Origin of the sequence: Arthrobacter sp. zg-Y895 (assembly GCF_020731025.1) — a bacterium.
Taxonomy (GTDB): Bacteria; Actinomycetota; Actinomycetes; order Actinomycetales; family Micrococcaceae; genus Arthrobacter_B.
In genome coordinates this window covers 456,107-679,346 of sequence record NZ_JAJFZY010000004.1, presented here as the reverse complement: position 1 = coordinate 679,346, position 223,240 = coordinate 456,107, and the positions used below count along the sequence as shown (strand labels likewise).

At 66.2% G+C, this 223,240-nt stretch carries 227 protein-coding genes, 8 tRNA genes, 1 pseudogene and 2 riboswitches (2 of these 238 cut by a window edge); of the genes and pseudogenes, 142 read left to right on the top strand and 94 right to left on the bottom strand.

Annotated features, from left to right (window positions below):
* The 3 genes from LJ760_RS09985 to LJ760_RS09975 all read right to left on the bottom strand — a co-directional run.
* Positions 1-1,315 carry the 5' portion of a peptide chain release factor 3 gene (locus LJ760_RS09985; RefSeq protein WP_227922323.1) on the bottom strand. Its footprint begins 317 nt before the window's first position, so the window shows 1,315 of its 1,632 coding nt (coding positions 1-1,315); its start codon is at positions 1,313-1,315; its stop codon lies off the left edge, out of view.
* 87 nt (positions 1,316-1,402) lie between these two features.
* On the bottom strand, positions 1,403-2,686 hold the full coding sequence (locus LJ760_RS09980) for an MFS transporter (protein WP_227922320.1): 1,284 nt from the start codon (positions 2,684-2,686) through the stop codon (positions 1,403-1,405).
* Positions 2,683-3,309 (bottom strand): winged helix-turn-helix domain-containing protein, encoded by a 627-nt coding sequence (locus LJ760_RS09975; protein ID WP_227922317.1) that lies wholly within the window; start codon positions 3,307-3,309, stop codon positions 2,683-2,685. Before LJ760_RS09975 ends, LJ760_RS09980 begins: the two co-directional genes overlap by 4 nt.
* Positions 3,310-4,020: 711 nt before the next feature.
* Between LJ760_RS09975 and LJ760_RS09970 the strand changes: the two genes are divergently transcribed.
* From LJ760_RS09970 to LJ760_RS09955, 4 genes are all read left to right on the top strand, one after another.
* Positions 4,021-5,187, top strand: a complete 1,167-nt coding sequence (locus LJ760_RS09970) for an acetyl-CoA C-acetyltransferase (protein WP_227922315.1) — start codon at positions 4,021-4,023, stop codon at positions 5,185-5,187.
* Between the two features lie 189 nt (positions 5,188-5,376).
* Positions 5,377-5,868: a YybH family protein gene (locus LJ760_RS09965; protein WP_227922313.1), complete on the top strand. Its 492-nt coding sequence runs from the start codon at positions 5,377-5,379 to the stop codon at positions 5,866-5,868.
* A gap of 11 nt (positions 5,869-5,879) precedes the next feature.
* Positions 5,880-7,289, top strand: a complete 1,410-nt coding sequence (locus tag LJ760_RS09960; RefSeq protein WP_227922310.1) for a purine-cytosine permease family protein — start codon at positions 5,880-5,882, stop codon at positions 7,287-7,289.
* Between the two features lie 3 nt (positions 7,290-7,292).
* Entirely contained in the window at positions 7,293-7,961 is a 669-nt protein-coding gene (locus LJ760_RS09955) for a cyclase family protein (RefSeq protein WP_227922307.1), read from the top strand.
* Here LJ760_RS09955 and LJ760_RS09950 read toward each other — a convergent pair.
* Positions 7,951-8,295, bottom strand: coding sequence for a ribosomal maturation YjgA family protein (locus LJ760_RS09950; protein WP_227922306.1), 345 nt, complete (start codon positions 8,293-8,295; stop codon positions 7,951-7,953). The two genes, LJ760_RS09955 and LJ760_RS09950, sit on opposite strands and share 11 nt — an antisense overlap.
* 126 nt (positions 8,296-8,421) lie before the next feature.
* Positions 8,422-9,075: a GntR family transcriptional regulator gene (locus LJ760_RS09945; RefSeq protein WP_227922304.1), complete on the bottom strand. Its 654-nt coding sequence runs from the start codon at positions 9,073-9,075 to the stop codon at positions 8,422-8,424.
* Positions 9,076-9,214: 139 nt separating this feature from the next.
* Between LJ760_RS09945 and LJ760_RS09940 the strand changes: the two genes are divergently transcribed.
* The 5 genes from LJ760_RS09940 (at position 9,215) to LJ760_RS09920 (ending at position 15,330) form a co-directional block, all read left to right on the top strand.
* Positions 9,215-10,006, top strand: coding sequence for an NAD(P)-dependent oxidoreductase (locus LJ760_RS09940; RefSeq protein ID WP_227922300.1), 792 nt, complete (start codon positions 9,215-9,217; stop codon positions 10,004-10,006).
* A 43-nt stretch (positions 10,007-10,049) separates the two neighbouring features.
* Positions 10,050-11,135 (top strand): ABC transporter ATP-binding protein, encoded by a 1,086-nt coding sequence (locus tag LJ760_RS09935; protein ID WP_227922297.1) that lies wholly within the window; start codon positions 10,050-10,052, stop codon positions 11,133-11,135.
* The gene (locus tag LJ760_RS09930; protein ID WP_227922295.1) at positions 11,132-12,904 is read left to right on the top strand and encodes an ABC transporter permease; all 1,773 of its coding nucleotides are present in this window, start codon (positions 11,132-11,134) and stop codon (positions 12,902-12,904) included. Before LJ760_RS09935 ends, LJ760_RS09930 begins: the two co-directional genes overlap by 4 nt.
* A 145-nt stretch (positions 12,905-13,049) precedes the next feature.
* A complete protein-coding gene (locus LJ760_RS09925) occupies positions 13,050-14,027 on the top strand; it encodes an ABC transporter substrate-binding protein (protein WP_227922293.1) in 978 nt (325 codons plus the stop codon).
* Between the two features lie 130 nt (positions 14,028-14,157).
* Positions 14,158-15,330 (top strand): MFS transporter, encoded by a 1,173-nt coding sequence (locus LJ760_RS09920; RefSeq protein WP_227922291.1) that lies wholly within the window; start codon positions 14,158-14,160, stop codon positions 15,328-15,330.
* Between the two features lie 15 nt (positions 15,331-15,345).
* Here the strand turns inward: LJ760_RS09920 and LJ760_RS09915 are convergent, their stop codons facing one another.
* The 13 genes from LJ760_RS09915 to LJ760_RS09855 form a co-directional block, all read right to left on the bottom strand.
* Positions 15,346-15,945, bottom strand: a complete 600-nt coding sequence (locus LJ760_RS09915) for a V-type ATP synthase subunit D (protein ID WP_227922288.1) — start codon at positions 15,943-15,945, stop codon at positions 15,346-15,348.
* Positions 15,946-15,958: 13 nt separating this feature from the next.
* A complete protein-coding gene (locus LJ760_RS09910; protein WP_227922283.1) occupies positions 15,959-17,362 on the bottom strand; it encodes a V-type ATP synthase subunit B in 1,404 nt (467 codons plus the stop codon).
* Positions 17,355-19,151, bottom strand: a complete 1,797-nt coding sequence (locus tag LJ760_RS09905; RefSeq protein WP_227922281.1) for a V-type ATP synthase subunit A — start codon at positions 19,149-19,151, stop codon at positions 17,355-17,357. The genes LJ760_RS09910 and LJ760_RS09905 overlap by 8 nt, the downstream gene beginning before the upstream one ends.
* Positions 19,136-19,663, bottom strand: a complete 528-nt coding sequence (locus tag LJ760_RS09900) for a hypothetical protein (RefSeq protein WP_227922279.1) — start codon at positions 19,661-19,663, stop codon at positions 19,136-19,138. Before LJ760_RS09900 ends, LJ760_RS09905 begins: the two co-directional genes overlap by 16 nt.
* Positions 19,660-19,863: a hypothetical protein gene (locus LJ760_RS09895; protein ID WP_227922278.1), complete on the bottom strand. Its 204-nt coding sequence runs from the start codon at positions 19,861-19,863 to the stop codon at positions 19,660-19,662. The genes LJ760_RS09900 and LJ760_RS09895 overlap by 4 nt, the downstream gene beginning before the upstream one ends.
* A 26-nt stretch (positions 19,864-19,889) precedes the next feature.
* On the bottom strand, positions 19,890-20,345 hold the full coding sequence (locus LJ760_RS09890; protein ID WP_227922277.1) for an ATP synthase subunit C: 456 nt from the start codon (positions 20,343-20,345) through the stop codon (positions 19,890-19,892).
* Positions 20,342-21,643 (bottom strand): V-type ATPase 116kDa subunit family protein, encoded by a 1,302-nt coding sequence (locus LJ760_RS09885; RefSeq protein WP_227922276.1) that lies wholly within the window; start codon positions 21,641-21,643, stop codon positions 20,342-20,344. The genes LJ760_RS09890 and LJ760_RS09885 overlap by 4 nt, the downstream gene beginning before the upstream one ends.
* Positions 21,630-22,583 carry a hypothetical protein gene (locus LJ760_RS09880; protein WP_227922275.1) on the bottom strand — a complete coding sequence of 318 codons (954 nt, stop codon included), beginning with the start codon at positions 22,581-22,583 and terminating at the stop codon, positions 21,630-21,632. Before LJ760_RS09880 ends, LJ760_RS09885 begins: the two co-directional genes overlap by 14 nt.
* A complete protein-coding gene (locus tag LJ760_RS09875) occupies positions 22,583-23,026 on the bottom strand; it encodes a hypothetical protein (protein WP_227922273.1) in 444 nt (147 codons plus the stop codon). The genes LJ760_RS09880 and LJ760_RS09875 overlap by 1 nt, the downstream gene beginning before the upstream one ends.
* 44 nt (positions 23,027-23,070) lie before the next feature.
* Positions 23,071-23,391: a ferritin family protein gene (locus LJ760_RS09870; RefSeq protein WP_227922271.1), complete on the bottom strand. Its 321-nt coding sequence runs from the start codon at positions 23,389-23,391 to the stop codon at positions 23,071-23,073.
* Positions 23,392-23,531: 140 nt separating this feature from the next.
* Positions 23,532-24,080, bottom strand: coding sequence for a flavin reductase family protein (locus LJ760_RS09865; RefSeq protein WP_227922268.1), 549 nt, complete (start codon positions 24,078-24,080; stop codon positions 23,532-23,534).
* A 6-nt stretch (positions 24,081-24,086) separates the two neighbouring features.
* Positions 24,087-24,524: a peptide-methionine (R)-S-oxide reductase MsrB gene (gene msrB, locus LJ760_RS09860; protein ID WP_227922266.1), complete on the bottom strand. Its 438-nt coding sequence runs from the start codon at positions 24,522-24,524 to the stop codon at positions 24,087-24,089.
* Positions 24,525-24,538: 14 nt separating this feature from the next.
* Complete coding sequence (locus LJ760_RS09855; protein ID WP_227922264.1) at positions 24,539-25,030, bottom strand: hypothetical protein; 492 nt, start codon at positions 25,028-25,030, stop codon at positions 24,539-24,541.
* A gap of 95 nt (positions 25,031-25,125) precedes the next feature.
* Between LJ760_RS09855 and LJ760_RS09850 the strand changes: the two genes are divergently transcribed.
* Both LJ760_RS09850 and LJ760_RS09845 read left to right on the top strand, forming a co-directional pair.
* Positions 25,126-26,388, top strand: coding sequence for an alpha/beta hydrolase (locus LJ760_RS09850; RefSeq protein WP_227922262.1), 1,263 nt, complete (start codon positions 25,126-25,128; stop codon positions 26,386-26,388).
* A gap of 257 nt (positions 26,389-26,645) precedes the next feature.
* Complete coding sequence (locus LJ760_RS09845; RefSeq protein WP_227922259.1) at positions 26,646-27,389, top strand: class I SAM-dependent methyltransferase; 744 nt, start codon at positions 26,646-26,648, stop codon at positions 27,387-27,389.
* Here the strand turns inward: LJ760_RS09845 and ybaK are convergent.
* From ybaK to LJ760_RS09830, 3 genes are read right to left on the bottom strand one after another with little or no spacing between them, the layout of a single operon-like run.
* Positions 27,386-27,895 (bottom strand): Cys-tRNA(Pro) deacylase, encoded by a 510-nt coding sequence (gene ybaK, locus LJ760_RS09840; protein WP_227922256.1) that lies wholly within the window; start codon positions 27,893-27,895, stop codon positions 27,386-27,388. The genes LJ760_RS09845 and ybaK overlap by 4 nt on opposite strands.
* 51 nt (positions 27,896-27,946) lie before the next feature.
* A complete protein-coding gene (locus LJ760_RS09835) occupies positions 27,947-28,417 on the bottom strand; it encodes a SufE family protein (RefSeq protein WP_227922254.1) in 471 nt (156 codons plus the stop codon).
* 25 nt (positions 28,418-28,442) lie between these two features.
* Positions 28,443-29,342 carry a sulfurtransferase gene (locus LJ760_RS09830; protein ID WP_227922252.1) on the bottom strand — a complete coding sequence of 300 codons (900 nt, stop codon included), beginning with the start codon at positions 29,340-29,342 and terminating at the stop codon, positions 28,443-28,445.
* 679 nt (positions 29,343-30,021) lie between these two features.
* Between LJ760_RS09830 and LJ760_RS09825 the strand changes: the two genes are divergently transcribed.
* Entirely contained in the window at positions 30,022-31,863 is a 1,842-nt protein-coding gene (locus LJ760_RS09825) for an HNH endonuclease signature motif containing protein (RefSeq protein WP_227922250.1), read from the top strand.
* A 10-nt stretch (positions 31,864-31,873) separates the two neighbouring features.
* Here the strand turns inward: LJ760_RS09825 and LJ760_RS09820 are convergent, their stop codons facing one another.
* Entirely contained in the window at positions 31,874-32,320 is a 447-nt protein-coding gene (locus tag LJ760_RS09820; RefSeq protein WP_227922248.1) for a hypothetical protein, read from the bottom strand.
* Between the two features lie 154 nt (positions 32,321-32,474).
* On the opposite strand from LJ760_RS09820, the gene zapE reads away from it, so the two are divergent.
* On the top strand, positions 32,475-33,512 hold the full coding sequence (gene zapE, locus LJ760_RS09815; RefSeq protein ID WP_227922246.1) for a cell division protein ZapE: 1,038 nt from the start codon (positions 32,475-32,477) through the stop codon (positions 33,510-33,512).
* A 78-nt stretch (positions 33,513-33,590) separates the two neighbouring features.
* Here zapE and LJ760_RS09810 read toward each other — a convergent pair whose 3' ends face one another.
* Complete coding sequence (locus LJ760_RS09810) at positions 33,591-33,845, bottom strand: antitoxin (protein ID WP_227922244.1); 255 nt, start codon at positions 33,843-33,845, stop codon at positions 33,591-33,593.
* 106 nt (positions 33,846-33,951) lie between these two features.
* A complete protein-coding gene (locus LJ760_RS09805; RefSeq protein ID WP_227922242.1) occupies positions 33,952-35,220 on the bottom strand; it encodes a ScyD/ScyE family protein in 1,269 nt (422 codons plus the stop codon).
* A 358-nt stretch (positions 35,221-35,578) separates the two neighbouring features.
* Between LJ760_RS09805 and LJ760_RS09800 the strand changes: the two genes are divergently transcribed.
* The gene (locus LJ760_RS09800; protein WP_227922240.1) at positions 35,579-36,547 is read left to right on the top strand and encodes a CPBP family intramembrane metalloprotease; all 969 of its coding nucleotides are present in this window, start codon (positions 35,579-35,581) and stop codon (positions 36,545-36,547) included.
* On the opposite strand, the gene LJ760_RS09795 is transcribed toward LJ760_RS09800, so the two are convergent.
* Both LJ760_RS09795 and LJ760_RS09790 read right to left on the bottom strand, forming a co-directional pair.
* Complete coding sequence (locus tag LJ760_RS09795) at positions 36,544-37,110, bottom strand: TetR/AcrR family transcriptional regulator (RefSeq protein ID WP_227922237.1); 567 nt, start codon at positions 37,108-37,110, stop codon at positions 36,544-36,546. The two genes, LJ760_RS09800 and LJ760_RS09795, sit on opposite strands and share 4 nt — an antisense overlap.
* Complete coding sequence (locus LJ760_RS09790) at positions 37,097-38,638, bottom strand: MFS transporter (RefSeq protein WP_227922235.1); 1,542 nt, start codon at positions 38,636-38,638, stop codon at positions 37,097-37,099. The genes LJ760_RS09795 and LJ760_RS09790 overlap by 14 nt, the downstream gene beginning before the upstream one ends.
* Positions 38,639-38,735: 97 nt before the next feature.
* Here LJ760_RS09790 and LJ760_RS09785 point away from each other — a divergent pair, with 97 nt between their 5' ends.
* Positions 38,736-39,620, top strand: coding sequence for a DUF2268 domain-containing protein (locus LJ760_RS09785; RefSeq protein WP_227922234.1), 885 nt, complete (start codon positions 38,736-38,738; stop codon positions 39,618-39,620).
* A 27-nt stretch (positions 39,621-39,647) separates the two neighbouring features.
* Here LJ760_RS09785 and LJ760_RS09780 read toward each other — a convergent pair whose 3' ends face one another.
* Positions 39,648-40,505, bottom strand: coding sequence for an SDR family oxidoreductase (locus LJ760_RS09780; protein ID WP_227922233.1), 858 nt, complete (start codon positions 40,503-40,505; stop codon positions 39,648-39,650).
* Positions 40,506-40,682: 177 nt separating this feature from the next.
* On the opposite strand from LJ760_RS09780, the gene LJ760_RS09775 reads away from it, so the two are divergent.
* The 3 genes from LJ760_RS09775 to LJ760_RS09765 all read left to right on the top strand — a co-directional run bounded on the left by LJ760_RS09775 (position 40,683) and on the right by LJ760_RS09765 (position 42,369).
* Positions 40,683-41,267: a hypothetical protein gene (locus tag LJ760_RS09775; protein WP_227922231.1), complete on the top strand. Its 585-nt coding sequence runs from the start codon at positions 40,683-40,685 to the stop codon at positions 41,265-41,267.
* A gap of 118 nt (positions 41,268-41,385) precedes the next feature.
* Positions 41,386-41,832, top strand: a complete 447-nt coding sequence (locus LJ760_RS09770) for a hypothetical protein (protein ID WP_227922230.1) — start codon at positions 41,386-41,388, stop codon at positions 41,830-41,832.
* A gap of 39 nt (positions 41,833-41,871) precedes the next feature.
* The gene (locus LJ760_RS09765; RefSeq protein ID WP_227922229.1) at positions 41,872-42,369 is read left to right on the top strand and encodes an SRPBCC domain-containing protein; all 498 of its coding nucleotides are present in this window, start codon (positions 41,872-41,874) and stop codon (positions 42,367-42,369) included.
* Here LJ760_RS09765 and LJ760_RS09760 read toward each other — a convergent pair.
* The 8 genes from LJ760_RS09760 to LJ760_RS09725 all read right to left on the bottom strand — a co-directional run bounded on the left by LJ760_RS09760 (position 42,359) and on the right by LJ760_RS09725 (position 44,650).
* On the bottom strand, positions 42,359-43,336 hold the full coding sequence (locus tag LJ760_RS09760; RefSeq protein ID WP_227922228.1) for a GNAT family N-acetyltransferase: 978 nt from the start codon (positions 43,334-43,336) through the stop codon (positions 42,359-42,361). The genes LJ760_RS09765 and LJ760_RS09760 overlap by 11 nt on opposite strands.
* A gap of 150 nt (positions 43,337-43,486) precedes the next feature.
* Positions 43,487-43,771, bottom strand: coding sequence for a hypothetical protein (locus LJ760_RS09755; RefSeq protein ID WP_227922227.1), 285 nt, complete (start codon positions 43,769-43,771; stop codon positions 43,487-43,489).
* A 232-nt stretch (positions 43,772-44,003) separates the two neighbouring features.
* Positions 44,004-44,077, bottom strand: a tRNA-Gly gene (locus LJ760_RS09750).
* Between the two features lie 25 nt (positions 44,078-44,102).
* Positions 44,103-44,174, bottom strand: a tRNA-Val gene (locus LJ760_RS09745).
* A gap of 56 nt (positions 44,175-44,230) precedes the next feature.
* Positions 44,231-44,304: transfer RNA gene (locus LJ760_RS09740), tRNA-Gly, on the bottom strand.
* Positions 44,305-44,332: 28 nt separating this feature from the next.
* Positions 44,333-44,404 (bottom strand) — tRNA-Val (locus LJ760_RS09735).
* A gap of 28 nt (positions 44,405-44,432) precedes the next feature.
* Positions 44,433-44,506: transfer RNA gene (locus tag LJ760_RS09730), tRNA-Cys, on the bottom strand.
* A gap of 70 nt (positions 44,507-44,576) precedes the next feature.
* Positions 44,577-44,650: transfer RNA gene (locus LJ760_RS09725), tRNA-Gly, on the bottom strand.
* Positions 44,651-44,862: 212 nt separating this feature from the next.
* Here LJ760_RS09725 and LJ760_RS09720 point away from each other — a divergent pair.
* The 14 genes from LJ760_RS09720 (at position 44,863) to LJ760_RS09655 (ending at position 55,877) form a co-directional block, all read left to right on the top strand.
* Positions 44,863-44,934 (top strand) — tRNA-Val (locus LJ760_RS09720).
* Between the two features lie 106 nt (positions 44,935-45,040).
* A complete protein-coding gene (locus tag LJ760_RS09715; protein WP_227922225.1) occupies positions 45,041-45,922 on the top strand; it encodes a PD-(D/E)XK nuclease family protein in 882 nt (293 codons plus the stop codon).
* A 131-nt stretch (positions 45,923-46,053) separates the two neighbouring features.
* Positions 46,054-46,650 (top strand): peptide deformylase, encoded by a 597-nt coding sequence (gene def, locus LJ760_RS09710; RefSeq protein ID WP_227922223.1) that lies wholly within the window; start codon positions 46,054-46,056, stop codon positions 46,648-46,650.
* The gene (fmt, locus tag LJ760_RS09705; RefSeq protein ID WP_227922220.1) at positions 46,651-47,592 is read left to right on the top strand and encodes a methionyl-tRNA formyltransferase; all 942 of its coding nucleotides are present in this window, start codon (positions 46,651-46,653) and stop codon (positions 47,590-47,592) included.
* Positions 47,589-49,082 carry an RsmB/NOP family class I SAM-dependent RNA methyltransferase gene (locus LJ760_RS09700; protein WP_227922219.1) on the top strand — a complete coding sequence of 498 codons (1,494 nt, stop codon included), beginning with the start codon at positions 47,589-47,591 and terminating at the stop codon, positions 49,080-49,082. The genes fmt and LJ760_RS09700 overlap by 4 nt, the downstream gene beginning before the upstream one ends.
* Before the next feature lie 10 nt (positions 49,083-49,092).
* Complete coding sequence (gene rpe, locus LJ760_RS09695) at positions 49,093-49,761, top strand: ribulose-phosphate 3-epimerase (RefSeq protein ID WP_227922218.1); 669 nt, start codon at positions 49,093-49,095, stop codon at positions 49,759-49,761.
* Between the two features lie 9 nt (positions 49,762-49,770).
* A riboswitch (FMN riboswitch) is annotated at positions 49,771-49,915 on the top strand.
* Positions 49,916-50,048: 133 nt separating this feature from the next.
* Positions 50,049-50,732, top strand: a complete 684-nt coding sequence (pnuC, locus tag LJ760_RS09690; RefSeq protein ID WP_227922216.1) for a nicotinamide riboside transporter PnuC — start codon at positions 50,049-50,051, stop codon at positions 50,730-50,732.
* Positions 50,732-51,829, top strand: coding sequence for a bifunctional diaminohydroxyphosphoribosylaminopyrimidine deaminase/5-amino-6-(5-phosphoribosylamino)uracil reductase RibD (gene ribD, locus LJ760_RS09685; protein WP_227922209.1), 1,098 nt, complete (start codon positions 50,732-50,734; stop codon positions 51,827-51,829). The genes pnuC and ribD overlap by 1 nt, the downstream gene beginning before the upstream one ends.
* Positions 51,807-52,430, top strand: coding sequence for a riboflavin synthase (locus tag LJ760_RS09680; RefSeq protein WP_227922207.1), 624 nt, complete (start codon positions 51,807-51,809; stop codon positions 52,428-52,430). Before ribD ends, LJ760_RS09680 begins: the two co-directional genes overlap by 23 nt.
* The gene (gene ribB / locus LJ760_RS09675; RefSeq protein ID WP_227922204.1) at positions 52,427-53,065 is read left to right on the top strand and encodes a 3,4-dihydroxy-2-butanone-4-phosphate synthase; all 639 of its coding nucleotides are present in this window, start codon (positions 52,427-52,429) and stop codon (positions 53,063-53,065) included. The genes LJ760_RS09680 and ribB overlap by 4 nt, the downstream gene beginning before the upstream one ends.
* Positions 53,062-53,721: a GTP cyclohydrolase II gene (ribA, locus tag LJ760_RS09670; protein WP_227922202.1), complete on the top strand. Its 660-nt coding sequence runs from the start codon at positions 53,062-53,064 to the stop codon at positions 53,719-53,721. The genes ribB and ribA overlap by 4 nt, the downstream gene beginning before the upstream one ends.
* Before the next feature lie 27 nt (positions 53,722-53,748).
* Positions 53,749-54,231, top strand: a complete 483-nt coding sequence (gene ribH, locus LJ760_RS09665; RefSeq protein WP_227922199.1) for a 6,7-dimethyl-8-ribityllumazine synthase — start codon at positions 53,749-53,751, stop codon at positions 54,229-54,231.
* Positions 54,232-54,258: 27 nt separating this feature from the next.
* Complete coding sequence (locus LJ760_RS09660) at positions 54,259-54,672, top strand: DUF1801 domain-containing protein (RefSeq protein ID WP_227922197.1); 414 nt, start codon at positions 54,259-54,261, stop codon at positions 54,670-54,672.
* Between the two features lie 119 nt (positions 54,673-54,791).
* Complete coding sequence (locus LJ760_RS09655; protein ID WP_227922195.1) at positions 54,792-55,877, top strand: DNA alkylation repair protein; 1,086 nt, start codon at positions 54,792-54,794, stop codon at positions 55,875-55,877.
* Here the strand turns inward: LJ760_RS09655 and LJ760_RS09650 are convergent.
* Positions 55,874-56,248, bottom strand: coding sequence for a PadR family transcriptional regulator (locus LJ760_RS09650; RefSeq protein WP_227922193.1), 375 nt, complete (start codon positions 56,246-56,248; stop codon positions 55,874-55,876). The genes LJ760_RS09655 and LJ760_RS09650 overlap by 4 nt on opposite strands.
* Before the next feature lies 1 nt (position 56,249).
* Positions 56,250-56,690: a hypothetical protein gene (locus tag LJ760_RS09645; protein WP_227922190.1), complete on the bottom strand. Its 441-nt coding sequence runs from the start codon at positions 56,688-56,690 to the stop codon at positions 56,250-56,252.
* Between the two features lie 100 nt (positions 56,691-56,790).
* Here LJ760_RS09645 and LJ760_RS09640 point away from each other — a divergent pair, with 100 nt between their 5' ends.
* On the top strand, positions 56,791-58,044 hold the full coding sequence (locus LJ760_RS09640; protein WP_227922182.1) for an MFS transporter: 1,254 nt from the start codon (positions 56,791-56,793) through the stop codon (positions 58,042-58,044).
* A 64-nt stretch (positions 58,045-58,108) separates the two neighbouring features.
* Here the strand turns inward: LJ760_RS09640 and LJ760_RS09635 are convergent, their stop codons facing one another.
* Both LJ760_RS09635 and LJ760_RS09630 read right to left on the bottom strand, forming a co-directional pair.
* Entirely contained in the window at positions 58,109-58,651 is a 543-nt protein-coding gene (locus tag LJ760_RS09635; protein WP_227922180.1) for a GNAT family N-acetyltransferase, read from the bottom strand.
* Positions 58,648-58,998: an ArsR/SmtB family transcription factor gene (locus LJ760_RS09630; RefSeq protein ID WP_227922176.1), complete on the bottom strand. Its 351-nt coding sequence runs from the start codon at positions 58,996-58,998 to the stop codon at positions 58,648-58,650. Before LJ760_RS09630 ends, LJ760_RS09635 begins: the two co-directional genes overlap by 4 nt.
* A 93-nt stretch (positions 58,999-59,091) precedes the next feature.
* Here LJ760_RS09630 and arsB point away from each other — a divergent pair, with 93 nt between their 5' ends.
* From arsB to LJ760_RS09605, 5 genes are read left to right on the top strand one after another with little or no spacing between them, the layout of a single operon-like run.
* Positions 59,092-60,249, top strand: coding sequence for an ACR3 family arsenite efflux transporter (gene arsB, locus LJ760_RS09625; RefSeq protein ID WP_269436541.1), 1,158 nt, complete (start codon positions 59,092-59,094; stop codon positions 60,247-60,249).
* Positions 60,246-60,662, top strand: a complete 417-nt coding sequence (locus LJ760_RS09620; protein ID WP_227922172.1) for an arsenate reductase ArsC — start codon at positions 60,246-60,248, stop codon at positions 60,660-60,662. Before arsB ends, LJ760_RS09620 begins: the two co-directional genes overlap by 4 nt.
* A 33-nt stretch (positions 60,663-60,695) precedes the next feature.
* Positions 60,696-62,201: an NAD(P)-binding domain-containing protein gene (locus LJ760_RS09615; protein WP_227922170.1), complete on the top strand. Its 1,506-nt coding sequence runs from the start codon at positions 60,696-60,698 to the stop codon at positions 62,199-62,201.
* 56 nt (positions 62,202-62,257) lie between these two features.
* Positions 62,258-62,614: a DMT family transporter gene (locus LJ760_RS09610; RefSeq protein WP_227922168.1), complete on the top strand. Its 357-nt coding sequence runs from the start codon at positions 62,258-62,260 to the stop codon at positions 62,612-62,614.
* Positions 62,614-62,937 carry a DMT family transporter gene (locus tag LJ760_RS09605; protein ID WP_227922166.1) on the top strand — a complete coding sequence of 108 codons (324 nt, stop codon included), beginning with the start codon at positions 62,614-62,616 and terminating at the stop codon, positions 62,935-62,937. The genes LJ760_RS09610 and LJ760_RS09605 overlap by 1 nt, the downstream gene beginning before the upstream one ends.
* On the opposite strand, the gene LJ760_RS09600 is transcribed toward LJ760_RS09605, so the two are convergent.
* Both LJ760_RS09600 and LJ760_RS09595 read right to left on the bottom strand, forming a co-directional pair.
* Positions 62,906-63,562, bottom strand: coding sequence for an SGNH/GDSL hydrolase family protein (locus tag LJ760_RS09600; protein ID WP_227922164.1), 657 nt, complete (start codon positions 63,560-63,562; stop codon positions 62,906-62,908). The genes LJ760_RS09605 and LJ760_RS09600 overlap by 32 nt on opposite strands.
* 72 nt (positions 63,563-63,634) lie before the next feature.
* Positions 63,635-64,195, bottom strand: coding sequence for a TetR family transcriptional regulator (locus LJ760_RS09595; protein ID WP_227922161.1), 561 nt, complete (start codon positions 64,193-64,195; stop codon positions 63,635-63,637).
* An 84-nt stretch (positions 64,196-64,279) separates the two neighbouring features.
* Between LJ760_RS09595 and LJ760_RS09590 the strand changes: the two genes are divergently transcribed.
* Both LJ760_RS09590 and LJ760_RS09585 read left to right on the top strand, forming a co-directional pair.
* A complete protein-coding gene (locus LJ760_RS09590) occupies positions 64,280-65,026 on the top strand; it encodes an SDR family NAD(P)-dependent oxidoreductase (RefSeq protein WP_227922160.1) in 747 nt (248 codons plus the stop codon).
* Between the two features lie 213 nt (positions 65,027-65,239).
* Positions 65,240-66,214 (top strand): alpha/beta fold hydrolase, encoded by a 975-nt coding sequence (locus LJ760_RS09585; protein WP_227922159.1) that lies wholly within the window; start codon positions 65,240-65,242, stop codon positions 66,212-66,214.
* A 38-nt stretch (positions 66,215-66,252) separates the two neighbouring features.
* On the opposite strand, the gene LJ760_RS09580 is transcribed toward LJ760_RS09585, so the two are convergent.
* Complete coding sequence (locus LJ760_RS09580; RefSeq protein ID WP_227922158.1) at positions 66,253-66,453, bottom strand: helix-turn-helix transcriptional regulator; 201 nt, start codon at positions 66,451-66,453, stop codon at positions 66,253-66,255.
* Position 66,454: 1 nt separating this feature from the next.
* Positions 66,455-66,808, bottom strand: a complete 354-nt coding sequence (locus LJ760_RS09575) for a hypothetical protein (RefSeq protein WP_227922156.1) — start codon at positions 66,806-66,808, stop codon at positions 66,455-66,457.
* A 294-nt stretch (positions 66,809-67,102) separates the two neighbouring features.
* Here LJ760_RS09575 and LJ760_RS09570 point away from each other — a divergent pair, with 294 nt between their 5' ends.
* Positions 67,103-67,684 (top strand): DUF1349 domain-containing protein, encoded by a 582-nt coding sequence (locus LJ760_RS09570; RefSeq protein ID WP_227922154.1) that lies wholly within the window; start codon positions 67,103-67,105, stop codon positions 67,682-67,684.
* Here LJ760_RS09570 and LJ760_RS09565 read toward each other — a convergent pair.
* From LJ760_RS09565 to LJ760_RS09555, 3 genes are all read right to left on the bottom strand, one after another.
* Positions 67,668-68,195 (bottom strand): GNAT family N-acetyltransferase, encoded by a 528-nt coding sequence (locus tag LJ760_RS09565; protein ID WP_227922152.1) that lies wholly within the window; start codon positions 68,193-68,195, stop codon positions 67,668-67,670. The two genes, LJ760_RS09570 and LJ760_RS09565, sit on opposite strands and share 17 nt — an antisense overlap.
* 76 nt (positions 68,196-68,271) lie before the next feature.
* A complete protein-coding gene (locus LJ760_RS09560; RefSeq protein WP_227922150.1) occupies positions 68,272-68,946 on the bottom strand; it encodes a hypothetical protein in 675 nt (224 codons plus the stop codon).
* A gap of 3 nt (positions 68,947-68,949) precedes the next feature.
* Positions 68,950-69,528 (bottom strand): CGNR zinc finger domain-containing protein, encoded by a 579-nt coding sequence (locus LJ760_RS09555; RefSeq protein ID WP_227922148.1) that lies wholly within the window; start codon positions 69,526-69,528, stop codon positions 68,950-68,952.
* A gap of 111 nt (positions 69,529-69,639) precedes the next feature.
* On the opposite strand from LJ760_RS09555, the gene LJ760_RS09550 reads away from it, so the two are divergent.
* Positions 69,640-70,500, top strand: coding sequence for an alpha/beta fold hydrolase (locus LJ760_RS09550; RefSeq protein WP_227922145.1), 861 nt, complete (start codon positions 69,640-69,642; stop codon positions 70,498-70,500).
* Positions 70,501-70,646: 146 nt separating this feature from the next.
* Here LJ760_RS09550 and LJ760_RS09545 read toward each other — a convergent pair whose 3' ends face one another.
* Positions 70,647-71,186, bottom strand: coding sequence for a cupin domain-containing protein (locus tag LJ760_RS09545; protein ID WP_227922143.1), 540 nt, complete (start codon positions 71,184-71,186; stop codon positions 70,647-70,649).
* A gap of 504 nt (positions 71,187-71,690) precedes the next feature.
* Here LJ760_RS09545 and LJ760_RS09540 point away from each other — a divergent pair.
* Positions 71,691-72,536 (top strand): class II glutamine amidotransferase, encoded by an 846-nt coding sequence (locus LJ760_RS09540; protein WP_227922140.1) that lies wholly within the window; start codon positions 71,691-71,693, stop codon positions 72,534-72,536.
* A gap of 76 nt (positions 72,537-72,612) precedes the next feature.
* Here the strand turns inward: LJ760_RS09540 and LJ760_RS09535 are convergent, their stop codons facing one another.
* Positions 72,613-73,380, bottom strand: coding sequence for an SDR family NAD(P)-dependent oxidoreductase (locus tag LJ760_RS09535; RefSeq protein WP_227922138.1), 768 nt, complete (start codon positions 73,378-73,380; stop codon positions 72,613-72,615).
* A gap of 288 nt (positions 73,381-73,668) precedes the next feature.
* Between LJ760_RS09535 and LJ760_RS09530 the strand changes: the two genes are divergently transcribed.
* A complete protein-coding gene (locus LJ760_RS09530) occupies positions 73,669-74,580 on the top strand; it encodes an ABC transporter ATP-binding protein (RefSeq protein ID WP_227922136.1) in 912 nt (303 codons plus the stop codon).
* Positions 74,577-76,166 (top strand): ABC transporter permease, encoded by a 1,590-nt coding sequence (locus LJ760_RS09525; RefSeq protein WP_227922134.1) that lies wholly within the window; start codon positions 74,577-74,579, stop codon positions 76,164-76,166. Before LJ760_RS09530 ends, LJ760_RS09525 begins: the two co-directional genes overlap by 4 nt.
* Positions 76,167-76,245: 79 nt before the next feature.
* Here the strand turns inward: LJ760_RS09525 and LJ760_RS09520 are convergent, their stop codons facing one another.
* A complete protein-coding gene (locus tag LJ760_RS09520; protein WP_227922133.1) occupies positions 76,246-77,628 on the bottom strand; it encodes an MFS transporter in 1,383 nt (460 codons plus the stop codon).
* Between the two features lie 70 nt (positions 77,629-77,698).
* A complete protein-coding gene (locus LJ760_RS09515) occupies positions 77,699-78,271 on the bottom strand; it encodes a TetR/AcrR family transcriptional regulator (RefSeq protein WP_227922132.1) in 573 nt (190 codons plus the stop codon).
* Positions 78,272-78,414: 143 nt separating this feature from the next.
* Between LJ760_RS09515 and LJ760_RS09510 the strand changes: the two genes are divergently transcribed.
* The 6 genes from LJ760_RS09510 (at position 78,415) to LJ760_RS09485 (ending at position 82,967) form a co-directional block, all read left to right on the top strand.
* Positions 78,415-79,185 (top strand): alpha/beta fold hydrolase, encoded by a 771-nt coding sequence (locus LJ760_RS09510; RefSeq protein ID WP_227922131.1) that lies wholly within the window; start codon positions 78,415-78,417, stop codon positions 79,183-79,185.
* 56 nt (positions 79,186-79,241) lie between these two features.
* Entirely contained in the window at positions 79,242-79,805 is a 564-nt protein-coding gene (locus LJ760_RS09505) for a hypothetical protein (protein ID WP_227922130.1), read from the top strand.
* The gene (locus LJ760_RS09500; protein WP_227922128.1) at positions 79,802-81,241 is read left to right on the top strand and encodes a dihydrolipoyl dehydrogenase family protein; all 1,440 of its coding nucleotides are present in this window, start codon (positions 79,802-79,804) and stop codon (positions 81,239-81,241) included. The genes LJ760_RS09505 and LJ760_RS09500 overlap by 4 nt, the downstream gene beginning before the upstream one ends.
* A 61-nt stretch (positions 81,242-81,302) precedes the next feature.
* On the top strand, positions 81,303-81,608 hold the full coding sequence (locus LJ760_RS09495) for an EthD family reductase (RefSeq protein WP_227922127.1): 306 nt from the start codon (positions 81,303-81,305) through the stop codon (positions 81,606-81,608).
* A 145-nt stretch (positions 81,609-81,753) separates the two neighbouring features.
* Entirely contained in the window at positions 81,754-82,224 is a 471-nt protein-coding gene (locus LJ760_RS09490) for a hypothetical protein (RefSeq protein ID WP_227922126.1), read from the top strand.
* 236 nt (positions 82,225-82,460) lie between these two features.
* On the top strand, positions 82,461-82,967 hold the full coding sequence (locus tag LJ760_RS09485) for a LapA family protein (RefSeq protein WP_227922125.1): 507 nt from the start codon (positions 82,461-82,463) through the stop codon (positions 82,965-82,967).
* Between the two features lie 6 nt (positions 82,968-82,973).
* On the opposite strand, the gene LJ760_RS09480 is transcribed toward LJ760_RS09485, so the two are convergent.
* A complete protein-coding gene (locus LJ760_RS09480) occupies positions 82,974-83,279 on the bottom strand; it encodes a hypothetical protein (protein WP_227922124.1) in 306 nt (101 codons plus the stop codon).
* A 283-nt stretch (positions 83,280-83,562) separates the two neighbouring features.
* On the opposite strand from LJ760_RS09480, the gene LJ760_RS09475 reads away from it, so the two are divergent.
* The 3 genes from LJ760_RS09475 to LJ760_RS09465 all read left to right on the top strand — a co-directional run bounded on the left by LJ760_RS09475 (position 83,563) and on the right by LJ760_RS09465 (position 84,931).
* Positions 83,563-84,096: a hypothetical protein gene (locus LJ760_RS09475; protein ID WP_227922123.1), complete on the top strand. Its 534-nt coding sequence runs from the start codon at positions 83,563-83,565 to the stop codon at positions 84,094-84,096.
* Positions 84,096-84,323 carry a helix-turn-helix domain-containing protein gene (locus LJ760_RS09470; protein WP_227922121.1) on the top strand — a complete coding sequence of 76 codons (228 nt, stop codon included), beginning with the start codon at positions 84,096-84,098 and terminating at the stop codon, positions 84,321-84,323. The genes LJ760_RS09475 and LJ760_RS09470 overlap by 1 nt, the downstream gene beginning before the upstream one ends.
* A 101-nt stretch (positions 84,324-84,424) precedes the next feature.
* Positions 84,425-84,931, top strand: a complete 507-nt coding sequence (locus LJ760_RS09465) for a hypothetical protein (protein WP_227922120.1) — start codon at positions 84,425-84,427, stop codon at positions 84,929-84,931.
* A 1-nt stretch (position 84,932) separates the two neighbouring features.
* Here the strand turns inward: LJ760_RS09465 and LJ760_RS09460 are convergent, their stop codons facing one another.
* A complete protein-coding gene (locus LJ760_RS09460) occupies positions 84,933-86,120 on the bottom strand; it encodes an amidohydrolase (protein WP_227922119.1) in 1,188 nt (395 codons plus the stop codon).
* Positions 86,117-87,598: an MFS transporter gene (locus LJ760_RS09455; RefSeq protein WP_227922118.1), complete on the bottom strand. Its 1,482-nt coding sequence runs from the start codon at positions 87,596-87,598 to the stop codon at positions 86,117-86,119. The genes LJ760_RS09460 and LJ760_RS09455 overlap by 4 nt, the downstream gene beginning before the upstream one ends.
* Before the next feature lie 111 nt (positions 87,599-87,709).
* On the opposite strand from LJ760_RS09455, the gene LJ760_RS09450 reads away from it, so the two are divergent.
* Complete coding sequence (locus LJ760_RS09450; protein WP_227922117.1) at positions 87,710-88,711, top strand: Lrp/AsnC family transcriptional regulator; 1,002 nt, start codon at positions 87,710-87,712, stop codon at positions 88,709-88,711.
* Between the two features lie 4 nt (positions 88,712-88,715).
* On the opposite strand, the gene LJ760_RS09445 is transcribed toward LJ760_RS09450, so the two are convergent.
* From LJ760_RS09445 to LJ760_RS09435, 3 genes are all read right to left on the bottom strand, one after another.
* A complete protein-coding gene (locus tag LJ760_RS09445) occupies positions 88,716-89,288 on the bottom strand; it encodes a hypothetical protein (RefSeq protein ID WP_227922114.1) in 573 nt (190 codons plus the stop codon).
* A gap of 111 nt (positions 89,289-89,399) precedes the next feature.
* A complete protein-coding gene (locus LJ760_RS09440; protein WP_227922112.1) occupies positions 89,400-90,554 on the bottom strand; it encodes an RNA polymerase sigma factor in 1,155 nt (384 codons plus the stop codon).
* 6 nt (positions 90,555-90,560) lie between these two features.
* Entirely contained in the window at positions 90,561-90,968 is a 408-nt protein-coding gene (locus LJ760_RS09435) for a YciI family protein (RefSeq protein WP_227922109.1), read from the bottom strand.
* 184 nt (positions 90,969-91,152) lie between these two features.
* Here LJ760_RS09435 and LJ760_RS09430 point away from each other — a divergent pair, with 184 nt between their 5' ends.
* The gene (locus LJ760_RS09430; RefSeq protein ID WP_227922107.1) at positions 91,153-91,695 is read left to right on the top strand and encodes a DUF2231 domain-containing protein; all 543 of its coding nucleotides are present in this window, start codon (positions 91,153-91,155) and stop codon (positions 91,693-91,695) included.
* Here LJ760_RS09430 and LJ760_RS09425 read toward each other — a convergent pair.
* Positions 91,655-92,512: an alpha/beta fold hydrolase gene (locus LJ760_RS09425; RefSeq protein ID WP_227922097.1), complete on the bottom strand. Its 858-nt coding sequence runs from the start codon at positions 92,510-92,512 to the stop codon at positions 91,655-91,657. The two genes, LJ760_RS09430 and LJ760_RS09425, sit on opposite strands and share 41 nt — an antisense overlap.
* Positions 92,513-92,712: 200 nt before the next feature.
* On the opposite strand from LJ760_RS09425, the gene LJ760_RS09420 reads away from it, so the two are divergent.
* From LJ760_RS09420 to LJ760_RS09380, 9 genes are all read left to right on the top strand, one after another.
* Entirely contained in the window at positions 92,713-94,080 is a 1,368-nt protein-coding gene (locus tag LJ760_RS09420) for an extracellular solute-binding protein (protein WP_227922092.1), read from the top strand.
* Entirely contained in the window at positions 94,077-95,033 is a 957-nt protein-coding gene (locus tag LJ760_RS09415) for a carbohydrate ABC transporter permease (RefSeq protein WP_227922090.1), read from the top strand. The genes LJ760_RS09420 and LJ760_RS09415 overlap by 4 nt, the downstream gene beginning before the upstream one ends.
* Positions 95,030-95,872, top strand: coding sequence for a carbohydrate ABC transporter permease (locus LJ760_RS09410; protein ID WP_227922089.1), 843 nt, complete (start codon positions 95,030-95,032; stop codon positions 95,870-95,872). Before LJ760_RS09415 ends, LJ760_RS09410 begins: the two co-directional genes overlap by 4 nt.
* A 49-nt stretch (positions 95,873-95,921) precedes the next feature.
* Positions 95,922-98,954: an alpha-mannosidase gene (locus LJ760_RS09405; protein ID WP_227922086.1), complete on the top strand. Its 3,033-nt coding sequence runs from the start codon at positions 95,922-95,924 to the stop codon at positions 98,952-98,954.
* Positions 98,955-99,033: 79 nt separating this feature from the next.
* On the top strand, positions 99,034-100,236 hold the full coding sequence (locus LJ760_RS09400; RefSeq protein ID WP_227922085.1) for an ROK family transcriptional regulator: 1,203 nt from the start codon (positions 99,034-99,036) through the stop codon (positions 100,234-100,236).
* An 82-nt stretch (positions 100,237-100,318) separates the two neighbouring features.
* The gene (locus LJ760_RS09395; protein ID WP_152218540.1) at positions 100,319-100,582 is read left to right on the top strand and encodes a phosphoribosyl-ATP diphosphatase; all 264 of its coding nucleotides are present in this window, start codon (positions 100,319-100,321) and stop codon (positions 100,580-100,582) included.
* Between the two features lie 84 nt (positions 100,583-100,666).
* The gene (gene hisG / locus LJ760_RS09390) at positions 100,667-101,509 is read left to right on the top strand and encodes an ATP phosphoribosyltransferase (protein ID WP_227922084.1); all 843 of its coding nucleotides are present in this window, start codon (positions 100,667-100,669) and stop codon (positions 101,507-101,509) included.
* A gap of 15 nt (positions 101,510-101,524) precedes the next feature.
* Positions 101,525-102,295 (top strand): imidazole glycerol phosphate synthase subunit HisF, encoded by a 771-nt coding sequence (gene hisF / locus LJ760_RS09385; RefSeq protein WP_227922083.1) that lies wholly within the window; start codon positions 101,525-101,527, stop codon positions 102,293-102,295.
* Between the two features lie 100 nt (positions 102,296-102,395).
* The gene (locus LJ760_RS09380) at positions 102,396-102,881 is read left to right on the top strand and encodes a GNAT family N-acetyltransferase (protein WP_227922081.1); all 486 of its coding nucleotides are present in this window, start codon (positions 102,396-102,398) and stop codon (positions 102,879-102,881) included.
* Between the two features lie 33 nt (positions 102,882-102,914).
* On the opposite strand, the gene LJ760_RS09375 is transcribed toward LJ760_RS09380, so the two are convergent.
* Positions 102,915-103,409, bottom strand: a complete 495-nt coding sequence (locus LJ760_RS09375) for a hypothetical protein (protein ID WP_227922079.1) — start codon at positions 103,407-103,409, stop codon at positions 102,915-102,917.
* 132 nt (positions 103,410-103,541) lie between these two features.
* On the opposite strand from LJ760_RS09375, the gene LJ760_RS09370 reads away from it, so the two are divergent.
* From LJ760_RS09370 to LJ760_RS09360, 3 genes are all read left to right on the top strand, one after another.
* Entirely contained in the window at positions 103,542-104,753 is a 1,212-nt protein-coding gene (locus tag LJ760_RS09370) for an MFS transporter (protein ID WP_227922077.1), read from the top strand.
* A 66-nt stretch (positions 104,754-104,819) separates the two neighbouring features.
* Positions 104,820-105,860 carry an NAD(P)-dependent alcohol dehydrogenase gene (locus LJ760_RS09365; RefSeq protein ID WP_227922075.1) on the top strand — a complete coding sequence of 347 codons (1,041 nt, stop codon included), beginning with the start codon at positions 104,820-104,822 and terminating at the stop codon, positions 105,858-105,860.
* Positions 105,861-106,104: 244 nt separating this feature from the next.
* Complete coding sequence (locus LJ760_RS09360) at positions 106,105-107,124, top strand: DUF808 domain-containing protein (protein ID WP_227922073.1); 1,020 nt, start codon at positions 106,105-106,107, stop codon at positions 107,122-107,124.
* 100 nt (positions 107,125-107,224) lie between these two features.
* On the opposite strand, the gene LJ760_RS09355 is transcribed toward LJ760_RS09360, so the two are convergent.
* Both LJ760_RS09355 and LJ760_RS09350 read right to left on the bottom strand, forming a co-directional pair.
* A complete protein-coding gene (locus LJ760_RS09355) occupies positions 107,225-107,881 on the bottom strand; it encodes a dihydrofolate reductase family protein (protein WP_227922071.1) in 657 nt (218 codons plus the stop codon).
* Between the two features lie 336 nt (positions 107,882-108,217).
* Positions 108,218-108,862 carry a TIGR03085 family metal-binding protein gene (locus tag LJ760_RS09350; protein WP_227922799.1) on the bottom strand — a complete coding sequence of 215 codons (645 nt, stop codon included), beginning with the start codon at positions 108,860-108,862 and terminating at the stop codon, positions 108,218-108,220.
* A gap of 101 nt (positions 108,863-108,963) precedes the next feature.
* Between LJ760_RS09350 and hisI the strand changes: the two genes are divergently transcribed.
* The 16 genes from hisI (at position 108,964) to pyk (ending at position 127,257) form a co-directional block, all read left to right on the top strand.
* Positions 108,964-109,350 (top strand): phosphoribosyl-AMP cyclohydrolase, encoded by a 387-nt coding sequence (hisI, locus tag LJ760_RS09345; RefSeq protein WP_227922069.1) that lies wholly within the window; start codon positions 108,964-108,966, stop codon positions 109,348-109,350.
* A 43-nt stretch (positions 109,351-109,393) separates the two neighbouring features.
* Positions 109,394-110,980: an anthranilate synthase component I gene (locus LJ760_RS09340; RefSeq protein ID WP_227922067.1), complete on the top strand. Its 1,587-nt coding sequence runs from the start codon at positions 109,394-109,396 to the stop codon at positions 110,978-110,980.
* The gene (locus LJ760_RS09335) at positions 110,977-111,636 is read left to right on the top strand and encodes a Trp biosynthesis-associated membrane protein (protein WP_227922065.1); all 660 of its coding nucleotides are present in this window, start codon (positions 110,977-110,979) and stop codon (positions 111,634-111,636) included. The genes LJ760_RS09340 and LJ760_RS09335 overlap by 4 nt, the downstream gene beginning before the upstream one ends.
* A 109-nt stretch (positions 111,637-111,745) precedes the next feature.
* The gene (locus tag LJ760_RS09330; protein ID WP_227922063.1) at positions 111,746-112,039 is read left to right on the top strand and encodes an HGxxPAAW family protein; all 294 of its coding nucleotides are present in this window, start codon (positions 111,746-111,748) and stop codon (positions 112,037-112,039) included.
* On the top strand, positions 112,040-112,876 hold the full coding sequence (gene trpC, locus LJ760_RS09325) for an indole-3-glycerol phosphate synthase TrpC (RefSeq protein WP_227922061.1): 837 nt from the start codon (positions 112,040-112,042) through the stop codon (positions 112,874-112,876).
* 67 nt (positions 112,877-112,943) lie between these two features.
* Positions 112,944-114,302 carry a tryptophan synthase subunit beta gene (trpB, locus tag LJ760_RS09320; protein ID WP_227922059.1) on the top strand — a complete coding sequence of 453 codons (1,359 nt, stop codon included), beginning with the start codon at positions 112,944-112,946 and terminating at the stop codon, positions 114,300-114,302.
* 11 nt (positions 114,303-114,313) lie between these two features.
* The gene (gene trpA / locus LJ760_RS09315; RefSeq protein WP_227922798.1) at positions 114,314-115,108 is read left to right on the top strand and encodes a tryptophan synthase subunit alpha; all 795 of its coding nucleotides are present in this window, start codon (positions 114,314-114,316) and stop codon (positions 115,106-115,108) included.
* The gene (lgt, locus tag LJ760_RS09310; RefSeq protein ID WP_227922057.1) at positions 115,105-116,139 is read left to right on the top strand and encodes a prolipoprotein diacylglyceryl transferase; all 1,035 of its coding nucleotides are present in this window, start codon (positions 115,105-115,107) and stop codon (positions 116,137-116,139) included. Before trpA ends, lgt begins: the two co-directional genes overlap by 4 nt.
* Before the next feature lie 261 nt (positions 116,140-116,400).
* Positions 116,401-120,990, top strand: coding sequence for a glutamate synthase large subunit (gene gltB, locus LJ760_RS09305; protein WP_227922056.1), 4,590 nt, complete (start codon positions 116,401-116,403; stop codon positions 120,988-120,990).
* Positions 120,983-122,440, top strand: coding sequence for a glutamate synthase subunit beta (locus LJ760_RS09300; RefSeq protein ID WP_227922055.1), 1,458 nt, complete (start codon positions 120,983-120,985; stop codon positions 122,438-122,440). The genes gltB and LJ760_RS09300 overlap by 8 nt, the downstream gene beginning before the upstream one ends.
* A gap of 129 nt (positions 122,441-122,569) precedes the next feature.
* Positions 122,570-123,058, top strand: coding sequence for a hypothetical protein (locus LJ760_RS09295; RefSeq protein ID WP_227922053.1), 489 nt, complete (start codon positions 122,570-122,572; stop codon positions 123,056-123,058).
* Between the two features lie 141 nt (positions 123,059-123,199).
* Positions 123,200-123,553: a PadR family transcriptional regulator gene (locus LJ760_RS09290; RefSeq protein ID WP_227922051.1), complete on the top strand. Its 354-nt coding sequence runs from the start codon at positions 123,200-123,202 to the stop codon at positions 123,551-123,553.
* The gene (locus tag LJ760_RS09285) at positions 123,550-123,912 is read left to right on the top strand and encodes a DUF1048 domain-containing protein (RefSeq protein ID WP_227922048.1); all 363 of its coding nucleotides are present in this window, start codon (positions 123,550-123,552) and stop codon (positions 123,910-123,912) included. The genes LJ760_RS09290 and LJ760_RS09285 overlap by 4 nt, the downstream gene beginning before the upstream one ends.
* A 23-nt stretch (positions 123,913-123,935) precedes the next feature.
* Positions 123,936-124,763: an ABC transporter ATP-binding protein gene (locus LJ760_RS09280; protein WP_227922047.1), complete on the top strand. Its 828-nt coding sequence runs from the start codon at positions 123,936-123,938 to the stop codon at positions 124,761-124,763.
* A complete protein-coding gene (locus LJ760_RS09275; protein WP_227922046.1) occupies positions 124,760-125,524 on the top strand; it encodes an ABC transporter permease in 765 nt (254 codons plus the stop codon). The genes LJ760_RS09280 and LJ760_RS09275 overlap by 4 nt, the downstream gene beginning before the upstream one ends.
* A 221-nt stretch (positions 125,525-125,745) precedes the next feature.
* Positions 125,746-127,257 (top strand): pyruvate kinase, encoded by a 1,512-nt coding sequence (gene pyk, locus LJ760_RS09270; RefSeq protein ID WP_227922045.1) that lies wholly within the window; start codon positions 125,746-125,748, stop codon positions 127,255-127,257.
* A gap of 90 nt (positions 127,258-127,347) precedes the next feature.
* Here pyk and LJ760_RS09265 read toward each other — a convergent pair whose 3' ends face one another.
* The gene (locus tag LJ760_RS09265; protein WP_227922044.1) at positions 127,348-127,989 is read right to left on the bottom strand and encodes an ANTAR domain-containing response regulator; all 642 of its coding nucleotides are present in this window, start codon (positions 127,987-127,989) and stop codon (positions 127,348-127,350) included.
* A gap of 124 nt (positions 127,990-128,113) precedes the next feature.
* On the opposite strand from LJ760_RS09265, the gene LJ760_RS09260 reads away from it, so the two are divergent.
* A tRNA-Leu gene (locus LJ760_RS09260) sits at positions 128,114-128,198 on the top strand.
* Between the two features lie 63 nt (positions 128,199-128,261).
* On the opposite strand, the pseudogene LJ760_RS09255 reads toward LJ760_RS09260, so the two are convergent.
* From LJ760_RS09255 to LJ760_RS09240, 4 genes and pseudogenes are all read right to left on the bottom strand, one after another.
* Positions 128,262-128,393 (bottom strand): annotated as a pseudogene (locus LJ760_RS09255) (flap endonuclease); the annotation flags it as partial.
* A 500-nt stretch (positions 128,394-128,893) separates the two neighbouring features.
* Positions 128,894-129,415 carry a hypothetical protein gene (locus LJ760_RS09250; RefSeq protein WP_227922042.1) on the bottom strand — a complete coding sequence of 174 codons (522 nt, stop codon included), beginning with the start codon at positions 129,413-129,415 and terminating at the stop codon, positions 128,894-128,896.
* A gap of 434 nt (positions 129,416-129,849) precedes the next feature.
* Positions 129,850-130,929, bottom strand: coding sequence for a DUF262 domain-containing protein (locus LJ760_RS09245; protein ID WP_227922038.1), 1,080 nt, complete (start codon positions 130,927-130,929; stop codon positions 129,850-129,852).
* 112 nt (positions 130,930-131,041) lie between these two features.
* Positions 131,042-131,980: a 5'-3' exonuclease gene (locus tag LJ760_RS09240; protein ID WP_227922037.1), complete on the bottom strand. Its 939-nt coding sequence runs from the start codon at positions 131,978-131,980 to the stop codon at positions 131,042-131,044.
* A 301-nt stretch (positions 131,981-132,281) separates the two neighbouring features.
* Between LJ760_RS09240 and iolC the strand changes: the two genes are divergently transcribed.
* The 8 genes from iolC to LJ760_RS09200 are packed head-to-tail and all read left to right on the top strand — an operon-like array spanning position 132,282 to position 142,054.
* Entirely contained in the window at positions 132,282-133,289 is a 1,008-nt protein-coding gene (gene iolC, locus LJ760_RS09235) for a 5-dehydro-2-deoxygluconokinase (protein ID WP_227922036.1), read from the top strand.
* Positions 133,286-134,203, top strand: coding sequence for a Cgl0159 family (beta/alpha)8-fold protein (locus tag LJ760_RS09230; protein ID WP_227922034.1), 918 nt, complete (start codon positions 133,286-133,288; stop codon positions 134,201-134,203). The genes iolC and LJ760_RS09230 overlap by 4 nt, the downstream gene beginning before the upstream one ends.
* 14 nt (positions 134,204-134,217) lie before the next feature.
* The gene (gene iolD / locus LJ760_RS09225; RefSeq protein ID WP_442860658.1) at positions 134,218-136,164 is read left to right on the top strand and encodes a 3D-(3,5/4)-trihydroxycyclohexane-1,2-dione acylhydrolase (decyclizing); all 1,947 of its coding nucleotides are present in this window, start codon (positions 134,218-134,220) and stop codon (positions 136,162-136,164) included.
* Positions 136,165-136,205: 41 nt separating this feature from the next.
* Positions 136,206-137,702 (top strand): CoA-acylating methylmalonate-semialdehyde dehydrogenase, encoded by a 1,497-nt coding sequence (locus LJ760_RS09220; RefSeq protein ID WP_227922031.1) that lies wholly within the window; start codon positions 136,206-136,208, stop codon positions 137,700-137,702.
* 28 nt (positions 137,703-137,730) lie between these two features.
* On the top strand, positions 137,731-138,645 hold the full coding sequence (locus LJ760_RS09215; protein WP_227922030.1) for a sugar phosphate isomerase/epimerase family protein: 915 nt from the start codon (positions 137,731-137,733) through the stop codon (positions 138,643-138,645).
* A 9-nt stretch (positions 138,646-138,654) separates the two neighbouring features.
* Positions 138,655-139,671 carry a Gfo/Idh/MocA family protein gene (locus LJ760_RS09210; RefSeq protein WP_227922029.1) on the top strand — a complete coding sequence of 339 codons (1,017 nt, stop codon included), beginning with the start codon at positions 138,655-138,657 and terminating at the stop codon, positions 139,669-139,671.
* A gap of 45 nt (positions 139,672-139,716) precedes the next feature.
* Positions 139,717-140,589, top strand: a complete 873-nt coding sequence (locus LJ760_RS09205) for a sugar phosphate isomerase/epimerase family protein (RefSeq protein ID WP_227922027.1) — start codon at positions 139,717-139,719, stop codon at positions 140,587-140,589.
* A gap of 25 nt (positions 140,590-140,614) precedes the next feature.
* Entirely contained in the window at positions 140,615-142,054 is a 1,440-nt protein-coding gene (locus tag LJ760_RS09200) for a sugar porter family MFS transporter (protein ID WP_227922024.1), read from the top strand.
* Positions 142,055-142,093: 39 nt separating this feature from the next.
* Here the strand turns inward: LJ760_RS09200 and iolB are convergent, their stop codons facing one another.
* Together iolB and LJ760_RS09190 are read right to left on the bottom strand one after the other, a co-directional pair.
* Positions 142,094-142,993: a 5-deoxy-glucuronate isomerase gene (gene iolB, locus LJ760_RS09195; RefSeq protein WP_227922022.1), complete on the bottom strand. Its 900-nt coding sequence runs from the start codon at positions 142,991-142,993 to the stop codon at positions 142,094-142,096.
* 48 nt (positions 142,994-143,041) lie between these two features.
* Positions 143,042-143,782, bottom strand: a complete 741-nt coding sequence (locus LJ760_RS09190; RefSeq protein WP_227922019.1) for a GntR family transcriptional regulator — start codon at positions 143,780-143,782, stop codon at positions 143,042-143,044.
* A 298-nt stretch (positions 143,783-144,080) separates the two neighbouring features.
* Here LJ760_RS09190 and LJ760_RS09185 point away from each other — a divergent pair, with 298 nt between their 5' ends.
* The 6 genes from LJ760_RS09185 to LJ760_RS09160 are packed head-to-tail and all read left to right on the top strand — an operon-like array spanning position 144,081 to position 149,099.
* On the top strand, positions 144,081-145,076 hold the full coding sequence (locus LJ760_RS09185; RefSeq protein WP_227922017.1) for a substrate-binding domain-containing protein: 996 nt from the start codon (positions 144,081-144,083) through the stop codon (positions 145,074-145,076).
* A 32-nt stretch (positions 145,077-145,108) separates the two neighbouring features.
* Complete coding sequence (locus LJ760_RS09180) at positions 145,109-146,155, top strand: ABC transporter permease (protein WP_227922015.1); 1,047 nt, start codon at positions 145,109-145,111, stop codon at positions 146,153-146,155.
* Positions 146,156-146,174: 19 nt separating this feature from the next.
* Complete coding sequence (locus LJ760_RS09175; RefSeq protein ID WP_227922014.1) at positions 146,175-147,071, top strand: ATP-binding cassette domain-containing protein; 897 nt, start codon at positions 146,175-146,177, stop codon at positions 147,069-147,071.
* Positions 147,072-147,081: 10 nt separating this feature from the next.
* Positions 147,082-148,116, top strand: a complete 1,035-nt coding sequence (locus LJ760_RS09170; RefSeq protein WP_227922013.1) for a Gfo/Idh/MocA family protein — start codon at positions 147,082-147,084, stop codon at positions 148,114-148,116.
* A 40-nt stretch (positions 148,117-148,156) separates the two neighbouring features.
* Positions 148,157-148,681 (top strand): NUDIX hydrolase, encoded by a 525-nt coding sequence (locus tag LJ760_RS09165; RefSeq protein ID WP_227922010.1) that lies wholly within the window; start codon positions 148,157-148,159, stop codon positions 148,679-148,681.
* Complete coding sequence (locus LJ760_RS09160; RefSeq protein WP_227922008.1) at positions 148,638-149,099, top strand: NUDIX domain-containing protein; 462 nt, start codon at positions 148,638-148,640, stop codon at positions 149,097-149,099. The genes LJ760_RS09165 and LJ760_RS09160 overlap by 44 nt, the downstream gene beginning before the upstream one ends.
* A gap of 130 nt (positions 149,100-149,229) precedes the next feature.
* On the opposite strand, the gene LJ760_RS09155 is transcribed toward LJ760_RS09160, so the two are convergent.
* Together LJ760_RS09155 and LJ760_RS09150 are read right to left on the bottom strand one after the other, a co-directional pair.
* Positions 149,230-149,979 carry a MerR family transcriptional regulator gene (locus LJ760_RS09155; RefSeq protein WP_227922007.1) on the bottom strand — a complete coding sequence of 250 codons (750 nt, stop codon included), beginning with the start codon at positions 149,977-149,979 and terminating at the stop codon, positions 149,230-149,232.
* 66 nt (positions 149,980-150,045) lie between these two features.
* Positions 150,046-150,621, bottom strand: a complete 576-nt coding sequence (locus tag LJ760_RS09150) for a helix-turn-helix domain-containing protein (RefSeq protein ID WP_227922006.1) — start codon at positions 150,619-150,621, stop codon at positions 150,046-150,048.
* Between the two features lie 160 nt (positions 150,622-150,781).
* Here LJ760_RS09150 and LJ760_RS09145 point away from each other — a divergent pair, with 160 nt between their 5' ends.
* The 3 genes from LJ760_RS09145 to LJ760_RS09135 all read left to right on the top strand — a co-directional run bounded on the left by LJ760_RS09145 (position 150,782) and on the right by LJ760_RS09135 (position 154,260).
* Positions 150,782-151,753: an NAD(P)/FAD-dependent oxidoreductase gene (locus tag LJ760_RS09145; RefSeq protein WP_227922004.1), complete on the top strand. Its 972-nt coding sequence runs from the start codon at positions 150,782-150,784 to the stop codon at positions 151,751-151,753.
* Positions 151,754-151,854: 101 nt separating this feature from the next.
* Positions 151,855-153,261 carry a YhgE/Pip domain-containing protein gene (locus LJ760_RS09140; RefSeq protein ID WP_227922001.1) on the top strand — a complete coding sequence of 469 codons (1,407 nt, stop codon included), beginning with the start codon at positions 151,855-151,857 and terminating at the stop codon, positions 153,259-153,261.
* A gap of 24 nt (positions 153,262-153,285) precedes the next feature.
* Complete coding sequence (locus tag LJ760_RS09135; RefSeq protein WP_227921999.1) at positions 153,286-154,260, top strand: NAD(P)/FAD-dependent oxidoreductase; 975 nt, start codon at positions 153,286-153,288, stop codon at positions 154,258-154,260.
* Positions 154,261-154,277: 17 nt separating this feature from the next.
* On the opposite strand, the gene LJ760_RS09130 is transcribed toward LJ760_RS09135, so the two are convergent.
* A complete protein-coding gene (locus LJ760_RS09130; protein WP_227921996.1) occupies positions 154,278-154,940 on the bottom strand; it encodes a TetR/AcrR family transcriptional regulator in 663 nt (220 codons plus the stop codon).
* Positions 154,941-155,095: 155 nt separating this feature from the next.
* Between LJ760_RS09130 and LJ760_RS09125 the strand changes: the two genes are divergently transcribed.
* Positions 155,096-157,249 (top strand): ABC transporter permease, encoded by a 2,154-nt coding sequence (locus LJ760_RS09125; protein ID WP_227921994.1) that lies wholly within the window; start codon positions 155,096-155,098, stop codon positions 157,247-157,249.
* A 63-nt stretch (positions 157,250-157,312) separates the two neighbouring features.
* Here the strand turns inward: LJ760_RS09125 and LJ760_RS09120 are convergent, their stop codons facing one another.
* Positions 157,313-158,548 (bottom strand): MFS transporter, encoded by a 1,236-nt coding sequence (locus LJ760_RS09120; RefSeq protein ID WP_227921992.1) that lies wholly within the window; start codon positions 158,546-158,548, stop codon positions 157,313-157,315.
* 229 nt (positions 158,549-158,777) lie between these two features.
* Between LJ760_RS09120 and LJ760_RS09115 the strand changes: the two genes are divergently transcribed.
* The 5 genes from LJ760_RS09115 (at position 158,778) to sigJ (ending at position 162,480) form a co-directional block, all read left to right on the top strand.
* The gene (locus LJ760_RS09115; protein ID WP_227921990.1) at positions 158,778-159,512 is read left to right on the top strand and encodes a M15 family metallopeptidase; all 735 of its coding nucleotides are present in this window, start codon (positions 158,778-158,780) and stop codon (positions 159,510-159,512) included.
* Between the two features lie 50 nt (positions 159,513-159,562).
* Positions 159,563-160,033 carry a hypothetical protein gene (locus LJ760_RS09110; RefSeq protein ID WP_227921988.1) on the top strand — a complete coding sequence of 157 codons (471 nt, stop codon included), beginning with the start codon at positions 159,563-159,565 and terminating at the stop codon, positions 160,031-160,033.
* The gene (locus tag LJ760_RS09105) at positions 160,026-160,343 is read left to right on the top strand and encodes a transcriptional regulator (RefSeq protein WP_227921987.1); all 318 of its coding nucleotides are present in this window, start codon (positions 160,026-160,028) and stop codon (positions 160,341-160,343) included. The genes LJ760_RS09110 and LJ760_RS09105 overlap by 8 nt, the downstream gene beginning before the upstream one ends.
* Before the next feature lie 98 nt (positions 160,344-160,441).
* Entirely contained in the window at positions 160,442-161,599 is a 1,158-nt protein-coding gene (locus LJ760_RS09100; protein WP_227921986.1) for an NAD(P)/FAD-dependent oxidoreductase, read from the top strand.
* Positions 161,536-162,480 (top strand): RNA polymerase sigma factor SigJ, encoded by a 945-nt coding sequence (sigJ, locus tag LJ760_RS09095; protein ID WP_227921985.1) that lies wholly within the window; start codon positions 161,536-161,538, stop codon positions 162,478-162,480. The genes LJ760_RS09100 and sigJ overlap by 64 nt, the downstream gene beginning before the upstream one ends.
* A gap of 21 nt (positions 162,481-162,501) precedes the next feature.
* Here the strand turns inward: sigJ and LJ760_RS09090 are convergent, their stop codons facing one another.
* Entirely contained in the window at positions 162,502-163,164 is a 663-nt protein-coding gene (locus LJ760_RS09090) for a response regulator transcription factor (RefSeq protein ID WP_227921983.1), read from the bottom strand.
* Entirely contained in the window at positions 163,161-164,339 is a 1,179-nt protein-coding gene (locus LJ760_RS09085) for a sensor histidine kinase (RefSeq protein ID WP_227921981.1), read from the bottom strand. The genes LJ760_RS09090 and LJ760_RS09085 overlap by 4 nt, the downstream gene beginning before the upstream one ends.
* A gap of 152 nt (positions 164,340-164,491) precedes the next feature.
* Between LJ760_RS09085 and LJ760_RS09080 the strand changes: the two genes are divergently transcribed.
* From LJ760_RS09080 to LJ760_RS09065, 4 genes are all read left to right on the top strand, one after another.
* Positions 164,492-164,764, top strand: a complete 273-nt coding sequence (locus LJ760_RS09080; RefSeq protein WP_227921980.1) for a hypothetical protein — start codon at positions 164,492-164,494, stop codon at positions 164,762-164,764.
* 39 nt (positions 164,765-164,803) lie between these two features.
* On the top strand, positions 164,804-165,349 hold the full coding sequence (locus tag LJ760_RS09075; protein ID WP_227921979.1) for a hypothetical protein: 546 nt from the start codon (positions 164,804-164,806) through the stop codon (positions 165,347-165,349).
* Positions 165,350-165,458: 109 nt separating this feature from the next.
* Positions 165,459-166,286, top strand: coding sequence for an SDR family NAD(P)-dependent oxidoreductase (locus LJ760_RS09070; RefSeq protein WP_227921978.1), 828 nt, complete (start codon positions 165,459-165,461; stop codon positions 166,284-166,286).
* Between the two features lie 358 nt (positions 166,287-166,644).
* The gene (locus tag LJ760_RS09065; RefSeq protein WP_227921977.1) at positions 166,645-167,034 is read left to right on the top strand and encodes a hypothetical protein; all 390 of its coding nucleotides are present in this window, start codon (positions 166,645-166,647) and stop codon (positions 167,032-167,034) included.
* Between the two features lie 124 nt (positions 167,035-167,158).
* Here LJ760_RS09065 and LJ760_RS09060 read toward each other — a convergent pair whose 3' ends face one another.
* Complete coding sequence (locus tag LJ760_RS09060) at positions 167,159-167,701, bottom strand: DUF4334 domain-containing protein (protein ID WP_227921976.1); 543 nt, start codon at positions 167,699-167,701, stop codon at positions 167,159-167,161.
* A gap of 49 nt (positions 167,702-167,750) precedes the next feature.
* Entirely contained in the window at positions 167,751-168,659 is a 909-nt protein-coding gene (locus tag LJ760_RS09055; RefSeq protein ID WP_227922797.1) for a sugar-binding transcriptional regulator, read from the bottom strand.
* A 215-nt stretch (positions 168,660-168,874) separates the two neighbouring features.
* Between LJ760_RS09055 and LJ760_RS09050 the strand changes: the two genes are divergently transcribed.
* Positions 168,875-170,650, top strand: a complete 1,776-nt coding sequence (locus tag LJ760_RS09050) for a glycerol-3-phosphate dehydrogenase/oxidase (protein WP_442860657.1) — start codon at positions 168,875-168,877, stop codon at positions 170,648-170,650.
* A 143-nt stretch (positions 170,651-170,793) separates the two neighbouring features.
* Positions 170,794-171,105: a hypothetical protein gene (locus tag LJ760_RS09045; protein WP_227921971.1), complete on the top strand. Its 312-nt coding sequence runs from the start codon at positions 170,794-170,796 to the stop codon at positions 171,103-171,105.
* On the opposite strand, the gene LJ760_RS09040 is transcribed toward LJ760_RS09045, so the two are convergent.
* Positions 171,102-171,593, bottom strand: coding sequence for a CarD family transcriptional regulator (locus tag LJ760_RS09040; RefSeq protein WP_227921970.1), 492 nt, complete (start codon positions 171,591-171,593; stop codon positions 171,102-171,104). The two genes, LJ760_RS09045 and LJ760_RS09040, sit on opposite strands and share 4 nt — an antisense overlap.
* An 87-nt stretch (positions 171,594-171,680) precedes the next feature.
* Here LJ760_RS09040 and hrpB point away from each other — a divergent pair, with 87 nt between their 5' ends.
* Complete coding sequence (gene hrpB / locus LJ760_RS09035; RefSeq protein WP_227921968.1) at positions 171,681-174,314, top strand: ATP-dependent helicase HrpB; 2,634 nt, start codon at positions 171,681-171,683, stop codon at positions 174,312-174,314.
* A 114-nt stretch (positions 174,315-174,428) separates the two neighbouring features.
* On the top strand, positions 174,429-175,451 hold the full coding sequence (locus tag LJ760_RS17405; protein WP_227921966.1) for an FUSC family protein: 1,023 nt from the start codon (positions 174,429-174,431) through the stop codon (positions 175,449-175,451).
* Here the strand turns inward: LJ760_RS17405 and LJ760_RS09025 are convergent.
* Positions 175,432-176,604, bottom strand: coding sequence for a type I phosphomannose isomerase catalytic subunit (locus tag LJ760_RS09025; protein WP_227921964.1), 1,173 nt, complete (start codon positions 176,602-176,604; stop codon positions 175,432-175,434). The genes LJ760_RS17405 and LJ760_RS09025 overlap by 20 nt on opposite strands.
* A gap of 375 nt (positions 176,605-176,979) precedes the next feature.
* Here LJ760_RS09025 and LJ760_RS09020 point away from each other — a divergent pair, with 375 nt between their 5' ends.
* The 5 genes from LJ760_RS09020 (at position 176,980) to LJ760_RS09000 (ending at position 183,267) form a co-directional block, all read left to right on the top strand.
* Positions 176,980-178,560 (top strand): Na+/H+ antiporter, encoded by a 1,581-nt coding sequence (locus LJ760_RS09020; protein ID WP_227921961.1) that lies wholly within the window; start codon positions 176,980-176,982, stop codon positions 178,558-178,560.
* Between the two features lie 11 nt (positions 178,561-178,571).
* A complete protein-coding gene (locus LJ760_RS09015) occupies positions 178,572-178,898 on the top strand; it encodes a hypothetical protein (RefSeq protein ID WP_227921958.1) in 327 nt (108 codons plus the stop codon).
* A gap of 203 nt (positions 178,899-179,101) precedes the next feature.
* On the top strand, positions 179,102-180,604 hold the full coding sequence (locus tag LJ760_RS09010; RefSeq protein ID WP_442860650.1) for an MDR family MFS transporter: 1,503 nt from the start codon (positions 179,102-179,104) through the stop codon (positions 180,602-180,604).
* 97 nt (positions 180,605-180,701) lie between these two features.
* Positions 180,702-181,973: an ion channel protein gene (locus LJ760_RS09005; RefSeq protein ID WP_227921949.1), complete on the top strand. Its 1,272-nt coding sequence runs from the start codon at positions 180,702-180,704 to the stop codon at positions 181,971-181,973.
* A gap of 64 nt (positions 181,974-182,037) precedes the next feature.
* Positions 182,038-183,267, top strand: coding sequence for an acyl-CoA dehydrogenase family protein (locus tag LJ760_RS09000; protein ID WP_227921947.1), 1,230 nt, complete (start codon positions 182,038-182,040; stop codon positions 183,265-183,267).
* Positions 183,268-183,285: 18 nt separating this feature from the next.
* Here the strand turns inward: LJ760_RS09000 and LJ760_RS08995 are convergent, their stop codons facing one another.
* The 4 genes from LJ760_RS08995 to LJ760_RS08980 all read right to left on the bottom strand — a co-directional run bounded on the left by LJ760_RS08995 (position 183,286) and on the right by LJ760_RS08980 (position 185,944).
* Entirely contained in the window at positions 183,286-184,107 is an 822-nt protein-coding gene (locus LJ760_RS08995) for an SMP-30/gluconolactonase/LRE family protein (protein WP_227921943.1), read from the bottom strand.
* 65 nt (positions 184,108-184,172) lie between these two features.
* On the bottom strand, positions 184,173-184,763 hold the full coding sequence (locus tag LJ760_RS08990) for a TetR/AcrR family transcriptional regulator (protein WP_227921941.1): 591 nt from the start codon (positions 184,761-184,763) through the stop codon (positions 184,173-184,175).
* 66 nt (positions 184,764-184,829) lie between these two features.
* Positions 184,830-185,294, bottom strand: coding sequence for a GatB/YqeY domain-containing protein (locus tag LJ760_RS08985; RefSeq protein WP_227921938.1), 465 nt, complete (start codon positions 185,292-185,294; stop codon positions 184,830-184,832).
* Positions 185,295-185,341: 47 nt separating this feature from the next.
* Positions 185,342-185,944, bottom strand: coding sequence for a maleylpyruvate isomerase family mycothiol-dependent enzyme (locus LJ760_RS08980; protein ID WP_227921935.1), 603 nt, complete (start codon positions 185,942-185,944; stop codon positions 185,342-185,344).
* Between the two features lie 160 nt (positions 185,945-186,104).
* Between LJ760_RS08980 and LJ760_RS08975 the strand changes: the two genes are divergently transcribed.
* From LJ760_RS08975 to LJ760_RS08955, 5 genes are all read left to right on the top strand, one after another.
* The gene (locus LJ760_RS08975) at positions 186,105-186,557 is read left to right on the top strand and encodes a Fur family transcriptional regulator (RefSeq protein WP_227921933.1); all 453 of its coding nucleotides are present in this window, start codon (positions 186,105-186,107) and stop codon (positions 186,555-186,557) included.
* Positions 186,558-186,681: 124 nt separating this feature from the next.
* Positions 186,682-186,984 (top strand): hypothetical protein, encoded by a 303-nt coding sequence (locus LJ760_RS08970; protein ID WP_227921931.1) that lies wholly within the window; start codon positions 186,682-186,684, stop codon positions 186,982-186,984.
* A gap of 86 nt (positions 186,985-187,070) precedes the next feature.
* Positions 187,071-188,660: an ABC-F family ATP-binding cassette domain-containing protein gene (locus LJ760_RS08965; protein WP_227921929.1), complete on the top strand. Its 1,590-nt coding sequence runs from the start codon at positions 187,071-187,073 to the stop codon at positions 188,658-188,660.
* A gap of 63 nt (positions 188,661-188,723) precedes the next feature.
* A complete protein-coding gene (locus LJ760_RS08960) occupies positions 188,724-190,028 on the top strand; it encodes a cation:proton antiporter (RefSeq protein ID WP_227921920.1) in 1,305 nt (434 codons plus the stop codon).
* Between the two features lie 51 nt (positions 190,029-190,079).
* On the top strand, positions 190,080-190,814 hold the full coding sequence (locus LJ760_RS08955) for a YqjF family protein (protein ID WP_227921918.1): 735 nt from the start codon (positions 190,080-190,082) through the stop codon (positions 190,812-190,814).
* Here LJ760_RS08955 and LJ760_RS08950 read toward each other — a convergent pair.
* The 5 genes from LJ760_RS08950 to LJ760_RS08930 form a co-directional block, all read right to left on the bottom strand.
* On the bottom strand, positions 190,767-191,324 hold the full coding sequence (locus LJ760_RS08950) for a hypothetical protein (protein ID WP_227921915.1): 558 nt from the start codon (positions 191,322-191,324) through the stop codon (positions 190,767-190,769). The two genes, LJ760_RS08955 and LJ760_RS08950, sit on opposite strands and share 48 nt — an antisense overlap.
* Before the next feature lie 152 nt (positions 191,325-191,476).
* A complete protein-coding gene (locus LJ760_RS08945) occupies positions 191,477-193,789 on the bottom strand; it encodes an alkaline phosphatase (protein WP_227921913.1) in 2,313 nt (770 codons plus the stop codon).
* 112 nt (positions 193,790-193,901) lie between these two features.
* Positions 193,902-194,522, bottom strand: coding sequence for an L-threonylcarbamoyladenylate synthase (locus tag LJ760_RS08940; RefSeq protein ID WP_227921911.1), 621 nt, complete (start codon positions 194,520-194,522; stop codon positions 193,902-193,904).
* A gap of 102 nt (positions 194,523-194,624) precedes the next feature.
* Entirely contained in the window at positions 194,625-196,199 is a 1,575-nt protein-coding gene (locus LJ760_RS08935) for an HNH endonuclease (RefSeq protein ID WP_227921909.1), read from the bottom strand.
* Positions 196,200-196,468: 269 nt separating this feature from the next.
* Complete coding sequence (locus tag LJ760_RS08930) at positions 196,469-196,753, bottom strand: hypothetical protein (RefSeq protein ID WP_227921907.1); 285 nt, start codon at positions 196,751-196,753, stop codon at positions 196,469-196,471.
* Between the two features lie 76 nt (positions 196,754-196,829).
* Between LJ760_RS08930 and LJ760_RS08925 the strand changes: the two genes are divergently transcribed.
* The 4 genes from LJ760_RS08925 to LJ760_RS08910 all read left to right on the top strand — a co-directional run bounded on the left by LJ760_RS08925 (position 196,830) and on the right by LJ760_RS08910 (position 202,840).
* Positions 196,830-197,063, top strand: coding sequence for a zinc-ribbon domain-containing protein (locus LJ760_RS08925; protein ID WP_227921905.1), 234 nt, complete (start codon positions 196,830-196,832; stop codon positions 197,061-197,063).
* A 277-nt stretch (positions 197,064-197,340) separates the two neighbouring features.
* Positions 197,341-198,978: a ribonuclease J gene (locus LJ760_RS08920; protein WP_227922794.1), complete on the top strand. Its 1,638-nt coding sequence runs from the start codon at positions 197,341-197,343 to the stop codon at positions 198,976-198,978.
* A 350-nt stretch (positions 198,979-199,328) separates the two neighbouring features.
* Positions 199,329-201,380, top strand: a complete 2,052-nt coding sequence (locus LJ760_RS08915; RefSeq protein WP_227921903.1) for a transglycosylase domain-containing protein — start codon at positions 199,329-199,331, stop codon at positions 201,378-201,380.
* Between the two features lie 113 nt (positions 201,381-201,493).
* Positions 201,494-202,840: an alpha-amylase family glycosyl hydrolase gene (locus LJ760_RS08910; protein ID WP_227921901.1), complete on the top strand. Its 1,347-nt coding sequence runs from the start codon at positions 201,494-201,496 to the stop codon at positions 202,838-202,840.
* Here LJ760_RS08910 and LJ760_RS08905 read toward each other — a convergent pair.
* Together LJ760_RS08905 and LJ760_RS08900 are read right to left on the bottom strand one after the other, a co-directional pair.
* Positions 202,837-203,586 carry an SDR family NAD(P)-dependent oxidoreductase gene (locus LJ760_RS08905; protein WP_227921897.1) on the bottom strand — a complete coding sequence of 250 codons (750 nt, stop codon included), beginning with the start codon at positions 203,584-203,586 and terminating at the stop codon, positions 202,837-202,839. The two genes, LJ760_RS08910 and LJ760_RS08905, sit on opposite strands and share 4 nt — an antisense overlap.
* Positions 203,570-204,283, bottom strand: coding sequence for a TetR/AcrR family transcriptional regulator (locus LJ760_RS08900; RefSeq protein ID WP_227921895.1), 714 nt, complete (start codon positions 204,281-204,283; stop codon positions 203,570-203,572). Before LJ760_RS08900 ends, LJ760_RS08905 begins: the two co-directional genes overlap by 17 nt.
* Before the next feature lie 194 nt (positions 204,284-204,477).
* Between LJ760_RS08900 and LJ760_RS17400 the strand changes: the two genes are divergently transcribed.
* From LJ760_RS17400 to LJ760_RS08870, 7 genes are read left to right on the top strand one after another with little or no spacing between them, the layout of a single operon-like run.
* The gene (locus LJ760_RS17400) at positions 204,478-204,612 is read left to right on the top strand and encodes a hypothetical protein (RefSeq protein WP_257793655.1); all 135 of its coding nucleotides are present in this window, start codon (positions 204,478-204,480) and stop codon (positions 204,610-204,612) included.
* Positions 204,609-204,698: a potassium-transporting ATPase subunit F gene (locus LJ760_RS08895; protein ID WP_227921892.1), complete on the top strand. Its 90-nt coding sequence runs from the start codon at positions 204,609-204,611 to the stop codon at positions 204,696-204,698. Before LJ760_RS17400 ends, LJ760_RS08895 begins: the two co-directional genes overlap by 4 nt.
* The gene (kdpA, locus tag LJ760_RS08890; protein WP_227921889.1) at positions 204,698-206,359 is read left to right on the top strand and encodes a potassium-transporting ATPase subunit KdpA; all 1,662 of its coding nucleotides are present in this window, start codon (positions 204,698-204,700) and stop codon (positions 206,357-206,359) included. Before LJ760_RS08895 ends, kdpA begins: the two co-directional genes overlap by 1 nt.
* Positions 206,360-206,361: 2 nt before the next feature.
* A complete protein-coding gene (gene kdpB, locus LJ760_RS08885) occupies positions 206,362-208,512 on the top strand; it encodes a potassium-transporting ATPase subunit KdpB (protein WP_227921887.1) in 2,151 nt (716 codons plus the stop codon).
* A gap of 54 nt (positions 208,513-208,566) precedes the next feature.
* Complete coding sequence (gene kdpC, locus LJ760_RS08880) at positions 208,567-209,175, top strand: potassium-transporting ATPase subunit KdpC (RefSeq protein WP_227921885.1); 609 nt, start codon at positions 208,567-208,569, stop codon at positions 209,173-209,175.
* 3 nt (positions 209,176-209,178) lie between these two features.
* The gene (locus LJ760_RS08875; RefSeq protein WP_227921881.1) at positions 209,179-211,713 is read left to right on the top strand and encodes an ATP-binding protein; all 2,535 of its coding nucleotides are present in this window, start codon (positions 209,179-209,181) and stop codon (positions 211,711-211,713) included.
* A complete protein-coding gene (locus LJ760_RS08870) occupies positions 211,710-212,384 on the top strand; it encodes a response regulator (RefSeq protein WP_227921879.1) in 675 nt (224 codons plus the stop codon). The genes LJ760_RS08875 and LJ760_RS08870 overlap by 4 nt, the downstream gene beginning before the upstream one ends.
* A gap of 92 nt (positions 212,385-212,476) precedes the next feature.
* On the opposite strand, the gene LJ760_RS08865 is transcribed toward LJ760_RS08870, so the two are convergent.
* Positions 212,477-213,346, bottom strand: coding sequence for a LysM peptidoglycan-binding domain-containing protein (locus tag LJ760_RS08865; protein ID WP_227921876.1), 870 nt, complete (start codon positions 213,344-213,346; stop codon positions 212,477-212,479).
* A gap of 3 nt (positions 213,347-213,349) precedes the next feature.
* A riboswitch (cyclic di-AMP (ydaO/yuaA leader) is annotated at positions 213,350-213,496 on the bottom strand.
* Positions 213,497-214,008: 512 nt separating this feature from the next.
* Between LJ760_RS08865 and LJ760_RS08860 the strand changes: the two genes are divergently transcribed.
* Both LJ760_RS08860 and ligD read left to right on the top strand, forming a co-directional pair.
* A complete protein-coding gene (locus LJ760_RS08860; protein WP_227921874.1) occupies positions 214,009-215,229 on the top strand; it encodes an MFS transporter in 1,221 nt (406 codons plus the stop codon).
* Positions 215,230-215,275: 46 nt separating this feature from the next.
* A complete protein-coding gene (gene ligD / locus LJ760_RS08855; RefSeq protein WP_227921868.1) occupies positions 215,276-216,298 on the top strand; it encodes a non-homologous end-joining DNA ligase in 1,023 nt (340 codons plus the stop codon).
* On the opposite strand, the gene LJ760_RS08850 is transcribed toward ligD, so the two are convergent.
* Together LJ760_RS08850 and LJ760_RS08845 are read right to left on the bottom strand one after the other, a co-directional pair.
* Positions 216,295-217,035, bottom strand: a complete 741-nt coding sequence (locus LJ760_RS08850) for an ABC transporter ATP-binding protein (RefSeq protein ID WP_227921866.1) — start codon at positions 217,033-217,035, stop codon at positions 216,295-216,297. The genes ligD and LJ760_RS08850 overlap by 4 nt on opposite strands.
* A gap of 40 nt (positions 217,036-217,075) precedes the next feature.
* Positions 217,076-218,158: an ABC transporter permease gene (locus LJ760_RS08845; protein WP_227921863.1), complete on the bottom strand. Its 1,083-nt coding sequence runs from the start codon at positions 218,156-218,158 to the stop codon at positions 217,076-217,078.
* A 176-nt stretch (positions 218,159-218,334) separates the two neighbouring features.
* Between LJ760_RS08845 and LJ760_RS08840 the strand changes: the two genes are divergently transcribed.
* Together LJ760_RS08840 and LJ760_RS08835 are read left to right on the top strand one after the other, a co-directional pair.
* Positions 218,335-219,678 carry a sensor histidine kinase gene (locus LJ760_RS08840; protein WP_227921861.1) on the top strand — a complete coding sequence of 448 codons (1,344 nt, stop codon included), beginning with the start codon at positions 218,335-218,337 and terminating at the stop codon, positions 219,676-219,678.
* Positions 219,675-220,316, top strand: a complete 642-nt coding sequence (locus LJ760_RS08835) for a response regulator transcription factor (protein ID WP_231709327.1) — start codon at positions 219,675-219,677, stop codon at positions 220,314-220,316. The genes LJ760_RS08840 and LJ760_RS08835 overlap by 4 nt, the downstream gene beginning before the upstream one ends.
* 51 nt (positions 220,317-220,367) lie before the next feature.
* Here the strand turns inward: LJ760_RS08835 and LJ760_RS08830 are convergent, their stop codons facing one another.
* On the bottom strand, positions 220,368-220,595 hold the full coding sequence (locus tag LJ760_RS08830) for a sulfurtransferase TusA family protein (protein ID WP_227921859.1): 228 nt from the start codon (positions 220,593-220,595) through the stop codon (positions 220,368-220,370).
* A gap of 33 nt (positions 220,596-220,628) precedes the next feature.
* Complete coding sequence (locus LJ760_RS08825) at positions 220,629-221,681, bottom strand: YeeE/YedE family protein (protein ID WP_227921858.1); 1,053 nt, start codon at positions 221,679-221,681, stop codon at positions 220,629-220,631.
* A 230-nt stretch (positions 221,682-221,911) separates the two neighbouring features.
* Here LJ760_RS08825 and LJ760_RS08820 point away from each other — a divergent pair, with 230 nt between their 5' ends.
* Positions 221,912-222,676, top strand: a complete 765-nt coding sequence (locus LJ760_RS08820) for a glycosyltransferase family 2 protein (protein ID WP_227921857.1) — start codon at positions 221,912-221,914, stop codon at positions 222,674-222,676.
* Here the strand turns inward: LJ760_RS08820 and LJ760_RS08815 are convergent.
* Positions 222,636-223,240, bottom strand: partial view of an alpha/beta fold hydrolase gene (locus tag LJ760_RS08815; RefSeq protein ID WP_227921855.1) — the 3' portion only. It continues 340 nt past the right edge of the window; 605 of the gene's 945 nt are visible here — the last part of the coding sequence; its start codon lies off the right edge, out of view; its stop codon occupies positions 222,636-222,638. The two genes, LJ760_RS08820 and LJ760_RS08815, sit on opposite strands and share 41 nt — an antisense overlap.

Genomic DNA, 223,240 nt, shown 5'->3' with positions numbered 1-223,240 from the left:
GGTCCGAGCGCAGCACCTGGATGATGCCCTCGTGCTCGAGCTGGTCGATGCCGCGCCGGAACTGCTTGTACCGGCTGGGGTCCTGGGACCGGGCCACACGGAAGTGTTCGGGGGAGAAGAACGGAATGGGCGGGTATTCCACCGGTTCCTCGACGTAGAGGCTGTCGCCCACCCGCAGGGCGGAAGCGTTGACCAGCCCGACGACGTCGCCCGGGTAGGCCTGGTCAATCACTTCGCGTTCGCGGCCGAACAGGTGCTGGGCGTACTTGGTGGCGAAGGTCTTGCCGGTGTTGGAGTGCGTGACCACCATGCCGCGTTCGAAGATGCCGGAGCAGACACGGATGAACGCCACGTGGTCGCGGTGGGCCTTGTTCATGCCGGCCTGCACCTTGAACACGAAGCCGGAGAACGGCGCCTCGACGGGGCGGAGCCCGCCGTCCTTGTCCTCGCGGGCGGAGGCCGACGGCGCCAGGTCCACCAGGGCGTCCAGGATCTGCTTGACGCCGAAGTTCAGGGCTGCCGAGGAGAAGAGGATGGGGGTGGCCTTGGCGTCCAGGAACTTGTTGCGGTCGAACTCGCGGCCGTCGATGACCAGCTCGGCTTCGTCCAGCGAATCGGTCCAGGCGTCGCCTTCGCGGGCCAGGGCGTCTTCGGGGCTGAAGTGTTCTTCCTTCGCCAGCGAGGCGCCGGAGTTCTGCCGTTCGAAGTGGACGTATTCGTCCTTCTGCAGGTCCCAGACGCCGCGGAAATCGCCGGCGATGCCCACGGCCCAGGTCAGCGGCATCGGCTCGAGGCCGGTGCGTTCGGTGATCTCGTCCATCAGGGCCAGCGGATCCAGGCCGGGCCGGTCCCACTTGTTGATCACGGTGATGATGGGCAGGTTCCGGGCGCGGCAGACCTCGAAGAGCTTCATGGTCTGGGTTTCCAGGCCCTTGGCGGCGTCGACCAGCATCACGGCGCAGTCCACCGCGGCGAGGACGCGGTAGGTGTCCTCGGAGAAGTCGGCGTGGCCGGGCGTGTCCAGCAGGTTGATCACGGTGTCGCGGTAGGCGAACTGCAGGGCCGTGGAGCTGATGGAGATGCCGCGGTCCTTTTCCATCTGCATCCAGTCGGAGACCGTTTCGCGGCGGTTTTCCTTGCCGTTGGTGGCACCGGCCGTGCCGATCACCCGGGCGTGCAGGGCCAGCGCTTCGGTAAGCGTGGACTTACCGGCGTCGGGGTGCGAGATCACGGCAAAGGTACGCCGGCGGGCGGACTCCCGAACGATCTCTTTGGTGGCGGTGGCGCTGACGGGGGTGGAAACCTGTTGGGACACTCCGCTGCTTTCAGACTCTGGTGGGTGGGACTGCCGGCGGGGGAACTGCTTGCTGCCGGGCAGTCGGCTGCTCAGAACACAGCTTTTTCATTCTACCCGCCCTGTGTCGGGCACCCGGACGGGTGTGTCGGTGCCGCCGTCGTCGCCGTCACCCGCGTTGCCGGCCGGGTGTGCGTGCCGGGAGAGCAGGGGCACTGCCGCAAGCAGGCACACGGCGGCCATGGCCGTCACCAGCACCTGGTAGGGCAGGATCCCGATGAGTACCGCCGCAAGCATCGAGGCCCCCACCTGGGGAAAGTTGGTCATTACCTGCGTTACGGCCGCGGTCCGGCCCTGCATGCCCGGCGGTGTTTCTTCCTGCCGCAGCGTGACAAAGGCGATGATCATCCAGGAAGCGCCCGTGCCCACCGCCGCGGCGCCGGCCATCACCAGGGGTAGGAAGGCAAGCGCGGTGGTCAGTACGCCGCCGGCAAGCAGGGCGACGCCGAAGACCATGCAGCGACGGATCCCGAAACGCCGGATCACCAGGCTTGCCGTGAGCCCGCCCAGAACCGCCATGACTCCCTGCGCGCCCAGCAGCACGCTGAGGAACTCCGGCGGCTTCCCCAGGCCCTGCTCCACCGTCGCGAAGACCGTCACGTTGAGGATTCCGGTGGCTCCCATGGCGATACCCAGGGTCAGCAGGGCGCGGCCGAGCAGGCGGTGCCGTGCCATGAAACGGACCCCCGCCGTCGTGCTCTGCCAGAACGTCTCACCGGCATCCCGGACGGTGACCGTTTCGGCCAGTTTCAAGGTGGCCAGGATCAGCGCGGCCGCAAGGAAGCAGGCGCTGGCGAGCAGTACAACGGTGTGCATTCCCCAGAGGGCGAGCATTCCGGCGCCTGCCAGCGGCGAGACGATGCGCAGGCCCTGGTCGATGCTGCTCAGGATGCCGTTTGCCGGGGCGAGGAGGCGGGTGTCCAGCAGGTCGCGGAGCAGTCCGGATTGGGCGGCTGCAGTGATGTAGGAGGAAATGGCGTAAACGAAGATGACGGCATAGACCAGCCACACGGTGTCGACGCCGCGGACAGCCAGGAGGGCCAGGACGACGACGCCGGCGCCCAGGTTGTTGATGATGAGCAGCGGTCGACGCCGGTAGCGGTCTGCCAGTCGGCCGGTGAAGGGTGCCAGCAGGGCCGGGAGGCCGAGGGCCGCGAAGACGAGGCCTGCGGCGGCGTCGCTGCCGGTGAGCTGCTTCACCCAGATGGCGGCGGTCAGGAACAGCACCGAGTCGCCGAAGTTGGAGAACACCCAGGCGAACGCCAGTCTTCGGAAGCCGGGAACGCGCAGGACCTCACGGTTGGTTCCCACTGCCGGCGGCGTCGTTGTCATTCCGGCCCCGGATCAACATTGAGGACGGAGAACAGGCGGACCGGGACCGCTCCTTCGGGGCGTTGGTCCGGGTTCTCCCAGCGGCCTTCGAAGCGTCGGGCCAGCTGCCACAGGTCTTCGCGCAGCTGCAGGATTTCTTCGTGGGTGGCGTAGGTGCGGGCCTCGTGCACCGTGGACACCTCGAGGTCCTCCGGGGGAAGTGCGGGGGAGCGGCGGAGCCAGGACTGGATGCGTGCCAGCTGGCGGTCCACCTCTATGGCTGCCACGGCGGAAACCGCGTGCACGGAGCCGGGCGCCTCCGGATCGATGACGTGCGAGCGGTGGAGTGCAACCGTCTTCCACGGCTTTTCCCGCCCTGCCTGCTGGACCTGTTCGATGAAGCCGTGCCTGGCCAGGATGCGCAGGTGGTAGGAGCAGCTGGCTACGGATTCGCCGATGGCTGCGGCGCACTGAGTTGCCGTGGCCGTCCCGGCGTCGTCCAAGTGGCCGAGCAGTTCCAGTCGGACCGGATGCGCCAGCGCCCGGATCTGCACCGGATCGGCGAACACTTGCTCGCCGGGCGCTCCCGGGGTTGCCGCATGCTGTCGAGGGCCGGGTTCGGCGGGGTCCGGGGTCTGGGTCATGGGTTGAGGCTAGGTGCTAAAGGAGTCTTTAGCAAGGGTTCTTTAGGTTTGGGTTTGGGGTTGAGGAACTGGAGCATGTGCTCGGGGTGCGGGGATGGCGTGGACCGGTGCTGGGTGCGGGGGTCGGGGTCGCGGGGCCGGGGTGGGTGCTGGTGCTGGTGTGCGGGGATGGCGTGGATGGTGCGGGGCCGGTGCTGAATCCCTGCGTTATGTCGCAATCCCTGCGGTTTGTCGCGATCCCTACGCCGCGCGGCGCAGGGATTGTCACAAAGTGAAGGGATCTGGACAAAGCGCAGGGATTCGGAGTGGGGGACGTGGACAAACCGAAGGGATCCGGACAAAGCCAGGGATTCGGAGTGGGGGACGTGGACTAACCGAAGGGATCCGGACAAAGCCAGGGATTCGGAGTGGGGGACGTGGACTAACCGAAGGAATCCGGACAAACCGAAGGGATCTGGACAAAGCCAGGGATTCGGAGTGGGGGGCGTGGACAAGCCGAAGGAATCCGGACAAACCGCAGGGTTCCGGAGGGCGGAGCGACGCGCACGGACCGGCACGACGGCACGGCCGGACACATACCGCCGGTCTGGTTACCGGCGCGCCGGAATCGCTTATTGTGGTGCACGGCACATGCCTTGCGCATCGCGTGCCGCCCCGGGTCCCGAAGACTTGGCGACCAACCTGCCTTACAACGACGAAAGGCCCTCGACCATGGCTGAAGCGTTCATTATTGACGCCGTCCGCACTCCCGTCGGCAAGCGCAACGGGGGGTTGAGTAAAATCCACCCTGCCGACCTCGCCGCGCACGTGATTGCCGAAACGGTTCGGCGCACGGGGATCGACTCCGAAGAGTATGACGAGGTCATCCTCGGCGCCATCGACCAGGTGGGACCGCAGGCCATGGATATTGCCCGCACCTCCTGGCTCGCGGCGGGCCTGTCCGAACGTGTCCCCGGCACCACCGTGGAGCGCCAGTGCGGCTCAGGCCAGCAGGCCGTGTCCTATGCGGCGCAGGCCGTCATGAGCGGCACCAGCGATCTGGTGATCGCCGGCGGCGTGCAGAGCATGTCCTCCGTCCCGTTGTCCTTCGCCAACTCAGCGGCCAAGGAGCTGGGCTTCCCGAATCCGTTCGCCGGTTCCGTGGGATGGGAAAAGCGCTACGGGAACCAGCAGATCTCACAGTTCATCGGTGCGGAAATGATGGTGAAGCAGTGGGGGCTGAGCCGTGAGGAGATGGAGGACTTCGCCGTCGAATCCCACATCCGCGCCATCGCCGCGCAGGCCGAGGGACGCTTTGACCGGGAAATCCTCGCCATGAACGGGGTCACCGCAGACGAGGGTCCCCGCGATCCCGACCGCGCGAAGATCGCCACCCTGGCTCCGCTGGCCGAGGGCGGGCACCTCACTGCAGCCACCTCATCGCAGATTTCCGACGCCGCCGCCGTCCTGCTGCTTGCCTCCGAGGATGCCGTGCGCCGTTACGGCCTGAAGCCGCGGGCCCGCATCCACTCCATCTCCGCCCGCGGGGATGACCCGGTCATGATGCTCAGCGCCCCCATCGAAGCAACCCGCCATGCATTGAAGCGCACGGGGATGAGCATCGAGGACATGGACCTGCTGGAAATCAACGAGGCCTTCGCCTCCGTGGTGCTGGCCTGGCAGCGTGAGCTCGGCGTGGATATGAACAAGGTCAACGTCAACGGCGGCGGCATCGCCCTGGGCCACCCGATCGGCGCCACCGGTGCGCGGATCATGACCACCCTGCTGCATGAACTCGAACGCACGGGCGGCCGCTACGGACTGCAGACCATGTGCGAGGGCGGCGGCCAGGCGAACGTCACCATCATCGAGCGGCTGGACGAGGGCTTCCGGCTGTAGGCGGTACGGGACGGGCCGGCGCTCGCGGCGCCGGCCCCCACCGGGCCGCCCCGCTCCGTTTGACACGTGACAGCGCTCACATCAGACTGGAGCAGGTTTTCTAATACGCACCAGTTGTTTCCTCAGAGTGCGTTTCAGAAACGCCCCATCCGCTTACGCTGCCTGCAGCCCGTTCCGAAAGGCTGGCCCATGGATACCCCCGCTCCGGCCCGGTCCCTGTCCGAAAACGACGTCCTCGACGCGGCGGCCCGCCTGGTCGCCGCGTTCTCCCGTACCGACACGGAGGCGTACTTCGCGGCGTTCGCTCCGGACGCAACCTTCGTCTTCCATACAGAGCCGGCCAGGCTTGAAAGCCGTGCCGAATACGAGGCGCTCTGGGCATTCTGGCTAGCTGACGGCTGGTCGGTCACTGCGTGTGAGAGCTCCGAGGCGCATGTGCAGGTGTACGGCACCAGCGCGGTGTTCAGCCATACGGTGCTGACCACGGCCGGCACGCCCGGCGCCGCGGCGACCACCAGGGAACGGGAAACGATCGTCTTCACCCGGTCCGGTGACCGGATCCTGGCAGTCCACGAGCATCTGTCCCCGGTGCCGGACCCCGGCTTCAGTCTCGAGCCGGCCGATGCGGGTGCCGCAGAAGGTGCCGACGCCGGCGCCACGCCCGTCGTCGTCGTCGCCTAAGGGGAATCCAAATGTCCGCAACCGCGCAGCCGTCCGCCTGGACCCGTCTGTCCCGCCGCCTCGACAAGGACGCCGAGGGTTACGGCCCGCTCCGCGGTACCCTCGGCGTCGGGCGCATCGGCATGATCTGGCTGGCCGCCAACCTCGTGGTCACCACCCTGCTCACCGGAACCCTCTTCGTTCCCGGCGTCAGCTGGCCCATGGCCCTGGGCATGATTGTTCTGGGCACCCTGATCGGGGGAGCAGTGCTGGTGCTGGTGGGCAACATGGGCACCCGCACCGGGCTGCCCACCATGTCCCTGACCAAGGGGTCATTCGGACTGCGTGGCTCGTTCCTGCCCGTGGCCGCAAACGTGGTCATCCTGATGGGCTGGAGCTGGGTCCAGGCCATGCTTGCCGGAGTCACGGTGAACTTCCTGGTGGAACGTGCCACCGGTTTCTCCAGTCCCGTCCTCTTCTCCGTGCTCTGCCAGCTGCTGGTGGTGGCCCTGGCCATCTTCGGCCATAAGGGCATCGCCCGGGTGGAGCCGTGGCTGGCCCTGGTGATCCTGGCCATCATGGCCTACGTCTTCGCCGTCGCGTTCCGGGAATTCCCGGTGGCCGACTTCGCTGCCATTCCCCGGGACGCCGACGCCGGGATGTCGGCGATCTCCGTGCTCGACGTCGTCATTGCCACAGCCATCTCCTGGACTGTACTTTCCGCCGAGTTCAACCGGCTGGCGAAGTCCCAGACCGCCGGTGTGGCCGGCTCCGCCGTCGGTTACGTGGTCTCGACAGTTCTGGCCATGGCGCTGGGCGCCACCGCGATTGGCTACGTTGTGCTCGACGGCGGCGAGGCGGTGGGGTTTGATCCGGCCCTGATCGTGGCGATCTTCGGCGCGCCGCTGGCCGTGGTGATTTTCCTGTCCGTGATGGCTACGAACACCATGGTGGTGTACGGCATGGTCTCCTCCGTGGTGAACATGGTGCCGTCCCGGCGGATCCGCTTCCTTCCCACGGCCGTGGTGCTGGGTGCCGTGTCCGTCCTCGGTTCCACCTGGCTGGGCCTGCTGGACAGCTTCACGTCCTTCCTGACCGTCATCGGCGCCCTGTTCATTCCGGTGTTCGCGGTGATGATCGCGGACTATTACGTAGTGCAGAAACGTTCGTACAGCGCGGACATCCTGCTTGGCGACGGCGGGCGCTACTGGTTCCGGCGCGGCATCAACGCCGCGGCACTGGTGGCCTGGCTGGTGGGCGCGGGTGCCTCCGTGCTCCTGACCTATGTGCTGCCCAGTCCGCTCGGGGCCACCATTCCCACCTTTGCGCTCACCTTTGTCCTCTACCTCGGCTGGTGCGCGGTGACCGGCCGAGTGGTTGCAGGCCGGCCGCAGTCCCTCCACCTGAGCGAGTCCGCCGCGGTTGCGGACGGAACGGTGTAGCCGATGCAGGTTGTCGACCTCAGCCATCCGGTCCGCACCGGAATGCAGGTTTTCCCCGGCGACCCGTCCGTGGAGCTAAACAGTGCGGCCACAGTGGCTGCGGACGGCTTCGCCGTGGCGCAGCTGCACTTGGGCAGCCACACCGGAACGCATCTGGACGCGCCGCTGCATACGGTGCAGGACGGTACTCCCGTGGACGCGATGCCGTTGGAGGCCCTCATGGGTCCCGCACGGATAGTCTCCCTGCCCGAGCCCGCCGCCAACACCGTCCTCCGATGGAAGGACGTGAGCGGGCAACTGGCGGGCCTGCTGCCCGGAACGGTTGTGCTGTTCTGCACTGGCTGGTCCCGGCACTTCAACACCCGCACCTACCTGCAGCACCCGACCTTCGACGCCGAAATCGCCGAACGTCTTGTGGAGGCCGGGGTGCGGCTGGTCGGCGTCGACACCCTCAACCCGGATCCAACGCCGGGGCCGGCGGAACCCGGACATGCCGAGGGTGGAACGTTCCTGCCGTTCCACGATGTGTTCCTGGGCGCAGGAGGCGGGATTGTCGAGAACCTGACGAACCTGGACACGGTGCCGTGGCCGGAACCGTGGTTCTCGGCGCTGCCCCTGCGGCTGGAGGGACTGGACGGTTCGCCCGTGCGCGCCGTGGCGTTTAAGCCCTGACCCGATCCCGGTTCCGGCGGTCCTGCATGCGGCCGAGCAGCCGGTCACCCAGACAGGCTCCCGCGGCACCCATCAGATACGCGGGAAGGTCCCAGGAGTTGAAGGTAGTGCCGAACACCAGCCGCAGCGGCGGCCACGTGGTTCCCCACGTCGTCGGATAGCCGGTGAGCTGGAACAGCTCGACCAGGACGCAGAACACGACGGCGGCACCTGCTACCCGCCACAGCCGTGCCCCCGGGAGAACGAAGGCCAGCAGCAGATACAGAAGCGCGGCATACAGGATCCCGCCGGACGCGTCGCCCAGTATCCCCGGCAGCCCGGTGCGGGCGACCAAGCCCAGCACCAGGACCGCGACGGCGGCGCAGGCAAGGGCAGTGCGGCGGCGCAGGCGTGAAGTTTCGATGCCGCCACTGTATGCGATCGACCGGTCGGTCCGGTTGAAAGAGGGGTCGGAGGATGGCTATCGGCCGGTATTGCTGATGGCCAGGGCGATGCTGTCCATATGGGTTTCCATCAGCCTCACTGCCTTTTCCGGATTCCGTGCCGCAATTGCTTCAATGATTTCCAGGTGCTCAGGAAGGGAGACGGCGGCTCGGCCAGGTTGCATAGCGAGACGGAACTGGTGTCGAACGCTCTGTGCTCTCAGCCGCTCGATGGTCGCTGAGGCGGTCAGCTGCCCGCTGATCTCGACTATGCGTCGGTGAAGGCGTTTATTCAGCGATGAATAGTGTTCGAGCTCACCGGTAGCTACAGCGTCTTGCATTTTCTGCCCCGTTTCCCGCAACTCCAGAACCTGCGCATCGGTGACGCATTCCGCGGCCTTTTTTGCACACAAAGCCTCGACAGCGCTTCGCACCTCGATAATTTCCACGGCTTCCTCAATGGACACAGAGCGCACGCGGGCGCCGCGGTTCTGTACACGTTGGACAAGGCCTTCGACTGCCAGTTCGGACAAAGCATCGCGCACAGCGCTGCGACTTACTCGGTATTGGGCGGTGAGATCACTCTCGATGAGCCGCTGGTTCGGTACGAAGTCTCCCCTGATGATTCCCTCGCGTAGTGCATCGGTTAGGGAAAGGGGGCGCGGGGCCGCGCGGGCGGGGTCTGGGGTCATCGGAACTCCTCTGAGCGCCGTCCTGTTGGCGCAAGTGGTAACGGTTGGGTAACGAAGCGCTATGTGAGGTGGACCACATCACATTTTGTTGACAATACTGTAAATCATTCTGTCAACAACGTCGTTTCGGAGAAATCGCATGAGTGTCATTGCTGTGTTGGGTCTAGGCGAGGCAGGGCAGCTTTATGCGAAAGGGCTCGCCCAAGCTGGCGCAACCGTTCGCGGGTACGATCCGTTCGTTGATGCGGAAGGCATTAACCAGGTCGACAGTCTGCGGTCGGTGGTAGACGCGGCTGACGTTGTTATCAGTCTTGTCGGCGCCGGCGTCTGCCTGCAGGTCGCCGAGGACGTTATTCCGCTCCTGCCGCGGGCCGCGGTTTATGCGGATTTCAACACTGCAGGTCCTTGGGTGAAAGCCCAGCTGGCAGCCGTGGCATCGGAACACGGCGTGGGCATGGCGGACGTCGCAGTGATGGCTCCCGTGCCGCGGGCAGGCAGCAAAACACCCTTGCTGGCCAGCGGTGAAGGCGCCGAAGACTTCGCGCGGGTCTTTCGCGCCTTGGAGTCGCCGGTTGAAATCGTGGCCGGGCCGGTTGGCGCCGCAGCCGGCAGGAAACTGCTCCGCAGCGTGTTCATGAAAGGGCTGGCGGGGCTGGTTCTCGAGTGTGAAGCAGCGGGTGAAGCTGCTGACTGCTCCGATTGGCTTCTGGCCGAGATTGCGACGGAGCTTGGTCCCCAGGGCGGGGAATTTGTGGACCGGCTCCTTGTCGGATCGCGCCAGCATGCTCAGCGCCGGCGGCATGAAGTCGAGGATGCGCTGAAATTCCTCCGGGACCTGGGCACCGAATCGTGGATGACTCAAGGCACCTTGAAATGGATTTCCTCCCTGGCTCCCAGCGGGAACGCTGAACTGACTCGTCCTGTGCCGTAATCCCAGTGCTAACCAGCTACCTCTCAACTACCGGAGACCCGACATGAACATCGAAGTTGAAAACCTAGTGCTCAAGTACGGCGACAGCACCGCCATCGACAACTTGAACCTGACCGTTGAAGACGGCGAAGCTGTCGTGCTCCTTGGGCAATCAGGATGTGGGAAAACAAGCACCATGCGATGTATTGCCGGGCTCGAGGAGCCGGCGTCGGGAAGTGTCCGCATTGCCGGAGACTATGTTTTCGATAGCGCGAAAGGGATAGATAAGCCGCCGCATCAGCGAAACATTGGCATGGTCTTCCAGTCCTACGCCATATGGCCGCACCTCACTGTGTTTGAAAATGTGGCCTTCCCTCTCACGATGAAACGGACGCCCAAATCCGAAATGCGGCAGCGGGTCACTGAGACCCTGAAGCTGGTGGGGCTGGACCATCTCGCCGAGCGCGGAGCCAGCATGCTCTCCGGAGGACAGATGCAGAGGGTTGCCCTGGCCCGGAGTCTCGTTATGCAGCCGTCGGTGCTACTCCTGGATGAGCCCTTGTCCAACCTTGATGCCCGACTCCGCGACCGGCTGCGCATCGAGCTGAGGGAACTCCAACTGGAGTTGGGTTTGACGTCCATCTATGTCACCCACGACCAGGACGAAGCGCTGGCACTTGCTGACCGGATTGCGCTGATGCAGCACGGGCGCATTGTCCAAATCGGCACACCCACCGATATCTATGGAAGCCCGCTGAGCGCTTCCATCGCCGACTTCCTCGGCGTATCCAACATCATTCCGGTGACGGAAGTCGATAGTTCGACCATCAAGCTGTCCGGCTCCGATATCGCCTTGAAAGTCGGGCCGTACAGCACTTCCGGGTCCGACCTGAAGGCCTGTATCCGAGGCGAGGATCTGGAGTTGGCGGCTCCCGAGGCGGCAGGGATGAACTCCGTGCCCGGGATCATCACGGTTCAGAGTTTCCAGGGACCAACAGTCCAGTTCCATGTAAAGACCAATGAGGGATTGACCTTCAACGTTCTTGCTCCGAAAGCCGCGGCGATGCAGTTCAAGCTCCATGACGAGGTGACCGTCCGCATTCCATCCGCCGGCGTGCAGGTACTCCCCACCGAGGTGGCAGCGGCATGAGTACGTCGGTGGGCAACCCTCCGAACGTTGCGGAAAACAGCACTACACGCCCGGCCGGGCGATCGGCCCAGGGTCATGCCCGCCGCGGACTGCGGCGGTTCCCTGTTCCGATCCTATTGCTCGTCCTGCTTGTCATCCTTGTCATCCTTCCGATGGCACTGGTGGTCTTGTCCTCCTTCACCTCCGAAACTCCGCGGCCCGGCAACATCTCGCTGCGGGGGTTGACGATGGGGAATTACGTCAGCCTCTTTACCGCCGGAGTGGGACAAGCCACCATCAACTCCCTGCTTGTAGGGCTGGGATCTTCCCTGATAGCGCTCGTAACCGGGGCCTTCCTCGCGTTTATAACTGCCCGGTCCGATGTGCGGGCCCGAAGGTTCCTATATTTCGTAGGTTTCCTGCCCATGCTCCTGCCTTCGTACGTGGGGGCGCTAGCTTGGGGAATTCTGGGTGCACCAAATGCCGGTCTTCTGAACACGCTGGCCCGGGACCTGGGCTTCGGCAATGTCGTGAATATCTACGGCTTGGGTGGATTGATCTTTGTCCTCGGCCTTTACTACGCGCCCTACGCCTTCCTGCTGATTCATAGTTCGTTCAGTCTGATGAATCCGGACTTGGAAGAAGCCGCATCCGTACATGGTGCTCCGTTGTCCCAAGTCATGAGGAGAATCACCTTCCCACTAGCGACTCCAGCCATCCTAGGCTCACTGATCCTGGTCTTCACATTGACGGTGGAGAACTTCCCGGTCTCGCAAATCATCGGAGGAGCAGGAGGCGTTGATACGCTGCCCACCTACATTTACCGGTTGATGAACAGCGCGCCTTCACGGGGCAATGAAGCGGCGGCAGTTGCTGTTTGCCTGGTCCTGGTGGTCCTGGCTGTCACGATGCTGCAGCGGAGAATGCTCGCCAAACGCAATTTCACGACGGTCTCGGGTAAGGGCATCAAACCGCGCAAGGTCAGTCTTGGGAAATTCCGAACCCCGGCCCTGTTGCTCGGAATCGTCTACTTTGTCCTTTCGGCAGTGCTGCCCCTCTTGGCGCTGTTGACGGTCGCACTTCACGATTCTCCGTACATCTCGACGCTCACCAAGATGTTTGAGCCGGGGGTTTTGACGCTTTCCACCTTTGTCGATGCATTCACCTCCGATATTGTGCTGAAGGCGACCGCCAATTCAATTATTGTCGGTATCTGCGCGGCCATCATTGGCACGGCGCTCTGTTTCATTCTCGCGTACGTCGTCAACCGGACGAAGCTGCCAGGCCGGCAGCTTCTTGAGTACATTGCCATGCTGCCGCTTGCGGTTCCGTCGATTGTTCTCGGACTGGGGTTGCTCTGGACTTGGCTCATTATGCCCATTCCGATCTACGGCACCTTGGCACTCATGGTCATCGCCTTCACCGCAGCACAGTTGCCGCAGGGCTTCCGCGGGATAGCCGGATCGATTCTCCAAATCGATCGGGACCTCGAAGACAGCGCAGTCATGCACGGCGCAAACAGGGTGCGTGCGGTGTCAAAAGTTACCCTGCCGTTGATGCGGGTGGGACTTACATCGACTTTCCTGCTGCTCCTGATGCTCTCTATGCGTGAACTTACCGTCCCGCTCTTTTTGTTCACTACCGATACGCGACTCCTTTCGATCGTCATCTTTGATGATTTTGACAATGGAGTCCTGCAACGTTCTGCCGCAATAAGCATTCTCTATTCGCTGGTCCTGCTCGTGATTTCACTTCTTGCCCGCCGATTCGGCGCAAAGCAAGAAGCCTAAATTTTCCTAGAGAGGAAACACCTTGAAGAAATCGACGCAATACAGACTATTCGCCGGATTCATGGCGGCATCGTTCCTGCTTACCGGGTGCGGAGGCGGGTCCGATCCGGGAAGTGATGCTGAGGTCGAAACAAGCGACGGCTTGGTGGTAGAAGGAGAAACCCTGGTGGATGCCGAGCTATTCGAAGCGGCTAAGGACGAGGGCTCGGTTATCTTCTACACCGGTGGAAGCGAACAATCGGAAGCCCAGGTAACGGAAGCGTTCACTGCTGATACCGGTATCAGCGTCGAAACCATCCGCCTAGCCCCGAACCGGCTGAGTGAAAGGATCCTTAGCGAGCAGGGTGCGGGGAAGCTCGGTGCCGACGTCATCCGTATTTCGGGGGAGGACCTGACCCTGGCTGTTGCGGAATCAGGCGCTTTTTCACCCTTCGAAGTGCCGTCCGAGTACCAACTAACAGACGACGCCACCTATGAAGACGGCCTTTACTACCGGTCATTCGACCGGGTGTACAGCTTCGCGTACAACAACCAACTTGTTTCCCCCGAGGATGCGCCGGAGAACTGGTCTGATCTGCTGGATCCGAAATGGAAGGGGAAACTGGGCATTGTGCAGGTTGGTGCGGGAGGAAGTACCTCGGCGCTGACCCGGTTCCAGCTCGACACCCTGGGCGAGGAGTACCTCGAAGGCTACGCCGCCCAGGAACCCCGCATCTTCGACTCCGTCGCCGCGCAGACCGATGCACTGGCACGAGGCGAAATCAGTATCGCCACAGTACCCATCGCTACCGGGTACAGCTCCCAGGAAGCGGGGGCGCCGATCACCCTCGCCACGCCGGAGGAAGGCATGGCCGGCTACGCCTTCTACGTCGGCAGGACAACAAGTGCGCCCCACCCGGCTGCTGCCGAGGTGTTCGCCAAGTGGCTCCTCTCGAAGCGCGCACTGGCAGTTTCCGCAGCCCAGGGCGACTATCCGGCGAGGACCGATCTCGAAAGTCCAACCGCTGGGGATCTTGAGTTGCCGGAAGCGGATGCCATCTACCGCTCCACGATGGAGGAGTCCATTGAGAACCTCGAACCGGATGCCGAAATCTGGAAGACCGTGTTCGGCTACACGGGTTAGCAGGCGCTTGTATTAGCCCGCTGGTCAGCGGCAGGCCCACCGCAGCTGTGGTGGGCCTGCCATTCCCATGAGCAACGTCGGAAGCGGTGCAAGCAGTGAGACATGACGCGTCTAACCGCAGGACGCCTGTATGAAGCAGTGGCCGTGGTCCTTGCTGATCCACGCGTTTTTTCTTCAACTCACCATTTACATCGTCCGGCCCACAACCGCATACCGGGCACTTGAAATAGGTGTCGAACCGGCCCTCCTGGGACTCGTTTCCACGAGTTTCGCCGTACTGCCACTCTTTGCGGCGGTACTCCTCGGCCGTGCATCGGACCGGGGGCATGACGGGAAAATGCTGATCTGCGGAGCCGGACTGATGCTTCTGGCAGGAATGGGATTCCTGTTGTGGACGCCGTCCCTGTTCCTCCTGATCGTCTGGAATATCACGCTGGGCCTCGGGCACGTTCTGTGCGTAGTTGCCGAACAGGGCCGTGTAGCCAGGGGGGAACGTGCCAAGCTCGACTCCGCGTTCGGTGTCTATACGTTCGCCGGGTCGGCCGGGCAAGCACTCGGTCCTGCGCTCATTGCGGTGGCGGGCGGATCCGCCACTATTCCCGACACTGATTTCCTCTTCACTGCTTATCTTGTCGGAACCGTTTGTCTGGCCGTCGCAACGGTCTTTATGCTCCGGTCACCCCGCGCAGTTGCAGTCGTTCCCCGCCGGGCGGGATCACTGCGGCAAGCGCTCAGGACTCCCCGCTCCACCAGGTATTCGATCCTGGCAGCCATGGGAGTCAGCATGATGGTTCTGAGCGCCATTGACCTGCTCACCGTTTACCTGCCCGCACTGGCCGTGGAACGAGAGATACCGGCGTCTACCGTCGGATTGCTGCTGAGCCTGAGAGCCGTGACGACCATGGCGTCCCGTACAGTGATCGGCCCGCTGGTCCGGCGATTCGGCCGCAATCCGCTAATCATCGGTTCCACAGCTGCCTCTGCGCTGCTGATCGGAGCATTGGTGCCGCCGTGGGATACCTGGGTCCTTGCGGTCGTCATCGCCCTGGTCGGCGTAACCCTGGGCATTGGACAGCCGCTAACCATGACCACTATTACGCTCGCTGCAAGCCCGGGTACCAGCAGCACATGGTTGGGGCTGCGCCTCAGCGCGAACAGACTGGGCCAGTCCACTATCCCCGCTGCCGTCGGGTTGTTGGCTGCGACTAGCGGGGCTGCCGGTGTTTTCGCCCTGACTGCTGCCGCAATGGCCGCGGTATCCGTGGTCTCCATGCGGACTCAACGCTATGGCCCGCACGAATGAAGCAGCTTCCCGCCCTCACATCAGCCCGGCGGCCCAGCGTAGGCGCAGGCTCTCCTCCAGCTCCTGCTCGGCGATCCGGCGTTCGATAGCTGTCAACTGTTCCTCCAGCCGGGGGATCCACCGATTCTCTACAGCCCGCTGCCGCGTTCGGGTGGCCGCGAGTTCCTCCGACACCAGCAGCAACGCCCGTTGCCCGGCCGCCGCGGCCACGGCCGCTTCCAAGGCTGCCCGGTGCGCCGACGCCGCAAACGCCAGGGCGGAGCTGCCGCCGGCCGGCGGAGACGTCGGCACCGTGCAGGATGCGGATTCGGGATACGAGATGCCCATCGCCCCGCCCCACTGCACCACGGCGACCGCCGGGTCCGGTGGGGCCGCCTCCAGCAGCCGGTCCGCACCGTCCAGCCCGGTACTGCGCTGCAGCCACACCGCAGCCGTCCGGGCGCTGGTTTCCCAGGCACGGATACCCGCATCAGCGCGTTCCTGCAGCCCGTCGATGGCTGCCTGCAGGATGCGCTGCTTCCGGTCCAGCAGCTCGGCCCCGCGCCGGGCCGTGGCGAGCCGCCGCTGCACCTCGGACCGCTCGGCGCGGCTGCCGCCGGACCGGAACCCGCTCACAGCTGGACTCCGCTCATGGCACCGTCGCGCCCGTTCCGGGCAGGTACCGGTCCAGGAATTCGGCGGACAGCATGGTCAGTTCCCGCCGCGGCAGCAGCGACAGTGCCTGCCAGGCAAGGTCCAGCGTCTGCTCCAGGGTGCGCAGCTCGTCCCGGCCCTGGTTGAGCAGTTCCTTCTCCACTACGGTGCGGAACTCGATGTAGGCCTTGTCGGTCTCGCTCAGCGCGGCGGCTCCCACCAGTTCGGCCAGTTCCGCTGCGGACCGGGCGCGGGCCATGGCGGACAGGATCTGCGCGGCGACGTCGAGGTGGTCCTCCCGGGTGCGTCCCCGCCCGGCGCCGCTGCGCATCAGCCGTGACAGGGAGGACAGCACATCCACCGGCGGATAGATGCCGCGCGCGTCGATGTCGCCGTCGAGCACCACCTGCCCCTCGGTAATGTAGCCGGTCAGGTCCGGCACCGGGTGGGTGATGTCCCCGGCGGGCATGGTCAGCACCGGCACAATGGTCACCGATCCCTCCCGGCCCCGGACGCGTCCGCAGCGTTCGTACAGGGTTGCCAGGTCGCTGTAGAGATAGCCCGGGTAGCCGCGCCGGGCCGGGATTTCCCGGCGCGCAGCGGACACTTCGCGCACCGCCTCGGCGTAGCTGGTCATATCCGACATCACCACCAGCACGTCGGAACCGTCGTCATAGGCCAGGGACTCCGCGATGGTCAGGGCGATGCGCGGGGTCAGGATCCGTTCAATTACCGGATCGTCCGCGGCGTTCAGCAGCAGCACCAGCTCACCGGCGGCAGAGCGTTCCTCCAGCCGGTCGCGGATATAGGCGATATCGGCATGCGTCATGCCCATGGCCGCGAACACCACCCGGAAGGCCCGCCCGGAGGATGCGGTCGCCTGGGCGGCGATCTGCGTGGCCAGGGTGAGGTGCGGCAGCCCGGGGATGGAGAAGATCGGCAGCTTTTGGCCGCGGACCAGGGTGGTGAGGGCATCCACCACGGAGATGCCGGTGATTACCGGGTCCTGCGGCGGTTCCCGGAAGACGGGGTTCAGCGGCCAGCCGCCCACCGGGGAAGTGTGCTCCGCGGTGACCGGCGGGCCGCCGTCGAGCGGCTCCCCCCGCCCGTTGCATACCCGGCCGAGCCAGCCGGTGCCCACCGGGACCGCCAGCGGCCGGCCCTGGAACCGGACCTCCACTCCGCCCAGTGCCATGCCCTCGGTGCCTTCGAGGACCTGCAGGGTGGTCTCGTCACCGTCAATCTCCAGCACCAGCCCGTGTCGCTGGGGACCGCCGTCGACGTCGACGGTAGCGAACTCGTCCCAGCCCACGCCCTCCGTGTCGCCAAGAACCAGCAGGGGTCCGCGCAGTTCACGCACATCGCTGTGGCCCACCCGTGCCCGGTTGCCGCTAGCCATGGGCATCTCCCGTCGATGGCTGATCCAGTGTTTCGGTAAGCTGCCGAACGAAGGCCCGGCCGCGCTCCTGCACGCCGGCGGCATCCGTGGGCCCGGTGTCCTCGCGCAGGCGCAGGATGGGGGAGAAGTCATAGCGGTCGACGTCGGCCGGCGGCACCCCGCGGGCCACCAGGGTCTGGCAGGTCTCCACCACGTCCAGCACCGCCTGCAGCAGGGCGGCGCCCTTTTCCTCGGAGCTGTAACCGTCATTGGGGCTGAGCGCGTTCTGCAGCAGCACCCCGTCACGGATCAGCCGCCCGCCCAGGAGGACCATCTGTTCATGTCCGGGGAGGGAGGAGGCACCGATGATTTCCGCCAGGGCGGTCAGCCGGTCAGCTTCCGAGAGGAGCAGGGAGGCCTGCGCACGGCGCTGCGTCCACTGCGGATCCCCGTGGGCGGAGTACCAGCGGCCCAGCGACTCAGCATCCCGGGAGAAGGAACCGCGCCAGCTGACGGCTGGGTAGTGCCGGGAGTAGGCGAGGTCCCGGTCCAGCAGCCACAGCGTGCGGACAAAGCGCTGGGTGCCGGTGGTCACCGGTTCGCTCATGTCCCCGCCCGGAGGGGAGACCGCTCCGATCACGGTGACCGACGCCGTCGCCCCGCCCAACGTGCGTACCCGGGCGGCACGCTCGTAGAACGCCGCGAGTTCGCTGGCCAGGGAAGCCGGATACCCTTCCTCGGCGGGGAGGTCGCCGTTGCGGTTGGCGAACTCGCGCAGCGCCTCGGCCCAGCGGGAGGTGGAGTCGGCAATCACGACGGCGTCGTAACCCATGTCCCGGAAGAACTCGGCCACGGTGACACCGGTGGCGATGGACGCTTCCCGGGCCATCATGGGCATGTTGGAGGTATTGGCGATGATGACGGTCCGGTCAATCAGCTTCCCGCCGGTACGGGGATCGTCCAGCCCGGAGAGCCCTTCCAGGACGTCGGCCATCTCGTTGCCGCGCTCGCCGCAGCCCACATAGACAATCACATCCGCATCGGACCACTTGGCGATCTGCTGCAGGGTGAGGGTCTTCCCGGTGCCGAAGCCGCCGGGTACTGCGGCTGCCGCGCCGCGGGGAACCGGGAAGAGCAGGTCCAGCACCCGCTGCCCGGTCTGCAGCGGAACCACATCAGCGATGCGCTCGCCGAAAGGCCGGGGGCTGTGTACCGGCCAGCGCTGCGCCAGCGGCACCTCCACGCCGCCGATCCTGGCCACGGGATCCAACGGCCGGACCTTGCCCTCGGCCAGCCAGGTCAGTTCCCCGGAGACCGACGGCGGTGCCAGCACGCGGAATTCGATCGTTCCCACGCCGGGCACGGTGCCGAGGACCTGGCCGGCCCGCACCATGTCGCCGACGGCTACCGACGGCGCGAACTCCCACCGGGTTTCCAGCACTGCCGGGTCTTCGGCCGAGCTCTGCCGCTCCTGCGTGAGCCACAGCGGAGCCGAGGACAGGGGGCGCAGCAGCCCGTCGAAGACCGTGCCCAGCAGTCCCGGCCCCAGCAGCCCGGCCAGCTGATGGCCGGTCCGCTCGGCACGGTCGCCGGCCTTCAACCCGCCGGTGTATTCATACGCCTGAAGGGTGGCTTCGTCGCCGTTGATGGCGATCGCCTGCGCGGCAATGCCGTCCGGACCGATGTTGACCACCTCAAGCATGGACAACCCCGGCAGTCCGCTGACTTCCACGAGCGGTCCGCTCACCCGGGTGATCCGGCCGTCGCCTGCTGATTCAGCCGGGTCCGGAGTCCTCACGCGTCGTCCCATAACCGCCGCACCTCCCCGGCGTGGTCCTCCAGTGCCTGGTCTGCCAGGGTGGGCAGCGACAGGTCCAGCCGCCGCGAGCCGGCTGTTCCGATGACGCCGCCCTTGTAGCTTTCGGTCACGGATGCCATGGGGCCGAGGACGCGGTCCGCCTGCGCGGTCAGCCGCCGCAGGATCTGCGGGTAGCGCGGGTCCCTACGGACTTCATGCACCTGTTCCTGCACCTGCTCGGCCAGCAGCGACCGCAGGCGTTCCTGTTCGGCCAGCACCGTCCGGCGTGCCTGCCGGCGGGCGCGGGCGGAGGACGCAGCGGCGTCGGCCCTGGCCGCCTCGGCCCCCTCGCGCTGCGCGGTTCGGCGGATGGCGTCCGCCTCCGCCTGCGCCCGGCCGAGCAGATCCGCCGCCTGCTGCCTGGCCTCGGAATCCAGCCGGGCGGCTTCCGTCCCGGCGTTTCGGCGCAGTGCCTGGCGCACCGGGTCCAGGGCTGTCTCGGCGCCCTGCGGCAGCCGGGTCATGAAGGCAGCACCGCAGTGAGGGGCGACGCCGGATCCGCCAGTTCGATGCCCAGCTCCGCGGCGGCGTCGGGCGTGAGCAGGACAACGCACACCGAGTGGGGCAGGCTGGCCCAGACCGCCCGGACGTCCGCTGCTCCCGCGGCCGGGTAGAGCACCGCTCCTGCCAGCCGGTACCCCTCCAGCAGGGCAGGGTTGCCCACCGCGGCCACACTTCCTTCCCGGCGGGTCATGCCTGGCCAATGAGGATGATGGAAATGATCAGCCCGTAAATCGCGATGCCTTCTGCCAGTCCAACCACCACCATGGCGCGTCCAAAGATTTCCGGCCGCTCACTCATTGCCGCCAGGGCTGCCGAGCCGGTGTAGGCCACGGCGATGGCCGCGCCGATGGAGGACCCGGCGACGGCGATCGCGGCGCCGATCAGGGCCGCACCGCTGCTGTCGCTGCCGTCGGTCGCCGCAGCGACAGCGGTGGCGGCAGCTCCGCCGTCGCCCGCCGTGGCCGGGGCCGCGTTCAGGGCGGAGACCAGCAGGGCCAGTGCTCCGGCCATCAGGACGCCGTTCAACCCGAGCAGCGCGCGGACCCCCGCCCGGCGGCGGCGGCGCATCAGGGCCAGGGCAACTCCGGCCAGCAGGACGGTAAGGAACAGGGCCAGTGGAAGGACGGCAAACCAGGGATTCACGGCAGATGCCTTTCAGCAGGGGCGGGGGCAGAGGCGGGGCCAAGATCGGGGGTCCAGGGGCGGAACGGACGTCCCTCCTCGGTGAAGACGCGGGAGAAGAGCTCGTAGTACTCCAGCCGCAGGGCCTGGATTCCGGCAACGAGGCCTTCCAGTGCGAAGGTGAGCACATTGCCCAGCACGAACATCAGGATGGCGGGAATGATCCGCCAGCCCGGTTCCCAGATGGCCGTGGTTGCCTGCCAGACCACCATCATCAGGGCGGCGTGGGTAAGGCCGAACGCGGCCAGCCGGGTAAAGGACACCAGATTGGAGGCGAGCTGCACCACGGTGTCCACCAGCTCCACGGTGGCCTGCAGCCCGCCGGTGGGCCCGCCGCCGGATTCCACGAACAGGCCGATGAAGATGAACACCAATGCGATCAGTGCCGCGGTTCCGGCAGCCACCAGGATCACCGCGCTGCCGGCCAGCAGACCCCAGGCCACCAGCCCGATCGCGGCGAACAGCAACGCGCCGGCCAGCCCCGAGCGGGCGTAGAGGGCGTACGCCCAGCCGCCTTCGCGGACCCGGTTGATGGTCCCCAGCGCGTAGGACCCGGCCAGCAGGACGGCGCCCAGCACCAGGGCGGCGACGATCAGCGGGATGGGTTCTTCGAGCGGTTCCAGCCACAGCACCGGCAGCACATGGGTGGGACCGAAGAACTCCCCGTACAGGAACCCGAAAAACACTGCAGCGGCACCCGCGCCGGTAATGAACAGCCATGTCCGGCGGTAGCGGTCCAGCCACGGCACGCGAAGGAACCGGACCAGCAGCCCGGCAATCACCAGCAACGCCCCCTGCCCGGCGTCGCCGAACATCATCCCGAACATCACCACGTACGCCACGGCGGCTATCCGCGCAGGGTCCAGGTCCGCGTAGGGGACCGTGGTGTAGGTGTCCACCAGCAGCCGGGACAGCCGCGGCCGGCGTCGTTCCTCGCCGGTGAGCTGGGTGGGTGGCTGCACGCCGTGCGGCCGGCGCAGGGGAACCGCCGAGGCGCCGTGCGGTTCCAGGGCCTTCCGGAGTTCCGGCAGCTGCCGGGTGGGGGACCAGCCAACCAGCGCGGCCACGGGACCGTGCACGACGGCGGCATCCGCGGCACGGTCCAGCTCGTCGGGTCCGTCACCGGGGTCGTAGGGAAGATCCAGTTCGACGGCGGCGCTGCCCGCCACCTCGGTCAGCACGGGACGGCCGGCGTCCACGGGCCAGACCAGGGCAATGCGTTCCATCCGCACCGGACTGAGGGTTTCACGCCACGGCATCGAGCACCTCGCTTCTCCCGGTGCCGGTCGCTGCGGCGGCCAGGGCGGCCCGGACCCGCCAGGCATCCGCGGCCAGGACCGCCATGGCCCCGACAATGACGTCCGGGCCGGGCAGGCCGGCCCGCAGCAGGCCGAAACCGTCCGTTTCCACCTGCGCGGCGAGACGGGCCTCCGCCCGCCACAGCTCCTGCGGTTCCTGCACCTCGGCCAGGACCTGTCCGGCCGCCGGGCTCAGTGCCGCGGTCAGCTCCGGCAGCGACGCAGCTTCGGTCCATCGGGTGCCGATCAGCGGACGGAGCAGGGATACCAGCCGGTCCGTGGTGCCGGTTCCGGTCACCAGCAGCAGGCGGGCGGCCAGCAGCACGGCACCGGCAACAGCCCACGGGCGTGTTGCAGGGGCGGCCGAGGCCAGCCGGCGCAGCCAGACGGCCGTGAGCATATCCGGCAGGGACACGGCGGGGCCGGGGTCACCCCAGGGCGACGCGGCCAGCATCGCCTGCAGCGTCTCGGGGGAATCGGCGGTCTGCAGCCGAGGCCAGGCCGTGGCCAGCCCGCCCAGGTCGAACACTGGGGCCGAATCGGCGCCCGGCTCCAACCCGGCCCCGGTGCCGGTGTTCCGCCGCAGTGCGGCGGCCAGGGCAACGATGTTGTCCGCCTCGTACCGTGCGGCGGCAGCCCGGACCAGCTGTGTGTCCTGGCCGGCCGGCAGCCAGCCCGCCAGGACACGCAGCTGCCAGAGCACGGTACGCCGGGTGGCCTGCTGCGCAGCTCCAAGTGTTCGGGTGCCGGCCAACTGATCGGCGTACACCGATCCTTCCAAGGCCTCTACGGCGGCCGGCAGGTCCGGCAGCGCGGAGAGTTCCCGGCAGGTGCCGGCGCCTGCCCTCCGCTGCGCCATGGACCGTGCCCTCACGGTGGCCGCCACCCAGTCTGCTCTCATCAGCCGGTGTCCGTTCCGCGGCCCAGCAGGTCCTGTACCAGGTCCGCCACAATGGCGGAAGCGAGTTCCGGCACCCGTGATTCGCCGTGGCTGCGGAGTCTCTGTGCCTCTTCCCGGGCTTCGCTAAGCAGGTGTTCATTTTCGCTTGCGGCTTCGGCGGAAACCCGCGCTGCGGCTTCGGCACGCACGGCACCACTGTTCATCCGGGCCTGTTCCACCAGGGCAGCGGCCTGGCGACGGGCAGCGGCGACGGTCTGCTGTGCCTGGGCTCCGGCGGTTCGGGTCTGTTCGCTGCCCTCGGCGATCGTTGGTTCAAGTGCTTCGAAGACGGGGATGAGCTCCGCGGCTGTGCCTTCGTCGTCAGTAGCCGGGACGCCGGCAGGACCGGCCGGTCCTGGCGCGCCGACGGGTCGGAAACGGTCCAGCAGGCTGTTGCGTGCCATGCGGCACCTCCCTGAGCGGAGGGATAGTTGCGGGTTGCTGCAAGCTAGTCTCCGGTGGCTTCGGCCTCCGAAGCCTCGCCGTGCCGGACTATGTCGCCCTCTGTGAAGAGGATGCCGTGGGCGATTTCCCGCCAGAGGGGAGTCCGGCGAAGCAGGAATTCAAGCTCCATGCTGAAGTGCTTGAACTCCTCACCGAGCGAATCAAGCATGATGGCCCGCGACTCGGCGTCAGGCTCCACGGCCATCCGCTGGACATACCAGCCGATGGCTTCGGCTTCCTCCGCCAGGCTGGCGCACATGCGCGCAAAGGTCCGCGTCTCGGCGGGAAGTTCGGAAGGCGGCTCATGGTACTGGTCTGTGCCCATTTGTCTCTCCTGAGGACCGGTGGCTCCGCAGCGTCCAGCCGGCTGCGAAACGTTCCCCCGTTGATCGACGTTACGGGGGGCACGGTGGGGAAACAATGGTTTAGGCCGGGTCAGGCGGCCGCGCCGGACGGATCAAAAGCTCAGCGGGCCAGCCGGGCGTAGGCGGAGGCGAAGTGCAGCAGCGGGTCGGCCTCGTCGTCGGCCCCGGCTCGGCGGCCCATGGACACCACCTCGCCCACGATCAGCTGGTGGGTGGCCGCCGTCGTCACCTGCGTGGTGCGGACCTCGAACCAGGCGATGGAATCCTCGATGACGGCGGCACCGGTTTCCGGCGCCCGGCCGTAGTTAACCTGGTTCAGCAGGCCTTCCAGGGGCGAACCGGGACTGGCCAGCCAGTTGGCAGTGCCCCGCAGCCGCGCCGGCAGCAGGCTCAGGGCCCAGCTGCCGGCGTCGATCACTGCCTCGGCAATGCGTGCCTCGGCGTACAGGCTCACCAGGAGGGTGGGTGGATCGTAGGAGACGGAGAGGAACCCGCTGACGGTCGCCGCGTAATCGCGCCCGCGAAGGCGGGTGGACACCACGCCGACGCCGGACGCGATGTCCGCGCTCAGCTCCCGGTACCGGTCGATCACCTCGTCCGGGAGGTCGGGCCCGGCAACCGGCTCCCCGGGAAAGACTCCGTGCTCCATGACTCCCTATTCCGCGGTATCGGCGGCGGGAACCAGCTTCACGGAGATGGAGTTGATGCAGAACCGCTGGTCGGTGGGCGTGTCGAAACCTTCGCCTTCGAACAGGTGTCCCATGTGCGAATCGCAGTTGGCGCAGCGGACTTCAATCCGGTCCATGCCCATGCTGCGGTCATGCAGGTAACGGACCTTGCCCTCGGCCAGCGGGGCGAAGAAGGACGGCCAGCCGCAGTGCGAATCGAACTTCTCGCTGCTGGTGAACAGATCGCTGCCGCAGGCACGGCACTGGTAAACGCCGGCGGTCTTGGTGTCCCAGTACTCGCCGGTGTACGGCCGTTCGGTGCCGGCCTTGCGCAGCACGGCGTACTCCTGCTCAGTGAGTTCCTCGCGCCACTGCTGGTCGGTTTTCTGGACCGGGACGGTTCCGGTGTTCTCTTCGGTAGTCATGTCAGCGTCAACGCTTAAGAGTCGCCAATAAATCCCGAGCCGCTGTACAGATGCAGCACGGGAACGCCGAGCCGGTCCTGCGCCTCATTGGCCCAGTCCGTACGGAAGGTGTCTTCGACGGCGTGCGGCGTGGTGACCACTACAACCTGGTCCGCGTGCGTGCGCTTGGCGGTTTCGACGACGGCGGCAACCGGGTCTTCGCCGGTGACCGTGCCGGTGGCCTCGAGGCCGGCTGCCTGCAGCTGTTCCAGGGAGTCGGCGAGCGAGGTGACCGCTTCTTTCACCTCGTCGGCCTTGGACGGCCGGCCGCCGGTCAGGTTCCGGAAGGCTTCTGCAAAATCCAGCAGGCTGAGGTTGTCCAGCACGTCCACCAGCAGGTTCCGGCCCGGATCAGCGGGCACCAGAACCTCAAAGCGGACGGGGTTCTCTCCTGCAACGGCACGCAGGTTCTCTATGTCGCGGCTACCCAGCGATTCTTCCGTCAGCACCACAATTGTCGAAGTCATGCGCACCAGCCTAGTACGCCTGTCCCGGCAGGCCGCCCAAGGCCGCACCGGCCTGCCGTTACACGGACCCGGCACCCATCCGGTAAAAATGTTCTATGGCTATCTCCGTTCCTTCCGATGCATCCTCCGGCACCACCCCGGTTCTCTCGGTTCCGTGGGTCCGTTGGACGGCGTTCGGCGCCGGCGTCGGTGCTGCGGCTTCCACCGCCGTCGTAGCCGCCGCCTCCGGACTCGGCATCTACTTCGCGCGCCAGGTGGTCACCCCGGCCCGCACGCGGGACGCGAACCTGGAGATCCTGGCCGTCATGGACAGCGAGCACGGCCGGCAGGTCATCCTGCCGGCAAACCTGGACACCACGGTCGAAGGCACGTACAGCCTGTACTTCGACAACGGCAACGGGCATGCCCGGATCGGAGCCATCCGTTCCTATGTGCCCCGTGAGGGCACGGTGCAGCGGGATGTGGAAGAGGTGTACAGCGGCGACCTGAGCAAGGCGCGCCGCGGCTGGTGGAGCGGTTCCATCTATCCCTCGCCGGCCGCCGTCGGGCTTCCCGAGGAGGAAGTCGACATCCCGGTCGAAAACGGAACGGCACCGGCGTGGCTGGTGCGTACTCCCGGTGCCGACACGTGGGCGATCATGGTCCACGGCCGAGGCGCCCGGCGGACCGAATGCCTGCGGGCGCTGCGTACCGCCCGCGAAGCCGGGCTCACCAGCCTGGTGATTTCCTACCGGAACGACGGCGAGGCCCCCTACGCCTCCGACGGCCGGTACGGGCTGGGCCTGACCGAGTGGCAGGACGTGGAGGCGGCCATCCGCTACGCACTGGACCACGGCGCCCAGGATGTGGTCCTGTTCGGCTGGTCCATGGGCGGGGCGATCAGCCTGCAGGCTGCGGACCGCTCGCCGCTGCGCCGGTACATCCGTGCCATGGTGCTGGACGGGCCGGTGATCAACTGGGTGGACGTGCTGGCCCACCATGCCCGGGTGAACCGGATTCCGGCGCAGGCCGGCAGGCTGGGACAGTGGCTGATTTCCAACGCCGCCGGACGGGCACTGACCGGGCTGGCTGCTCCGCTGGACCTCAAGAGCATGGACTGGGTGACCCGTGCGGAGGAAATCCGGATCCCCACCCTCATCCTGCACAGCAAGGACGACGATTTTGTGCCGTACGGGCCATCTGCGGAACTGGCGGAGAAGAACCCGGAGGTCATCACGTTCGAGGCGTTCACCAGGGCACGGCATACCAAGGAATACAACGTGGATCCCGAGCGGTGGGAGCGTGTGGTCCTGGGCTGGCTCAATGACGCCCTTGGCCGCACCCGGCATCCCTCGGAGCACCGTCTCGACGCTGAGTAGCGGGTTACTTCAGCGGTGCGGATTACGGCCGCGCCGAGTGCTCTCCTGCCATGTACTACCGGTAGTTTTCCTGCGCTTTGGGGAAAACCCTCCGGTTTGTGACGATCCCTGCGCGGCGCGGCTCAGGAAAATGCACAAACCGCAGGATAATGCCCAAACCGCAGGGAAATGCACGCCGGGCGTCGGACCGGACCCGGGACAGTGTCAGCGCACAGAGTAGGTTAAAGGCGCACTGACACATTGACGGGGGACCAATAATGCACGACCAACAGGGGACCGCTCCACTGGACGACTTTTTCCCGGCCTGGAACCAGGGTGCACATCCCGATCTGTATGAGCTGGAGAACCGGGCCTTTGACCGCGAAGGGGCGGTCTGGGACGCACTTGCGGGCCTGGCGCCCTGGGCCGGGAAGACTCTCCTCGATCTCGGCTGCGGCACCGGTTTCTGGCTGCCGCGTTATGCCGGACTCGCAAAGTCCGTCATCGGCGTCGAACCCGATCCGCGCCTCCTGACGGCCGCCCGGTCCAGGCCGGGTGGAGCAGAGGTCCTGCACGGCTCGGCCGAACACATCCCGCTCCCGGATGCCTCGGTGGATGTTGTCCATGCCCGGTTCGCCTATTTCTTTCCCTCGCCCCAGAACGACTGCTCCGCGGGGCTGGCGGAAGTCCTGCGGGTCCTGCGTCCGGGTGGATCGCTGGTCGTCATCGACAACGACCAGCACGACGGCGAGTTTGCCGCCCTGCTTGAGGCGGCCAACGCATCGGCGCATCAGGGCGGGGGCAAGTACATCAAAGACTGGTGGGCGCAGCAGGGTGCCTCCACGTCCCTGGTCATGAGCAGCTGGACCTTTGACAATCCTCAGGACCTGGTTGACGTGATCAGCATGGAATTCCCCAACGGGACGGCCGATGAATGGCTAGCCCAGGATCCGCAGCGGGTCCGGCTCAGTTACGGGTACGCCCTGCACCACCTCTGCAAAGGAGAGCGGAACCGCCGCTAGGCAGGCGCGGCGGCGATGGGGGCCGTGACGGCGTGCGTGAGGCGGAGCAGGTCAAAGGGCGAGAGCCCGATCTGCAGCCCCCGCCGGCCTCCGGAGACATACACGGTGTCCAGCAGTTCCACCCGGGATTCGATTCCGGCAGGGGAGGAGTGTTTCTGCCCCAGCGGTGAAATGCCGCCCACCACGTAGCCGGTGCGCCGCTCCGCGTCCCGTCGGTCAGCCATCACTGCCTTGCGCGCACCCATCAGGGAAGCGAACTTCTTCAGGTCCAGGTTCAGGGCCACCGGAACCATGGCCACGGCCAAATGCCCGCCCAGATCCACCATCAGCGTCTTGTAGACGGCGTCCGGCGGCAACCCGAGCTTTTCGGCGGCTTCCAGCCCGTACGACGGCGCGCCGGCGTCGTGCTCGTAGTGGTGCACTGTGTACTTGACCCCGGCGTCGTCCAGTACCTTGGTGGCCGGCGTCGCGCCCTTACCCGGATGCTTGTCGCGGTTTCCTGCCATGGCTGCGCCTCCTGTGCTCCTGCGGCCGCCGCACACCCGGCCGGTTACGGGCTACGCCGGCTGCTGTGCCAGTTTTTCGTGCTGGGCGAGCCGACGCTTGATGCGTCCCAGCATGGCGGACATTCCCCGCATGCGCAGCGGGGTGATGGCCCGGGTGAGGCCCAGACGGTCAGGAACATCGGCCGGAACCGCCAGGATGGCGGCGGCCGGAAGCCCGTTTAGGCCTTCGTAAAGCACGCTGGCGAACCCTCGGGTGGTGGGAGCCTCCGGCGGTGCCTTGAAGAACAGCGACACCAGATGCTCGGGGGAGTCGTCCACGTCCAGGCTGAGGAACACCGGCGACTGGCATTCCACCACCTGTTCGAGGAGCTCGGGCCGGTCGGCGATTTCAGCCGGCAGGTCGGGCAGGCTGCGGGAGAATTCCAGCAGCAGTTCCAGGCGGTCGGATTCCTCCATGGCCTGGAAGTCGTCGATGATCTCGGCCAGGGAATCCGGGACAGCGTTTTCGGGTGTGGCAGTCATGGGTAAATCTCTCTTACTTGGTGCTTCAGCTGGGGGCGTTGCCGGGTTCTTCACCGCGGGCAATCGGGACGCGTACGGCGTTGCCCCATTCGGTCCAGGATCCGTCATAGTTGCGTACGGACTCGAAGCCGAGCAGGTGCTTGAGCACAAACCAGGTATGGCTGGAACGTTCGCCGATGCGGCAGTAGGCCACGACGTCGTCGCCTTCCTTCAGCCCGGCGTCGTCCTTGTAGAGCGCTTCGAGTTCCTCGCGTGTGCGGAAGGTTCCGTCTTCGGCGGCGGCCTTGCTCCACGGGACGGACTTCGCGGTGGGGATGTGCCCGCCCTTCATGGCGCCCTCGTCCATGTAGTCGGGCATGTGGGTGCGTTCGCCCGTGTATTCGGCGGGGGAGCGGACATCGATCAGCGGTCCCTTGCCCAGGTGTCCGACGACGTCGGGCAGGAACGCGCGGATCTTCTCGTCGTCACGCTCCACCACGGGGTATTCGGCGGGTTCCACGGAGACCTTGTCCGTGGTGACCGGACGGCCTTCGGCAATCCACTTGTCGCGGCCGCCGTCCAGCAGCCGGACATCCTCGTGGCCGAAGAGGGTGAAGACCCACAGGGCGTAGGCGGCCCACCAGTTGCTCTTGTCGCCGTAGATCACCACGGTGGAGTCCCGGGTGATGCCCTTGCGGGCCATCAACTGGGCGAAGGCCTTACCGTCTACGAAGTCCCGCGTATCGGCATCGTTGAGGTCGGTGTGCCAGTCGATCTTCCGGGCACCGGGGATGTGTCCCGTTTCGTACAGCAGGATGTCCTCGTTGGATTCAAGGACCACCAGGTTCTCAGCGTCCAGGTTGTCCGCCAGCCACTGTGTGGAGACCAGGCGTTCCGGATGGGCATAGGCGGAGAACTTGGGGCTGCTGTCAGCTGCGATCGACATACGCGGAACTTCTTTCCTCGGCAATTGGGCTTCTTCCTAGCCTAACGATGACGGGGGTCGAAAACTTCCATGCGCCGAACCTTGGCGGGATTCCTGGTCGGCACGCTGTCCCACGGTTTGGGGTTGCTGGTGTCTGTTGAGGTCCCACTGGCACCAGGAGCACCACCCGGTGGGATGCTGTGCTGGCCTGGGTGAACCCATCCGGCACGCTGTCCCACGGTTTGGGGTCGCTGGTGTCTGTTGAGGTCCCACTGGCACCAGGAGCACCACCCAGTGGGATGCTGTGCTGCCAGCCTTGGGCGGGCGCCAAAGGCTCTCGGTAGGCCAGCTTCCCGGCCGCACCGGAGACCCGAGGCGGAAGGCCTGAGGTCCTATTCGGTTGGGGCCGGTGTGGGCACGCTGTCAGGTCAAAATGCCCGGTTTTCGCAGCACGTAGCCGTCTCAAAAAGACGCGTATTTTAGGTTTCCGTAAGGGCTCGTTTGGGCCTGTTTTCAGCCTGGAAATGTCAGTGCCGGGTGAAATCCTAAAGGCATGGATAAGCTCGGGAACACCGAATGGACAACCGAAGAACCAGGCAGTGAAGACCCCCAGCGGGAAGGCAATGTTGGGAAAGCGGATGCGCCCCGCACAAGTTGCACTCTGTCGGTTTACCGGGCGGAACTAGAAGCCGAGCCTTCCGTGGCCGCTGAAGCCGTCCCCGGCACCGAGCCAGCTGACCATCCCGCCCCTGCCGAAGGTCCCGGCCCTGCCGAGCACGCCAAGGCCGACCATCCCGGAGCTCCTGCCGCCGCCCCCGATTCTGACGCCGGCCCCGCCGATCCCGAAGCTTCCGCCGCCTCCGATTCTGACGCCGGTCCTGCCGATCCCCAAGCTTCCGCCGCCCCCGATTCGGGAGCCGGTCCTGCCGACAGTTCCGGAGCCGATAGTTCTGCCTCCGATTTCCCGGACGGTTTCACCGGAACGCTGGCCCTGAAGAACGTTGAAGCCTTTGATGCGCAGACGGTCGCCGAGGTCCTGTACCGGATGGCGCATTTGATGTCCTGGATGCAGGCGCAGGAAGCCCGCCTGGTCAACCGGATGGGGGAGCTCTTCCGCGACGAAATGTATGCCGCTTCCAAATGGATCGACCCGGGGCTGGCCTTCAGCCTCGCAGCTTCCGAATGTGCGACCATCCTGAATGTCCCGCAGGTCACCGGACAGCGCCTCCTCAGCGAAGCGATAAGCCTCTGCACTTCCCATACGGCAACCCTGACCGGGTTGGAAGAGGGACGCCTTTCCTACCAGCACGCCCAAGTGGTGCTGGACCAGTGCCAGAACGTTCCTGCGGAGAAACTCCCCGGGTTCGAAGCGGACCTGTTGGCGGCCGCGGAGGGCCAGACCCGGTCCCAGTTCTCCGCCAAGGCCCGCCGGCTGCGGGAGAAATGCTATCCGGAGACCGTCAGCACACGGCACCTGACCGCGTTCGAGCAGCGCAAGGTCACCCTGGACCGGGAGGAGGACGGCATGTCCTGCCTGTCGGCCTATTTGCGTGCAGCGGAAGCGCAGCAGATCTATACGGCGCTAAGCGCTGCGGCGCGGGGTGAGCAGGCGGGAGGGGATTCCCGGACCAGGGATCAGCTGCGTGCGGATATTCTGGCGCAGCTGCTCATGGGCGGCAGCCGGAGACTTTTCGCGACGCCCGGAACCCCGGACGAGGCCGGAACCGACGGCAGGACCGGAACCGGACGTGGGAGCGGCGATCCCGGTGAAACTGGCGGGTCCGGGCATCCTGGCGGGTCCACCGGCGGGTCCCGAGACTACCGCGGTTCCGGGCGCACCGGCGACGACACTGGCGCAGCCAGCCAGGGCGAGGAAAACACCGGTTTCGGCGGCGGCTCAGAAAGAGCCTCCGATAGCCAACCCGGACCGGACGAAGGGATTGTCCCTCGGGCGGAGATCATGGTCCTGATCAACGCAGAGACCCTCTTCGGAGCTGACGACCAGCCGGCTGAACTGCACGGTTACGGTCCGATCAGTGCCGAAGCGGCACGCAGGCTCGCCCGCAACGCCGCCGGCTGGACCGGACTGGCCCAGGACCCAAAGACAGGAGAGATCCTGGGCGTGGGACGGCGGCGGAAAGTACCTGCCGGGCTGAAACGTTGGCTCCGCGCCCGCGACGGGACGTGTAGGTTCCCCGGATGCAGGGTCAGCACCGCAAACTCGGACATTGACCACACCATCGATTGGGCCCGAGGCGGACCCACCGACCATGGAAACCTGGAGCACCTTTGCCGACGCCACCACCGGTACAAGACCCTGGGGTTCTGGAAAGCATCCCAACCCACCCCCGGAGTGATCGAGTGGACTTCGCCTACCGGCCGGATCTATCGGACCGAACCGTTCCTGGAACTGGATCCATCGCAGGCCCCGGCACCGGGGCGGAGCCCGGATTCAAAGCGGGAGGATCCGAGACAGGCAGAATCAGCGCCGAATGATCCAGCGCGGAATTATCCAGTGCTGGAAGAAGTGCCGCCGTTCTGACCAGTTCGCGTCAGGGTTGGGTGCGCATGCAGGGCACACCCTCCCGGGGCAGGCGCAGCGCCAGCACGACGACGGCGGCACCGATTCCCACGAACACCGCTTCCAGCGGCTGGAACTCAACGAACGCTATTTCCCAAGCCTCCAAACCGATGAGGGCGAGCCCGGCGGCGACGGAAAGCGGCCGTGCAGCCCGGTGGCGCCGAAGGTGCAGCATGCCGGCGGTGAGGTATCCGCCGCCGCAACCCACGGCAAGGAGGAGGCCCGGAAGCCGCCAGTTTCGAAACGGGGTCCGTCGCAGCACGGACGGATCAGCGTGCAGGAAGGCGCCGTCAGGCCGCAGGGCCAGGAGGATGCCGCCGCCGAGCGCTGCTCCAGCTGTGCCGAACTCCAGTCCCATCAGGGTCCGCTCTTCGCGGGAATACCTTGGAGCGCCCACCGCGTCCTGATGCCGCATCATGCTCCGACTATGGACTGCAGACACAGTCGCGGTCCACCGGCCGCAGTTCCAAATTCCCGAACGCGTTGGCGTATCGTAGCGAGGGCGGCAGAACGCCGCAGAACCGGCACGTTTCGTGCCGGAAGCAGGCATCAAACGGACGGAAAAGCGCGCAGTGGCACAACTCGAGCACCTGACAGAACGGACTCCCCAGGTATCGGTGGATGAACTGCTGCAGGGATTCTTCCCATCGCCCCGGTTCGGCAGCGTGTCCTTTGATTCCTACCGTCCCGATCCGGAACAGCCCTCGCAGGCCAAAGCCGTGGGCGCGATGCGTTCCTTCGCGGCCGACGTCGACACCCCCGAGCCAAGCGGCCTGCGGAAGTTCTTCGGCGGCAAGAAACCCGAGAGCAAAGCCGGGTTCTACCTGGACGGCGGATTCGGCGTCGGCAAGACCCACCTGCTGGCCTCGCTCTGGCATGCCGTGGAAGGGCCCAAGGCCTTCGGCACGTTCGTGGAGTACACCAACCTCGTGGGTGCGCTCACCTTCCGCAAGACCGTGGAGGCGCTGAGCGCCTACAAGCTGGTCTGCATTGACGAATTCGAACTCGACGATCCGGGCGACACGGTGCTGATGTCCCGCCTGATGCGTGAACTGGCCGACGCCGGCGTGAAGCTTGCGGCTACGTCCAACACCCTGCCGGGTTCCTTGGGTGAGGGCCGTTTTGCCGCCGTCGACTTCCAGCGCGAGATCCAGGTCCTGGCGGACCAGTTCGACGTCGTCCGCATTGACGGTGAGGACTACCGCCACCGCGGTCTGCCTGAGTCGCCTCAGCCGCTGCAGGACGGGGAGCTGGAAGCGCGGATGGAAACCGAATTCTCCGGCCGGACCGTCGCTGTTGATGACTTCTCCGAACTCATCAACCACCTTTCCCAGGTCCACCCGAGCCGGTACCGGCAGCTGCTCGACGGGGTGGAAGCTGTTGCCTGGCACAACGTCCAGACCATCACCGAGCAGTCCGTGGCGCTGCGCTTTGTGGTCCTTGCCGACCGGCTGTACGACAAGGACGTGCCGATCCTGGCCAGCGGGGTGCCGTTTGATCAGCTGTTCACCAAGGAAATGATGGCCGGCGGGTACATGAAGAAGTACTTCCGCGCCGTCTCGCGCCTGACCGCACTGGCCCGCGAGGGCCAGACGGGCGAAGCGTCGTAGCAGGACCCGCTTAAACGGCGGAAGCGCCGGTGCCGCCTCTCGGCGGGACCGGCGCTTCTTTGTCGTGCTCTCGGGTTGTTAGGCCGGAGGCGTCTGCCCGGGACCGTTGCCGGTTCCCGGCTCGCGGTTGCGGTTGGTCTTATCAACTGCTTCCGAGGCCTTGTTCTGGAAACCATCGATCTTGCTGGAGTACTTGCCGCCGGTCTTCTGGTCGACGAAGTTCCCTGCCTGATCGATGCCGCCCTTGATCTTGTCGGCATTCTGTCCGACATATCCGGTGGCCTTTTCCTTCAGCTCACCGGCCCTGCCTTTGAGCTCGTCAAATACAGACACGGATCACCTCCTTTCACAGGGGAAACCCGCTCGTTTCCCGTTCGCCTCCATGTTAGGTCCCGCAGGGGTTGGAGGAAAGGACTTTCCTCTGCGGGCATATCCTTCGCTATTCCCCGGACCCGTCCTCCCGGACGCCGTCACCCGAATGCCGATCCGAACCGCCATGGTGGTGATGGTAGCCGCGGCAGTTGTCGTCGAGTTCGATCCGGATGATGCTGGCGGACGTCGGAGCCGGTTCTGCCGGAGGCTCCGCAACCGGCGGGGCCTCCGGGCCTGGTCCGGCCGGGAATCCGGCGAGAGCATCCACTGACGCGTACAGGGCATCCCCCCGCAGTTCCAGGGCGGCCGGTTGATTGGCCTCCAGAAACAGCTCGGGGGTCCCTGATCCGGCCGGCACTACCGAAATCCGGTTGCCGAACAGTTCCGCCACGAAGATGTCCCCATTGTCGTTGACGGCCAGTCCGGTCGCTCCGGCAAAGCCCGTGGCGACGAGTTCCGTAGCACCGGTGGATCCTTCTACCCGGAACACGGATCCCGGAGATCCTCCCTCCGGCCCGCCCGGCAGCGAGGTCACATACAGGGCGCCGTCGGGTCCGCGTTCGACGTCGGTCGGCACCGGTTCCAGGTTGTAGTTGAGTCCCACCGTGCAGGCCGGCAGCCCGAACCCTGCGGCCGTTTCGGCGGTAATCGTGAATGGCACAGGAGGCAGCACCGCGATCGTCACGATTTCGCCGTCGTCGCCTACCTGGATGAGGGCGTTCATTCCCGCGTCGGCCACGATGGTTCCGCCGTACCGGCCGGGAAGGGAGGCTACCGGGTTGGAGTCCGGCAGGCCGGTGTAGGGAGCAGGGGCAACACCGGGCGGCAGTTGTGCCGCGCATTCGGCGGGAAGCGCCTCCTCGAAGCCGTAAGTGTTGATGCTGTCCGGATTCTCGGCGAATTCGTAGGCGGAAATGTCCGCGACGGTCTCGATGTTGCCGTCCCGGTCAATGGACTGCAGCAAGGTGACGTTGGCTACCGGGTCGTTGCTTCCGGCGCCGGTAGCAACCGTGTAATAGGTAGCTCCGCGGTCGCGGGAAACGGAACCGGGGGAATAACCGTCGGGTGCCGTTGCCAGGACTTCGGGTTCTCCGCCGTCAGTGATGCGGGTCAGGAGCGTAGTGAATGATTGGGCTACGTCGAGGGTGCCGCCACGGCCGACGGCGAAACTCAAGGGACCGAGCAGCCCCTCGGCAACGGTGGTCACCTCCCCGGCAACAGGTACGGGTGATGGTGATGGTGGGTGGTGCCGTCCGCCGGCGGCCGCAGGTGAGGCTGCCAGCCCCAGAGCTGCGGTTGCGGCAAGGACAGCGAGGGTAGGTGATGATTTCTTCACGGTGATCTCCTCAGCATTGGTGCGGTGCAATGCGAGACTCGCCTCTTGGCCTCCCGTGGTTCCCGGCCACGCCCCCGGCCAAGGCATTCAAAGCCTAGGGGCGGCCGACTATGCCGAACACGTAGTTTTGGCACATGCGACGCCGAGGCGGTCAGAAAAACCAAGTAGTCGACGGGGTGCCTATGCGAGTAATTTTTAGGGTCCCGCCCCACCGTCACTGAACTGATTCGAACTGCCACCGTTGCGGTCGCCGCGGCAATCACCCCAGCGGGCGTGGCTGCGTAGACTGCCCGGGTCTTCGTGGTGGACTGGCGTTGATCCTGCACTACCGCCCCGACGCGATAAATGAGGACCCTCGATGCCTGCACGCATGCTGCCATCCGCGACGCCGTCTCCGCTTTCGGAACAGGCACGCCAGCCGATCGAGCGGGGACGCGCACTTCGGGCTACGCTCCTTGGATGGGTGTTCCTCGGCGTCGCCCTTGGAGCCGCCATAGGGATTGCCGAAGCCCTGGGCCTGGCTTTTGGCTGGGGACGGCTGGCTGTAGTCCTGTTGCAGGCGGTCCTGATGTCCGCCGTCGTGGTGCCGGGTATCGTGCTGCTGCGTCGCCGGCTGGACCACCGCCGCTTGGAAGGGCTCGGTCTCAGCCGCTCAGTCGCCCGGCCGCTGGCCATCGGCGTGGCCGTCGGCGCACTCACCGGCCTCATCGTCTGGCTACCCGCCGGCCTGGTCGGATGGATACGGGTGGAAGAGCTGAACGTGGCCGCCTTCCTGGGCTTCCTGCTCCTGAACGGCGTGGTGCTGGCCCTCTATGAGGCGCTTCCGGAGGAACTTGCCTTGCGCGGGTACGTCTGGACGAACCTGCGGGACGGCTGGGGCCTGGCTGTTGCGACGCTGGTGACGACGGCACTGTTCCCGTTCATTGGACTGCTGGTCGGGCCGGTGCGGTGGGCTATCACCACGGTGCTTGGCGGCGACGGAGGGGGAATCGAAGTGTTTCCCGCAGGCAATGACCCCATCATCTACATCGTGCAGCTGGTTCTGTTCGGGCTGGCGCTCGTGGCGGCCCGGCGTATCCCGGTGCCCGGGGCGTTGCTGGTGGCGGTCGCCTTCCACTGGACGCAACTGACCGTCACCCGCACGATGCTCGGCGGAACGGGATGGCTTGACTCGGGATGGACCATCACCTGGGTGGAGCCGGATGCGATTGCCCTGGTCTTGGTGCATATCGTTCTTGCCGGCGTGGTCTTCATAGCCGTACGCCGGCGGCTGCAGCGCCGGACCGGCGGAGCCAGCGCTGCAGGCGAGGGAGCCGGTCCCCGTTAGGCGGGTTCCGCCATCGCGAGGAGGCGCGTTCGGGCTGACCTGAGTTCAGCCGGAGTGAGATATGGGGTTCCGATGGAGGCCGCAAGCCCTTCGGCAGCGTAGCGGATGGTCAGCGACAGCGCAGGATCGATACCGTCGTCGTCGAAAGCCTTCCGCCATTTCTCAGCGTCGGCTTTAAGCGCCTCCTGCCCGGGTTGGTCACTCCCGATAATGAGCAGAAGCGAACCGGGGGAGACAACATCCCGTACGGCGGCGGCGTCGTCGTCGGTTAGTGCACAGATGTAGGCGCGGAGCAGTTTCCCCGGCCGGTCTTCCGAGAAATCCAGGCGCTCGTGCACCGCGTCCCATAAACGCTGCGACACGTCCACCAGGATTGCTTCCTCGAGGGCGCTCCTGCTGGTGAAATGGTGGGTCAGCGCTCCCTTGGATACCCCGGCGGCTGAAGCGATGTCAGCGAGGCTGACGCTTGCGCCGTGGGAATAAATCATCTGGGATGCGGCATCGATGATCGCCCGCCGGGTCCGTTCCTTGTCGCGCGTTGCCGTCGATTCAGTGGGTTTCACGCGGTTCTCCAGTGCGCTTGTCCAGAGGGGTAGTCGACGGGATGAGGCGCCAGGCGATGACCGCTGCCACCACCAGCAGTGCGGCAGCAATAAACGACGTCACCTGCATGCCATGCGTGAACGCCTGCTGCGCCACGGCCAGCAAAGCATCATCGGTTTTGCCCAGCTCACCGGCTGCACTGGCCAGGGAATCCTGCAGGGCTGCCGCCGCTTCAGGCGAGGTGCCCGAGGGGATCTCCAGCTGTGCTCGGTAGAGGGCGGTTTGGACCGATCCGAGGACACCGATGCCCAGCGCGACGCCCAGCTCGTAAGCCGTTTCCGCGATGGACGACGCTGCACCCGCCCGTGCCGGCGGGGCCGCAGCCACAACGGCATCTGTGGAAAGCGTCATGGCCAGGCCCGTTCCCAAGCCGATTACCGCCAGGGCAATGCCGATGCCCGCGTAACTGGGCAGTCCTTCCGTAAGGCCAAGCAGTGCCAGCCCCAGGGCGCCGATGAGCAGGCCGGCTGCAATGGCACGGCCCAAGCCCAGCTTGGACAAAGCGAAACCGACCACTCCTACTACGGCCAGGGAAGCGACGGTTGCGGGCATTTCCGCCATTCCCGCCCAGAAGGGAGAGTAACCGCGGACCAGTTGCAGGTACTGGGAGAAGAAGAACAGCAGCCCGAAGAAGGCGAAGATGGACAGGGCGTTGGCCGCCACTGCTCCGCCGAAGGCAGGGATGCGGAACAAGCTAATGTCCACGAGGGGCGTTTCCAGTTTTTGCTGCCGCCGGACGAACAGCCATCCTGCGCCCAGGCCCAGGAGAAGGGTGGGAAGGACGGACCAATCCAGTCCGTGGCCCACCACCTGCTTAACGGCGTACACCACCGGCACAATGGCCAGTACGGAGAGCACTGCGGAAACGAGGTCGATTCTTCCGGCATTGGGGTTCTTGGACTCGGGCAGCAGCCAGATGCCGAGCACCACGATGAGGACGATCACCGGAACGTTGATCAGGAAGACCGAACCCCACCAGAAGAATTCCAGCAGGGCACCGCCGACCAACGGTCCGACGGCGCCGCCCGCCATCGCTCCCGCAGACCAGATGGCAATGGCGCGTGTCCGCTGGACCGGGTCGTGGAACAGGTTGCGGATGATCGACAGGGTGGAGGGCATGATGGTCGCGCCGGCGATGCCCAGCAGGGCGCGTGCCGCAATCAGCACCTCTGCGGACGGCGCGAAGGCAGCCAGCAGCGAAGCGACGCCGAAGGCGATGCTGCCGATCATTAGAAGACGTTTACGTCCGATGCGGTCCGCCAGGTTCCCCATCGTCACGAGGAGGCCGGCCAGGACGAACGAGTAGATATCGCCGATCCAGAGAATCTGTGTGGCTGACGGCGACAGGTCCGCTGTTAGGGCAGGGACTGCCATATAAAGGACGGTGCCGTCGATGGCGAGCAGGGTTACGGCGAGGATGAGGACGACGAGAGCGAGCCATTCCTTGCGCCCCGCCATGGTGGGAGAGATGGAGGGAATTGCGCTCATGCCCCAAGACTAACAAACCATTTGGTTCGTTAGTGTTCCGCTATGACGGAGGCGCCCTGGGCCGGCAGGTAAACACGCGAGGCGCTAGGGTGCCGGTATGACAATCAACGTGCTGGACACTGCCGCGGGAATGGAAGCGGTGCTGCAGGCCGCCGAGGGGGAGCGCAGCGGGTTGCTGCGCTCGATGCTTGTTCCGATGGAAGGCATGTACCGGTACTTTCCGGGGCAGGTGGACCTGGCGGCAATGCACGGTCTGAGTTTTGGTTTTCCCTTGGACCGCGACAGTGAAAGCTGCCGTGAGGGGCTCGCCCGGTTGACGACGGCGGACGCCTGGGGGCGGATCGAGAACGCGCTGGCGAACGCAGTTGAGGTGCAGGTTCAGGCTGTTCCTGAAGTTATGGTGCCGGACATTACCGTCCTGCTGGTGCTTGGCGACCCGGCGGACGAGTACTTCATGGGTCCGGCAAGGGGGCTCAGCGGAAACGGCAGTGCCACAGGTTTTATCTCGCTGACCCTGTGGCCCAACGACGAGAACCTGGACCGCCTCGAGGCTGCCGCCGTGCACGAGTTGAACCACAACCTGCGCTATGCGCCGGGCGGAGTGGTTTGGGACCCGGCAGTAGTCACGGTGGGGGAGCAGGTAGTTTCCGAGGGGCTGGCGGATGCCTTTGCCCGCCAGCTCTACGGGGATCAAATGGGTTACACGCCTATGGGCGTACCCCACCTCCACGATGACGCGGTTTTCGAGAAGGTGCTGTCCGGGCTGGATATCGGCGGGATGCAGAACTTCACCGCCTGGGTGCACGGCGATGAAGCGGCCGACCGGTTCGGGGCTGAGCCGGTAGGCCTTCCGGCGGGGGCAGGCTACGCCGCAGGGAACCGCCTTGTGGACCGCTTCCTGGCGGCCACCGGGCTCAGTGCGGCGGAAGCCCTGCATCAATCCAGCCGGCACATTATCGAGACGGCTTTGACCCATTCCTGACGCCGCAGGTTGATGCCGGAGCGAGTATCAGCGGACCCAGGCCCGCATAGTTTCGATCAGCGGCTCGGTAGGCCGCCCGATGAGTTTGGCCAGCTCGCCGGGCGCCGGAGCCAACGCGCCGTCGCGCATATTGGCATTGAGCGTACCCAGGAAGCCTGCGGTCGCCTCATCAATTCCGAGGCCGATCAACTGTTTCTGTTCCTCCTCCGGAGCCAGGACCTCGTAGCGCACGGGGGTTCCAAGCACCTCCTGCGCGGCCGCCGCGAATTCCGTGTAGGTCCAGGCCGTATCGCCGGACAGTTCATAGGCCTTGCCATCGTGGCCTGGCGTGCTGAGCACCACTGCGGCCGCTTCGGCATATTCCCGTCGCGGAGCGCTGGCAATGCGCCCTGAACCCACACTGTTGGCGACGACGCCGGTTTGCCGCGCGGCGTCGAACTCCTGCCGATGGTTTTCCGTGTACCAGCCGTGGCGCAGGAAGGTCGATGGAATGCCGGATGCGGTGATGAGTTCCTCGGTTGCACGATGCTCCGGAGCGAGGGCGAGAATCGTCGTCGACGCCTCAAGAACCGAGGTGTAAACCAGCTGGCGGACGCCGGCGTTCCGTGCTGCCTCGACTGCGTTCGCATGCTGCGCAACGCGGCGTCCCGGTTCGCTCATGGATATGAGCAGGACCTTTTCGACGCCGTCCAGCACCCCGGGTGTCGTGGCGGCGTCGTTGAGGTCAACCCGTGCGGTGCGCAGGCCGCGGGCCGTAAGCTCAGCCAGGCGGTCCTGGTTCCGGCCCAGGGCAAGGAGATCGCCCGGCGCGACGCCGCGTGCGATCAGGGAGTCGATGGTGCGGCCGCCGAGCTGCCCGGTGGCACCGAAGATGGCAATGGTCATGAAGGTTCCTTTCAGGTGGGCCCGCGGGAGTGGTGAAAGACTATGCCCGGACCGGCTGGGTCACCAGCGAGACAGCTGCGGTGGAGGGTCGACGCCGATGTGCGCAGCCGTCAACAGGAGCCCGGAAGGACCACTGCCCCCTGTTAGCGAACTGCAAGGCGGTGCCAGAATGAAGGCATGCCTCCGCAAGTCATTCCGATGCTGCCGTGCGCGGACATTGACGAGATAGCTGCCTTCTTCTCCGTGCTGGGGTTTGGGATCGCGTACCGGCAGACTAAGCCGAACCCCTACCTGGCCCTGGAAGGATACGGTTTTCCGTTGCACTACTACGTGCTGGACGGGCACCGCGCCGAAGACTCACACAGCACCTGCGGGATCCTTGTGCCAGACACGGGAACGCTCTTTGACTCGTTCGCAGCAGGTCTGCAGGCCGCCTACGGCAAGCTGCCGATTTCGGGCTATCCCCGCATCACCCGCCCGCGCCGGCGAACGAATGCCGACGGGAGGACCGGATTCAGCCTGATCGATCCGGCAGGAAACTGGATCCGAATCATGAACGAAGGCCCGGTTCCGCAGGCTGAGGCAGAGCCCTCACCACTTGGCCGAAGTCTGGACAACGCCGTAGTCCTCGCTGACAGCAAGGGCGATACGGCCCAGGCCGCCAAGATCCTCGCAGGTGCCATCCGTCGTGCCGATGCCGCGGACCCCGGCATGCCCGCTGCGCGCGAGTTCCTGGCCGAGCTGGAAGAACGGATGCGGTAGGCGGCTGCACCTCGGCGCGGCAGGTAAATGGGGTAGCGTTCCCTAATCAGGACCGCCCGCGCAAACGATGAGGGGGAAGGCCATGGCGCCGCAGGCACCGGCAAGCAGTGTCAGGTTCGTGGAACGTTCGCCCGGTTGGCTTAGGTGGGGAGGCGGCGCGTTGCTGGCGGCAGTGGGTTCCGCGCTGGCCGTTGGGGCAGCCGCCGAGTCGGTCTGGCCGCTGTATTTAGCTGCCGCGGCGCTCCTGCTCGCTGCCGGCTGGTGGTGTTTCCTTGCGCGGGTTACGGTCGCAGTGGACCAGCAGTACGTCACCCTAAGGGGACCGCTGTGGAAGCGCTCCATTGAGCGCCGAAACGTCCAGGACATCACGGTGGCCAAAGACAACGGGCTGAACTCCGGGCTCGTGAACTGGCCGGTGACGCGGCACGCACGCGGCTCCCTGACAAGACTGAACATGGGCGGCACCGGTGCCGTCACGTTCTCCGACGCCGCCGGCCACCGCTACCAGGTGGTGCTGGCTGATCTCCCGTCCGCCGAACAGATGGCACTGGCCATCGGAAACTGATCGGTGCTGCGAACACGCCGGTGTGCCACAATCGTGGCCATGCCGCTCACTTCTGTTTCGACCGCCGACGGTACCCTTCGGATTTCCTGGACGTTTCCCGCCCCCGCGCAGGCCGTCTGGGCGGGGTTCACTGACGCCGCCCTTTTGTCCCAGTGGCTGGGCCTTCCTGTGGAATGCGACGTTCGAACGGGCGGAACAATCGTCGTCGACCATAGCGGAGGCTACCTGTCCCGTAGCGTCATTACTGACGTGGACGAGCCGCGCCGCTTGGCGATGAGCTGGGAGTTTCCCGAGGAACCCGAATCGCGGATCCAGATCCGGCTGCGTGACGCGGAGGAGGGGACCGGACTGGACTTCAGGCACCATGATCTGGGGGCCCTCGTCGATTCCTACGGGCCCGGCTGGATTACCCACTTGACATACCTGGAGGGCGCCGTCGCCGGCGCTGCAATTCCTGCCGGACAGTTCTGGCCGTTGCATGCCACTTTCGAGACGTTGTATGGCGCACGCGTGGAAGCGGACGCGATCAAGGGCTGACGGTTTCCTTCTGCAGGATGATCTCGGTCTCCACGGGCGTGAACCCGAGGCGGGTGTTGATGGAACGCATCCATATATTCCGGTCATCGCTGCTGGTCCTGACTTTGCGGACGTTTCCCAGTTCGACGGCGCGGTGCAGGGAAGCCAGCTTCACGGCCGCTCCGAGGCCGTGGCCGCGGTGGCCGGAGACCACGAGGGTCCCTTCGATGTGCGCCGGCCGTTCGGTATCGGCATCAGCGACCAGGCAGGTCCAGGCGGCAACGTTTCCGGCTGCGTCCACGGCAATCGATTCGAATACCGTGGACCCTTGGGCGACCCAGAGGTCCATCTCGGCGGCATACTCATCGGGGGATACGGGTGTCTCGCCCCAGGCGAGCTCGCCGTTGGGCGCCTCGGCATCCACGAGGCCCTTGATCTGCCCTACCTGTTCCCGGAACCGCTCAGGGACGCCGTTGACGTGCGTTGAGATTTCGTAGCCGGGCGCCGTCGTCGGACCGGCAAGCTGTGTGTCACGGAGATCCAGTTCGACGACGGTTTCGGTGGTTGCCGGGGAATAGCCCAGAGGGGAGGCAAAATTCTGCATAAGAGCGCCCATTTCGGCCGAGGTCGCCCGGATGGCGCTTGCCACGAACCTGACCGTGGACGCAGGACTGGCGTCTTCCGCGGCACGTGCCAATGCAGAACCAACTCCTGCGTTTTGGTAAACGGGGTCGACCCAAACGAATATCCATGTGGTGTCCGGAGTGTCGGGTGAATGCATGCCGGCCGCGAAACCAATCAATGTGGTGCCGTTCCATGCACCAAGCAAATGGTGCTGCCATCCGTTAGGTGTGCGCCAGCCAAGAATCCGGGCTTCCTTGCTGGGGGAAATCCAACCGGGCCTTACGCTTTGGTTTGCCGCGCATTCAATGCGGTAGGCCTCGGCCATGGCGCTGTCATTATCGAGGTCCAGCGGGCGGATTTCCATAGGCCACACTCTAAGGGCTTCAGGGATGTTTATCGGCGCCGACCGCGGGAAAGTTGCCTAGGGCAAAAGGCCAGCTTAAAACAAAACCGGCGTGAAGCTCAAAGAGCTCCACGCCGGAATAAGCGTCCGGCTCAAGGCCGGAAACGCGTGTTACGCGTTGTGGTTGTTGTTACCGCGGTGGCCGGACTTGGCCAGGCCGCGGGCAACCATCAGGCCGACCGTGAGGAAGGTGATGTACTGCATTGCCTGTGAGGCGTTGAATGCGTCAAGGCCGTTTTCGCTGGCGTTGTCGCCAACGACAGCTGCCGTGATGATCGTGGCGATAACGGCCAGGACGTAAACGGCGAATTCGAGGGTCCGCGTGGACACCTTGATGTCGTTGGCGTTGCGAACGGTGGTGTTCGTGTGATCGTTGTGAGTCTGTGTATTAGCCATGTGGTTCTCCTCAAGTAGTGGTGTGAGCGGCCTGGTGGCCATGCAACTTTGATCCCGCTACTGAAACCATGTCGACATTTTCTCTACTGGAAAGACTTTATCGATAGGCCGGCTAATAAGCAAACTTAGTTTTATCGCCGAGCAGACCAGGCCGGAATGACCTGCGGCTTAAACAAAAGAAGGAACAGGCAAAAACCTGTTCCTTCTAAGCCGGCAATCAACGCCGGGGGAGAGCGGACGACGGGATTCGAACCCGCGACATCCACCTTGGCAAGGTGGTGCTCTAGCCAGCTGAGCTACGTCCGCAAATGCAAACAGTCGAAACTGTCCGTGCGCGATACTGGGATCGAACCAGTGACCTCTTCCGTGTCAGGGAAGCGCGCTACCGCTGCGCCAATCGCGCCCTAAACTGCTCGGCCCGTTCAGGATTACTCCTGGAAAACCATAAGCAGAAGGGAGAGCGGACGACGGGATTCGAACCCGCGACATCCACCTTGGCAAGGTGGTGCTCTAGCCAGCTGAGCTACGTCCGCAAGAAAAGCACTGAAACAGTACTGTTCGTGCGCGATACTGGGATCGAACCAGTGACCTCTTCCGTGTCAGGGAAGCGCGCTACCGCTGCGCCAATCGCGCCCATAAATGGGTTTCTTACAATCCACTGTGGAGGTGGGGACGGGATTCGAACCCGCGTATACGGCTTTGCAGGCCGCTGCCTCGCCTCTCGGCCACCCCACCGTAACCGCCGCATAAAGCTTTGGAGAACCGAACCCGGCGAAACCGGGAGCGGCTTGTACAGTGACTTGCGAGCGGACGACGGGATTCGAACCCGCGACATCCACCTTGGCAAGGTGGTGCTCTAGCCAGCTGAGCTACGTCCGCATGTTGATCAGGTGAGGGAGCTATTGCCCCGGATTGCTTGCGCTTTCCGCGGCGAACCCCCGCTTTCCAACGAAGAAAAACTCTATAGGACGTTTGCGGGTTCGTCCAATCGGTCCCGGGTTCGGCCCAGGTTTGGACTGGGGCGGGATCTGGGCTAGCATCTTTAGACGTTGGAGTGCTTCCGGGCGCATCAACGTGATTTAGCAAAAGAAGGGCGATTGGCGCAGTGGTAGCGCGCTTCGTTCACACCGAAGAGGTCACTGGTTCGAACCCAGTATCGCCCACCCTTCAAAAGACCGTCACTTTCCTCCGGGGAGGTGGCGGTTTTTTTGCGTCTGTCCGGCGGACGGCCGACAGCAGACTGTCACCGCCGGGTGGCAGACTGGAGACATGACTGAACCAGCACTGGCACACGCAACCGAATACGGACGCATGTATTCGCGGTCCCTTTCCGAGCCGCCCACGGTCCCGTCCATCACCACGGTCATTTCCCAGGGCTCAACGTCCCTGGACGGCTGGCACAGCTATATGGCAGCCTCCGCCGTCGTCAAGGATCCCAAACTCACCGCCGCCCTCGGGAGTCCGTCGCAGCTGCGCTCCGTGGTCAAGGAGGCCTCCTCGGCCTCCGAACGCTACCGCGACGCCGCCGCGCAGCGGGGCACACGCGTCCATTACTACTGTGAGCAGGTGGCGCTCCGCGCCCTGGACCGCCCGCATGAACTCGAGCGTGCCCGCGAGGAGCTTGCCGCCCGCGGGGAGCACCAGTTCGCGGACCGGTTCGACGAATGGTGGAAGCTTTACGACGTCCAGCCCATCGCCCCGGAAATCACTGTGTGGAACGCCGAGCTTGGCTACGCCGGCACCCTGGACCTGGTGGCTCGGATCGGCGGCCGGCTGTGCCTGATCGATTACAAGACCAAGAACACCGACCGCGACGGACAGGTGAAGCAGTTGGACGACAAGGTCGTGATGCAGCTCGTCGCTGGGATGAAGGCACAGGAATCGCTGGTCGACGCCGGTGCCGGCACCTGGGAGCCGTGGGCCTACGGACAGGATCCGCTGCTGCTTGGCGTCGCCGTGGGCCAGACCGAGGTGCGTCCCATGCGCGCAAACCCGGACGTGCTGCCCCAACACTGGTTCAAGTTCTGCGCACTGCGCCGGGTCTGGCAGACCAACATCGACGCCGTTGCCGCAGGCCGTGCCCTTCTGCCCGTGCCGCCGCCCCCGGTCGGAGCGCACGAAGCCCCCGCTGCACAGACTTCAACCCTGTAGGCTGCACCGACGGCAGATCCGCAGACTTCGGTGGCAGCGGGCGCTCCTCAGGCCTGAGCGTCCCGGCGGGCGGCGGAGCCAACTAGACTGGATTCCGATCCCCTGCAGCAAGAGTAAGGAACAAACCCCCGATGGCCATCCTGACTATCCGCACGCTCGGCGACCCGGTCCTGCGGACCCGCGCCGAAGACGTGACCGACTTCGGCCCCGAACTGGCGAAGCTGGTAGCGGACATGGAGGAAACCATGGAGGACGTCGAAGGTGCCGGGCTGGCAGCACCCCAGGTCGGCGTCAGCCTGCGCGTATTCACCTACCGCGTGGAGGGCCAGGCCGGGCATGTGGTCAATCCCGTCCTTGAACTGAGCGACGACCTCCAGCCGGACCATCTGGAGGGTTGCCTGTCCATTCCCGGGCTTGGCTACCAGACGCCGCGCTTCCGCTGGGCCCGCGTCTCCGGCCAGGACGTGCATGGAAACCCCATCAGCATCGAAGGGGAGGGCATGCTGGCCCGGTGCTTCCAGCACGAAACGGACCACCTGAACGGCGCCCTCTATATCGACCGACTCGAAGGCGAGCACCGCAAGGAAGCACTCCGGGCCATCCGGCAGCGCGAGTACGACGCGATCGCGGACCGTACCGCAGCGCAGCGTGCCCAGAGCGTGGGCTCCAGCTTCGGTACCTTCGGCCAGGCGGCCAAGGGTACGTTCGGCACCCAGGCCGGAGCCTAGGTGGCCGCGGCACTTCGCGTCCTGTTTGCCGGCACCCCCGCGGTCGCCGTACCGTCCCTCGACGCGCTGATTGACGCCGGGTTCGACGTCGTCGGCGTCCTCACCCGCCCCGACGCCCCGCTGGGCCGCAAGAAGGTCCTGACACCGTCCCCGGTGGCCGCCCGCGCCGAGGAACTGGGTCTGCCCGTGATCCGCGCCGCGAAGGTGGACGACGAAGCCATCGCGGCCATCGCCGCCCTGGCGCCCGACGTCGCCGCGATCGTTGCCTACGGTGCCCTCGTTCCGGCGCGTGCCCTCACCGTGCCGAAGCACGGCTGGATCAACCTGCACTTCTCGCTGCTGCCCGCCTGGCGCGGCGCCGCTCCGGTGCAGCACGCCGTCATTGCCGGGGACGACATCACCGGTGCCTCCACATTCCTGCTCGAAACAGGCCTGGACACCGGCCCGGTCTACGGCACGCTCACCGAAACGGTGCGGCCCGAGGACACCAGCGGTGACCTGCTCGAACGCCTCTCGCATTCCGGTGCGGTGCTGCTGGCCCAAACGCTCAGCGCAGTCGACGCCGGCGCGGCCGTGCCGGTGCCCCAGGAGGGGGACATCACGTTGGCGCCAAAGCTTACTATCGACGACGCCCGCGTGGACTGGCAGCAGCCCGCCCTGGCTATCCGCCGCCGCATCAACGGTGTCACCCCCGAACCCGGCGCGTGGACCATCTGGGACGGCGCCCGGTTCAAGATCGGCGCGGCCACGCTGCGCTCCGACGTCACCGACCTGCGCCCCGGCCAGGTCCGCTTCACCGGCGGCGGGGACGCCGCCGCCGTCGTGGGCACCGGCTCACACGGACTCGAACTGCTGCGTGTCCAGCCCGCAGGCAAGAAAATGATGCCGGGGGCAGACTGGGCCCGCGGCCTCGCCAACCGTGAGGACGTGGTCTTCGAATGACCCCCCAACCTGAAAAACACCGCAACGACAAGGGCCACGAACGCCGCCGCGCCGCAGTGAAGACCCGCACCGCCGCCGCCCCCGGCCAGCGCACCCGCGCCGCCGATCCGGCCCGGCTGGTTGCCTTTGAAGTGCTCCGCGCCGTTTCCGGCGAGGACGCTTACGCCAACCTCGTGCTGCCGAAAAGCATCCGCAAGCACCGCCTGGACAAGCGCGACGCCGGCTTTGCCACCGAGCTGGCCTACGGCGCCCTGCGCGGCCAGGGCACCTATGACGCCATCCTCGCCAAGTGCGTGGACCGCCCGCTGGAACGCCTGGACCCCGCTGTCCTGGATGCCCTGCGCATCGGCACCCATCAGCTGCTGGCCATGCGCGTCCCTGCGCACGCCGCCCTCGACCAGACCGTCGGCCTGGCTCGTGCCGTCATCGGCGCCGGACCGTCGGCACTGATCAACGCGGTGCTTCGCAAGGTCGCCGCCCGCAGCCTGGACGAGTGGGTGGAACTGCTCACCGAAGGCGAAATCGACGCGGTTAAACGCTCCGCCATTGAACACTCCCACCCGGAATGGATCGTCCGGGCACTGCGCCAGTCACTCGTGGCCCACGGTCGCAGCGTCGATGAGATCACCGACCTGCTGCGTGCGGACAACGACGCTCCCGTGGTTAACCTGGTCGCACTGCCTGGCCTCGGCGACCTCGATGAAGCCCGTGCCGCCGGAGCGACGGACGGCGAGCTCGTGAAGGATTCCGCCCTGTTCTCCGCCGGCGACGTCGGCCGGCTGGATTCGGTCCGCGCCGGCACCACCCGCGTGCAGGACGCCGGCTCCCAGCTGGTCGCCCGCGCCCTGGCCGAACTGGACCTCGGCGGCGCGTCCGTCGATGAGGACGGCGTGGAAAAGTGGCTGGACATGTGTGCCGGCCCCGGCGGCAAGGCAGCACTGCTCGCTGCCCTCGCCCACGAATCCGGCGCCGTGCTGCTGGCCAACGAGCCCGCCCCGCACCGCGCGCAGCTGGTCCGCCAGGCCCTGGACGCCGTGCCCGGGGAAACCTGGAACGTACGTACCGGAGACGGCCGCACCATCGCCGAGGACTACCCGGAAACCTTCGACCGGATCCTCGTCGACGCACCCTGCACCGGTCTGGGCGCCCTGCGCCGCCGTCCGGAGTCCCGCTGGCGCCGCAAGCCCACCGACGTCGGCGAACTCGGCATCCTGCAGCGCGAGCTGCTCACCACCGCCGTGGACGCGGTTAAGCCCGGGGGAGTGGTGGCCTATGTAACGTGCTCCCCGCACCCTGCGGAAACCACCGCCGTCGTCGCCGACGTGATGCGCAAGCGCAACGATCTGGAACTGCTCGACGCCGGCGCCGCACTGGACGCCGTCAGCCTGCCCGGCGCGCTGGAGGCCGGCCACGAATCCACCGCCCAGCTGTGGCCGCACATCCACGCCACCGACGCCATGTTCCTGGCGCTGATCCGCCGCAAAATCTAGGAGACCCTTCGTGAGCAAGTGCTGCATCAACCCGAGCATCCTCTCGGCCGACTTCGTGAACCTCGAAGCCGAGCTGCAGCGGATCAGTGCCGCGGACGCCGTGCACGTGGATGTTATGGACAACCACTTCGTGCCGAACCTGACCATCGGCCTGCCCGTGGTGGAACGGATCCAGCAGGTGTCCAAGCTGCCGCTGGACGCGCACCTGATGATCGCCGACGTCGACCGCTGGGCGCCGCTGTATGCCGAGGCCGGACTCGCCTCGGTCACGTTCCACGTAGAAGCATCGACGGCCCCGATCAAGCTCGCCCGCGACCTGCGGGAGCGCGGCGCCAAGGCCGGCATGGCCCTGCGTCCGGCCACCCCGGTGGAGCCGTACCTGGACATGCTGTCCGAGCTGGACATGCTGCTGATCATGACCGTGGAGCCGGGCTTCGGCGGACAGAAGTTCCTGGACGTGACGCTGCCCAAGATCCGCCGGGCCGCCGAGGCCGTTCGCGGCTCCGGGTTGCCGCTGGCCATCCAGGTGGACGGCGGAATCTCCGCGGAGACCATCGAACGGGCTGCGGAGGCCGGAGCGAACGTGTTCGTGGCCGGCTCGGCCGTTTACGGGACAGGTGATCCCAATGACGCTATCCGCAAACTGCGCGCATCTGCCGAAGCGGCTGTGCAAGAATAGTTAGCAACAAACGTGCTCCGGGGTCGGTGTAATTCCGAACCGGCGGTTATAGTCCGCGACCCGCACTGCTGATCCGAGAAATCGGGGCAGCGGTTCGGTTGAATCGGTGAAACTCCGATACCGACAGTTAAAGTCTGGATGGGAGAAGCACGTGCAGTTTGTTGTTCCGCCGGCTTTGCCGACCCTTCGAGGTCCCCTTTTGCAGGGGTGACCCCTCGAACCGGTCGCACCCCGGCGACGCATCGTACTGTCGTACCCCCGGAGCACCCGCTCAGGGATAGGACGACATGGATTTTCTACGGTGGCTCTTCGAGGCACAGCTTCCGGTGGGCTCAAGCTCACTGCTGGTGCGCGAACTTGTGGGCAACATCTTCGGGCTGCTCAGCGCCTTCGGCGGTATGCGCCGGAAAGTCTGGGCCTGGCCCGTCGGCATCCTGGGTAACCTGCTCCTGCTGACCGTCTTCCTCGGCTCCGTCTTCGGCGGCGCCGATACCGCCACACTGCTGGGCCAGGCCGGCCGGCAGATCATGTTCATCGCAGTATCGATTTACGGCTGGCGGCGCTGGCAGCAGAGCAAAACCAAGGGCGAGGCCGCCGTCACCCCGCAGTGGGCCACCGGCCGTCAGCGGATCGGGCTGGTCACCATCATGCTGCTGGGCACCGTCGCCCTGACCCCCGTTTTCGCCCGGCTGGGTTCCTACGAACCGGTGTGGGCGGATGCCTGGACCTTTGTCGGGTCGCTGCTGGCCACCTACGGTATGGCCAAAGGCTGGGTTGAGTTCTGGTTGATCTGGGTGGCCGTGGACATAGTGGGTGTGCCCCTGCTCTTCAGCACCGGCTACTACGCCACTGCCTTTATGTACCTCTTCTACGGCTGCTTCACCCTTGCCGGGTTCTTCGTCTGGTGGAAAGCCAAGCGGAACGAGAAGCCGCAGGTGGAGGTCCTGATGCCGGACCCGCGGACCCGGTAATGCCCGGATTCGGCGCGGCCGAAGCAGCGGCCATGGAAACCGCCCTGGGCCTCGCGGCCCAGGGGGTGCGCGGCGCCAATCCACTGGTGGGCGCGGTGATCCTCGACGCCGACGGCGGCATCCTCGCCACCGGTTACCACCGCGGCGCGGGCACGGCGCATGCCGAGGCCGACGCGCTGGCCCGCGCTGCAGCATCGGGAGTGGAGGTTCGGGGAGCCACGATGATGGTCACCCTGGAACCCTGCAACCACACCGGACGCACCGGACCCTGTACGCAGGCGATCCTTGCCGCAGGCCTGGCCCGGGTGGTCTTCGCTGCCGCGGATCCCACGCAGGCCGGCGCCGGGGGAGCAGCCGCGCTTCGGTCCGCCGGCGTGGAGGTGGCTTCCGGGCTGCTGGCCGGACCCGCCGAACAGCTCAACGCCCGCTGGTTCCGCGCCGCTGCCGAGCATCGCCCGTTTGTGACAGCGAAGATCGCCCAGAGCCTGGACGGCCGGATCGCCGCCGCAGACGGCACCAGCCAGTGGATCACCGGGCCCGAAGCGCGGCAGGACGGCCAATCGATCCGCTCCCGGGTGGACGCCATCCTGGCCGGCACCGGCACCGTGCTGGCAGATGATCCCCTGCTGACCGCCCGGACCCCCGACGGCGCGGAGGACACACAGCAGCCGCTGCGCGTCGTCGTCGGCCGGCGCCCCGTTTCGGCGGACGCCGCCGTCCGCGGTTCCGACGGCAGGTTCCTGCAGCTGCAGGAACACAATCCGGCCGTCGTGGCCGCCGGCCTGTACACCCGCGGGGTCCGCCACGTGCTCATTGAGGGCGGAGCCACCCTGACCAGCGCCTTCCTGCGGGCCGGACTGGTGGATGAACTCGTGGTCTACACCGCTCCGCTGCTGCTTGGCGCGGGGATTGCCTCGGTCGCCGGCCTGGGCGTGCAGACCCTCGGCCATGCCCCGCGCTGGCGGTGGGACACCGCGGCGGGCGGCGCCGTCGTGCAGCTGGGCCGGGACCTGCGCCTGCGGCTGGAACCGGAGCCCGACTCATTCAACAACCCCCCACACAAAGGACTCATAGATGTTCACCGGCATAGTTGCTGAACAGGGCAGCGTGGTCTCCCTGTCCCCGAATACCGACGGCGACGGCGCGGTCCTGGTCGTCACGGCACCCGCCGCCGGCGCGGCCCTGGAGCCCGGCGGATCCATTGCCGTCAACGGCGTGTGCCTGACCGCCACCCGGATCGAGGACGGGACCATCAGCATGGATGTGATGGGTGAAACCCTCGCCCGCACCACCACCGGAGACCTGCAGGCCGGCCGGAACGTAAACCTGGAACGCTGCGTGCCCGCCGGCGGACGGCTGGACGGGCACGTGGTGCAGGGACACGTGGACGGCGTGGGGACGTTGCTCGAGCGCGAATCCCTAGGCAGCTGGGACCGGCTGCGCTTCGCCGTGCCTGCCCGGCTGGCTCGGTACATCGCGGAGAAGGGATCGATAGCCGTCGACGGCGTCTCCCTCACCGTTACGGCGGTCAGTCCGGCCGACGCAGGGGAACACTGGTTCGAGGTCGGCCTGATTCCCACCACGCTGGCCGAAACCGGACTCGGCGCGCTGGAACCGGGTGGACGGGTGAACCTGGAGGTGGACGTGCTGGCGAAATACGCCGAACGTCTGCTGGCATTTACGCGGAGCCCGCAGTGAGCGCGCAGGCCATCGTGCTGAACTCCGTGTCCGAGGCCGTCGAGGCCATCGCTGCCGGCCGCGCCGTCGTCGTCGTGGACGACGCCGACCGCGAAAACGAGGGCGACATTGTCTTCGCCGCCCAGCACGCCACCCCCGAACTGATGGGCTGGACCATCCGCCACAGCTCCGGCGTCGTCTGCGTTCCGCTGCCCGGCAGCTACGCGGACCGGCTGGAGCTGCCGCCCATGACGGCCGTGAACCAGGACGCCAAGGGCACCGCCTACACGGTCTCCTGCGATGCCGCCGCGGGCACCAGCACCGGGATCAGCGCCTCGGACCGCTCGCTCACCGCCCGCGTCCTGTCCGACCCGGCCGCAGATCCGGGATCCCTGCACCGCCCGGGCCACGTCTTTCCGCTGCGCGCCGCCGACGGCGGGGTCCTGGTCCGCCGCGGGCACACGGAGGCCGCGGTCGACCTCGCGCAGCTGGCCGGCTGCACCCCGGTGGGTGTGATCGCCGAACTGGTCCACGACGACGGCGAGATGATGCGGCTGCCGGCCCTGCGGAAGTTCGCAGACGCGTACGCCCTTCCGCTGATCTCCATCGAGGACCTGGCCCAGCACCTGCACCTGCGGAAAGGAAGCGGCGAATGAGCGAAGCAGCAGCTTCCGCGCCTGTCCTGCCCGGACCGCCGGTGCAGCTGCCCACCGCCTTCGGCGACTTCACTGCCACCGCGTGGACGGACACGCGCACCGGCGTCGAACACCTGACTCTCTCCGCGCCCGGCACCGAGACTGAGCTGGCCGGCGGCCTCGGCGAAGGCGCCCCGCTGGTGCGGCTGCACTCGGAATGCCTGACCGGGGATGTCTTCGGGTCTTTCCGCTGCGACTGCGGGGAACAGCTGGAGCAGGCGATGGAACTGGTGGCATTGCACGGCGGCACCATCGTGTACCTGCGCGGCCAGGAAGGCCGGGGGATCGGGCTGGCCAACAAGCTGCGGGCCTACGCCCTGCAGGAAGCCGGGGCGGACACGGTGGAAGCCAATGAACAGCTCGGACTGCCCGTGGACGCCCGTGACTACCAGGCCGCCGCGGACATCCTGCACCAGCTGGACCTGCACCGAATCCGGCTGCTGACCAATAACCCCGCCAAACGGGACTGGATGCGCCGCTTCGGCATCGAGGTGGAAGCCATGGTGCCCTCCGAGGTGCCCATCCGGGCCGAAAACGAGCGGTACCTGCAGACCAAGCGGGACCGGATGGACCACCACCTCACCCTGCTGCGCACCAAACCCGTGCAGCAGAGTTAACCGACTTCGAGCAAGGAGCAATACACCATGAGCGGACACGGCGCACCGGAAAACGACGTCAGCAGCATCAAGGCGCAGGGCCTGGAGATTCGGGTGGCGATCGTGGCCGCCAGTTGGCACGCTCAAATCATGGACGGCCTCATCGGCGGGGCGCTGCGTGCAGTGGAAGATGCCGGCCTGCGGCCGAAACTGATCCGGGTCCCGGGCAGCTTCGAACTGCCCGTCGCCGCCGCCCGGCTGGCCCCGCACTACGACGCCGTGGTGGCACTCGGCGTCGTGATCCGCGGCGGCACGCCGCACTTCGACTACGTCTGCTCGGCGGCCACCACCGGCCTGACCGAGGTCAGCGTCCGCACCGGCACCCCGATCGGTTTCGGCGTGCTGACCTGCGACACCGAGCAGCAGGGCCTGGACCGCGCCGGCCTGCCCGGTTCATCCGAGGACAAGGGCTACGAGGCGGTGGCAGCTGCGGTGACCACCGTGGCTGCGCTGCGCGGGGCGGGGGTCTAAACCGGCACGGCAACAAGGAGGCAGATCATGGAACCAACAAGCACCAGCGTCAGCAGCTTCATCGACGGTGTGGCATCGCCCGTACGCCGGCGCGACGCCCAAACGCTGGTCCAGCTGATGACGCGGATCACCGGCGAGGCGCCCGCCATGTGGGGGCCGTCGATTGTCGGCTTCGGCAGCTACCACTACAAATACGCCAGCGGCCGGGAGGGGGACGCCGGCGCGGCGGCATTCTCGCCGCGCAAGGGCGCCACCACGGTTTACCTTCCTGACGGCCTGGACGCGTACACGGAGCAACTGTCCCGGCTCGGCGACCACAAGACGGGTGCGGGGTGCCTCTACCTTACGGATCTCGGCAACGTGGACATGTCCGTGCTGGAGGACATTATCGCCGAGTCCTACCGTCGCGTCAGCGCAGATGATTTCGGCAGCGGTGGCTGAATCCGGTAACCAGTAGATTAGGGATAGGCCTACCCGGCCCGGGCAAAGGGCAATCGGATCCAGTTAGCTGCCCGCCGGATATCAGAGGCAATGGAAAACGGGGGAGCACCATGGGCGCGATGGATGATTTGCTGGGTCCGAACGAGGTGAAAGTGCTGCATGATGCGCTGGCCTCTGCCGCTCCGGGCGTGAAGTGGGGCGGTGTGCTGGCCACCCGGGCCCGGCTGGAACCGTTGTCGCTGCGCGGCCGGACCGACGCCGTCGCGTCCGTCCTCGTTGACGCCCTGGGCACCTATCCGGCAGCTGCCACGGCGTTCCGTTCCGCGCTGGAGGATCCGACCTTCACCGGCTGGGCGCTGTGGCCGGTCACCGAGGCAGCAGTCACGTTGGCACTGGCCGACGGCGGCACCCCGGCCTTCGACGATGCCCTGGCCCTGCTCGCGGAACTGACCCCGCGGCTCACCAGCGAGTTCGCCATCCGGCGGCTGCTGCAGGCCGACCACGAAAGGGCGCTGGACATCATCCGGACCTGGACCGCCCACCCCAACGAGCATGTGCGCCGGCTGGCCAGCGAGGGAACCCGGCCCTACCTGCCCTGGGCCGTCCGGGTACCGTTGCTGCTCGCTACATCCGGGGCCACGCTGCCGATCCTGGATGCGCTGCACAACGACGAGTCCGAATACGTGCGCCGGTCCGTCGCCAACCACGCCAACGATCTCGCGCGGCACGCGCCCGAGCTGGTGCTGACGGCGGCCGCACGCTGGCAGCAGACCGGCACGCCCGGCGCCGCTTGGGTGGTGCGGCGCAGCCTGCGCACCCTGGTTAAAAAGGGCCATCCCGTCGCACTTGAGCTGATGGGTTTCACACCGGCGGAGGTGGGCATCACCGAACTGCGGGCTGAAACAGCTGCCCTGCAGTTGCCCGGTGTGCTCGCTTTCGACTTTGTCGTGACCAATACCGGCGACGCTCCGGCCCGCCTGTCGGTTGATTACGCCGTGCATTACGTCAAGGCGAACGGGTCCACGGCGGAGAAGGTCTTCAAGCTGACCACCGTGTCCCTGGAACCGGGGGAGTCCCGGCCGCTGCGGGGACGGCACGGCTTCCGGCAGATGACCACCCGGCGGCATTATGCCGGAGCGCATGCCCTGGAGGTGCAGGTCAACGGCGTCCGGCACGGGCGGCTGGAGTTTGAGCTGGTGCTCTAGTTTCCGGCACCCTCCCCGCTGCGCGGCGGGGAGAAACCGACGAGGCTGTCGTTGATGCCGGCCAGGAACCGTGCGCCCACCGCGGTCAGCGAAATTTCCTTGCGCTTGGCTCCGGTCCGGGGTGCGGCAACCTCCGCGCTCTGTAGGAAGCCGGAATCCTGAAGCCGTTTCAGGCTCCGGTACATGCTCCGTTCGGTGATCGTCCATCCGGTGGCCGACGCGACGCCGGCTGCAATCCGGGCGACCGTCACCGGCTGCGCAGCTTCAACGACCCGCAGGATCACCGGCGTCAGCATCGATTTCTTATACGTCTCCACCCAGGACTCGATCCGGGCTTCCACCCATTCCTCGTCCTCCGTGGGGCGGGCCATCTCAGTCCTCCCAGCCGCGGCCCAGGACTGCGCCGGTGAGGTGGATCAGCAGGCCGAGCCCCCATGCCGCGCTCATCACCAGGGTCGCGCCGAACCAGGGGGTTGCCAGAAGTTCGGCGGCAGCAGCTCCGTCGCCCCCGGCGGTGAACGCCCGCAGCACGGCGTGCACATTGAACGAGGTTGTCACGGTGACGAAGGCGATCGCATGCGCGACGGCGAAACCGAAGCGGATCCGGGTGACCTTCCGGGCGTTTCGCCACATCCAAAGGGCAATCCCCACGGCGACGACGGCGGTAAGGCCCCCTGCGAGGAGGTCGACATCGCCCCCGGTCAGGGAGATCACCGCCTGGACGAGCAGCATGGCCGCAACCAGGGCGAGTGTGTACGGCAGCAGAATCGAGCGGGCATTGACGGTGGCCTGAGGCAGGGTGTTTGTGTCCATGCCGGGGACTGTACCAGTGGAACAGTACCGGCGGTAGGGGTAATTGCCGCGGCGCTTTAAGTGCTGGGATGCCCGCGTTGATACGGGCTATTCTCGGGGGATGAAGACCAACGTGCTGGACGAGGCGCGCCGCGTCTCAGTTCAGCGGCGTACCCTCGCCGTGGTTGTCCTCAGCCAGATTCTCGGCGGGGCGGGACTGGCCGCAGGTGTCACGGTGGGGGCACTTCTGGCTCAGGACATGCTTGGATCGGAGGGGTTGGCCGGCCTGCCGGCGGGGCTGATCACCCTGGGCTCCGCACTGGCTGCCTACCTCGTAGGAAGGGTTACCCAGCGGGCCGGACGGCGCATTGGACTCGGAGCCGGTTTCCTGACCGGCGGCCTCGGTGCCCTGGGCGTGGTCCTGGCTGCCGTGGTGGACAGCCCCCTTCTGCTGTTTGCGGCCCTGTTCCTTTATGGGGCGGGAACGGCCACCAATTTGCAGGCCAGATATGCCGGAACGGACCTGGCGCTGCCGGACCGCAGGGGACAGGCCATCAGCATTGCGATGGTCTCGACGACGTTCGGGGCGGTTGCCGGACCCAATTTGGTGACGCCCATGGGCCGCTTCGCCGAGGACCTCGGTATCCCTGCCCTGGCCGGCCCCTTCCTCCTTGCCGGAGCAGCGTTCCTGGCCGCCGGCGTCGTCCTGCTGGTACTTTTGCGCCCGGATCCGTTTTTTCTGGCACGCCGGTTGGAGGACCGGACGGCGGACACCGTGCCGGGCGACGTCGGTGCGCCGGCAGCCCGGCCGGGGGTCGGAGTCTACGTGGGTGCCGCCGTGATGGTGCTGACCCAGATCGCGATGGTGGCGATCATGACCATGACGCCGGTGCATATGCGGGCCCATCACCATGACCTTGCCGCGGTCGGGATGGTCATCGGGGTGCACATCGGCGCGATGTATCTGCCGTCGCTTGTCACGGGTGTCTTGGTGGACAAACTCGGACGTACTCCAATGGCTATCGCCTCCGGGGTCACCCTGCTCTTGGCCGGAGTCACTGCGGCCCTCGCGCCGGGTGGATCCCTGGGCCTGCTGCTCCTCGCCCTGGCACTGCTCGGCATGGGCTGGAACTTCGGCCTGATTGCCGGCACGGCACTGGTAGTTGATAACACGTCGCCGGAGATCCGTCCCCGCGTCCAAGGCAAGATCGACGTGCTGGTTGCCTTGGCCGGGGCCGGTGGGGGAACCCTGTCCGGTGTGGTTATGGCCGGCACCAGCTACGCCGTACTTGCCCTCTCGGGCGGCATCCTGGCCTTGCTGCTGATCCCGGTGCTGTTTTGGGCCCGGCGCAGCAAGGCAGTGGAAAGGTACTAGTCGCGGACGGCGGCTACCGCTTTGATCTCCGGGCCGGTTCCGCTGCCTTGGTTGAGGGGCCGACTTAGTCGGTTCCGGCGGAACCGCTGCGCCGTTCCAGGAACAGGGTGTCCCGCCATTCACCGGCGTGCGGTCCGTGGCCCATTTTCGCCACGCGCTGGCGCCTGCCAACCACGCGGAAGCCCGCTGCCTGGTGCAGGGCGAGGCTGGCCATGTTCTCCGGAAAGATACTGCACTGAAGCGTCCAGATTCCCGAGGTCTCCGCGGACACCACCAAGGCACGCAGCAGAAGCCTTCCGATGCCGCGTCCTCGGGCGGCGGGGGCGATGTAAACAGAATGTTCGACGACGCCGCGATAGGCATCCCGGGTGGAAACGGGTGAGGCCGCTGCCCATCCCAGGATGCCGCTTCCTGTGTCGGCGACAAGCCGGAGTCCGGCCAGATGGGCGGAATTAAAGGCTTCCCATTCGGGTACCGCGCTCTCGAAGGTGGCCTGCCCGGTGGCAATCCCCGCCGCGTAGATGCTGCGCACCGCGGGCCAGTCCGAAGCCAGCAGGGGCCGGACGAGTACCGCGCCTTCCGGCACAGCGGCAGGGGTGCTGCTCACCGGGGAGAGAGGACCGCGGCCGCCCGCTCCAGCGCACCCGGCACGATGGAGTAGTAGGCCCAGACGCCGCGCTTCTCGCGGTGCAGGATGCCGGCGTCGACCAGGATCTTCAGGTGGTGGGACACCGTCGGCTGCCCGAGGCCGATCGGTTCGGTGAGGTCGCACACGCACGCTTCTTTGTTCTCCTGGGCGGCGATCAGTGAGACCAGGCGCAGGCGGGTCGGCTCGGCCACGGCCTTGAGCAGCTGGGCGAACCGCTGGGCGTCTTCGATGCTCAGCGCTTCGGAGGTCAGCGGGGTGCAGCAGGCCTCGACGGCCGGAGCGGGAACTGTCAGTGCAGAGGTCACCTGCCCATTATGCACAGATTGACAGGTATCGATATATCCCGGGATACTCGACATCGAAGGATATCGATATTCTTCAATATAGTTCGCCTGTCGATGTCCCGTCCCGATGTCCCGCCGAGGAGCTTTGTGAGCACGTCCACCGCACCACCCCAGACCGGCCAGGTCACCGCCCGGCTTTCGACGCTCGACCGGTTCCTGCCGCTCTGGATCCTCGCCGCGATGGCTGCCGGGCTGCTGCTGGGCCGGCTGGTTCCGGGCATTGGTCCCGCACTGGACTCGGTGAAGGTGTCGAATGTGTCGCTGCCCATCGCCGTCGGACTGCTGGTGATGATGTATCCGGTGCTGGCCAAGGTCCGGTACGACGAAACCTCGCGGGTGATTGCCGACCGGAAACTGATGGTCACCTCACTGGTGCTCAACTGGGTCGCCGCTCCGGCATTTATGTTCGCCCTGGCCTGGATCTTCCTGCCCGATCTGCCCGAATACCGCACCGGGCTGATCATCGTGGGGCTGGCCCGCTGCATCGCCATGGTGATGATCTGGAACGACCTGGCCTGCGGTGACCGCGAAGCCGCCGCCGTGCTGGTCGCCATCAACTCCGTCTTCCAGGTTTTGGCCTTCGGCGCGCTGGGCTGGTTCTACCTGCAGGTCCTGCCCGGCTGGCTCGGCCTGGAAACCACCAGCGCCGGGTTCTCCTTCTGGGCCATCACGGTAAGCGTGCTGGTTTTCCTGGGCATCCCGTTGCTGGCCGGCTTCCTCACCCGCACCCTTGGCGAAAAGGCGAAGGGCCGTGACTGGTACGAGGCCACGTTCCTGCCGAAGCTTGGCCCTTGGGCGCTCTACGGCCTGCTGTTCACCATCGTGCTGCTGTTCGCCCTGCAGGGGGATGAAATCACCTCGAACCCGCTCGACGTCGCCCGCATCGCCCTGCCACTGCTGGTCTACTTCCTCGTGGTGTTCGGCGCCGGCATGCTGCTGGGCAAACTGCTGGACCTGGGTTACGCCCGCACCACCACGCTGGCCTTCACCGCCGCCGGGAACAACTTCGAACTCGCCATCGCCGTGGCGATCGGCACCTACGGCGTGACCTCCGGACAGGCGCTGGCCGGCGTCGTCGGCCCCCTGATCGAAGTGCCCGTCCTGGTCGCCCTGGTCTACGTCGCCCTTTGGGCGCAGAAGAAATACTGGCCCGCCGCCACCCCTGCCCTTGCTCCCTCTCCAAACGCTTCCACAGAAAAGACGACCCGATGAGCACCGAAACCGCCGCCAAGCCCTCCGTCCTGTTCGTCTGCGTGCACAACGCAGGACGGTCGCAGATGGCCGCCGCGTACCTGCGACACCTCGGCGAGGGGCGGATCGAAGTCCGCTCCGCCGGCTCCGCGCCGGCCGACTCGGTCAATCCCGCCGCCGTTGAAGCGATGGCCGAAGAGGGCATCGACATGTCCGCCGAGCTGCCGAAGGTGCTGACCACCGAGGCCGTGAAGGAGTCCGACGTCGTAATCACCATGGGCTGCGGCGACGCCTGCCCGATCTTCCCCGGCAAGCGCTACGAGGACTGGAAACTCGACGACCCCGCAGGCCAAGGCGTCGACGCCGTCCGCCCCATCCGCGACGACATCAAGACCCGGATCACCGCACTCATCGCCGACCTCCTGCCGGCTTAGCAAAACCTTCGTACTCCCTGAGGAAAAGCACCAATGAACACTGATCTGTCCCAGCTTCCCGTCGCCGTCATCGGCTCCGGTCCCGTGGGCCTGGCTGCCGCCGCGCACCTGCTCGAACGCGGACTGACGCCGGTCATCTTCGAATCCGGCGACGCGCCTGCCGCGGCCGTCCGCGCCTGGGGACACATCCGGCTGTTCTCGCCGTGGCAGTACGACGTCGACGCCGCCGCCCGCCGCCTGCTCACCGGGAGCGGCTGGCAGGAACCGGACGCCGAAACGCTGCCGACCGGCGCGGAACTCCTCGAGCAGTACCTGCAGCCGCTGGCTGCCGTCCCCGCCATCCGGAACGCCCTGCACACGAACAGCGAGGTTGTTGCCGTCAGCCGGGAAGGCCTGGACAAGACCCGCACCGGGGGACGGGATACCACTCCGTTCCTGGTCCGCGTCCGGACCGCCGACGGCACAACCGCCGATCACCGGGTCCGCGCCGTCATCGACGCGTCCGGCACCTGGAACTCCCCGAACCCGCTGGGCTCGGCCGGACTTGCAGCACCGGGGGAGTCCGCCGCCTATGCAGAGGGCTTCATCACCGCTCCGCTGCCGGATGTCACCGGCCGGGACCGCGACCGGTTCGCCGGCAAGCACATCCTGGTGGTCGGCGCCGGCCATTCGGCGGCCAACACGCTGCTGGCACTGGGAGAGCTGGCCGAGCAGGAACCGGAAACCCGGATCAGCTGGGCCATCCGCCGGTCTTCGGCGGCAAGCGTGTACGGCGGCGGCGACCTGGACGGACTGCCGGCCCGCGGCGCGCTGGGCAGCCGCCTGCGGACCCTGGTCGAGGAAGGCCGCATCGAACTGCACGCCTCGTTCACCATCACCGGCTTCAAGAGCGCCGACACCTTGACCGTCGTCGGGAGCACGCCGTGCGGGGAGACGCAGCTCGATGTCGACCTGCTGGTTCCGGCCACCGGCTTCCGGCCGAACCTGGAGATGCTGCGCGAAATCCGGCTGGATCTCGATCCCGCCGTGGAAGCACCACGGGCGCTCGGGCCCCTCATCGACCCGGAATTCCACAGCTGCGGCACCGTGACGCCGCACGGCGCCCGGCTGCTGTCGCACCCGGAAAAGGACTTCTACATCACCGGAATGAAGTCCTACGGCCGGGCCCCGACGTTCCTGATGGCCACCGGCTACGAGCAGGTCCGTTCCATTGCCGCGGCCCTTGCCGGGGACCAGAAGGCGGCCGACGACGTCGAACTCGTCCTGCCCGAAACCGGGGTCTGTTCCACGGACCTGGGAGGCAGCTGCGATACGGTGGCCGGCTGCGATACGGATGCCGCTGCTGCGCCTGCCGCTGAGTCTTGCTGCGGGACACCGGAGCCGGCTGCTGCTGCGCCTGCTGCTGAGTCTTGCTGCGGGACACCGGAGCCGGCTGCTGCTGCGCCCGCCGCTGAGTCTTGCTGTTCGGCGCCGGAACCGGCGTTCCTCGGTATTCCTACCGGACTCGAACACGGCCGCTCCGGGGAACAGGGGAACTAGTTCCGGGATACGATGCGGCAGTCCGCCCGCTACTACGTCCCGGAAGGAACCGGACGATGAACAATGCCGCAAAAGGGTGGCTGCTCCTGGTTGCCGCCATCCTGGCCGAAGTGACTGCGTCGCTCTCGCTCAAGGGTGCGCTGGAGCATGCCGGTCTCTATGCCGTGGTCGCGGCCGGTTACCTTGGCTCCTTCGTCCTGCTCGCCGGCGTGCTGCGTACCGGTATGGCCTTGGGTGTCGCGTACGGCGTCTGGGGAGCAAGCGGCGTCGCCCTGACCGCTATCGGCTCTCTGGTCTTCTTCGGCGAACCGCTCACCCTCCTGATGGGCATCGGTATTGCCGTTGTCATCGCCGGGGTCTTGTGTGTTGAACTCGGGTCCCAAGCCGCATCAGCGGAAGCCGGGACCGAGTAGTGGCCTACCTGTTCCTGATCGGCGCGATCCTCTTCGAGGTGGCGGGCACCGTTTCCCTCCGTCTCGCCGTCGACGACAAGCGCTGGTACGCCGGAGTCGCCGTCGGCTACGTGGTGGCGTTCGGCATGCTCACTCTCACCCTCGCCAACGGCCTGCCGCTGGGTGTCGCCTACGGGATCTGGGCTGCAGCGGGTGTCGCCCTGACTGCGGTCATCGGCAGGGTCTTATTCAAGGAGCCCTTCACCTGGCTGATGGGTCTGGGGATAGTTCTTATCGCCGGCGGTGTGCTGCTCATCGAACTGGGCGCTGTGAACGGCACGTGACGTCTCCCGGTTTGCGGGTGAGCGTCTCCTGAAGCCTACGAAAGATGGCAGCATGCCCTTCGGCATCCGGGTGGAGGCCGTCGGTTAGCCGTTCCGGGGCATCGGTGAACAGATCCCAGAGCAGTACCCGGGGGACCCCTAGACCACCACAGGTTTTGGCGAGATGCATTTCCACTTCCCGTGCCGGTTCAGCGTCGAAATAATCTCCGAAGATCGGCGTGGTGCGGGACGTGTCGGGCGGAATTAGACCGACAGCGCATACGGCCGCTCCCATAGTTCTCAGGTGCTCCACATTGGCGGCGAAGCCGTCCGCAACCTGTTCCGGCGTCGCGGGGCGGGGACCGTCCGGTGAACCAATCCGCCGGGAGTCATTGATTCCGTAGGACAGGATGACCAGATCCGGGGTGCGGAACTGAATTTCGGTCCGGACAATCCGGGACATTTCAGCCGTACCGATCCCGGGTATGGAGAGGTTGAAATAACGGTGTTGCTCCGGGTTTCGCGCCAGGTGGGCCTTCTGCAGCATTCCGGCCCATCCGGTGCCGCAGCCGTCTCCGCGGCCGTAGGCGATGCTGTCCCCGGCCACGACAATGCGCTCAACCTGCTTGCCTTCAGCTGTAATCACGGGCGGGCCTCGAACGCATCGGCCGTAACTGTATTGTGTGGCGGCAACATTAGGACTCCTCTGTGACTGGACTCAGGTTTGAGCTTGCAGCATTCGCTCGACGGCGGTGACGACGGCTTGCCGGCGAGCGGCAATTTCCTCACCTCTGGCCGGGTTTTCCGCGAGACCGGTGAGCCCTTCCGGAGAGAGCTGCCAAGCCTGTGCGATGGCGTAGATGAAGACCAGAACGTCGACGGCGGACAGCGGGTGTGCGGCAGCCGTCGCGACGGCGAGCGTTTTGTTCCGATAGATATCGCTCGGCTCGGCGGTGGCCTCCGGCCGCTCGAGCTGAGCCCACATGCTCAGGCGGAGGACCTCGGGGAAGCGCTGATGATGGTCGAACACGTCCCCGGCCCAGCCTGCGAGGTCGTCGGGGCGCGGCGGGACGTTCTCGGCCATGCGACGCAGCGCATCAGCAACCGTTGCATCGAACAAGCCGCTCTTGCTGCCGTAGTACGCGTAGATCATCCGAACGTTGCTCTGCGCCTGGGAGGCTATCCGCTCCACGCGCCCGCCGGCGAAACCGTGGGCCGCAAACTCCACGGTCGCCGCGGCGAGTATCCGCTCCCTCGTGGCTTCAGCGTCACGTGCCATGCGTTTCCCCTCGGGTAGGTATTGACGAGCCTGCGCTCGAACACTAGCTTACAAGTAAGTATTCATTTACTTATAGGAGATGCCATGACCCGCATTGCCCTCGTGACCGGAGCCAACCGCGGACTGGGACGAGCCACAGCGCTTGCTTTGGCCCGGAACAAGATCAACGTCGTCGCCGCCTCGCGGGGTGGTGCGGGCGACGTCGTGGACGAAATCGTCGAATTGGGCGGCGAAGCCATTGCGGTCCGGTTGGATGTCGCAGACCTGCCCTCCATCGAGGCGGCCCGCGTCGCGGTGCTTGCTGGCATTGAGCAGGAATGGAACGCCAGCACTATCGATGTCCTGGTCAACAATGCGGGGGTGGGACTGTTCGCGCCGCTCGGCGCGATCACGGCAGAAGACTTCGACGCCACCTTCGCCGTCAACGTCCGTGGTCCTCTTTTCGTCACGCAGGCCTTCCTGCCCCACCTGTCTGAGGGAGCAAGCATCGTGAACGTGTCGAGTTCGCTCAGCCGGCACGTCAGTCCGGCGACCTCCGTCTATGCGGCATCGAAGAAGGCACTCGAAGCACTTACCCGGAGTCTCGCCGTCGAGCTGGGCCCGAGGGGCATTCGGATCAACTCGATCGCACCCGGGCCGACCGCGACCGACTTCAACGGCGGAGCCATGCGCGATAGCGAAGACATGCGTGCGGCACTGGCCGGGCAAACCGCTCTCGGGCGAGTGGGTGAGCCGGAGGAAATCGCCGACGCGATCTCTGCCCTGGTGTCCCACGAGTTCCGCTGGACCACCGGGGAGCGCATCGAGGTGTCCGGCGGTGTGCTGCTGTGACCAAGCCTGGACCCGGATCTCGGGGGTCACTGAACTCCCGTCCGTAGCGGACCCGTGTGGGCACCGCCGGGTACCGGCCTGCCTGCGTTTCGGAATTGCCGGCTCACGGTGGAGGATTGCCCCGGGGCTTCCGTCTCAGCCATTGCGTCCTGGAGCTTGATCCGGGACCTCAGCGGTGAACTCGGCGCTGGGAAGACTGAAAAGGGGGAGTTGATGAGTGAGACGCCGCGGGAGCAGGGAATGCTCAATGTTGGAAACGGTCAGAGCATTTACTGGGAAGAGTGGGGGCAGCCCGACGGCGTGCCCGCGCTCTATCTGCACGGCGGCCCCGGTGGCACGCTGGGAACAAGCGGGTACCGGCACCGTTTCGACCTCACGCGCACCCGACTGCTCGGTCTGGATCAACGCGGCTGCGGACGTTCCCGCCCGCATGCGTCGGATCTTTCCACACCCCTGGAGACTCACACAGTTGCCCACCTGATTCACGACATCGAAACCCTGCGCGAAGCCCGCGGCGTCGAGAAGTGGATCGTCAACGGAGTGTCCTGGGGATCGACCCTTGCCCTCGCCTATGCGCAGGCGCACCCCGAACGTGTCCTGGGTATGGTGCTGGTGGCGGTCACGACGACGAGCCGGCGGGAAGTGGACTGGATCACCGAAGGCGTCGGTGCGATCTTCCCGGAAGCCTGGGATCGGTTCGCCGTGCACGCCGAGCGAAGCGGGATTGGGTATGAGCGCGGACACGGACGGCTGGTCGAGGCTTACCTGCGTCTCCTGAACTCACAGGATCCTTCCATCCGCGACGCCGCCTCCCGCGAGTGGGCTTGGTGGGAGGACACCCATATCTCCATCGGCACAGGCGGCTTCCGCCGCGATTCCCGATGGAACGACGACGGCTACCGGACCGCCTTCGCCCGACTCACGGCGCATTACTGGACTGCTGCCGGCATCAGCGACCCGCCGATCCTGGCCGCCATGGACCGCCTGCACGGCATTCCGGGGATACTCATCCACGGGCGCCGCGACATCTCCGGCCCAGCGCTCACAGCCTGGGAGCTCCACCAACAGTGGCCGGGATCAAAGCTCATTATCGACGAGGGGGACGGCCACGGCGGCGGGAGCATCGTGAAGCACTGGGACCAAGCCAACGCGCAGCTCGTCAGCGGGGGAGTCATTAAAATGAAGTGAGTTCTCCGCTGCCGGAATGCTGCTGGTGCCCGCGGATCTCATTGCTGCTCGTCGGGAAAGAAAAGGTCCTCGATTGTGCAGTTGAAGACGGCGGCGATCCGAAAGGCCAGCGGCAACGAAGGGTCAAAACGTCCGCGTTCGATGGAGATGACGGTCTGGCGGGATACGCCCAACTCGTCAGCGAGCCGCTGTTGGGACCAGGCCAGGCGCTGACGTGACTCATGTACCAGGTTCTTCACGTCAGCCTTTCCACCGCAGCACCAGGTACCGGATGCCGAAGGAGGCGAAGCCCAGAGCGATCACGGCCGGAAGGACGAGCTTCAGGTCGACGGAAATGTCCCTGGGGATGAAGGCCAGAACGGTAGCCGCGACCCCAAGCACCAGGATCAAATCCGTGAATGACCCCGAAGCCGCCTTATCGAACCACCCGGATTCGACGGAGTCGTCAGGCCGTTCGGTTGCACCTATCAAAGTGTTTCGATCCACGACCAGGACATAAATCAAGGCCGCAGCGGGCATGGCGATGCAGGCAAAAAAGAGCCAAAAGCCGAGGGCAGGATTCGGATCGGTGATGCCGAGCAAGACAGACAGCAAACCTCCTGCTGCTCCCAGAGCTAACCCACAGGGAACAGCGATGGCCGCGGCCGGTATCCGGCCGGTTCCGAACTTGGCATATCCCCAATTTGTGCGGGTTTGCTCAACAGACATTGCCGGCCTCCTCGGATGTACAGCTTGCTTTACATGTCTAGTTTCCTTTACATGTTTGCCGCTGTCAAGAGTGCTGTGGGGGCCCCGGTCGCCCGGCGGGACCGGCGTCGTCCTCATCTTCCTTGCGCCGATTATGCTTCGTCGTATCCTTTCCATCCCTGCACCAAGAAACGGATGAAAATGTTCGAGAACATGTCATGGCTGAACGAGCCCGCGAGCTGGAAAGTCGGCAGGGATTCGTTGGCCCTGGAAACTGCTGGCTCCACGGATTTCTGGCGCGAAACCCACTACGGATTCATCCGCGACACCGGACATTTCTTCTCGACTGAAGTGACCGGCGACTTCATGGCTACCGCGACATTTTCCGGCGATTTCACCACGCTCTATGATCAGGCGGGACTGATGCTCCGGACCGACGAGCGGACCTGGCTGAAGACGGGAGTCGAGTACAGCGACGGCGCGCTTCAGCTCAGTACGGTGATTACCGACGGCACTTCCGACTGGTCTCTGCGTCCTCTCGGCACAGGCCGGGACGAGATAACCCTGCGGCTGACCCGGCAGGCCACCGCGGTCCATGTGCAGTACCTGGAACGCGGCGGCACGGACGGGCAGCAGTGGAGCAGTCTGCGGCTGGGCTACCTTCCCCTGGAGAGCCGTTGCAAGGTAGGGCTGATGGCCTGCTCTCCGGAACGCGGCGGCTTAAACGTCCGTTTCACGGACTTCAGCATTGCGCCCTCAGACGGGATCAATCTGCATCCCTGAACGAAGAGCAGTAGCGGACTTCCGTCAGTGTTGAGTCCCCAATCAGCTCTTGCTTAGTTGTTCCGTCCGGGGCCATTCCCATTCGTTCGTAGAAATTCCTTCCGCGCTGGTTTGAATCCAGCACCCACAGTGACAAAGCGGTGTGTCCGCTTTCGCGTAACTGGTTCAGCGCTGCCTCCCACAAGCGGCGCCCGACTCCCGTACCGACAAATTCCTCCAGGAGGTAGAGGGCGGTGACCTCTCCGACCTGCGGATCGGCGTCGTCGTCGCCGCTGGTGTCCGCATGGGCGAATCCCACGACGTTCGAGCCGATCAGGGCCAGATGCGGTTGCGGCACCAGCCCTTCGTGGATCATCCGCTTCCAGCCCGCAGCCCTCCGCTCAATGTCCAGTCCATCGAGGAGGGAATCGGGCATCAATCCGCGGTAGGCCCATTGCCATGCTTGGACATGGACCTGCGCGAGGTCGTGGGCGTCATTTTCGGTGGCTCGGCGGATTTCAACGGCTGGCATAAGCATTAGTCAACAATGAGAAGGCTATTTGCGCTAGGAGATTCTTATGGGTTAACCAGCCCGGACAAAACGGGCTTTATCGGCAGGCGACCGGCTGCTGCTCAAACTCTGTCGGTCCCACCGCCACGTAACCGCTGAGCTCGCTGCCGTCGGCGTCGAGCTGCACGGTGTATTCGCTGGCTTCAACCAGCCGGTATCCGTTGACGGTGGAAGCGCCGTCGACGGTGAGCTCTCCGCCGGTGGCGCTCCACTCCAGGGTGTAGTTGCCCGCTTCGATCGGCCGGTAGCCGTCGTCGGTGTTCCACTCACCGGCCAGCCTGCCGATTCCGTGGCTGCCTACCGCGTAAACCTTGCCGCCTCCTGACATGAGGAAAGCGGACTCCCGCACTGCGGCGCGGCAGCCCTCCGGGCCCTGGGGATCCAGAATGAAGCTCTCGGTCCCTGCGTCGAGCAGAGATCCGACGGCAATTCCGACCCCCACGACGGCGGCCGCCAGCAGTGCCAGAACGGGGGAGTGCAACCGGGGATTCTTGCGGTCGCCGGTCCGGTTCCGAGAACCTAGCCACCGAATCGCCACGGAGGCCAGCAGCAGCGCGGCGGCCGCCAGCCAGGGGCTGACGACGTGGGAGCCGATGACGAGGATCCACCCGGTGGGAGATGACAGGACAAACGCGAGCCCAAGCAGCAGGCAGGCGCCGGGCACAACAACGCGCAACGCAACTGTCCGGTAGCGAGGTTCGTTGGAGTCCACCGGTTACAAGCTTTCCCGGAGCCAGGCGTTTGTCCGGGCGACCGCTTGCGAGTCCGGGATGCTGTCCACCAGCTGCTGCTGCTCCGCAGCCGCCCGCTGGCGGCCGGCATGCGTGCGGGCCTTCATCCGGTTGCCGCAGACGGCCATGGAACACCACTTGGCGGTGCCCGGCCTGCTCCTGTCGATGAGGAAGAGGTTGCACTCGTTGTTGGCGCAGGGACGAAGACGGCCGGGGAGCTCCTTGAGCACCCGCGACCAGGCAAGGGCAGCACGGAAGGCTAGCCGCTCGTCCTCCGGCGCACGCACTTCCCAGCGGAGTCCCTCCGGAGTGACCCGGGGGACCAGGACCCCGTCGCCCAGCGCTGTCGAAAGGCGGGACAGTGCATCCCCGGACCCCCGGACGGCGTCCTGCAGGCACTCCCGCATCCGGCGAAGATGTTCAAGCTCGGCTGGGGAACCCGTGCCACCGTAGCGTGCAACGAATCCCTTGCCGGAGGCGCCTGCCAGTTCGTCCGTGGAACGGCCTGAGACAACGGGTGTGCTGTTCAGCAACGCCAGCAGCAGGTCTTCATCCTCGAGCATCGGGTTCCTTTCTCGGGAGCACGGCACGCTTTCCAGGTTCACGCGGGTGCACGGCACTCGTTCCATGGTAGCGTGCCGATAACCACTAAAACGATTGATAGGGGTTAGTCCATGGTTGCCGTCCATCACCACACCGTTTCCGTCAACGGCCTAGACGTCTTCTACCGCGAAGCCGGGCCCGTGGATGCCCCGGTGCTGTTGCTCCTGCACGGATATCCCACAAGCTCGCACATGTTCCGCCACCTCATCCCCAGGCTCGCCGAACAATACCGGGTGATCGCCCCGGACCATATCGGCTTCGGCCGGTCGTCGGCGCCGTCAGTTGAGGAGTTTACGTACACATTCGACGTCCTGGCCGACGTGACGCGTGCTTTCCTGGCGGAACTCGGCGTGGACGCCTACACGGTCTACACCCAGGACTACGGCGCCCCCATCGCCTGGCGGCTGGCGCTGACCAACCCGGCAGCGGTGGAAGGGGTGATTTCGCAGAACGGCAACGCCTACGAAGAGGGTTTTGTGCCCGACTTCTGGGCTCCCATCTGGGCCTACGGTGCGGACCCTTCGCCGGAAAACAAGGCGGCCCTGCGTCCGGCCCTGGGCCGGGAGGCAGTCGAGTGGCAGTACAAGCACGGCGTTCCGGATCCCACCACCGTGGACCCGGACGCCTGGGAGCACGATCTGGCGCTCCTGGCCCGCTCCGGCATCGACGAGGCCCAACTGGCGCTCTTCGGCGATTACCACACCAACCGGGCGCTGTATCCGGCGCTCCACGAATGGCTGCGTTCCAGCCAGGTTCCGGTGCTTGCCGTGTGGGGGCGGAATGACGAAATCTTCGGTCCCGCCGGAGCCGAAGCGTTCCTGCGCGATGTCCCCAAGGCCCGCGTGGAACTGCTCGACGGCGGCCACTTCCTCCTGGAGTCACACCTCGACGAGGTTGCGGACATCATCCTCGACTGGCGTTCCCGGTTCTGACGGAGGGCTTGGGCGGGGGACAGATCCGGGCCGTTCTTAGCCAGGGTCACCGGACTGGTGCTCATCAGCCGTTCAGCCCTGCATCTCATCACTGGGTATGCGCCACAAGATTGCGGTTGCGACTTCTTCTGAGAGCCCCGGCGTAATCAGCCCTCAGCAGTTCCGGGCGTCCCTTCCATTTCCGCCGGCCTGGCGAGGTTGAATCGCTCCACCAGAAGTGGAAGTGAGTCGAAGTCCATTTGCAGCCCGTATTTTGCATTCGCTGCTGCTAGCGTGTCGAGATCCGGAGGGGCGTCCTCAGGGAAACACGCGCTGATCTCCTGGAAATACCCGGCGAAACCCGCAGGCGAGATGATTTCCAGAACGCGCGCCGGTTCGTCGTCGGCGTTCCAAAAGGTATGCCACTGGTTCCTGGGTTTCCTAACAAGTTCGCCGGGGCCGGCGTAAAAGACCTCATCTCCTAGGAGGAAGCCAATTCTTCCCTTCGTGACTACGGTGAACTCATCCTCGCGGCTGTGCATGTGAAAGGGCGCTGCAAGTTCTCTCGGCGCGATCAAGTGTTCGACAACCGAGAAGGAGTCCGCCGTTGATTGCGGCCCGAGAACCGTCCGTGCCGTCATCGCGTCATTGAAGCGAATCAGGAGTCCCTCGTCCTCACCGACAGGTCCGTAGTAACTGGTGCTCATGGGACCATGTTCCTTCCATTTATGACAGTACGGAAGAAGGGCCGGAATTCCGGTAGTCGGCAAACTAGGGGGATTTGGGACGGCGTTTTCCGGACGGGGCGCGTCGGTACTCCAGCACGGAGCAGATTAGGAGCGCAGAAGCTGCCAAGACCATGACGAGGATCGACGCTGGGCTCCACCATTCCGGCAGCTGCTCGACAGCATCATCGTGCCCACCGCGAAAACGATCGAGACCCCGAACGGGTAGCGGCTCCATGCAGTCATAGCCACAGCCTAACCGCGGCAGAGATTCCAAGACGAGGCACACGATAGGCGATCCTTCACAGCACCACCTGCGTCAGGAACGGCTACGAAAAAAGGTTACTGGTGCTAGTCGAACTTCCCCTCGTTCTGTGGTCGACTAGCGTTGCGACGATCGTCACAGCCCATCCCGTCCTACGCCACCTTTGGTCGACACTGGCTCCGTCACGGTTTGGAAATCCGGCCCGATCCGAAGGAGACGACATGTGCCGTTGGCTAGCGTATTCAGGTTCCCGCGTCCGATTGGATGACCTTCTCTACAAACCGGCCAACTCCCTCGTCATGCAGAGCAAACACGCGCGTATGGGAGCCGAGACCACCAACGGGGACGGGTTCGGTGTCGGCTGGTACGGCACCGAACCGATTCCCGGGATCTTCCGCAGCACGGAGCCTGCCTGGCACGACCGCAACCTGCGCGAGCTCGCAGGGCAAGCCTCCGCAGGCCACGTCTTTGCGCATATCCGCGCCACGACCGGCACGGCGGTCCAACAAACGAACTGCCACCCGTTCCGCCACGGCCAGTGGCTCTGGATGCACAACGGGGTGCTCGCGGACTTCCCGAAAGTGAAGCGTGATCTGGCCATGGCGGTCGAGCCCAGCCTCTATCCCGAGATCGAAGGGTCAACAGACTCCGAGTTGTTCTTCTACCTCGCGTTGACCTTCGGGTTGGAGCGGGACCCCCGCGCGGCGGTCGCCGAGGCAGTGGGTTTCATCGAGGATGCCGGACGGCGCCACGGCGTCGAGCACCCCATTCAGATGACGGTCGCAACCACCGACGGTGACTCGACCTGGGCCTTCCGCTACTCCAGCGAAGGTAACTCGCGATCGCTCTTCCACAGTAATGACATCGCGACCCTCCAGGCCCAGTACCCGGACCATGCGATGCTCCATGGACTCTCGGACGACACTCGGTTGGTGGTCTCCGAACCGCTGGGGGATCTCCACGGAGCGTGGCAGGAAGTACCGGACGCCACGTGCGCCGTCGTACACGGAGGCGAGGTGGAGCTGTACCCGTTTGCGCCGTCGGCTCCGATCGCCGCAGCAGTCTGAGCCGGCGGTGCGGCGTCGAGATGAGCGCGGCGGACGCACGTCCGCTCCACGAAGGAGTCCTCGCCATAACCAGGAATTAGTGGACCGAAAAACCTCCATCAACGGTGATCAACTGCCCGACGACGTACGTCGACGCAGCGCTGGCCAGGAACACAGCTGCGCCTGCGAAGTCCTCGGGCATGCCGTTTCGCCCGGCGAGTGTGCGCCTGGCCAGTGCTTGGACGGTAGCTGGGTCCGCGCTGAGCCGCTTGTTCAAGGGGGTTTCCACGAAGCCCGGCACCAATACGTTTGCGGTGACACCGTATGGTGCCCAGGCCTCGGATTGGGACCGGGCCAGAGCCTCGATGGCTGCTTTCGATACTCCGTAGGCACCACTTGACGCGAACGCCCGATGTGCCTGCTGAGAGCTGATGTGAATGATCCGGCCGAAACCGCGTTCGGCCATTCCGGGCGCAAAGCGCTGACCGAGGATGAATGGCGCCTCGAGGTTGACTCGCATGGTCTTATCCCAGGTGACCTCGTCGAGCTCGGGCATCAGCGGGCGAAGATTGATACCGGCTGAGTTGACCAGGATGTCGACGTCGCCGGCAGCATCGGCGAGAGCATGTGCTCCCTGGCGGGTTGAGAGGTCCACGACGACGCTGTCGGCGGACCCTCCCGCCTCGCGTATTTCCTCTACCGTCGCGTCGATCGCCGCCGCGGTCCTGGCCGCGATGAGGACGTGTGCGCCGGCTGCGCTGAGCGCGAGTGCGATCGCTTTGCCAATGCCTGAACTGCCTCCCGTCACGAGTGCCACGCGCCCATGCAGGCCGAAGAGATCGCGAAGATACGCTGCTGAGTCCATCGCATGAGCGTAACGCCGGGCACCGTGCCCATAACCTTTTGCTGATCAGAACCATGCCGCTGGGATCGTGGTCCCGACGAATGCTCAAGCGGCTGAGCCAGTGCGCGGATGACAACCGCCGCGCCGATCAAAGGTTTTGCTTCCTCCGACTTCTATCGGTCGGCTGCCTTGCGGCTCACAGACTTGCCGGGTCGGCCAATGGTCCTCGGGGAACTACTTGCTGCTATCCCCACCACGGTGGATTTGCCAGCACACTAGCTGTAGGGATGGATAGAGGACGGGGAGGCTATGAGCGCGGAGATGGTCATCAGTGTTCAGGGGCTGGAGAAGGTTTTCGGGAGATTCCAGGCCCTGAACGGGCTGGACCTACAGGTTCAGCGTGGGCAGGTGCACGGTTTTCTGGGGCCAAACGGTGCAGGGAAGTCAACAACTATCCGCGTGCTCTTGGGGCTGTTGAAGGCCGACGCCGGAGACCTGCATGTCCTGGGAAAGGATCCGTGGCGGGAGGCCGTGCCCCTGCATCGGCGGCTCGCCTATGTGCCGGGCGATGTCGCGTTATGGCCGGGCATGACCGGCGGCGAGGCCATCGACCTGCTGGGATCGCTCCGCGGCGGGCTGGACGAGCGGCGGCGGGCGGAACTGATCCAGCGGTTTGAGCTGGATCCCGCGAAGCGGGGCCGCCAGTACTCCAAAGGTAACCGGCAAAAGGTAGCCATCGTCGCCGCCCTGGCCTCCGACGTCGAACTCCTCATCCTGGACGAGCCAACCAGCGGTCTGGACCCGCTGATGGAGAACGTCTTCCAGGAAGTGATCGGTGAGGCGAAGCAACGCGGCACCACGGTGCTGCTCAGCAGCCATATCCTCGCCGAAGTCGAAACCCTCGCGGACCGGGTGAGCATCATCCGGGACGGACGGATCGTGGAGGAAGGCACACTGGCCCGGCTTCGCGGGCATACCACCACCGCCGTCCACGCCACTCTGGAACGTAACCCACAGCCCGGCCAGCTGGCCGCATTCGAAGACGTACACCTGGACGGCGGCAAACTCACGGCTGTGGTGGAGTCCGCACGGGTGGGTGAGGCAATGGCAGCACTCACCCCGTTCGGCATCACATCGCTGACCGTTGAACCGCCCTCGCTGGAGAGCCTCTTCCTGCGGCTGTATGACGACGACACCCCCTCCACACGGGCACGCCCATGAGCAACGCCCTGACGGGTACCCGGCCCCTGCTGCGTGCTACCGTCCGCTTCGACGGACGTAGCTTTGTACCGTGGATCCTGATCGCGACGGCGCTCTCTGCGTCCTCCGTGCTCGTCTACCCATGGGTTTTCCCCACCCAGCAGGACCGCCTCGGACTAGCCCTTGCCATCGGCTCCAACCCGGCACTGGGCCTGATCTTCGGACCGGCCTACGATCTGAGCACCGACGACGGTTTCAACGCCTGGCGCAGCCTCGCCCTGGGCGGGTTCCTCGCCGCACTTGGATCGATTTTCACCGTCACCCGGTCCAGCCGGGGCCAGGAGGACTCCGGACAGGCCGAGCTTCTGGCATCCGGTGTCCTGGGCCGGAGCAGCCGCCTGCTGGCTGGAGTGAGCCTGGCACTGATCGGCTCGGTTGCTCTGGGAGGCGTCGCCGGAGTCGTCACTTCCTGGTGCGGCGGCGGCTGGAATGCCTCCCTGCTGCTGGGAGCAACGTTCACTGCCACCGGTTGGATGTTCGCTGCGGTCGCCGCTGTGACCGCGCAGCTAGGATCCGATGCGCGGACGGCCAACTCGCTGGCCGTGGGTACCTTCGGCGCGCTGTTCCTGCTGCGGGGCTTCCTGTATTCGGTGGATGCACCGGACTGGACGTCCTGGATAAATCCGTTGAGTTGGATGACGGAAACCCGGCCGGCCAGCGGGAGCCACTGGTGGCCGTTGCTCCCTGCAATGGCCCTCACCCTGGTCCCGCTCGGTATAGCGTTCCTGCTGCAGTCGCGGCGCGACTTCGGGCAGGGGGCAATCGCCCCCGGACCAGGCCCCGCACGGGGCAGGGTTGGAACTCCGTGGAGCCTGGCGGTCCGCCTGAACCGCGGCCCGCTGCTGACGTGGACCGTTGCATTCCTGATTATCGGGGTGGTCTTCGGGTTTTTTGCCCGTTCCTTTAAGGACATCCTGAGCGGTGACAGTGCAGCCGCCTCGGTTCTCGCATCCGGTGCGGCCACACCGGATGGCCTCGCGCCGGCCTTCCTGGTGACGATCCTGAGCCTGGTCGGTATTCTCGCCGCCATCCCCGGCGTGCAGATCCTGCAGAAGGTGCGGATCGAGGAACTGGAGGGCCGGCTGGAACCCGTTCTGGCCGCCGCCGTTCCGCGCTCCCGTTACTTCACGGCAAACGTCTTGCTCGCATTGGCCACACCAACCATCTACTTGCTTCTCGCTGGAGCCATCATCACGGCGCTGGCCTCCGGGGACCTGGGCATCGACGCCGGCAAGGTTCTGCTGCAGGCCGTAGTGACGGTTCCGGCCGTCTGGACGGCGACCGCCGTGTCGGTGGCGGTTGTCGGTGCGCGGCCGCAGGTGCTGATCGCGTCCTGGGCTGGTGTGTTTATTTCCTTCGTACTCACGTTGCTGGGTCCGACGTTCAGGCTCTGGGACTGGGTCCTGGCGATCAGTCCGTTCTGGCACGTTCCCAACGTTTCCGTAGACGACGCCGGGTGGGCCGGGTTGGCGGGAATCTCCGCCGTCACCGCTGTGTTCCTGCTGATCGGCTTCACTGGTTTTCGCCGCCGGGACCTCGATGGGTAGCCGCGCTACAAGCTACATGCTGCCCTTCTCGATACTGGTTCTCTTTGCCCGGGAACGACGACGGCGCACCCGCCCCGCGTCACCCAGGGGAGGGCGGGGCCGCCGTCGTCGGATTCCGGATCCCCAGAAACGCGACCGCCCCGGCCGCCAGGAACAGGACCGCGGTCACCAGCACCGTCTGCCGGAAACCCGGAAAGTCCAGGGCACCGCCGGACACGGTGCCGGCCAGCGCGATCGCAATCAGCCCGGCCACCCGCGAGACGGCATTGTTGACGGCGGACCCGATCCCGGCGTCGTCTTCGTTCAGCGCGCCGAGCACCGCGGAGGTCAGCGGCGCCACCATCAGCGCCAGGCCCAGCCCGCACAGCAGCAGCCCAGGCAGCAGCTCTGTGAGGAAATCCAGCGGCGGCTGGACCGTGAGCATCAGGAGGAACCCGGCCCCGCAGATCACCGGCCCGGCGGTCATAAACAGGCGCGGCCCGTAAATCCCGGCCAGCCTGCCGACGCGGGCGGACAGCAGCAGCATCGCCACCGGCAGCGGCAGGGCAGTGAAGCCGGCGGCCGTCGCGGAGAACCCGGCGGCCTCCTGCACGAAAACGGTCACGGCGAAGGTCCCCAGCGAGAGCCCGGCGTAGGCGCCCGCGGTAACCACGTTGCCGTAGCGGAAGTTCCGCGCCCGGAACAGGGACAGCGGCATCATCGGAGCCGGTGCCCGCGCCTCGCGCAGCACGAACAGCGCCAGGGCCAGCAGTCCTGCGGCCAGGGGGACGACGACGGCGGGATGCCCCCAGCCGAGCCGCTCCTGTTCGATCAATGCATAGACGGGACCGGCCAGTCCGGCGACCGCCAGCACGACGCCGGGCAGGTCGAACGCAACCCGCCTCGGTCCGCTGCTCTCCTGCAGACCGGTCATCAGCAACAGGCAGGCGGCCACCGGCAGGACGTTCACGGCGAAGATCAGCCGCCAGCTTCCCAAATCCACCAGCACCCCGCCCAGCAGCGGACCGATGATTGCGGCCGTACCCGTCCATGCCGTCCACCTGCCGATCGCGGCGGCCCGCGCCGCGTCGCGGTACGCCGTCGTAATGAGCGCCAGCGAACCGGGCACCAGCAGCGCGGCGGTGATGCCCTGGATGCCCCGGGCCAGAATCAGGACGCCGGGGGTCCACGCAAACGCGCAGGTGAGCGAGGAGAGCCCGAAGCCCAGGATGCCGATCCGCAGGATCCGCAGCCTGCCGAAGGAGTCCGAGAGCGAGCCGGCCAGCAGGATAAACGCACCCAGGGTGAGCAGATAGGCGTTCACGGTCCATTGCTGGGTGGGCAGGCCGCCGCCGAGTTCCCCGCTGATCGCAGGCAACGCCACGGTGACGATGGACCCGTCGAGGAACGCCACGAAGGTGGCGAGAATGGCGACGGCCAGCAGCCGGGTGTTGCCGGAGGGGCTGCTGGCCGCGCTGGTCATGAACGAATACTAGGGTGCCGGGCTCACCCGGTCCCGGGAAGCCATTCGTGCTCCCGGTCTTGGCAGCTGGTTAGCCAGCCTTGACGACCGCACGGCAGCTGCGCAGGAAGGAAGCGGCGAGGTCATCGCCGTCGGCGTCAAGGTAGCCGGCAATCATCGCGCCGCCGTGAAGAAGCATCAGATCCTGGGCCGCAGCGTCCGGGTCGGCGGGAGCCAGGGGGCGGACAATTTCCGTGTACGCAGCCTTGCACCATTCGCGGTGGTCCTTGATGGTTCTACGGACCGCACTGGCGGGATCCGGATATTCTGCTGCGGCGTTGATGAAGGGGCACCCGCGGAATCCGGGCTCGCACGACATCGCGCCTAAATGTTCCGCAATCAGTTGGAACGTTTTATCGGCATCTCCGCCTGCGTGTTCCATTGCAGCGCCGATTCCCTCGCGCTCAATCTTTGCCCGGCGTTCCAGATGGGCCACCACCAGGTCGTCCTTGCTTTTGAAATGCCGGTAGAAGGTCACTTTCGTTGTGCCGGCACGGTCGATCACCTTATCAACGCTGACCGCTCGCAGCCCCTCGGCATAGAACAGCTCAGTCGCGGCTTCGACGAGTCGTTCCCTCATCGATACCTTCACAGCCTCCGCCATGGTTTTCCTTCCCGTTGCCCTTGCGTGTCCCCGTGATCCACATTACGCTCCTTGTAAGTAGAGTGACTGGTCATTCTACCAGTCGCGAACGGCCTTCCGTGTGGACGCCGGGCGGCTTCAACTCCGATGAAAGGACAACCCAGATGTTCAACAATTCACCCCGAGTGGGGTCCACCGCCGATTCCGAGGCCGCCGAAACCGCCGCCGCCGAAAACCAGGGATTGCCGACCATCGTGCTTGTGCACGGTGCGTGGGCCGATTCCTCCAGCTGGGAGCCGGTGATCAACGAGCTCCTGCATGCAGGATTTCCCGTCCGGGCGGTTGCGAACCCGCTGCGGGGCGTGGAACATGACACGGCCTACCTAGCCAGCTACCTTGCGGCGATCGAGGGTCCCGTGGTGCTTGTGGGCCATTCGTACGGGGGTGCAATCATCACGAACGTCGATACGAGTGCGTTCGATGTACGGGCCCTCGTGTACATCGCGGCATTTATCCCGGTTGCGGGGGAGACGGTCGGCCAGCTGGCCGCCCAGTCTTCGACCCCGCTGCCCTTGGTGACAGTCGAGACACCGGGCGGGCCTGAGGTTCACATCAGCCCGGAGGGCTTCCGCGAGGCGTTCGCCGCCGACGTCGACCAGCGCACGGCAGGTGTCCTCGGCATCGTCCAGCGTCCTGCAAACGTCCGGGCGGTCGCGGAACCGATCAGCCGGGAGGCATTCCGCACCGTGCCCGCCTACGTACTCGTCACCACGGCGGACCGGGCCATCGACCCGGACGTGCAGCGGATGATGGCGCATCGTACCGGCGCGGCCGTCGTCGAGGTCGAGGCCTCCCATGCCGTCATGGTCAGCCTTCCCTCGACCGTCGCTGGTCTCATTCTCCAAGCCGCGACGTCGGCTGTAACCGTCCGATGACCCCTCACCAGACACCCCCTTCCCGCTTTCAAACACTTCAAACAGAACGGAACGTCATGACCACATCAACCATCCAGACCCCACCCGCGATCTCGCCGGTCCTACGGAAGCTGTACTTCGTCCGCTTCGGATTCGCCATCGTCTGGGCAGTCCTTATTGCCCTGACCGCCTCCACCCTCGGACCCGTCAGCATCGCCCTGCTCATCCTTTATCCGCTGTTCGACGTCGCGGCCGCCGTCGTCGACCACCGCGCCTCTCGCGCCTCCCGTCCCGGGCCATTGCTCCTGGTCAATATGGCACTCAGCCTGCTGACCGCCGTCGCCCTGGGCGTGGCCGTCACCTCGGGGGTTCCCGCAGTACTCGTCGTCTGGGGTGTCTGGGCTATTACCGCGGGCGCCGTCCAGCTCGCCGTAGCCATCTCCCGCCTGCGGCTGGGCGGGCAGTGGCCTATGATCCTCAGCGGCGGTATCTCCACCCTGGCCGGCACCGGATTCATTCTGATGTCCGGCACCTCCGCGGCGGCCCTCACCGGCGTCGCGGGATACGCCACCCTCGGCGGCGTGTTCTTCCTCCTCTCCGCCATCCGGCTGCAGCGTCTCGCGAAGGCAGGCACACGATGACCGGGACCGTTACGGACGTTATTGTTATCGGCGCCGGTCCCGTAGGGGAGAACGTTGCGGACCGGATAGTTGCCGGCGGCCTCAGTGCGGTGATTGTCGAATCCGAGCTGGTGGGCGGCGAGTGCTCCTACTGGGCTTGCATGCCTACCAAAGCGCTGCTGCGGGACGCCGCCGCACTCCGTGCGGTCCGGCAGCTGCCCGGCGCCGCCGCGGCAGTGACCGGCGGACTCGACGTCGATGCGGTGCTGGCCCGCCGGGACCGGTTCGCCTCGAACTGGAACGACGACGGCCAGGTCGCGTGGCTCCAACAGGCCGGCATCACCCTGGTCCGCGGGCACGGGCGGATCAGTGCCCCGCGGACCGTGGAGGTCACCGGCCGGGACGGCACGGTCAGCACGATCACGGCACGGCACGCCGTCGTCGTCGCCACCGGCACCAGCGCGGCACTTCCGCCGATCCCGGGACTGGCGGACGCCGCCCCCTGGACCAGCCGTGAAGCGGTGTCCGTGAAGAAAATCCCGGAGCGGCTCGCGATCATCGGCGGCGGCGTCGTCGGCACGGAAATGGCCACCGCCTTCAGCGCACTGGGCGCCGCGGTAACGCTCATCGCGCGCGACGGCGTCCTGCCGAGGGTCGAGCCGTACGCTGCCGAGCACGTTGTCGCGTCCCTCGAGAGCAGCGGGGTACGGGTGCTGATCGGCGCAAGCCCGAGCGAGGTGACCCGTGACGCGCGCGGCACCGTGCACGTAACCCTGGCCGGCGGCGGGAGTATCGACGCCGACGAGGTCCTGGTTGCCACGGGACGCAGGCCCAACACCGGCGACCTCGGGCTTGAACACCTCGGGCTCGCGGCCTCCGGCTCGCTGAGCGTGGACGAGACGCTCCGGGTGATCGGCCCCGACGGTACCGTGCCCGACGGCGGCTGGCTTTACGCGGCGGGCGACGTCAATGGTCGTGCGCTGCTCACCCACCAGGGGAAGTATCAGGCCCGGGCTGCGGGGGAGGCGATCGTTGCACGGGCAACCGGCGCCCCGGTTGAGGACTTCCCCTGGGGACGTCATGCGGCCACCGCCGACCTCCGGGCAGTTCCGCAGGTCATCTTCACCGACCCCGAGATTGCCTCCGCCGGCCTCACCCTGGCCGGCGCCGTCGACGCCGGGCTCCGGGTCCGTTCCGTGGAATACGACCTTGGATCGGTTGCCGGTGCTTCCCTGCATGCCGACGGCTATACCGGCCGCGCGAGCATGGTCATCAACGAGGACACCAACACGATTGTCGGGTTCACCGCCGTCGGACCTGACGTGACCGAACTGGTGCACGCGGCAACCATTGCGATCGCGGGGGAAGTGCCGATCGACCGGCTCTGGCATGCGGTTCCCGCCTATCCCACGATCAGTGAAATCTGGCTCCGGCTGCTGGAGACCGCGGCACGGTAGACAACGGTCCCACGTGCCCGGAAACTTCAACCACCCCGACCCCCCGAAAGGAAAGAATCCGATGCCCACCAAGATCACGTTCGTCATCGACAACCCCGCCGACCCCGACGCGTTTGAGACCGCCTACAAAGGCATCGCGGACAGCGCCAAACAGCTCCCGAAGCTGCGTCGTTACGAGGCCGGCAAGGTCTGGCCGAAGGAAAACGGCTCACCCACCCCTGCCCACCGGACGCTTGACCTGTACTTCGACAGCTATGAGGACGCCTCGGCTGCCGTGACAACACCTGCGGCCGCGGACCTCTTCGGTCAGCTTAAGGCCAGCGGAACCACCTTCATGGCCCTGTTCTCGGAGGTGGAAGAGAGCTAGGCGGCGCACGGTTTGCCCGCCTTGACCCCCTATCCGCTTGGTATCGATGCCCGTGTTCCCTCACCGGAACACGGGTATCGGGCTTTAAACCGTTCCGCGCATCCGCTCCACAGGGTCGGAGCTGCCCCGTAGTAGGCTTCGGGCCATGGGAACTCGGCGAAGCATCAGCAAATCGGATTACCGGCTTTACGCGCGGCCAGTGCCCGGGGAAAGCGGGGACTGGGTGGAAGTGGTGTCCGACGGCGGTGAACCTCCACAGGCGTCCAGTCGTACCACCCATACCGAAGCGGAATTCAGCGATGCGGGCGTTGACGGCGCCGCTGCTCAAGGGCCCCTCGAACCGGCTGCTGCCCCCAGGCGCCGGTCTAACCCCTATCTCTTTGCCGCGTGGGCGGTTGTGGCGATGATGCTTGTCCTTGGACTGATCTGGCTCTCCGGCAACCTCCAAATCACGTCGGCCATTTACAGCGGCGGCAGTGCAGTCACGAGTGCCCAGGACGTTGCGATGATGAACTTCCAGATGATGGGTGTGTATCTGCTGCCCTTCGGCCTGGCAGGCGCCCTTGCGCTGCTGATGCTTCAGGCTGTCGGCTACCGCCGCGACCGCCGGGGCTAAATAGGCGCCCGTCTCCTAGCCGGGGATCAGGCGGTAACTGATTCGCCAGTTCCTGCCCCCGCGGCGGGCTGCACCGATTCTGCTGCCGGTTTGGAAAAAACCTCCGCTGCGCAGCGGCAGGGATTTCCCAAACCGGCAGGCTTTTCCCATAACGGAGTGAATCCGCCCGGTCCGGAATAGTTAGACTGCTACTGCTGATCCTCCAGTAGGTCCGCCCGTTATCGATAGGTCTCAAAGTGTCAAAAGCGAAAGAAGTCCCCGGTGTGCAGCCGAGCGAGAGCCTCGTTCCGAAGGTGACCAGTTCATGGGTGCTGATGGGCATGCTGGGTGGCCCGGGCATTGGTCTTGTCCTCGCAGGTGTGGCTATGGACGAGACTGAGGGCGGTCCGGCAGAAGAGTTTTGGTTCGTAGTGGTCCTGGTTTTTCTTCTCGCTGCGTTTGTGGGTCTTGTTGTGTCGATCCCGCTTATCGTGAAACTTAGGAAGGCCATATCAGCAGCCAACCGGAACATTGCCGAATCCCTGCGCTGGCAATACGGGTTCACCGTTGACCGCCCGAAAACTCTGATCCTGACGGACAAGGCCCCCGTCCGGCTGAATCCCTTCGACATACCGGCGACCGACACATACGGGCGCCCGGTCAATATCCGGATCAGCCCGGATGAAACGGGTACCAAAGTGGTCGCCTCCATCTGCGAGGAACATCCCACTCCAGCGGCAAACCATCCCTACGAACGGCACTAGGCAGGGTTAACCGGCGAGGTCGTAGTGTGACACCGTGCGGTCACGCTCCAGTAGGTACCGATCGTCCTCGGGATAGAAGACGGCCCGGCCAACGTCGTCGCCCGCGAAAGCGCGAATAGCCTCGAGGGAAACCCACAGCGAAACCGTGACAATCTCGCTGCGTCCCTCTTCCAGGCTGCGGGTGAGGATCCAGGCACCGAGGTTGCCGGCCGTGGCGCGGTACTCGTCGATCCCGGTCACCCGAACGTATTCGACGTATGCCTCAAGGTCTTCGCTGCGGACAACACCGCGCCACGTCCGAACAACGCGCATTCCGGTCCTTCCCATTAGGGTACGTTTCCGGATCCGCCCGGCCCCGGGTGCAGGAGCCTAGCGCCGGCCGGGCTGGGCCGCCAGAGTGGGACGGTTGTCGGAGGGGGTGCCATTGACGCCCGTACAGCAACGGCGTAAGTTATCGACAATCGTTATTAACGAAAGTCGATATGGGGGAACCATGAAGCTGACGAAAAACACCGGCGCGCCGGCAGGCCAAAAGAGAATCGTTTCGCGAACGGACGCGACCGTATTCATGCTTGTGGCGGCATTGGGCGCGGTCGTGAGTACTGTCTTTTCAATCTCCGAAATCGTCGGGTACTTCACCGGCCCGGTGACGCTGGAGCTCCCGGTCAACGCGCAGGACCAGAGCGTGGACGGGCTGACGGCCGGAGTGAGCGCACACTACACAACACTGACAGCTACGGTTCCCGCTCTTCCCTCCGGTCCCGCAATGCTCCTCGCATGCTCTTCAGCGCTGCACCAAGCAGGTGTGCTCGCCGTCCTGGCGCTGGTATTCCTGCTGGCCTACCGGCTCCGCAGTGCGGTCCTGTTCACCGCGGTGTCCGTGAGAATCATCGGTGCCTGCGGTATCGTCCTGCTGCTGGTAGGGACGTTTAGCCAGGGCCTCTACGGCATCGCGGTGCCCCGCGTGGCGGACCTGGTTGTTATGGAGCGCCAGACGGGCGACGAACTGGTCCTCTTTGAAGGCACGCTGAGCCCCTGGCCGCTGGTGCTTAGCCTCGTCCTGATACTGGTTGCGGGAGTCTTCCAATACGGACGCCGGATTCAGCAGGATACGGATGGCCTGGTCTGATGCCGGCGGATGAATCCTCGAACATCCACTGCCGTCTTGACGAACTCCTGGAAGCCCGCGGCATGACGCTGACGGAACTGAGCCGGCAGGTCGGTGTCAGCCTCGTGAATCTGTCGGTCCTCAAGAACGACCGGGCCAAAGCCATCAGGTTCTCCACGTTGACCGCGATCTGCAATGCGCTGGACTGCGAGGTCGGGGATCTTTTGGTGATTCCCCGTCCCGCTTGAACATGTTCGGTTTAATCTTTGATCCGTGCGAATCCGCCGTACCGTTACAGTGCGACTGCTGAAGTTATAGTTCCGTGCGCCTTTTACCGTTAGGTCTCAAAGTGTCAAAAGCGAAAGAACTCCCCGGCGTACAGCCAAGCGAGAGCGTTGTTCCGAAGATGACCAACTCCGGGTTGCTGATCGGTCTGCTGCTGGGACCGCTCGGAGTTCTCATTGCCGCAAGCATCGCCATGGAAAATGCCGCCGGTGGGCAATGGGAAGACTTCTGGTTCGTCGTAATCCTTATTTCTCTGCTTGCTGCGGTTGTGGGTTTAATTGTCGCGATCCCGCTTGGCGTGAAACTTCGGAAGGCAATATCCACCGCCAACCGCAATATCGCGGAATCGCTGCGCTGGGAATACGGCTTCACCGTGGACCGCCCGAAAACCCTGATTCAGACCGATAAGGCAACGGTCGGCCTGAATCTCTACGACATACCGGCAACCGACCAGTACGGGCGGCCGGTCAATATTCGGATTCGCCCGGATGAAACGGGCACCAAAGTTGTCGCCTCCATCTGCGAAGAACATCCCACTCCCGCGGCAAATCATCGATACCGTAGGCACTGAACTAAGCCTGCGGCGCCTTTCTCGCTTCCTGCAGGGATGCCCGCAGCGCGGGATCGGACGCCGCGTCTGCAGCCGTCCAAGCCAGAGCCAGGGCGGCATCCAGCACGGCAGCATCGGCCGCCGGCCCCTGTGTCTCCGCGGCAAAGCCCGCGGTATGCGGCGCGGCCGTGGCCCCCAGTACGGCGATCACCGGGTGAATCGCGGGCAGCGCGTGCGAGACGTTGCCCATGTCCGTGGAGCCGCCTCCGCCTCCGGGCGGCCGCACCAGCGTGCGGCCGGTCGCAGCCAGGTTCCGGTTCCAGAGACCGAGCAGTTCCTTGTGCTGGCGCACCGGCAGATAGGCGGGGGAATCCTGGTCCCAGGACCAGCTGCACCCGGTAGCCAGCGCAGAGCCTTCACAGGCGAGCAGGACCCGTGTCTTGGTGTCGTGCTGCACATCTGCATCAAGGGCGCGGACTTCGAGTAACAACTCCGCATAGTCGGGGATGACGTTGATGGCCGATCCGCCCGCCGGCACCAGCGCGTTGATCCGCACGCCGTCGGGCAGCTGCTGGCGCAGCAGGCCGATGGCCACCTGCGCCACGGTTGCCGCATTGAGTGCATTGACGCCGTCAGCCGGTGCCGCAGCCGCGTGCGAGGCCTTGCCCCGGAACTTCACCCGGAACCGGTCGCAGCCCTGCGAGGACGTGCCGCTGCAGTCCAGATCCACGCCCGGCGTCGGGTGGGCCATCAGGGCGATGTCGGCGGCAGCGAAGGCGCCGGCTTCGAGCATCAGGACCTTCCCGCCGCCCTCTTCTTCTGCTGGGGTGCCGAGCAGGACCACGGTCAGATCCAAGTCCGCGGCCACCGCAGCGAGCGAAAGGGCGGCGCCCACCGCCGAGGCGGCAATAATGTTGTGCCCGCAGGCATGTCCGATTCCCGGCAGCGCATCGTATTCGGCGCAGATCACCACCCGGAAGGATCCGGTGCCATACACCGCCTCGATCGCGGTCGGCAGCCCGTAACAGCCCACAGTCGTCGAAAAACCCTCCTCCCGAAGCAGGTCGGCCACCCGCGCCGCAGACCGGTGCTCGGCGAACGCCACCTCCGGGTCGGCGTGCAGTGCGGCGGACAGGGCCAGGAGTGCCTGCCGGTGTCGCTCTAAGCGTTCGGAGATGGCAACGGTGACCGGCGTCGTCGTGGTGCTCATGCGGTGCGTTCCCCCTGGGCGGAAGCGGGCAGGGCGGTGTCGGCGGCCGGGACCGTGTCCTGGGCAGCTCCGTCGTTGCCGCGGAAGCGCAGGGCCACCAGGGCCAGAGCCAGGGCCAGAGCCGCGCAGATCCCCCAGACGGACAGGTAGGACGCGTTGGCAGAGGCGACGGTGGTTTCGCCGTCGATCTGCAGGGTGACCAGGAACGCGGACATCACCAGCGCGAACACGGCTCCGCCCACCGACCCGGCAGCGGTGCGGGAGGTGTTGTAGAGGGCCGAGGCGACGGCGACGGAGTCTGCCGGCGCCTTCTTCACCACGATGGCAGGCAGGACGCCGAGTATCAGACCGTTGCCGAAAGCGCCGAGCAGCATCGCGGCCAGGAAGGGCACCGTGCTGGTGGAGAAGCCGATCATGGCCACGTAGGAGACCACACCCAGCAGCGCCCCGAGGACCACTGTGGATTTGGCGGTGATCCGCGCCGCGATTCGGTCGCCGAGGGTGGCGCCGGCGAAGCTGGCCAGCGCCAGAACCAGGAAGAGGACGCCGACGGTGGCTTCGGAGAGGCCCAGGCCGAAGCCGTGCGTATCGGGATCGTTGAGGATGAACAACGAGCCGGCGGTCTGGGAACCGAACATCTGCGCACCGAACAGGGACGCGCCCAGGATAGGCAGGCCGATCCCCGACGTCGTGAGGACGTGCAGGTCCACGAGCGGGTAGCGGACTTTGCGCTCGACCGTCACCCAGAGCACCAGGACCGCCAGCCCGAAAGCGATCGAGCCGAGCGTCAGGCCCGAGGTCCACCCCCAGCTGCTGGCGTTGGCGATGCCCAGCAGGGTGGAGAGCAGGCCGGTGGTGAGCAGGGCAGCGCCGGCCCAGTCCACGGTGCCCGCGCTGCGGGTGGTAGTCTCCGGAACCAGCCAGGCCACGACCGGGATGCAGAGGAACATAAACACCGCCGGGACCAGCAGGACGATGGTCAGGTTGTCCACCACGGAGAGCAGGATGCCCGAAACCATGGCGCCGATGGCGCCGCCCACGGTCAGGGCACCAACCAGTTTGGCGATACTGCGGCCGGCGGTGTCCTCGCTGCGGCTGCGGACGATGGCGAATTCCAGCGGCAGGAAGGCCGCGAGCGGTGCCTGCAGTGCCCGGCCGAGCAGCAGCACTCCGAAGCTGGGGGCAAACGCCACGATCACCGACCCGACCGCCACCAGGCAGACCGTGACCAGCAGCATCCGCTTGTGCCCGTAGAGGTCGCCGAGCTTGCCGAGGACCGGCACAAAAGCGACGGTCATCAGCAGATAGACCACGCTGACCCAGTTCAGGGCGGCGTCGTCCACCGAGAAGTCCTCGCCGATGCGGGCCAGCAGGGGCGGAAACCAGCCCTGCAACAGCCCGGAGCCGAACTCCATAACAATCAGGAAGCCGACGGCGCCGCCGGCCGCCTTGGTACTGGTGCTGGGGGAGGACTTCATGCTCATCCGTTCCGGAAGTAGTGACGCGCGATGGTATCGTCCTGCCAAAGTACCGACGGTGCACGCCGGGCTCGAAGAAAATGCCGATTGTTTCGCCAAAATGAGGGTGGCATGCCGGAAAGTTCCCTGAATCCGCTAGATCTGCGGATTATCAACGCGCTCCAGGTCTATCCCCGCGCACCCTGGACCCAGCTGGCGCCGATCCTCGGCGCGGACGCCGCCACCCTGAACCGCCGCTGGCGGGACCTGCACGCGTCCGGCACGGCGTGGATCAGCACCTTCGACACGGGCAGCTGGGAGGCGGGGGCGCTGGTCGAGATCAGCTGCCATTCCGGTGCCAACCTGCGTGTGGCTGCGGCGCTGGCCGAGACCCCGGAGGCGATCGGCGTCGACCTCACCGCCGGCGGGCGCGACATCGTGGCCACCATTGCGGCCTCCAGCGAAGCGGCGCTGTGGGCGTATCTGCTGGACGAGCTGCCGCTGGTCGACGGCATTGAATCGGTCCGGAGCCATCCGATAGCCCGGAACGTGTTCGACGGCAGCGCCTGGCGGGTGCGGGCCCTGGACGCCGTGGAAGCATCCCGGGTGCAGGCCCTGCACCCTGCCGCCGGCGGGCGTGGGGGCGGGCGCAACGCGGAGCTGGAACGGGAGATCATCGCCGTCCTGAACCAGGACGGGCGGGCCACCGCGACGGCGATCGGCAGCGCGCTGGGTGAAAGCGCTCGGCACATCCGCGAAACCCTGGCGCAGATGTCCGCGTCCGGGCGGCTGCACCAGCGCACCGACCTGGTCCGCGGCGCCTCGGGCTGGCCGGTGAGCGCCTGGTATTTCCTTCGTGTGCCGGCCTCCAAACTCGACGCCGTGGCCACCCGGCTGCCGCATCTGGACGAACTGCGGATCGTCTCGCACACGGTGGGACCGTATGACCTGATTATGGGCGTGTGGCTCAAGAGCCTGGCCGAGGTGCAGCGGCTGGAGCAGCATCTGGAGGTGAAGCTCTCCGGGGTCTCGACGGCGGACCGGTCAGTGGTCCTGCGCAGCGTCAAGCAGCTCGGGCAGATCCTGGACCACCGCGGGCGGGCCACCGGGCGGAGCAACCTGCACGCGGTGTAGGGCCTCAGCCCTCCAGATCGTAAACCTGAGCCGGGTCGCGCTCGAGGATACGGTCCCGCATTTCGCGCTTGAGGACCTCCAAGTGGGCCAGCTCGGCTGGGGTTCTCTCCGGCTTCGCGGTGAGCTCGATGAACTCGTCCGCGACGATGCCCGCATTCCGGATCACGCAGGTGACGGTTGCATCCCCGGCGGTCAGCTCGAAGACATAGCGGGCCAGGGTGTTGCCGCGCTCGGGACGGGCCAGTTCCGGCAGTACGGCGTAGCGGTCGCCGGTGACCGCGCGGGTCACGAGTTCGAAGGCGTCCCGGGCGCCGGGACCGCCGAAGGGGGTGCGGATCCGGATCTCGCGGCGCTCGACGCGGCCGCCGGGGGTGCGGGCTGCCAGTTCCGGCAATGCCCGGCCGAGTGCTGCGAAGGCGTGCGCGACGCCGCCGGGGAAGCCGGGCCCGTGGTACTTCATGCAGTCGGCGAAGGTGAAGTCCAGCTGCACCCCGTCCTCCCACACGGTGAGGGTGCGCTCGGGGTTCGGGATCGGCATCGGTTCTGGACGTTCGGGGTTTGCTGCATGCTTGCTCATGTGGGGTTTACTCTCGGTGCTTTGGTGTTGGTGGGGGAGCCGTCAATTCTATCGAACTCCCGGGTGGCCGCGGAAAGGCGGGGAACGGGCGTCGCCGACGAGCAGCCCGACTCACCCGGGCCTGTTCCGGTCAGCAGCATTCAGCCGCGCCGCCTGCAGGGTCAGGTGGTCGCGCTCGGCCAGGTTCGGCGCCAGCAGCGCCGCCTCCGCGTATAGCCGCGCGGCCTGTTCGACGTCGCCGCCCTTCTCATGCAGGTACGCCAGAGCCGCGGTGTGCCGGGGGAGCAACGGATCCAGTTCCGCCAGCGCGGCCAGGCCGGAGCGCGGCCCGTCCGCCTCCCCGACGGCGACGGCCCGGTTCAACAGGGCGACCGGGCTGCCCGTGAGCCGGACCAGTTCGTCGTACCACTGGACAATCTGCGGCCAATCGGTGTCCTCCGCCTTCTGGGCGTCCGCGTGCAGGGCCGCAATGGCAGCCTGGGCCTGGTACTCGCCCAGCCGGTCACGGGCCAGGGCACGCTGCAGGATGGCCACGCCCTCAATGATTCCCCGGGTATCCCAGCGGCTGCGGTCCTGCTGGGCCAGCGGAACAAGCCGTCCGCCGTCGTCGGTCCGTGCAGCCCGGCGGGCGTGGTGCAGCAGCATAAGCGCCAGCAGTCCCCGCACCTCCGGATGGTCGACGGCGGCGGCCAACTGGCGCGTGAGGCGGATGGCTTCGGCGGCCAGGTCGACGTCGCCCGAGTAGCCCTCGTTGAAGACCAGGTACAGCACCCGCAGCACGGTGTCGATGTCGCCGGGGGTGTCGAAGCGGACGCCGGCCACGGTCCGTTTGGCCCGGCTGATCCGCTGCGCCATGGTCGCCTCGCCCACCAGATACGCGGCGGCGATCTGCCGGGTGGTCAGCCCGCCCACGGCACGCAGTGTCAACGCCACCGCCGAGGACGGGGACAGCGACGGGTGGGCGCAGAGGAAATACAGCTGCAGCGTGTCGTCAGTGGAAGCGACGACGCCGGGCGCGGGTTCGCCGTCGACCTTTAGTTCACGACGGCGGCGGGACGACTCCGCGCGGGCGGCATCAAGGAACTTGCGCCACGCGGCGGTGACCAGCCAGCCCTTGGGATCCCGAGGCGGATTCTCCGGCCACGTGCGCAAGGCTTCGAGCAGGGCGTCCTGCACCGCGTCCTCGGCCGCCGCGAAGTCGGCTCCGCGGCGGACGAGGACGGCGATGACCTGCGGGGTGAGGACCCGCAGCCGGCTTTCCTCCACGAGCGGTTATTCCGTGATCGTGACGGGCGCGGCCAGGAACGGACGGACCTCGATCCACTCGTGCAGCGGTTTGCCGCCGGCGGCCGGTGCTGCGGACAGCTCTCCGGCCAGTTCGAGCGCGCGGTCATAGCCGTCCACGTCGATGGCGAACCAGCCGGCGATCAGGTCCTTGGTTTCCACGAACGGACCGTCGGTCACCGGGGGCCGGCCCTCGCCGTCGTACCGTACGAAGGTTCCTTCGGGGGAGAGGGCCTGGCCCTCCACGTATTCGCCGTTGGCCTGCAGCCGTTCGGCAAAGTCCTCCATGAACTGCATGTGGGCCGCGACTTCGTCAGGTGTCCACTGGTCCATCGGTACGTTGTTGAGCGCTTCCGGTGCGCCGCGGTAGTGCTTGAGCAACAGGTACTTGGCCATGACGGTCTCCCTTGTTCAACTGCAACTGTTCCCCCACGACACAGCCATTGTGGCTGTGTTCGTACCGGGGACGGAACGGGGGAGGGGATTTCGACATGACGGCGCGGGGCAGGTTCCGCGGCCGACTCCGCGGGTTTCGGCGGAGCCTTTGCAGCTGTGCCCGGCGGGCGTAGCGTCAATAGGCGTGAGTGAAGAAGTTTCGCTGCCGTTGCGTCTGGCCCGGGCCGTGGGCACCAGCCCGGTCTCGGAACGCGTTGCCGCCGCGCAGGAGTTCCTCTATAAGCCGGTTCTCGAGTGGGCGCGGAAAAGCCCGTTCCATACCGGCGTCCTGGGCCACTCGATCCATCCGCCGCTCACCGATCTGACGCTTGGCTGCTGGGGCAGCGCGTCGATCCTTGATCTGGCGGGCGGACCCCAGTCACGGCACGGTGCCACCGTCCTGGTGGGCGCGGGGCTGGCCGCGGCCGTGCCCACCGCTATCGCCGGCGCCAGCGACTGGGCGGGAATGACCGGCGACGCGCGTCGAATCGGCGCCGTTCATGCTCTGGGGACCGATGTGGCTGTGTTTGCCAACCTCGGATCACTGATCGCCCGGACCCGCGGCCGGCACGGGCTGGGTGTGGCCCTGGCCCTTGCGGGCAATGCGGTTCTGGCGGGTTCCGGGTTCCTGGGCGGGCATCTGGCGCTCAACCGCGGCACGGCGCGTCGGGTACCTTCCGCCGCCTGACGGGTTTGCGGGCGGGACCGGGCCTCAAGCGAGAACCCAGGAACGCCGCCGCATCCGCTGCCACCTGTTCCGGGCATTCCCACAAGACCAAGTGGGCGGCATCGGGATAGATCTTCAGTTCTGCGCCGTCAATTTTGGCGGCCAGGGTGTCCTGGTCTGCGCGGGGGAGCAGGCTGTCCTGCCCGCCCCACAGGATCAGCGTGGGAACCTCGATGGCTCCCGTTTCGGTCGGCGGCACGGCCGAGTACAAGCCACGCAGGCTCAGCTTCCACGCGTGCGCGGGCATCTTGACGCCGTCGCGCACCCGGTCCTCGATGAACCGCGGGGGAACCTCTTGGATGAGGGGAAACCAGGCGAGGAAACCGCGCACCCAGTCCTCGGCGACGGGATCAGTCAGGCCGTCGACGTCGTCGGCGAACCCGGGGCGGCCCTTCAGAGTCAAAGGGGCGCCCACCAGCACAAGCGCCGCCACCCGGTCGGGGTGCTCCACAGCTAGTTGCTGGGCCACATAGCCACCGCTCGAGGAGCCAAGGACCGACGCCGTCGGCACCTCCAGCGCATCCAGAACCGCGGCGGCATCCTCGGCTTGCTCCGCCAGCGAGTATCCGCCCTGCGGTTTGTCGGCATCGCCCTGGCCGCGGAGGTCCGGAGCGTAAATCCGGAAGCCGGCCAAACCGGGCAACAGGCGGTCAAAGCTCCGGCGGGATTCAGCCCAGGCATGCAACAGCAATACCGGTGGTGCATCGGCGTCGCCCTGGACCAGGCAGGGCACCGTGATGCCGGTGTGAAGCGGAAGATTCCGGACTTCGGATTCCATAGCTCAGGGTACGCCGCGCAGGGCGGCGAATTCGATGGGATCTTGGTTCCCAACAACCGTTGACAGCAATTAGTCCAGTCGCTTTACTTATCCGCACGGCGGCTGATATCTACCCGGGCCGCCTCCCACACATTTTGGGTTCCGGTCACAGCGGACGGTTGCTCAGACAGCGTGGGTCGCGAATGGAGCAAAGGAGCACCATGCGAAGGTCCATGTCCTGGGCATTGCCCACCACCGTCCTTCTGGTCCTCGGAGCCAGTGGCTGCGCGCCGGAGGGAAGCGGGGGAGGAGAAAACGCAGACGGGGGATCGATCACCGTCGCGTACCAGAAAACCAGTGCGTATACGCAGGTTGACGCACTGATGCAGCAAGCCAAGGAAGACTTCGAAGCGGCTAACCCGGACGTCACAGTCAACTTGGAGCCGATCGAAGCAGAGGAAAACGACTACGCCACCAAGTTGTCCCTGATGCAGCGGTCCCCGGACACCGCGCCGGACGTCTTCTATGAAGACAGCTTCAGGGTCCGGCCGGACGCGGAAGCGGGCTATCTGCTGGCGCTGGATGACTATCTTGCCGAGTGGGAAGACTGGGATACCGGCTTCATCGAAAGCGCAAAACAGGCCGGACTCGGATCCGACGGCAAGACCTATGCAGTACCGATGGGGACTGACACCCGCGCGCTTTGGTACAACAAAGTCGTCTTTGAACAGGCCGGCCTGCCGGTACCCTGGGAACCCCAGACCTGGGAAGACATTCTGGCCGCGGCAGAAGCGGTAAAAGCAGCAGATCCCGACGCCGTGCCTTTCAATATCTATTCCGGCACCGGCATGGGTGAAGCAGCGTCGATGCAGGGCTTCGAGATGCTTCTCTATGGCACGGACGACACCCTTTACGACACTGACGAAGGCAAGTGGATTGTCGGTTCGCAGGGCTTCAAGGACTCCCTGCAGTTCATCTCCGACGTTTACACCGGTGGGCTGGGACCCGACGTCGCGACAGCCCTTGATTCCACCTATTACCAGCAACTCAACGGCGAGTGGTACCCGGAAAACAAAGTGGGCGCCTCGATCGACGGTTCATGGATTGCCGGGAACTGGCTCGAGGACGGTCCGACCCCCTGGCCCGAATGGTCCGAGGTGATGGGGGTAACACCGATGCCCACCCAGGACGGCGGTGAGCCGGGCGCCACCAGCATGTCCGGCGGCTGGACCCTCGCGGTCGGCGCCGGGACCCAGGATCCGGACCTGGCCTTCGACTTCATCAGCACCGCTCTGAACAAGGACAACAGCCTGTCCTACAACGTGAACGCGTCCCAGGTTCCGGTGCGCAGCGATGTCGCGGAAGATCCGGCCTTCACCGAATCCAGTCCGGTCAGCGGATTCTTCAGCGACTTGGTGGAAGTGACGCACTACCGCCCCACCACTTCCGACTACGCAGAGATCTCCGGGAATATCCAGCAGGCCATGGAAGCGGTCATGACCGGCGAACAATCGGTGGACGAGGCTGCGGCGGCATATGACGAAGCCGTCACTTCCCTCGTAGGCGAAGAGAATGTCAGCCGGGGATGACAACCACTCCCACCCAGCCGGTGCAGGAGCGGGGGCCGCGCCATCCGGTGCGGTCCACCGTTCCTGCCGGGCGGCGTCACTCCAGGGGACGCTCGATCCGGCGCGCCGTCCCCTTGGTGCCGGCCGTCGTCCTGCTGCTGTTGTTTATGCTCGGTCCGGTTCTGTGGTCCATTTGGGGTTCATTCACCAATGCGGCGCTTTCGGGCAGAGCGGCTTCCGAACCCCGTTTCATCGGTATCGACAACTACGTGGCGCTGCTGACGGACCCGGACTTCCCGAACGCCCTCTGGCTGACCGTTGTTTTCCTGCTGGTCTCGGCGGTCATCGGCCAGAACTTCCTCGGCCTGGCGTTGGCATTAATGACTGCCAACGCACCGAAAATGGTCCGCTCGATCGTTGCGACGACGGTGGTCACAGCCTGGGTGCTGCCGGAAATTGTTGCCGCCTTTGCCTGCTACGCATTTTTCAGCAGCGACGGAACACTGAACGCGCTCACGGGCCTGGCCGGGCTTGAACCGGTTGAATGGCTTTTTGCCTATCCACTGGCCGCCGTGGTGCTCGCGAACATCTGGCGCGGGACGGCGTTCTCGATGATGATCTACGAAGCCGCCCTGAATGACGTTGCCCCTGAAATCACCGAGGCAGCCGTCATTGATGGTGCCGGCGGCTGGAAACGGCTGGCCTTTGTGACCATCCCGATGATCCGCAACAGCATCTCGACGAACCTCATGCTGATCACCCTGCAGACGCTGTCCGTGTTCACCTTGATTTTCGTGATGACCAGCGGCGGCCCGAATCAGCGCAGCACCACGCTCCCACTGTTCGCCTACGCTGAAGCGTTTGGCCTGGGGAAGATCGGTTACGGCACCGCCATAGCGACGGTGATGCTGCTCCTGGGGGCGGTTTTTTCCTTCCTCTATATCCGTATCCTCAAGCCGGGAGGGAACGCATGAGCGCCGGGACCGCCACCACACAACGCCGTGCGTCGAAGGCCGCAGCCTCCGGTGTGCTGCTCGCTATTGCGGCCTGCTTCCTGCTGCCGCTGGCCTGGCTGGTTCTTGCCTCTCTCGATCCCGGGGCGAGTGCGTCGCTGGCGATGCCCGAGCGGTTTTCGCTGGCGAATTTCTCCGCGGTGCTGACGCCGGGACAAACCCTGTGGCCGCTGTGGAACAGCTTCCTGCTCTCGGCCGGATGCGCTGTGATCACCGTCCTTGCTGCCGTCCTCGCCGCGTATCCGCTGTCCCGCTACCAGGCCCGCTACAACAAGCCTTTCCTGTACGGGGTGCTGTTCGGCACGGGGCTGCCCATCACGGCCATGATGGTCCCGGTGTACAGCATGTTCGTCCGGCTGGGGCAGCTCGACAGTGTGCCTCCCGTTGCGCTCTTCATGGCTGCAACGTCCCTTCCGATGGCCATCTGGATGACCAAGAACTTCATGGATTCGGTGCCCGTGAGCCTGGAGGAAGCGGCGTGGATTGACGGGGCCAGCTCCATGAAGGCGCTCCGCACCGTCGTCGTACCCCTGATGCGGCCGGGTCTGGCGGTGGTGTTCATCTTCGTGTTCATCCAGGCATGGGGAAACTTTTTCATCCCGTTCATCCTGCTGCTGTCCAGCCACAAGCAACCCGCGGCCGTCACCGTCTTCAACTTCTTCGGGCAGTACGGGAGCGTTGCCTACGGAGAGCTGGCTGCCTTTTCACTGTTGTATTCCCTGCCCGTGATCGTTCTCTACGTCATCGTCACCAAGGGCATCGGCGGGTCCTTCGCCACCGCCGGAGCGCTCAAGGGCTGACCCCCGCGCGCCGGCCTCCCTCCTTACCAGCCTCGAAAGGCAGCACTCCATGCACTATGACGCCACCCTTGTTGAAGCCCGCGTCCGGCGGTTCCGCGGCGAACGGCTCGTACCGGCCCTTTACCGCCGCACCGAGCCTCTCGATCTGGCCTTCTGGGAGGTTCCCGATGAACCCGTACCCTTCGCCACCGCCGTCGGGCAGCAGTTCCTCCCGGCCCGGCACGGCATGGTTTGGGGCAAGCCCTGGGGCACGGTGTGGTTCCACGCGGAAGGTAAGGTGCCCGCAGCCTGGGCGGAGGAAAAGGACACCCGCGCCGAGCTCGTTGTCGATCTGGGATTCACCGCCCAGCAGCCCGGGTTCCAGGCTGAGGGGACCGTCTATTCGTCCTCGGGGACCATCATCAAGGGGGTGGAACCGCTCAACCGCGCGGTCCGGCTCGACGTCGGTGCGGGCGGCGAAATCGACCTCTTTATTGAAGCAGCTGCCAATCCGAATGTTGCCCAGGATTTCCTCTTCATCCCGACACCCTATGGGGACAAGGCGACCGCCGGGGATGCCCGGCTGTACCGGTTGGCGCAGATCGAGGCGGGGCTCCTCGACCTGCCGGTATGGGAACTCCAGCAGGACGTAGAGGCATTGATGGGACTCATGGGGGAGCTGCCCGAGTCTTCGCAGCGGCGCGCAGAAATCCTCCGTGCCCTGGACCGCATGGTGGACGCCATGGACCCGGATGACGTGTCCGGGACCGCCGCCGTCGGCCGGCGCATCCTCCAGCCGGTGCTCGCTCAACCCGCCGCGGCAAGCGCTCACCATCTGCACGCCGTCGGGCACGCGCACATCGATTCGGCCTGGCTCTGGCCGACGCGGGAGACGGTCCGCAAGGTGGCGCGCACCTTCTCCAACGTCTGCGACCTTATTGATGAGAACCCGGACTTCGTTTTCGCGGCGTCGTCGGCGCAGCAATACGCCTGGCTTAAGCAGTCCTATCCGGAGCTTTTCGCGCGGGTGAAGGAAAAGGTCGCCGCCGGCAGCTTCGTTCCAGTGGGCGGTATGTGGGTCGAATCTGACACCAACCTTCCGGGCGGGGAGGCACTGGTGCGGCAGTTTGTGGCAGGCAAGGGGTTTTTCCTGCGGGAGTTCGGGATTGACTGCGAGGAGGTCTGGCTGCCGGACTCCTTCGGCTACTCCGCTGCGCTGCCGCAGATCATGGCTGCAGCCGGCGCACGCTGGTTCCTCACCCAGAAAATTTCCTGGAATGAAACCAACAGGATGCCGCACCATACCTTCCGGTGGGAGGGAATCGACGGGTCCCGGATATTCACCCACTTCCCGCCGGTCGATACCTATAATTCGGACCTGGGCGGCGCGGAACTCGCGCGGGCCGAGCGGCAGTACGCGGAAAAGGGCAACGGGACGACGTCGATGGTTCCCTTCGGCCACGGCGACGGCGGCGGCGGGCCCACCCGGGAAATGATCGCCGCTGCGCGCCGCACCCGGTCCCTCGAAGGGTCTCCCACCGTTGAGCTGTCCAGCCCGCGCGCCTTCTTCGAGGCCGCCGAGGCGGAGTATGCCGAGCCGCCGGTCTGGTCCGGTGAACTGTATTTGGAATTCCACCGCGGCACCTACACCTCCCAGGCCAGGACCAAGCGCGGCAACCGGCGCTCCGAGCACCTGCTGCGCGAGGCGGAACTGTGGGCGGCAACCGCTGCTGTCCGGGCGGGGGCGCCCTACCCTGCGGAGGAGTTAAGGAAGGCCTGGGAGACCGTGCTTCTGCAGCAGTTCCACGACATTCTGCCGGGTACATCCATCGCCTGGGTATATCAGGAGGCCGAGCGCAACTACGCCGAGGTGGCTGCCACACTGGGAACGATTATCGAGGCGGCGGCGCATGAGCTCCTGGGTCGCGGTTCGGTCGCAGCAGTGCTCAACGCATCCCCTTATCCAGTAGCGGGAATAGCTGCTTTCGGTGCCGGGCCCGAGCCCGCTCCGGAAAAGCGGAACGTGTCCCGGGCCGGGGACGGGTTCGTCCTTGAAAACGATGCCGTCCGGATCTTCGTTGACCAAGCCGGGCTCATCCGCTCGATGTACGACAAGATTGCCGACCGGGAACTCGTTCCGTCCGGTTCCGCCGCCAACTTGCTGCAGCTGCACCGCGACACCCCGACGCAGTGGGATGCGTGGGACATCGATGAGCACTACCGCCGGAACACCGTCGATCTGGTGGACGTATCCGCCCTGGAGATCGTGGACGGTCCCGCGGGCACGGCGCTGCGGATCGAGCGCACGTTCAATTCCTCGCAGGTGGTCCAGTACCTTTCCCTCGACAGCCGGGCGCCGCGGCTGGAGATCAGCACCGAGGTGGACTGGCACGAACAGAAAAAACTCCTCAAACTCGCCTTTCCACTGGATATCCATGCCGAACGCGCGACGTCGGAAATCCAGTTCGGGCATATCCATCGGCCGACGCACGCGAATACCTCCTGGGATGCGGCCCGTTTTGAGACAGTTGCCCACCGCTGGGTCCACGTCGGGGAGCCCGACTACGGGGTGGCGGTAGCCAACGATTCCACCTACGGGCACGACATCACCCGCTCTGCACACTCCGGCCGGGCCACCACCACAACAGTGCGGCAGTCACTCCTGCGGGCACCGGTGTTCCCTGACCCGGCGGCGGACCAGGGCACCCACCGGATGGCGACCTCAGTGGTTCTGGGCGCAGGCATCCCTGAGGCCGTTGCTGAGGGGTACCGGCTGAATCTTCCCCTGCGCACCATCGGCGGGGTGGAACGCACAACGGTGGACCCCCTCGTGCGGCTGGACAACCCGGCCCTGGTGGTGGAAGCGGTCAAGCTGGCGGAGGATGGTTCCGGCGACGTTATTGTGCGCGTTTACGAGGCCCACGGGACGAGGGCGCGGGGGACCCTGACGGCCGATTTCAGCCATAACGGCGTCACGGAAACCGATCTGCTGGAGCGCCCCCGGGAAAGTTCCGCGCTCCGGCAAAGCGACGTGAACAACACCGAGCTTGTGCTCCGGCCGTTTGAGCTAGTCACGCTAAGATTTGGTGTCCCCGGCCGGTGAGGTCGACACGTCCAACGGAGGTTGTGCCCTGAGCGCTACACAGCGAGCCGCGATCCGCCGGGGCACGAACCTTCCGCGGATGGGCGGGTTCAACCAAACAGTGGTCCTCGACGCGATCCGGCGCTCTCCCAATGGGCTCAGCCGGGTGGAGCTGGCGAATATTTCAGGGCTCTCCGCACAGACACTGTCCAATATTGCGCGCCGTCTGCTGGACGAGGGGCTCATTCTCGAGTCGGGAAAGATCCAGCTGGGTCCCGGCAAGCCGAGGACACTCCTCACACTCAATCCCTCGGCACGCTTCGCTATCGGTGTGCACCTTGACCCGGCTGTCATCACCACCGTGATCCTCGACCTGAGCGGGCGGGTGGTTTCCCATTCGACGCGGCGGACGCCGCAGCCGATGGATGCCAGTGCCGTGATCAGCGTGATGGTGGAGGCGGTGTCGGACCTGCTCACGGAAACCGAAGTGGACGCACGGCGCGTGCTGGGCGTCGGCGTCGCCTCGCCCGGGCCAATAGATTCCGACCACGGCATTGTGGTCGATCCGCCGCACCTGCTCGGATGGGAACGGGTTCCGCTGCGGAAAGCGCTCAGCACGGCCACGGGCTTCCCTGTCGTCCTCGAAAAGGACGTAGCCGCTACGGCGATTGCAGAAATCTGGGGCAGTCACAGCGAGTCGCCGGAAAACTTCATCTTCGTGTACCTGGGCACCGGCATCGGCATGGGGCTTGTCTCCGGCGGTGCGGTGCTGAGGGGGACGAGCCAGAACGCGGGGGAGGTGGGGCACATCGTCGTCGACCCGGACGGGCCGGTGTGCTTCTGCGGTCTGCGGGGCTGTGTGGCCGTGACGTGCATGCCGCAGAACCTGGTTGAGGAAGCCGTCCGGGCCGGCGTCCATCGGGGGCCGGTCGACAAAACGGACCCTTCCGCCGTCGAGGAGGCTTTCCTGGAGCTCTGTGCGAAAGCGCGCCGGGGCGATTCCGGTGCCGGAACGATCATCGACCGTTCGGCGACGCGCGTGGCCAAGGCCGTCTCGGTGTTGACCAATGCCCTGGATTTCGACCGCGTGATCTTCGGCGGTCCGTACTGGCCGATGCTCTCCGAGACGTATCTTGCCTTGGTGCCGGCTGCCCTGCGGAAACTGACCGTAGCTCCACATGCCTCGGACATCCGGGTAGAGGGGACGGCGTTCGGTACAGACGTGGGAGCCATCGGTGCTGCCTGTGCGGTGTTTGATAATGCTTTTTCGCCGGACACCCGGAGCCTGCTGCTGCAGCACTGACCGGGGATGCCAGATGCAACATGACGACCCACCACGGCCTACGATTCCGCCCCACCCGGCGCCACAGCGTACCCTTGTCACTGTGAAAACCTTCGAAGACCTCTTTGCCGAGCTGAGCCAGAAAGTTCAGGACCGCCCCGCCGGGTCACGCACCGTGGCCGAATTCGAGTCGGGCGTGCATGGCATCGGTAAGAAGGTTGTTGAGGAGGCCGCCGAAGTGTGGATGGCCGCCGAATACGAATCCGATGCCGAATGCGCCGAAGAAATCTCCCAGCTGCTCTACCACCTCCAGGTCCTGATGCTGGCCAAAGGCCTGACCCTGCAGGACGTCTACAAGCATCTCTAGCCGCGCGCTGACCCATCAGCGTGTGGCCCGCCGGTTGAACTACTCCCTAATTCAGCGAAAAAACTTCCAGCGAAAGATGCTCCCATGCTCCGTGTAGCCGTACCCAACAAGGGTGCCCTGTCCGAATCCGCCTCCGCCATGCTCAACGAGGCGGGCTACCGCCAGCGCCGCGACACCCGCGAACTGGTCATGGTGGACCCCGATAACGACGTCGAATTCTTCTTCCTCCGCCCCCGGGACATTGCCGTCTACGTCGGCGCCGGCACGCTCGACGTCGGCATCACCGGCCGCGACCTGTTCCTGGACGCGCAGGTGGACGCCGAGGAACTGATGAACCTCGGCTTCGGCGCCTCCACGTTCCGCTTCGCCGGCCCGGTGGGGGACTTCTCCTCCATCGACCAGCTCGAAGGCAAGCGCCTGGCCACCAGCTACGACGGTCTGCTGCGCTCCTACCTGTCCGAACGCGGCATCAACGCCTCCGTGGTCCGGCTCGACGGCGCCGTGGAATCCTCGGTGCGCCTCGGCGTCGCCGACGCGATTGCCGACGTCGTCGAAACCGGCACCACCCTCCGCGCCGCCGGCATGGAAATCTTCGGCGAACCGATCCTGAAGTCCGAGGCCGTGCTGATCGGCCGCAAGGGTGCCAGCCCCGCCGGCGTCGACGTGCTGATCCGCCGCCTGCGCGGCGTCCTGGTGGCACGCCAGTACGTGATGATGGACTACGACGTCCGCAAGGATCTCGTGGACGAGGCCGCCGCGCTGACCCCGGGCCTGGAATCGCCCACCGTCTCCCCGCTGCAGAACAGCGACTGGGTGGCCGTGCGCTCCATGATCAAGAAGTCGGACACCAACCGGATCATGGACGAGCTCTACGACATCGGCGCCCGTGCCATCCTGGTCAGCAGCATCCACGCCTGCCGGATCTAGGGAAGGGGACACGCCATGAGTGTTGCCATCCGCGTTATCCCCTGCCTGGACGTCGACGCCGGACGGGTGGTCAAGGGGATTAACTTCGAAGGCCTGCGCGACGCCGGCGACCCGGTGGAGCTCGCGCACCGGTATGACCGTGCCGGCGCCGACGAACTGACCTTCCTCGACGTCACCGCCTCCTCCGGCAACCGCGACACCACGTTCGACGTCGTCGCCCGGACCGCCGAAGAGGTCTTCATTCCGCTGACCGTCGGCGGGGGAGTACGCACCATCGCGGACGTGGACCGGCTGCTGCGCTACGGCGCGGACAAGGCCTCCATCAACACCGCCGCCGTCGCCCGCCCGGACGTGATTGACGAAATCACCCGGCACTTCGGCTCGCAGGTGCTGACGCTGTCCGTGGATGCCCGGCGCACGCACGACGGCGCCACGCCGTCAGGCTTCGAGGTCACCACCCACGGCGGGCGCACCGGGACCGGAATCGACGCCGTCGCCTGGGCGAAGGAAGCCGCCGACCGCGGCGTGGGGGAGATCCTGCTGAACTCCATCGACGCCGACGGCACCCGCGAGGGCTTCGACATCGAGATGATTCGGGCCGTCCGCGCCGCAGTCGACGTGCCGCTCATCGCTTCCGGCGGGGCAGGCAAGCCGGAGCATTTCCCGGCCGCCGTGATTGCCGGGGCCGACGCCGTCCTGGCCGCCTCGGTGTTCCACTTCGGCCCGGACGATGCGATCCACCAGGTCAAGCAGGCCATCCGCGACGCCGGGTTCGACGTCCGCTAGCAGCTGCCGGAAGCCCCTCACGGTCGGCCCCGGCCGTGAGGGCGCGCGGGGCCGCTTCTCATCTGCTGTGAGCGCGGATGAATGTGGCATGCTCGCGTCCATGACTATGCCAACACGCCTTCGGCACGCCGAAGTAAGCGATCTGCCTTTCATCCTCCGCCAGGAGCGCGAGTACATGGAGACCATCGAACCTGACGCACTCCTGGGGTGGCTGACAGTTCTCGACCAGAACCTTGAACTCTGGATCGATTGCCTTCCCAACACGCTCTTCTGCGTTGATGAAGACGGACACCCGCTCGGGTATGTGATGTGGAGCCTCGACGGTGACACCGCGACCCTGGTCTCGATCAGTGTCCTCGGCGGCCGTCGTCGCCAAGGTCTCGGGCGGCTCCTTCTGGATGCGTTCGAGCAGAAGGCCAGCTCAGGCGGAGCCCGCGTTGTGGAGATCGGCGTGTACCGAACCAACCAGGCTCACCTGCTCTACCAGGGCGCGGGCTATGAGGCCACGGGCCAGGACGGCGAATATGTGCTGTTCACCAAGAAGCTCAGCACCGCCGACGAGGATAACCGGGTATTGCTGGGGTGAGCGCGTAGGGATGCATAAGCGCTCGAGCAGGGCCTAAGCCCGGGTCTGGACGAGGTTGGCGAAGGGCAGCCTGCCGTATAAACGGACAAACTCCGCCTGGTACTTTGCGAGGGCCGGGTTGAGCGCGTCGGGCGGCAGTTCCTTCCACGCCACCAGAAGGTCCTCTGCATCGAGCAGCTGCCAAATCAGCCGACCGTCCCAGTGCCCCGGCGGCTTTCCCCTGCCGAAGTCCACGAATTCGGAGATCTGCCGTCGCAGACCGCGGTTGCCCTGGCTGCCGGCGCTGGCCTTGCCGAGAAACAGCACGTCGGCATCCGCCACCCACTCGGCGGCGAGCTCATCACGGGACAGGGTTGGCTTCTTCTTTTTGAACACCCCGGCCGTGCTTTCCTTGCGGAACCGCGGTTCGAACCCCTCGGGCCGCAGCACGGCGAAAATGCCCTGACGCTGCGGGATCCGGTTGATGTCCAGACCGTCGATGGGCCGGAAACCGGTGAAGCCGTCATCCTTGAGTGATTTCTTGTTCAACGGTTTCGGGTTCCTTGCATCGAAGCGGGGCGGGTGCCCACCAATGATATCGGGACGCCGCGGCGGTCTCACTCGGTAACCTTCGTGTTCACAGGCCACAATGGGGTCCTGACACTCCACGAAGGGATAAGCGTGCGCTCCACCGCCGGACCCGGCCTGCTTTTTGTGCTGGTCTGCGCCATGGGCGCCGGCCCGATGATGAACTACGGGCTCTCCGCCACCAGCACGCTGATCATGGCGGACCTGCGGATCAGCGATGCACAGTTCGGACTTCTGGCCGCCACCTGTTTCGCCGGAGCAGCGGTGTCCTCCATGTGGCTGGGCCGGCTGAGCGACCGGATCAGCGCCGGCTCCCAGCTGCTGATCATCTTCGGCGGCACCGCCTTCGCCCTGGGCTTCGCCGGCTTGTCCGGTAACTATTTCTGGCTGCTGGCCGCCGTGCTGCTTTCCGGCCCGGCGCAGGCCATCTCCAACCCCACCACGAACCGGATCATCATCCACGCGGTCGAACCAGGTAAACGGCCCGGCTGGATGGGGATCAAGCAGTCCGGCGTGCAGGCCAGCCAGCTGTTCTCCAGTCTCTTCTTCCCGGCCGCCGCCCTGATCGCCGGATGGCGCGGGGCCGCCGTCGGCGCCGTCGTAGTCCTGCTCCTGCTGCTCGCGTACGCGTGGTTCCGGCTGCCGCCCGAACCACGGCTCCCTGCACCGCGCGCTCCCGGGCAGCCCGCGGACCGGAAGTTCCCCGCCGCGGTCTGGCTGCTGGCCGCGTTCGCACTGTTTTCCGGCGCCGGCATGCAGGCCACCAATGTCTACCTGCCCCTGTTCGCCCAGCGGGAGATCGGCTTTTCGCTGCTCATGGGCGGTGTCACGGCGGCGGTGGCCGGCGTCGTCGGCGTGACCTCCCGGGTGCTCTGGGGGCGGCGGATGGCCGACGGCGTCCGCGCCTCCACCCTGCTGCTGATCCTGGCTGCCGGTGCGGTCTGCGGTGCAGCCCTGCTCCTCGCTGCCGGACAGACCGGAGCGCCCGCGCTGCTGTGGTCCGGCGTCGTCTTCCACGGTGCTTCCGTGCTCGGCGTGAACGTGGTGGTGATGGCGGGCGTCCTGCGCGAGGTTCCCCGGGAGCGGGTGGGCGCGGCGTCCGGAGCCGTCTCGCTGGGCATGTACTCCGGTTTCGCGCTGGGCCCGCTGGCCATGGGCCTGCTGCTTCAATACTCCGGCGGCTTCCTCGCCGGATGGCTGTCCATTGGCGCGGCTTACCTGGTCTGCGGCGGCATCGGTCTGGCATACCGGCGGCTGGGCTCAAACCGGGCCGGATCCGCCGTCGTCGGCACCCCGCGGAAATAAACGACGCCGGATCGGACTTGTGCTTTAAGTGCCCTATGGCACTGTTCCCCCACAGCTTGGAGAAATATGACAACCGCACGCGCCTACGCAGCCACCTCCGCCACCGATCCGCTGGTGCCCACCACGATCGAACGCCGCGAGGTCGGCCCGCATGACGTCCTCATCGACATCGCCTATGCCGGTGTCTGCCACTCGGACATCCACACCGTCCGCGGCGAATGGGGACCCATCGCGTACCCGCAGGTCGTCGGGCACGAAATCGTAGGCACCGTCGCCGAGGTCGGCACCGACGTCACCGCCCACAAGGTCGGCGACCGCGTAGGTGTGGGCTGCATGGTCAACTCCTGCGGTGAATGCGAAAACTGCCAGGCCGGCATGGAGAACTACTGCCTGAACGGCAATGTCGGTACGTACGCCAGCAAGGACCGCGACGGCACCATCACCCAGGGCGGCTACTCCACCTCCGTCGTCGTGAATGACGGCTTCGTGCTCCGCGTTCCGGAAAGCATCCCGTACGAAGCAGCCGCTCCGCTGCTCTGCGCAGGCATCACCACCTACTCACCCCTCGCACACTGGAACGCCGGGCCGGGCAAGCGGGTCGCCGTCGTCGGCATGGGCGGCCTCGGCCACATGGCCGTCAAGATCGCCGTAGCCATGGGCGCCGAGGTCACCGTGCTGTCCCAGACGCTGAGCAAGCAGGAAGACGGCCTTCGTTTCGGTGCCGAGCACTACTACGCCACCAGCGATGAGAGCACGTTCGAGAAGCTCGCGAACACGTTCGACCTGATCATCAACACAGTCAGCGCGCCGATCGACCTGCAGCAGTACCTGTCGCTGCTGCGCCTGGACGGCACCATGGTCAGCGTGGGTGCTCCGCCCGAGGCACTGCCCATCTCGGTCTTCACCCTGATGAGCAAGCGCCGCTCCTACGCCGCGTCGAACATCGGCGGCATCAGCGAAACCCAGGAAATGCTGGACTTCTGCGCCGAGCACAACATTGCCCCCGAGATCGAGCTGATCAAGGCCGAGGACATCAACACCGCCTACGAGCGTGTGCTGAAGTCCGACGTCCGCTACCGGTTCGTCATTGACTCGGCGACTATCTAATCCGTTAGTTGACAGCAGAGGCGCCCCTCCGTTTGGCGGGGCGTTTCTGCGTTAAGGTGTAGCCAGGTTTGGTGCGGGCAACGGGGATGTAAGGGCAAGGTGGGTACCGGAGGAAACACCATCCGTGTAAAGCCGGCGTAAACCGCCGTAGTCACTGCCCGCCTATAATTGGGCACATGCCAATTTTGCGTCTCGAGGGCGCCATCTACGAACACCTGCCCGTCCCGCATCATGGAGCCGGACTGTGAGCGGGGGACTCGTCGCCCTGCTGGATGACGTTGCCGCGCTTGCACGCATAGCCGCGGCTTCCGTGGATGACATTGCTGCCGGAGCCGCGAAGGCGGGAGCCAAGGCTGCCGGCGTCGTCATTGACGATGCCGCCGTGACCCCCCAGTACGTCTCCGGTGCCGACCCGTCCCGTGAACTCCCGATGATCAAGAAGATCTTCTGGGGCTCACTGCGGAACAAGCTGCTGATCATCCTGCCGGCACTGCTGCTGATCAGCGCCTTCATTCCGGGAGTGATCCCGTTCATTCTCATGCTGGGCGGCACGTACCTCTGCTACGAGGGCGCGGAGAAGGTCTGGCACAAGTTCTTCGGCCACCACGAGGACAAGGAGGCGCCGGCGGTAGAGCGGGGGCCCGGCGCCGAGTCCAAGGTGGTCAAGGGAGCCATTACCACCGACTTCATCCTGTCCTGCGAGATCATGGTCATCTCCATGAACGAGGTGGGCGATGCGTCCATCTGGGCCCGCGCCGCCATCCTCGTGGTTGTGGCCATTGCGATCACCATCCTCGTGTACGGGGCCGTGGGGCTGATCGTCAAAATGGACGACATCGGCCTGCATCTCGCCAAGAAGGAATCGGCAGGCTCTCAGCGCCTCGGCGGACTCCTGGTGAAGGGCATGCCCGCCGTGCTGGCAGCCATCACCTTGGTCGGAACCGTCGCCATGCTCTGGGTGGGCGGTCACATCATGCTCGTCGGTGCCTCCGACCTCGGCTGGCACGCACCGTACGACCTGGTCCACGCCCTTGAACATCCGGTAGCCGGTATTGCGGTTGTGGGCGGCATCCTGGGCTGGCTCGTGAACACGCTCTGTTCGGCCATCGTCGGACTGGCCTGGGGCCTGGTTGTCATGGCGATTCTGCACCCGCTGAAAAAGGTCCTGCCCTTCGGCAAGAAGGACGGACATGAAGACGCTCAGGCCAGGGCGGCAGCAGCCGGGCACAGTTCGGGGAAACCCGACGCCGACCCCGCCGGCTAACCTGGACTCCTGTCTCAGGGGCGGCCTCCTTTTGCTGAGGGGGCCGCCCCTTTTTGCGTGCGTGCGGGTTCTCTACAATCCAGTTGCAGACCAGGCAGCGTCAGGACCGCTCTCCACGCCGGAATGTGACATGCGTGGTGCCGCTCGGTGCTGACTCCGAGGTGACCTGACAGTCCGATTCCAGTCCGCGCAGGTCATCCCAGAGCCGCACGCCGCGTCCCAGGATGATGGGCGCAATGCCGACGTGGAGGTCATCGACGAGACCTGCCCGAAGAAAGTCGCGCACGGTCGACGCGCCCCCGCCGACCCGTATATCTCCGCCGCCGGCGGCCGCGGCGGCAGTATCCAGCGCCTCCTCGGGTGTTGCCGTGAGGAACTGGAAAGTGGTGCCTCCCGCCATCTCGAGCGGCTGCCGCGGCTCATGCGTCAGCACATAGACGGGAACATGGAAGGGCGGGTCCTCGCCCCACCATCCGCGCCAGTCCGGGTCATCAGGGTTCGCATGCAGCCCGAACATGCCTGCGCCCATGATCTCCGCACCGATGTCCTCGAAGTAGCGCTCGGCATAGCGGTCGTCGACGCCGGTGGTTCCCTCGCCGCTTTCGTCGTGCAGCACCCGCTGACGGAAGGTGCGGGTGGCGGCGTACGCGGCGGTGAGGCGCCCCCAGTCGTCGCCGAACGGGTTCTCCGGAGTCTGGTCGGTTGTCGTGGCGAAGCCGTCGAGCGAGATATTGAGGTCAACGCGTACACGGCTCATAGCCATCTCCTGGGGGTGAGGGTACTACGACGCCGGACAACGGTGCCTGGGCGCAGCACCAGATTCGCTTCCGCCGGTAGTTCGGCACACCCCCAAGATCCGGAAGGGGCAGGACGGTTGTCAATACCGGTGACCCGCAACCGGGTGGCGCATGCGAAGTCGCTGCCGGCAGCTGGGTCGCCTACGGGCTGCGCAGCGCAGGAATCTGCACAAACTGTAGGAATCTGGACAAAGTGGAGGAAAACGGGCTTCCGCCGCGGAAAGCAACCAGGCCCCAGCGCCGGAAAGCAGGAAGGGCGCTCCGCAAACGCGGAACGCCCTTCCAACAACTAAAACCTAAAGCCCGATTTCCGCGCTCTCCAGCAGCGCGACGGCGTCGGGCTGGCCCTCGTACATCACCAGGGCATGCCCGGTGCGGCCGTGGGCGTGCAGCAGCAGCTCGCAGGGTTCGCCGACAATCGCCACCGAAACCGGAGCGCGCTTGGCCACATGCCGGGGGCCGTCCGGACGGACCAGCACAATGCCCAGGTCCACGCCGCGGTACAGGATGGCCGCGCGCTTGATCAGTTCGGCCCAGAGGGCGTCCGAATAGTCCGAGTCCAGGGCACGCGGCGCCCAGCGGTCGGAGGCACGCCGAATGTCCTCGGTGTGCACAAAGTACTCGCTGAGGTTGGCGCTGTTGTCCACGGATTTCAGGTGCATGGGGGAGAGCCGCGGCGGGCCGGCACGGAAGGCGCGGACCAGCTTGGCATAGCTCTCAGTAGTGGACGCCTTCTGCGCGGTTTCCTCCAGCGCCTTGTCCGCGCGCGCGGCAAGGGGCTTGATGAACGTGCCCAGGGCAGCACTCATCCGGTGCTCGCGCAGATAGAGGTGAGCTGCGAGCTCCTTGGTCTGCCACCCCTCGCAAAGCGTGGGTGCATTGGGCCCGGCTGCAAGCAGCGTCTCGGCCAGGACTTCACGGGACGGATCAACAAAATGCATCACTGCTGAAACTAGCATGGAACCCGGTCTTTCGCCGGGGCTGCAGCCCCAAAAGAACGTGTTGGGCGGCGTTTTTCCGCCGGGCAGTAGAATCGGTAGCGATGCTTCCCACACCTTCCCCCCAGAATCCGCCGGCTTCCCTCGATCCCGAGCTCAGCGCGTCATTGAAGCGCGACGACGCCGGGCTGGTGGCCGCCGTCATCCAGCAGTACGACACGAACCAGGTCCTGATGCTCGGCTGGATGGATGACGAAGCCCTGCACCGCACCCTGACCTCGGGCCGGGTGACCTTCTGGTCCCGCTCCCGCCAGGAGTACTGGCGCAAGGGGGACACCTCCGGACACGTGCAGTGGGTGAAGTCCGTAGCCGTTGACTGCGACGGCGACGCACTGCTGGTCCGCGTAGACCAGGTGGGGGCGGCCTGCCACACCGGCACCCGCACCTGCTTCGACGGCCGTGAGCTGCCCGCCGTCGTCGGCGCCGCATAGACCCGCTCCACCCATCTCTTAGGGAAGAAGTAGGAACACCACCATGCAGGATCTAGGAGCCATCCGCCCCACCCTGGAGGAATTCCGGGCCCTGGCCGCCGACCGCCGGGTGATTCCCGTGCGCCTGACGGTCCTGGCGGACGCACACACCCCCATCGGCATCTACCGCAAGCTCACCAACGGCGAGGCCGGCACCTTCCTGATGGAATCGGCCGCGTCCGGCGGCGTCTGGTCCCGGTATTCCTTCATTGGCGCCCGGTCCCGCGCCACCCTGACCACGCTGGACGGCAAGGCGCACTGGCTCGGCGAACCGCCCGCCGGCGTCCCCGTGGACGGCAGCCCGGTCGAGGCCCTGGCCCGCACCGTGGAGCTGCTGGCCACCGACCGTTTCGACGAGCTGCCCCCGTTCACCTCCGGCATGGTCGGCTTTGTCGGCTGGGAAACCGTACGGCACTGGGAGAAACTGCCCAACCCGCCGGCAGATGACCTGGACCTGCCCGAGATCGCGATGAACCTGGTCTCGGACATGGCCATCCACGACAACAGCGACGGCACCGTCACGCTGGTGGCCAACGCCATCAACTTCGACGGCTCCGACGAACGCGTGGACGAAGCGTGGCACGACGCCGTGGCACGCGTCCGCACGATGCTCGGCCGGCTCGCCGCACCCACCCCGCAGGCCGTGTCCGTGCTGGCGCCGGGAACCGCCGTCGATGTCGCCGCCAACGTGAAGGAAAGCTGGCCCAAGCCCGAATACACCCGGGCGGTGGAGCGCGGCAAGCAGGCCATCGTGGACGGCGAGGTCTTCCAGGTGGTCATCTCACGCCGCTTCGAGGCCGAATGCCGGGCCGAGGCGCTGGACGTCTACCGGGTGCTGCGCACCACCAACCCCAGCCCGTATATGTACCTGTTCAATTTCGAGGACGCGCACGGCAACCCGTTCAACGTGGTGGGCTCCTCCCCGGAAGCGCTCGTCACCGTGACCGGCCGGGATGTCATCACGCACCCGATTGCCGGCTCCCGGCCCCGCGGCAAGACCTCCGAACTGGACCGGGCGCTGGCCGAGGAACTGCTGGAAGACGAGAAGGAACGGGCCGAACACCTGATGCTGGTGGACCTGGCCCGGAACGACCTGTCCAAGGTCTGCCGCCCCGGCAGCATCGACGTCACCCAGTTCATGGAGGTGGAGCGGTTCAGCCACATCATGCACCTGGTCTCCACCGTCGTCGGCCGGCTCGCAGACACGTCCACCGCCTATGACGTGCTCGCCGCGACGTTCCCGGCCGGAACGCTGTCCGGCGCGCCCAAACCCCGCGCCCTCCGCCTGCTGGACGAAGTGGAACCGCACCGCCGCGGCATTTACGGCGGCGTCGTGGGCTACCTCGACTTCGCCGGAGATATGGACATGGCCATCGCCATCCGCTCCGCATTGCTGCGCGACGGCAAGGCATACGTCCAGGCCGGCGGCGGCATCGTCAACGACTCGGACCTCGAAGCCGAAGCGCAGGAAACCGTCAATAAGGCGGCCGCGCCACTGCGGGCCGCCCTCCTCGCCGGATCGCTGGAGACCGTCCCGGCACCTCCCGCCGAAACCGACGCCGGCACCATCGCACAGGAAGCAGACAAGTGAGCACCACCACCCCCCGCTGGCAGCGCAAGGGCATCGTCATCATGGCGACCGTCCTGCTGGCGGCACTGGCCTTCGGCACCACCACCCGCACCTGGCTGAACGTCACCCTGCCCGCCGCGAACGTCGTCACGCCCGACGTCGCCGTCTCGGGCAGCGATGCCGCCACCGCCGTCACCGCGTTTGCCGTGGTGGGAGTGGCCGCCGCCCTGGCCGCAGGAATCGCCGGGCGGATTGCCCGCTGGATCATCGGCGTCATCATCGTGGTTTCCGGCGTGGGAGTTGCCGCAGCAAGCTCCCGGATCATCGCCGACCCCCTGCAGGGGGCGGCCGGAGCCATCGGCAAGGCCATCGGCGTCAGCTCCGCCGAGGGCACGCAGGTGGAACTGACACCCATGCCCTACGCCGCACTGGTCATCGGCATCCTCATTGCCCTCGCGGGTATCTGGCTCGCCCTCGCGGGCCGGCACTGGACGACGTCGCGCCGTTACGCCCCCACGGCGGAGCCGGACGGCGCGGCCACCGATGCCGATGCAGCCGGCACCGGCACCAGCCCGGATGCACGCAACCAAAAGGACGCCGGGGCAGGCCCGCCCGTCGATGAAATCGACAGCTGGGACCGGCTCACGCGGGGCGAGGACCCGACCGACCCCAAGTAGGTTTCCCCCACAGCCACCAGATTGCGCCGAACACCGGCGCAATATGTGAAAGGGTTTCCTCCCAGTAATGGCAGAATGGAAACCAGATTCGTTAACGAGGAGATTCATCATGAGCACAAGCAGCACCGAACAGCACCTGGGAGCCGGCCAGGAAAACGAGGGCGAAAGCCACGCCAGCATCCACGATGAAACCATCGGGCACGGCAACACCCCCGCAGCCTGGACCTGCGTGCTGATTATGATCATCGGCGCCGCTGTGTCCTCCGTTGCCTACATCATGGCCAGCTTCGTCGGCTTCTTCGCCGGCATCGCCGTGATGCTGATCGGCCTGTTGGTCGGCTTCATCATGCGCAAGGCAGGCTACGGCGTCAACGGATCGAAGCTGAAGAACAGCAGCCACTGAGTGAGCGTTCTCGATGACATCATTGCCGGCGTTCGGGAAGACCTTTCCGAACGCCGGCAAAGTGTCTCGTTTGAACAGGTCCGCGCGCAGGCGCTGCAGGCAACGGCACCGCTGGACGCCTACGCAGCACTGGGCGGCAACGCTCAACCGCGGACCGAACTGCGGGTCATCGCCGAGGTCAAGCGCAGCAGCCCCTCCAAGGGCGAGCTCGCCGACATCGCCGACCCCGCTTCCCTCGCCGCAGCCTATGAGCGCGGCGGAGCGGCCGTCATCAGCGTCCTCACCGAACAGCGCCGGTTCCGCGGATCCCTGGCGGACCTGGATGCGGTGCGCGCCGCCGTCGGCATCCCCGTGCTGCGCAAGGACTTCACCGTCGACGAGTACCAGATCTGGGAAGCCCGTGCCCACGGCGCGGACCTGATCCTGCTCATCGTCGCGGCGCTGGAGGACGAGCAGCTGCGCCGCTTCCTGGGCCTCACGCACGAGCTGGGCATGAATGCCCTCGTCGAGACCCACACCGCCGAAGAAGTGGACCGGGCCCTGGCCCTGGGTGCAAGGATCATCGGCATCAATGTGCGCAACCTGAAAACCCTCGACGTAGACCGTTCGGTGTTCGCCTCCCTGGCCGGCGGCATTCCCGCCGGTCCCGTGGTGATTGCCGAATCCGGCGTCCGTGACGCTGCCGACGTCGAGCACTACGCGTCCAACGGAGCCAACGCCGTGCTGGTGGGCGAGGCCCTCGTGAAGCACGCATCCCCGGCCGAAACCATCGGCGAGTTCACCGCCGTCGGCGCCAAGGCGATTGCCGCCCGCGCCCGGCACCACGGTGAAAGCTGACCCATAGCACCAACTCCTTGTCCGGGCAGGAACGGCCCGGGCTCAAGCAGGACAGGACACAAAGCTCATGATCGGGAAGTCGGAACAGGCACAGGCAGCCGGAGCTGCCGCAGAAACCGGAACCGGAAGCGTTACGGAGGCCTTCCTGAACGGGGGAGTCTCGTCCCTGCGGCACGCGCCCGGTCCGTACTTCGGCGAGTACGGCGGCCGTTGGATGCCCGAATCCCTGATCGCTGCCCTGGATGAGCTGGAAGACACCTTCGAGAAGGCCAAGGCCGATCCCGAGTTCACCGCCCAGGTGGCTGACCTGAATAAGAATTACTCCGGCCGCCCGTCGCTGCTCACCGAGGCCAAACGCTTCTCGGAGCACGCCGGCGGAGTGCGGATCTTCCTCAAGCGCGAAGACCTCAACCACACCGGATCCCACAAGATCAACAACGTCCTGGGCCAGGCCCTGCTCGCCAAGCGGATGGGCAAGACCCGCGTCATTGCCGAAACCGGCGCCGGCCAGCACGGCGTGGCCAGCGCCACCGCAGCAGCACTGCTCGGGCTGGAGTGCGTGGTCTACATGGGCGCCGAGGACTGCCGCCGCCAGGCACTGAACGTGGCCCGGATGGAGCTGCTCGGTGCGAAGGTCATCCCGGTGACCAACGGCTCCCAGACCCTCAAGGACGCCATCAATGAGGCGCTGCGGGACTGGGTCGCCAACGTTGACAGCACCCATTACCTGCTGGGCACCGCGGCGGGGGCGCACCCCTTCCCGGCCATGGTCCGCTACTTCCACGAAGTCATCGGCGAAGAGGCCCGCGCCCAGATGCTGGAGCAGGCCGGCCGGCTGCCGGACGCGGTGTGTGCCTGCATCGGCGGCGGTTCCAACGCCATCGGCATCTTCCACGGCTTCCTGGATGATCCCGAGGTGAAGATCTACGGCTTCGAGGCCGGCGGCGACGGCGTCGAAACCGGCCGACACGCCGCCACCATCACCCTGGGCCGGCCCGGCGTGCTGCACGGCGCCCGCTCCTACCTCATGCAGGACGACGACGGCCAGACAGTCGAATCGCACTCCATCTCCGCCGGCCTGGACTACCCGGGCGTCGGACCCGAGCACGCCCACCTGGCCGACATCGGGCGGGTCAGCTACGAGCCGATCACCGATGCCGAAGCCATGGACGCCTTCCAGCTGCTCTGCCGCACCGAGGGCATCATCCCCGCCATCGAGTCCGCGCACGCCCTGGCCGGCGCCATCAAGGTGGGCCGGCGGCTCGCTGAGGAGGCCGGCTCCGACGGAAGTGTTTCCGGGAAGATTGTCCTGGTAAACCTTTCCGGGCGCGGGGACAAGGACGTGGCCACCGCCGCCGAATGGTTCAACCTGCTGGACGAGCGCTCAGCCGAAGCCGAAATCGGCAAAGAAGGGGAACAGCTTTGAGCACCGAGGTAATGCAGAGCAAGTCCGCGGCCGCGATTGACCGGGCCGCCGCCGAGGGGCGTGCCGCGCTGATCGGCTACCTGCCCGCCGGCTTCCCCACCGTGGAAGCCACCATCGCCGCAGGCATCGCCCTGGCGGAAAACGGAGCGGACCTGATCGAAATCGGCATACCGTATTCCGACCCGGTGATGGACGGCCACGTCATCCAGGCCGCAACCACCCAGGCGCTGGCGGACGGCTTCCGCGTGGCGCAGGTGTTCGACGTCGTTGCCGGCATCACCGCAGCCACCGACGCCGCCGTCCTGGTGATGACCTATTGGAACCCGGTCGTCCGGATGGGCGTGGATGAGTTCTCCCGCCGCCTGGCCGAAGCCGGGGGAGCAGGGCTGATCACCCCGGACCTCGTCCCGGATGAAGCCTCCGAATGGCTCGAAGCCTCCGACAAGTACGGCCTCGACCGGGTGTTCCTGGTTGCCCCGTCCTCCACGGAAGCCCGGATGAAGAGCACCGTGGCCGCCAGCCGCGGCTTCGTCTACGCCGTCTCGATCATGGGCGTCACCGGTGCCCGCGACAGCGTCAGCGACGCCGCCCAGAGCGTGGTCAGCGCCGCCCGCGCCGCCGGCGCCCAGCGCGTCTGCGTGGGCCTGGGGGTCTCCCGCGCCGAACACGTGCGCGAAATCGGCGCCTACGCCGACGGCGTCATCGTAGGCACGGCCCTGGTGGCCGCCCTGCGCGACGGCGGCACCGACGCCGTCGCCACCCTTACCCGTGACCTCAGCACCGGAGCCCCGAAGGCCAGCAAATGAACCCGATGTCCGTGTACGCCAGCATCCCCAGCCCGCCTGCCGATTTCAGCAGCTTTTCGCTGGGACCGCTGACCATCCACGCGTACGCGCTGTGCATCCTGGCCGGCATCATCCTGGCCCTGTGGATGACGTCCGTGCGCTGGAAACGGCGCGGACTGCCGGAAGACGCCGTCTGGGACATCTCCATCTGGGCCATCCCCTTCGGCATCATCGGCGGACGGCTGTACCACGTGTTCTCCTCACCGGACGCGTACTTCGGTCCGGACGGGGACCTGTCCCTCATTCCGCAGATCTGGCTGGGCGGACTGGGCATCTGGGGTGCGGTGGCCCTCGGCGCCGTCGGCGCCTGGATCGGCTGCCGCCGTGCGGGCATCAAGCTCTCCACGTTCGCCGACGTCGGCGCCCCCGGCCTGCTGCTGGCCCAGGCCGTGGGCCGCTGGGGCAACTGGTTCAACCAGGAACTCTTCGGCTCCGAAACGGACGCGCCCTGGGGCCTCGAGATCGACGCCGACAACGCCAACTTCCCCGACGGCGCCGCACCCGGCACCACGTTCCACCCCACGTTCCTCTACGAGTCCCTCTGGAACCTGGCCGGCGTCGCCCTGCTCCTGCTGCTTGACCGCCGCTTCCGGCTCCGCGGCGGCCGCCTGTTCTGGATCTACGCCGCCTTCTACACCGCCGGACGGCTCTGGATCGAGCTCCTGCGCATTGACGATGCCGAAATGATTACGCTGCTCGGCGTCACACAACGCCTCAATGTGTGGACCAGCCTGCTGATCCTGATTGCCTCCATCGCAATGTTCATTTACCTGACTTTCAAGGCCCGCAAGGGCGGGGAGGGCTCGCTTTACCTGCCGGGCCACGAACCCGCACCTCAGGGCGGTATTACCGCCGCAGATAACAAGAACGAAACAGAAGCCGGGAATGCGGAATCGGCATCAACCGAACGCCCCGTGCGTGCTAATCTCGCAGAGACAAAAACCGAGGAGTCCCTTCCTCACCGGTCCAAGGACAACGGACCTTCTGCCTGACCCTTCGGGTTACCCTCGAAGGCGCTGCAGGCGGAGCCACATTGACGTGGCGCCAGGCGGCTGCAGCACCGGGACACCCCTCCGGAAAAGCGGCGGTTAACGGCACCAGGGATTCCCAGTAAAAACCGGATCAGTTTCCGGGTTTACCGGGGCGAAGTGAGCCGTAAAATCAATCAACGCCGCGGAGCATCCCCTCGTGGATTCCGCAGGGGCCAGCGCTGTCCCCTCCCAACGCTCTACTAGGGGGAAGGACTCACTCTTATGACTGATTCCCTGTCTGCTTTTCCGACCACGGTGGTGTCACCGTTCACCCGCTTCGCCGCGCTCCCGGAGGATTCCGGCCTGTACCGTGCCGAGAACGAAAAGGACGCCTGCGGCCTGGCCGTCATTGCCACCCTGCAGGGCGAGCCCACCCACGGAATTGTCGACGCCGCCCTGGCCGCCCTGCGCAACCTCGAGCACCGCGGTGCCGTGGGCGCCGATGAAGGTACCGGCGACGGCGCCGGCCTCCTGACCCAGGTCCCGGACGAATTCTTCCGCGCAGTAGTGGACTTTGAACTTCCCGAGGCCGGAGGCTACGCCGTCGGCACCGCCTTCCTGCCCACCGAGGACCGTGAGCGGCATACCGCACGCGCCGGCGTCGAGCTCATTGCAGCCAGCGAGGGCCTGCGGGTGCTGGGCTGGCGCGAGGTGCCCATTGTGGCCGAACTCGTGGGAGCCATGTCCCGGGCCTGCATGCCGTACTTTGTCCAGGTGTTCCTGGCCCCGGAAGAGGGGATCGGAACCGAGGACCTGGACGCCCGTGCCTTCCGCGTCCGGAAGCGTTCGCAAAACAAGTTCGGCGTGTATTTCCCCTCGCTGTCCTCTCGGACCATGGTCTACAAGGGCATGGTGACCACCGCGCAGCTGGAACCGTTCTTCCCGGACCTGTCCGACCCGCGGTTCAAGACCCGTCTGGGCATTGTCCACTCCCGCTTCTCCACCAACACCTTCCCGTCCTGGCCCCTGGCCCAGCCGTTCCGCGCCATCGCGCACAACGGCGAGATCAACACGGTCAAGGGCAACCGGAACTGGATGCGCGCCCGGCAGTCGCAGATGAAGAACCCGCTGCTGGGACAGACCCCGGAAGAGCTCTTCCCCATCTGCACCCCCGGCGCTTCGGACTCCGCGTCCTTCGACGAGGTGGCCGAACTGCTGATGCTCTCCGGCCGGCCCATCACCCACGCGATCATGATGATGATCCCGGAGGCCTGGGAAAACCACGCAACCATGGACCCGGCCCGCCGGGCGTTCTACCAGTACCACTCCATGCTGATGGAACCGTGGGACGGTCCCGCCGCCGTGTCCTTCACCGACGGCGTGCAGGTGGGTGCGGTGCTGGACCGCAACGGGCTGCGTCCCGCCCGCTACTGGGTGACCGACGACGGCCTGGTGGTCCTGGCGTCCGAGGTGGGCGTGGTGGACATTGACCCCGCCAAGGTGGTCCGCAAGGGCCGCGTCTCGCCGGGCAAGATGTTCCTGGTGGACACCGCCGAGGGCCGGCTGATCGAAGACGAAGAGATCAAAGCCGAGGTTGCCGCGGCCAACCCGTGGGCGGAATGGGTGAAGGAAAACCAGGTCCGCCTGGAGGAACTGCCCGAACGCGAGCACGTGCTGCACACCAAGGCCTCCATCAACCGCCGGCAGCGGACCTTCGGCTACACCGTGGAGGAACTGCGGATCCTGCTGGGTCCGATGGCCCGCACCGCCGCCGAACCGCTCGGCGCCATGGGCTCCGACACCCCCATCGCCGTGCTCTCCAAGCGGCCGCGTCTGCTCTTCGATTACTTTGTGCAGTCCTTTGCCCAGGTCACCAACCCGCCGCTGGATTCCATCCGCGAGGAACTGGTCACCTCCCTGCAGGCCTCGATTGGCCCCAACGGGAACCTGCTGTCCCTGAAGCAGGTGAAAACCAGCCAGGTTGCGCTGAAGTTCCCGGTAATCAACAACGACGAGCTCGCCAAGATCGCCAACCTCACCGACGACGACGGCGACCGGATAGCGCTGAAGGTCCGCGGCCTCTACCGTCCCGAAGGCGGCGAAGCCGAACTCCGGGCAAGGATCAGCGAGATCTGCGAAAAGGTTTCCGGTGCAGTGAACCGCGGGGTGCAGTACATCGTGCTCTCGGACCGGGATTCCAATGCCCAGTGGGCACCCATCCCCTCCCTGCTGCTGCTCTCCGCGGTCCATAACCACCTGCTCAAGAGCGCCAACCGCACCAAGATCTCCCTGCTGGTGGAGGCCGGCGACGTCCGCGAGGTCCACCACGTGGCCCTGCTGATCGGCTACGGCGCCTCCGCCGTGAACCCGTACCTGGCCATGGAAAGCTGCGAGGAACTGGTCCGCAACGGCGACATCACCGGTGTCACCGGCGAAGAGGCCGTGGCCAACCTGATCAAGGGCCTGGGCAAGGGCGTCCTGAAGATCATGTCCAAGATGGGCATTTCCACCGTCGCGTCCTACTGCGGCGCGCAGACCTTCGAGGCGCTCGGCCTGGGCCAGGAACTGGTGGACGAGTTCTTCCACGGCACCCAGACCCAGCTCGGCGGCGTCGGCCTGGACGTGATCGCCGCCGAAGCCGCTGCCCGGCACGCCGAGGCGTACCCGAGCGACGGCGTGGAGGAACCGCACCGCGCCCTGGACAACGGCGGCGAATACCAGTGGCGCCGCGAAGGACCGCCGCACCTGTTCAACCCCGAGACGGTCTTCCGGCTGCAGCACGCCACCCGCGAACGCCGGTATGACGTGTTCAAGGCCTACACCAACGGCGTGAACGACCAGTCCAGGAACCTGATGACGCTGCGCGGGCTGCTGGATTTCCGTACCGGTGACCGCACACCCGTGCCGCTGGACGAGGTGGAGCCCGTCTCCAGCATCGTGAAGCGCTTCTCCACCGGCGCCATGAGCTACGGCTCCATCTCCCAGGAAGCGCACGAGACGCTGGCCATTGCGATGAACCGCCTGGGCGCCAAGTCCAACACCGGCGAGGGCGGCGAAGACCCGGAGCGGCTGCTGGATCCCGAGCGCCGCTCGGCCATCAAGCAGGTGGCCTCCGGCCGGTTCGGCGTCACCAGCCTGTACCTGACCAACGCGCAGGACATCCAGATCAAGATGGCCCAGGGCGCCAAGCCCGGCGAGGGCGGCCAGCTGATGGCCCAGAAGGTCTACCCGTGGGTGGCCCGCACCCGCCATTCGACGCCCGGCGTCGGGCTGATCTCCCCGCCGCCGCACCACGACATCTACTCCATTGAGGACCTCGCGCAGCTGATCTATGACCTGAAGCGCTCCAATCCCAGCGCCCGGGTGCACGTGAAGCTGGTATCCGAAGCCGGGATCGGCACCGTGGCGGCCGGCGTGACCAAGGCGAAGGCCGACGTCGTGCTGATCTCCGGGCACGACGGCGGCACGGGCGCCTCGCCGCTGAACTCGCTCAAGCACGCCGGAGCTCCCTGGGAACTCGGGCTGGCCGAGACGCAGCAGACCCTGATGCTCAACGGCCTGCGGGACCGGGTGGTGGTCCAGGTGGACGGCCAGCTCAAGACCGGCCGCGACGTTGTGATGGCGGCGCTGCTGGGCGGCGAGGAATTCGGCTTCGCCACCGCGCCGCTGGTGGTCTCCGGCTGCGTGATGATGCGCGTCTGCCATCTCGACACCTGCCCGGTGGGAGTGGCCACGCAGAACCCGGAACTGCGGGCCCGGTTCAGCGGCAAACCGGAGTTCGTGGTGAACTTCTTCGAGTTCATTGCCGAGGAGATCCGCGAAATCCTTGCCGAACTCGGGTTCCGGACCCTCGAGGAGGCCATTGGCCGCACCGAGCTCCTGGACACCCAGGCCGCGGTCGACCACTGGAAGGCCGACGGCCTGGACCTGGAACCGATCCTTCGAGGACCCGAGGTGGATCCCGGTGCGCCGCTGCGGAACATGGTGCAGCAGAACCACGAACTCGATCTGCACTTCGACAATAAGCTCATCGAGATGAGCGCCGACGCGCTGCAGAACCGGGCGCCGGTGCGGATTGCGCTGGACGTAGTCAACACCGACCGGTCCGTGGGCACCATGCTTGGGCACACGGTCACGAAGACCTTCGGCGTGGACACCCTGGCTCCCGACACCATCGACATCACCCTCACCGGCCAGGCCGGGCAGTCGCTCGGCGCGTTCCTGCCCGCCGGGATCACGCTGCGGCTGTTCGGCGACTCGAACGACTACGTGGGCAAGGGCCTGTCCGGTGGCCGGATCATCGTCCGCCCGGACCGCGGGAACGTCTTCGCAGCCGAACGCAACGTCATTGCCGGGAACGTGATCGGCTACGGGGCCACCAGCGGCGAAATGTTCCTCAGCGGCCAGGTGGGCGAACGCTTCCTGGTCCGCAACTCCGGGGCCACCGCCGTCGTCGAAGGCATCGGCGACCACGGCTGTGAGTACATGACCGGCGGGCAGGCACTGATCCTGGGGCCCACGGGCCGGAACTTCGGCGCGGGGATGTCCGGCGGCACCGCGTTTGTGGTGGATCTGGAACCCGCCCGCGTCAACAAGGAGTCCCTGGAGCGTGGCGAGCTGCTGCTCGATGCCCCGGACGCCGAGGACGTCGACATCATCCGCGGGCTGCTGGTCCGGCACCTGGAGGAGACCGGCTCCGACCTGGCCCAGAAGATGCTGGAGAGCTTCGAGGACACGGTTTCCCGTATTACCAAGGTGCTTCCGCGGGACTACGCGGCAGTGCTCGGCGCCCGCGCCTCCGCCGCCGAAGCGGGACTGGATCCCGACGGCGCCGAGGCCTGGAACAAGATTTTGGAGGTTACCGGTGGCTGATCCACGCGGATTCTTGAAGGTACGCGAGCGGGAAACGCAGCCGCGGCGTCCGGTGCCGGTGCGCATCATGGACTACAAGGAAGTCTACGAAGCCCAGGAAAAGGGCGTGCTGCAGGCCCAGGCCGGACGCTGCATGGACTGCGGCATCCCGTTCTGCCACCAGGGCTGCCCGCTGGGCAACCTCATTCCGGAGTGGAATGACCTGACGTGGCGGGACAAGGGCGCGGAGGCCATTGAACGGCTGCACGCCACGAACAACTTCCCGGAGTTCACCGGCCGGCTCTGCCCGGCCCCCTGCGAGGCGTCCTGCGTGCTGGGCATCAACCAGCCGCCGGTCACCATCAAGCAGGTGGAGGTCTCGATCATCGACGAAGCCTGGGGTGAGGGCTGGGTAACGCCGCATCCGCCGGAGCGGCTGACCGACCGCACCATCGCCGTCGTCGGCTCCGGCCCCGCCGGGCTGGCCGCTGCGCAGCAGCTCACCCGTGCCGGCCACACCGTGGCCGTGTATGAGCGGGATGACCGGATCGGCGGGCTGCTGCGCTACGGCATCCCGGATTTCAAGATGGAAAAAATCCAGGTGGACCGCCGGCTGGAGCAGATGCGCGCCGAAGGCACCCGCTTCCGCACCGGCGTAGAAGTGGGCAAGGACATCAGCTGGGAGCAGCTGCGCCGCCGCTACGATGCCGTGGTGATCGCCACCGGCGCCACCGTGCCCCGGGACCTGCCCATCCCGGGCCGGGAACTGTCCGGCGTGCATTTCGCCATGGACTACCTGGTGCAGTCCAACCGTGCCGTGGCCGGGGACAACGTGAAGAACCAGATCAGCGCCGAGGGCAAGCACGTGGTGATCCTCGGCGGCGGCGACACCGGCGCGGACTGCCTGGGCACTGCGCACCGCCAGCAGGCCGCGTCGGTGACCACGCTGGCGATCGGCCAGCAGCCGCCCGCCGAGCGGGCCGCGCACCAGCCGTGGCCGATGTACCCCACGCTGTTCGAGATGGCCAGCGCCCACGAGGAAGGCGGGGAACGCACGTTCCTGGCATCCACCGTGGAGTTCGTGGGGGAGGACGGGAAGCTCACCGGGGTGAAGGTGGCCGAGACGGAATTCGTGGACGGCCGGCGGCTGCCGCGGGCCGGTACCGAGCGGATTATTCCGGCGGACCAGGTTTTCCTGTCCCTGGGCTTCACCGGGCCGGAACCGGCCGGGCTGGCGGAACAGGTCAACGCGGAGTTCGACGACCGCGGCAACGTGGCCCGCGACGGCTACTACATGACCGGAACCCCGGGGGTCTTCGCCGCCGGTGACGCGGGGCGCGGGCAGTCCCTGATTGTCTGGGCCATCGCGGAGGGACGGGCCGCCGCGGCCGCCGTCGACCAGTGGCTGATGGGCTCCACCCGGCTGCCCGCACCCGTGGCACCGACGGACCGGGCTATCGCCGTTTTGTAGGAACCCTACGAATAACGGCAGGCGTTGGAGATTCTTCCGGCGCCTGCTGTTGTTGCGCTGTGCCTGCCGCGACATCGGATAGTGTGTCGGTGCACGTACACAAGCACACTTATGTTGGGGGACAGGAAAATGGGGATTGCTCTTGCGATGCTGGTGATCGGGGCGGTGGTCGCCTTCGGGATCGCCGTGCTCGTGATCTACCTGATGAAGCTCGGCCAACTGAAACGGCACCCGGCCCGCCCCCGGATGGAGGTCCGGTTCAGCCCCAAGGGCCTCGGCGGATTGGCGCTGCTCGTTGGAGCGATGCTGCTGGCAGTCTGCTTGGGTCTGTTCCTGGTGGTCTATCGGGACCTGCCCATCTTCGCAGTGACGTTCTCGCTCATATTGCTGGCCGGCACGGCACGTCCCTTCTACCTTTCCAAGGCAGGATTGCCCTTCGTTGTCGTAGGGATTGGTGCAGAGTTGAACCCCAAGCCGGTTCCCGCTCCGGTTTACGGGGGAGCGACGGCGCCGACTTACGGGGGAGTGGCGGCGCCGCCCCGGTATCCGGGATTCGCCAACGCCCCGGCGGGTTACACTCCTCCGCCGCCCCCGGCCCCGGCCCCGCACAAGCAGTAGGTAAGCGCCGTCTGACTCAAAGCCCGGAGATCACTTAGGTGATCTCCGGGCTTTTTCTTTGCCGAAACCCCTTGCCCCGCCAGTACTTAGTGGTACTGTGTACTGGTAGATAGCATCACTAGGTAGATAGGCGCAACACCCATGGGCAAGCAGATGACGGAGATGCTCAAGGGGACCCTCGAAGGCATCATCCTGGGGATCCTCGCCGTTTCGCCGGCCTACGGCTACGACATCACGGCTCGGCTGCGCGAGCAGGGCTTCACCGAGATTGCCGAGGGGACCGTGTATGCGCTTTTGGTCCGGATCGAGAAACGCGGGCTCGTCGACGTCGAGAAGGTTCCCTCGGAAAAGGGGCCGCCGCGGAAGGTCTATACCTTGAACACCCAGGGCGCCGAATACCTCGATGAGTTCTGGGGAACGTGGAGCTTCCTGGCTTCCCGGATCGAACAACTCCAACAGCACGCCTCGCACCCGCATGAAGGAGACCCATCATGACCGCCAAATGGATAGAACTGGTCACGGGACCGTTGGAGGAAAAAAGGCGCTGGCGCAGGTTCAAGCACCGCAAGGAACAGCTGCCCGCCGGATACCGAAGGGCCATGGACGGCCTCGAACGCTACTTCATGTATGCGGCGCCGATTGCGAAGGGTGATGTCTACGTCCAGATGCTCGAAGACCTTGTTGATCTGGTGGAGCGTGCCGCTGTTGACGGCACCCCGGTCCGCAGCATTGTCGGTGAGGATCCTGTGGAGTTCGCGGAGGCCTTCATTGCGAATTACGCGGACGGCCAGTGGATCGACAAGGAGCGCAGGCGCCTTGTCGAGACCATCGACCGGTCCGCTGAAGAGGTATAAAAACACCGGATTGGAGACCGGAGATGCATACCAACCAGACCCTCGAACCCGCCATCCGGGTACAGGGCATCAAGAAGTCTTTTCGGGATCTGCAGGTGCTGCGCGGCGTCGACTTTGACGTGACTGCCGGCAGCATCTTCGCCCTGCTGGGCTCCAACGGAGCGGGCAAGACAACACTGGTGCGGATCCTTTCAACGCTGTTGAAGGCCGACGACGGTACGGCCGCTGTGGACGGGTTCGACGTCGCAGCCCGCCCGGGCGATGTGCGCCGGTTGATCAGCCTGACCGGTCAATTTACTGCAATTGACGAAGTGCTGACAGGCCGCGAGAACCTGGTCCTCATCGCGAAGCTCCGCCACCGGAAGAATCCGGGCGTGGTAGCGGACGACATGCTGGCCCGTTTTGCGCTCACCGACTCGGGGAACCGGAAGGCAGGGGCGTACTCCGGCGGCATGCGCCGCCGGCTCGATATTGCCATGAGCCTGGTCGGGGATCCGAAAATCATCTTCCTCGACGAGCCGACTGCGGGCCTGGATCCGCAGGCACGCAACGAGGTGTGGCAGACCATCCGGGAGCTTGCCGACGGCGGGACGACGGTGCTGCTCACGACGCAGTACCTCGACGAGGCGGAGCAGCTTGCGGACCGGATCGGGATCCTGCACCGGGGCGTCATCATCCAAAACGGAACCCTGGTTGAACTGCAGCAGCTCCTGCCGCCGGCAAAGGCCGAATACGTCACAAAACAGCCGTCCCTCGAGGACGTCTTCCTCGCCCTCACCGGCGATACCGGTGACGGCACCGCGCAGCCGGACGGACTTCCCCCGGCGCAGCAGAAAGAGGGAAACCGATGACTACCCAGACGTTTCAGGACACTGCCGCCCTCACGGGCCGCTCCCTGCGCCACGTCCTCCGCAGTCCGGACACGATCATCACGACGGCGGTTACGCCGGTCGCACTGATGCTGATGTTTGTGTACGTTTTCGGCGGCGCAATCAGCACCGGATCTGGGGAGTCGTACATCAACTACACACTGCCGGGCATCCTGCTGATCACGGTTGCCTCCGGCGTGGCCTACACCGCCTACCGGTTGTTCCTCGACCGGCAGGGAGGGATCTTCGAACGCTTCCAAACAATGCCCATAGCCCGCTCCGGTGTGCTCTGGGCACACGTCCTCACCTCCGTGACCGCCAACCTGGCCTCACTCGCTCTCGTTATCGGCGTGGCCCTGATCGCGGGCTTCCGCACCGGTGCGTCGCCGGCTGCATGGTTCGCCGTCGTCGGCATCCTGGTCCTGTTCACCCTTGCCCTGACGTGGCTGGCCGTGATTGCCGGGCTTGGGGCGAAGACAGTGGAGGGTGCGAGTGCGTTCAGTTACCCGCTGATTTTCCTGCCGTTCATCAGCTCGGCGTTTGTGCCCACCAGCACCATGCCCGGGCCGGTGGCGTGGTTTGCCGAGAACCAGCCCGTGACTTCCATTGTGGACACCCTCCGGGCATTGCTTGCCCAGGAGCCCGTCGGCAGCGATTTCTGGGTCGCGCTTCTCTGGCTGGCCGGCATCCTGGGTGGAGGCTACGCCGTCGCCACGGCCGTCTACCGGCGACGGGTGGGCTGAACGGCGCAGGATGCCTGCACACATTCCCATTCGGCGGAAACGTTTTCCAGCTGACGCCCCGTCGGATCCGCTGGTTCGTCCCGCATTATGGGAATCTGTGCAGGCGCTGCCTCTGGCGGTGGGGCAAACAGTCGCCTACCACGGCTGCGGACGTGGGGGATCCGACAGGCCCCGTGGACCGTTCCCATGCGCAAACTGGCAAGGGAGACTAGGCTAGAAGTATGAGACGCGCAAAGATTGTTGCCACATTTGGACCAGCGATCGCCAGCTATGAAAATACCGTAGCGGTTCTTCGCGCGGGCGTGAACGTCGCCCGTATGAATATGAGCCACGGCGACCACTCCGTACACAACGCCACGTATGAAAACGTGCGCAAGGCCTCCGCCGAGCTGGGGATGCCCGTGGGCATCTTCGCCGACCTCCAAGGCCCCAAGATCCGGCTCGGCCGGTTCACCGAGGAACCCCACTTCCTGAACGTGGGCGATACCTTCACCATCACCACCGATGACATTCCCGGCACCAAGGAAATCTGCTCCACCACGTACAAGGGCCTGCCCGGCGACGTGAAGGCGGGCGACTTCCTGCTGATCGACGACGGCAAGGTCAAGCTGCGTGCCGTAGAGGTAACGGCCAACACCGTTGTCACCGAGGTAGTAGTGCCGGGCAAGGTGTCGAACAATAAGGGCATCAACCTCCCCGGTGTCGCCGTCAACGTTCCGGCACTGAGCGAAAAGGATGAGGACGACCTCCGCTGGGCCATGCGCCGCGGCGTCGACATGGTTGCCCTTTCCTTCGTCCGCAACGCCGGCGACATTTCCCGCGTGCACGAGATCATGGACGAGGAAGGCCGCCGCGTGCCGGTCATCGCCAAGATCGAGAAGCCGCAGGCCGTGGAGAACCTCGAAGAGATCATCGACGCGTTCGACTCCATCATGGTTGCCCGCGGTGACCTCGGCGTCGAACTGCCGCTCGAAGAGGTTCCGATCGTGCAGAAGAACGCCATTGAGCTGGCACGCCGCTGGGCCAAGCCCGTGATCGTGGCCACCCAGGTGCTCGAGTCCATGATCGACAACCCCCGCCCGACCCGCGCCGAGGCCTCCGACTGCGCCAATGCAGTGCTCGACGGCGCGGATGCAGTGATGCTCTCCGGCGAAACCTCGGTGGGCACGTACGCCATCGAAACCGTCGAAACCATGGCCCGCATCATCGAGTCCACCGAAAAGCACGGCCTGAACCGTGTCCCCCCGCTGGGCTCCAAGCCGCGGACCCGCGGCGGCGCCATCACCCGCGCCGCGGTGGAGATCTCCGAGCAGCTGGATGCGAAGTACATCTGTACCTTCACCCAGTCCGGCGACTCCGCCCGCCGCCTGTCCCGCCTGCGCCCGTCCAAGCCGGTGTTCGCCTTCACCCCCGTGGAGGAGACCTACCGCTACATGACCCTGTTCTGGGGCGTGGCACCCATGCTCGTCGAGTTCGCCGAGCACACCGACCAGATGACCGCACAGGTGGACCGCACCCTGCTCGAAGAGGGCCTGGTGGAAGACGACGACCTGGTGGTTATCGCTGCCGGTTCGCCTCCCGGACAGGCCGGCTCGACCAACAGCATCAAGGTGCACCGCGTCGGCGACATTGCCGATGCAGGCCAGCGTGCTGACGGCCAGGAGCGGGTCAAGGAGAAGGTCGGCCCGTGGCCGATCAAGGAAAGCAAGAAGGGCCAGGCCAAGGCCATCTAGGTTTCCCGCTTACCTGCACTAACAGGAAAGGTCCCGTCCGATTGGACGGGACCTTTCCTGTTGTTTGTTGGTTCCTGCGGGGAGGAGGTGCTAGTTCACCTGGTTGATGATGGTCTCGGCAACCTCGCGCATGCTCAGGCGGCGGTCCATCGAGGTCTTCTGTATCCAGCGGAAGGCCTCGGGCTCGGTGAGGCCCATCTTGGTGGTCAGCAGCGACTTGGCGCGCTCCACCAGTTTGCGGGTGGCGAACTGTTCCTTCAGATCGGAGACCTCGGCTTCGAGGGCCTTGATCTCCTCATGGCGGGAGAGGGCAATCTCGATGGCGGGAATCAGGTCCGCGGGCGTGAAGGGCTTGACCACATAGGCCATGGCGCCGGCCTCGCGTGCACGCTCCACGAGTTCCTTCTGGCTGAACGCGGTCAGCAGCACCACGGGGGCAATGCGTGCCTTGACGATCTGCTCGGCAGCGGTAATGCCGTCCATCAGCGGCATCTTGACGTCCATCAGCACCAGGTCCGGCTTCAGCTCGTTGGCCAGCTGGACGGCCTTCTCACCGTTGTCCGCCTCGCCGACGACGTCGTAACCCTCACCGGTGAGGATTTCGACAATGTCCAGGCGGATCAGGGTCTCGTCTTCGGCGACGAGTACACGGCGGGCCGGGGTGTTGGACGGCGTGTTGGCAGACGCAGCGTGGGTCGACGCGGCGGGCGCGGACTCGGTGGACTCAGACACAGATGGCTCCTCAGATACGGTCTCTCCCGCCGGCAGACCGGCGGTTCACACAATCAGCGTATCCGCATGTAGAGTAGTTTTGCGCTCAACACGGTAAGTACTAGTGCTTCGTGACGCAGGGCACGCCCGAATGGCGGAATTGGCAGACGCGCTGCACTCAAAATGCAGTATCGAGAGGTGTGTGGGTTCGAGTCCCACTTCGGGCACCATCTAGTTGCAGTGAAACACCCCCGGTCTTCGGACCGGGGGTGTTTCTGTTTTGTCCGGGCCGCCTACGCGTAGCGGTCGAAAGCGTCCAGCAGCCGCTTCACGGACCCGCCCAGGTTCCAGTCCCGGGCCAGGCGCTCCAGTTCGGCGCGTTCCCCGCCGGTGATGGCGTGCAGCTCGGCGCCGACGCCCGGCAGCGGCTGACGCCGTCACCTAGCGGGGAACCCTTCAACATGGCCGATTCTGGACCCGGGTGCCCGGCTCTCGGCAGTTGCTCCAGCAGAAAGAGTGGCAGGTGGAACCGTTGGTAGGTCTGGTTCCACTCGGAAGCTAAGACACGGTGACGCGGGATTCGGGGCCTTTCCAGGCGGCTTGGATCATGCCGGCGGCGCGCAGCACGATGCGGTCGATCGTTGGGTTGGTCCGCGGAGTGAAACGAGTTCGCAACCCAAGGCCGGGAGTGAAGCATGTTGTGACCAGGGAAGCTTCATTTGGACCTCCATGTTGCTGCCACTGGCCACGGGGCAGTAAATGCAGTCGGGTCGCCGGGCTTCGTTGGGCCAGATGAGTCTGAACCCGGGTGCTTCTTTTTCTGGAAGCCATAAGCCGACACTGATCGCCGATGGGTACGCACTCAGTTGATGCTCCGGACGTTGTCACAACACGGCTACACAATTTCAATCGCGGAACAGAGTTGTCAGACGCCCATGGTGTGCCAGTTGGACGCCTCCAACTGTGCACCATTCCATCTGCGAGTGAGGAGGATATCTGTAGGCTCGTTCAATGTGGCGCGGCACACAGAAACAGCTTCATGTTCTGTTCCTGTGCGTGTGGTTGGGTTTTGGGCTGGGACTGATCCGTTGTTCTGGATATATCCAGATGCTTCGTGCCAAGCATCGGTCGTTCCATTGACCTCGTCCAAGAGCGTGAGGGTAACAGCAGCACGGCCTTTTTCTACGGGTTTGCCCGCGGCAATACATCTCGCAGCACTCGAGATCAGTGCATCGAACGCAAATGCGAACGATATGAGATTGCTGGGGGTTGCTCGCAGTAGCAACACGTCCGTGCTGTGGTCTGCCAGGTGAGCTGAGAAGTGACGGCGTTGGGCAATCTCGTCAAACAAGCGTTTTTCGGGTGCGGAACGAAACCCGGCACCCTTGGCCACAGCAGTGACGTGGCTCCACTCCGATGCAACGCCGAAGGCAGCAAGGATTTCCATGCTACTTCCCGCTGAAAGGTTTGACCCTTCCCAAAGGAGCGCAACGTGGGGGAGGACCCATCCACCTCCACTACGAGCCCTTGCCCAAGACTCACCCAATTGAGCAAAGGCATCCTCCACCTCCGGACTGTCTGGTCCACGGCTCAAGAAGCTGTTCAGCACTTTAGGTCCACGTGTGGTTGGTGCCTTTTGCAGGCCCTCGGGGTAAGCGGTAAATGGCAATGACTGGTTCGTCAGCCATGTGGAAACTTCCTTCAGTCGGTGCCTTACGAAACCCTCAAAGGAAGCAAAACAGGTAACGGTAAGGCCATTTCGAAGCAATCGTGCTGCTTGGTTCGTGGCCGGGCTAGCGCCGGGTGGGTCAAGTAAGAGAGGATCCTGGCTTGCCTGATACGCCCCCTGCATGGCCTCAAGGAAGCTTCTACGCGCCTGACTCATATCTCGTTGTCCGCCAAGGCTTTGAGGCTACTGGCTAACTGCTCTATGCGAACCTTTACCCTAGACGGAGTATTGGTGCCCGTTCGAACTGCTGTTTCGAAATCCTTATCCTTAAAAAGTCTTTTTGTTAGGGACAATATCGCGTCAGGTTGCGACGCTAGTCGCTCGACTTGGGCATCCTCAAGAAGCGAAGCACTAATCATCTGGGCGTCATACAATCCTGCAAGAGCTTGGGCTCGCCACACGGTGCCTTCAGGGCGTCGGAAAGCAAGGGGGCCCCACAACCTTTCGCAGATGCTGAGGGAACGTGTGAAGCTTTCTGATAATGAGTCTAAGGTCGAGTGTTGAGACTTCTGATTTTTTTCCATAAAATCGTCCATGCTCCGCGCCAGGTCGCCGCTGAACCTCTGCCAAACCTCAGCAAGTGTTAAATAGCGCAAGACGAACTCCACGTCCTGCATTTTTCGGTAAGCGGCTGAATCCTCGTTTTCAATCTTAAGTTGTTTCCGGAGGTATGGGTTTTCGGCTAAGGCGTGCAACAAATCATTGAGCGGTCCGCGATGTACAACATTCCGTATTTCTTGCGGGTTGAGGGGCTCTCCAGCCGTGTTGAGACGATGAAACACTAGATATTTGAGTTCTGCGTCCGTTTGCCTCAGAAGGGTTGCAGAGCGAAGCGGACGCATAGCCAAAGCGGATTGTAAGACAGGGGGGAGTTCTGCATACCTCAAGCCGTTTAAGCGAGGAAGTTCCTCAAGGCCCCCGAGAACAAGATCACCTTCGAAGAACAAGCGAATTGCAGTGAGGCGCTGCCGCCCATCGATGACTGAATAGGTTCCGCCGTCTTCTTCTGCCAGATATACCGGCGGGATGGGCAAATTCAGAAAGAATGACTCGATCAATGAGGATTGCTTCAGCGGCGACCATCGATCGCGGCGCTGAAACCCTGGTGCTACATCAATTGTTCCGGAGCCGACCATCCCTGCAAGCGTGGAAAGAGCTAAGTCGCTATGTTGCAGGACAAGATTATCCTGAGACTGTTTCCACTGTGATACTAATGCTTCCAATTCATCCATGTAGGGAGCCTATACCAACCCGCACGTTTCAAATGATCAAGAAAGCGCATGTCGTAGCGTGGGTCCGCATATGGGTGCATGCGAGGGAGGGCTTAAAAATCCTTTGCCGCCCCTATGCGAAGCGGTCGAAAGCGTCCAGCAGCCGCTTCACGGACCCGCCAAGGTTCCAGTCCCGGGCCAAACGCTCCAGTTCCGCGCGCTCGTCGCCGGTGATCGGGTGCAGCTCGGCGCCGGCCTTTGCCGGGGTGGGCAGCTCGAGGTCCCGCACCACCTTCACCACCTTCGGTGCGACCGCCAGATAGTCCGCCGCCTTGGCGAGCTTGGACCGCACCGGCGATGAGAGGCCGCTGTCCGGGTCCTGCGCGGCGGCCAGCAGGGAATCCAGGGTGCCGAACTCGGCCAGCAGCGACGCGGCGGTTTTCTCGCCGATCCCGGAGACGCCGGGCAGCCCGTCGGATGCGTCGCCGCGCAGGGTCGCATAGTCCGCGTACTGCTCGGGCAGCACCTGGTACTTCGCCACCATTGACGCATCGGTCATCACGTCCAGGTTCTTCATGCCGCGGGCCGTGTAGATCACGCGGACGTCCCTGCGGTCGTCGATCACCTGGAACAGGTCACGGTCCCCGGTCACCACGTCCACCGGCATGGACGCCGTGGATGCGTAAGTACCGATCACGTCGTCGGCCTCGTGTTCCGCAGCCCCGACGACGGCGATGCCCGCCAGCTCCAGCGTCCGGCGGATCATCGGGATCTGGGCCTCGAGTGGATCCGGGACCGTTTCGACGTCGGGGTTCCCGCTGACTTCCTCGGCCACCCGGTGCGCCTTGTACGTGGGCAGCAGGTCCACCCGCCACTGCGGCCGCCAGTCGTCATCCCAGCAGGCGATCAGGTGCGTGGCGTCGTAGTCGGTGGTGAGCCTCGCGATCATGTCCAGCAGGCCGCGCACGGCGTTCACCGGCGTACCGTCGGCCCGGCGGATGCTGTCGGGGACGCCGTAGAAGGCACGGAAGTACAGTGACGCGGTGTCGAGGAGCATCAGGCGCTGGGTCATAGGCCGATCCTCGCACGGATCATGCTGCGAGGGGCAGCACCCAGCGCACCCGCAGGAATTCCCGGCCTTCGGTGCAGGGGCTTCATCACGTATGACAGGACAATCTGCGCCTGCCGAGGAGCGGCCTGCTGCCTGCGCAACCGTATTCCGGCTTTTTCGCAGTTTTGGCAGGCCTCTTAAGTTTGTCAGCACAAACCTTTGACAGGACAAACTTTCGGGCGCACAGTGGTGCCTGTGGTTCTGATCACTCCGAGGCGGCTGCAGGGCCTGCCTCGGGAACAGGAAGGCCGGTGATCCACGCGTGGCTCACGAAGTGTTGGCAATGGGACGCATCAGCGTTGACATCTATCCCGATAACATCGGCGTGCCGCTGGAGGACGTGACCAGCTTCGGCAAGTACCTGGGCGGCTCGCCGTCCAACGTTGCGGTTGCCGCCGCCCGGCACGGCCGGCGCAGCGGCATGATCACCCGCACCGGAGAGGACCCGTTCGGCGAATACCTTCACCGGGAGCTGCGGAAGTTCGGAGTGGATGACGGCTTCGTCACCGGAGTACCCGGGCTGCAGACGCCGGCGACGTTCTGCGCCATCATGCCGCCGGACTCCTTCCCGCTGTACTTCTATGGCCGCTTTCCCACTGCTCCAGACCTGCAGATAGAGGCAGAGAGCCTCGACCTCGACGCTATCCGGGACGCCGGGATTTTCTGGTCCACCGTGACCGGTCTGTGCCAGGAACCGAGCCGGTCCGCCCATCTGGCGGCGCACCGGGCCCGGCCGCGGGAGGAGCTAGCGCCCGGCCGGTATACGGTGCTGGACTTGGACTACCGGCCGATGTTCTGGGACAGCGAAGCGGAAGCCGCGGAACAGGTGGCCCGCATCCTGCCCTATGTAAATGTCGCCATCGGCAACGAGGCGGAATGCGCCGTGGCCGTGGGGGCAGGAACCCCGGATGAACAGGCGGACCGGCTGCTCGCAGCCGGGGTGAGCATCGCCGTCGTCAAGCTCGGGGCGGAGGGGGTACTGGCCAGGACCGGCACCGAACGCGTTGTCTCGGCACCGTTCCGGGTGGAGACCGTGAACGGGCTGGGCGCCGGAGACGCGTTCGGCGGGGCGTTCTGCCACGGGCTGCTGTCCGGCTGGCCGCTGGCTGCCGTGCTCGACTATGCGAACGCGGCCGGCGCCATCGTCGCTTCACGGCTGTCCTGTGCCGACGCAATGCCCACCCCAACCGAGGTGTACGCGCTGCTGGCGGGGCAGGACCGAACCGCGCCGGAACCGCTGGAACCGCTGGAGAGCGAGAGCGCCCCATGAGCGAATTCGACGACGATCCGCGGCGCTACGAGCATCTTTCCCGCATCCGCCTCGAGGATCCGGAAGCCGTCCTCCGCGCCGCGGGGAACCGGCCGCCGCACCCGGGGCCGAAGCAGGGCGAGCAGAACTTCATTGTGGCCGCAGACCATCCCGCGCGCGGCGCGCTCTCCGTCGGGGGCGATCCCATGGCCATGGCGGACCGCCGCGACCTGCTGGACCGGCTGCGGACCGCCCTGGCGAATCCCGCCGTCGACGGCGTGCTGGCCAGCCCCGACATCCTGGACGATCTGCTGCTGCTCGGCGCGCTGGACGGGAAGCTGCTGTTCGGGTCCATGAACCGGGGCGGCCTGGCCGGCTACGTCAACGAGATAGATGACCGCTTCACCGGCCACACCGCCGAAGCCCTGCTGGCCCTGCGGGCCACCGGCGGCAAGATGCTTACCCGGATCTGCCTGACGGACCCGGCCACCGCCAACCTGCTGGAAGCCACGGCACAGGCGATCAACAGCCTGGCGGCCCGCGGCCTGGTGGCCATGGTGGAGCCGTTTATCTCCGTCTGGGAGAACGGGCGGATCCGCAACGATCTCAGTACCGACGCGGTGGTTGCCTCGGTGGCCATCGCCTCCGGGCTGGGCGCCACCAGTGCCTATACCTGGATGAAGCTGCCGGTGGTCCCGGACATGGAACGCGTCCTGGCCGCCACCACCATGCCCGCCGTCCTGCTGGGCGGCGACCCGTCCGGTTCCTCCGAGGACACCTACGCTGCGTGGGAGGCAGCCCTGGACCTCCCGGGTGTCCAGGGGTTGACGGTGGGGCGTACGCTGCTTTACCCCAAGGAGGGCAGCGTGGAGGAAGCGGTGGCCACCGCGGCGTCGCTGCTGAAGACACCTACCCGTCAGGAGGCCACGGGCTGATGGCAACGCGCACAATGACAGTCGCCCAGGCAGTCGTGGAGTTCCTGGGCAGGCAGTACACGGTGGACAGCATCGGGGGAGAGGACTACCGCGAACGGTTGTTCCCGGGCATGTTCGGCATCTTCGGCCACGGCAACGTGGCCGGCGTCGGCCAGGCCCTGAAGCAGTCCTCTGCCCGGAACCCGGGCGCCATGCCCTACTACCAGGGGCGCAACGAGCAGGCGATGGTGCATCAGGCGGTGGGGTATGCCCGGCACACCCGCCGGCGGGCCACATACGCGGTCACCAGTTCCATCGGCCCCGGCGCCACCAACATGCTGACCGGAGCCGCGCTGGCCACCACCAACCGGCTGCCCGTCCTGCTGCTGCCCTCGGACACGTTCGCCACCCGCGCACCCGATCCCGTGCTGCAGCAGCTGGAACGCCCCGAGGCCTACGACATCACCGTCAACGATGCCTTCCGGCCCCTGTCCCGGTACTTCGACCGGATCAGCCGGCCCGAGCAGCTGTACTCCGCTTTCCTCTCCGGGCTGCGGGTGCTGACCGACCCGGCCGAAACCGGCGCCGTCACCATTTCCCTGCCGCAGGACGTCCAGGCCGAAGTGCTCCAGGTGCCGGAGGAATTCCTGGCCGAACGGGAGTGGCGGATCCGCCGGCCCGAACCCGAGGACACGGGCATCCGCCGTGCCGCGGAACTGATCCGCGCGTCCCGGCGTCCGCTGATTGTGGCCGGCGGCGGTGTCCTCTATGCCTTCGCAGCCGATGCGCTGGCCTGGCTGGCCGAAACCACCGGCATCCCGGTCAGCTACACCCAGGCCGGGGTCGGGACGGTACCGTGGGGCGCCCCGTACTGCGTGGGCGCCGTTGGGTCCACGGGTACGACGGCGGCCAACGTCCTCGCCCGGGAAGCGGACCTGGTGATCGGGATCGGTACCCGGTACGAGGATTTCACCACGGCCTCGCATACGGCTTTCCAACACCCCGGCGTGCAGTTCATCAATATCAACGTGGCACCCATTGACGCGTACAAGCTCGGCACGAGCCTGCCGCTCGTCGCCGATGCCCGCAAGGCACTGCTCCGGCTGGCCAGCGCGCTGGAGGGCTACCGCGTCCCGGACGGCATACCTGCGCTGGTTGCGGCGGAAAAGGACCGCTGGAACCGGACCGTGGACCTGGCCTTCGACACCCGTTCCGTTCCGCTGCCAAGCCAGAACGAAATCATCGGCGCCGTGAACCGCGCCATGGCGCCGCGCGACGTCGTCGTCTGCGCTGCGGGTTCGCTGCCCGGGGACCTGCACAAGATGTGGCGGGTGCGGGACCCCTTCGGATACCACGTGGAGTACGCGTACTCCACCATGGGCTACGAAATCCCCGGCGGACTGGGCGTGAAGCGGGCGGCCGTCGACGAGGCGGCCCGCGCCCCCGAAGGCACGGCCGAGGCGCAGCCCCGCGACGTCGTCGTTATGGTCGGCGACGGCTCCTATCTGATGATGCACACCGAATTGGTGACGGCCGTTGCGGAGGGAATCAAGCTCATCACCGTGCTGATCCAGAACCACGGCTTTGCCTCCATCGGGGCGCTTTCGGAAAGCCTGGGCTCACAGCGGTTCGGCACGCGGTACCGGACCCTGGACCGCAAGCACCACACGTTCGACGACGGCGCGAAGCTGCCCGTGGACCTGGCCCTAAACGCCGAGTCCCTGGGCGTGCGCGTGCTGCGAATAGAGCCGGGTCCGAACGCCGTCGCGGATCTGGAAGCTGCAGTGGCCAAGGCGAAGGCCGAACCGGAGGGCAGCGGACCGGTCCTGATCCATATCGAATCCGACCCGCTCATCGACGCACCCGATTCCGAATCCTGGTGGGACGTACCGGTGTCCGGTACCTCCGAGCTGGACTCCACACAGCAGGCCTACGGCACCTACAGCTCCTCCAAGGCACGGCAGAAGCCGCTGATCGGTTAGCGGGCTCCTTCCCGGGCTGCACCCCAGAAACGGAGAGTTCCATGAGCACCACCATCACGCACTTCATCAACGGCACCGAAACCGCCGGACACGGGGACCGGCACCAGCCGGTCTACAACCCGGCCACCGGCGAGGTCACCGGTGAGCTGCGGCTGGCGGACCGGACGGACATTGACGCCGTCGTCGCCGCCGCGAAGGCCGCCTCCGCCGGCTGGGCCGAGACCTCGCTGACCAAACGTACTGCCGTACTGTTCCGCTTCCGCGAGCTGCTCGCCGCCAACGTGCAGGAACTTGCCCGGGTGGTGACCCGAGAGCACGGCAAAGTGGTCTCTGATGCCGCCGGCGAAATCGGCCGCGGGCTGGAAGTGGTCGAGTATGCCTGCGGCGCCCCGCAGTCGCTCAAGGGCGACTACTCGGACGCGGTCTCCACCGGCATCGACGTGTTTTCGTTCCGCCAGCCGCTGGGAGTGGTTGCCGGCATCACGCCGTTCAACTTCCCGGTGATGGTGCCGTTGTGGATGGCGCCGGTGGCGATCGTCACCGGGAACGCGTTCATCCTCAAACCCTCCGAACGCGATCCCTCCGCCAGCCTGTTCCTGGCCCGCCTCTGGAAGGACGCGGGGCTGCCCGACGGCGTCTTCAACGTGCTGCAGGGGGACAAGGAAGCGGTGGACGGGCTGCTCACCCATCCCGACGTCGACGGCGTGTCCTTTGTCGGGTCGACGCCGATTGCACGCCACGTGCATGAGACGGCCACCCGGCACGGCAAGCGGGTGCAGGCCCTGGGCGGCGCCAAGAACCACGCGGTGGTGATGCCGGATGCGGACCTGGACCTCGCCGCCGAGCACCTAACCGCCGCCGCTTTCGGTTCCGCCGGACAGCGCTGCATGGCCATCTCGGTGGCCGTGGCCGTAGGCAGCGCCGCGGAGAACCTCGTGGCCCGGCTGAAGGAACGCGCCGAGGCGGTCAAAGTAGCCAACGGCATGGAACCCGACGCCGATATGGGCCCCGTGATCACGCCGCACGCCAAGTCGCGGCTGCAGAAAATCGTGGGCGAAGCGCAGGAGGACGGTGCCGCCCTGATTGTGGACGGCCGCGAGCTGGTGGTGCAGGGCCATGAGGACGGGTTCTTTGTCGGCCCCACGGTCCTCGACCATGTCCGCCGGGAAATGACTGCCTACCGGGAGGAAATCTTCGGCCCGGTCCTGGCCGTGGTGCGGGTCGAGAACATCTCGGAGGCGCTGGAGGTCATCAATTCCAACCCGTACGGCAACGGCACCGCCATCTTCACTGCCTCCGGTGCCTATGCCCGCGCGTTCACCCGGGGCGTGAAGGTGGGCATGGTGGGCATCAACGTTCCGCTGCCGGTGCCGGTGGCCTGGCATTCCTTCGGCGGCTGGAACGATTCACTTTTCGGCGACCACCACATCTACGGTCCCGACGGCGTGCACTTCTACACCCGCGGCAAGGTGGTCACCCAGCGCTGGCCCGAACCGGCCGAGTTGTCCGGTGCCTCGTTTGCCTTCCCCTCCAACTAACGCGGAACCCCGTTGAAAGGAATCAGGCATGGCCTCCAACCCCCTGACCATAGGCACGGCCCCGGATTCCTGGGGCGTCTGGTTCGCCGACGATCCGAAGCAGACCCCCTGGCAGCGCTTCCTCGTCGAGGTGGCGGAAGCCGGTTACACGTGGATTGAGCTTGGACCGTACGGCTACCTGCCCACCGATCCGCTCAAACTTGCCGATGAACTGGGTCAGCGGGGGCTGAACGTGTCCGCCGGAACGGTTTTTACCGCCTTCCACCGGGGGTCCGACCAGTGGGAAGCCGCCTGGGAACCGGCACGGAAGGTCGCCGAACTCACCGCGGCCATGGGCGGCGGCCACCTGGTGGTCATCCCGGCCATGTGGCGCGACGACGTCACGGGTGCACCCCTCGAAGCGGCGGAGCTATCGCCGAGCCAGTGGAACGACCTGCTGGAGGGGCACAACCGGCTGGGCAGGGAACTGGCCGAGGAATTCGGCCTGCAGCAGCAGTTCCATCCGCACGCCGATTCCCATGTCTGTGCCCAGCCGGACATTGAACGTTTCCTCCAGGGCACCGACCCCGCGCTGGTGAGCCTGTGCCTGGACACCGGGCACGCCCAATACGGGGGAGCGGACAGCGTGGAACTGATCGCCGCGTACCCCGAGCGCATCGGCTACCTGCATCTGAAACAGATCGATCCGGCCGTCCTGGAAACGGTGCGGCAGCAGGACCTTACCTGGGCGGCGGCGAACCTGGCCGGGGTGATGACCGAACCCCCGCACGGACTCCCGGACCTGTCCGCGGTGATCCGGGCCGCCGAAGCACTGGAGAAGCCGTTGTTCGGAATCGTCGAACAGGACATGTACCCCGTCGCCGATTTGAATGTACCGATGCCCGTGGCCCGGCGCACCCGCAGCTACCTGCTCTCGTGCGGCTCCCCCACGCGGATTCAGTGAGGAGAAATCATGAGCGAGAATCTCCGCGTTGCCGTCATCGGCGCCGGGCGCATGGGGATGGACCACATCCTGCGGCTGCACCACCGGACGGCCCGGGCCGAGGTAGCTGCCGTCGTCGACATTGACCCGACCCGCGCCCGGGCGGCCATCGCCGGCATCCCCGGTGCCTCCGCCGTCACCGATGCCGGCGAAGCCTTGGGCAGCGCCGACGTCGATGCCGTGCTGATTGCCACGCCCGGTTTCCTGCACGAGGACATCCTGCACCAGGCACTGGCCCGGGACATCCCGATCCTGTGCGAGAAACCGTTGACTCCGGACCCGGCATCCGCCTGGAAGGTGGTCCAGGCCGAGGAGAAGCTTGGTCGGCGCCGGATCCAGGTGGGCTTTATGCGGCGGTACGACGCCGAATACGCAGCCTTGGCCGGGATAGTCCGCAGCAGGGAGCTGGGCGACCTGCTGATGCTCCACCACCAGCACCGCAATGCCGCCACCCCTGCCGGATTCACCAACGAAATGCTGATCAACGATTCAGTGGTGCACGAGTTCGACGCGGTGCGTTTCTTCACCGGCGAAGAGATCACCGCCGTCCAGGTCCGGATCGGCAAATCGACCGGCAACTCGCCGGTGGGCCAGCGCGATCCGCAGCAGGTACTGATGGAAACCGAATCCGGGGTGCTGGCCGACGTCGAAATCTACGTCAACGCTCGGTTCGGTTACCAGGTTTCCGCCCAGGCGGCCTTCGAAGACGGCATCGTGAGCATCGGCGCGGACACCGGACCGCTGGTACGGACGGACGGCCGGTGGGGCGGACGGGTGGCCCCGGGCTTCGAGCAGCGCTTCAGCGCCGCCTACGACGCCGAGGTGCAGGCATGGGTGGACGCGTCGCTGGCAGGTACCGCCGAAGGGCCCAGCGCCTGGGACGGCTACGCGACCGCCGCCTGCTGCGCCGCCGGCGTCGAGGCGCAGCGGACCGGGCAACGGGTGCCCGTGGCCTTGAACGGGAAACCCGCCTTGTACTTGTCCTGAACATTTGTCTTGAACCGCCAGCATCCCCGGAAGGAGGGCCACCCCATGAAGATGGCACTGGATCCCACCCCGTTCCACCGCACCCATTCCCTGCTGCAGTTCCCGCAGCTGGCGGCCGAACTGGGTTACCCGTACCTGCAGCTGACCCCGCACCCGGACTTCCTGCCCTTCTTCACCCATCCCAAGGCGGATGACGCCCTCACCGCAGCGCTGAAGAAGGCCTGCGCCGAGGCGGAGGTCGGCATCGCGTCAATCCTGCCGGTGCTCCGCTGGTCCTCCCCGGATGAGAATCTCCGGCAGGCAGCCGTCCGTTACTGGCGGCGGGCCGTGCAGCTGGCCGTGGACCTGGGGGTCAGCCAAATGAACACGGAGTTCGGCGGCCGGCCGGAACACCCGGAGGAATCCGAAGCGGCGTTTTACCAGTCCATGGAGGAACTGGTGCCGCTCTTTGAACGCGAGGGCATCCAGGTGGCGATTGATCCGCACCCGGATGACTTTGTGGAGGAAGGCCTTGCCGCCTGGCGGGTCATCCGCGGGGCGAACTCGCCGAACCTCGGCTTTGTTTACGTGGCCGCGCATGCCTTCCATCTGGCGGACAGCCCGGACCGGATCCTGCAGGAAGTAGGGGAGCGGCTGCAGGTGGTGCACGTGGCGGACACCATGGACCACCGTGCCTCCAACGGGCTGCGTTACATCACCAACCCGCCCGGAAATCCGGTGCGCGTCCACCAGCACCTGAAGATCGGCGACGGCGACGTCGACTGGCAGCAGCTCTTCGAGGCGCTGGCACAAAACGGCTTCCTGGACCGGACCGAAACGGTCATGGTCTCCAGCGTTTTCGCCGAGAACGAGAACGCTGCCGAGGTAGCCCGCTACCAACTCGCAACCATGACGGACCTGGTCAACGGAATCCGGTAAAACCTAACGGACCGACGGAGGCATCATGAGCTCGACCATCAATCCCGGTAAGGAACTCCAACCCAACAAGGCGCTGAAGCGCATTGCAGCCGTGAGCACTCTCGGCGGGCTGCTCTTCGGCTACGACACGGGTGTCATCAACGGCGCCCTGCCCTTTATGGAGGAAGACCTCGGCCTGACTCCGCTGACCACCGGACTGGTGACCAGCTCCCTGCTCATCGGCGCCGCCTTCGGTGCCCTGGCCGGTGGACGGCTTGCGGACCGCTACGGCCGGCGGCGCCTGATCATGGGACTTGCCGCCGTGTTCCTCCTGGGCACCATCGGTGTCTCCCTGGCGCCGAACGTTGTGGTCACCGTCGGGTTCCGCTTTGTCCTGGGCCTAGCCGTAGGCGGCGCGTCTGCCATGGTGCCCGTGTTCCTGGCCGAAATGTCACCGGCCCACCTGCGCGGCCAGATGGTGACCCGCAACGAGCTGATGATCGTCTCCGGGCAGCTGCTCGCCTTCGTGACCAACGCCGTGCTGGGCAACGTGTGGGCGGACCAGGTCAGCATCTGGCGGTGGATGCTGGTGGTCGCAACGCTGCCGGCCATCGGCCTCTGGCTGGGGATGCTCCGCGTTCCGGAAAGCCCGCGGTGGCTGGCCGCCAGCGGCAGCTACGCCGAAGCCTTCGAAGTGCTCAAGAAAATCCGGACCGCCGCCGTCGCGCGTCAGGAAATCGACGACGTCCGGGCACTGGCCCGGGAGGACTACGAGGCCAAGAAGGGATCCTTCAGCGACCTGCGCGTCCCCTGGATGCGGCGGATCTTCCTGATCGGGGTGGGGGTGGCCATCTGCCAGCAGATCACCGGCGTGAACTCGATCATGTACTACGGCACCGAGATCCTGAAGGAGTCCGGCTTCGGCACCCAGGCCGCCCTGACCGCGAACATCGCCAACGGCGTGATTTCCGTGCTCGCCACCTTCGTGGGGATCTGGCTGCTGGGCCGGGTGGGCCGGCGGCCTATGCTGATGATCGGACAGATGGGCACCATTGCGGCGCTGACCCTGATCGGTCTCTTCTCCCTGGTGCTCCCGGAGGGGACCGGCCGCGGGTTCGTGATCCTGGCGCTCACGGTCTCCTTCCTCGCGTTCCAGCAGGGGGCCATTTCCCCGGTGACCTGGCTGATGCTCTCCGAAATCTTCCCGCTGAAGATCCGCGGACTGGGCATGGGCAGCACCGCGTTCATTCTCTGGATGGTGAACTTTGCGGTGGGCTTCAGCTTCCCCGTGCTGACCGCCGGCATCGGCATCTCCAACACGTTCTTCCTCTTTGCCGGCCTCGGCGTCTTCGCGGTCCTGTTCGTTCGGGCCTACCTGCCCGAAACCCGCGGCAAGAGCCTGGAGGAACTCGAACGGCAGTTCCACACCCGTGACGCCGCCGCCCTGCGGCTTCCCGGCCCGGCAGTCTCGGCGCCCGCGGTGTAGGCGGACCGGCGGTCGCAGCGTCCCAGGCGGCGCAGCGCCTCAGGAGCCGAAGGGCAGGCGGGGATCCACCGCCTGCCCTTCCCAGCTGCCGCGGATCCAGCCGTGCTGCGGGTCGTCGCTGATCAGCCAGCTGCGTACCGGTCCCGGACCGGCCATGACGTTGAGGTAGTACAGGTCATAGCCGGGTGCTGCCATGGCCGGGCCGTGCCAGCCATAGGGAACCAGGACGACGTCGCCGGTCCGCACCTCGGCCGTAACGTCGATGGGCCGGTCATCCGAGGCGTAGACGCGGGCGTATCCCACAGGGTCTGCCGCCTGGCCCGCCGGTGTCTGCGGCGAGATCCGGGTTTCGAAGTAGTAGATCTCCTCCAGCTGTGTTTCGCCGTCCTTTTCCTCGTCATGCTTATGCGGCGGATAGGAGGACCAGTTGCCGGCCGGGGTCAGCACCTCGCAGACAATGAAGCGGTCCGCTTCCAGGGCGGCCGGGGTGCCGAAGTTGTGGACCTGCCGCGAGCAGTTCCCGGCTCCGCGCAGTTCCACCGGGGTTTCCTCGCTCTTCACGACCCGCAGCGGGTAGGAGGTGGACGCCGGTGCCAGGGCCACGGCCACCCGGCCGCCGTCCCGCGACCAAACGGTCAGTGCCGTATCCGTGCCGGAGTACAGGACGTCTGCGGGACCGTCGAAGACCGAGGTCCGCCCCCGCAGTGCGTAGTCCGTGCCGTCGGCGGTCACGGTGAAGGACCCGGACAGGGGAATGACCAGCCGCTCCTCGGATTCGGCGGGAAGGGACACCTGCGAATCCGGTCCGAGCTCGGCTACCTTGAGTCCGGTGTGCGCCCAGCCGGTGACAGGGAGACTGTCCGATGCGCCGAGGGAGACCTGCCAGGGTTCCCGTGCGGCAGAACCGGACGGATACACCCACTGCTGCGGTTCCTGCATGTCGAGCCCCTGTCGGAGAAGGGAATACCCTGCCTTGGTGTGCCGATGCTAGCGCTGCACCAGCGTCATTTCGAACGTGTAAGAGTCGGCCCGGTACACGTGGTGGCCGGTTTCGACGCTGCGCCCGGCGTCGTCGACGGCGGTGCGCTCCATGGTGACGAGCGCGGCACCCGGCCGGGTTTCCAACAGCTCCGACTGCCGGCCGCTCGCGACGGTGGCACCGATGCGCTGGGTGGCCAGCCGGAAGTTCACGCCGGCGTCCCGGAGGATCTGGTACAGGCCGCGGCTGCGCAGCCCCTCTTCGGTGATCTCCGCGATGTCATCCCGCACCCAGTTTTCCATCACGGCCAGGGGCTTGCCGTCCACGCTGCGCAGCCGGGTGAAGTGGTAGGTGTTCACCCCGTCGGGCAGGTCCAGCGCCTTGGCGACGCCGGCGTCCGCCGGGCCGTGCCGGAAGTCGAGCACCTTCGTGGCCGGTTTTTGCCCGGTACGCTCCAGATCATCAAAGAGGCTGGACAGTTCGAGCGGCCGCCGCACCTGGCTGGACACCACCTGGGTGCCGACGCCGCGTTTGCGGACCAGCAGGCCGTTGCGGACCAGTTCGTCCATGGCCTTGCGCATGGTGGGGCGGGAGAGCTTCAGCCTGCCGGCGAGTTCAATCTCGTTGTCCAGCCGGGAGCCGAACTCCAGTTCTCCGCTGTGGATGGCAGCCTCGATTCCCTGGACCACCTGGTGGTAGAGGGGCACCGGCGAGGACCGGTCAATCGGGATGTTCAGTTCCGTTCCCACGGGCCGCTCCTTAATCCGTCGGGTGCCGGATCCACGGGTGACTCTTTGATGCGATGACAGGACAAAGTTGACTGCGAGCATAGCAGGAACCCGGTGTCCGGCAGCAGAGGTTCCGAAGCGCTCCGTACGCACGGCTCCGTAATCCGCGAAGGGGCCAGCAATATGTCCTGACAATCTATTGACTCCGGAACCCTGCGGACTATTCTGGGGCTCCAAGTACCGAACCGAGCGGGTGCACCCTTGGGTGCAGGCGCGGGTTATCGGGGAGGAACGGACCACGAAGACAAAGGAGACTGTCGTGTCAGAAAAACGTTCCTGGCGGCGCTTCGCCGCGGCGGCGGCACTGGCATCCGCGTTGACGGTGGCCGCGTGTTCGAGCGAGGGAGGGCGGACGCCCGAACCCGAGAGCCAGGACGGCGGAGCCGTCGCGGACACAGAACAGATCAAGGTTGCCCTGATTACCCACGCCGCTCCCGGCGACACCTTCTGGGACATTGTCCGCAAGGGTGCGGAGGAAGCCGCAGGGAAGGACAACGTGGAGCTTCAGTACCTTTCGGACCCCGAGGGCGGCCGCCAGGCGCAGCTGGTGGAGCAGGCCGTGGAGCAGGGCGTGGACGGAATAGCCGTCACCCTGGCCAAACCGGACGCCCTGGCAGGTGCGCTGGAGGACGCCCGCGCGGCGGGCATTCCGGTGGTGACCCTCAACGCCGGCGAGGACCGCTCCGCGGAGCTCGGCGCCTTCACCCATTTCGGTTCCAATGAGCAGCTAGCCGGCCAGGCGGTAGGGGAACGGCTCGCCTCGGACGGCTACACCCATCCCGTCTGCGTCATCCAGGAGCAGGGGCACGTAGGCCTGGAGAACCGGTGCGCCGGTGTCAAGGCCGTGGTCCCCGGCACCGAGGTCCTCTACGTGCAGGGCACCGACATGACGCAGGTGGAGTCCACCGTCACGGCGAAGCTGCAGGCCACCGACGACGTCGACGTCATTGTCGGTTTGGGCGCGCCCTACACCCTGACCATCCTGAAGTCGGTGGCCGGTTCCGGCAGCGACGCCAAGGTTGCGTCCTTCGACCTGAACGCCGAAATGGCACAGAAGATTGCGGACGGAGAGGTGATCTTCACCGTTGACCAGCAGCCATGGATGCAGGGCTACGGCGCCGTGGACGCCCTGTGGCAGTACCACCGCGGCGGGTTCCAGCTGGGCGGCGGGCAGCCGGTCCTCACCGGCCCCACCATCATTGACTCCACCAACGCCTCAGAGGTGCTGGCCTTCGCCGAAGACGGCATCCGCTAGCGGAGCCGGCGGAACGGAAAAGGAAGGCCGAGATGGCAACTACAGCTACCGTGACGGCTCCGGCGGCGGATGAACGGATCGCCGGCAAAGGCCCGCTGGCCAAACTGCTGGGCCGGCCGGAGATCGGCGCACTGGTGGGGGCAGTGGCGCTCTTCGTGTTCTTTTCCCTGGTGGCACCGGTGTTCCTGCAGCCGGGATCCATCGCCACCGTCCTGTACGGGGCCTCCACCATCGGGATTATGGCCGTGGGTGTTTCCCTGCTCATGATCGGCGGGGAGTTTGACCTTTCGGCGGGCGTGGCCGTGATCAGCTCGGCGCTGATGGCCTCGCTCTTCAGCTGGTATTTCGCCACCAACGTCTGGGTGGGCGTGGGACTGGCACTGCTGTTGTCCCTGGGTGTGGGTTTCGTCAACGGCTGGATCCTGGTGAAGACCCGGCTGCCGTCCTTCATCGTCACCCTCGCCACCTTCCTGATGCTCACCGGGCTGAACCTCGGACTCACCCGCGCCATCGGCGGCAGCGTATCAACACCGTCCATCTCCACGATGGACGGCTTCGAATCCGGGCGGGCGGTCTTTGCCTCCTCGCTGACCATCGGCGACGTGGAAGTCCGGGTGACCGTCTTCATCTGGATTGCACTGGTGGCACTGGCCTCCTGGATCCTGCTGCGGACCCGGATCGGCAACTGGATCTTCGCCTCCGGCGGTGACGCGTACGCTGCCCGGGCCGTGGGGGTGCCGGTGGTGAAAACCAAGATCGGCCTGTTTATGGGCGTGGGATTCTGTGCCTGGGTGCTGGGCATGCACAACCTCTTCGCCTTTTCCACGGTCCAGTCCGGTGAAGGCATCGGCAACGAATTCCTCTACATCATTGCCGCAGTGATCGGCGGCTGCCTGCTGACGGGCGGGTACGGTTCCGCGGTCGGCGGGGCCATCGGCGCGTTCATCTTCGGCATGGCCAACAAGGGCATTGTCTACGCCGAGTGGAACCCCGACTGGTTCAAGTTCTTCCTGGGCCTGATGCTCCTGCTGGCAACGGTTGTGAACCTGATGGTCAAACGCCGGGCAGAGCAGCAGTAGCGAGAAGACGGAGGGAACCATGGACAGCACCGGAGTTGAACACGATGCCCCCGCGGGCAGCGCCGGGACCACCGCACCGGCACACCTGCTCTCCCTGGAGCATGTGGGCAAGCACTACGGGAACATCATTGCCCTTCGCGATGTCACCATGGCGGTCGACGCCGGACGCGTCACCTGCGTGCTGGGCGACAACGGCGCCGGCAAGTCCACCCTGATCAAAATCGTGGCCGGACTCCACCAGCACGATGAAGGCATCCTGACCATCTCCGGGGAGGAACGGCGGCTCTCCTCCCCGCGGGAGGCCCTGGACGCCGGCATCGCCGCCGTCTACCAGGACCTGGCAGTCGTGTCCCTGATGCCGATCTGGCGGAACTTCTTCCTGGGCTCGGAGCTGACCACCGGCGCCGGACCGTTCCGCCGGCTCGACGTTGCGCGGATGAAAAAGATCACCAAGCAGGAGCTTTCGGAGATGGGCATCGACCTCCGCGACGTGGAGCAGCCCATCGGACAGCTGTCCGGCGGCGAACGGCAATGCGTGGCCATTGCCCGGGCGGTGTACTTCGGCGCCAAGGTGCTGATCCTCGACGAGCCGACGGCGGCACTCGGGGTGAAGCAGTCCGGGGTTGTGCTGCGGTACATCCTGCAGGCACGGGACCGCGGACTGGGGGTCATCTTCATTACCCACAATCCGCACCATGCGTATCCCGTGGGAGACCGGTTCCTGCTCCTCAAGCGGGGCCGGTCCACCGGCTACTACAACAAGCAGGACATCACCCTGGACCAGCTGACCACCCAGATGGCCGGCGGCGAGGAACTGGTGGAACTGGCCCAGGAGCTGGAGGCACTTGGCGGCCACGGCGACGTCGTCGCCGAGGTGGAGGCCGAAGTCGGCGGCACGGAACCGGGCCGGGGCTAGCGGCACGGCGGTGAAGACCCGGCAGGAACCCGACGCGATCCGCCTGGGGCTGGCCGGCGTCGGACGGATCGGGACCCTGCATGCGCGGAACCTCTCCGAGCTGGGCACAGGGGAGGGAACCCTTCCGCCGGTGCAGCTGGTCATCGCCGACGCCGCCGCGGAGCGGGCGCATACCGTGGCCCAGCGCCTCGGTGCCGCATCCGTTCCCTCGGCGGAAGCACTTCTTGATGAAGGGATTGACGGGCTGGTGATTGCCGCGGGCACGCTCGCCCATCCGGACCTCGTGCGCATGGGGGTGGACGCAGGGGTGCCGGTCTTCTGCGAAAAGCCCCTTGCCGGGGACACCGCGGCGTCCCTGCCGGTGCTGGAGTATGTCCAGGCCCGCGGCGGCGTCGTCCAGATGGGCCATCAGCGGCGCTTCGATGCCGGCTACCTGGCGGCGAAACGGCTGCTGCAGGACGGCGCGCTCGGCTGGGTCCACTCCTTCCGGGCCGTGACCTCGGACATGGAGCCGCCGCCCGTCGGGTTCCTGGCGTCCTCCGGCGGCTTGTTCCGTGACTGTTCCGTGCATGATTTCGACATCCTCCGCTGGCTGACGGGCCGCGAGATTGTCCGGGTGTATGCCGTGGGGTCCAACAAGGGGGATCCGGAGATCGGCCGCGTGGGTGACATCGACACCGGGCTGGCCCTCGTCACGCTCGACGACGGGACGGTAGGGACCGTGTCCGCTGCGCGCTACAACGGGGCGGGACATGACGTGCGGCTGGAGATTGCCGGCTCCCGCTCCACGCTGCTGGTGGGCCTGGACGACACGATGGCGGTCCGCTCCGCGGAACCGGGCGTCGATTTCCCCTCCGGCAGGCCGCCGCATTCCTTCGCCGAGCGTTTCGAAGCGGCCTACCGGGCGGAGATGGCCGCTTTCGTGGAACTGGTCCTCGGCCGCCGGGACAACCCCTGCACGCCTGTTGAGTCCGTGGCGGCCTCCCGGGTGGCCGATGCCGCGCAGGAGTCGCTGCTGACCGGCCTGCCGGTGAACCTCGGCTAGGCTGAGGCACCAGCTTTCCGACCGAGGGGACCCCGCGTTGTTGAACCGATTCCAGGTTGTGCCGGCCAGCTATCTCATCTTCCAGCGCCGGGACCGGGTGCTGCTGCAGCTCCGGCAGGGCACCGGGTACATGGACGGCTACTGGGCCACGGCCGCAGCCGGACATGTGGAGGCGGGGGAGTCAGTCGTGCAGGCCGCCGTGCGGGAGGCGCGGGAGGAACTCGGCATAGCGGTGGCGCCCGACGACGTCGTGCCGCTGACGTCCATGCACCGCACGCAGGAGGACACCGGGACAGCCGTGGACGAGCGGGTGGACTTCTTCTTCCGCTGCGCCGCCTGGTCGGGGGAGCCGCGCATCATGGAGCCCGGCAAGGCGGCCCGGCTGGAGTGGTTTTCCCTGGATGACCTGCCCGCCGACGTCGTCCCGCATGAGAGGTTTGTCTTCAAACGTTTGCGCAGCGGCCTGCCGCCCATTGTCACGTTCGGGTTTGGAACGCCTGAGCCTCCGAGGGGAGACGTACATGATTACCAGTGCAGGGATCCTGCTGTACCGGCGCGGGGCTGAAGGCCTGGAGGTATGGATAGGCCATATGGGCGGTCCGTTCTGGGCGCGGAAGGACGAGCATGCCTGGTCTCTTCCCAAGGGGGAGTACCAGCCCGAGGAGGAACCGCGGGCCGCAGCACTGCGGGAGTTCGCCGAGGAGATGGGAACTCAGGCGCCGGCGGCCAAGTATCTGCTGCTGGGCACTTTCCGCCAGTCGGCACAAAAGACCGTGACGGTCTTCGCCGCGGAGGCGGACTTTGCTCCGGAACGGATCGAGAGCAACACATTCGAACTGGAATGGCCGCGGGGATCGGGCACCGTCCGCGAGTACCCGGAGATCGACCGGGCCGGCTGGTTTCCGGTGTCCGTTGCGCGTACCAAGCTGGTCAAGGGGCAGGTCCAGGTGCTGGACGCACTGGTGCGGATGCTGGGGGAATAAGCCGGGTCGGGGCGGAGGGGATGGCCGGTGTAGAGAAGCACACAGCGTCCCACGATCCGTGACTGATGAGCCGTGTGTGGCCCCATCAGGCACAGCAGCACCAAACGGTGGGACGCCGTGCGCGGAAGGACTACCCCTGCAGGCCCCGGGCGTAGGCGACCAGCGCGTCGCGGACATACTGCGCACCCGAGTTGAACTCACGGGTGTAGTTGGCTCCGAAGCGGTCATCGGCCACATACATTTCAGCGATGCCGATCAGCATCTGCGGATCGGGCTCCTTCCGGGTACCGGCAGCGATCCATTCCGCATGCCTCCGCGCGAGTTCCTGCGCTTCGGCGCTCGCAGGCGCCGACCCCCGGCGCTGAACCTCGTCCCAGGCGTCCTGCAGTGCTGCATGTTCAGCGGAGAAGCCGCGCTTGCCGGCGTCGTCCAGGGAACGCCACCAGCGGTCGGATTCGGCGTAGGCCTCCGTGCCCCAGCGTTCTTCCACCTCCTCGCGGTATGTGGTGTGGTCAAAGCCTTCAAACATTTTCTCTGCCATGATTTCCTCATCTCCTTTCAGTGCCTCCAGCGTCGAGCGCACTGCACGTATCTGTGTCTGCAGCCGGGCCTGCTCATCCTGGAGATACACCAGATGCTCGGCCAAGGCAGCGGCATCATCCTGCTGGCCTTCCAACACCTGTCCGATCTGCGGCAGGCCCATTCCGAGCTGGCGCAGCAGCAGTATCCGCTGCAGCCGGACCAGGGCTGCCCGGTCGTAATACCGGTAGCCGTTGGCGCCGACCCGTGAGGGGGCCAGCAGGCCGATGCTGTCGTAATGGCGCAGGGTCCGGGAGGTTGTTCCGGCCAGTTTCGCCACGTCCGCAATGGACCAGTCCACGTGTGCTCCTTCTCGACACCACCAACCCTAGAAGTTGACGCTGCGGCAAGGTCAAGGGGCCAGCGGTTAGGCAGGCGACGGGCGCGCGCGTAGATGGGCCCGCTCACCCTGGGGTCCGAAAAGGGCTATGAACTCCACCGCGTCTGCCGTGGCGCTGGCCATCCAATGCGGCAGCCGGGTACTGAACTCAGCGGCTTCACCGGGATGCAGGATCAATTCCTCGTCGCCGAGCACGAGCCGCAGCTGTCCGCTGAGGATGTAGATCCACTCGTATCCCTCGTGGGTTCGCGGATCCGGAACTGCGGGGTGGTCGGTCGCCGGGAGGATGTACTTGTAGGCACCTATGCCGGTGGCCTTTTGGGTGAGGGGAATGATGAGCGCCCCGTGCCGCCGGATGGGACGCATATGCACGCGGGGATCTCCCATGGGGGGAGCGGCGACGAGTTCATCGAGGGTGACCCCGTAGGCGCGGGCCAGGGGCATCAGCAGCTCCAGCGTAGGCCGCCGTTGGCCGGACTCCAGGCGCGACAACGTGCTCACCGATATGCCGGTGGTCTCGGACAGGCTGGCGAGCGTGGTGCGGCGCTGCGTCCGGAGGGAACGCAGGCGGTCTCCGATGCCGGACAGGGATTCTTCGGTCACGCAAGCAAACCTACGCCATGGCGCCGGCTGCCTTGTATATCGGGATCCGGTAGGCCCAGGATTTGCCAGACCGGCAAGAATAATTGCTCGCGTTGAGCAACCGCCGCAGACTGGCTGAACAGCACCGGACGATGTGCCCGGCTGAATAGAAGGAGCAGGCATGGCAATCTATGACGTAGTGGTGGTGGGCGGTTCGGCCGCCGGTTTGAGCGGAGCCCTGGCATTGGCGCGTGCCCGCCGGACCGTGGCCGTGGTGGACGACGGAGATCCGCGCAACGCCCCGGCGGCCCACGTGCACAATTACCTGGGCAGGGAAGGTGCCTCGCCGGCGGAGCTGTACGCCGTTGGCCGGGACGAGGTCACCGGCTACGGGGCCGTGGTGCTGAACGGATCCGTGAGTACGGTGACCCGAGGCGATGACGGCCGCTTCCGGGTGAGCCTGGCAGACGGGGGATCACTCGTGGCGCGCCGGGTGCTGGCGGCCTCCGGAGCACGTGATGTCCTGCCGGAGATTCCGGGGCTGGCGGCGCACTGGGGAAAAGACGTGCTGCATTGCCCGTACTGCCACGGCTGGGAGGTCCAGGACCAGCAGATCGGGATCATCGCGAAGAACCTTGAAGGTGCGGTTCATCAGGCGCTGATGTGGCGGCAGTGGAGTGAGGACGTTGTGTTGTTCCTGCACACAGCGGGAGAGCCGGACAGCGGACAGGCCGAACAACTGGCCGCCCGCGGTATCCGGACGGTGCCGGGTGAAGTGACCGGAGTGGAGGGAGAGCCCCGGCTCACCGGAGTGCGCCTGGTGACGGGCGAAGTGGTGCAGCGGCAAGCCGTTGTTGTCTTTGCCCCGCTCCAGGCACGGGCCGGTTACCTGGCGGACCTCGGAATCGAACCGGTGGAGCAGGTGATGGGGAACCTTTCCGTCGGAACGGCAGTGCCGGTCGACGCAACCGGGGCCACGAGTGTCCCGGGCGTATATGCCGCCGGCAACGTAGTGGTTCCCATGATGCAGGTCATCGGAGCGGCAGCTGCGGGCCTGGGAGCGGGAGCTGCGATCAACGCGGACCTGATTGCCGAGGAAACGGAACGCGCTGTGGCGGATTCCCTGTCCCGCAGGGCTGTACGGCAGCCCTAGAGGAGGAAGAAGGACGCACTGCTATATCCGCAGCCCTGCTCGGCGGCTACCCTCAAACGGTAGGACGAATCCCGACTCAGGCTCAGCTGGGAGGTGTGTCCATGTCGGCACATGCGATGGAATCCGATTCCCGGCCCCAGGGGCGCGGACACGGCAGGCACTCGTATTGGTCCCCCCGGTTCTGGCTCCTGCCTCTGCTGGTGCTTCTGCTGCTGGGCGGTGCCGGCACCGCCCTGTACATCGGCGGTCTCGGCAGTCCGGGGGACCACCTCAAGCACTTTCCGCTGGCCGTGGTGAACCAGGACAGGGGCGCGACGCCGCCCGGCGGCGGCAGCCGCGAGAACCTCGGGCAGAACATCACCGACCAGATGCAGCAGGGCTTCGCGCGAAACGACGAAATCGATCTGCGCGTCCTGTCCTGGGATGACGCCCAGGACCAGCTGCGCAAGGGGCAGATCCACGGCGCCGTCGTCATCCCCGAGTCCTTTTCGGCCGATGCCCTGGGGCTGGTGAGCGGTGCGCTGAGCGACGCGGACGTTACGCGGCCGTCCATCACCGTCTACTCGAACCCGTTGGCCGGGCCACTGGCGAGCAGCCTGGCGACCTCCGCCGTCGACCCGGCGCTCGAGCAGGCCAACACCGCCCTGGGGGAGCAGCTGACCTCCGCCGCGGAGGAAGCCCAGACCGAGGCCCGGGCCGAGCAACAGCGCGAGCTCGGGGAGCTGGGCCTGCCGGCACAGGTGCAGGAGCAGGTGGCACCAACCGTGGACGGCACCTCGACGGACCTGCTCCGGGCTCCGATTTCTGTCACCACCACCGCTTATGAAACCCCGCCGGAAGGTTCCGCCCTTGGCATGGGTGCGTTTTTCTACTCCGTGCTGCTGATGGTGGTGGGCGTCAGTGGTTCCGTGGCCATCCACTTCCTGGTCGATTCGCGGCTCGGGGTGGCGCCGGTCGAAATGGGGCCGCGGTTTGCCCTGGGGCCGAGGGTGCAGCCTGCCCGGTGGAAAACCTACCTGATCAAGTGGGGCATCATCGTCCTGGGTGCGCTGCCGACGGCTGGGCTGATGATGTGGGTGGCGTCCGCCGTCGGGATGCCGATTCCGCAGGGCGGCTGGTTCTTCCTCACGACCTGGCTGTCCATCGTCACGGTGTCGGCGGTCACCACGGCGCTGATCACTCTGTTCGGCAGCATCGGCATGGTGCTCTCGCTGATCTACGTGGTGTTTATGGGCCTGCCTGCCGCGACCGGAGTGGTGCCGCTGGAGGCCCTGCCGGGGTTCTTTGCTTTCATCGCCCGCGGCGAGCCGCTCTACCAGATGACCATGGCCAACCGGGCGGTGCTGTATTTCGATGCCGAAGGTGACGCGGGCCTGCAGAGCGGGATCATCGGCATGCTCATTCTCATCCTGATAGCAGTTGTGCTGGCCATGGTCTTCTCGGTCCTTTATGACCGCATGTTCGGCCGACGCCGGGCGGAGCTTGTCCCGGGGCCGGCCCAGGCTTGATTTCCTACTCTCCGAGGAGCGGGCATGGCAACGGGCGAGTACGACGTCGTGGTGGTCGGCGGCGCAGCGGCAGGCCTGAGCGGAGCGTTGATCCTGGCGCGTGCCCGCCGGTCCGTTGCGGTGGTTGACGCAGCAGATCCCCGCAATTCCCCGGCCGCCCACGTGCACAACCACCTGGGTCTAGAGGGTGCCCCGCCGTCGGAATTCACTGCCGCCGGCCGCGCCGAAATCGCCGGCTACGGAGCCGTTGTGCTGGACGGATCGGTCTCCACGGTTACCCGCAGCGACGGCGGCCGGTTCCTCGTCTCCTTGGCCGACGGGGAATCCCTGCTGGCCCGGCGGGTGCTGGCCGCTTCCGGAGCACGGGACATCCTGCCGGACATTCCGGGACTGGCGCAGTACTGGGGGAAGGATGTGCTGCACTGTCCGTACTGCCATGGATGGGAAGTCCGGGACCGGCAGATCGGGATTCTTGCCGGAGACCTTGAGACTGCTGTGCATCAGGCGCTGATGTGGCGGCAGTGGAGCGAGGACATTGGGCTGTTTCTGCACACAGCGGGAGAGCCGGACAGCGCGCAGGCCGAAGAGCTGGCCGCCCGCGGCATCCGGGTGGTTGCCGGCAAAGTCACCGCAGTGGAGGGAGACTCCCGGCTCACCGGACTACGCCTGGCCTCGGGCGAAGTGGTGCAGCGGCAGGCAGTGGTGATCGTTGCCCCGGTGCACGCCCGTGCCGGCTATCTGGCGGACCTGGGCATCGAACCGGTGGAACAGTTCGTGGGGGAGCGGCTCGCCGGAACAGCGGTGCCGGCGGCAGAACCCACCGGAGCCACAACCGTTCCCGGGGTTTATGCAGCCGGAAATATCGTGGTCCCGTCGATGCAGGTGACCGGAGCGGCAGCGGCAGGTCTGGCGGCGGGGGCAGCCGTCAACGCGGACCTGATTGCTGAAGAAACGGAACGTGCCGTCGCGGCTGCCAGGGCCGGCCGGTCCGGCGGGTAGACCTAGAGCAGATAGACCTAGAGCAGGTAGACCGGGGAGGGCTGCGGAAGGAAGTCGCCGGGGTGCGTCACCGGGGCGGACAGCATCCCGGCGCAGGAATCGATCAGGAAGTAGCCCACCCCGGTCCAGTTCGGTGTCTCGGCTCCGTCCTCGATGCGCGCCTCGTACTCCGCGCAGACCCCGATGGTCATGTTGCCCAGGATCCACGAACGGCCGTGCAGGACAGTGGGAGCGAGGTCCCCGACGGCGGCCTGGGTCCGGCGGATCAAGTCCTCGGTGACAGGGCTGGCCACGGCCGACCGCTGAAGCACGGACTCCATGGAGGGCACCGCACGCATCTGGTGCAGGAAACGCGCCCGCCAGCTCGGCACGGGCAGTGACGCCAAATGGTCCACCCACGGCAGGATCAGGCAGGCCAGCAAATCGTGGAGACCCGCGCCGTCGTCCAGTTGTTCCAGGAGCAGCGCACGCCGGCGGTGGGTGTCTTCGAGATGGCGGGTGATCAACGCCTCGAGCAGTTCATCGCGCCCCCCGAAGTGGTAGGCGACGGCGGAGTGGTTTGCGGTTCCCGCGTGCTCGGCGATCCGCCGGTTGGACACGGCGTCGATGCCGTGCCGGGCAAAAAGCTCCTCGGCAGCATCGAGCAGGGTTCCGCGTGCCTTGTCGCCGTGCTGTCCCATATATGTCCTCGTCCTGGCGTTGCTGCTGCTTCAATTACCCAATTTACGCCACATGGCGTAATTTTGACGAGTCGGTCCCACAGACCCCGCTTCGACTATCGCGTCGACGCGCACTTCGCACCATCACCCTTGAATTCAGCTACAGGAGCACGTCCTTGACCAGTATTTCCCCGACATCCCCAGGTTCTCCGCCGGATACGGATCCAGCAGGAGAAACCCCGGCGCCGTCGTCGGACGCCGAGGCCCTTGCCGCGGCCAAGCGGGCAAAGGCCGAGAAGATCGGCCGTTATGTCGCCATGTTCCTGATGCCTCTGCTGATGGTTTCCATGCTGGTGGGCGGCTACCTCGCCGCCATGCACGCGCCTACGCCGAACGACATGCCGATTGTGGTCACGGGTTCCGGCCCGCAGGCGGACCGCTTCGCAGACGCGCTGGAAGCCGCTGATCCCGACGCCGTCGACGTCCGAGTGGTGGGATCCGACGCCGAAGCGCGCCAGCTGGTCCTGGACCGTGAAGTCTCGGGCGCAGTGTCGCTGAATGAGGGCACCGCCTCGGTCTATACCGCAAGTGCTGCCGGCGCCTCGCAGTCCAGCACCGTCACGGCACTGCTGGCCCCGCAGGTCCTCGGACAGGGACTGGCCCTGCAGGCCGAGGACCTCGCCCCACTGCCGGACCATGACATGGCCGGGCTGGGTGCAATGTTCCTGACCACGGCCCTGATGCTGGCCGGTTACATGCCATTGAGCCTGGTCCTTTCCAACTCACCCGAGTTGCTTCGCTTCCGCCGCTTCGTTCCCCTGCTTGCCGGCTGGGCCGCACTGATTGCCGGACTCGTCTGGGCCGTGACGGGTCCGATGCTCGGCGTCGTCGAGGGACACTCCGTCGCCGTGCTGGGGATCTCCTGGCTGACGGTTTTCGCCGTCGGCAGCGTCCAGTTGTTCCTCACCCGGATCCTCGGCCCGATGGCCGTCCTTGCCGGCATGCTGTTCCTGATGGTGCTGGGCGTTCCCGCCTCCAACATGAGCATGTCCGTCCACACCATGCCGGGTCTCTACCCGTACCTCCACAGCTTCCTGCCCGCGGCCGCCACCGGTGAATCGCTGCGTTCGTTCCTGTACTTCGACGGCAACGGCGCCGGGCCCCACCTGCTGGTGCTCGTGATCGGGGCGGTGGCGGCCCTGCTGCTCACCCTCGTCCTCGATGCAGTCAAGCGCCGCCGCAAGCCGAACGCGGCTCCGCCGGCAATCAACGTCGCCTCGCTGCACGGCGGGCCGCGCCCGAAGACCCGCCGCTGGCGCTACGGCACCTTGGCCTTCTTCCCGCTGGCGATGGTCACGATGATGCTCTCGTTCATGCTGGGCGCAATGTACGAGCCGACGCCGCGGGACATGCCCGTCGCCGTCGTCGGCTCCACCGCGGAACAGGCGGAGCAGGCAGTATCCGGACTCGACGAAAACATGTCCGGGCTCTTTGACCTGCGTCCGATGGATAACGCCGACGACGCCCGCGACCAGGTCCGGGACCGTACGGTTGTCGGCGCCTACATCCTGCCTTCGGCCGAAACCCCCACCGCTACGCTGATCACCAACGAGGCCGGCGGTATGAGCCAGCAGCAGGTGCTCACCTCGGTGTTCGGGCAGGTCTCCGCGGGACAGCAAATGGAAATGGCACATGACAATGTTGCCCCGCTGAAGGATTCGGACTCCATGGGCATGGCCACCATGTACCTGGCCATGGGCTGGATCATGGCCGGGTTCATGATCATTGTGGTCGGCTCGACGGCGGCTCCGGCCAGCCGTCCGCTGCGCATGCTGCTCCCCATCGTCGCGGCCTGGGCCGTCGGCATGTCGGCCTTCCTCTGGGTCATTGCCGACGTCTTCGTCGGCGCGATCGACGGGCACTTCCTGCCGCTCTGGGGAGCCGGTGCCGTCGCCATCTTCTGCGTCGCCATGTTCACCACGGTCTTCGAACGGTTCATGGGGATGCTGGCGATCCTCCCGACGATCGGCATCCTGATGTTCCTCGGCGTACCTGCCTCCGGAGCGGCGATGTCCATCTACATGGAACCGGAAATCTTCCGTTTCCTCCACGAGGTGCTGCCGATGCCGGCCGCCGTCGAGTCGATCCGCTCGATCCTGTACTTCGGCTCGGATACCGTCTGGTCCCACCTGCTGACCCTCGGCATCTGGGGCGCGGCCTCGCTGGCCGTAGTGGCCGTCATGGACCACTTCAAGCCGCCGCGCACCGAGGGGCACCCGGTCGACGGCGATGCCCCGGCTGAGCCGGAACGGGTTCCCGCAAGCGTCTGACCCACGTCGAAAGTACGCCAGGGGCCGCTGCGCTGCAGCGGCCCCTGGCTGTTTAAGCGAACCTTACGCCGACGCCGGCTGCTCGGCCTTTACCGGTTCGAAGACCCTGCTGGTCCGGGAATAGCGAATGTACGCAATGCAGCCGATTTCGAGTGCTCCGCCAATGATGAGCACCGCCTTGGCGGCACCTAGCTGGTTCATGCCATCCACCGTGGCCAGCACATCCACCAGCACGCCGCCCAGCAGGACTGCCACCGGGAAGAGGCCCTGGCCGAGCAGCCGCCGGCAGCCGAAGACGATGCCCTGGATCTGAACCGGGGTCCGTTCCTGCCACAGCGCCGACAGTGGCGCATTGGTCACCTGCACCATCGCATTCCGGAGAAACATTCCCGGGATGACCAGCCAGAGCGTGGGAGCCACCACCACCAGCGCGCGGCCGAACAGTGACCCCAGGAACGTTGAGCCGCACACGAGGTTGGCCCGGGAGACCGAGGTGCCGAACCGCGCCACCAGGGCAGCGCCGGCCATCAGCCCCAGTGCACTGGCGATATTACTTGCCGAAAGATTCCATTCCGGGGTCCCGGTGCCCGGGAAGGAGAGGATAAAAACAATTACCACCGGTACACAGAGGCCGCCCGCAAAGTTGTAGACCGCAAAGGCGAGTTGTAGGCGCAGTAAATCACGGCGCTCATTGATGAACCGGAAACCGGCCTTCACATTGCCGCCGAAATACTGCACATTCCGTGCCCGGGTTTCCTTTGCCGGCCAGGCGAGCAGCAGTACGAGCGCCGCCCCCGCAACGCTCAATACCGCGTCGGCCAGAAAGACCGCGACGGGCATCCCGAGCGAATACAGGACAGCCCCCAGCACCGGCCCGAGCAGCACCGGTGCCGAATCGATGAGTCCGAGCATTCCGTTGACCTTGGTGAGGTCCTTCTCCGTACGCAGCACCCGCACAGAGGCCTGCAGTGTCAGGGCCAGGGCGGTGGAACAGATGGCTGTGGCAAAGACGAAAACGAGCATCAGAGCCGTGCTGTGGATGATGGTTGCCCAGGCCATGGCCGCCATGGCGCCGGCATTGGTGATGTTGACCGCGCAGATGGCTGTACGGCGGGAAAGGAGGTCGGTCAGCCCGCCGATCAACGGGGCCAGATAGATGGCGGCTGCCGATCCCAGGAACGTGGAAACGGCCAGCACCGCGGCACTGGCGGTGTCTTCAAAGAGGACCAGGGAAACGGCCAGCGAGGACGCGGAACCGACTATTGCGAGAAGAGCTTGGATTGTCCAAAGGACGGTCAATGTGGAGCTGTTTCTCTGGGCGTCGCTGATGATGGTCCCTTCGGCGTACGAAAATGGAAGCGGCCGCCTAAATTTACCGTTAGGTTTTAGGGGAAACAAGGTTTATCGATGCAGCATTCTTGGGTATTTTCCGCCGACTGTGCGTGACCGGAGGCGAAGAGTCGAACGTACGCGTCGATCCTCCCGGACCGGCCGCCGCTATGGGAAAGTGGAAGGGGAGGGAAAGACAATGCCGCGCCAGCACATCACCACGCACATCGCTATCCTCGGTTGCGTGTGCCTCGGACTGCTGGCCTACCTCTTTTCCGTGGACCAGCCGGTGTCCGCCTTCACGGCACCGCCCGGACAGGATTTCGATTCTCCCGGCAGCGTCTCAGTGGTTGTGAACAAGGAGCGCCCCCTCGGTGACCCCGGCTATGTGCCGCAGGACGTGGTTGACGCCGGCGGTGTTCCGCTGCGCCGGGAAGCAGCGGACGCGTTCGTCCAGCTGAAGAACGACGCTGCGGCCGCGGGCGTCGTGATTGACGCGGTGAGCGGTTTCCGGACCGCAGAAGCCCAGTCCCGGCTGCACGATGCCTACACCGGACGCTACGGCTCCGCGCTGGCGGAATCGATTTCGGCACGGCCCGGCCACAGCGAACACCAGACCGGACTGGCCGTGGACATCGGTGCTGCCGACGGCGCGTGCTCGCTGCAGGCCTGCTTCGAGGGGACCGGTGCAGGCGCGTGGGCCGCTGCGAATGCCCATCTGTACGGCTTCATCATCCGCTATCCCGCAGGTGCCGAGACCATTACCGGCTACGCCTACGAGCCGTGGCACCTGCGTTATCTGGGCCCCGACGCGGCCGGGAAGATCCACGATGCCGGCATCACGCTGGAGGAGTATGCCGGGCTGTACCACCCGCCGGCCCCGCCGAAGCCGCCGGCCCCGCCTTCGAAGCCTGCACACGAACCCTTGCCCTAATCTCGTCCTCAACGTTGACGCCGGGGTTGCCGGCCAATACTCTTTCCAGCATGGAAAGTAACTTGCGCGATCCGAACGAGGCTGCTGAAAATCTCCGGAACCTGACCGCCGACCGCGACACCTTGGCAGCAGGCGTCACTCCTCCCCGTGCACTGGTGGCAGCCATCGGTGCACTGGCTGCCTGCTGGGTGGCGGCGGCACTGGACGCCCGGCCCGGAGCCGACTATCAATCGCCGTCCTGGCCGTGGCTGCTCGTGGGACTGCTGTTCGTCATCCTGCACTTGATCCGCCGTGACACCGGGTTGAAGTTCCGCAGGCTGGGTGCGCGGGCGAACGGAGCAATCGCCCTGGCTGCGCTGGTCTGCCTGTTTCTTTTTTCCGTGAGTCTGGGCCTGGTGTCGCTGGGACTCGACTGGGCGGTGATGATCACAAGCCTTGCGGCGTTCGCGGCGGTTTACGGGCTCGCCGGAGTCGCGTTCCGGGCCGCGGTTGACCAGCTCCGCGCGGTTCCGCATGCCTGAGCCCCGGTTTGACGAGGTTGTGCACCCGCCGACGCGGCTGCGGATCTGCGGGCTGCTGCGCCCGCTGGAGGAGATGGACTTCGCCGTCCTCCGGGACACTCTGGGGGTTTCCGATGCCACGCTTTCGAAGCAACTGAAAATCCTCACGGAGGCCGGCTATGTGCGCTTGGCCAAGACGACGTCACCGGCGCGTCGGGACGCCCGCCGGATCACCTGGGTGGCACTCACGCCCGCCGGCAGGAAGAGCTTTGACTCGCATGTGCTGGCGCTGCAGGAGATTGCGGGCGCGGCACACGTCCGGCCCGACTGATTTCTCCGCAACCGGTCACAAACCCTCCCCGGGCGGTGTCCCATGTTCAGCCGGCGCAGAAGCCGGATGATGAGACGCGATAAGCAGGGAGTGCACTCATGGGCACCACAGCAGTCATTCTGGGCGGGGGATACGCAGGGGTAATGGCGGCGAACCGGTTGGCGGCCAACGGCCGGCCGGGGCTCGACGTCGTCCTGGTCACGCCGGAGCTCCGGTTCGTGGAGCGGATCCGGTTGCATGAATACACTGCCGGAACCCGTGCCGACGCCACCGTCGATTTCGCTTCGATCCTGCATCCGGGCGTGCGTCGGATCTCCGATTCAGCAGTGGAGATCCGTCCGGACCGGCGGACGGTTCAACTGGCCGGGGGAGCAGAAGCGGGCTACGACTATCTGGTCTACGCCGTGGGCTCGGCGGCGGGAACGGCACCGGACGGCGCTCTCCGGATCGAACAGCTGGAAGGAGCCGCGGCGGCACGCAGCGAGTTGGCTGCCCTGCCCGCCGGGGCCCGCGTGGCCGTGGTGGGCGGCGGGCTGACCGCCGTCGAGACAGCCGCGGAGACCGCCGGGAACTTCGAACACCTACAGGTGAGCCTGCACAGCGCCGCTCCAGTGGTGCCACGGCTCGGCACGCAGACCCGCCGGTCCGTGGAGAAAAGCCTGCGCCGGGCAGGAGTAAGACTGCACAGCGGGACGCCGGTGCCTGCCGACGGTGACGTCCGCACCGGCCTGGGCGCCGACGTCGTGCTCTGGTGCGCCGGCTTCGGCGTGCCGGGCCTGGCTGCGGCCAGCGGACTTCCGGTGAACAACGTCGGCCGGCTGAGCCTGGATCCGACCCTGCGGGTACGCGGCCAGGACCGCATCTATGGCGCCGGCGACGCGGCCGTGATTGACGACCCGTTCTACGACTACCTGCGGATGTGCTGCGCGGCGGCTCTGCCGATGGGAGCCGACGCGGCAGGAAACATCCTCCGCGCCATGGACGGTAAGGCGGAACTTCGGCACGACAGCGGATTCCGCGGTCTGTGCATTAGTCTGGGCCGCAGTGACGGAGCGGTTCAATTCCTGTCTGCCGACGATTCTCCCACCCGCTTCCACCTGCACGGCAGGACGGCGGCCGTCCAGAAGGAAATCATCTGCCGGATGACACTGCGGTGGATCCGCGGCGAAGCGAAACGAAGCGGAGCGTACACATGGCCAACAGGTCCGCAGGCGGGCAAGGCGGCGACGGCGACGGCGCCGGCGGCACGGAGCTGAGCGGGGTCCGGTTAAGCCGTGACTCCCAGTTCCTGAAGCACCGAGGGATGGTCTTCACCATTGCCTACGACGTCCTCGGCACCGTAACCGACGCCGAGGACGTTGTGCAGGAGACCTATCTGCGGTGGCGGGCAGTAGCGGAGCAGGTGGAAAACCCGCGGGCGTACCTGGCGCGGATCGCCTCACGCCAGGCACTGAATTCCCTCCGCACAGCGTCCCGGCGGAGGGAGGACTATCCGGGTGAATGGCTGCCCGAACCGCTGCCTACCGGCCCGGCACGGCTGCCGGCGGACCCGGAGGCGGCGGCCCTGACAGCCAGCGAGGTTTCAACGGCCATGCTGGTACTGCTGCAGACCCTCAGCGGTCCGGAGCGGGCCGCGTTCATCCTGCACGAGGTCTTCGGCTTCGGTTATCCCGAAATTGCGGCGACCCTGGACATCGGCGAGCCCGCCGTGCGGCAGACGGTTCACCGGGCACGTACCCGGCTGCGGTCCGGCACACCCCGGACGGTGCCCGACTCGGGCGAGCACCGCGCCGCCGTCGAACGTTTCCTGGCCGCCACCCTGACTGGGCAGATTCAGTCCCTGCTGGACGTGCTGGCTCCGGACGTGGTCCTGGTATCCGACGGCGGCGGTAAGGTCAGTGCCGCGCTTCGGCCGGTCTACGGCCCGGAGAAGGTGGCACGGTTGATGATCGGGCTGGCGGACAAGTACGGTGCCGGGGCCGTCCCCGAGTTCATTGAGCTGAACGGCCTGCCGGCGGTCGCGTTCCGTGAAGAGGGGGCGGTGACTACCGTCTTCCAACTGGAACTCGTGGATGGCCAGGTGCAGGCGGTGTACGCGGTGCGCAACCCGGACAAGCTGGTGCGGCTGCAGGGTTAGGGGTCGGGTCCGCGAAGGTGGTCAGCCGCCCGGAACCACCAGCCCGGTTTCGTACGCAATCACCACCAGCTGGGCCCGGTCCCGGGCGCCCAGCTTCGCAAGCAGCCGGGACACATAGGTGCGGGCGGTGGCCGGGGACAGGAATAGGGCGGCACCGATTTCCGCGTTCGACAGTCCGCGGCCCACCTGGCCCAGGACTTCCTGCTCGCGTTCACTCAGACCGGCCAGACGGGAGGCATCGAGTGAGGCCGGCGGGAGAGAGGCCGCGATGCTGCTGAGCACCGTACGGGTCACTACCGGGGACAGCAGCGCCTCCCCGTCGGCCACCACGCGGATGGCACGGCGCAGCTCCGACGGGGAGACATCCTTGAGCAGGTAACCGGCAGCGCCCGATCGGATGGCATCGAACACGTGCTCATCTTCGCCGAAGGTCGTCAGCACGAGGACCCGTACCTCACGGAGGGCAGGATCCGCCACAATGATCCGGGTTGCTTCCAGTCCGTCCATCTCCGGCATCCGGATATCCATCAGCACCACGTCCGGGAGCTGTTCCCGTACCCGCTCCACGCCCGTGCGGCCGTTCGCTGCTTCGGCGACGACGGCGATGTCCGTTTCCCGCTCCGCCAGTGCCCGGAGGCCGGTGCGCACCAGCTCCTGGTCATCGACCACCACAACCCGGATCACGGCGACAGTGCTCCGGGCAGGGTGGCACGGACTTCGAAACCGCCGCCGGACCGGGCACCGGCAGAAAACCGGCCGCCGAGCAGCCCCGCGCGTTCGGCCATGCCCTGCAGGCCGCGGCCGGGGCCGGCACCGCCCTGCCGCACGCCGTCGTCGGTAATCGACAGCTCCAGCATGCCGTCCCGCAAACGGGCCGATACCCACGCATGCCGGGCGCCGGCGTGCCGCAGGACGTTCGTCAGCGACTCCTGGACGATGCGGTACGCGGCGGCATCGACCCCGGCGTCCAGTGCTCCGGCGGCGACGTCCACGTCGGCGGACACGTCGAGGCCCGCCTCCCGTGCGCGGGTCACCAGCTGCGGAAGTCCCGACAGTCCCAACCCGTCCCGTTCGGCCGGTCCGGAGGCAGGGGAGCGCAGTATCTTCACGGTGTTGCGCAGTTCGCGCAGGGTGGCCGAGGAAGCGGCCTGGATCTGCCCGAGTGCCTGTGCGGCGGCGTCGTTGTCCCGGCCCAGGGCTTCGGCAGCCACATTGCTGTGCACTGCGATGACGGACAGCGCGTGGCCCACCGTGTCGTGCAGGTCGCGGGCGATGCCCACGCGCTCAGACTCCAGCCGCCGGCGTGCTTCGTTCCGCTCCTCGGCCGCCGCCAGCGAACGGAGCCGCTCCTGGTGCCTTCGGGTTTCTCCCCGGGCCCGGACGCTGACTCCCAGTGCGATGGCCGCTGCCGCCAGGGCTACGTCGGTCAGCAGGTCATAGCTGAACAAGTAACTGCCCGGCAGTCCCTCCTCCACCCGGAAGTAGGCGGCGACCACCACCAGCGCCGCCGCGGCGGCAACGGCTGCGCGGGTATGCGCGCGTTCAGCGGCCGAAAAGAGGGCTGCAACCGCTGGTAACGCGAGGCCGATAGGCGGCAGATCAAAGATGTAATAGGAGAAAATCCCGAAGACGGTGAGCACCAGCACCACCCGCGGCAGGCGCCGCCGAAGGAGCAGCAGAGCACCCAGCCCGGCGGCAAAGAGGTAGGTGGCGGGACCGGCGCGGCCGGTACCCTCAAGATCCGCCGCGACAGCCAGGGCAACCACCGCGCCCATCGCGGCGGCAAGGACGGCGTCGACCAGTCGTGGATCGACGCTGGCATCAGGGAACGAAGGCCGGGCTGCCACTGTTGCAGGCATGGCTCCATGGTAGGCAGAACCAGGCCCGACGGGATCCGCTCCCAGGCGACAACGGAGTCGCCTGGGAGCGATCGGAAGCTCGCTACGGAGCGGCCCAACTCACGCTTTGGGGCCGATGCGGCCGGCGGGGCGCTGTCCGTAGCGTCGGTGCCATGACATCTCCAATGCGAACGTCCCCGCCGGTGCGTCCGGGACTCAGCGTGAAACTGGTCCTGGGACTTGCTGCCATTGGGCTGATCCGACCCTTGATGCGGATCTCCGGGTTCGACCTACCCGGCGGACAGTGGGTGCTGACCGGATCCCTGCAGGGTCCTGTGGCCCTGCCGATTGCCATCATCCCGATTTTGGTGATCAACACGATCTGGGGTGCAGGCGCCGGCCTGCTCGCCCTGGCCGTGCAGTACCTCCGGCCTGCGGGCCGCTGACTGCCCGGTATTACCTGTCACTGATCCAAGGAGTACCCCATGAACACCCTACGTAGCCGGCTGGCGTTTCCAGTCCTGATTGCCTATCTGTGGGTGGTGATGACACTGTTTGGTGCCATTGTCTTGGAGACGCTTATGGTCTATCCGAATGTTTTCCATGATCCGCCTGCATCCCTGGACACAACGATGGATTTCCTTGCCGTGAGCGGTCCGTCCGACTTCTTCCCGCCGCTCGGGATGGCTTCGTTGATCCTTGGGGTCGCAGCTTTGGTGCTCTGCTGGCACTGGCCTCGCGTCCGGTGGCTAGTGCTGCTCGGACTCGCAATGACTGCGGCTGAGGGCGCGGTCTCGGTGCTGTACTTCTGGCCCCGCAACGACATCATGTTCGTTGAAGGTCCGGCAGTACATTCCGTCCAATACCTACAGCAGGTCGCCAAGGAGTTTCAGACGTGGCACTGGCGCTCCCGGATGGGCTTCAACACGGTGTCCGCAGTTGCCGTGTTTACCGCTTTCCTGGCCGCCTGCCGGCAGCGGTTTGGCGGGTCACCGGCAGCTGGACTGGCCCGGGCACGGCAGGAACTGTGACTTGGAAATGCGGCGCCGCGGGCACGCCTACCGTGTCCGCGGCACGCGCGGCTAAGGTGGGAGCTGTTGTTGCCGCCGGCAGCCGCACCTCTGAGGAAAGCAGGCTTTCGTGTCGCCCAAAACCATCGTGATCACCGGTGCCAGTGACGGAATCGGTGCGGCCGCTGCCAGACAGCTCACCAAGAACGGGCATCACGTAGTGGTTGTGGGACGGTCGCCGGAGAAGACCGCCGCTGTCGCCAAGGACACGGGCGGCGAGTATTTCCTGGCCGACTTCGCGGACCTGGGCAGCGTGCGTACCCTGGCTTCGGAACTGCTGCAGCGTTATCCGCAGATCGACGTCCTGGCCAACAACGCCGGAGCGGTTTTCGGCAATGTCCGCCAGGTCACCGAGGACGGACACGAGATGACCTTCCAGGTGAACTACCTGGCGCCGTTCCTGCTCACCCAGCTGCTGACGGACCGGCTCATTGAATCCGGCGGCACGGTGATCAACACTTCCAGCATGGCCAACCGGTTGTTTGGCGACGTGGACCTGGACGATCTGGAGAACGAAAACGTGTACAACCCCAGCAAGGCCTACGGGAACGCCAAACTGGAACAGATCCTGTTCGCGGAGGAGTTTGACCGCCGGTACCGTTCGCACGGGGCAACTTCCACTGCCTTCCACCCGGGTGTGATCGGGTCGAGCTTTTCCAGCGCCGAGGGCTCGGCAATGCGTGCGGTCTACCAGTCGCCGCTGCTGCGCAGGCTCCTTCCGACGCCGGAAAAGGGTGCCCGGACACTGGTGTTCCTGGCGGAGGGAACCCCGGGAACGGATTATCCGACCGGCAAGTACTTTGTCCGGAGCAAGGTGGCCAAGCCCAACAAGCAGGCCGGGGACGCCGCGCTGGCTTTGGGTCTCTGGAACCGCTCGGTGGCGATGCTCGCGAAGTGACCGGGGTAGTTAGCCGGGCTGGCGGGCCGGCGGCCTATCAGTGCCGACATCCAGGTGGGCCCGGCCCGGCACTCCCACTCGGTATGACAGGTGTGGCCGCTGTTGCCCCAGCAGCAACAGCGGCACAATTTGGTGGGACGCTCTGCTGTCAGTGAGGGGCTCAGCCTGATTGATAGTGCAGTAGATGTCCCCTGGCCAGTCGGCAGGCAGCATTTACTGCACTATGAATGTCCGGAGCGGCATCTAGTGAGCAGATGACGGGGTAATCTGCTCATCCGGTACGAAGCATGGCCGGATAAGCCTGACAGCCGACGCTGCCTTCTAGGCTTCCCCCGGATCATCTGGGGGAGGCTCAAGCATGAAGAAGACGGCGATTGCGGGCCTGCTGCTACTGGGCGCCGTGCTATCCGGCTGCGGCAGCAGCGGTCCCAGCAGCGCGCGCGACGCAAACGAAGAACCCGCATGCGTGGGCGGCTTCGACGGTTGGTGGAATTCCACGCCGGTGTCCGGTAATTCGACCGGCCTGCCGGAGGAAACGGTCACCGTTGACACCAACACTGGCAAGACCGTCGACGCCTTCAACCGCAGCCGGAACGACGCCGGCAAGCCCACCGCCGTGTCCGATGTCAGCTACCAGCCCGTCCCCGACGAAACCTGGCCCAGGGATTCAGCCGTAGTGATCGACACCTCCACCGGCAAGGTTATTGAATCCATCGCGGTGGACCCGGGCACGCAGCTCTGCAGATAGGTGCTCTGCCAGCACAGCACAGCGTCGCACCAATTGGTGCCGGTGTTGCTGGTGGGGTCACCGGAGGTTACTTCCGTCCCAAAGTCTGGGACGCCCTGCGGCATGGAAACCGGCCGGCAGCCACCTAGCCCCTGCGCAGCACGAAAAAGAACGGAGCCCCGGGACCACGCAGGTCCATCGCACCCAGCACCGTTCCGGCATCGACCCGGCGGAAGACATCCAGGACCGGGAGGGCGTCATAGATCATGGTCGCGCTGGACACGCCCCGGTACTCGGTCATCCGGAGCCGCGCGCCGGGCCGCCGCGTCCGCGCCAGACGCAGAGCCGGACGGACCTGCGCCAGCAGCTCGGGCTTCCGCAGCAAAGGGCCGAAACGCAGCACAGCCGAAAGCGGAACCAACGCCGGATTCACGTTGAACACGCCCCCACCGGCTCCGGAGAAGACCAGAGGGAAGACCTCCTCGTCGCCGTCGAACCGTTTCCCATGCCAGCCCAGCGGTTCCAGCAGGCCGTCGAGCCGGTGACCGGTTGGTACCTCCGTTCCGTGCCAGGAGCCGAACAGCTCAGGCACCTGCACCGGCGGCAGGGAATCAAAGTACTCCAGTGCGCTCCCGGCGTCGGTCCCGGCCTGCAGTTCCTGGAGCCGTCGGGCGGGTTCGTGGTCCATGCGGATGCCTCCTGATCGGGCTATACAAGGCTCCTGCAGGATACAAGGGTTAGGAGAAGGCCAACCGCCGGGCGGAGTTTTCGTCCAGAATCAGGTCCGTGACCAGGCCGGCACGCAGCGCGCCAAGCAGGCTGGTGGTCTTGGTTTCCCCGGCCACCACACAGATCCGGCGCGGGACCTGCCGCAGCGTAGACAGGTCAGGGCCGGTGCTGCGGTGGTTGAGCTTGATCCCGTCCCAGGTGCCGTCCGCTCGGTAGAACATGGTGGCGACGTCGCCCACTACCCCTTCGGACATGAGCTCGTTCAGGTCTTCCTCGTCAAGGTAGGCGCCGTTGTAGACGTGGCTTGTCACGCCCGCCTCCATGGAACCCACGCCGAAGATCGCCGTGTTCATGCGGGCCTGCAGGTCCAGCACCCGGCGGACCGGACGTTCCCGCCACATCGCTTCCTTGGTTTCGGCGTGGTCGAAGAACGCCGGAACGGGGAACTGGACCACCCGCGCGCCGTAGGCGTGGCCGAAGCGCTGCAGGATTTCACTGGCGTAGGTGATGCCCGATGTGCGGAAATTCCCGGCCCCGTTCATTTGCACGATCGTGCTGTCATGGGTGTTCTTGATCGGCAGGTGCTGGCTCACTGCCGTCAGGGTCGAGCCCCACGCGACGCCGATGATCGCATCCGAATCGATGAGCGGACCGATCAGGTGCGCCGCCTGCACGGCGACCCGCTGCAGGGCCTGGGCGGGGGAGACGGTTTCGGCCACCGGAACCACGTGGGCCTGGATGCGGAAGCGGGAGGCAATCTCCTGTTCCAGCGCCGGGGCCCGGTCCGACGGGTTGCGGATCTCGATCCGGACCAGCCCGGTGCTGCGCGCGTATGAGAGCAGCCGGGAAACGGTGGAACGGGAAATCCGAAGTTCCCGGGCGATCGCCTCCATGGTCAGGCTCTGCAGGTAATACATCTGCGCGGCCCGGAGGGCATCCCGGTCGCGGCTTTCCTTCTCATTCGCCGCAGGTCCGGTACCGGGGGCATCCGGGAACCGGCCACTGACACCAATGTTCATTTGCTGTCCATCGACACGGTTGTGTACTCCATGAATCCATTATCGCAGGGTGCACGTATGTGCATTGGTTGGCCCCGGGAGCCGCAGGCTTCGACCATTGAGTAGATATGGCAATGCAGCCACAGAAGCGTTTGGAGATATACGTGGACAATTCGGTGAACCCCAGCAAGGCAAAGACCGCCGCCCGGACCCGTCCGGTGGTACAGCAGCTGAAGGACCGGCCCAAGGCCTCGGTGCTGATCATCGGCGGCGGCATCAACGGCGTCGGCACCTTCCGTGACCTGTCGCTGCAGGGCGTGGACGTAGCTCTCGTAGAGCGCGGTGATTACTGCCAGGGCGCGTCGGGTGCGTCTTCGCACATGATCCATGGCGGCATCCGCTACCTGGAGAACGGCGAGTTCCGCCTCGTGCACGAGTCCGTCGTCGAGCGCAACGCCCTGCTCCGCCTGGCCCCGCACTACGTCAAGCCGCTGCAGACCACCATCCCCATCACCACCACCTTCTCGGGCATCACTGCTGCCCCGCTGCGTTTCCTGACGCACAAGCAGGGCAAGCACACCGAGCGCGGCGCCGTGCTGATCAAGGCCGGCCTGCTGATGTATGACTTCTTCTCCCGCGGCGGCCGCGTGGCCCCCAAGCACAACTTCGTGGGCAAGAAGAAGTCCCTGCAGGAACTGCCGAAGCTGCGCCCGGACGTAAAGTACACCGCCACGTACTTTGACGCCTCGGTGCACAACCCCGAGCGCCTCACCCTCGACGTGCTGCGCGACGGCCTCGAGGCCAACCCGCAGTCCCGGGCCAGCAACTACGTCAGCGCCGTCGGCACCACCGACGCCGGCACCGTGCTGCGCGACGAAGTCACCGGCGAAGAATTCGTCTTCGACGCCGACGTCGTCATCAACGCCACCGGCGCCTGGGTTGACGAGACCAACGATTCCTTCGGCAAGCGCACCAGCTTCATGGGCGGCACCAAGGGCTCGCACATCGTCCTGGACCACCCGGAACTGCTGGAAGCCTGCGCCGGCCGTGAAATGTTCTTCGAGCACACCGACGGCCGCATCGTCCTGATCTACCCGATGGGCGACCGCGTCCTGGTCGGCACCACGGACATCGACGCCGACATCAACGAAGCATCGGTCTGCACGGACGAAGAGATCGAGTACTTCTTCGAACTGATCGCCCATGTCTTCCCGAGCGTTGACGTGCGCCGCGACCACATTGTCTACACCTTCTCGGGTGTCCGCCCGCTGCCGAAGCACGACGACACGCAGCCCGGCTTCGTGTCCCGCGACTACCGCGTGGAAAAGCGTACGGACAACCGCGCCGGCAAGAACGTCACGAGCCTGTCGCTGGTCGGCGGCAAGTGGACCACCTTCCGCGCCCTGTCCGAGACCCTGGCCACCGAGGCGATGACCGCCCTCGGCATGCCGCGGAAGACGACGACGGCGGAACTGCAGATCGGCGGCGGCAAGGACTTCCCGCGCACCGAGGCTGAAGAGCGTCTGTGGGTCAACCGCATGGCCTCTGACGTGGCCGACCGGGACCGCGTCCGCGTCCTGCTGACCCGCTACGGCACCCGCGCCGTCGACGTCCTGGAGTTCCTGTCCCAGGGCGGGGACCAGCTGCTGGCCTCCACCAACGAGCTGAGCACCCGCGAGCTGACCTACATGGTGGAAAACGAGCAGATCACGCAGCTCGCCGACATCCTGATCCGCCGCACCTCGCTGGCCTTCCGCGGCCTGGTGTCCGAGGACATGCTGACCGAGCTGGCGGACCTGCTGGCCCCGCAGCTGGGCTGGGACGAGGCCGAAACGCGCCGTCAGGCTGAGTTCGCCCGCGACCTGCTGGTCACCATGCACGGCATGAAGATCCCGGCGCTGGCTTCCTAGTACCGGAGTAAGACAACAACAGCAGAGGGCGGACACCGATACGGTGTCCGCCCTCTGCTGTTTTTTATATCTGCTTACCCTGCGGACCGCCGGGTGAACGGCAGCACCAGCCGCGACGGGTGCGCGGCGTCGCGGTAGATCTTGTGGGTGACCGGCCGGCCGACCCGCAGGCGGTATTCCGGCCCTACCTCGATGTGCTTGATGAAGCGGCAGCCTCGGATCCGGAAATCCGGAAAATCATGGAGGCGTGGCACGAGGAAGTCGTCACGGACATTGTCACCGGGCTGCAGCTGGCCGGACACTACACCGAAGAGACCCGCCACATCCGCGGAACCCTTGCCTTCACCCAGCTGGACTACGTGGCTACGCTCTGGGCACGCCGGAAGTTCGAACCGAACCGCGAGCACGCCCTGGAGGTGCTTGCCGACAGCTGGCACCACCTGCTTTGTGACTAGGCCACGGCGGTGGACGGAGCCCAGACGGCGTCCAGCTTGGCGCCGGCCTCTACTTCAGAGAGTCCGAGCGATAGGGAAATCTCCGTCAGCAGCGGCCGCCGGGCATGCCGGAGCATTTCCCGTTCGGCCTGCGAGAGTCCGCGGTCCGCTTCGCGCAGCATCAGGTTGCGGACCACGGCCGCAATCACCATCGGATCACCGGTGGCAAGCTTCTCCGCGTTGTCCTTGTACCGGCGCGACCATTGGGGATCTTCTTTATCCGCCGGAGCGCGGAGGACGCCAAACAGTGTGTCGAGTCCCGCCCGGTCCAGGACCGGACGGAGGCCGACGTGGTCCACTTGGTCAACGGGCACCCAGACCATGAGGTGGGAGGACTGGACCTCCAGGACAATACAGTTCTTCTGCATGCGCGGATGCGTTTGGAAGGAGCTGACAACGGCGGGGCCGTGATGGGGGTGGACCAGGATCTGGCCTTCGGAAAATGGCAACTGCTACCTCCAAGGAAGAGGAAGGGCAGGGGCGAGTGACGAGACTCTTAACATTTTACCGCTTCCCGCAGGAGGCAGAATGGAAGAGTGACTTCTCCGGCCTCCCCGCACCCAACCAACCCGCCCTTCGACCTTGCGGGCATCGGCAACGGATTGGTCTTTGCCGAGTCGGTCCCGCAGCTCGCCGGGGTGCTCGGCGGGGGTGGCGGCGAAACGCACGGAGCGGGCACCGCCGTCGTCCAGGCGCCTCCCGGCACCGGAAAGACAACCCTGGTGCCGCCGCTCGTCGCGAACGTCCTCGCCCGCGGCGGGACCCGGCCGCGGGTGGTGGTCACCCAGCCGCGGCGCGTTGCGGTCCGTTCGGCGGCCCGCCGGCTGGCCGAGCTTGACGGCACTGCCCTCGGCGGGCGGATCGGCTACACGGTCCGGGGCGAGAGCCGCACCGGACCTTCCACACTCGTGGAATTCGTCACGCCGGGCATCCTGCTGCGTCGCCTGCTGGCCGACCCGGGCCTGGAAGGAACGGCCGCGGTCATCCTGGACGAGGTCCATGAACGAGGGCTGGAAACGGACCTGCTGATCGGAATGCTCACCGAGGTCCGCCAGCTGCGCGAGGACCTGACGCTGGTGGCCATGTCCGCAACCCTGGACGCACCGCGGTTCGCCGCGCTGATCGGTTCGCCCGACGGCGCCGGGCCGGCTCCCGTGGTCGGCTGCCCTTCTGCGCTGCACCCGCTCGAGACGGTCTGGGCCCCGGCTCCGGTTCCCCGCTTCGATGAACGCGGCGTGACCCGCGGGTTCCTGGACCATGTGGCGGATACTGCGCTTCGGGCGCATTCCCGCGCGCTGGCCCGGGATCCGGGTATCGATGCCTTGGTGTTTGTGCCCGGCGCACGCGAGGTGTCCACCGTGGCGGGCCGGCTGCGTTCGCGTATTCCGGCGGGAACGGAGGTATTGGAACTGCATGGGCAGATCGGTCCGGGGGAGCAGGACCGGGCCGTTTCCGGCCGCGGTCCGGGCGAGCCTGCCCGGATCATTGTGTCCACCTCGCTGGCCGAATCCTCGCTGACCGTTCCCGGCGTCCGGCTGGTGGTCGACTCGGGGCTTGCCCGCGAACCGCGCCGGGATGCGATGCGCGGGATGTCCGGCCTCGTCACCGTCTCCTGTTCCCGTGCCTCCGCCGAGCAGCGGGCCGGGCGCGCCGCCCGGCTGGGGCCGGGTACGGTGGTGCGCTGCTATGACGACAGGGCCTACGGAGCCGCGCCCGCCCACCAGACCCCGGAAATCGCCGTCGCGGACCTCACTGCCGCAGCCCTGGTGCTGGCATGCTGGGGTGCCCCCGGAGGCGAGGGCCTGTCCCTTCCCGACGCACCGCCGCCGGCTGCCATGCGCGACGCCGTCCAGGTGCTGCGCGGGATCGGTGCCGTGGACGCCGAGGGGCTGGCAACGGCCCGGGGTAAAACACTGGCGCGCGTGCCCGCCGATCCCCGGCTCGCACGGGCACTGCTCGACGGCGCCGGTGCGGTGGGTGCCCGGACCGCGGCCGAGGTTGTGGCCCTGCTCTCGGGGGACAACCGTGCACCCGGAGCGGACCTCACCCGCTTGCTGGCCGGACTGCGGACCGGACGCGAGCCCGGTGAACGCCGGTGGGCCGAAGATGTAAGGCGGCTGGAGCAGCTGGCCCGCCGGGAGAAGGCGGCTTCAGAACGGGGAGTCCCGGGCGGGGAGGCGCCGGGGTACGTGATTGCCCTGGCCTTCCCGGACCGGATTGCGCGGCGCGTTCCCGGCGCGGGACCGGAGCGTTACCTGCTCGCCTCCGGAACCCGTGCCGGACTGCCCGCCGGCAGTTCCCTCACGGGACAGGACTGGCTGGCCGTCGCCGATGTCGCCCGCGCCGAGGGACGCGACGCCGCCGGCACCGGTGCCGTGATCCGCTCCGCCGCGCCGCTGAACCTGGACACCGCGGAAGCCGCCGCCGAACACCTGGTCACGGACATTGTGGAGGCGGAGTTCGCCGGTGGCCGGGTCACCGCGCGCCGGGAACACCGGCTCGGCGCAATCCTGCTTGGCTCCACCCCGGTACGCCCGTCCGCCGAGGAGGGACGGGCCGCCGTCGCCCGCGCCCTGACGGTAAAGGGGCTGGAACTGATCGGTTTCTCCACGGCCGCAGACGCGCTCCGCCGGCGCCTGGCCCTGCTGCACCGGGAACTGGGGGAGCCATGGCCGGACGTCAGCGAGCCGGCCCTGCTGGCCCGGCTCCAGGACTGGCTCGGCCCCGAACTGGACGCACTGGCCCGCGGGGCATCCGCCAACAGCATCGACCTCACCGATGCGCTGCGGCGGCTGCTGCCCTGGCCGGAGGCATCCCGGCTGGGTGACCTCGTCCCGGAACGGCTCGAGGTGCCCAGCGGTTCACGGGTCCGGATCGACTACCCGGATCCGGGGCACGACGACGGCGGCCGGCCGGTGGTAGCGGTCAAGCTCCAGGAGTGCTTCGGCTGGGCCGAAACCCCGCGGCTCGTGGAAGGACGCGTTCCGGTGCTCTTTCATCTGCTGTCACCGGCGGGCAGGCCGCTGGCTGTCACCGACGACCTGGCATCCTTCTGGTCCGGACCCTATGCCCAGGTCCGGTCCGAGATGCGCGGTCGGTATCCAAGGCACCCGTGGCCTGAGGACCCCTGGTCTGCCAAGGCCACGGCAAGGACAAAGGCCCGGATGTAACAGCGGATGCGAGGACCGTCACACGGGAAGCTGCCGGGCGCCGTCGTCCGTGGGTTCTAGGCTTGAACTGCGGCTCATGTGCCTCCGGCCGCAGCGAAAGGTTCCTTGGTCTCCGTGCAGCAGCATCTCAGCAGCTTCCTCACCGTGCCTCCGGGACGCGGGCACCGGGTGCCTGCCGTCCGCGTGGCGCTCGGGGTGTTCCTGCCGCTGCTGGTCCTGATCCTGCTGGGGCGGACCGACCTGACGATGTGCGCCATCTTCGGTTCGCTGACCGGTATTTTCGGCCGTGCGGAACTGCACTGGCGGCGCCTGCAGCACCAGTCCCTGTCGGGCCTGCTAATGGTCCTGACCGTGGTGGCCGGTGTGTTCCTGTCCCTTTCCGAAGCGGATTCCTGGACTGTTGTGGGCGCGGGAACCCTAATCGCCGGCCTTATTGCGGTGGCTGCCAGTTATCTGAGGGTCCGGCCCGCAGGTCCGTTCACCTACATCTTCGCGTTTACCGCCACGTCCGCGGCACCGTTCTCGGGCCGGTTGGAGGAAGCTGCGCTGACCGTGGCGGGCAGCGTACTGCTCGCCGTAGTGCTGGGTTTTGCCGGCCGGTTGCACGCGCGCCGGCATACTCCCCGCCCGCTGCCGCCGTACCGGCCGCCGTCGTGGGGGCGGATCCTGCGGCACTCGGGTCGCTACGCCGTCGCCGTCGCCGCCGCCGGATCGGTCTCGGCGGGGCTTGGACTGGGGCACGGATACTGGGCGATGCTCGCCGCCTGTGCTCCGATCGCAGCAGTGGATGCAGCCGGGGGAACGCTCCGCGCCTTGCACTTCATCCTGGGCACCTACGCCGGCGTGCTGGTCTCTGCGGTGCTGCTCCAGGTTCAGTGGTCGCCGGTCCAGCTGGCGGTCCTGTTGGCCATGCTGCAGTTATGCGGGGAAATCTACGTGGTGCGGCACTACGGCCTGGCCATGGTGTTCCTGACGCCCGTGGCCCTGCTGATGACGGGGTTTGTCGCTAGCCAGCCGGTGCTGGCGGTGACCCTGGACCGGGCCGTGCAAACGACCATCGGGGCGCTGGTGGCCGTGGCGGTCATTGCCGCCACCACCCGCAGGGCCTCGACGGCTGCTAGATTCTCGACGCGCTGAAGAGCTGTGCCGAGCCCTCGACGTCGGCCGTCGTCGGGTCACCCAAATAGAGCATGCTGGCACCCTGCTCCAAATACGTGCTCACGTCGCCCACCCTAACCCTCGCTTCCCCCAGTGCAGAGAGCACAACGGTGAAGCGTTCCAGTGGAATGGATGCGGTCCCGCCGTCGATCACGGTCCGCCGCAGGTCCAGGTCCTGACTCCAGAGCGGAATACGTTCCTGGCGCTCATCAATACGCTCCACCTCCAGAAATGCGGGGCCGGGCTGGCCGTTGCCCAGGACCTGCTGCAGTTCGGCAACGTCCACGTAGTCCGTGGTCAACCCGGCCTTCAGCGCATTGTCCGACAGGCCCATAACCACCATGGCCTGGCCGGAGAGGTAGGAGTGGAGGCAGCCGGCGGGGGTGACCATTGCCTGCCCGGGGTCCAGCTTTATGAGGTTCATGCAGATGGCTATCAGAATCCCGCGGTCGCCTGGAAAAAGCGGCGCCAGCCGGCGGAAGACGGCCGCAGCGTCTGCCGCAGGACCGTCGGTTTCCGTCAACCTGGCCATGGCAGCCTCGGTCTCCCGCAGTGCACGGGCAGTCTCGGAAGACTGCATGCGGAGGAGTGCGTGGACCGGCAGCTCATGCCGGAACGTCAATAAGGCATCAAGCCATGGAAGGTCCACTTCATCGGCAATGGTACGCAGTTCTTCCCTGCTGCGCTGTCCTGACAGGACGCGAAGGGGAGTGAGGGATACCGCTACTTCAAACTTGGCGTGCCTGTCTTTATAGTTCCGGTTTCCCGCGTTCAACGGGACCCCTCGGGTCTGTTCCCGCACATAACCGGCCAAAGCCTGGTCCGGCCGGGGGTGCAGCTGGATCGACTTGGGCACATCCGCGTCCATGACATGCATCCGGAAGGGGACCGGGCGCGCCGCCACCGCCTCCGGGTCGGAGAAATGGCGGGGATGGGAGGTAAGCAGCCGATGGAGGGCACCGGGCAGGTCGTCGGGATCCCAGGTAATGACGGCGCCTGTTGCGGAAGGGGAAGCCGGCGGGCTTTCCTGGCCCTGCTGCCCGCGGCGATGTGCGGCACCGTTGTCCGTTAGTGCCTTCATCGCAGTTGCGGGGTTGCGGGTTTCCCTTACCACGCCGTAGACGGCAGTCACGGGTGCAGCGCCTCCTTACCGATGGCAGGAGGGGTCAATCTCAATTCACCGGGACCTTGCCCTACGTCGCTGATGCACACCAGAGCGGCTTCCTTGGAGACACGAAAGATTTCCGTTCAATTTTACCGGGTTTCGAGTGCTGCGGGGAGGCTCCCGGGGCTCCCGGTTTCCGTGATCTCGTTTACCCGTCCGCGTGGCCTCCCTCTCCCGCGCGGGGTCTGCGGCGTGCCGCGCCCGCTGCGAAGATATCCGTGCCGGTGGATGCACTCAATGCAATAATTAACGAAATACTTACACATCCGAAAGAAGCAGGTGCGGACATGGAACACGCGGCGCGGTCGGTCCGAAGCAAGCTCCGAGCGGACGGCTGAGCCGGTGGATTTCCTGATACTCCTGGTCGGGCTGCTGTTCGGAACCGTGCTGGCCGCGGGGATCGGCGAACGCATCCGGCTGCCCTACCCCGTACTGATGCTGATTTCCTCGGCCCTGATCGCGTTCCTGCCGATCATTCCCGAAGTGCACATCAACCCGGATCTCATCCTTCCGCTGTTCCTTCCGCCCCTGCTCTTCGCTGCCGCCCAGCGCAGTTCCTGGTCCGTTTTCCGGCTGCGCTGGCGCTCCCTGGTGCTGCTGGCGGTGGCGTTGGTGGCAGTCACAGTGGCTGTGGTGGCCGGTGTGTCCTGGGCCATGGTGCCGGCGCTCGGACTGCCGGCCGCGATTGCCTTGGGGGCCATTGTCGCTCCGCCCGATCCGGTCGCCGTGGAAGCGGTCGCGCGGAAGGTCCGGATGCCGCGGCGGCTCATCACGGTGCTGCAGACTGAGGGCCTCTTCAACGACGCCATCGCCATTGTCATCTTCCAGGCCGCCGTCGCAGCGAGCACCAGCGGCGGGCACGTGGGCTGGGACGTGGTGCCGGACTTCCTCATTGCCGCAGCCGGCGCCGTGGTGCTGGGCCTGGCGATGGCCTGGGTCGTCGGCAGCCTGAACCGGTTCGTGCCGAATCTGGTGGCGCGTTCGGCGTCCACCCTCGTTGCACCCTTCGCCGTCTACCTGCTCGCCGAAGAGGTGCACTTCTCGGGAGTGGTTGCCGTCGTCGTCACCGCGTTGGAACTGGGGCGGCGGGCCCGCCCCCAGGACTCGGAGGAGCGCCTGACCCGCACCGCTTTCTGGGATGTGGTGGAGCTGCTGACCACCGGCGCCGCGTTCGGCCTGGTGGGTATCGAGATGCGGTACATCATCGAGGACGAGGGCTCCCAGCTGCTGAGTTTCATTCCGGGCATCCTGGCCGTGTGCGCGGCCGTGCTGCTGGTCCGGTTCCTGTGGATGATGGCGATCTACCGGATGGGCGGGACCGAAAAGAACCATGTGCCGGGATCGCTGAAAGAGGTCCTTGTACTGTCCTGGTGCGGTATGCGCGGTCTGGCGACCCTTGCGCTTGCCCTCGCCCTGCCGGGCACCACGCTCGCCGGTGACGCACTGCCCGGCCGCAACTTCGTCGTAGCCTGCGCGTGCGCGGTCCTGGTGGTGACGCTGGTGATACCGGGATTGACACTGCCGTGGCTGATGCGCGCCCTGAAGCTGCCTAACGACCATAAAGAGGCGGACCGGATGGAACGCGAACTCGCGCTCCGGGCCGAACGGGTCGCAATCGAGACGATGAAGCGTTCGACAGCCATCCAGCAGCTGCCGCCGGACCGCCGGGCCGCACTGGCCAAGCGGATGTCCTCGCTGCACGCCATGCTGGAGAGCGACGAGGAGGATGATTCGCAGAAGATGCTGGACCGGAAGGCGACCCTGGAAATCATGGATGTGGTCCAGCGCGAAGCCATGGACGCCGCACGCCGGGAAGTGCTCGAGGCCCGCCGGCAGGCCGGCATGGATCCGGAGGCCGTGGACCGTGTCCTGCGCCGCCTGGATCTGCGCACCGTCACCATGGACCACCCGGAGCGCCACTAGACTTCCCGAACATGAGCAAGAACGTGGAATCCTGGCCGCATCTCGGCGTCGCATGGCTGGTGCAGTCGGCCGCGGCTGCGACACTGGCCGTCGCCGTCGTTGTGCTGCAGCTCTGGGTCTTTCCCGAAACCGTTCAGGCGGTGATACTGCTGGGCCTGATCCTGGCCTCGGCGGTAATGCTGCTGGTGTCCGCACCGCTGGTCTTCGAGTGGATCCGCAACCGGTTCCAGCGTCCCTGGATGGTGCTGGTTCTCACGGCAGCGGCGGCGATAGCGGGCGGGTGCTGGATGGTGGTGCTGTTTGTGCTCGGATTCGGACTGCTGGTCACCGGGTTCTAGCCGGTTCCAGTCTCCGGCCCGGGTGCCCGGTTCAGCGCTGGGCGAATATCCGGCGGAACACGCCGGGCAGACGGGCACGGTAGTCCGGGCAGGCAGCTGCAGCCGCATAGGATTGCAGGCCGGGCCCGCTGAAGTGCCGTCCGTGTCCGTGTCCGCGCCCAACGCCTGCGGCGCACCCGCATCATGAATAGGACCTTCCCTCTTTGAGTATCGATCCCTCCGCAAAACCCGTGCCCGCTGCCGGAACCTCCCGGCACGCCACAACGACGACGGCTCCGTCCACGCTGGATCCGCGCACCAAGACCGTGATCGGCCTGCTGCTGGTTTCCTCGTTCGTGGTCATCCTGAACGAAACCATCATGAGCGTGGCCCTGCCGCGGCTCATGGCTGACCTGGACATCACTGCGGGAACCGCCCAGTGGCTGACCACCGGCTTTATGCTGACCATGGCCGTGGTCATCCCGGCCACCGGCTTCCTGCTGCAGCGCTTTTCCATGCGCGGACTGTTCCTGACCGCCATGTCCCTGTTCAGCGCCGGGACGCTGCTGGCAGCCCTGGCACCGGGGTTCGGCACCCTGCTGGGCGGCCGGATCATCCAGGCGAGCGGCACCGCCATCATGCTCCCGCTGCTGATGACCACCGTCCTGAATGCTGTTCCGGCACATAGGCGCGGCCAGATGATGGGCACCATTTCCATCGTCATCGCAGTTGCACCGGCCATCGGCCCGACGGTCTCCGGCATCATCCTCAACGCGCTGGACTGGCGCTGGATGTTCTGGCTGGTCCTGCCCATCGCCCTGTTGTCGCTGGGCCTGGGTGCGATGAAGATCGAGAACCTCACGGAAACCAAGCGCGTGCCGTTCGATGTGCTCTCGATCGTGTTGTCCACCTTCGCCTTCGGCGGCCTCATCTTCGGCCTGAGCAGCATCGGCGAGGCCGCACAGGGCAAGGAGCTGATGCCGTTGTGGATCCCGCTGACCGTCGGCGTCCTGGCCATGGCCGGTTTTGTGCTGCGGCAGCTGGTGCTCCAGCGCACCGACCGCGCCCTGATGGATCTGCGCACCTTCGGCAGCAAGCCCTTCGTGGTGGCGATCGTCATGGTCCTGGTGTCCATGATGGCGCTGTTCGGCTGCCTGATTGTGCTGCCGCTGTACCTGCAGAACGTGCTGGGCCTGGACACGCTTTCCACGGGGCTGCTGCTGCTCCCCGGCGGTGCGGTGATGGCCATCCTCTCGCCGATTGTCGGCAACCTGTTTGACCGTTTCGGTCCCCGCCCGCTGGTGGTTCCGGGCGCCCTGGTGCTCAGCGGTGCCCTGTGGGGGATGACCTTGCTGACCGAAGAAACGCCCGTGGGCCTCGTGATCCTGCTGCACTGCCTGCTGAACGCCGGGCTGGGCTTCATCTTCACTCCGCTGTTCACCTCGGCGCTGGGTTCGCTGGACAAGTCGCTGTACTCCCACGGCAGTGCCATCATCAACACGCTGCAGCAGCTTGCCGGTGCGGCCGGCACGGCCGTCTTCATCACCCTGATGACCACCGGTACGACGGCGGCCCTGGCCGACGGCGCGTCAGCGGTCTCCGCTGCCGCCTCGGGCGTGCACACTGCCTTCTTCTGGGGTGCGGTTGTCTCACTCGTGGCCGTCGCGGCGTCGTTCCTGGTCCGCCGGCCCACCAACGAGCTGCCCGAAGGCGTGGCCGTCCACTAGCCGCCGGTCCGGTTGCCCTAGGAGCGGCCGGTCCGGGCTACTAGCCTTGGTTAGGCAAGCGTGATCCGCCGGGGGCTGCACCCAGGGAAGTGGCGCCATGTCCGAACCTGCGAATGAGGGACTCCTCGGGCACAACCGGGTCCGGACGCTGCTGGCACTGGCGGTTCCTGCGGTTATCATCGGCGTGGTTTCGGCGCTGGTCCTGTTCGCCCTCGACGAGCTCAGCCGGCTCCTGCAGCACCTCATCTGGGATAACCTGCCGGCCGCCGTCGGGGCCGACTCCGACGGCGGCTGGTGGATTTTCGGCACCCTGACGCTCACCGGGCTCGCCGTCGGGCTCATCGTCCGCTACGCGCCGGGCCACGCCGGGCCGGATTCGGCGGCGGCGGAGCTCGCCGGCTCCGCCCTGCCGGTCGGGGTGGTGCCTTCCCTGGCCGCCGTCGCGGTTCTCGGACTGGCCGGCGGCGTCAGCCTGGGCCCCGAGAATCCGATCATCGCCATCAACACCGCCCTGTTGACGGTGCTGATCGGCCGGTTGTTTGCCCGTGTTCCGGCCCAGCTGATCGTCGGACTGACGCTGGCGGGAACCGTGGGTGCACTGTTCGGGACGCCGGTGGCCGCGGCGCTGCTCTTCACCGGTGTGGCCGGGACCCTCAACACCGGGGGCGCACTCTTCGACCGGCTCTTCCTTCCGCTCGTCTCCGCCGGGGCCGGGGCGGTGACCATGACCCTGCTTGGCGGCACGCTGCTGCGGATCGAACTACCGCCCATGGGCACTCCCGACGGCTGGGACGTGCTGGCCGGGTTCGTCGTCGCGCCGCTGGCCGCGGCCTTCGGACTGCTCGGCGTTGCCGTCTTCGCGCAGGTGCACCGGTGGTTCCACCGACTCGGCAATCCCGTCCTCTTCACCACGCTCGGCGGCGCGCTGCTGGGTCTGCTGGGTGTGGCCGGCGGGACGATCACGTTGTTCAAGGGCGCCGAGGAATCGGCGGAACTGCTGCAGCACCGGGGCGACGAACCGGCCTGGGCCCTGGTTTACCTCGCAGCGATCAAACTCGCCGCCCTGGTAATTTCCGCAGCTGCGGGCTTCCGCGGCGGCCGCATCTTCCCGGCGGTGTTCATCGGGGTGGCCGCGGGCCTGGCGGTTTCGGCCCTCGTTCCGGCCGTGCCGGTGAGCCTGGCGGTGTCCGCGGCAGTGCTCGGGCTGGTGCTTGCCGTTGCCCGGGACGGCTGGATGGCGCTCTTCATCGCCGTGGTCATCACCGGTGACGTGACCGTGACCGCTGTCCTGTGCCTGGCCCTGCTGCCCGCGTGGCTGGTGGTCACCAACGCCCCGCACATGCTCGCGGCCGATGATGCACACGCTTGACCACTGCTGTGACGCGGCTCATACTAAATGAACGATTAGTTAGTACCTTCCGTCAGGAGCCCCAATGACCGTCACACAGACCGCGCGCCCAGCCTTCGACCCCACCGCAGTGGGCGACGTCGACGCCGACCTCTACCTTCTCGATGAGCTGCTGGACGACGAGGCCCGCGACGTGCGGGACCGGGTCCGGGCGTTCGTGGACAACGATCTGCTGCCGGTCATCAACGACTATTGGGAGCGGGCGGAGGTCCCGTATGAGCTGGTGCCCAAGCTGGCCGCGCTGAACATCGCCGGCGGCACCATCAAGGGCTACGGCTGCCCGGGCATGAGCCGCATGGCCGCCTCCACCGCCGCGGCTGAGCTCGCCCGGGGCGACGGCTCCATCAACACGTTCTTCGGTGTGCACTCCGGCCTGGCCATGGGCAGCATCGACATGCTCGGCAGCGAGGAGCAGAAGCAGCGCTGGCTGCCCCCAATGGCCAGGTTCGAGAAGATCGGTGCATTTGCCCTGACCGAACCCACCCACGGGTCCGATTCCGTGTCGCTGGAAACCACCGCCCGCCGCGAGGGCGATTCCTACGTCCTGAACGGCAACAAGCGGTGGATCGGCAACGCCAGCTTTGCCGACATCGTGATCATCTACGCCCGCGACGAAGCCGACGGTAAAGTCAAGGCGTTCGTTATGGAAAAGGATGCCGACGGCAACCACCCCGCCGGGTACCAGGCGACCGTGATCACCGGCAAGATCGGCAAACGTGCTGTGCTGCAGCCGGACATCGTCATCGAGGACCTCCGTATTCCCGCGGAGAACCGCCTGGAGAACTGCAACTCGTTCAAGGACGTCAACAAGGTGCTGGCCGCCACCCGCGGGGGAGTCGCGTGGGAAGCGCTGGGGCACGCCGTCGCCGCGTACGAGATTGCCGTGGCCTATGCCAAGGACCGGGTGCAGTTCGGTCAGCCCATTGCCGGGTTCCAGCTGGTGCAGAACAAGCTCGCGAACATGCTCGCCCAGGTCACCGCGATCAAGCTGACGTGTTTCCGCCTCAACGAGCTCGGCGACCAGGGGAAGATGACCAGCCCCATGGCCTCCATGGCCAAGATGTTCGCCGCCCGGCAGGGCCGCTGGGTCTGCTCGGAGGCACGCGACATCATGGGCGGCAACGGCCTGCTTTTGGAGAACCACGTGGCCCGGCACCTGACCGACATGGAGGTGGTGTTCACCTATGAGGGCACCGATTCCATGCAGTCGCTGATCCTGGGCCGCCACATCACCGGACTGTCCGCGTTCGCCTAGGCGTTCCGGGCCGGCGGATCAGCGTACCCGCAGGCCCAGGACCTGCCCGGTGCCGGGGGTGGCCGGATCCATCGCCTCCGGCCACCGGGCGGTCAGCATAAACAGCAGGCCGCCGTCGCCGCCGCCGACAGCGCAGGAGAAACAGCCCTGGTCCAGCTGCACCGTTTCCACCACGGTCCCGCCCTCCCGGACGCGGACGCAGCGTTCGCCGGGCACTTCGGCGAACCAGATGCCCCCGGTACCGTCCCAGCAAATACCGTCAGGGGCGCTGCCCGAGACCGCTGCCCAGTCCCCGGCAGGCGTGAGGGCGCCGTCGTCGGCAATGGCGAAGGACGCCAGACGGCCTGCGTTGGATTCAGCGACCACGAGGGTGGCGCCGTCGTCGGAAACCACCATGCCATTGGGGAATGCCAGGCCGTCTGCCACCTGCGCCACTGAGCCGTCCGGGCGGATGAGTGCGATGATCCCGCTGCTCTGCGGGTCGGCCGAATAGTCGTAACCAATGCCGTTGACGTAAATGTTGCCGGAGGGGTGCACGGCAATCTCGTTCCAGGGGTGGTCCGACAGGCCGCTCAGATCCGCGTGCGGGACCAGCCCTGCATTGGGAATTTCCAGGAAGACGGTCCGGTCCGTCCCGGAGACTACGGCCATCCGCCCGTCCGGCAGCCAGTCGAAGCTGATCGGAAAGGACGGCACCGCCGCCACCCGCCGCACGTCCCCGTCCGGGTTCAGCGCGGAGATGGTCCCCGCCGTCCAGTCCGCGAACCAAAGTTCGTCGGCGTGCCAGCGGGCGGATTCGCCCATGCCGATCCCGGAGACCAGCGTTGTCGGTTCAGCCATGCTGCACCTCGCTTGTTGAGGTTCGGGCTTCCAGTATGCCGGGCACCCCGAAGCGGACAACAGGCCTAGGGCTTCGACGGTCCTGCGGCGCCCAGCATCCGCAGCGCCAAACGGCTGTGGTGTTCTCCGATGCCGGCTGCGGTCTGCCGTCCGTCGTTGCGGTACCAGCGGGCCACGTCCACGCAAAGGGAGAGCAGGGCCAGGACGGCAAGGCCGGTGTCCTCGACGTCGAACACGCCTTCCTGCCGTCCGCGGTCGACGACGGTCCGGAACTCCGCGTCCACGGAGCGGCGGATCTTCAGCACCTCGGCCCGGTGGTCCTCCGTGAGGGCAGCCAGCTCGAAGTTCACCACGCTGGACTTGGTGCGGTTGGCTGCCTGCCACTGGACGAAGTCACGCACCATGGTCGAGATCTGCTGCACCGGATCGCTGCTTGAGGCGGCGCCGGAGCGGACCAGTTCCAGGGTCCGCTCGTGCCCGAGGCGGGAAATGCTGTACAGCAGCTCTTCCTTGGAACGGTGGTGGACATAGACGGCGCCGGGAGTGACCCCGGCCGCCGTAGCGATGTCGCGGGTGGTGGTGCCGTGGAAGCCCTTCGCCGCGAAGGCCTCCGTAGCGGAATCCAGCAGGCGCTGGCCCGTACCTGTTGCGGGCACCTGTACCTCCGGAAGATGAGCGGAATGAGCGTTCAGCAACCAGAGTAGCAGTGGGACTGGCTGCCGCTAGGCGAGACGCGAACGGACGATTTCGCTCACCGTCTTACCGTCGAACCGTCCTGCCACCTTGGCGGTCACGGGCTTCATGACCTGTCCCATCTGCCGCATCGTGGGCTCTTCTCCGCCGGCGCGCAGATCGGCGATTGCCTCATCCACAATGGCTTCCACGTCGGCACGGGTCAGGGGAGCGGGCAGGTAGGCTTCGATGATTTCTGCCTCGGCCGTCTCGGAGGCAGCACGCCCGGTCTCGCCGGCCTCCGTGTAGATCCCGGCCGTATCGCGGCGCTTTGCGGCTTCCTTCTGCAGCAGGGACACGATCTGCACGTCGTCGAGCTCAACCGGCGTCTTCCCGGACTTCTCCCGGGTGGTGATTTCACCCAGTACGTTGCGCACGGTGGTCAGGGCAACGCGGTTGCCCGATTTCATGTGCATCTTCATATCGGCCTGCAGCTGTTCTTTCAAAGTGCCCATGGTCCTCGTCCTTACGGTGGTGTAGTGCTTTCCTTTCCCATCGTCCCCTATGCGGGCGGGTCGAGCTCCACGGGGCGCCCGGACACGGTGAGCAGCAGGTCCAGGGCATCGGCTTCGATCCTGGTGCCGGCGCCCCAGGCCGTCCCGGTGCGCCGGTCGACCAGCAGCAGGCCGGCGGCCCGCTCACGCCCTCCGCCGAACGCAACCGGGGTGCGGACCTGATAGGCCAGGGCCTGGATAACCGCGGGTTCCGGATAGCTCCCGACGAGGCCGAGGGGTCGGCGGATGTCCTCGCCGTGCACGATCGCTTCAACGAGGCGGGTTGCCGGGTTCACCGGGGGCGTCCGGGTCAATTCCGCCACGTCCCGCAGCGCGCGGACGGTATCCTGCGGGTCCTGCCGCTTTTGGCGCAGGACACCGCGCTGGTTCACGCGGTCGAAATCCAGGCGTGCGCCGAGCATGCCCCGGACGAAGCCGATCCTGCCGGTGAGTGCCGTGTCCACAAGGTGGGCCAGGACATCGTGGACGCTCCACCCGGGACAGAGCGAGGGCACCTCCCACTGTTCGGACTGCAGCGGGGAGAGGTCCGCCGCGAGGCGCTGCCGCTCAGCGTGGACGGTTTCCCAGACTGCTGCCGTGGACTTCCGCAAACCGGCTCCTTTGGTTGATTGGCACGTGGTCCCTAAGGAAACTAAAGGGTTCAGCCCGCGTCAATGCCCGCCTGCGGCGGCGGTCACAGCGTCCGGAATCACAGCGCAAAAGGGCGATAGTTGTCTTGAGGCAATCAAAACAACTGTTAGGGTTTTAGATATGCAGAACGCGGCGGAAACAGCAGAAGCCCAGGCCGGAAACATCCGGTCAGCGGGGCTGAAAGCCACGTCACAGCGCGTTGCAGTGCTGGGAGCGCTGCAGCGGGAACCGCACTCCAGTGCCGACAAGGTCCTGGCTTCCGTTCGATCGGAACTGCCGGGTATTTCGGCGCAGGCCGTGTACGGCATCCTGTCCGCCTTTACCGAGGCCGGACTGGCCCGGCGGGTGGAGCCCGCCGGTTCGCCGGCACTCTACGAGTCGCGGGTGGGGGATAACCACCACCACCTGGTCTGCATCCGCTGCGGAGCCATCAGGGACGTCGACTGCGTGATCGGCCAGGCACCCTGCCTGACCCCGTCGGACGATTCCGGCTTTACCGTACTGGCTGCCGAAGTAACCTTCAGCGGCATCTGCAGCACCTGCGCCAAGCAGGCGGATTCCTCCGCCCGCTAAGGCGCACCACCGCCCATATAAACGGCGGGCACCAATCAACGGCGACACATCCCGGGCTGAACGCTGCCCAAAAACCTGCCGCCACGGCCCGAGTCTCACCCCAAGCGTCAACTGAGGAGACACCATGACCACTTTGATCAATCGAAACGCAGCGCCGGCCACCACCGAAAACGCCGCACCCCGCCCAGCCGCCACCGGCAGCACCGTTGCCCCCGCGGCCTCGCAGCCCGCTCCGGCAACCCAGCCCCGTCGCCTGGGCACCTACACCACCTGCTACGGACGCCCGCTGGGAACCCCGCGTGCCGAGGGAACCTACGTGTCCACCGGCCGCCGGGCGCTCACCCGCCCCCGCAACCTCGGCAGCTACGTGGACACCGCCGCGCACCTCAACCGCCGCCCCCAGGGCAGCTACACCCTGCGCGGCTAGTCTCGCCGCCGCGTGCGGCAGCAGCCGATAGGATGAATGGTCGTTGTCCCGCGGGGCGAGGAAACCAACCCCTTTGAGAGGACACCATGAGCCTGATCCGGCTGCAGGACGTCAATACTTCCTTCGAGAACAAGCAGGTGCTGCGTGAAGCGTTCCTGCGGCTCGATCCCAAGGACCGGATCGGCCTGATCGGCCGGAACGGCTCCGGCAAATCCACCATCCTGAAACTGGTCCTGGACCAGGTGCAGCCGGACTCCGGCACCGTAACCGTGGAACCGGGCTTGAAGATCGGCTACTTCTCCCAGTTCTCCGAACTGGACGGGCAGGCCAGCATTGCCGAGGTCCTGGATTCCGTCTTCACGGAAATCAAGGACGTCGAGGCTGAGCTGGCGGGAATCGATGAAGCCATTGCAGCCGATCCCGCGGGCAAGGAAATGGATCGGCTCATCCGCCGCCAGTCGGAACTGTTCGAAACCATGGACCGGCTCGACGGCTGGGACTACCCGCGCCGCATCGACAGCGTGCTCACCACCCTCGGCTTCACCGCCGCACACCGTGTCTGCCCGATCGACGCCCTCTCCGGCGGCTGGCGGAACCGTGCGGCACTGGCCAAGATCCTGCTGGAGCAGCCCGATGTGCTCCTGCTCGACGAACCCACCAACTACCTGGATGTGGCCGGCGTCGAATGGCTCGAGGGCTGGTTCCGCGACTTCCGGGGAGCTGCCATCATCGTCTCGCACGACCGGAAGTTCCTCGACGCCGTCGTGACCCGCATCGTGGAGGTGGAGAACTTCCACCTGCACGAATACCCGGGAAACTTCGCGGAGTACGTGGTGCAGAAGCAGTTCCGGTTGAAGAACCTCCAGGCCCAGTTCGTCCATGAGGCCGAACTGCTGGCCTTTGAAGCCGAAGGCATTGCGGACCGCCGCGAGGCGGCCAAAGCCGGCGGGCGGCTCAGCACCCAGCTGGCCCGCATCAAGAAATCCCGTGCGCCCCGGCCCGTGGACGAAATCATCACCGGCATCTACGACGGCCTGCACGTAAAGGACGTGCTCGGCCGCGTCCGCGGCGTGTCCAAGTCGTACGGGGAAAAGGTGCTCTTCGAGGACCTGAGCTTCGAAGTGAACAAGGGGGACCGCATCGCGGTCACCGGAACCAACGGCAGCGGCAAGACCACGCTGCTGCGCGTGCTCACGGGCGAAGAACAGCCCGACGCCGGCGATGTCACCTGGCCGAAGGGCCCGGCCATGGTTTCCTACAACCAGATGCTGGCGGAACTCGACGACGCCGACACCGTCACCCACGCCGTCAACTCGCTGCCGGGATCCCTCGCCTTCAGCGCCACGAAAAAGTCCGTCAACCGGTTCCTGACCATGTTCCAGTTCTCCGAAGCGGACCTGGTGCAGAAGATCGGGAACCTTTCCGGCGGGCAGCGCGCCCGCGTCGCCATGGCCCAGTGCCTGCTGTCGGGCGCTCCCGTCCTGCTGCTGGACGAACCCACCAACCACCTGGACATGTCCAGCACACAGGTCATGGAGCGCGCCCTGCTGCATTTCCCGGGCGCCGTCATAGTGGTCAGCCATGACCGGTTCTTCACCGAAAAAATCGCTACCCGCTGGCTCGTCTTCGGTGCCGACGGAGCGAAGCCGGGGCAGGTCACCATCCGCGAAGCCTAGGGAGCCGACACGAATTCGGCGCGGCGTCTGTCGGGGTGCCCGATGCGCCGCTAATGTCGGGGGGTGTTTGACGGACCCAGCCTTGTCTTCTTCGCAGCCGGCCTAGCAGTCTTCCTTGCAGCCGTGCTGCCCAAGGCGCTGCGCAATGTTCCGGTTTCCATGCCCATGGTGTTCCTTGGTGCGGGAATCCTGGCGTTCAGCCTCCTGAAGGACCTGCCGGACCCGGATCCGCTGCGCTATGGAGAATTCACCACGCACCTGACCGAGGTGTGCGTGATCATTTCCCTGATGGGCGCAGGACTGGCACTGGACCGCCCGGTCGGCTGGCGGCGGTGGTCCACCACCTGGCGGATGCTGGGCATTGCCATGCCGCTGAGCCTGTTGGGCCTGACCCTGCTGAACCTTTGGGTCCTCGGAGTCGGCCTGGCAGCTGCCATCCTGTTGGCCGCAGCGCTGGCCCCGACCGATCCGGTGCTGGCCTCCGAGGTCCAGGTGGGCGAACCCGCCGACGACGAGGAAGAGGACTCGGAAGGCGAAGCCGAGGACGAGGTCCGCTTCGGACTGACGTCCGAAGCCGGGCTGAACGACGGCCTGGCGTTCCCGTTTGTCTACCTCGCCATCGGCATGAGCCTGGTGGGGACGGCGCCGTCCGACTGGTTCCCGCACTGGATCGCCGTGGACGTCTGCTGGCGGATAGGTATGGGCGTCCTCCTTGGCTTCTTCGTTGGCAAGCTCCTGAGCCGGCTCTTCTTCTCCGCACGGTTGGAAAGCATTCGCCTCTCCAACCACTCTGAAGGCTTCGTGGCCCTGGCGGCCACCTTCCTGGCCTACGGAATCACCGAAATGCTCGACGGCTACGGTTTTGTTGCCGTCTTCGTCTGTGCAGTCACCATCCGGGCCGCTGAACGTACCCACGGCTACCACCGGGTGCTGCACAGCTACGTGGAGCAGCTGGAGCGGCTGCTGACCGTAGTCCTGCTGCTGCTCCTCGGCGGCGCCATTGCCCGCGGACTGCTCTCGGAAATCGGCTGGCGCGAGGTGGCAGTGGCCGCCGCGTTCCTCCTCGTCGTCCGGCCCCTCGCCGGCTGGCTGGGTCTGCTGGGCGGCCGGCCGGGCCCCCGCGAGCGGATGGCCATCGCCTTCTTCGGCGTCCGCGGGATCGGCTCCCTGTATTACCTCGGTTACGCACTGGGCAAGGGGAACTTCGACGGCGCGGAGCAGCTGTGGGGGCTGCTCGGCCTGGTAGTGGCCTCCTCCGTCGTGCTGCACGGGATCACGGCGGCACCGGTGATCAACCGGCTGGACCGGATCCGCCGGAAGACGGCCATGGAACGCTTCGGCGAGGAACGGCCGGATACGGCGGTCTGACCACCCGCACCTGCTCTTTCCGCCCGGCCGGGGCGCTGTTAGCTTGGCGCCATGGGTACCCGCGTCCTCGGCACGGAGGATCCCTGGCCCGCGGGACTCAGGGTGACGCCGCCGATACTGATGGCCCAGACCTGGGCCGGCACCGTTTTCCTCCACTGGCGCATTCCCGCGTCTGCTGCCGCACCGTACATGCCGCCCGGCGTCGAACCTGATGTGTTCCACGGTTCCACCTGGGTGGGGCTGGTGGGGTTCCTGGCGCGGGAAACCCGCTTGTTCGGGCGGGTTCCCGTTCCGTACTTCGGGTCCTTCACCGAAATCAACGTGCGCCTGTATTCACGCGGCCCGGACGGCAGCCGCGGGGTGCTCTTCCTGACCCTGGACGCCTCACGGCTGGTTCCGGTCCTCGTTGCCCGCGCCCTGCACATCCCGTATGTCTGGTCCCGCTGCCGGCCCGCGCGTTCCGGCCGGGAGCCGGGGTACGACGTCGAGCGGTTCGGGAAACAGCCCCGCTCGTCCTTCGCCGTGGTTCCGGACTATGCCCGGCAGGCGGACGATGACTTGTCCTTGCTGCTCACTGCGCGGTTCGGCCTACATGCGGTCTTCGCCGGCAGGACGGTGTTCATTCCCAACTCCCACCGGCCCTGGCCGTTGTATCCGGCCCGGCTGACGCACTTCCACGATGAACTGGTGCCTGCGGCCGGGCTTCCCGTCGAGGGGCCGCCGGACACGGTGCATTACTCACCCGGTGTGCGCACCTTGTTCGGCCGTCCGCGACGGATTGCCTGAGCCGGCCAGTTCCCTGCGCAGGCCGCGTTCGCCCTGCCGCATCAGCAGCGAGTGGGCTGCGGTGAAGACCGGCCGCGCCACGGGCGTGAGCAGGCGCATCCAGCGCCGGGTGGGGCGGACCTGCCAGTCGATGTCCATCCGGGTCTGCGCCGCGTCACCGGGGGCGTTCCCGGGGGTGTCCGCCGGCACGGGGAACAGGCGGATCCGGCCGGTGCCCGCCAGGTCTCCGCCGGCGTCGAACTCTATGATCCGTGGCTGGACTGCGGTGGTCGGGTGGATGGTGATGGACAGGTGGTAGCCCAGGGCTGCACGGAAGCGCAGTCGGACGGTAGTGGCCAGCAGTTCCGACGTCGGGTCTGAAGCGGCGTCCGGATCGGTGGCGAGGTCCTGGAGCGTGCAGCCGGGCCACCAGCGTGGCCAGCTCATGTCCGGGCTGGCCACGGTCTCCCACACCGCCTCGGGGGTCGCGTCGAGCAGCCAGCTGGAAGGGAGGATGTAGAGACCGGGCATAACTTCAGCATGCCATCCGGAATCCGGCGGGCTGAAACCGGTGCCGTGGCGAACCGACTCGTGCCGAACAGACACCGTGCCGGGACCGATGCTTCGGTCCCGGCACGGTGTCCGGTGTTATCGATCCTTTGCTGACTCAGTCCTTGCGGAACTTAGCGGGTGTAGGCCCGGGGCAGGTCGAAGCCCCGCTCCTCCATTACTGCGCGAAGCCGGGTGGGGTAGTCGGTGATGATTCCGTCCACGCCCAGGTCAATGAGCCGGTGCATGTCTGCCACCTCATTGACGGTCCAGGGAATGACCGGCATGCCGAGGGCGTGTGCGTCGGCAATCATTTCGGCCGTGACCGTGGTGAAGATGGGGGATAGCACGTCGTAGCCCTGGGCATGGGCGGCGCGGACAACGGACCCGCCGAAGTCATCTATATCGATTCCGCCCAGCTGCGGGGCTGCGCCCGGCTGGCCTACGCCGAGGTCCTCCGGCGTACTGGCCAAAGCCACCCGCGTCAGTTCCGGGGCGATCCGCTCGAGCAGGTTCAGGGTGGACCAGTCAAAGGACTGGATGGTGGTGCGGCGCTCGCGGTTCGCATCGCGGACCACGTCCACCACCGCCTCGGTCAGTGCGACACTGCGCGGCCCGCCGGCCTGGCCCTCCTCGACCTTGGTTTCGACATTGAACTGGATTTTGCGGGCACCGTACTCCCGGGCGAGGCGATAGACATCGCTCAGCTCCGCAATCCGGTTGCCCTCCGCGACATCCTGCTCCGGGTAGCCCGGCAACTGCTGGTAGCCGCAGTTCAGGGTCTGGAGCTGCAAGAGGCTCAATTCCGCTACGCGGTCGCCCACGTAGGGGAATTCCGGATCCCCGGAAGTGGCAGGAGCCGTATCGGCGCACTTCGTGGTCAGGATGATGTCGTCATGCCAGACAATCACCCGGCCGTCCTCGGTCAGGTGCGTGTCCAGTTCCAGTGTGGTGACGCCCAGTTCCAATGCGTGTGCGAAGGCCGCCAGGGATTCTTCGGTTACTTCGCCGCGTCCGCCGCGGTGCGCCTGGAGGTCAAAGTCCCGTTCCGTGCCGGAGCGCATCACCGAAACCATGACCTCGAAGATCCGGGTGTTCTCATAAACGCCCGTCAGTATCTCGGCGCCGGGTCCCATGGCAGTCAGGGGAACGTCGTCGCCCGTATGGCCGCCGGTGGTCCAATCGATCTGGTACTGCTGGTCGGAGTTGGCGACGTCGAATGGTCCTTCCTGCACCGGGCTCTCCGGGTTGGAATCATCACCCAGCGGTTCGATGGCCATACCGCCGGTCTGGTGGTCGCCCACCGTGATCAGCAGGGTGTTCCCGTCCTGCTCGGCGAACTCCTTGGCCAGGGCGACGGAGTTGTCGAACTGAATGCCGGACTCGATGGTCAGCGCCCCGTTATTGACATGGCTCATGGCGTCGATGCCCTCTTCCTCCACCATGAGGAAGAAGCCGTTGTCATCCTGGTTGTTGTTCAGGACGTCAATGGCTTTCCGGGTCATTTCGGTCAGCGGAACCGTGGGCTCGTAAGAGTCTTCAACGTCGTCTCCGTATTGGAACATTTCCTCGTTGGCGAAGAGCCCGAGGAGCATGTCACCCTCTGCTGCCTGCAGGCCGGGCAGGTCCCAGACGTACTCGTAGCCCAGGTCCTGGGCCTCTTCCACCAGCTTGCCCTCGGTACCGGCACTTTCCTCGGATTCGTCCTCTGCAGGATTGTCGGGGTACCTGCCCGGGGTGCCCGCCGGGTACCAGTAATCCTCGCCGCCGCCCAGGATCACCTCCGGGTGTGAACTGCGCAGGTATTGGGCTGCGATGGCGCTCTGCTCATCCCGGTCCAATACGTGCGAGCCGAAAGCGGCCGGAGTTGCATCCGTCACCTGGGCGGTGGTGACCAGCCCGGAGGACTTTCCGAGCCGCTCGGCGATTTCCAGTGCCGAGGTCACGGGCTGCTGTTCCAGGTCCACACCGATGGCGCCGTTGTAGGTTTTCACCCCGGTGGCCATGGACGTGGCAGCGGCGGCCGAGTCGGTGATGAAGGTGCCGGGATCCGCGGAGTTGGTGTGGACCCGGCCCACCTCGGGCAGTGAATCCATGGCCAGTTCCCCGGTCAGGCCAACCGAGGCCAGCCGGATGGCGTCGCGTTGCGCCGTTCCCATCCCGTCGCCGACCATCAGGATTACGTTGACGGCGTCGTCGTTACCGTGTCCGCCGCCGTCTGTCGGCGTCGGGGTCGGTGATGGTGTTCCCGTATGGGTCGGTGATGGTGTTCCGGTGGGCGACGGGGTGGAGGTGGGAGTGGGTGTGGAAGTCTTTGTGGGTCCGGGGGAGCCGGTGGGATGGCCGTTCCCGCCGCCTACGCCCGGAAGTCCGGTACCTACGCCGCATCCCGCCAGGACGCAGATACCCAATATCGCCGTCGATAGTGTCTTAGCCGTCTTCTTCATGTGGTTTCCCCTGCGAGTGCCTAGCGATGGTTCCCCCTGACGCGTGCCAGACTTCGTGCGCGCCAGGGGAGAGTCAACCGCAGGAACCAATAAAGGTTCCGGGCCGCCGGGGTTACTCGAAGGGTGTCGGGTCTCCGGTTCCGCGCCGTACGATTTCGGGCGAGTCACCGGAGAAATCGATGACTGTTGTGGGCTCCGGGCCGCAGAACCCGGAATCGATGACGGCGTCCACCTGGTGGTCCAGGCGCTCCTTGATTTCCCAGCCCTGGGTCATGGGATCCTCATCGCCGGGCAGCAGCAGTGTGCTGGAGAGCAGCGGTTCGCCGAGGCCTTCCAGAATCGACTGCACCACCGTATTGTCCGGGATGCGCACGCCGACGGTCCGCTTCTTGGGCTGGAGCAGCCACTTGGGCACTTCTTTCACCGCCGGCAGGATGAAGGTATAGCTTCCGGGGGTGGCGGCTTTGATGCTGCGGAACACCGAGTTGTCCAGCTGCACGAACTGGCCCAGCTGCGCGAAGTTACGGCAGACCAGGGTGAAGTGGTGCTTATCGTCCAGCTGGCGGATCTGGCGGATGCGTTCCAGTCCCTCCCGGTTGCCCAGCTGCACTCCCAGTGCATAGCAGGAGTCGGTGGGGTAGGCGATCAACCCGCCGGATTCGAGCAGGTTCACAATCTGGCCGATGGCCCTGGGCTGCGGGTTTTCCGGGTGTACGTCAAAGTATCTGGCCATCCCCACAGCCTACCGGTGGCCGTCGCTGACGGGGACTGGCCGGGTCCGGGCACCGGCGAGCGCCGGGGATCTTCCGCGAGCGCCGGCCGGCTATCACCCCGGCTACGCCGCCCGAATCAGGTCCACCACTATCTTCTCGACCGTAGAGAGGGCGTCCTCAATAGGAGCACCTGGCAACGGTGGCGCTGTGGAGCGGTATGTGTGTCCGGTGGGGGTGGAGGTCTCCACGGTATGGCCGAGTATTGCGGGTGAGCCTTCCATCCCTCCGCCCGCCGCACCTCTTGCGGCCGCTGAGCCGGGAGGTTTGATTACCTTTGCGGACCAGCCCGGCGCTTCCTTGGCGTGGTTGCACGCTTCGCAGAGTCCCTGTCCGTTCCCGACGCTGGTGGGACCTCTGTCGCTGTGCCGCCGGACATGGTCGAACTCCCGGATTGGGGCACCGCACCACGGCATCCGGCAGGTAGCGTCCCGTGCGGCGATGAACCGGGCCAAGGATGTCGGGAACAAACGTGCCCGAGAATCCATAGCGACCAGCTCGCCGGTTTCCGGAGCCGTGTACAGCCTGCGGATGAAGGTCTGGACATCCCTGGCGGGTCTGTCGCTCCGATCCTGGCGTCGGCCACTGTTCGGGCCGCCGGTCCGGGCGCTGCCCTCGGCGTCACCGTGGCCTTCTGCGCCACCGGTGCCGCCACCGGTGCCGCACGTGCCATCGGCAACGCGACCCGAGTTCTCCATAGCCCCACCCCGGTTGCGGACCAGATCCCTGGCCCACTGGGCCGGAACGGGGCCGTAGCCGGGGACGAATGCCGGCTCTGATTCTCCGGCAAGCAGTGTCCGATCCGTCATCACCAGCTGGACCTCCACTTTCATGGAGTCCGCCTGTGCCTGACCGGTGATTCGGCCTACAAGCGTGTCCGCCATGATCTGGCCACGGGTACGCCGGTCCCCGGCTGCTGTCAGCCGGTCTGCCTCCCGGGCCAGGGCCGCGTATACGCCTACCCCTTGGGCGACGGGCAGAAGCCCCGTCAGGTACGTCATGGTGTCCGGCGCGGGACGGCAGGAAACGAAACGTTCGGATGCAGCCTTGGCGGCCCGGTTCACGGCAGCCTGTGGATCCAGCCGGTAAGCAGCAGCCCTGGCGCGGGAAGTGAGCTGCCGATCTCCCAGGGTTTCCAGCAGCTCCGGGTCTCCGGCCACTTCCGCATCTACCCGCTGCCGATCTTCTCTGCTCAGGCAAGCGGTTTCACGCACCAGCAGTGTCGCCCGCCATTCGTTGATCTTTCCGTGGCTCAGGGCGTGGAGGGTGCAGGGCATGTCCTGAGTGAGGGCCTTGGCGAACCCCAGCAGGCGCCCGCCGCGGTTGGCCGATTCCCTCCGGGCCAAAGCTATCTGCGAGGCCACACCCCAGCCCTGCTTGTCCCGGGATACTCCCTCCACCGCCTGCTTCCGACGCTGTGAGGCGTCAAACGCCGCGGCCGTCCGGGCCTGCGCTGCCGATGCTGCCGCCTTCAGCTCTTCAAGGGCTCGAATCCGGTCGATGAGCTCTGTGTCCGGCGGCGGGGCATGCTCTGCGTCGGCGTCCTCACTCAATACGCCTGCCCATTCGTTCACTGACGCGCTGCTGACACGGGAAGGGTCAGCAGACAAGTGGTGTCCGTGCGGACGATATTCGAACATGTGTTCGAGTCTATCGGCGGTAAATCGTAGGGGGAAGGAGGGAAATACCTGACCTACTACCTGTCTTTGCGGTCCGAGAAGCAGACTCAAAAGTCCGGCTGGTTGCTGGCGCCAGGAGCGTTTGTCGCCCTGCTTGAGGCGAGTTCCGCGCTTGGATGCCATGCCGGGTCCGGGCTTCCTGCGGGACCCTGCCGTTCACGCTGGGCTTCGGCGCTCGCAGATTTGTCCTGGCGAAGCAGGTCTGCGCTCGCAGGCGGGAACCTGTGGCATTAGGTGCAGAAGGATTGCGGTCCGCACCGCGAGCGTTTCCAGGCCCCGGCACCGAGCGCAGGGTTCACGAGGGTGCGCCGGTATCCCGGCAGGCGTGCCAAAGCAGGGGAGAGGGTGAGCAAAAGTAGTTCTGTGGACGGACGACGCCGGTCTCCTCCGGCAGTGCGGCAGATCCGGTCCAGCTGCCGCGCCTCGCCCAGGTCGACGCCGGTGAGTATGACGTCGACTTTGCCGTCACGACGTCGCGAGGCGGCGGTGTTGCACGCCCCAAAGGCATGCAGCATCCCTCTTGATAAGCAAGCTTAGTAAAACCCGCGTGTCCGCACGTCCCGGCCTGCCGGCGCGACGTAGAGTGGTCGGATGTTCGTGCTCATTGGATTCAAGACCGTGCTCTCCTCACTCTTTTCGCGGCCGGCCACCTGCCAGTACTGCGGCGTCTACGGAGAGCAGTATGTGGAAGAGCGCGCTAACCGGCTGACGCTCTTCTTCATCCCCGTCTTCACCACCAGCCGCCGCTACGCCTTTACCTGCTCCAACTGCGGCCGCAGTACGGGTATTAACAAGTCGCAGAAGAACGCCCTCCAGCGCGGCTGAACCGCTGTCGGCACGGAAAGAAAACCACCGCAGGACGCCTATCGAACCCTTCCGAGACTCTCCGTGAGGGCCCGGTGTCCCCGGCGCGCCGGAAAAGTCAATAGAATGAAAGAAGCACAACAGCTGCCGGCCCTGTTCTGGCCGCACCACAGACTTCCGGAATGCCGCCGTACGGCTGCCGTTCCAACCTGCAATCCGATCCCCAACGAAAGAACCCTCATCCGTGAATAGAACACCTGCCGTCCTGAAAGCCCCCCGGGAACTCGCCAAGGGAACCATGCGTGTCATGAACCTCGGCGGCCTTGGCGAAATCGGCAGGAACATGACCGTTTTCGAATTCGACGGCAAACTGCTGATCGTTGACTGCGGCGTCCTCTTCCCCGAAGAGGAACACCCCGGTGTCAACCTCATCCTGCCCGACTTCACCGCCATCCGCGACCGCCTGCAGGACGTTGTTGCCATTGTCCTGACCCACGGCCACGAAGACCACATCGGCGGTGTGCCGTACCTGCTTCGCGAGCGTTCGGACATTCCCATCGTTGGCTCCAAGCTGACCCTGGCGTTCATCGAGGCCAAGCTGAAGGAACACCGGATCAAGCCCAAGCTGATCCAGGTCAAGGAAGGCGACCGCCGCACCATCGGCGGCTTCGACCTCGAGTTCCTGGCCGTGAACCACTCCATCCCGGACGGTCTGGCCATCGCCATCCGCACCGCCGCCGGCATGGCACTGCACACCGGTGACTTCAAGATGGACCAGTTCCCGCTGGACCGCCGCATCACCGACCTCACCGGCTTCGCCCGGCTCGGCGTGGAAGGCGTGGACCTGTTCCTCACCGACTCCACCAACGCCGAGGTTCCCGGCTTCATGGCCTCGGAAAAGGAACTGGCCCCGGCCATCGACACGGTCTTCCGCACCGCGCCGCGCCGCATCATCGTCTCCAGCTTCGCCAGCCACATCCACCGCATCCAGCAGGTCATCGACGCGGCATCGCGCTACAACCGCAAGGTCTCCTTCGTGGGCCGCTCGATGATCCGCAACATGACCATCGCCGAGGAACTGGGCTACCTGAACATCCCCAAGGGCATCCTGGTGGACTTCAAGTCGCTGCAGCGCACCGATGACCACAAGGTGGTGCTGATCTGCACCGGGTCGCAGGGCGAGCCGATGGCAGCGCTATCCCGGATGGCCAACAAGGACCACCAAATCCGCATCCACGAGGGCGACACCGTGCTGATGGCCAGCTCGCTGATCCCGGGCAACGAGAACGCCATCTACGGCATCATCAACAACCTGACTAAGATCGGCGCCAACGTGGTGCATAAGGGCAATGCCAAGGTGCACGTCTCCGGCCACGCCAGCGCCGGCGAACTCGCCTACTGCTACAACATTGTCAAGCCGCGCAACGTGATGCCGGTGCACGGCGAGTGGCGCCACCTCAAGGCCAACGGAGCCATCGCAGAGGCGACCGGCATGGATCCCCGAGACATCGTCATCGCCGAAAACGGCATGACCGTTGACCTGCGCCGCGGCCGGGCCACGATCTCCGGGAAGCATCAGGTGGACCTGGTCTTCGTGGACGGCGACAGCGTCGGCCACACCACCGAGGAAACCCTGAAGGAGCGCATGCAGCTGGCCGAGGAGGGCGCCGTGACGGTGCTGGCCCTGGTCGACGCCGATACCGGCACCATCGCCGAGCCTGCCGAATTCTTCACCAAGGGCTTCACCGTGAAGTCCGAGGACGTGAAGAAGGCAGAGGAAGCCGTGGAGAAGGCCCTGGCCAACGCCGCCGCGGGCAGCCGCCGCGGACCGAAGAGCGAGGACCTCGAAGACGTCATCGAGCGCGCCGTCGCCAACTGGATGCGCCGCTTCTACAACCGCACACCGGCAATCACCGCGATTGTCGTCGACGCCTAAAGCGCCATTGCCGTGAGGCTTTAGCCAACAGGCTTTAGTCAACACACAGGAGGAGGGGCCGCAAGTCGCACCAGCGACCTGCGGCCCCTCCTTTTGCACTGCCGGAAGTGCTGGTTTGCTGTGATCTTGTTCTCGCGGGGTTTCCGGGCCGGCCCCGCTGGCGGATGCCCTCAGCGCGGACCGGCAGCGGCCCGATCCCAGTGCTGGAGCGGGATTCCGGCCTGCTTCCGGACGCCGGTTCCCCCCGTCCCTTACCCGATGTGACCCATTCGGTCAAGACCCTTCACAGGCAAAGTCGATAACTTGTAGGGATGCGTCCCCCCAAATCCTCATTCCTCGAGAGACTTTCCGTGCCCGGACGGTTAGTCGCGTTCCTCCTCGTAAGCCTGCTGGCCGGCGTGTTGGCCGCCAGCACCCTGATCCCCATGGCGGCAGTAGCAGCCACGGGCACGGACATGGCCGTCGGAGTGCTGGACCAGCTGCCCGACGAGCTGGAAACCGGACCCCTGGATGAGGGATCAAAGATCTACAGCGCCGACGGCGTGCTGCTGGCCACCTTCTATGCCCAGAACCGGGTTCCGGTGGAGTTGGACGAGATGTCGCAGAGCATGCAGGACGCCATCGTCTCCATTGAGGACGCACGCTTCTTCGAGCACAACGGCATTGACTTCAAGGGCGTTGCCCGTGCCGTTGCCTCCAATGTGGCCGGTTCGGATACGCAGGGCGCCTCTACCCTGACCATGCAGTACGTAAACAACGTGCTTATTAGCCGGGACATCGCTGCGGGCAAGGGCGGCAGCGACCTCACGATCAGCGGCACCAAGGACCTCGGGGACAAGCTGCGCGAAGCCAAGCTCGCTGTCGCCGTTGAAAAGCAGTACTCCAAGGAGGAGATCCTGGAGGGCTACCTCAACATCGTGCTCTTCGGCGGACAGACCTACGGCGTGGAGGCTGCGGCCCAGAGCTACTTCGGCATCTCCGCCTCGGAGCTCAATCCGGCACAGTCGGCCATGCTGGCCGGCATGGTGCAGTCGCCCAGCCACTACAACCCGTTCACCAACCCCGAAGGAACGCAGGCCCGCCGGGACACCGTGCTGGCGGCCATGCTGAAGAACGACAAGATCAGCCAGGCCGAGTATGACGAAGCGGTGGCGAGCGGACTGGACCTGAACCCGCAGACCGTGACCTCGGGATGCACTGGCGCCGAGACCGCCCAGTACTTCTGCAGCTATGTGGAACAGACCATCCTGCAGTCGGAGGCCTTCGGCGCCGATGTCGAAGAGCGCGCCAAGCTCCTGGCACGCGGCGGGTTGACCATCAGGACCACCCTGGACTCGCGGCTGCAGTCGCAGGCACAGAAGCAGATCGAAGCCCAGGTTCCGGTAGGGGATCCCTCCGGGGCCGGCTCGGCAATAGTGTCCGTGGAACCGGGCACGGGCAAGATCCTTGCCATGGCCCAGAACACCGAGTACACCCCGGAGCTGGGCAAGGGCAAAACCCAGCTCAACTTCAATGTGGACGCGGACATGGGCGGCACGCCCTACGGGTTCCAGCCCGGCTCCACCATGAAGCCGTTCACCACCGCCGCCTGGCTGGCGGCCGGGCACGGGCTCAACGACACCATCGACGCCACGCGTACGTCCTACCCGGCAGGCTTCGACTGGAAGGCCAGCTGCCTCGGCCCGAATGCGGAGTTCGACGAATGGAAATTCAAGAACGCCTCCGAGGGCTTTGAGAAGAAGATGACCGTTGCGGAGGGCCTGCGGCAGTCCGTCAACACCGCCACCGTGGCGCAGGCAGCCCAGCTGGACCTGTGCGACATCCGGGATACCGCCACCAGCATGGGTGTCCACCGCGCAGTGGACGGGGAACCCCTGGAAGTCACCAGTCCCTCCTTTGTCCTCGGCGGACAGGAAGTCTCCCCGCTGACCATAGCTTCGGCCTACGCCACCTTCGCCAGCGGCGGCGAATACTGCACACCCACCGCGCTGACCGAAGTCACCGACGGCCAGGGCAACGCGTACGACGTCGCCGGAGGAGAATGCACGCGCGCCATCAGCGAGGATGTGGCAGCTGCCGTGACGCAGCCGCTGGAGAAACTGGTTGAGGGCTCACCGGGCAGCATCCGGCCCATCGGCGTCCCCGCCGCGGCCAAAACCGGCACCACCGACATGTCCGAGCAGACCTGGACCGTCGGCTACACCACCGGCATCGCGACGGCGTCCTGGGTGGGGAACTGGAACTCCTACTCCTCGCTGAACAACCAGTCCATTAACGGCGTCACCCGCTCTTACGTGGACGGCTCCGCCATCGCCGGTGCCCAGTGGACCGACTACATGAAGGCCGTCGCCAAGCTCTACGAAGCGAAGGACTTCCCCTCCGTCCCGGACAGCATGCTCTAGGCCTGGACGCAGGCGCCGGTGCAGATGCCGGCGAAGGGAATTCCCGAAGGTAAGCGTGCTGATGGCAGACTGGGGGAGGCATAACTCCGCAGCGCGAAGGGAACGGGAAACTTATGATGACGCCGGACTGGGTGGAGCATGTGGTGTGGTGGCAGGTCTATCCGCTGGGCTTTGCCGGAGCGGAAAAGGCTGCGCTCCCGGAGCAGGCCCCGGCGCAGCACGGGCTGGCGAAGCTGGTGCCGTGGCTCGATTACCTCGTGGAGATGGGCGCCTCCGGCCTCGCGCTCGGACCGGTGTTCGCCTCCGAAACCCACGGGTATGACACCACCGACTATTACCGGATAGATTCCCGGCTGGGCGACGATGCCGACTTCGACGAATTGGTGGCCCAGGCGCACGCACGCGGTATCAGGGTGCTCCTCGACGGCGTCTTCAACCACACCGGCCGCTCCTTCGCCCCCTTCCGCCAGGCACTCGAGCAGGGCCCGGGGGCGACGACGGCGGACTGGTTCGGTTTTACCTGGCCGGACGGCTGGACGCCGGGAATCGAACCGGACTACAAAGACTTCGAGGGCCATCACCACCTGGTGGCCCTGAACCATGCCGAACCGGGCGTGGCGGATTTCGTGGCCGACGTGATGAAGCACTGGCTGCGCCGCGGCGCGGACGGCTGGCGGCTGGACGCCGCTTACGCGGTGCCGTCACCGTTCTGGGCGAAGGTCCTGGACGAGGTCCGCACGGAGTTCCCCGACGCGTATTTCGTGGGGGAGTACATCCACGGGGACTACCCGGCGGATGTGCGCGCCGGACACCTGGATTCGGTGACCCAGTACGAACTGTGGAAAGCCATCTGGAGCTCGCTGGCCGAGGCGAACTTCTACGAGCTGTCCGCCGCGCTGGAGCGGCACAACACCTTCCTGGACACCTTTGTGCCGTTGACCTTCGTCGGCAACCATGACGTCACCCGCATCGCCAGCCGCCTGGCGCCGTCGGGCCGGCTCGCGCACGCACTGGTGCTGCTGTTCACCCTCCCGGGCACCCCGACGGTGTACTACGGCGACGAGCAGGGCTACCGGGGCGACAAGGAGGACCGTGCCGGAGGGGACGACGACATCCGTCCGTCCTTCCCGGCGTCCCCTGAGGAGCTTTCGGCCGTGGGGCAGCCGCTGTACCACCTGCACCAGGAACTGATCGGGCTGCGCCGCCGGCACCACTGGGTGCATGGCGCGCGCACGCGGGTACATTCGCTGGCCAACGAACAGCTGGTCTACGAGGTGTTCGACGCCGGTCACTCGCTGTACGTTGCCATGAACCTCGAGGACACGCCGGTCACCGTGCAGGTGCCCGAAGCTGCCCGGGACGTCCTGGCCGGCGCGGGCGGGCTGGACGTTCCGGGCAGGCGGCTGGCGCTGCCGGCGAAGGGCTGGGCCATCCTCGGCCCAGCCCCGGCAGCCGGCTAGTAGAGCTTGATGGTGCCGCCGTCGGCCATGAGGGTCTGGCCGGTCAGGTACTGGGAATCCTCGCTGGCGAGGAACACCACGATGGGGGCAATGTCCGTTTCGGGGTCGCCGAGCCGGCCCAGGGGGACGCCGTCGACGACTTCCTGGTAGGCCTCCGGGAAGGCCTGGCTCCACTGGACGATGCCGGGGGTAAGGGCCACCGGGGAAACCACGTTGACGCGGATGCCGTCCACGGCCCATTCATTGGCGGCCGTGCGGGAAATGGCGCGGATGGCTTCCTTTGCCGCGGCGTAGGCCACCTGGTTCGGCAGGCCCTTGATGCCGGCTCCGGAGCCGAAGTTGATGATGCTGCCTCGGGTCTTCTTCAGCTCCGGGTACGCGGCGCGCATCAGGTGGAAGGTCGCCATGGTGCCCGTGTTGAAGGACAGGTCCCAGATCTCGGGCGTGGTTTCCATGATCGGTGCCTGCTTGGACGCGTGGGCGTTGTTGACCAGGATGTCCAGGCCGCCGAAGCGCTCCACGGTTTCTGCCACGATGGCCGCGGCGTTCTCGGCCTTGGCAATGTCCTTGGCGATGAAAATGACCTCGCCCTTGCCCTCAAGAGCGGCCAGCAGCTTGTCGCCCTGGGCCTGGTCGATGTCCACCACTGCCACCTTGGCGCCTTCGGCGAGGAACCGCCGGACAATGCCCTGGCCGATGCCGCCGGCCCCGCCGGTGATGATGGCGGTCTTATTGCTGAGTTTCATTTTCTTCCTTCCGTAAAACCGGACGGATGCGGCCGCCCGGAGCTTTGTTGAGGTTCTGTTCGACGCCGGCAATGAAGCTTCCGACGAAGAAGTCCAGTGACCGGCGCGAGGCCGGATAGCTGATGCCCTGGGCCTGGAACCGCGCCGCCTGCGGGTGCTGCGCCACGGCCTCCGGTGTCCAGCGGAGGTGCCCGCCCGGCCCGGGGCCGTCCGCCTGTTCCGGGGGGCCGAAATGGGCTGCGGCCGTGATGGACGCCGTGCCGATGACGGCGGCCGAAATGCCCAGCAGGCAGTCAAAGCCCTCGTCCTCGCTCAGGCCGGCTGAGCCCAGCCGGGAGAGCACCAGTTCCACCTCGTCGGGGGTGGCCATGTTCACGAGCCGGCGCGGCGTCAGGACAATGCGCAGCAGCCAGGGGTGCGCCGAGAAGGCCCGCCATTGGGCATCGGCCAGGTGTGCCAGGGTTTCCTGCCAGGACAGCTTCCGGGCGGGCAGGAGTGCGTAGTCCCTGGTGGCGGCATCGGCCATCAGGAGCAGCAGGGCGCTGCGGTCCGCCACATGGCGGTAGAGCGCCATCGCCGAAACCCCGAACTCCGCCGCCACCCTGCGCATGGAGACGGCATCCAGGCCGTCCGCGTCAGCGATCCGGACTGCGGCCGCAGCGATCGCGGCGGGGCTGAGGGGCAGGGTGCGGGACACGGCGTTTCCTTCGGTGGGCGTCAGTTTACAGTGTATACCGCACGTGCCCGGCCCTGCCGCACACCGGCAGCCCGGCGTCGCAATCACCCGTTTACATGGGCTTTCCGTAAGGGTTTGGGGTCCCGGCGTGAGGAAAGCGTGAGGATGGCTCTTTGAGCGCCGGCGAGGGCATGTAATCGGATGCGGCACAAGGTGTGCCCGCGCTGCCAAAGCGGCAGCGCGCTGAACGGCTGGGGGCAATTCCCGTGCTTGATGTTTTATTTGTGGTGGGCTTCGTAGGGCTTTTCGCTGCGTTTGTCCTGATGGCCGGGGCGGTGGAAAAGCTGTGATCGTTTTCAACGTCCTTGCACTCTGCCTCGGGGTGGCCGCCGTCGGCTATCTCCTGGTGGCACTTGTTCGACCGGAGCGGTTCTGATGGGCGACTGGGTAACGGCCGCACAGGTCCTCAGCCTGGTGGTCCTGCTCGCGGCGGTCCACCGGCCGCTCGGTGACTACATGGCCCGGCTGTACTCCTCCGAAAAACACCTCCGTGCGGAGCGCGGCTTCTACCGCCTGGTCGGAGTGGACGGTTCCTCCGGCCAGGCCTGGCAGAGCTACCTGCGCTCAGTCCTGGTTTTCTCCGGGGCCAGCATGCTCCTGCTTTACCTGCTGCAGCGACTCCAGCACCTGCTTCCGGGCTCGCTCGGCCTTCCCGCGGTGCCCAAAGCCCTGTCCTTCAACACGGCAGCCTCCTTCGTGGCCAACACCAACTGGCAGTCCTACTCGCCCGAAGTCACCATGGGTTACGCGGTGCAGATGGCGGGCCTGGCGGTGCAGAACTTCCTGTCCGCAGCTGTGGGTCTGGCCGTGGCGGTGGCACTGATCCGCGGCCTGGCCGGCCGCAACTCGTCCACCATCGGCAATTTCTGGGTGGACCTGACCCGCAGCGTCCTGCGGTTGCTGCTGCCCGTCGCTTTCCTGGCCGCCATCGTGCTGATCCTCGGCGGCGTGATCCAGAACTTCAACGGCTTCACCTCCGTCACCAACCTCCTCGGCGGAACCTCCACGGTCCCCGGCGGACCGGTGGCCTCCCAGGAAGCCATTAAGCTCCTGGGCACCAACGGCGGCGGCTTCTTCAATGCCAACTCCGCGCACCCGTTTGAAAACCCCAGCGGGTGGACCAACCTGGTGGAAATCTTCCTGATGCTCGTTATCCCGTTCAGCCTGCCCCGAACGTTCGGCACCATGGTGGGGGACCGCCGGCAGGGGTACGCGATCCTGGCAGCCATGGCCTCAATCTTCACGGTGTCGTTCGCGGCCATGACCGCATTCGAATTCGGTGCCGCGGACGGTGCAGCCGGTTCCATGGAAGGAAAGGAACAGCGGTTCGGAATAGCCGCCTCGACCCTCTTTGGCTCGACCAGCACGCTGACGTCCACCGGTGCGGTGAACGCCATGCATGACAGCTTCAGCCCGCTGGGCGGCATGATGGCGATGCTCAACATGATGCTCGGGGAAGTGGCGCCGGGCGGCGTCGGGTCCGGGCTCTACGGCATGCTGATCCTTGCGGTCATCACCGCTTTTGTGGCCGGGCTCCTGGTGGGACGCACTCCTGAGTACCTCGGCAAGAAAATCGGCCCGCGGGAAATCAAGCTTGCCAGCCTCTACATCCTCACCATGCCCACCCTGGTCCTGGTGGGGACGGCGCTGAGCTTCGCGGTTCCCGGCATCCGGGCCGACATCGAGGGCACTTCCATCCTGAACACCGGGCTCCACGGCTTCAGCGAGGTCCTCTACGCCTTCACTTCAGCAGCCAATAACAACGGCTCCGCGTTCGCCGGACTCACAGCCAACACCCCGTGGCTGAACACAGCCCTCGGCGTGGCCATGCTGGTGGGCCGTTTCCTGCCGATGGTCTTCGTGGTCGCCCTGGCCGGAGCCTTCGCCGAACAGGGCAAGGTCCCCGCCTCGGCCGGCACCCTGCCCACCCACCGGCCGCAGTCCGTGACGCTGCTGTGCGGCGTCACCGTGATCGTGACTGCCCTGACCTTCTTTCCCGTACTCGCGCTGGGTCCCCTGGCGGAAGGACTGCAATAACCATGTCCACACTTACCAAACCCCTGGAATCCGTTGCGGACTCCGAACCGGCTCCTGCCGGCCGTGGCATAACCGCAGGCTCGCTGGCCGCCGCCCTGCCCGGAGCCTTCCGGAAACTGGACCCGCGGCTGATGGTCCGCACCCCGGTGATGTTTATCGTCGAAGTGGGTGCCGTACTGATCACCGCGATCGCCGTTGCCGAGCCCTTCCTCGGCGGCCCGCAGGACTCCGGCGGCACACCCGTCCCCGGCGCTTTCTCCTGGCTGATTGCCGGCTGGCTCTGGGCCACCGTCATCTTTGCCAACCTCGCTGAAGCCGTGGCCGAGGGCCGCGGGAAGGCGCAGGCAGCCAGCCTGCGCAACAGCCGGGCCACCACCACCGCCTACCGGCTGGAGGGTTACGACTCCGGCCGCGATCCCGCCGGCCTCGGGGCAACCATCTCGGAGGTTCCCTCGGCCGATCTTGGGCTGGACGACGTGGTGGTGGTCGAGGCCGGGCAGATCATCCCCGGCGACGGCGACATCATCGACGGCATCGCGTCCGTCGACGAGTCGGCAATCACCGGCGAATCCGCCCCGGTCGTCCGCGAATCCGGCGGCGACCGCTCGGCGGTTACCGGCGGTACCCGGGTCCTGTCCGACCGGATTATCGTCCGGATCACCAGCAAACCCGGGGAAACCTTCGTAGACCGGATGATCCGGCTCGTCGAAGGCGCCGCGCGGCAGAAGACGCCCAACGAGATTGCCCTGAACATCCTCCTGGCCACGCTGTCGCTCATCTTCATCGTGGTGGTGCTGACGCTTAACCCGCTGGCAAGCTACTCATCCGCCACGGTCAGCATCCCCGTCCTGGTGGCGCTGCTGGTCTGCCTGATCCCCACCACCATCGGCGCGCTGCTGTCCGCCATCGGCATTGCCGGCATGGACCGCCTGGTCCAGCGAAACGTCCTGGCCATGTCCGGCCGTGCGGTGGAGGCTGCCGGTGACGTCACCACGCTGCTGCTCGATAAGACGGGCACCATCACGTACGGCAACCGCCAGGCCGCCGGCTTCATCCCGATCAACGGCACCGAGAGCACCGACCTGATCGACGCCGCCGTGTTGTCCTCCTTCGGTGATCCCACCCCGGAGGGCAAGTCCATCGTGGACCTGGCCGCCGCTAAGGGCTGCCGCCCGGAACCGCCGGCCGGCTCCGTCAGCGTTCCCTTCACTGCCCAGACGCGGATGAGCGGCATGGACTTCCCCGACGGGGCGAAGATCCGCAAGGGGGCTTCCTCCGCCATCCTGGACTGGACGGCGGAATCCGGCGGCATCGACGTCGACGTCCTGATTGCCGTCGAGGACCAGGTGAAGAAGATCTCCACCGGCGGCGGCACTCCGCTGCTGGTGGCGGTTCGGGACGCCGACGGCGGCACCCGGGTGCTCGGTGTGATCCACCTGAAGGACGTGGTCAAGGAGGGCCTGAAGGAACGCTTCACCCAGCTGCGGGCCATGGGCATCCGCACCGTGATGATCACCGGCGACAACCCGTACACCGCGAAGGCCATTGCCGCCGAGGCAGGCGTGGACGACTTCCTGGCCGAAGCCACCCCCGAGGACAAGATGGCCCTGATCCGCCGCGAACAGGCGGGCGGGCATCTGGTGGCCATGACGGGCGACGGTACCAACGACGCCCCGGCACTGGCCCAGGCCGACGTCGGCGTGGCCATGAACACGGGCACTTCCGCGGCCAAGGAAGCCGGCAACATGGTGGATCTGGACTCGGACCCCACCAAACTGATTGACATTGTCGGGATCGGCAAGCAGCTGCTTATTACCCGCGGCGCCCTGACCACCTTCTCGATCGCCAACGACATTGCCAAGTACTTCGCCATCATCCCGGCGATGTTCGTGGGGATTTTCCCCGGCCTTGCCGCGCTGAACCTGATGCAGCTCCACTCTCCGGCCTCGGCCATCCTCTCCGCGGTGATCTTCAACGCGGTGATCATCGTGGCACTGATTCCGCTGGCGCTGCGCGGCGTGAAGTACCGGGCTGCCGGATCCTCCTCGATCCTCAGCCGCAACCTGCTGATCTACGGAGTGGGCGGCGTGATTGCGCCGTTCATCGGCATCAAGCTCATTGACCTGCTGATCAGCCTCATCCCGGGCTTCTGACATGGCGCCCCTCATCCGCACCATCCGCAGCATCCCCCTTACTAGGAGCAGGAAATGAACCCCGTCCGCAGCAGCATGCGCCAGCTTGGCGTCTCCCTCCGCGCCCTGGCGGTGCTCACGCTTTTCCTCGGCGTTGTGTACCCGTTGGTGGTGACGGGTGTCGGCCAGGCCGCGCTGCACGGCCGGGCCAACGGCTCGATGGTCAGCAGCGGCGGCAACGAGGTGGGCTCGAAGCTGATCGGCCAGTCGTTCACGGACGCCGACGGCGCTGCCCTGCCCGAATGGTTCCAGTCCCGGCCGTCCGCCGCGGGGGACGGGTACGACGGCGGTGCCTCCAGCGGTTCCAACCTCGGTCCGCTGAACGAGGACCTCGCGGCTGCCGTGGCCGAGCGGCGGGCAGCCGTCGCAGAGCTGGAGTCGGTGGCACCGGAGGATGTTCCCGCCGAGGCGGTCACGGCGTCGGGGTCCGGGCTGGATCCGCACATCAGCCCCGAGTACGCCCGGATGCAGGTGGACCGGGTGGCGGCCGAACGCGGCCTGGATCCGGTGCAGGTCTCTGCCCTGGTGGACGACGCCACGCAGGCCCCGTTCGCCGGAGTCCTGAGCAGCAGTACGGTCAACGTGTTGCTTTTGAACATTTCGCTGGCGGAGCTGGACACTTAGTCCATGACGCGAGGACAACTGAGGGTATTTCTGGGGGCGGCGCCCGGCGTGGGCAAGACCTACGCCATGCTCGAAGAGGGGCGCCGCCTCCGGGATGAGGGATCCGACGTCGTCGTCGCGCTGGTGGAAACCCATGGCCGCGCCGCGACAGCTGCCCTGGCCGAGGGGCTGGAGACGGTCCCGCGTGCCGCCCTCAGCCACCGCGGGCTGGAACTCACGGAGCTGGACCTGGACGCCGTCCTGGCGCGGGCGCCGGAATACGCGCTGGTGGATGAACTGGCCCATACCAACGTGCCCGGACTGAAGAACGAAAAGCGGTGGCAGGACGTGCAGGCCCTGCTCGACGCAGGGATCAACGTCCTGTCCACCGTGAACATCCAGCACATCGACTCCCTCAACGATGTGATCGAGCAGATCACCGGCACCCTGCAGGCCGAAACCGTACCGGACGCCGTCCTGCGCGGAGCCGAACAGGTGGAACTGGTGGACCTCACTCCCCAGTCGCTGCGCGGACGCCTGGCCGACGGCGTCATTTATCCGGAAGAACGGGTGGACGCAGCCCTGTCCAACTATTTCCGCCTCGGAAACCTGACGGCCCTGCGCGAACTGGCCCTGCTGTGGCTGGCGGACGAGGTGGATTCGGCTCTGAACCGCTACCGTGAAGAGCACGGCATCAGCCGCAAATGGGAGGCCCGGGAACGGGTGGTGGTGGCGCTCACCGGCGGCGCCGAAGGGCGCACCCTGCTGCGCCGCGGAGCACGGATTGCAGCCCGGTCCGCCGGGGGAAAGCTGCTGGCCGTCCACGTTTCCGGGGCCGACGGACTGCGCGGGCCGGAACCGGCAGAACTGGCCGCGCAGCGGCTCCTGGTGGAGAAGCTCGGCGGCACGTTCCACCAGGTGGTGGGCAACGATGTTCCGCGGGCACTGGTTGACTTCGCCCGGGGCGTCAACGCCACGCAGCTGGTGGTGGGGGTCAGCCGCCGTCCCCGGATCGCAGCACTGCTGTCCGGACAGGGCATCGGCGCCACGGTCATCCGGGAGTCCGGGGACATCGACGTGCATATGGTCTCCCACTCGGCGGCTGCCCGGACCTTGGTGCTGCCGCACTTCGGGGGCGCCCTCTCGATGCGTCGGCGCCTGCTGGGCTTCGCCTTCGCCATTGTGGGCGGTCCGCTGCTGACGGCAGGCCTGGTTTCTCTCCGGAGCGCCGAAACCATCACCGGCGACGTGCTGAGCTACCAGCTGCTGGTCATCCTCGTGGCCCTGATCGGCGGCATCTGGCCGGCCCTGTTCGCGGCCTTGCTCTCGGGCCTGACCCTGGACTTCTTCTTCATCCAACCGCTGTACACCGTTACCGTGGCCACGCCGTCGCACATGCTGGCGCTGGGGCTCTACGTAGTGAACGCGCTGCTCGTCAGTTATGTGGTGGATGCCGCCGCCCGGCGGGCGCGCACCGCCCGGCGTTCGGCGTCGGAATCCGAGCTGCTCGCATCGGTGGCCGGCAGCGTGCTGCGCGGGGAAGATGCCCTTGCCGCACTGGTCAGCCGCACCCGTGAAGCCTTCAACGTGAGCGCCGCACGGATGCGTTGCGAGGATGAAGACCTGTACTCCGAGGGCGAGTGGCCGGCTTCCGCCTCACCCGAAGATCCGGCGTTCACCCGCCTGCCGGTGGGGGAGCGGTGCTCCTTGGATCTATGGGGGCGCGAACTGGCTGCGTCGGACCGGCGCCTGCTGGCGGTCATCACCGCCCAGTTGGAGGCGGCACTGGAACACCGCGAACTGACCGAAACCGCCAGGGGACTCGGCTCGCTGGCCGAGGCGGACAAGGTCCGCACGGCGCTGCTGGCCGCCGTCGGGCATGACCTGCGCCGGCCGCTGACGGCAGCGACCGCCGCCGTTACCGGGCTGCGGGCAACGGACGTCACCTGGTCCGAGCAGGACCGCAGCGAACTCCTCGCCACCGCCGAGGAATCCCTGGCCTCCCTTTCCGGACTCGTCACCAGCCTGCTGGATGTGAGCAGGCTGCAGGCCGGCGTCGTCGGCGTGAGCCTGGAGCCGCTGAATGTCGCGGATGCGGTGCTGCCGGCGCTCGAGGAACTTGAACTGGGACCGGCGGACGTGGAACTGGAAATCCCCTCCGCGCCGCGCGTGGTCCTGGCCGATCCGGTGCTCCTGCAGCGTGTGCTGGTCAACCTGCTGGCCAATGCGGTGCGCTTCAGCCCGGCGGAAACGAAATGTGTCCTGTCCGTCAGCGAGTTTGCCGGCCGGGTGGAAATCCGCGTCATAGACTCGGGACCCGGTGTCCCGGAGCAGCGGCGGGGAGAAATCTTCGTCCCCTTCCAGCGGCTGGGGGACACGGATAACTCAACCGGCCTGGGCCTGGGACTGGCCTTGGCCAAGGGATTCACTGAAGGAATGGGCGGAACGCTGGAAACCGAAGACACACCCGGCGGCGGTCTGACCATGGTCCTCTCGCTGCCTGCCGCTGAACGCGGTACCCATGCGGCAGGGATCTCCACTCCGGCGGTGGCCGGATGAAGATCCTGGTCGCCGACGACGACGTGCAGATCCTCCGCGCGCTGCGCATCACGCTGAGCGCTTACGGATATGAGGTAGTGACTGCGGAAAGCGGCAGTGCCGCCATCCGGAAGGCGGTGGACACCCATCCGGACCTGCTGGTGCTGGATCTGGGCATGCCGGGGCTGAGCGGCATGGAAGTCATTGAAGCCGTCCGAGGCTGGAGTGCCGTGCCCATCCTCGTGGTCTCGGGCCGGATCGATCCGGCGGACAAGGTGCGGGCGCTGGACCTGGGGGCGGATGACTACGTCACCAAGCCCTTTTCCACCGAGGAGCTGCTGGCCCGGATCCGGGCGCTTTCCCGGCGGTCGCCCGCGGCTGCGGGTCCCAGCGAGATCACGTTCGGGGCCGTGCGGGTGGACCTGGCCGCGCGGCGCATCGCGCGGGTCGACGACGGCTCGGACATCCGCCTGACGCCTACCGAGTGGCGGTTCCTGTCCGAACTGCTTGCCCATCCGGGCATGCTGGTCACCCAACAGGCCCTGCTCACGAACGTCTGGGGCCCGGGCACCACGGACTCGGGCTACCTGCGGCTGTACATCGGACAGCTGCGGAGGAAACTGGAGCGTGACCCTGCGGCTCCGGAGCACCTGCTCACTGAACACGGCATGGGCTACCGGTTTGTGCCCTGATGCAACCGGTGGCAGGTCCTGACCGCTTAACGCAATGAGCGCCCGGCCCTTGCGGGACGGACGCTCATTTCGCGCGGTGTGGCTGGGAAGCCTTATGCGCGGTAGAACACGGGGCCGGAGCCGACGTTGACGGACTGGACTACGGTCTGGTTGCCGTTCCAGCCGCTGTGGATGGCTTCGCCGTTGCCGATGTAGATGGCAATGTGGGCCAGGCCCATGCCGCCGTCGGCGTAGTAGACCATGTCACCGGGCTCCGGGGTGGAGACCTGGGTGCCGTAGGCGGCCAGCTGTGCGGGAGCAAGGTCCCCCACGCTGTGGCCTGCGGCGCGCAGGGCAACCTCAACCAGGACGGTGCAGTCCTGGGCTGCGCCCAGCTGCGACTGTGCCGAAGCCAGCATGATGGCGTTGGTGCCGCTGGCTGCGGGGGTTGCTGCAGCCGGCGTGATGTTGGTGGACTGGGTGGTGACCACGCCGGTATTGGCGGGCTCAACCGGTGCTGCTGCTGCCGGTGCTGCAGCCGGAGCGGCGTAGGACGCAACGGGTTCGGCAGCAATGGCCGGAGCGGCTTCGCCGGCAACGGTGATGACATCGCCGGGGTAGATGATCGATGCCAGGGACAGGCCGTTCAGCGCCAGGACGGAGTCCAGGCCAACGCCGTAAGCGGCGGAGATCTGGCCCAGGGTGTCACCGGAAACAACGGTGTGGGTGGTGGCAGCAGCTGCGGGGGCAGCTACCGGTGCGGCTGCAACGGGGGCGGCTGCTACCGGGGCGGCCGGTGCAACGGCCTGCGACGGGGTGTAGTTGTCATTGGCGACAACTCCGGCGGAGGCCGGTGCGGCCATGCTGAGCATCAGGCCGGAACCTGCGACGACTACGGCAGCGGCGCTGCCGATGGTCCGTCCACGGCCGGCAACGACGATGGTCTCGGCGCGGTGGCGTCCACGAGTCTTGTTGAAAGTCATGTAATAACCTCTCCCGATACCTGCGAGGTGAGCTGTCGGATTCGGATGGGAGACACCCGGCCGCCGGTGAAACCGGAGACTTAACCCCAAGGATTCAAGGAACCCATAAATGGTTCCCCCGCCTCTGCCGTGGTTGTGCGTTCTGTGGACCCCGGGACCAGCGGCAGAGCTAGGTAACAAGCCCGGGGGAGCCGCATCAGAAAGCGGCATGGGAATAACCGTACAAGATAGTTACGGTTGGATAACCATTGTGTGATCTGCTTCTCTCAGGCGTGTGATCGGGGGCGCGATATGCTACCCGAAATCTGCCTCTGCGGCCACACCGGCTAGCTTCAGTCTCAATCTTAACAGGGCTTTTCTCGCGTCCGAGTGGCGGGGTAACCCCAGGCGTCGAGGTAGGTGTTACGGGTGTGATCCCTTCAGTAACAGCCGTACCACTGCCTCGGAATCGGCGTCCCGGCCACCCGATCCGCGCTCGAAGAATTCCACCCTCCGATACGGGAGTGGCTGAAGTTTTCCCATCGGTCACGACTGCACCACCGTGTGGGGTAAAAGTGGCCGGGATCACTGAAATTTGCTTCCCGACCGACGACGGCGGCGGGTAAGGTTGTTAGGCGACCTTCCAATATCGGTCGCTTGTTCCGAGCAAACAGGAGTATGCAGTGGCTGGCAGCGGTTCGAAATTATGGACCAGGGGATTTGTGCTGGCGATCATCACGAATCTCTTTATCTCACTGGTGTTTTATCTGTTGATGACCACCATGGCGCTCTACACGGTTCAGGAGTTCTCCGCATCCGACAGCACCGCCGGATTTGCTTCCGGATCCTTCGTCCTCGGTGCGTTGGCGGCACGGGTGTTCGCCGGGAAGTTCCTGGACTTCGTGGGGCGGCGCCGGCTGCTGGTGACCAGCCTCGCGGTGTTCGTGGTCGCATCGCTGCTGTACATCCCCGCGTCCAACCTGGCACTGCTCCTGACCGTCCGGATCCTGCACGGCATGGCATTCGGAGCGGCCAGCACGAGTATTTCCGCCTCGGTCATGGGACTGATTCCGGTCCACCGGCGCGGCGAGGGTACCGGCTACTTCGGTATCTCCACCACGATGGCTACGGCAGTAGGCCCGTTCCTGGCCGTGTTCCTGGCGGAGTCCGTCAGTTACCGCGCCCTGTTCCTGTTTGCTGCCGGCTGCGCCGCCGTCGCACTCGCGTTGTCCCTGGTGCTGTCCCTGCCGGAACGCACACCGACCGCCGAAGAACAGGAGAACAAGTGGCGGATGCACCTCACGGACATCATCGATCCGTCGGCACTGGCCATTGCATCGGTGATGTTCATTGCCGGCGCGGCATATGCCGGCATCCTCTCCTTCCTTAACTCCTATGCCCAGACGGAAGGCCTGGTGCTCGGCGCCAGCCTCTTCTTTGTGGTCTATGCGTGCGTGGTGCTGGTTTCGCGGTTGTTTGTGGGGCGCATCCAGGACCGGCACGGTGACAATGCCGTGGTGTACCCCACCCTGGTGTCCTTCGCCGTCGGCCTGGCGCTGCTGGCCTACGCCCCAAATGACACGGTGATGGCCCTGGCCGGCGTGTTTGTGGGCTTCGGCTTCGGTGCACTGATGCCGTGTGCCCAGGCGATTGCCGTGACAACGGCACCGGCGGCCCGGATCGGCCTGGCGACGTCCACGTTCTTCATCCTGATGGACGCCGGTGTGGGCCTTGGCCCGCTGCTTCTGGGCATGCTCCTGCCACTGATGGGATTCCACGGCATGTACTGGGTGCTGGCCGCCGTCCTGCTGGCCTCCACGGTGCTCTACCACTTTGTCCATGGACGAAAGGATTACCGGCCCGGCGCACCGGTGGAACCGGTGCGGGGGAAGCCTGCCGCCTGACACGGTAACCTCTTTCCCACACTGTCCGATGAGGGAAAGCAGAACGATGGCACGCGAGGAAACCACCTTGGCCGTTCCCGGTCCGGAGGGGGAGCGGCAGGTCCGCATCTCCAGTCCCGGGCGGGTCATCTGGCCGGATCCCGGAATCACGAAACTGGATCTGGCCCGCTATTTCGCGGAGGTGGGTGAGGCGTTCATCCGGGCCAACGGCGGCCGGCCCGTCTCGCTGGAGCGCTTCCCGGAGGGCATCGGCGGAGAGGTGTTCTTCTCCAAGAATCCGCCGCGCGGAATGCCGGACTGGATGCGTGCCGTCACCGTGAAATACCCGAGCGCCCGTTCACACCCGCAGGTGGTGCTGGATGAGCCTGCCGCCGCGGTGTGGGCGGCGCAGAGGAACACGGTGGTGTTCCATCCCTGGCCGTCGCGGGCGGAGAACACGGACAACCCGGACCAGCTGCGCATTGACCTGGATCCGCAGCCGGGCACGGATTTCGACGACGCCGTGCGTCCGGCCCAGGAACTGCGGTCCATCCTCGCCGAGGCCGGGTTGGACGCCTACATCAAGACTTCGGGCAACCGGGGCATCCACCTCTTCGCGCCCATCCGTCCGGAGCGTGAATTCCTGGACGTCCGGCATGCCGTGATTGCCGCAGCCCGGGAGGTGGAGCGCCGGATGCCGGACCAGGTGACCACGGCCTGGTGGAAGGAAGAACGCGGCACACGGGTGTTCGTGGACTTCAACCAGGCCAACCGCGACCGGACCATGGCCGGCGCGTACAGCCCGCGGGCGCTCCCGAACGCACCCGTCTCCTGCCCGATCACCTGGGACGAGCTGGAACGGGTGCATCCTGCGGACTTCACTATGCAGACAGTTCCGGAGCGGCTGCGCACCGTCGGGGATCCCTGGGCGGAGATGTCCGCCCGGCCGGGGTCCATTGATGTCCTGCTGGGCTGGTGGGAACGGGACCTGGCCAACGGGCTGGGCGAACTGCCCTTCCCGCCGGACTATCCGAAGATGCCGGGGGAGCCGCCGCGGGTCCAGCCCAGCCGCGCCCGTCGAAAGGACTAGGCTGCGGGATCGTGTTCAATGAGCCTGCCGTCCCGCATGGCCGCCACGTCATCGGTCAGGGGTACGAACTCGGTATCGTGGGTCACCATCACCGTACCCAGGTCGAATTCGCGTGTCACGGCAACCAATAGGCGGACAATCGCCTCGGACCGGTCGTGGTCCAGCGCGGCGGTGGGTTCGTCCACCAGCAGCAGCGACGGACTGCCCATGAGGGCACGGGCAATGTTGACCCGCTGACGCTGTCCACCGGAGAGCTGGTGGGGACGGCGGGCCGCGACGGATTGGGACAGCCCCACGAGTTCCAGGAGCTCCCGTGCCCGGGACTCGGATTCCTTCCCGGCCCTGCCGCGCAGCCGGTCAGTGATGACGAGCTGCTCCACGGCCGTGAGGGAAGGAAGCAGGTTCGCCTGCTGGAAGACGATGCCAAGTTCGGTACGCCGCAGTGCAGTCCGGCCGGCGTCGTCCAGTTCGCCGACATCCCGGCCGCCCACCGTCACGGTGCCCGACGCCGGGCGGATCAGAGTGGCGGCAACGGCGAGCAGGGAGGACTTGCCGGACCCTGACGGACCCACCAGTGAGAGGATCTTTCCCCGGGGAACAGTCAGGCTGACCCGGTCCAGTGCCTTCAGCGTGCTGACGCCGTCGGGGTATTCGAGGGTTACGTCCTGCAGGTGCAGTGCGGCGGTGGCAGCCGCGAGGGTCGGTGGGACAAGTGCCGAAGCTGAGGTTTCTGCCATGTTGTGGTGGTCCTTTCTTGGGAATACAGGATGTAGGTAGCTAGTTGCCGCCGAGAGCGGTCAGCGGATCTACCTTGGCAACCCGGCGTACGGCACCGGCCGCCCCGGCAAGCCCGAGCACCACGATGCCCAGGATCGGCAGCAGTGCGGTGGAAACCGTCAGGATGAACGGAGCAACCGCAGCGGCGGCCAAGCCGATCAGTACGGCGAGCACCCCGCCGGTGACGGCACCTGCGGCAACGATGACCCCGGCCTGGGCCAGCGCGTCACGCATCAGGTATGCGGAGCTGCCGCCCAAGGCCTTCAGCACGGCAATGTCGCGGGTGCGCTGGATGGTCCAGACCGCCAGGAAGGCCACAATGACCAGTGCGGAGATGCCGTACAGGAACGCCTGCATCATCAGCAGCGAACCGTTTTCCGAGGTGTAGGCGCCCAATCCGTTGAAAGAGCCGCGGATACCCGTGGAGACTGTGCCTGCGGCGTCGTCTGCCTGCTCGGCGGCGGAGCCCGAGGCGGCGATCACGGTGGCCACCGGCGCCGCGTCGGAGCCCTCATCGTTGGTATGGGCCGCAGCCTGCCATGTAGCCAGCGACGTCCAGACGAGCGGCGTGTGGCTGTAGTAGGACTGGTCGACAATGTCTTCAACAGTCAGGACCCGGCCGCCCAGGCGCACTTCGTCCCCCGCATCCAGGGACAGGGACTCCGCTGTTTCCGATCCAATGAGGATCTGTCCGTCGCCGATCTGGCGGGGCGCGAGCTTGCTGCCCGGTTCGACGCCGAAGACAGCCACGTTTGCACTGGCCCCGCCGGTAATGCGCGTCTGGGTGATGCCTACGGGTTCAGCGGTCTCGATGCCGGGAGTCTTCCGCCACTCAGCCAACTGCTCAGCTGTGACGGTTGATTCCGTATAGGAGACCTTGGCTTCACCGCCCTCGGGTGCACCGAAGGCAACGATGTCCACCCCGGCGGAGCCAAGGTCCTTGATTGCCGCAGTGTTTTGGTTGCCCAGGCCTGCGGTAAGCCCGGAGAGCAACACCAGAAGGAGGGTAATCAGGGCGACGACGCTGCCCATCAGGGCAAACCGCCCCTTGGCGAAGCGTATGTCGCGGAGTGCCAGATACACGTTTGCTTCCTTTCGGATCGGCCGCCGCAGCGGCAGTGGAGGGTACCTTTCAACCCTCCGCCGGTTCCGGGGCGAAACCATCGCATGGACGGATGATCCAGGCGGAGAAACCGGTTGGTCCTGCGCTCAACCGTTTGGTTGATGCCGTTGCGGACGGCCGGACCTAGGCTGGAATCATGAGTACGCCGAATCAAAGCAATGGGGGTCCCGACGGCGGCGCCGGCGCCGTGTCTGCCGCTAGCGCGACCGTCGCGGGGGACGCCGTGCTCCGCCTGCTGCGGGTAGCCCTGCACGTTGCCTTCGCCGGGCTGCTTGTTCTGGCTTTGGTCCAGCTGACCCTGGACGGGCCGGGAACGCCCCGCCTTGTGGCTGCGTATGCCTGCGCCTGTGTGCTCGCCGTCGTCTATCTCGCCGGCACCGTGGCAGAGAAACGCTACGCAGCAACCGGGACCGGGCCGGACCCCGGCCGTGCCGGTCCCTATTGGCTGGCGGCCGTAACGTTCCTATGGCTTCTTCTGCTGCTGATAAGCGCCGATTTTTCCTGGCTGGCCTTCCCCCTGTTCTTCCTGGACCTGCATCTGCTGCGGACCGTGCCCGCCTTGGCGGCAGTAACCGCGATGACGGCTGCGGTGGTCGCCGCCCAGGGCGTGCACTCCGGAGGGTTTACTCTCGCAGTCCTGTTGGGCCCGGTGCTGGGTGCCCTCTTTGCTGTGGTGATGGGCTTCGCCTACGCGGCGCTGCACGGAGAAAGCGTGAACCAGCGGCGTGCGCTGGCCGAGCTTCGGCGCACCCGCGGGCAGCTGGCAGCGTCCCAGCACCGTGCGGGCGTCCTGGCGGAACGGGAACGCCTGGCCCGCGAGATCCATGACACCCTGGCCCAGGGGTTTTCCAGCATTGTCCTGATGTCGCGGGCGGCCGGCGCCGCACTGGAAAGCGGACAGGCGGATCTGGCCCGGGAGCGCATTGCCACGGTCCAGGCCACTGCGTCGGAAAACCTGGCCGAGGCCAGGAAGTTTGTGCGCGGCCTGACCGAAGCGGCAACGGGCAGCGGGACCCTCATCGCGGGGCTGGAGCGCCTCTGCGCCGATAGCTCCCGGCAGGCGGCCTCCGGCGGTCAGCCGCTGGAGTGCAGCCTCCGGGTGGACGGAGAGCCGGTGGATCTCGATGCCCGGTATGAAACCACCCTGCTGAGGGCGGCGCAGGCTTCCCTTGCCAACGTGCGGGCGCATTCCGGTGCACATACCGCGGTACTGACGCTCAGCTTTGCGCCCGACGCAGTGACGCTGGATGTCTTCGATGACGGTACGGGCTTCAGCACCGCAACGCTCCCGGACGTCCCCCGCCGGGACGGAAGCGGATTCGGGCTGCTCTCCCTGCGCGAGCGGGCAGCGGATCTGGGCGGGGTGCTGAGCATCGAGTCCGCGCCCGGCGAAGGCGCGGTGGTGGCGGTACGGCTTCCGCTGCCGGCTGCCGACCGGCCGGAGCTGGAGCAACCGGCTCCCGCGAAGACACGGGCATGAGAGTGATGCGGATCCTGCTGGTTGACGATCACCCGGTGGTCCGGGCAGGTCTGCGCGCCATGCTGGAGGACTTTGAAGGCATCCGGGTTGCCGCCGAATCCGCGGACGGCGAATCAGCGGTGGCCGAAGTCCGTAAACAGGAGGTGCTGGGCACCCCGGTCGATCTTGTACTGATGGATCTGCAGATGGGGGCGGGCATGGACGGGGTGGAGGCCACGCGGAGAATCCGGGCGGCCGACGGCCCGCCGGTGCTGATTCTGACCACCTATGACACTGACGCCGATATCCTGGCGGCCATCGAAGCCGGGGCGGCCGGTTACATGCTCAAGGATGCGGATCCTGAGGAGATCCGCACCGCGGTCACTGCTGCTGCGGACGGGCGGACGGCGTTGTCGCCGCTGGTTGCGGCCCGGCTGATGGGACATCTGCGGAGTCCGGCTCCGGCCCTCAGCAGCCGTGAACTTGAACTGCTTGAGCTGCTGGCAACGGGCCTCGGGAACCGGGCCATCGCCCGGAAGCTGTTTATCTCCGAAGCGACGGTGAAAACGCACTTGGTGCACATCTACGAAAAGCTCGGTGTGGACAACCGGACCGCCGCCATCGCCGAAGCCCGGCGCCAGCGGATCCTGCGCTCTTAACGGGCACGGAACGGCGAAGCCGGGCTTCAGCGGTGCGGAGGTTACGCGGTGCTAGGCCTTCTGCACCGTGATGGACCACTCCGCGGGGCCGCGCTTGGAGAAATCCGTGACGGGGTAGCCGCTTTCGGCAGCCCAACGCGGAATGGCGTCCGTGGCCTGGGTGCAGTCGAAGTGGATGACGAGTTCATCACCGCTGCTCAGTGTTGTCATAGCCTGCTTGGCTTCCACGAGGGGGAAGGGGCAGACGGATCCGTTGGTTTCCAGGGTGACCTGTGCCATGGTGTGTATCCTTTTCGAGCTATTGGTGGGGGATTAGACGCCGACGGGGACGCGAGCGGAGGCCGGCGCCGGGCGGCGGTTCATGATGGTGAGCTTCGCAGCGACGCCGGTGCCGAGGATCATGAAGATCAGCGCGGTCCAGCCCTGGAAGGTGAACTGGGCCGTCTGCACCATGGCGTTGCCGATGGTGCAGCCGCCGGCCAGGGCGGCGCCGATGCCCATCAGGGCACCGCCGCCGAGGCTCTTCACGGCGGTGGCGGCGTCGGGGACCCGGACCCGGAATTCGCCGCTGCCCTTGGCTGCGATGAAGGAGCCGAGCAGGATGCCGATGACCAGGTACACACCCCAGTCCACGAGCTCGGCATCGCCGGTGACAAGGTAGGTGACCAGCTTGGAGGAGGGGGTGGTGATGCCCAGGCCGTCTTCCCGGCCGGTGGCCCAGCTCAGCGGCCAGGCTGCCGTGGCAATGAGCCCGATGACGACGGCCGTAGCGAAGGCATTCCACGGCTTTTCGAACAAGAGGTGCGCCAGCCCGGTCTTCGACGCCGGCAGGGTGGCCATGGCGGACTTCGGCTTGGCCAGGTGGTGCCGGACCGCCAGTGCCACCGCGGTCACGAGCACCGCCACGAACAGCCACGGGGAGATGCCCAGGACCGAGTAGAAATTGCTCTGCTCCACGGTCACGGAGCGCATCGCGGTGTTGAAACCGGCCAGGGGGCCCGTCTTCATGATCGCGGCGAACAGTGCGTAGGAGATCAGCGCCAGCCAGCTGCCCACCAGGCCCTCGCCGGCGCGGTAGTAGGTTCCGGTGGCGCAGCCGCCGGCCAGCACAATGGCAAAGCCGAAGATGAAGCCGCCCACGATGGTTGCCAGCCAGGGGAACGCCTCGGCCTGCAGGGTGATGACGCCCGCCGCGTCCAAGGCGAATACTCCGATGCTTTGCACGGCCACAACCACCAGGAACGCGGTGAGCCAGCGGGTATTGCGTGTGACCCAGACATCGCGGAAGGCACCGGTGACGCAGAAGCGGCCCCGCTGCATAACGAATCCGAGCGCCAACCCGACCAGCAGGCCTGAAATAAGCATTGAAACTGCTCCTAGGAAAAAGGGGAGATGCCGCGGCAACGTGCCGCAGTTGAGCAACGCTAGTCCGGGTCCTTTCCGGCCGCCAAGGAATATGGCCCAGCATGTCCGCGGATTAAGCCGCATGACGGCGTAGGTGGACAAAGGCCGAACCGGAGCCTTCCCGTCCGTGGCCGGGGAACGCATGCGGTGGCAGAATCGGAGGGCAACGGACAACCGGCAGCCAGGACGCGATGTCGACTATCACAGTGGTGATCCCCTCCCATAACGACGCCGTTATGCTCGCTGCGTGCCTGCGCGCGGTGGCCCGGCAGACACGGCAGCCGGACGAGGTCCTGGTCGTGGACAACGCCAGCACCGATGCGACGGCGGACGTCTGCCGGGCAGCGGGTGTCCGCAGGATCTACGAGCCCGACGTCGGTGTCGCCTCCGCTACTTTCCGCGGCTTCGATGAGGCGAGCGGTGAATGGCTGGCCCGTTTGGACGCAGACTCGGTGCCTCCGCCGCACTGGCTGGAGCATCTGGAGGCCGACCTCCTCGAGGCCGGGAAAGACACCGCTGTCACCGGGCCGGGGGAGTTCTACGGCTCCGGCCGGGTCGTCCGGTGGATAGCGGAAACCCTCTATATCGGCGGCTACCGCTGGTCGATGAACCTGCTGCTCGGACACCCGCCGCTCTTCGGGTCCAATTTCGGCTTGCACCGGAGCATGTGGATACGGCTAAGGGACCGGGTGCACCGGGGCGATCCCCGCGTGCATGACGACCTGGACCTCTGTTATCAGCTCCGTCCCGGGATGTGGATCCGCTGGGACCCGGATCTGCGCGTGGGTGTATCCGCCCGGCCCTTTGACACGTGGCGCGGGCTGGGGCGGCGGGTGGCCATGGCTTACACCACGTTCAAGCTCGACTTCGAGCAGGAACCGCCGTTCCGGCGCCGGCGGGACCGGGCACGCAGCGTCAGCCGGCGGAATCGAACAGGTGCAGCAGGTCCCGCGTGAACTGGTAGGGCGATTCCTCGCTGGGGCTGTGTCCGCTGCCGTAGGCCGCAAAAGATGCGCCGATGCCGGCGGCGAACTCCCGGTGCAGCTGCAGCGGCCAGACATCATGCTCGCCGACGGCCACGAACTTAGGGAGGGTGGCTGCCCGGAGGGTATCCCGCAGGTCCGGGGCGTGCCTCATCAGCCCCACCATGTCCCGGATGGAGTCTTTCCTGGTGCGGGTGAACCGGTGGGCCACGAACGCCATCCGTCCCGGAGACGCCCCGATGAAGTTGCGCTGCACGCCCCAGACAATCAGGTCCGCGCTGATCCGGTCCCCGACTAAGGGGGCGGCCCAGCCGATACGGCTAACGCCGCGGAAACTCTGGCCGCCGCGCGGCGGGCAGCCGAGCAGGGTGATACTGCGGAACAGGCCCGGCCGCTGCTGCAGGGCCAGCTGGGCAACGATGCCGGCGAATGAGTAGCCGACCACGTGGGCCGGGCCGTAGGCGGAGAGCACGGCTATCAGGTCACCCGTAAACAGCTCATAGTCGTACCGGCGCTGCGGCGGCCGCAGGTGCTCGG

What these genes read in the sequence shown, in the direction of transcription:
- LJ760_RS08920 (WP_227922794.1), top strand. Translation starts at nt 197,341, where the DNA reads ATGCGTGTCATGAACCTCGGCGGCCTTGGCGAAATCGGCAGGAACATG.
- LJ760_RS09105 (WP_227921987.1), top strand. Translation starts at nt 160,026, where the DNA reads ATGCCTGAGCCCCGGTTTGACGAGGTTGTGCACCCGCCGACGCGGCTG.
- LJ760_RS09615 (WP_227922170.1), top strand. Translation starts at nt 60,696, where the DNA reads ATGAACACTGATCTGTCCCAGCTTCCCGTCGCCGTCATCGGCTCCGGT.
- LJ760_RS09775 (WP_227922231.1), top strand. Translation starts at nt 40,683, where the DNA reads ATGCCTCCGCAAGTCATTCCGATGCTGCCGTGCGCGGACATTGACGAG.
- LJ760_RS09280 (WP_227922047.1), top strand. Translation starts at nt 123,936, where the DNA reads ATGCATACCAACCAGACCCTCGAACCCGCCATCCGGGTACAGGGCATC.
- LJ760_RS09530 (WP_227922136.1), top strand. Translation starts at nt 73,669, where the DNA reads ATGAGCGCGGAGATGGTCATCAGTGTTCAGGGGCTGGAGAAGGTTTTC.
- LJ760_RS08995 (WP_227921943.1), bottom strand. Translation starts at nt 184,107, where the DNA reads ATGGCTGAACCGACAACGCTGGTCTCCGGGATCGGCATGGGCGAATCC.
- LJ760_RS09175 (WP_227922014.1), top strand. Translation starts at nt 146,175, where the DNA reads ATGGACAGCACCGGAGTTGAACACGATGCCCCCGCGGGCAGCGCCGGG.
- hisI (WP_227922069.1), top strand. Translation starts at nt 108,964, where the DNA reads ATGCTTCCCACACCTTCCCCCCAGAATCCGCCGGCTTCCCTCGATCCC.
- LJ760_RS09880 (WP_227922275.1), bottom strand. Translation starts at nt 22,583, where the DNA reads ATGAGAGCAGACTGGGTGGCGGCCACCGTGAGGGCACGGTCCATGGCG.
- LJ760_RS09455 (WP_227922118.1), bottom strand. Translation starts at nt 87,598, where the DNA reads ATGAAGTCCTCCCCCAGCACCAGTACCAAGGCGGCCGGCGGCGCCGTC.
- LJ760_RS09460 (WP_227922119.1), bottom strand. Translation starts at nt 86,120, where the DNA reads ATGAGCACCACGACGACGCCGGTCACCGTTGCCATCTCCGAACGCTTA.
- LJ760_RS09290 (WP_227922051.1), top strand. Translation starts at nt 123,200, where the DNA reads ATGGGCAAGCAGATGACGGAGATGCTCAAGGGGACCCTCGAAGGCATC.
- LJ760_RS08985 (WP_227921938.1), bottom strand. Translation starts at nt 185,294, where the DNA reads ATGGGCACTTTGAAAGAACAGCTGCAGGCCGATATGAAGATGCACATG.
- LJ760_RS09870 (WP_227922271.1), bottom strand. Translation starts at nt 23,391, where the DNA reads ATGGGCACAGACCAGTACCATGAGCCGCCTTCCGAACTTCCCGCCGAG.
- iolB (WP_227922022.1), bottom strand. Translation starts at nt 142,993, where the DNA reads ATGCAGGAACCGCAGCAGTGGGTGTATCCGTCCGGTTCTGCCGCACGG.
- LJ760_RS09295 (WP_227922053.1), top strand. Translation starts at nt 122,570, where the DNA reads ATGGGGATTGCTCTTGCGATGCTGGTGATCGGGGCGGTGGTCGCCTTC.
- LJ760_RS09960 (WP_227922310.1), top strand. Translation starts at nt 5,880, where the DNA reads ATGTCCGCAACCGCGCAGCCGTCCGCCTGGACCCGTCTGTCCCGCCGC.
- LJ760_RS08930 (WP_227921907.1), bottom strand. Translation starts at nt 196,753, where the DNA reads ATGCTGCATGCCTTTGGGGCGTGCAACACCGCCGCCTCGCGACGTCGT.
- LJ760_RS09425 (WP_227922097.1), bottom strand. Translation starts at nt 92,512, where the DNA reads ATGGAATCCGAAGTCCGGAATCTTCCGCTTCACACCGGCATCACGGTG.
- LJ760_RS09975 (WP_227922317.1), bottom strand. Translation starts at nt 3,309, where the DNA reads ATGACCCAGACCCCGGACCCCGCCGAACCCGGCCCTCGACAGCATGCG.
- LJ760_RS09970 (WP_227922315.1), top strand. Translation starts at nt 4,021, where the DNA reads ATGGCTGAAGCGTTCATTATTGACGCCGTCCGCACTCCCGTCGGCAAG.
- LJ760_RS09200 (WP_227922024.1), top strand. Translation starts at nt 140,615, where the DNA reads ATGAGCTCGACCATCAATCCCGGTAAGGAACTCCAACCCAACAAGGCG.
- LJ760_RS09935 (WP_227922297.1), top strand. Translation starts at nt 10,050, where the DNA reads ATGAACATCGAAGTTGAAAACCTAGTGCTCAAGTACGGCGACAGCACC.
- LJ760_RS09380 (WP_227922081.1), top strand. Translation starts at nt 102,396, where the DNA reads ATGACTATGCCAACACGCCTTCGGCACGCCGAAGTAAGCGATCTGCCT.
- ybaK (WP_227922256.1), bottom strand. Translation starts at nt 27,895, where the DNA reads ATGGCAGGAAACCGCGACAAGCATCCGGGTAAGGGCGCGACGCCGGCC.
- LJ760_RS09680 (WP_227922207.1), top strand. Translation starts at nt 51,807, where the DNA reads ATGTTCACCGGCATAGTTGCTGAACAGGGCAGCGTGGTCTCCCTGTCC.
- LJ760_RS09800 (WP_227922240.1), top strand. Translation starts at nt 35,579, where the DNA reads ATGCCTGCACGCATGCTGCCATCCGCGACGCCGTCTCCGCTTTCGGAA.
- LJ760_RS08825 (WP_227921858.1), bottom strand. Translation starts at nt 221,681, where the DNA reads ATGCTTATTTCAGGCCTGCTGGTCGGGTTGGCGCTCGGATTCGTTATG.
- ligD (WP_227921868.1), top strand. Translation starts at nt 215,276, where the DNA reads ATGGCACGCGAGGAAACCACCTTGGCCGTTCCCGGTCCGGAGGGGGAG.
- LJ760_RS09215 (WP_227922030.1), top strand. Translation starts at nt 137,731, where the DNA reads ATGGCCTCCAACCCCCTGACCATAGGCACGGCCCCGGATTCCTGGGGC.
- LJ760_RS08835 (WP_231709327.1), top strand. Translation starts at nt 219,675, where the DNA reads ATGAGAGTGATGCGGATCCTGCTGGTTGACGATCACCCGGTGGTCCGG.
- LJ760_RS09505 (WP_227922130.1), top strand. Translation starts at nt 79,242, where the DNA reads ATGACCACATCAACCATCCAGACCCCACCCGCGATCTCGCCGGTCCTA.
- LJ760_RS09940 (WP_227922300.1), top strand. Translation starts at nt 9,215, where the DNA reads ATGAGTGTCATTGCTGTGTTGGGTCTAGGCGAGGCAGGGCAGCTTTAT.
- LJ760_RS09500 (WP_227922128.1), top strand. Translation starts at nt 79,802, where the DNA reads ATGACCGGGACCGTTACGGACGTTATTGTTATCGGCGCCGGTCCCGTA.
- LJ760_RS09050 (WP_442860657.1), top strand. Translation starts at nt 168,875, where the DNA reads ATGCAGCCACAGAAGCGTTTGGAGATATACGTGGACAATTCGGTGAAC.
- trpA (WP_227922798.1), top strand. Translation starts at nt 114,314, where the DNA reads ATGCAGAGCAAGTCCGCGGCCGCGATTGACCGGGCCGCCGCCGAGGGG.
- LJ760_RS08940 (WP_227921911.1), bottom strand. Translation starts at nt 194,522, where the DNA reads ATGGCCAGATACTTTGACGTACACCCGGAAAACCCGCAGCCCAGGGCC.
- ribD (WP_227922209.1), top strand. Translation starts at nt 50,732, where the DNA reads ATGCCCGGATTCGGCGCGGCCGAAGCAGCGGCCATGGAAACCGCCCTG.
- LJ760_RS09445 (WP_227922114.1), bottom strand. Translation starts at nt 89,288, where the DNA reads ATGAGCAAGCATGCAGCAAACCCCGAACGTCCAGAACCGATGCCGATC.
- LJ760_RS08970 (WP_227921931.1), top strand. Translation starts at nt 186,682, where the DNA reads ATGACCACTTTGATCAATCGAAACGCAGCGCCGGCCACCACCGAAAAC.
- LJ760_RS08975 (WP_227921933.1), top strand. Translation starts at nt 186,105, where the DNA reads ATGCAGAACGCGGCGGAAACAGCAGAAGCCCAGGCCGGAAACATCCGG.
- LJ760_RS09205 (WP_227922027.1), top strand. Translation starts at nt 139,717, where the DNA reads ATGAAGATGGCACTGGATCCCACCCCGTTCCACCGCACCCATTCCCTG.
- LJ760_RS09875 (WP_227922273.1), bottom strand. Translation starts at nt 23,026, where the DNA reads ATGGCACGCAACAGCCTGCTGGACCGTTTCCGACCCGTCGGCGCGCCA.
- LJ760_RS09110 (WP_227921988.1), top strand. Translation starts at nt 159,563, where the DNA reads ATGGAAAGTAACTTGCGCGATCCGAACGAGGCTGCTGAAAATCTCCGG.
- LJ760_RS09645 (WP_227922190.1), bottom strand. Translation starts at nt 56,690, where the DNA reads ATGGACACAAACACCCTGCCTCAGGCCACCGTCAATGCCCGCTCGATT.
- LJ760_RS09755 (WP_227922227.1), bottom strand. Translation starts at nt 43,771, where the DNA reads ATGGCTAATACACAGACTCACAACGATCACACGAACACCACCGTTCGC.
- LJ760_RS09135 (WP_227921999.1), top strand. Translation starts at nt 153,286, where the DNA reads ATGGCAACGGGCGAGTACGACGTCGTGGTGGTCGGCGGCGCAGCGGCA.
- LJ760_RS09850 (WP_227922262.1), top strand. Translation starts at nt 25,126, where the DNA reads ATGGCTATCTCCGTTCCTTCCGATGCATCCTCCGGCACCACCCCGGTT.
- LJ760_RS09930 (WP_227922295.1), top strand. Translation starts at nt 11,132, where the DNA reads ATGAGTACGTCGGTGGGCAACCCTCCGAACGTTGCGGAAAACAGCACT.
- LJ760_RS09865 (WP_227922268.1), bottom strand. Translation starts at nt 24,080, where the DNA reads ATGGAGCACGGAGTCTTTCCCGGGGAGCCGGTTGCCGGGCCCGACCTC.
- gltB (WP_227922056.1), top strand. Translation starts at nt 116,401, where the DNA reads ATGACTGATTCCCTGTCTGCTTTTCCGACCACGGTGGTGTCACCGTTC.
- LJ760_RS09920 (WP_227922291.1), top strand. Translation starts at nt 14,158, where the DNA reads ATGAAGCAGTGGCCGTGGTCCTTGCTGATCCACGCGTTTTTTCTTCAA.
- LJ760_RS09785 (WP_227922234.1), top strand. Translation starts at nt 38,736, where the DNA reads ATGACAATCAACGTGCTGGACACTGCCGCGGGAATGGAAGCGGTGCTG.
- LJ760_RS09535 (WP_227922138.1), bottom strand. Translation starts at nt 73,380, where the DNA reads ATGGACTCAGCAGCGTATCTTCGCGATCTCTTCGGCCTGCATGGGCGC.
- LJ760_RS09275 (WP_227922046.1), top strand. Translation starts at nt 124,760, where the DNA reads ATGACTACCCAGACGTTTCAGGACACTGCCGCCCTCACGGGCCGCTCC.
- LJ760_RS09545 (WP_227922143.1), bottom strand. Translation starts at nt 71,186, where the DNA reads ATGAGCACCAGTTACTACGGACCTGTCGGTGAGGACGAGGGACTCCTG.
- lgt (WP_227922057.1), top strand. Translation starts at nt 115,105, where the DNA reads ATGAACCCGATGTCCGTGTACGCCAGCATCCCCAGCCCGCCTGCCGAT.
- LJ760_RS09515 (WP_227922132.1), bottom strand. Translation starts at nt 78,271, where the DNA reads ATGGCGGAGGCTGTGAAGGTATCGATGAGGGAACGACTCGTCGAAGCC.
- LJ760_RS09855 (WP_227922264.1), bottom strand. Translation starts at nt 25,030, where the DNA reads ATGACTTCGACAATTGTGGTGCTGACGGAAGAATCGCTGGGTAGCCGC.
- LJ760_RS09060 (WP_227921976.1), bottom strand. Translation starts at nt 167,701, where the DNA reads ATGGACCACGAACCCGCCCGACGGCTCCAGGAACTGCAGGCCGGGACC.
- LJ760_RS09650 (WP_227922193.1), bottom strand. Translation starts at nt 56,248, where the DNA reads ATGGCCCGCCCCACGGAGGACGAGGAATGGGTGGAAGCCCGGATCGAG.
- LJ760_RS09400 (WP_227922085.1), top strand. Translation starts at nt 99,034, where the DNA reads ATGGGCGGGTTCAACCAAACAGTGGTCCTCGACGCGATCCGGCGCTCT.
- LJ760_RS09765 (WP_227922229.1), top strand. Translation starts at nt 41,872, where the DNA reads ATGCCGCTCACTTCTGTTTCGACCGCCGACGGTACCCTTCGGATTTCC.
- LJ760_RS08850 (WP_227921866.1), bottom strand. Translation starts at nt 217,035, where the DNA reads ATGGCAGAAACCTCAGCTTCGGCACTTGTCCCACCGACCCTCGCGGCT.
- sigJ (WP_227921985.1), top strand. Translation starts at nt 161,536, where the DNA reads ATGGCCAACAGGTCCGCAGGCGGGCAAGGCGGCGACGGCGACGGCGCC.
- LJ760_RS09780 (WP_227922233.1), bottom strand. Translation starts at nt 40,505, where the DNA reads ATGACCATTGCCATCTTCGGTGCCACCGGGCAGCTCGGCGGCCGCACC.
- LJ760_RS09180 (WP_227922015.1), top strand. Translation starts at nt 145,109, where the DNA reads ATGGCAACTACAGCTACCGTGACGGCTCCGGCGGCGGATGAACGGATC.
- LJ760_RS09240 (WP_227922037.1), bottom strand. Translation starts at nt 131,980, where the DNA reads ATGACCCAGCGCCTGATGCTCCTCGACACCGCGTCACTGTACTTCCGT.
- LJ760_RS09835 (WP_227922254.1), bottom strand. Translation starts at nt 28,417, where the DNA reads ATGACTGCCACACCCGAAAACGCTGTCCCGGATTCCCTGGCCGAGATC.
- LJ760_RS09355 (WP_227922071.1), bottom strand. Translation starts at nt 107,881, where the DNA reads ATGAGCCGTGTACGCGTTGACCTCAATATCTCGCTCGACGGCTTCGCC.
- LJ760_RS09830 (WP_227922252.1), bottom strand. Translation starts at nt 29,342, where the DNA reads ATGTCGATCGCAGCTGACAGCAGCCCCAAGTTCTCCGCCTATGCCCAT.
- iolD (WP_442860658.1), top strand. Translation starts at nt 134,218, where the DNA reads ATGACAGTCGCCCAGGCAGTCGTGGAGTTCCTGGGCAGGCAGTACACG.
- LJ760_RS09145 (WP_227922004.1), top strand. Translation starts at nt 150,782, where the DNA reads ATGGCAATCTATGACGTAGTGGTGGTGGGCGGTTCGGCCGCCGGTTTG.
- LJ760_RS09075 (WP_227921979.1), top strand. Translation starts at nt 164,804, where the DNA reads ATGAACACCCTACGTAGCCGGCTGGCGTTTCCAGTCCTGATTGCCTAT.
- LJ760_RS09220 (WP_227922031.1), top strand. Translation starts at nt 136,206, where the DNA reads ATGAGCACCACCATCACGCACTTCATCAACGGCACCGAAACCGCCGGA.
- LJ760_RS09760 (WP_227922228.1), bottom strand. Translation starts at nt 43,336, where the DNA reads ATGGAAATCCGCCCGCTGGACCTCGATAATGACAGCGCCATGGCCGAG.
- LJ760_RS09230 (WP_227922034.1), top strand. Translation starts at nt 133,286, where the DNA reads ATGAGCGAATTCGACGACGATCCGCGGCGCTACGAGCATCTTTCCCGC.
- LJ760_RS09590 (WP_227922160.1), top strand. Translation starts at nt 64,280, where the DNA reads ATGACCCGCATTGCCCTCGTGACCGGAGCCAACCGCGGACTGGGACGA.
- LJ760_RS09340 (WP_227922067.1), top strand. Translation starts at nt 109,394, where the DNA reads ATGCAGGATCTAGGAGCCATCCGCCCCACCCTGGAGGAATTCCGGGCC.
- LJ760_RS09965 (WP_227922313.1), top strand. Translation starts at nt 5,377, where the DNA reads ATGGATACCCCCGCTCCGGCCCGGTCCCTGTCCGAAAACGACGTCCTC.
- LJ760_RS09245 (WP_227922038.1), bottom strand. Translation starts at nt 130,929, where the DNA reads ATGGATGAATTGGAAGCATTAGTATCACAGTGGAAACAGTCTCAGGAT.
- LJ760_RS09210 (WP_227922029.1), top strand. Translation starts at nt 138,655, where the DNA reads ATGAGCGAGAATCTCCGCGTTGCCGTCATCGGCGCCGGGCGCATGGGG.
- LJ760_RS09405 (WP_227922086.1), top strand. Translation starts at nt 95,922, where the DNA reads ATGCACTATGACGCCACCCTTGTTGAAGCCCGCGTCCGGCGGTTCCGC.
- LJ760_RS09655 (WP_227922195.1), top strand. Translation starts at nt 54,792, where the DNA reads ATGGATGATTTGCTGGGTCCGAACGAGGTGAAAGTGCTGCATGATGCG.
- LJ760_RS08870 (WP_227921879.1), top strand. Translation starts at nt 211,710, where the DNA reads ATGAAGATCCTGGTCGCCGACGACGACGTGCAGATCCTCCGCGCGCTG.
- LJ760_RS09365 (WP_227922075.1), top strand. Translation starts at nt 104,820, where the DNA reads ATGACAACCGCACGCGCCTACGCAGCCACCTCCGCCACCGATCCGCTG.
- LJ760_RS09140 (WP_227922001.1), top strand. Translation starts at nt 151,855, where the DNA reads ATGTCGGCACATGCGATGGAATCCGATTCCCGGCCCCAGGGGCGCGGA.
- LJ760_RS08945 (WP_227921913.1), bottom strand. Translation starts at nt 193,789, where the DNA reads ATGAAGAAGACGGCTAAGACACTATCGACGGCGATATTGGGTATCTGC.
- LJ760_RS09525 (WP_227922134.1), top strand. Translation starts at nt 74,577, where the DNA reads ATGAGCAACGCCCTGACGGGTACCCGGCCCCTGCTGCGTGCTACCGTC.
- kdpC (WP_227921885.1), top strand. Translation starts at nt 208,567, where the DNA reads ATGAACCCCGTCCGCAGCAGCATGCGCCAGCTTGGCGTCTCCCTCCGC.
- LJ760_RS08820 (WP_227921857.1), top strand. Translation starts at nt 221,912, where the DNA reads ATGTCGACTATCACAGTGGTGATCCCCTCCCATAACGACGCCGTTATG.
- LJ760_RS09905 (WP_227922281.1), bottom strand. Translation starts at nt 19,151, where the DNA reads ATGGGACGACGCGTGAGGACTCCGGACCCGGCTGAATCAGCAGGCGAC.
- hisF (WP_227922083.1), top strand. Translation starts at nt 101,525, where the DNA reads ATGAGTGTTGCCATCCGCGTTATCCCCTGCCTGGACGTCGACGCCGGA.
- pyk (WP_227922045.1), top strand. Translation starts at nt 125,746, where the DNA reads ATGAGACGCGCAAAGATTGTTGCCACATTTGGACCAGCGATCGCCAGC.
- LJ760_RS09565 (WP_227922152.1), bottom strand. Translation starts at nt 68,195, where the DNA reads ATGCCAGCCGTTGAAATCCGCCGAGCCACCGAAAATGACGCCCACGAC.
- LJ760_RS09790 (WP_227922235.1), bottom strand. Translation starts at nt 38,638, where the DNA reads ATGAGCGCAATTCCCTCCATCTCTCCCACCATGGCGGGGCGCAAGGAA.
- LJ760_RS09450 (WP_227922117.1), top strand. Translation starts at nt 87,710, where the DNA reads ATGCCGGAAAGTTCCCTGAATCCGCTAGATCTGCGGATTATCAACGCG.
- LJ760_RS09085 (WP_227921981.1), bottom strand. Translation starts at nt 164,339, where the DNA reads ATGCCTGCAACAGTGGCAGCCCGGCCTTCGTTCCCTGATGCCAGCGTC.
- trpB (WP_227922059.1), top strand. Translation starts at nt 112,944, where the DNA reads ATGATCGGGAAGTCGGAACAGGCACAGGCAGCCGGAGCTGCCGCAGAA.
- LJ760_RS09420 (WP_227922092.1), top strand. Translation starts at nt 92,713, where the DNA reads ATGCGAAGGTCCATGTCCTGGGCATTGCCCACCACCGTCCTTCTGGTC.
- LJ760_RS09005 (WP_227921949.1), top strand. Translation starts at nt 180,702, where the DNA reads ATGTCCGAACCTGCGAATGAGGGACTCCTCGGGCACAACCGGGTCCGG.
- LJ760_RS09550 (WP_227922145.1), top strand. Translation starts at nt 69,640, where the DNA reads ATGGTTGCCGTCCATCACCACACCGTTTCCGTCAACGGCCTAGACGTC.
- pnuC (WP_227922216.1), top strand. Translation starts at nt 50,049, where the DNA reads ATGGATTTTCTACGGTGGCTCTTCGAGGCACAGCTTCCGGTGGGCTCA.
- LJ760_RS09955 (WP_227922307.1), top strand. Translation starts at nt 7,293, where the DNA reads ATGCAGGTTGTCGACCTCAGCCATCCGGTCCGCACCGGAATGCAGGTT.
- LJ760_RS09490 (WP_227922126.1), top strand. Translation starts at nt 81,754, where the DNA reads ATGGGAACTCGGCGAAGCATCAGCAAATCGGATTACCGGCTTTACGCG.
- LJ760_RS09585 (WP_227922159.1), top strand. Translation starts at nt 65,240, where the DNA reads ATGAGTGAGACGCCGCGGGAGCAGGGAATGCTCAATGTTGGAAACGGT.
- LJ760_RS08905 (WP_227921897.1), bottom strand. Translation starts at nt 203,586, where the DNA reads ATGAAACTCAGCAATAAGACCGCCATCATCACCGGCGGGGCCGGCGGC.
- LJ760_RS09065 (WP_227921977.1), top strand. Translation starts at nt 166,645, where the DNA reads ATGAAGAAGACGGCGATTGCGGGCCTGCTGCTACTGGGCGCCGTGCTA.
- ribA (WP_227922202.1), top strand. Translation starts at nt 53,062, where the DNA reads ATGAGCGAAGCAGCAGCTTCCGCGCCTGTCCTGCCCGGACCGCCGGTG.
- LJ760_RS09330 (WP_227922063.1), top strand. Translation starts at nt 111,746, where the DNA reads ATGAGCACAAGCAGCACCGAACAGCACCTGGGAGCCGGCCAGGAAAAC.
- LJ760_RS09555 (WP_227922148.1), bottom strand. Translation starts at nt 69,528, where the DNA reads ATGCTCGAGGATGAAGACCTGCTGCTGGCGTTGCTGAACAGCACACCC.
- LJ760_RS08910 (WP_227921901.1), top strand. Translation starts at nt 201,494, where the DNA reads ATGATGACGCCGGACTGGGTGGAGCATGTGGTGTGGTGGCAGGTCTAT.
- LJ760_RS08955 (WP_227921918.1), top strand. Translation starts at nt 190,080, where the DNA reads ATGGGTACCCGCGTCCTCGGCACGGAGGATCCCTGGCCCGCGGGACTC.
- LJ760_RS09480 (WP_227922124.1), bottom strand. Translation starts at nt 83,279, where the DNA reads ATGCGCGTTGTTCGGACGTGGCGCGGTGTTGTCCGCAGCGAAGACCTT.
- LJ760_RS09100 (WP_227921986.1), top strand. Translation starts at nt 160,442, where the DNA reads ATGGGCACCACAGCAGTCATTCTGGGCGGGGGATACGCAGGGGTAATG.
- def (WP_227922223.1), top strand. Translation starts at nt 46,054, where the DNA reads ATGGCCATCCTGACTATCCGCACGCTCGGCGACCCGGTCCTGCGGACC.
- LJ760_RS09250 (WP_227922042.1), bottom strand. Translation starts at nt 129,415, where the DNA reads ATGGAAATCCTTGCTGCCTTCGGCGTTGCATCGGAGTGGAGCCACGTC.
- LJ760_RS09520 (WP_227922133.1), bottom strand. Translation starts at nt 77,628, where the DNA reads ATGACCAGCGCGGCCAGCAGCCCCTCCGGCAACACCCGGCTGCTGGCC.
- arsB (WP_269436541.1), top strand. Translation starts at nt 59,092, where the DNA reads ATGTCCCGTCCCGATGTCCCGCCGAGGAGCTTTGTGAGCACGTCCACC.
- LJ760_RS08875 (WP_227921881.1), top strand. Translation starts at nt 209,179, where the DNA reads ATGACGCGAGGACAACTGAGGGTATTTCTGGGGGCGGCGCCCGGCGTG.
- LJ760_RS08925 (WP_227921905.1), top strand. Translation starts at nt 196,830, where the DNA reads ATGTTCGTGCTCATTGGATTCAAGACCGTGCTCTCCTCACTCTTTTCG.
- LJ760_RS09885 (WP_227922276.1), bottom strand. Translation starts at nt 21,643, where the DNA reads ATGCCGTGGCGTGAAACCCTCAGTCCGGTGCGGATGGAACGCATTGCC.
- LJ760_RS09160 (WP_227922008.1), top strand. Translation starts at nt 148,638, where the DNA reads ATGATTACCAGTGCAGGGATCCTGCTGTACCGGCGCGGGGCTGAAGGC.
- LJ760_RS09660 (WP_227922197.1), top strand. Translation starts at nt 54,259, where the DNA reads ATGGAACCAACAAGCACCAGCGTCAGCAGCTTCATCGACGGTGTGGCA.
- LJ760_RS09510 (WP_227922131.1), top strand. Translation starts at nt 78,415, where the DNA reads ATGTTCAACAATTCACCCCGAGTGGGGTCCACCGCCGATTCCGAGGCC.
- LJ760_RS08830 (WP_227921859.1), bottom strand. Translation starts at nt 220,595, where the DNA reads ATGGCACAGGTCACCCTGGAAACCAACGGATCCGTCTGCCCCTTCCCC.
- hisG (WP_227922084.1), top strand. Translation starts at nt 100,667, where the DNA reads ATGCTCCGTGTAGCCGTACCCAACAAGGGTGCCCTGTCCGAATCCGCC.
- kdpB (WP_227921887.1), top strand. Translation starts at nt 206,362, where the DNA reads ATGTCCACACTTACCAAACCCCTGGAATCCGTTGCGGACTCCGAACCG.
- LJ760_RS08865 (WP_227921876.1), bottom strand. Translation starts at nt 213,346, where the DNA reads ATGACTTTCAACAAGACTCGTGGACGCCACCGCGCCGAGACCATCGTC.
- LJ760_RS09350 (WP_227922799.1), bottom strand. Translation starts at nt 108,862, where the DNA reads ATGCATTTTGTTGATCCGTCCCGTGAAGTCCTGGCCGAGACGCTGCTT.
- LJ760_RS09715 (WP_227922225.1), top strand. Translation starts at nt 45,041, where the DNA reads ATGACTGAACCAGCACTGGCACACGCAACCGAATACGGACGCATGTAT.
- LJ760_RS09700 (WP_227922219.1), top strand. Translation starts at nt 47,589, where the DNA reads ATGACCCCCCAACCTGAAAAACACCGCAACGACAAGGGCCACGAACGC.
- LJ760_RS09945 (WP_227922304.1), bottom strand. Translation starts at nt 9,075, where the DNA reads ATGACCCCAGACCCCGCCCGCGCGGCCCCGCGCCCCCTTTCCCTAACC.
- LJ760_RS08965 (WP_227921929.1), top strand. Translation starts at nt 187,071, where the DNA reads ATGAGCCTGATCCGGCTGCAGGACGTCAATACTTCCTTCGAGAACAAG.
- LJ760_RS09910 (WP_227922283.1), bottom strand. Translation starts at nt 17,362, where the DNA reads ATGGCTAGCGGCAACCGGGCACGGGTGGGCCACAGCGATGTGCGTGAA.
- LJ760_RS08840 (WP_227921861.1), top strand. Translation starts at nt 218,335, where the DNA reads ATGAGTACGCCGAATCAAAGCAATGGGGGTCCCGACGGCGGCGCCGGC.
- LJ760_RS09470 (WP_227922121.1), top strand. Translation starts at nt 84,096, where the DNA reads ATGCCGGCGGATGAATCCTCGAACATCCACTGCCGTCTTGACGAACTC.
- LJ760_RS09620 (WP_227922172.1), top strand. Translation starts at nt 60,246, where the DNA reads ATGAGCACCGAAACCGCCGCCAAGCCCTCCGTCCTGTTCGTCTGCGTG.
- kdpA (WP_227921889.1), top strand. Translation starts at nt 204,698, where the DNA reads ATGGGCGACTGGGTAACGGCCGCACAGGTCCTCAGCCTGGTGGTCCTG.
- LJ760_RS09285 (WP_227922048.1), top strand. Translation starts at nt 123,550, where the DNA reads ATGACCGCCAAATGGATAGAACTGGTCACGGGACCGTTGGAGGAAAAA.
- LJ760_RS09055 (WP_227922797.1), bottom strand. Translation starts at nt 168,659, where the DNA reads ATGTATTACCTGCAGAGCCTGACCATGGAGGCGATCGCCCGGGAACTT.
- LJ760_RS09595 (WP_227922161.1), bottom strand. Translation starts at nt 64,195, where the DNA reads ATGGCACGTGACGCTGAAGCCACGAGGGAGCGGATACTCGCCGCGGCG.
- LJ760_RS08950 (WP_227921915.1), bottom strand. Translation starts at nt 191,324, where the DNA reads ATGCCCGGTCTCTACATCCTCCCTTCCAGCTGGCTGCTCGACGCGACC.
- LJ760_RS09495 (WP_227922127.1), top strand. Translation starts at nt 81,303, where the DNA reads ATGCCCACCAAGATCACGTTCGTCATCGACAACCCCGCCGACCCCGAC.
- LJ760_RS09845 (WP_227922259.1), top strand. Translation starts at nt 26,646, where the DNA reads ATGCACGACCAACAGGGGACCGCTCCACTGGACGACTTTTTCCCGGCC.
- LJ760_RS09820 (WP_227922248.1), bottom strand. Translation starts at nt 32,320, where the DNA reads ATGATGCGGCATCAGGACGCGGTGGGCGCTCCAAGGTATTCCCGCGAA.
- LJ760_RS09415 (WP_227922090.1), top strand. Translation starts at nt 94,077, where the DNA reads ATGACAACCACTCCCACCCAGCCGGTGCAGGAGCGGGGGCCGCGCCAT.
- msrB (WP_227922266.1), bottom strand. Translation starts at nt 24,524, where the DNA reads ATGACTACCGAAGAGAACACCGGAACCGTCCCGGTCCAGAAAACCGAC.
- LJ760_RS09000 (WP_227921947.1), top strand. Translation starts at nt 182,038, where the DNA reads ATGACCGTCACACAGACCGCGCGCCCAGCCTTCGACCCCACCGCAGTG.
- LJ760_RS09410 (WP_227922089.1), top strand. Translation starts at nt 95,030, where the DNA reads ATGAGCGCCGGGACCGCCACCACACAACGCCGTGCGTCGAAGGCCGCA.
- LJ760_RS09115 (WP_227921990.1), top strand. Translation starts at nt 158,778, where the DNA reads ATGCCGCGCCAGCACATCACCACGCACATCGCTATCCTCGGTTGCGTG.
- LJ760_RS09540 (WP_227922140.1), top strand. Translation starts at nt 71,691, where the DNA reads ATGTGCCGTTGGCTAGCGTATTCAGGTTCCCGCGTCCGATTGGATGAC.
- ribH (WP_227922199.1), top strand. Translation starts at nt 53,749, where the DNA reads ATGAGCGGACACGGCGCACCGGAAAACGACGTCAGCAGCATCAAGGCG.
- LJ760_RS08935 (WP_227921909.1), bottom strand. Translation starts at nt 196,199, where the DNA reads ATGTTCGAATATCGTCCGCACGGACACCACTTGTCTGCTGACCCTTCC.
- LJ760_RS09130 (WP_227921996.1), bottom strand. Translation starts at nt 154,940, where the DNA reads ATGGGACAGCACGGCGACAAGGCACGCGGAACCCTGCTCGATGCTGCC.
- LJ760_RS09080 (WP_227921980.1), top strand. Translation starts at nt 164,492, where the DNA reads ATGACATCTCCAATGCGAACGTCCCCGCCGGTGCGTCCGGGACTCAGC.
- LJ760_RS09900 (WP_227922279.1), bottom strand. Translation starts at nt 19,663, where the DNA reads ATGACCCGGCTGCCGCAGGGCGCCGAGACAGCCCTGGACCCGGTGCGC.
- LJ760_RS09435 (WP_227922109.1), bottom strand. Translation starts at nt 90,968, where the DNA reads ATGGCCAAGTACCTGTTGCTCAAGCACTACCGCGGCGCACCGGAAGCG.
- LJ760_RS09980 (WP_227922320.1), bottom strand. Translation starts at nt 2,686, where the DNA reads ATGACAACGACGCCGCCGGCAGTGGGAACCAACCGTGAGGTCCTGCGC.
- LJ760_RS09640 (WP_227922182.1), top strand. Translation starts at nt 56,791, where the DNA reads ATGAAGACCAACGTGCTGGACGAGGCGCGCCGCGTCTCAGTTCAGCGG.
- LJ760_RS09570 (WP_227922154.1), top strand. Translation starts at nt 67,103, where the DNA reads ATGTTCGAGAACATGTCATGGCTGAACGAGCCCGCGAGCTGGAAAGTC.
- LJ760_RS09015 (WP_227921958.1), top strand. Translation starts at nt 178,572, where the DNA reads ATGAGCAAGAACGTGGAATCCTGGCCGCATCTCGGCGTCGCATGGCTG.
- LJ760_RS09610 (WP_227922168.1), top strand. Translation starts at nt 62,258, where the DNA reads ATGAACAATGCCGCAAAAGGGTGGCTGCTCCTGGTTGCCGCCATCCTG.